Genomic DNA, 219,383 nt, shown 5'->3' with positions numbered 1-219,383 from the left:
CCTATGTCAGCGCCTTTGCCCATCTCGAGGCCTTTCGCGGCGATGCCTCGCTCGCCACGTGGCTGTCGCGTATCGTCATCAACGAAGCGCTCGGCCGCTTGCGCAAAAGGCGGCGAATGGTAGCGATGCCTGAAAACCCGCAAGCCGAAATCATCCGGTTTCCCCTCAACCCGAGCGACGATCCGGAGCGGACGATGGCGCAACGGCAGATTCTTGAGCTTGTCGAACGGGCAACCGATAGTCTTCCCGATGTCTACCGGATGGTGTTCGTGGCGAGCGTCATCGAGGGATTGAGCATCGAGGAGACCGCTGAACTACTTTGCGTCCGACCAGAAACCATCAAGACCCGGCTGCACCGCGCCCGTGCGCTGGTGCGCAAGGCGCTGGACGACCAAATCGGCCCGGTGCTGCTCGATGCCTTTCCGTTCGCGGGCCGGCGCTGCGAACGGCTGACCAATGCCGTGATGCAGCGGCTTGGTCTTTCCGGATAGGTCGCGCCGATTTTCGCGGGAACGTTTGCCGGCGACCTGCATCCAATGAGCGTCACTGAAAACGAAGCCCGATGCAGTTCCGCATCGGGGCGAAGGAGAGCATCATGTTTATTCGATCGACCGCGGCACTGGCCGCAGTTTTCCTGCTTAGCGCAGCGCCCTTGTCGCAAGCTGCCGACAAGCCGACCGATCCGCAGATCGCACATATCGCCTACACTGCGGGCGTGCTTGACGTCGAGGCGGCCAAGCAGGCGCTGAAGAAATCGAAAAACAAGGAGGTCGTGGATTTCGCCAAGGACATGGTGCGAGATCACGAGGCGGTCAACAAACAGGCTCTCGACCTGGTCAAGAAGCTCAAGGTCACGCCTGAGGACAATCCGACCAGCAAGGCGCTGACCAAGGCGGCGGCCGAGGAACGTGCCAAGCTTGCCAAGCTCAAGGGCGCGGCGTTCGACAAGGCCTATGTCGCCAGCGAAGTGGCTTACCACAAGCAGGTCAATGGCGCGCTCGAAACACTGCTGATTCCGTCGGCCAGCAATGCCGAGCTGAAGAGCCTACTGGAAACCGGCCTGAAAATATTCCAGGGCCACGAACAGCACGCCGAACACGTCGCCGGCATGCTGAAGTGAGGATAGGGCCAATGGTGTCGAGGCGGCATCTGTGGGTCGCGCTGGCGCTGACCATCGGCGCCGCGCCGGCCAAGGCCGAAACCATCGAGGTGACGATCGACAAGCTTGTGTTTTCACCGGCAAAGATCGAGGCGAAGGTCGGCGACACAATCAGGTGGGTGAACAAGGACGTGTTCGCCCACACGGCAACCGTCAACGGCGGCTGGGAAGTGATGATCCCGCCGAAGAACGCAGCAAGCCTGACGGTGAAGAAGGCTGAATCCGTCGATTATTTCTGCCGCTTCCATCCCAACATGAAAGGCCATCTCACGGTGACATCGCCCTGACTGGCTAATGCATGTCGCGCAAAAGTGTGCAGCGGTTTTGCGATAACGACATGCATAAACAAGAGCCTAAAGCGCGTCGCATGAGGCGGGTCGAATGCGACGCGCTTTTAGGCCGCCAGCCATGCCGTCCCTACAAGAAGCGTGACCAGCGTCAATGGCAGGCCGACCTTGAAGAAGGCGATGAAGCCCAGTGGTTTGCCGCAGACCCGCGCGTGCTCGGCAACGATCAGATTGGCGACCGAGCCGAGCAGCGTGAAATTGCCGGCCAGCGTCGAGCTCATGGCGACGACCAGCCAGGCCCGCTCGGGATCTTCCAGTCCGGGCACGAATGGCTTCAGCGCCAGCACGGCCGGAACGTTGCTCATGATGTTGGACAGCACTGCGGTGAAGCCGGACAGCCGCCAGACATCATTCAGCCCAAGGTCTTTTGCTGAAGCGACGATGTCGGGCGTAAGCAGCGTCTTCTCCGCCCCGGCGACGACGATGAAAAGCCCGGCGAACATGAACAGCAGCGGCCCATCGATCTCGCGATAGATGCGCTCAGGCTTGATGGCGCGGGTCAGCAACAGAATCGCGCCGCCAATCAGCGCCGCCTTGGCTACGGGAACGCCGGCAAAGAAGGCGACCGCCAAACCGATACAGACGACTACCGCCTTCAGCACCTGCCCCGGCAGCATGCGACCGCGATAGACTTCGGGGCTGAGCTCGGCCTTGCGCGAAAATTCGGCGCGGTAGACGATGCGGATGATGACGATGACGGCGACGAGGCCGAACGCCGCGACCGGCGCAAGCGCCGCCGAGAAGGCCGGATAGGAAATCCCCGACAGAGCGCCGATGACCATGTTCTGCGGATTGCCGGTGATGGTGGCGACACTGCCGCAATTGGATGCGGTCGCCGTGGCGATCAGGTAGGGAACCGGGTTGCGGTTGATGACGCGGGTGACATGGACGACGATCGGCGCCATGACCAGGCAGATGGCATCGTTGACGAGGAATGCCGACAGGACGCCGGTCAACAGCGTCACCATCACCAGCAGCATGAACGGCGCATGCGCATGCTCGATGGCGAACCCGCCGAGCGCGCGAAAGGCGCCGGACACTTTCAGGTGCGCCACGACGATCATCATGCCGAGCAGAAGCGTGATGGTGTCGAAGCTGATGGCGCGGTAGGCGTCTTCCATGTCGAGCGCGCCGATGGCGATCATCGCCGCACCGCCGAGCAGCGCGATGCCTGCCCGGTCGAGGCGCAGCCCGGGTATCCTGCCGACGGCGACGCCGGCATAGGTCAGGACCAGGATCAGCAATGCCGCCGCGCCGATCGCTGTCATATTTCGGAAATCCTGTTCGCGACTGGCGAGTGAACCTGTCCGGAATGGACGCTGAAATATTGGCGATCCCGACAGGATTCGAACCTGTGACCATCGGCTTAGAAGGCCGGTGCTCTATCCAGCTGAGCTACGGGACCGCTGGCCGACCGCATGACCGGCGGATTGTGCCGGCAGGGCCGGTATGGGATCAATGCGTCCAGGGCGTCCTGCGGTCATAGCGGAAATTCTCCGCATAGGAAATCTGGCGGCGCTTGATTTCCTTCGGCTCCTCGACGCGGAAAGCCAGCCCTTCCTTCTCGGCATAGGCGACCGCCTCTTCTCTTGTGTCGAAGGTCAGCCTGATCTGGCTTCGCATGTCGCCGGACGTGGTGTAGCCCATCAGCGGATCGATCTTCTTGCGCTGCTCAGGATCGAATTCCAGCACCCAATAGCCGGTCTTGGCCTTGCCGGACTGCATCGCGGTTTTGGCTGGGCTGAAAATGCGGGCTGACATGACCACCTCATTGCTTGTTGCAAGCACACGACCCCGAGACCAGATTACTGTTCTCTGGCCATGCACTAGCCCGTCATTACTGCGCAATGCCGCCGGCAGCAAGGCCGATGGCTTTTTACGCTTGCTTTGGCGGGCTGAAATCACTAGGCAACAGACCGTTCGGAGTGTAGCGCAGCCTGGTAGCGCATCTGGTTTGGGACCAGAGGGTCGGGAGTTCGAATCTCTCCACTCCGACCATTCATCAGGCGAATCTCGTCGGCTGCGCAAGCGGATCGCGCTCGAGTGTGTCTCCGTCGCCGGTCATGCTTAAGTGACGGACGGATAGCACGAGCCCGCGCTGCCCGTCCGACATGTAAGCCGTCAGCCCTGGATGAAGGCCAGCACATCCGGATTGATGATCTCCGGGTGGGTGGTGCACATGCCGTGCGGAAGGCCCTTGTAGACCTTGAGCGTGCCGTGCTTCACCAGCTTGGCCGCAAGCAGCGCGGAATCGGCGATCGGCACGATCTGGTCGTCGTCGCCGTGCATGATCAGGACGGGCACGTCGATCTTCTTGAGGTCATCGGTGAAGTCGGTCTCGGAAAAAGCCTTGATGCAGTCATAGTGGGCCTTGGCCCCACCCATCATGCCCTGGCGCCACCAATTGTCGACGGCGCCTTGCGAGACCTTGGCGCCGTCGCGGTTGAAGCCATAGAACGGGCCGGCCGGCACATCCCTGTAGAACTGGGCGCGGTTAGCGGCCAGAGCCGCGCGAAACCCGTCGAAGACTTCGATCGGCAAGCCGCCGGGGTTGCTGTCGGTCTTGACCATGATCGGCGGCACGGCGCCGATCAGCACCGCCTTGGCAACACGGCCTCCGCCGCCATAAAGCGCGACGTAACGCGCCACCTCGCCGCCACCGGTCGAATGGCCGATGTGGATCGCATCCCTGAGATCGAGATGCGCGGCCAGCGCCGCGACGTCGGCGGCGTAGGTGTCCATCTCGTTGCCGGTCGCGGTCTGCGACGAGCGGCCGTGCCCGCGGCGGTCATGGGCGATGACGCGGTAGCCCTTTTCGAGGAAGAACAGCATCTGGTTGTCCCAGTCGTCTGAGCTCAGCGGCCAGCCGTGATGGAACACGATCGGCTGGCCCTTGCCCCAATCCTTGTAGAAAATCTCGGTGCCGTCATGGGTGGTGAATGTGCTCATCGTCCTACTCCTTGATGGAAAGTTGGGAGGTAACAGGGAAGCTTTTAGCCCCCTTCAGCTGGACAAATTATAACAGTGGGGTCAGGGTGAGCATTGGCAAAACGGACATTCAACGTGGCAAAACTGACAAATGACGGCTGCGCGTGATCTGGTCGAAATCGGCCTTGTCTTGTATCCCGGCGTGCAGGAAGCAGCCGTGCTCGGCCTGACCGATCTTTTCATGCTGGCAAACCGGCTGGCTGTCGAGCGGTCGCCGGAGGCGGCGAGGCTTCGCGTCAGCCATTGGCGGCTGCAGGAGAGCGCCGTCATCCGCGTTTTCGACAGCGAGCCCGGGGACAGCGGTCCAACTCGGGGCAATGGACCGGCCATGGTCATCCTGCCGCCGACCCTGCTGCAGCCGATCTCTCGCGAGGCGGCCGCGCCCTATGCCGGCTGGCTCAGGGACCGCCACACGGCAGGCGCGACGCTCGGTTCGGTCTGTGCCGGCGCCTTCGTGCTTGCCGAGACCGGCCTGTTGTCCGGTCGCGCGGCGACAACGCACTGGGCCTATCGCGACGCGCTGGCGCTACGCTTTCCAGACATCCTGCTCGACGCCGACAGGCTGGTCATCGACGATGGCGACATCATCACCGCGGGCGGCTACATGGCCTGGACCGACCTCGGCCTGAAGCTGGTGGACAGGGTGCTCGGGTCAGCCGTCATGATGGACACGGCGCGTTTCATGCTGGTCGACCCGCCGGGCCGCGAGCAACGTTTTTACAGCCCGTTTGCGCCGCGGCTGACCCATGACGACGAAGCGATCCTCAAGGTGCAGCATTGGCTTCAGGCGAACGGCGCGCGCGATGTGACGCTCGGCGCCATGGCCGAGCATGCCGGGCTGGAGGAGCGGACTTTCCTGCGGCGCTTCCGCAAGGCTACCGGCCTCAGGCCGACCGAATATTGTCAGCACCTGCGCGTCGGCAAGGCGCGCGAGATGCTGGAAACCACGATACTGTCGATCGACCAGATCGCCTGGGAGGTCGGCTATGACGATCCCGGCTCCTTCCGCAAAGTATTCGCCAGGATAACCGGGCTGGTGCCCGGCGATTATCGCAAGCGCTTTGGCGTGGAACGAGCCGCGATTGCCGGAAACGAAAGCTGAGGCCTAGCCGCCGCGCAATTGCGCTATCGATTCGATGCTGCCAAAGGCAAGCTCGCCGGGCGAGAACCCCAACCACCCATCTCCCGGCGAGCCTACTACCTGATTTGATACGCAATCAGGACCGGGATTAGCCGGCAAGCTCTTTACTGCAAGACAGATGCCAGCTTTTGTTCCCGAAATGGGACAGTGGCGGAACTGGAATCGTCAAATTTCGAACTCGCCCTGCCCTTCGTCCATGGCGCTGACGGTCTCGGCGGCGAGCGCCCGCGTGATCGGCGTCTTGCGCTCGAGCGCGGTGCGGTCGAGCCGTTCGACCACGCGCATGGCAGTGGCCAGCGAGCGCTCGATGCGGCGCACCAGATATTGCACGACATGCGGCTCGACCTCGACCTGGCGGTCGGCGAACAGCTTTGTGATGACGCCGGCCAGCAGAAGATCGTCGGGTTCGTGGATCTCGACGGTCGCCGCCGCCTTGAGCCGCGACGCCAGGTCGGGCAGCCCGACGCCCCAGGCGGACGGGAAGCGCCGCGCCGTCAACAGCAAGCTCGAGCCGGCGCCGCGCACCGCGTTGATCAGGTGGAAGAGGCCGTGCTCGTCGACCGGGCCGGCATCGACGTCGTCGATCAGGGCCGGGCGCGCGCCGAGGTTTTCGATGCAGTCGCCGATGCGGCCCGCCTCCACTTTCACGGCTTCGGCGCGGGTCCGCCAGATCGAGGCCAGATGGGTTTTTCCCGAGCCGGCCGGCCCGGCCAGCACGACGACCGGCGAGGGCCAGTCCGGCCAGCGGTCGACAAGCGCCGCCGCCTGGCTGTTGGTGCTGGAGACGACGAGCTCGTCGCGCGAATAGCCGGTGCCGTGACCTAGATCGAGCGGCAATTGACGCGGCGGATCGATCTTGTCCGGCATCTGGCTCAACCGCGCGCGCCCCCACGGCGGCGCACCTGCAGCGGCGGCACCGGCTCGTCGGCATGGCCCTTGTAGAGCGGCGATTCGAGATAGCGCGCGATGGCGAAACGCACCAGAACGGCAACGGCGGCGGAAGCCGGCACGGCGATCAGCAGGCCGACGAAGCCGAACAGCGCGCCGAAGGCAAACAGCGCAAACATCAGCCATACCGGATGCAGGCCGACGCTTTTGCCGACCAGCCTGGGCTGCAGGATGTTGCCCTCGATGAACTGGCCGACGAAGAACACGCCGGCCACCGCCGCGACCATTGTCCAGTCCGGCCAGAACTGGACGAAGGCGACGCCGACGGCCAGTACCAGGCCGGTCAGCGAGCCGACATACGGGATGAACGAGATCAGCCCGGCGAACAGGCCGATGAGGATGCCGAAATTCAGTCCAGTCAGCGTCAGGCCGGTGGCATACATGGCGCCGAGCACCAGGCACAGCGTGCCCTGGCCGCGCACGAAGCCGGCGGTCGCCGTGTTGATGTCCCTGGCGATCGTCCTGACGGTCTTGACATAGTCGCGCGGCACCCAGCTGTCGACGATTGTCACCATGCGGTCCCAGTCGAGCAGCATGTAGAAGGCGACGACCGGCGTCACCACGAACAGGCTGATGACCGAGACCAGCGCCACGCCGGAGCTCCAGATCGAGGTGAAGACAGTGGTCAGGAGGCCGAAGCCGGAGGTCAGCAGCGAGTTCAAGCCTTCGCGCAGGCCGTTGGCGTCGACGCCAAATTTCTCTTCCAGCCATTTCGGGTCGAAGCTGGTGATCAGGCCTTGCAGCCGAGTCAGATAGTCCGGCAGCTTACTGGCGAAATCAGCCATCTGCGAGGCGAGCACCGGAACCAGGATGACGACGGCCAGCACCAGGACGACGATGAAGGCGATGAGGATGACCACCGTCGCCATCAGCCTGGACAGGCCGAGACGCTCCAGCCGGTCGGCGACGGGATCGAGGAAATAGGCGAGCACCATGCCAGCGACGAAGGGTAGAAGGATGCCGCTGAAGACATAGAGGAAGACGGCGAGGATGATGGCGCTGACCAGCCAGAAGCGGATCTGGCGGCGAAACGACGCCGATGCCGCAGCCTCCGCTGCCGCGGCTTCGGCCTCGGCGTCGATGGACCGTTCGTCAGGTGCCCGGTGGTCAGGTGCCCCGTGTTCAGGTGCCCCGTGTTCAGGTGCCGGGTGTGGAGCCTTCGCCATAGCCGCTCATATGCCTCAGCCAAGCCACGAGATAGGCCGCGGCCGAAGCCACGGTCAAGAGCCCGGACAGCAATATGAGGGCCGGCCTCAGCGGATCGAGACGGATGTCGAAGGCGAGTTCGCCCAACACCACTGCCGCCAGCACGATCTGGATCGCGGTGTTTGCCTTCGACACCAGGAGCGGCTTCATCTCGACCGGATGTGCCATTACGGTGGATAAAAGCACGGCGCAGACGATCAGTGCGTCGCGCGACACCATGGTAACGACCAGCCACAGCGGCAGTTCGCCGCTGAAGCCCAGGACCACGAAAACCGAGACCAGCAGCAGCTTGTCGGCCATCGGATCGAGATAGGCGCCGAGCCTGGAAAACTGATTGAAATGGCGGGCGATGAAGCCGTCGACCCCGTCGGAAATGCCGGCAATGAGGAAGCCGGCAAACGCCCAGTCCCAGCGTTCCTGCAGCATGGCCAGCACCACGGCCGGCACCAGCACGAAGCGCATGATCGTGATCATGTTGGGGATGGTCAAACGCATATCCGTCGCTCTTGTTTGTCGATACATGATGGAGATGGAGGGTTACGGCAAGTGAGAAGCGGCAAAAGTTGGGCCGTGCACGGGTTTGTCGAGAGCGCACTGGCAGCGAAGCTGTTTTGGAACAAGCGGCGCAGTGGCTGGACTCTTCGGCAACCATCAAGGCACCATGGCGCAACAAAGAGGGAGTGAAACGTTGTCTTTGGCCGTTGGCGAAGCGCGTAAGTATCTCGATACGTTCATGACGGGACATGGCTTTCGCCGCATCCGGAAAGGCGTCTTCGAAGTCGACCGGAGCGACGATATCAGCCTGATTCTCGAAGAGGCCTTTACTGCAAGCTATGGCGATGTTCATGTGAACATGCTCGTTTACCTGGACTTTCTTACCGTCAGGCCGTTGCTTGAAAGGCTGTACGGCAAAAAATGGATCTGGCCCGGACTGTCGCAGTTTCATCCTGAAACGATATTTAACAATGAGCTGAAAGCTTATGCTCGTTACTTCGAGCACCTTGACCAGACGAGCATAGATAGGTTGCTGGGGAAATATGTCGAGCTGGCGCGACGGATCAGGGCTCAGAACCCGGACCTCGCCAGTTACGTCGCCGGACATAGCGAGTTGCTCGACAAACCTTACGAATTCACACAGCCCTTCGCAGTTCGGATCCTCGCGCTGATTGCCTGCGAAATCGAACTTGGGCACTACGAGCGGGTGAAGCAGGCTGTGCACTGGATTCGAACGAACAATAGCGGAATAGCGCTGAACGGCTACGCCAAGGCACAACTCGACCGCGTCGACATGGTTCTGGCGGAACGAGAGGGGCGTCCGTAAAGGCGGCAGCTTGGGCGACTGTCCACTCTTTTGTCGAGCCAAGACCGTCTGATCCCGCCGTCATCCTTGCGAGGTGCGGCCGTTCATGCGAAGAGCCCGGGAAAGCAATAGCTTATTTTCCCCACTGCCGAACGACGATGGCGCAGAGAATCACAATCGCTTGGCGAGTCACGCTTTGCTATCTGGCCGGACTGACAGAAAGTCTGCTGGCTTTCGCATCTTTCGGAGCCCCGCACCGCAATATAGCGACGCAAGATCTTCTGTGGGCCTTCGCTCTTGAGCTGGCCATAGGCGTGGTCGTCTCTTGGCCCCTCTGGCTGACCGCCGCTGTCGTCGCGTTCGTTTTCTCAAGGTCAGTCGCGGCAAATCCAGGTCTGTGGACTGCCGCGGCGGCTTTGATCGCCGCCGGCTTCTCGTATGGGACCCTGCCCTTCGACGGTGAGATCAGGTCTCTTGCCACCGTCGGTGGCCTCGCCTCAATTCTGGCAGGGATTTCTTTTTACTGTTGGAGTATATCGCGCCCGGTTCCGCCGGTATCCAACTGAAAACACCATCATCGCGCGCTTGCCTTGCGGGGCAAAACCGTTCATGCGAAGAGCCCGCAAGCGAATGAAACCAGCGACAGGCAAGCGCAACAGATGAGCAGGCGCCGGAAATGAGCAAGCGCAAGAACGGGCTCACCTATGCCGAAGCGGGCGTCGACATCGATGCCGGCAATCTCATGGTCGAGAAGATCAAGCCGCTGGTGCGCGCCACCCGCCGGCCGGGCGCCGATGGCGAAATCGGCGGCTTCGGCGGCGTGTTCGATCTCAAGGCAGCCGGCTTTACCGATCCCGTGCTGGTCGCCGCCAATGACGGCGTCGGCACCAAGCTGAAGATCGCCATCGATGCCGGCAAGCACGACACGATCGGCATCGATCTCGTCGCCATGTGCGTCAACGACATCGTCGTACAAGGCGCCGAGCCGCTGTTCTTTCTCGACTATTTCGCCACCGGCAAGCTCGATCCCGACCAGGGTGCTTCGATCGTGGGCGGCATTGCCGCCGGCTGCCGGCAGGCCGGTTGCGCGCTGATCGGCGGCGAGACGGCGGAAATGCCGGGCATGTATCACGACAAGGACTACGACCTTGCCGGCTTTGCCGTCGGCGCCGCCGAACGCGGCCAGTTGCTGCCGACCGACGACATCGTCGAGGGCGATGTGCTGCTCGGCCTTGCCTCGTCGGGCCTGCATTCGAACGGCTTTTCGCTGGTCCGCCGCATCGTCGCGGTAAGCGGCCTTGGCTGGGGCGATCCGGCGCCGTTCAATGACGAGGCGACGCTGGCCGAGGCGCTGCTCGAGCCGACGCGCATCTACGTCAAGTCGATCCTCAAGGCGATCCGCAACACGCATGGCATCAAGGCGCTGGCCCATATCACCGGCGGCGGCTTTCCCGAAAACATCCCGCGCGTTCTGCCCAAGGATTTTTCGGCCGAGCTCGATCTCGGGGCCATCGAGGTGCCACCGGTGTTTTCGTGGCTGGCCAAGACCGGCGGCGTCGCGCCGGAAGAGATGATGCGCACCTTCAATTGCGGCATCGGCATGATCCTGGTCGTCGCCTCGGGCCAGGCGGCGCAGGTCGCTGCAGTTCTGCAGGAGGCCGGCGAGACGGTGACGCCGATCGGCCAGATCGTGCCGCGCCGCGATGCCGGCGTCATCTATCGGGGCTCGATCGGCCTATGACCAGAAAACGCACCGTAGTGCTTATTTCGGGGCGCGGCTCCAACATGACGGCGCTGATCGCGGCGGCGAGCAACCCGGCCTATCCGGCCGAGATCGTCGGCGTCATCTCCGACCGCGCCAATGCCGCCGGCCTCGGCATCGCCGCGGCGCGCGGCATCGCCACCAGGGTGATTTCGCGCTCCGACCACGCTAGCAAGGAAGCGCATGACGGGGCGATCGACGCGGCCGTTGTCTCTTTCGGCGCCGAAATCGTCGCGCTGGCCGGCTATATGCGCATCCTCGGTGCGCGTTTCGTCGAGAAATGGCAGGGCCGCATGGTCAATATCCACCCTGCCCTGCTGCCCGCCTTCAAGGGGCTGGATACGCACGCGCGAGCCATCCGCGCGGGCATGCGCATCCATGGCTGCACGGTGCATTTCGTCACGCTCGACATGGATGACGGGCCGATCATCGCCCAGGCCGCCGTGCCGGTAATGGTCGGCGACAATGAGGATACGCTGGCCGCGCGCGTGCTCAAGGCCGAGCACCAACTCTATCCGCTGGCGCTGGGCCTGGTCGCCGAAGGCAAGGCGCGGATGGAAGGCGGCCGCACGGTGTTTTCGCGCTTCGCCGACGATGCCGACAACGCCACGTCGGTGGTGATCGCGCCCGACCCACTGCGCGAAGAGACCGATCTCGAGCACCTGGCGCGGATAACGCCGTAAGGGTCCGTAGAAAAAGCCAATAAATCGTCGGGTCGGCAGAAATAGACCAATGGACGTTTTCGACAGCGCGATCCGGACAAAGCGTGATCTGGCCGGCGTCTTCGAGTACGATCAAGGGGACGATCCGAAAAGTGCCACGGCATATTTTTATCTCTGTCGGATCGAGGACGGGCGAGTAGGTCCCGTCGTCGGGGCAATTCACGTTCGATCGGGCGATTGGGCCATTACTGAAGCAGACATTTCGGTCAGATGGGATAAAGATGAACGGCGCGTAGGCCTGTTTATCTTTGGTGCGCTTTGGGCGAGTTTTGATACCGCCATGAGCACAAAACATGGCGGCGGATATGGGAAAGACTTTCAGCCGGACATCCCTTGGACTTGAATTGAATCCATGAAGCAACTGCTGCTCCTGCGTCACGCCAAGTCGAGTTGGGACGATCCCGATCTCATCGACTTCGACCGGCCGCTGTCCGGGCGCGGGCTGAAGGCAGCGCCGCTGGTCGGACGCGAACTGGCCCGGCGCGGCTGGCTGCCGGAGCTGGCACTGGTGTCGCCGGCGCTGCGCACCCGCGACACGTGGCGGCTGCTCTCGGCGGAATTGCCGGCGAAGGTGCAGGCCAAATTTGCCCAGGCGCTCTACGAGGCAGCAGCGGCGGACATCCTCGCCAAGGTGCGGCAAGTAAAGGCGGGGACCGGAACGCTGCTGGTGCTTGGCCACAATCCCGGGTTGGAGGAGTTCGCGCGCGGTCTTGCCGGGGCTGGATCAGATGAAGCGGCGCTGAAGAAACTGGCGGAAAAATTCCCGACCGCGGCCCTGGCTCGGTTCGACGTCGATGGCGATTGGGCCGGTCTCACCTTCGGCAGCGCCCGGCTGACGCACTGCATTTGGCCGAAGGATCTTCGCTAGGGATTGCCTGGCAGGCCGGAGGATCGCCGACCTTTCGGCCAACCCGGCTTCGCACAAACAAGAGCGGCGGGCCAGGCCCGCCGCTCTTTGTGCTCCGGGTTTGAAGGAACTAGCGGCCCCAGTTGCCCCGGCCAGATTGGGGCACTACGGGTTGATCCGTGCCGAACCGGGTGGTCGCCTCGGTGTCGACGGCGTTGTGCTCAGCCGTCAGCGGCTTGCGGATGGAACCAGTAAACCCGCTGTCGATAGTGCCGACAGGCGCGTTGCCAACAGCCGCGGCCGGCTGGTTGACGCCGTCCGAACCATAGTGATCGCTGCCGGCAAAGGCGTTGCCCGTGGCGATGAGGACGATGGTGGCGACGGTAAGAGCAATCTTGGTCATTTCAGGTACTCCAGTGTACTGGTCATTCGTGAGTTGTCGTTGCTTTCGACGCATTCGAGATGAGAGCGCTGCCCGCGCCGACGAATACGCATCGGCTTCTTCCGACGTGCATGTTGCTGGACGATTTCAGTAACCGAGATCATGGCTACAGATGAAACCTGCAAATTAAAGTATTCGATCGGCGCAGGATCTATCCGGCGCTCGTCCCGGCTGATACGCAAAAGCAAGAGTAGCGAGCCGAGCCCGCCGCTCTTGTGTTCCAGGGCTGTGATAATCAGCGGCCCCAGATGCCTTGGCCGGATTCAGGCGCCACCGACTCGGAAGTCGTCTTGACACCGGCATGCTCGGAAGTAACCGGCTTGCGGATCGAGCCGGTAAACGTGTTGTCGACGTTGGCAGCAGCAGCGGCCGGCTGGTTGACGTTGTCCGAGCCATAGTGGTCGCTGCCGGCAAAAGCAGTGCCGGTGGCAACAAGGATGGCGGCGGCGGTAAGAGCGATCTTGGTCATTTCAGGTACTCCGGTAGTTCTTTGTTCTGTCCGTCAAGTGGCGTGCCTTGGGAGCATTCGCGTCGCTCGGACCACCCCGAGGTGGGTTGGCAAGCCTGTCGTTTCCAATCACGAAAATTTTGTACGGGTGCGCCATATTGGCCGCTTGAAATTCGACATGCGGCTCCTTTCGCCACAATGCTCTTCTTTCTTTTCAATTGGTTATGCGGTCATTGGTGATTTGCGGCCCGAACATTCTGTGAGCCGGCGTTCACCCGTTTCTGTACGCTCTGTCAACAGAACCGAACCGTTCGGTTCGAGCTATTTTGCGTTTGGCTGGATCAGCGCTTCAGAGCCTCGATCGACATGCCTGCCGACGGATCAGTGCGCGCCATGAAAATCACGCCGCCAGCTCAGCGCCAGCGGCGTCATGCTTGGGCCGCGCGCTGGCCAGAAGCACGACGGGGCAGTTGCAGGCGGCTAAAACAGCGCCGGCGGTTTCGCCGAAGAACAGGTCCTCACCCGGACGTTGCGTGACGCCCATCACGACGATCGCCGCTCCTTTGGCCGCCTCCCGGGTGATGGCCTTGTCGGGTGTGACGCGGGTATGGAACGCTGTGTCGATATGCAGGCCGTAGCGGCCCGCCAGATCAGCGATGTCTTTCAGAACGGCCTCTTCGCGGCTATGCGACACCGATGTCGACCTGCGACCCTTGGCTGCCCTTTGCGAGACGTAGAGAACCTTGATCCGCGCCCGGTTTGGACGGGCCAAGGCCAGCGCCAAGTCGGCGGCGCGACGCGCCACCTGGGTACCGTTGACGGGGACAAGAATGCTGGTGCCGGCCTTCAGCGTAGGCATCTTTTCGGCAGCATTGCCGCCGTTCAGGACCAGGCAAAGCGGGCCGTCAAATCCCCCGGCAATGTCGTTGAGGGCCGGCGCGAAGGCGCCATTGGCGGTCAGCACATTGTCAAGGCCGACCAGCAACAGGCCGTATCCCTTGCGGGCCTCTTCGGCGATCGTCTCACCCGTGGCTTCCAATTCGGTGCGGGCCGTCAGGTGGACTTTGTCGACAAGCGTATCTTCGATCCGTTTCACCGCCTGGGCGCTTTTTTTTGCACCCTTCTTGATTTCCTGCAGGGCGCGCTCCTGTCCCTTGCTGTCGGTTGGCCTGTCAATTCGGCCGTCTTTCGGCTGAAGCAAGGTGGTGGGCAGGCGAAGCAAGGTGGTGGGCATGCCGCTGCCTCCGCCGACCAGTCCGGCGAGATAGGCAGTGAACTTCCCGATCCTGCTGTCATCGACCAGCACCAGCAGCCGCTCCAACCTGGAAATGAAGCCGTGTTCGTCCAACGCCTCGCGCTCGACACGCTGCTGCTCGTCATGCCCAACCGGCAGCCGGCCGAGCGCACAGCGCAGCATCGGCGGCATGGCCAGCGTGGTGATCACGGCCATGGTGACGATCATGGTGAAGAGATTGTGCGACAGGATGTTCATCGACAGGCCGATGCTGGCGACAATCACCTCGGTCGAGCCGCGCGCGTTCATTGCACTGCCGACGGCGATTGCTTCCTTGAACGACATGGCGGCGAGCTTGGCGCCGATGAACGCGCCGCCAAACTTGCCGATGCTGGCGATGACCAAGAGTGCGCCCGTCAGCATGGCAAGCGTCGGATCGGCGAGCACGGTGAGATCGGCGGAAAGCCCCGCCATGCCGAAGAAGATCGGCATGAGCAGCGCGGTGATGACGCCGCGCAGCTGGCCTTCGATATGGCTGGAGAGGATGGGTGATTCACCGACAAGGATGCCAGCGACGAACGCCCCCAGCACCGTATGGACGCCTATCATGTTGGTGATCAGCGCCATCACGCCCATGATGATGATGATCATGGTGATCACCGCAAACTCGCTGCGGAATTGATCGTTGGTCCAGCGGATCAGGGTGAAGACAAGACGGCGGCCAATGGTGAAGGAGAACACCATGAACAGTGCCACCGCGGCGATGGTGGTCACCAGCGGTGCGAACTGCAGCCTGCCGTTGGTGGCGATACCGAAGGTTACGGCGATGACCAGCCAGCCGATCGTGTCCTCGATGATCGCCGAGGAAATAATCACCTGTCCGAGGTTGCGGCGCATGAAGTTCATTTCGCGCACCACCATGGCGACGACCTTGACCGACGAGATCGACAGCGCGGTGCCCAGGAACAGCCCGGCGACGGTGCGTTGCGTGGGGTCAGCCAGCAATGCGTCCGGCAGGAACTGCGCCAGCGCGAAACCGCAGATGAAGGGCACCACGACGCCGGTCGCCGAAATGGAAAAACAGGCCGCGCCAACCCGGCGCACAAGCCGCAGGTCCGTCTCCATGCCGGTCAGCAAAAGCAGCATCAGGATGCCGAGCTGCGAGACCGCGTCGATCATGCCCCTTTGCGCGGGATCGCTGGGAAAGATCACGTGCTGGGCCGACGGCCACAGCCAGCCGAACAGCGAAGGACCAAGCAGGATGCCGCCGATCAGTTGGCCCATGATTGCTGGCTGGCCATAGCGCTGCAGCACTTCGCCCAGGCCGCGCCCGACAAGCAGCAGAAGCACGATCTCGGCGACGAAAGCGCCCTCGCCCGAACCGCCCATGCCGGAGGCCTTGGACCCGGCAACAAGCGTCTCCGCCGCCCAGGCCGCGCCTGCGGGGACGAACGCGCAAACCAGCAGCGCCAGGCTGGAACGTGTCGGAGCCTGCCAAGCCATGAAACCCCCATCGCCCAATGCACGTGTCCAACAACGCGCGACAGCGCGTTGCGTTGCCAGACAGGGCGTTGCTAGACGTGGACGTCACCGAAGGAGAGCTCGCCGTCGTCGCTCTCCGTCAGGAAGGCTGCCGCCAATAGGCCCGCATAGAGGACGGCGACCAGCACGACGATGGCGGCGCCCGGAATTGGACCCAGCGCAGCACTGGTGACGGCCTCACGCATCGACCCAACGAAACCGATGCGGACGCCTTCGTTTAAGAGGCTGGGGGTCGACAGTTTGAGGATCCAGGCCAGCAGCAGGATCAGCAGCATGTAGATGTAATTGCGACGCAGGCGGCGCGCCAAAGCCGCGCGTTGCGAAATCAGGAATTTTGGTGCGCGCAGGCTCTCGCCGACGATCAACAGCCAATCGGACGCGAAATCCGGCTGCGGCGAGAATACCTGCGCGAAATAGTGCCGTTCGAACTGGCGCACGCGAGCCCGATAGAAGTCGAAGAAGCGGTATCGCCGCGCCTCTATCCACAGCAGCAGCAGAACAAGCAGCATGGCAAACAGCAGCACGCCATGGTGAGCGCTGGCTGTCGAAAGCGAGACGGACAGCATCGCCGCGACAACCGTTATCGCCCAGTTGCTCGTCCGGTCCAGGCGGTCGCGCCACCCAGCCATGCGCGCAATCTCGGCGCGATGAAAGTGGGACATCGTGGTTACGAGTTCGCCGGACGAAAGCGTTCGCCCGATGGGGTCCGGCGCCGCCAACGCTTCTGCCATGACCATGCCTCCACCCGCCATGCGAAAACGGCCGGAGGAACATATCGTTCCGAACGCTTCAAGTTGCCGGGCGCAGCCAGACCTTGTTGTCGTGGAAGGCGGCGCCGCCATAGGGCGCCGGCGCATCGGCGCCGGTCAGCACGTTGATGCCCTCGCCGCGCTCATGGGCGCTGTTCGGCCAGATGCCTTCGGCGACGACCACGCCGCGCCTGATGCCGTCGAACAATCTTACGTGCAGCACCACCTCGCCACGCTGGTTGCCGACTTCGACACGGCCGCCGTCGGCGACGCCGAGTGCCGCCGCATCATCGGGATGCAAGAGCAGCTCCGGCCGGCGCTCTTTTGCCTGCGACACCGGCGTTTCGGCAAAGGTCGAATTGAGGAAATTGCGCGCCGGCGAGGTGGTCAGCCGGAACGGGTGCGCTTCGTCCGCCACCTCGATCAGGTCGACATGATCAGGGAATTCCGGCAGGCTCGCCACCGGCCCGAACAGGCCCATGCTTTTCGGTGGCCGATTGGGCGACGCCTGGCCCGTCCAGTCGGCGCGAAAATGGAATTTTTTGTCGGCATGGCCGAAGCCGTCCAGGAAATGCGCGGCCTCGAAATCCGGCTGCAAATCGACCCATTTTTGCTCTTTCAGGCTCGAAAAGCTGCCCAGCCCGCGCTTGCCCAGAATGATATCGATATGCTGCTGCTCGGTCATGCCGAAGCCCGGGCGATCGGCGACACCGAGCCTTTTGCCGAGCTCCTCGATGACGAAATGATTGGTGCGCGGGCCTTCCGGCGGATCAATCAGCTTCGGCCCGAGCGTGATGTGCTGGTTGCCGCCGCCCTTGTAGACGTCGTCATGCTCGAGAAACATCGTCGCCGGCAGCACCACATCGGCGAGCTTGGCGGTGTCGGTCATGAACTGCTCATGCACGCAGGAAAACAGATCGTCGCGCAGAAAACCTTGCTTCACCAGCCGCTGCTCCGGCGCGACATTCACCGGATTGGTGTTCTGGATCAGCAGCGCCGTCACCGGCGGCCCGCCATAGAGCGCATCCTCAGCCCCGGTCAGCACCGGGCCGATGCGCGAATGATCGAGATGACGGATCGCGGGGTCGCGCATCCGCGTGCCTTCGAGCAGTTCCTGGTTGAGTTTGAAGATGCCCGAATTGGTATGGAAGGCGCCGCCGCCCTCATACTGCCAGCAGCCGGTGACCGCCGCGATCGAGGCTGCGGCATGCATGTTGACCGAACCGTTGCGCTGCCGCGAAAAACCGTAGCCGAGGCGGAAGTAGGTCTTCTTCGTCGTGCCGACGAGCCGGGCGAAGGCCTCGATTTCGTCCACCGAAAGCCCGGTGATGTCAGCGGCCCATTGCGGCGTCCTCGTCTGAAGATGCGCTTCCAGACCGTGCGGATCGTCGGTGTGTTTTTCCAGATAGGCGCGGTCCGCCATGCCGTCACGAAACAGCACATGCATCACCGCGCAGGCCAGTGCGCCGTCGGTGCCGGGCCTCAGCACCAGGCCCAGATCGGCCTGCTTCATCGTCGCATTCTCGTAAACGTCGATGACGACGATCTTGGCCTCACGTTCCTTGCGCGCCTTGATGGCGTGGGTCATGACGTTGACCTGCGTGACCACGGCATTGGTGCCCCAGATCACCACGCAGTCGGACTTTGCCATCTCCCGCGGGTCCGGGCCGCGCAGCGCGCCGGCGCCCATCATCCAGCCGGTCCACGCTAGATTGGTGCAGATCGAACCGAAGAAGCCGGAGTATTTTTTGGCGTGCCTGAGCCGCTCGATGCCGTCGCGCTGCACCAGACCCATCGTGCCGGCATAGTAATAGGGCCAGACCGTCTCCGAGCCGTATTTCGCCTCCGCCGCGATGAATTTTTCGGCGACAAGGTCGAGTGCGGCCTCCCAGCTCGCTTCCTTCCATACGCCCTCGCCCTTGGCGCCGGCACGGACCAGCGGCTTCAGCAGGCGGTCGGGATGATGCATGCGATCGGCGTAACGGGCGACCTTGGCGCAGATGACGCCGGCCGTATAGCTGTTGGCCTTGGCGCCATGGACGCGGCCAATGCGCCTGGCGTCGAGCAACTCGACCTCGAGCGCGCAGGTTGACGGGCAATCATGCGGACAGGCCGAATGGCCGATTTTAAGCTTGGCGTGCTGATTCATGGGAGCAAACTAGCCGGTTGTGATTGCGGCGTGTAGGGCCAGTTACCCGCCATCAATGCGCTTGAGCAAGGCGTTGTAGGCGCCGCATTTCGGGCAATTTATGTGGCGCTCGACATGCGATGATCCGGCTCCGGCGTCGATGACCAGCAGATTGCCGTCTCGACACTCAGGGCATTTTACGACAGCTTCGGAATTGACGGCCAAAACCTTGGCAGCTTCGATCCAAAGTTTTGCCGACATCGTCCTACTCCGCCGTGCCTTCCTCGTACTCCGCCGACATCGACAGCCATTTTTCCTCGTGGCCGGCCAGCTGTTGCGCAAGTTGTGAGCGTTCCTTGGCCAGCCTTGTCGCGGTCGAGGGGTCCTTTTCGTAGACAGCCGGGTTGGCGAGTTCATCCTCGATCAGGTCGATGCGCTTGCGGAGGCGGTCCATCAGCGCTTCGGTGGCGCGGATTTCCTTGGCCAGTGGCTCGAAGGCGGCGCGGCGCGCGGCTGCATCGCGGCGGCGGTCGGCCTTCGACGCTTTGTCCGCCTCGCGCTTGCCGCGGCGGTCGCCGGAGACGCCGGTGACCAGCGTCTTGTAATCCTCGAGGTCGCCGTCATACGGATTGACCGCGCCGTCCTTGACCAGCCACAGCCGGTCGGCGGTCGCTTCGAGCAGATGGCGGTCGTGCGAGATCAGGATGACGGCGCCGGGAAAATCGTTCAGCGCATGGATCAGCGATTCACGGCTGTCGATGTCGAGATGGTTGGTCGGTTCATCGAGGATGAACAGGTTCGGACCCTCGAAGGCCGACAGGCCCATCAGCAGCCGCGCCTTCTCGCCGCCGGACAGGTCCTTGGCGGCGGTGTTCATCTTCTCGGTGGTCAGGCCGAACTGGGCGACGCGGCCGCGCACCTTTGATTCCGGCGCTTCCGGCATCAGCCGGCGGACATGCTCGTACGCGTTTTCATTTGGTCGGAGATCGTCGAGCTGGTGCTGGGCGAAGATTGCCATCTTAAGCCCGGGCGCCACGGTCATGCTGCCGGTCTCCTGCTTCAGGCGGCCGGCCAAAAGCTTGGCGAAGGTCGACTTGCCGTTGCCGTTGGCGCCGAGCAGCGCGATGCGATCGTCGGCATCGATGCGCAGCGTCATCTTTTTCAGGATCGGCTCGCCCTCGGTATAGCCGACATTGACGTTGTTCAGCGCAATGATCGGCGAGGCAACCGTCTTCACCGGCTCCGGAAAGGAGAACGGCCGAACCGTGTCGTTCACGATCGCGGCGATCGGCTTCATCTTCTCCAGCGCCTTGATGCGCGACTGCGCCTGCCTCGCCTTCGACGCCTTGGCGCGGAAGCGCTCGACGAAGGATTCCATGTGCTTGCGCGCGGCCTCCTGCTTGACGCGGCCCTTCTCCTGCAATTCGCGCTGCTCGGTATATTGGCGCTCGAACTGGTCGTAGCCGCCGCGCCAGAAGGTCAGCTTCTTCTGGTCGAGATGGACGATCGAGTTGACGGCGCGGTTGAGCAGGTCGCGATCGTGCGAAATCAAGAGCACGGTATGCGGGTATTTCGATACGTAGTTTTCCAGCCACAGCGTGCCTTCGAGGTCGAGATAATTGGTCGGCTCGTCGAGCAGCAGCAGGTCGGGCTCGGCAAACAACACGGCGGCCAGCGCGACGCGCATGCGCCAGCCGCCGGAGAAGGACGAGGCCGGGCGCCGCTGCGCGGCATCATCGAAGCCGAGGCCGGCGAGAATGGTGGCCGCGCGTGACTCGGCCGAGTGCGCATCGATATCGGCCAGCCGCATGTGGATGTCGGCGATGCGGTGCGGATCGGTCGCCGTCTTTTCCTCCTCGAGCAGTGCACTCCGCTCAAGATCGGCCTTGAGCACGATCTCGATCAGCGGCTCCTCGGTGCCCGGTGCTTCCTGCGCCACCTGGCCGATGCGCGTGTTCTTGGGCAGGCTGATAGAGCCGGTCTCGGAGGCGAGATCGCCGGTGATCGCCTTGAACATGGTCGTCTTGCCGGTGCCGTTGCGGCCGACAAGGCCAGCCTTGCTGCCGGCCGGCAAGGTCAGCGAGGCATGGTCGAGAAGCAGGCGTCCGGCCATGCGGAGCGAAAGGTCGTTGATGATCAGCATGGCCGCGCTTTTGCACGGGACAACCATGCTTCGCAAGGGCTGGAGCCCCGGTTCGCCGCATAAGGCGCGAAAACCGGCAAGCAGGTAAGTCGATCCGCCTGGCGGCGACTCCCGCAAGACGCAAAAAGAACCCGCTATCCTGAGGGGGGACAAGGAGAGCGGGTTCTTTCGTGAACGGCGGCCTTGGGAGCGTCCGATCGACACCCAAACACGCAGCAGCCGGGTTTGTTCCATGTGTTGATGAACAAACGCTGGCGTGGCCGGCAGGTTTGTCCACAGGGGCGTGTCGTCTGTACGCTATCGACCATGACGCCGCGGAAAGACTCGGCTATCCTTGGATGTGCGGCGGGCCTGATCTCCGCCTGGCCGGCGCCATCAGCTTCCTCCCAAGCGGCGCCGGCCACCTCTTTGACCAGTGCCGATGCTATTTCAGGTGGTCATTGTTTCGGCGGCGTGCCGGGCTGATCGCCGCCGGTCGTCGACTTCGGCACGGGATTCTTGTCGACCTGCGGGTTCTGCTCGACCGTGTCGCCAGGGGCCTTGGTCGGCTGGATGTTGTTGTCGCAACCCGCAACAGTCAGAGCTGCCACAAGTAGCAGGATTGAGCGCTTTTTCATCGCAGTCTCCTCTCGCCCGACAACGAGGCGTCGGCGATTTGGTTGCGCGGCCGGTGTCGTTCCCGCATTCGCCAAGGAGCCGGGGAACAAAATGCCGCGTCTCCGGTTGCTCCACAATCAATGGAGGAAGGCATGATCCGTCTGCTCATTGCCGGGGCAATCGTCTATGTCGCCTATCGCGTCGCCAAGAAAGTGATCGACGAGGTGCCCGACGATTTTGATCCGCTGCTGCTGCCGCCGCCACAGGACGATCGCGAGGCGCTGCGGCGGCAATCGGCAAGGATGGGCGTCGAGCCCGAGCGTTAGTCAACGGGCCTGCCCGCAAGGCTTCTTCGCTCACGAGCCCTATTCCGGCTCCGCAAACCGTTGCGAACAAAGCAGAAACGATGCTTGATGGGCGATGAACCTCGCCGCCCGTGATTCGTCCTTCCAGCCGGCCTATCTGGCGAAGCTCAATGCCGAGCAGCGGCTTGCCGTCGAACATGGCGACGGCAAGATCGCCGGACCGTTGCTGGTGATTGCCGGCGCCGGCTCCGGCAAGACCAACACACTGGCGCACCGGGTCGCGCATCTGATCGTCAGGGGTGCCGACCCGCGCCGCATCCTCTTGATGACGTTTTCGCGCCGTGCCGCAGCGGAAATGGCCAAGCGGGTCGAGCGCATCGCCGGCGAGGTGCTTGGGCGCGATGCTTCTGTCATCACCGATGCGCTGAGTTGGGCCGGCACATTCCACGGCATCGGCGCCAGGCTGCTGCGCGATTATGCGCTGGAGATCGGTCTCGATCCGGCCTTCACCATCCACGACCGCGAGGATTCCGCCGACCTGATGAATCTCGCCCGCCACGAGCTTGGGTTTTCGAAGACCGAAGCCCGCTTCCCGACCAAGGGCACCTGCCTTGCGATCTATTCGCGTGCCGTCAATGCACAGGCGCCGCTCGGCGAGGTGCTGGGTTCGGTGTTCCCGTGGTGCGCCGGCTGGGCCGAACAGCTGAAACAATTGTTCGCCAGATATGTCGAGGCCAAGCAGGCGCAGAACGTGCTCGATTACGATGATCTGCTGCTTTACTGGGCCCAGATGGCCGGCGAGCCGGAAATCGCCGCGCTTCTGGGTGCGCGTTTCGATCATGTGCTGGTCGATGAATATCAGGACACCAACCGGCTGCAGGCATCGATCCTGACGGCGCTGAAGCCCGACGGATCGGGGCTGACGGTGGTCGGCGACGACGCGCAGTCGATCTATTCGTTCCGCGCCGCGGAAGTGCGCAATATCCTGGATTTTCCCAAGCAGTTCGCGCAGCCGGCGGAGGTCGTCATGCTGGAGCGCAACTACCGCTCGACCGAGACGATCCTGGCGGCCGCCAATGCTGTGATCGGCGAAGCGTCGGAGCGTTTCACCAAAAATCTATGGACCGAGCGCAAATCGGCGGAAAAGCCGAAGCTGGTGAGCGTGCGCGACGAGACCGAGCAGGCGAGCTATGTCTGCCAGGCGATACTCACCGAACGCGAGGCCGGCACCGTTCTCAAAGCACAGGCCGTGCTGTTTCGCGCCTCGCACCATAGCGGCCCGCTGGAGATCGAGCTGACGCGCCGCAACATCCCCTTCGTCAAGTTCGGCGGGCTGAAATTCCTCGACGCCGCTCACGTCAAGGATGTGCTGGCCGTGCTGCGCTTTGCCGAAAACCCGCGCGACCGCGTCGCCGGCTTTCGCGTGCTGCAACTTCTGCCCGGCATCGGCCCTTCGGCCGCCAATGCAATCGTCGAGACCATGGCAAATTCGCTCGACGAGACGATGGGGCTTGCCCGCTACCGGCCGCCGCAGCGTGCCGCCGACGACTGGCCGGGCTTTGTCGCGCTCTATTGCGGCCTGCGCGCAGGTGCGCAAAAATGGCCGGCCGACATCGAGCAGGTCAGGCTCTGGTACGAGCCGCATCTGGAACGCATCCACGAGGATGCGACGACGCGCCGGGCCGATCTCCTGCAGCTCGAGCAGATCGCTTCCGGCTATGCGTCGCGCGAGCGCTTTCTCACCGAGCTGACGCTCGATCCGCCGGACGCCACCAGCGACGAGGCCTGCCCGCCGCACCGCGACGAGGATTATCTGATCCTGTCGACGATCCATTCGGCCAAGGGCCAGGAGTGGAAAAACGTCTTCGTGCTCAACACCGTCGACGGCTGCATCCCGATCGATCTCGGCGTCGGCAGCAAGGAGGACATCGACGAGGAACGGCGGCTGCTCTACGTGGCGATGACGCGGGCCAAGGACAGCCTGCACCTGGTCATGCCGCATCGCTTTTTCGTCCACGGCCAGGCGGCGCGCGGCGACCGCCATGTCTATGCCTCGCGCACGCGCTTCATTCCGCGCTCGATCCTAGGCGCCTTCGAGCAGGTGGCATGGGCAAGCGTCCAGGCCCCGGACGATCCGCGCCGCCAGCCGCAGGTGCGTGTCGACCTCGGCGCCCGCATGCGTGGCATGTGGAAATAGGCACCCGCCTCGCCGCTGGCACTGCTCGCCCGGCGACCGCTCCCAGACCCGGCGAAAAAACAATCCCGGCAACATGGAACCTCGCGCCGTGATCCGCGTTTCTGCCCGACCCCCAGACCGGAGAACGGCGTCCGCCGTGACCTCCGCCCATTCGAGAGGCCAGAATGCACGACAGGACGTTTTCCACCCCGGTCGCCCTAACCGTTGGCGCCGGCTACAAGCGTACGATCGCTTCGTTCTCCGAGATGCACGAATTCCTGACCGAGTTCCCGCCTTCGCGCCGGCGGCTGAGCTATGGCGCCGCGGTAAAGGCCTGCGAGGCGGCACGTGCCGGCGAGATCTCGGCCGAAGCGGCACGCGACGCCCTGATCACCTTCGCCGTGACGGCAGGCATCCTCTGGCCGGCCGCCCAGCCGGCAGTCTCGGTCAAGCCGGTCGCCCGGGGCCTCGGCGGCTACGCCGCCTGACAGAAACGACCGTCAATGGACCGTCATCGGGCCGCCGCCCGGCGGGTCGCCCGCTGCCGCGGTCTCGAAACTGACCTGATCGCGGCCGTTCGATTTGGCCTTGTAAAGGTGCTTGTCCGCCACCACGAACATCTCGGCGTAGGTGGTCGGCCCGCTGAAGGCGACGCCGCCGATGCTGACCGAGAGAGGACAGGGCCGGCCGCCAGGCGAGAACTCCGCCTCACGGACGCGTCGGCGAATTGTCTCCGCCACCAGCCAGGACTGCGAAGGATCTGCGCCGGGAAGGAAAACCGCAAATTCCTCGCCGCCGATCCGGCCGACGATATCGGCGCCGCGCAGCTGGCCCTGGATCGTCCTGGCGATCAGCTTGAGCGCCTGGTCTCCGCAGTCGTGGCCGAGGCGGTCGTTGACGGATTTGAAATGGTCGGCATCGACGATCAACAAGGCGCCGGCATTGACGACGGAATGGCTGCGGGCCTGTTCGAGATAGGCCTCGACGAGCATCGAAAACGCACCCCGGTTGAACACCGCCGTCAGGCTGTCGGTCGCCGCGACGATGGCCAGTGCCTTCTGCGCGATGGCCAGCTGGCGCATTTTCCACATCAGGAAAAAGAAGAACGAGCCGGCCAGCACAAGCGGCAGCAGCAGGTCGGTGAGCTGCGCCCGCCACAGCGCTTCCGGCGACAAATACGGGAAATTGAAGGAATCGACGAAGAACGCGGCTGCAATGCAGACCACGGTGCCAGCGACGGTAACCGCCACGACCCTGCCCCAGCTCGTCGGGGACAAATCGATCCGCATTTTTTTGCTCCTGCTTCAGTCGGCCACCTTGAAGCAACAGCGCAAACGAAGTCCTAAGACTTTGCTTTCAATTCGATCGCAGTCGAAGCGAACCGGCCGTCGAGATGGCGGCCAGATAAGCGGGTCGGTCCTAAATCAGCTGCCTTCTGACACTCATTCGGGTCACCGCAGTCACAAGAATGGCGCCGATCATGAAATAGATGGTCGCGACGATGTCGCCCTGGTGGAAATAATAACCGGAGTTGAGAAGCGCCAAGACCACGGCGAAGAACGCCACGAGGCGCAAGGGTTCATTGGGCATGCGTGCCAATTCTCGCTGTTGCTGCTGAATGCTGCTGAAGCGGCCGCCCTCACGACCGTGCGCTCCATAAAATGTTTTGGCGCGTTTTGCAATCTCGGCAGATCGTCCCCTATCCACCGTCCGCTTCCCCAACCGCCCCAGGTTCAGGCGAATGCTCTGCCCTCCTCGCTGCGCTGGAACATCGTCAGGTCCAGTCCGAGGCTTGGCTTGCCCAGAACGGTCAGGATCGCATGCGCCTGGCCGCGGTGGTGGGTCTGGTGGTTGAAGAAGTGATCGAGCGCCGGCGCCAGCCGCTGCGAGACGGTGCGCATATCCGAGACGGTCATGTAGGAGAAGCGGCCCGACAGCGCCTTGTCGCTCAGGCCGTCGACCCAGTCGATGATCCGTTTGTCCTCGGCCTCGCGCGCCAGCCGCAAGCCGGGCAAGGCGCGGTGCAGGATCGTATCGAGCCTTGCCGGCGCGTCGCCCTCGCCGGTGAAGCGTTTCATCCAGATACGGTCGGCTGCCAGGAGGTGGTTGAGCGTTCCCATCATCGAACCGAAGAAGACGCCGACATTGCGGTCGAACTCTTCCTCGTCGAGATCGGCGGCGGCATCGTAGATACGGCCGTTGGCCCATTGATTGTAGGCCGCAAACATCCTGAAATGCTGTTTCATTCTTCTCTCGACCTGCGAGACCCTGTTTCGCGCGGGTCTGTTTCGGGCATAGTTAGACTGCAAGGACGCTGCCGCCAATGACCATTCTGCTCTATGACCTTGTCGGACGCGACGCCGCCCGCCCATTCAGCCCACATTGCTGGAAGGCGGCGATGGCGCTGGCCCACAAAGGGCTCGACATCACCAGCGTGCCGACCCGTTTCCTCGAAGTGCCGAAGGTGGAAGGCGGCGTCTCGAAGCTCGTTCCGGTGATCCGCGACGGCGAGACGGTGGTCGCCGATTCCTTCGCCATCGCGCTCTATCTCGAGGAGGCCTATCCCGAGCGGCCGACATTGTTTTCCGGCGACGGCGGTAAGGCGATGGCGCGCTTCATCGAACGCTGGTCGCAGCTGACCATCCATCCCTACGTCACCACCGCTGCGATACTGGACCTACACGCCATGCAGGACGAGGCGAACGCCGCCTATTTCCGGCAGACCCGCGAGCAGCGCTTCGGCAATCGCCTGGAGGCGGTATACGCCACCCGCGACGCTGGGCTCGCCAGCTTCCGCGCCTCGCTGGAGCCGCTCCGCTCGATGCTTGGCTATCAGCCCTTCATCAGCGGCCAGTCGCCGCTATTTGCCGACTACATCGTTTTCGGCGCGCTGCAATGGGCGCGCATCGCCACGCCCTACCGGCTGCTCGACGACAGCGACGTCGTGGCGCAATGGTTCGAACGATGCCTCGATCTGCATGGCGGCGTCGGCCGCACGGTCGCGCCGGCAGCGATCGCCCCGCTTGAGGGGTGAAATCGGCAGTTTCATCGGGCAACGCCACATTTTGTTCTTGCTTTGTGCCGGCAGCTATGCTACTAATTTGGGTATGGTGCTGATTCGTACCGACGACCCGCCCGGCTTGCCGAGGCGGGTTTTGTTTGCCGATCGAGGTCCAACGGCGTAGATGGCGGCGACGTCGCCCGGCCTCGGCTAAAGCGCGTCGCGTTCGACTGGCCTCATGTGACGCGCTTTAGGTTCTTGATTTGATGCATGTCGTTACCGCAAAACCGCTGCACAATTTTGCATGCATTAGAATTCCCGCCCGGCGAAACGCGACAATGCGGGTAGCAGACGTGTCGCTCGAAGCGCCTCATCACTGCCCGGATCGAAGCAAACAAGACGAAAGTCCGGCGAACCGGACAATCACAACAAAGGCAGCGCGCCATGACCGCAAACCCAGAGTTCCCGGCCGACTTTCGCGCCGGGCTCGCCAATCTCTTCCTGTGGCGACGCGACGTCAGGCGGTTCAAGCCGACGCTGCTCCCCGAAGGGGCGCTGGAGCGGCTGCTCGAGCTTGCCAGCGCCGCGCCGTCCGTCGGGCTGAGCCAACCTTGGCGCTTCGTCGTCGTCGAGAGCGAAACATGCCGCGCCGCCGTCAGGGCTTGCTTCGAGCGCTGCAACGCGGAGGCACTCCAAACCTTTTGCGGCGAACGCGCCGCGCTTTATGCGCGCCTGAAGCTTGCCGGCCTGAATGAGGCACCCTGCCAGCTTGCGGTTTTCGCCGACCGTACAACCTCGCAAGGGCATGGGCTCGGCCGCCTGACCATGCCAGCCACCATAGACTATTCCGCTGTCATGGCGGTCCACACGATGTGGCTGGCGGCGCGCGCCGAAGGAATAGGCATGGGCTGGGTCTCGATCCTCGATCCGGCCGAGATGGCGACGATCCTGGACGTGCCGCCGGAGTGGACGCTGATCGGTTACTTCTGCATCGGCTACCCGAGCGAGAACCACAGCGTGCCGGAACTGGAACGGGAAGGCTGGGAAACCCGGCGGCCGTCTATCGTGACAAGGCGGTAGTGCAATGGCGGCGCTGCCATCCTCGTTGCAGGGAAAAATGGCTTTCCCCTGCAGAGCTGTGGATATCATGGATGGTTTCGCCGATCGTCAGCATTGCCAACAATACACCATGGCAAAGCCAGTCATGACGGGCTTGACCCGAGGAAGGGCATAGAATGTTCCGCTACGACATGCAGGCCGAGATCTGGGTCTATCCGGGTAAGGGCGGCTGGCATTTCGTGACGCTGCCGCCGGAGCTTGGGGCCCGGATCAAGACGGCGATGATGGGGATGGCAAGGCCTTGGGGCTCGCTTGGCGTGGAGGCCGTCATCGGCCAGACCAGATGGCGGACATCGCTGTTTCCCGACAAAAAATCCGGCAGCCTGCTCTTGCCGATCAAGACGGCGGTGCGGGTTCGCGAAGGCCTCGGGGCTGGCGACACGGCCAACCTGACGATCGAGATGCAGTTATGACGACGTTGGGTCAGGCTGACGACGACGCGCTATAGGGCGGCCAGTCGATCGGATCCAAAGTGGGTACCGGTTTTCGGAAAATCCGATGCTCAACAAAAAGATGAGCGGCGGCACGGTTTGACTTGAAAGTCCGCCGCTGCAGCGCAGAAATGCGCGCCACACCGGCCTCCCCTTGGCAAGCCGGCGGGCGGCTTGTATAGAGCCCGCCACCCTCAATTCCACTCTCCATCACAAGGACGATCCCATGGCGCTCGAACGCACCTTTTCCATGATCAAGCCGGACGCGACCCGCCGCAATCTCACCGGCGCCATTACCAAGATACTGGAAGATGCCGGCCTGCGCGTGGTCGCTTCGCGCCGGGTGTGGATGAGCCGCCGTGAGGCGGAAGGTTTTTATGCTGTCCACAAGGAGCGTCCGTTCTTCGGCGAGCTGGTCGAGTCCATGTCGTCGGGCCCGACGGTCGTGCAGGTACTGGAAGGCGAGAACGCCATCGCCAAGAACCGCGAAGTGATGGGCGCCACCAATCCGGCAAGCGCCGCCGAAGGCACCATCCGCAAGCTGCACGCGCTGTCGATCGGCGAGAATTCCGTGCATGGTTCCGATGCGCCGGAAACCGCCGCGCAGGAGATCAAATACTGGTTCTCGGACACCGAGATCGTCGGCTGAGCCCGCATCCCGAACCCCATCAAAGAGGCCGGCGCAACGCCGGCCTTTTTTGTTAGCGGACATTTTTTGCTTCAGGCTCCTCGACGGATCATGGGTGCGTTAAGCTCGAGGGCACCGATCAAACGCGGTCCCGACAATGGAGCCGACCAGGCCATGACCAGCACCATTCCCGGCTTCTTCCAGGGCACCGAGATGCCGACCGGCGGCTGGTGGGAAGCGCTGTGGCCCGAGCCTGCCAGCGTCGTGGCGGCAGTAGGCATGAAGCCCGGCACGGACGTGGTCGATCTTTGCTGCGGCGACGGCTGGTTCACGCTGCCAATCGCCAGGGTCGCCCGTCATGTAATTGCCATCGACATCGATGCCGATCTGCTCGAAGTCGCCAGGCGGCGGCTGGCCGAAGGCGGCGCGAGCAATTGCGAGTTTGTGGCGGGCGACGCCTATGAGCTTGCCAGGCTGGTGCCTCAAACCGTCGACTTCGTCTTTATGGCCAACGCTTTCCACGGCGTTCCGGATCGGCCGCGCCTTGCCCGCGCCGTGCGCGCAACGCTTGGCCCTGCTGGTCGTTTTGCCATCGTCAACTGGCACCAGAAGCAGCGCGAGCAGACCACGGTTCTCGGCGAGCCGCGCGGACCGAAGACCGAGCTGAGGCTGTCACCCGAACAGACCATCGAGGCCGTCGAGGCGGGCGGGTTCAAGCTAGCCGAACTGGTCGACGTACCACCCTATCACTACGGCGCGGTATTCAAACAAGCGACGAATTGAGAATATCGCGTGAGATGCGGCATCGTCGCCCGATTCATGTCGCCCGCCGCCCCCTAGCGGCGGGTTCTGCCAGTCTATTTCGCCTGGCGTTCCTTCACGTTCGCGTTGGCGTTCGCCGCTGGCGTGTCGGTGGACGGGGTCTTGGTCTCCTCACCTGCAAACGGGCTGCCCTGCCCCGGCGCGAGATCGCCGCTGTGGCCAGCCTTGTTCGTCTGGAAGGGTTGGCTGTCCGCTTTGAGACCGTGCTCAAGAGCGTTGACCAGATGGTCGTCCGCCTTGGCAAGACCAGTAAAGGCAAGGAGCGATGCACCGGTGGCGGCAAGGATAAGCGTGTGCGTTTTCATGTCTGGACTCCTTTGAGTTAAGGCCAGAACGAGCCGCAGCCATTCTGGCGGCTTCAACGAAGGGACAAACATCCCTTTTGCCTTACCCGCCATCGTATGAGGACGTAACGCGCGCGCTGCCCGGTTTATTCCGGCTGAAACACAACGTGATCGGCATGCGGCCGATCAGGCGACCGAATAGCCGCCGTCTGCGAGCAGGCCGTGGCCGGAGACAAACGAGGCGTCATCGGAAGCAAGGAAGGCCACGACCATCGCTATCTCTTCCGGCGAGCCGGCCCGGCCGGGAACGGTCGACGCCGCGAAGGCGTGCTTTGCCTCGGTGCTCGGCCAGATACGGTCCTGGAACGGGGTGTCTATGATGCCGGGGCAGATCGAGTTGACGCGCACCCCTTGCTTGAACAGCTCGATCGATGCGGTCTTGGTAAGGCCGAGCACCGCGTGCTTGCTGGCGACGTAGAGCCCGGCATTGCCAAAGCCGATGACGCCGCCCATCGAAGCATTGTTGATGATCGTGCCGCCGCCCTGAGCCAACATCGCCTTGGCCTCGTGCTTCATCGACCAAAAGACGCCGCGGACATTGGCATTGAAGATCGTGTCGTAGACCTCGTTCGACTAGTCGACGAAAGGGGTGAACCCGCCTTCGGTACCGGCATTGTTGAAGGCGATGTCGATCCGCCCGTAGGTCGAGATCGCTTTTGCCACGAGGTCGATCACGCTCTGCTCGACATTGACGTCGGCGACGACGGCTGTTGCCTCCAAGCCTGCTTCCCCGATTTCGGCGACCAGCGTGTCGATCTCGGACTGGCGGCGAGCACTGGCGATGACCTTCGCGCCGCGACGCGCGAGTTCGAAGGCTGTTGTGCGGCCGATACCCGAACTGGCGCCGGTCACCAGAGCGACCTTGCCGTCGAGCGTCTTCAGGATCTTTGTCATAAGGTTCTCCATCGGTTGAAATCTGCCCGGGCAGAGCGCCATTCGATGGAGCTGTTGTTCCGGTGGCGCTGTATCTAGAGGGCTCGGAAAGATATGATTAGACGCATAATTCTTCTCATTGTAGTGAATAGGTCATATGAATTGACCCCGGTATGCCAAATGCACGGAACCGAACTCGCCGAATTGTCGACCTTCCTCGCGGTCGCGCGTCACAGGAGCTTCAAGCTGGCCGCCGTCCAGCGCAGCGTCGCTGCCTCGGCAATCAGCCACGCAATCCGCAGCCTGGAGGCACGTGTCGGCGTGCGGCTGTTCCATCGCACGACCCGCAGCGTGTCGCTGACGGAGGCGGGCGAGCGGTTCCTGACGGAACTGCACCCTGCGTTCGACCAAATCGAAAAGGCGCTGGAGGGCCTCAACGCATTTCGCGGCACTCCGTTCGGAACGGTGCGCATCAATGTTCCCAGTTCCATCGCACCTTTTCTGCTGCACGACGTGATGGGACCATTGCTGAAACGGAATCCAGGACTTCGCCTCGATATCGTTGCCACCGACAGGCTGATCGATATCGTCGAGGAAGGCTTCGATGCCGGCGTCCGCTTCGGCGAACGCCTCACACAAGACATGATCGCGGTTCGCATCAAGCCACGGTTGCGTTTCGCCGTCGTGGGCTCACCCGAATATTTCAAGGAACGCAGAATCCCGCTGGTGCCGGGCGACCTGCGGGAGCACCTGTGCGTTCGCTACCGCTATCCGAGCGGCGCGATCTACAACTGGCAGTTCGAGCGCGGCGGTAAGGCAGTCGATGTCGAGGTCGATGGTCCGATTACGCTCGACAACCAGGAACTCATGGTCGAAGCTGCGCTGCAGGGATGCGGCCTTGCGTACGTCTGGGACAGTCGCGTTGCGGCGCATCTCGCCAGCGGCGCACTTGTCCGTTGCCTGGACGATTGGTGCGCCGATGATGACGGTCTGTTCCTCTATTATCCAAGCCGACGATACCTCTCGGCCGGACTTCGTGCGGTGATCGACATGCTCAAGGCTGGGAGCTAGTCTAGCTCGAGGCGTTGAAGCGCAGCGGCCGTCTCTGTCGGCGAAGACACGCTTGCCGGCGACGACGTGGTAGGACGCCGCCCTGCCAACGCCTCGAACAGCGCCTCTTCCTCGGCCACAACGTCCGGCGCACAAGCCTTGAAGATCGAGCCAATGTCGCTGATGAGCGGAGCGTCGAAGCTGCCGATCTCCTTCTCAGCGAATGAGCGGCGTGTCCCAGAGGTCGCCGAGCAGCATCTTCAGCTCATGAAAGCGTTTTGAGCCAAGTTCCTCAGCCCATTCCCGCTCGATATCCAGCAATATGTCGGCCATCTTCTGATAGGCGGCGCGCCCGCGGTCGGTGAAATTGACGATCGTCCCGCCGCTTTCGTCAGGTGCTGTGGAGCGCCTGATGTAGCCCATCGCTTCCAGCGTCTTCAGCAGCTGGTTCATGGCCTGTTTGCTCATGGCAGCGCGCTCGGCAAGCGCGCTTGGCCTCAGGCCGTCAGGGCCGGGATATTGGATCACGGCCATATGCGGCGGGCTAAGATCCTCGAAACCCGATGCCCTGAGTTCCCTGATCAGCTTGCGGTGGATGGCCATGGCAGGCACGCGCAGCAGCGCGCCGATCAGCGGCGGCTTCCTTGGCGGATCTTCGATGGGCGACGGCATTGACACCTTGGTAAATTGAGTTTACTCATCATCGGTAAATTCGATTTACCACATGGGAGGATGGAATGCTAGAAAAAGCCAGCCAGGTCCGCGTCAATCCTGCTGACGAGACGATCAGCCATGGCGGTCTTGCCGTGCGTTTCCTGCTCACCGGCGATCAATCGGCCGGCAGCATCGCGGCCTTCGAACTGACTGTCCCCGGCTCGCAGCACCTGCTCGCGCCGGCACACAGCCACGACCACTACGAAGAGACGATGTACGGGATCGATGGCGTGCTGACGCTGACCGTCGACGGACACCGGCACGATGTGGGGCCTGGACAGGCACTGTGCATTCCACGCGGAGCAATCCATCGCTTCGACAACAACGGCACAGAGACGGCCAAGGTACTCTGCATGGTGACGCCGGCGGCGATCGGGCCGGAATATTTCCGCGAGGCCTTCGCCATCTTCGGCGTCGGCGGCCCGCCCGACCGCGCCAGGTTCATGGCTTTGATGCGCCGCTTCGGCCTGACGCCTGCGCCGCCGCAGGTGTGATCGTTTCGGAACGGGCCAAGGTCTGTTGAGATTCAGGTCAGGCGAGCCGGAATCGAAGACGAGCGCGAAGCGATCAAATGGTGGATTCCGAGAACCGAAGCGGAGCGTGCTTAAGGTAGGTGAGCCCGTGCATGACCCCGAAATCGAGGTCGACTTCGGAAAGTATCATGCGCAAAATCAAAATGTTACAGCGTCCTTTGCGCGCCCATTAGGGCGTGCGGCGCTGTAGGGAAGCGCAGAGAGCCGCCATGTGCAGGCCGGCCTCACCTGAATATCGACAAGTCTCAGCTCGCAGCATTGAACCGCAGGATGACGCGATCATCCTTGTCGGCGATGATGAGCTTGCCGGCGTCGATATGGTACGACGCTGCCTCGGCCAGCGCCTCGAACAGCGCCTTTTCCTCGGCCATGGTCTCGGACGCGCAGGCCTTGAAGGTCGAACCGATGTCACTGATGGTAATCGTCGAACCATCGACTTTGGCGGTGGCGAAGTAGACGTTGCAAGGGCCGCTGCCGCCGGCCTTGCCGGCTTCGCTGATCCGGAACGTCGCCCGCGGCTCGGCAATCACGCCGATGCCGTCGATATATTCGATCAGCCAGCTTTGGCCGAACACGGAGGCTGCCGCCGGCTCGTCGCCCGGCGCCGCCATTTTCAGCATGATGGTCAGGGGTGCATCGCTCAGCGGGTCGACCTGATGACGCTCGTCGGAGATGAACAGCAGCCTGTCGTCGGCGGTGATGCGTGCCTGCAGCACGTAGGTCATGTTCGGCCTGATCGCCTGCGGATCGAAGCTGATCTCGAACTTGATCGGCACCTGGCCGGTGGGCACGATCTTGCGTTCGCCGATGATTGCGGCCGGCGCGTCGGCCAGCGATACGTCGGCAAGCTGCACGGAAAGCACGGCGTTGGGCGGCAGCGTGATGCGCTCGCGATACATCACCTCGCCCTTGAGGGTCTTTTCGGCGGCCACGGAGTGATCCGGAACGGCCAGTATGCCGACGGCCAGCGGCACCAGCCCGAAGATGAAGAACTCGGCGATCCTGTCCAGCATGATCCTGCTCCCCTTCCGGCCAAAGGTCTCGCAGGATTGCGGTCAATGAATGGCTGGCGGGGTATGGGATGGCTGTCGCAGGGATTTATTTGGCCGGCGGCTGCTTCCAGCGCCCCGCCGCCTTGTCGTCGGCCTCCTTGGCCGCTCCGCAAACTCTGTTCAGGCCACCCGCGGCCAAGCCTCAGGCGATCACGAATTCGTGTTCCAAACAGACGTAACACGGCGGGCGTCCGGACCGAACTGACCAATGCGCGCTGAGGAGAGTGCGCTTAAAACCCAACCGGAGGTGAAATCATGTCAACGAGATCAACCGTGAGCGCGGCCTTACTGGCCAGCGCCGTTGCCACGGCTCTTGCTTCTTTTGCGACGGCCGCGCCGCTGACCGAGGCACAGGTCAAGGCAGCGATGGACGCCGGCAAGGAGAAGTGCTTTGGCGTCGCCTTGAAGGGACAGAACGACTGCAAGGCAGGCCCGGGAACCACCTGCCAAGGTACCTCGACCGTCAACTACCAAGGCAACGCCTGGAAGTTCGTCGACGGCGGCACCTGCACGACGATGGACCTACCCGGCGGCCGCAAGGGCTCACCCACCGAGCTGACCCGGGACGTCCCATCGTAGGCGATGCACCCTGCCCGGAAAGTGGCGATGACAAAGAACGGACCGACCCGTCCAGCATCCCGCATGTCGAAGACCTCGCGCTTTCCGGCGCACCCGGTCGCCGGCCTTGCCGGCACCAGTTTCAAGCATGAGCATCTATCCGCAATCCTCGGCGACGGTCCCCAAAGCGGCTTCTTCGAGGTTCATGCGGAAAACTACATGGGCGCCGGCGGCCCGCCGCACGACGCGCTCGCCCGCATCCGCCGCAATTGTCCCGTCTCGCTGCATGGCGTCTGCATGTCGATCGGCGGCCCGCAGCCGCTCGACAAGGCGCATCTCGGTCGTTTCAAGGCGCTGGTCGATCGCTACGAGCCGGCGCTCGTTTCAGAGCACCTCGCCTGGTCGACCCACGACACCACCTATTACAACGACCTGCTTCCCCTGCCCTACACGCCGGCAACGGTTTCGCGCGTGGCGGATCACATCGACGAGGTGCAGGGCACGATCGGCCGCCCGATCCTGCTCGAGAATCCTTCGACCTATGTGCTTTTTCCGGAATCGACGATGAGCGAGACGGATTTCATCCGCGAGCTGGTTCGGCGTAGCGGCTGCGGCCTGCTGCTCGACGTCAACAACGTCTTCGTCTCGGCCACCAATCACGGCTATTCGGCACGTTCTTATCTCGCGGACTTCCCGCTCGAACATGTCGGCGAAATCCATCTGGCCGGGCACGCCGAGCAGGAGGACGACGAGGGCGACCTGCTGCTCATCGACAGCCATGACGGTCCGGTTGCAGACGCGGTCTGGAAGCTTTTCGATACCGTCATCGGCCGATGCGGGCCACTGCCGACGCTGATCGAATGGGACAGCGACATTCCCGAGTGGCCGGTGCTAAAGGCGGAGGCCGCCGCCGCGCAAGCCATCCTCGACCGTCATGCCGAGAGCTATTTCGGAAAAGCCCATGCCGCAGGATGAGCTCCAGTCGGGCGATTTCGGCCGCCGGTTTGACTATGCCGCGGCATTCACCGCCGGTTTGCTCGATCCTGACCGTGCCCCGCCTGACTCTGTCTCGGGGCCGAACGGGAAGGCTGCGGTCAAGCGATATGCCGTCTACCGCAACAACGTCACGGTCAGCCTGATCGATGCGCTGGCCGCCAGCTTTCCAGCGACGCTGCGCATCACCGGCCCGGATTTCTTTCGCGCGATGGCGCGCTTTCACATCCGCGAAACCCCACCCACCTCGCCGCTTCTATTCGAATATGGCCGCGACTTTCCCGATTTCATCGAGCGCTACGAATACGCGCAGTCGATGCCGTGGCTGGCCGACGTGGCGCGCATCGAGCGGGCCTGGCTCGACGCCTATCATGCCGCCGACGCGGAGGCGCTGTCGGCTGAGGCACTGGCGTCGATCCCTTCCGAGAGGCTTGCCGATACCGTGCTGCGGCCGCATCCGGCGACGCGGGTCGCGCGCTCCCGGTTCCCGGCAGTCACGGTCTTCGCGGCAAACCGGAACGACGCTCCTGTTGGGCCGATCCGGGCAACGGGCGCTGAAGATGCGCTGGTCACGCGGCCCGGCCTCGAGGTCTTCGTTCGCCACCTGCCGCCCGGCGGCGCAGTGTTTATCTCGCATCTGATCGCGGGCGAGGCGCTCGGCGCGGCGGCCGCGGCAGCATTTGCGGAGGGTGCTGAATTCGAGCTTTCCGCGAACATTGCCGGCGTGCTGCAAGCGGGAGCCTTCACGACGGCACATCAGAAAAGGTGAGCACGATGAGCGATGGGCAGAACGCGAGCACCGAACCGCGAAGGGTCGCCGCCCTCGTCGAAAGGCTGAATGCCGCCCTGCGTACGATCGCGACGCCATCGCTGACGCAGCTTGTCCTGCGCTGCGCCCTCGCCGTCCCGTTCTGGCGGTCCGGCGTCAACAAATGGGACGGTTTTCTAAAGTTGAACGATGTCGCCGTGCTGCTTTTCAGCTCGGAACTCAAATTGCATCTGCCGGGGGGCCCTTACGATTTTCCTGCACCTGGGCTGGTGGCGTTCGCCTCAGGGACAGCGGAGATCGTGTTGCCAGTTCTCCTTGTTTTCGGCCTGGTGACGCGACTGGCGGCATTCGGGCTGCTGCTGATGACGCTGGTCATCGAGCTCACCGTGCCGGACGGCTGGCCGCTGCACATTACCTGGGCGGCGATGGCGCTTGGCATCATGGCCTGGGGACCCGGCCGGATTTCGCTCGATCATTTGATCGGCACCGACAAAGGCTGAGGGCTCGCGGAAAGCCTGGTCAGTCTCGTTTCCAGCGGCTCGCCGCCTTGTCGTCGGCCTCCTTGGCATCGACCCAGCCGCCCTCGGAACCGTCGCTATGGTGTTCCTTTTTCCAGAACGGCGCCCGTGATTTCAAATAATCCATCAGGAAATTCGCGGCCTCGAACGCCGCCTGCCGGTGGGCGGAAGCGGCCACCACCAGCACGATGTTTTCGCCGGGCGCGATCTTGCCGTGGCGATGGATGACGGTGAGCCCCTGCAGCGGCCAGCGCTCGATTGCTTCCCCGGCGATGCGGGATATCTCGGCTTCCGCCATGCCGGGATAATGTTCGAGCTCGAGTGCGGAGAGCCTGCCTTGCTCGTCGCGGCAAAGGCCGGAGAAAGTCACCACAGCGCCGATGTCGTTGCGACCCCTGGTCAGCCTGGCGATCTCGGCGGCGACGTCGAAATCCTCCGCTTGGATGCGCACGACAGGCAGCACCGCCGACATGGTTCAGCCACCGGTCATCGGCGGGAACAGCGCTATCTCGCGCGCGCCGGCGATCTTCTCGCGGTGCTCGACATGTTCCTGGTTGATGGCGACGCGGATCACGTCAGGATATTGCAGCGCGTTCTCGTATTCCTCGCCGCGTGATTTCAGCCAGCGCAACAGGTCGGCGACCGTTTCGATGCCGGCCGGCAGTTCGACCTCTTCCTCCGGTCTGCCGATCCGCTCGCGCACCCAGGCGAAATAGATGAGCTTCGTCGACATTTTATTCATCCATGATGTGCTTGAGGCCGGCGCGGAAATAGTCGTAGCCGGTGTAGAGCGTGACCAGGGCGGCGATCCACAGCAGCACCAGCCCGGTCTGGGTGGTCAGCGGGAAGATCTTGTCGCCGGCAGGTCCCGCCAGCAGGAAAGCGATGGCGATCATCTGGATGGTGGTCTTCCATTTGGCGAGCTGCGTCACCGGCACCGAGACCTTCAGGGCCGCCAGATATTCGCGCAGGCCCGAAACCAGAATCTCGCGGCACAGGATGATGATCGCCGCCCATAGCGACCAGCCGGCGATGCCGGCATGGCGGTCGGTGTCGGCGGCAAGCAGCAGCAGGCAAGTGGCGACCAGCAGCTTGTCGGCGATCGGGTCGAGCATCTTGCCGATATTGGAGGTCTGCTGCCAGGCGCGCGCCAGATAGCCGTCGAAGTAATCGGTGATCGAGGCGAGCAGGAAAATGATGAGCGCCGACCAGCGAGCGAAGTCGCTCGATTTCAAATGCCCCTCCAGGAAAAAGCACAGCACGACCAGCGGCACCGCCAGGATGCGGGCGTAAGTGAGCATGTTGGGCAGGTTGAACGCGCGCTGGGACATGTTTTGGGAACTCTTTCTGCCTGCTTAGTCAAATCAGAAGCGAATGTGGGGGGTCAACAGGCCAGAATCGATTAGCCGGCCGAAATATCGGCAATAGGGGCTTAGCTCTCGTGAAAATGATTGTAGACCAATTTCGCCACCTGCTCGGAAATGCCGTCGACCTTGACCAGGTCCTCGACGGCGGCGCGGCTGACCGCCTTGGCCGTACCGAAATGCATCAGCAGCGCGCGCTTGCGGCCGGGGCCGATGCCGCTGATCTCGTCGAGCGGGCTCTTGACCATCTCTTTTTTTCGGCGGGCGCGGTGCGAACCAATGGCGAAGCGATGGACCTCGTCGCGCAGCCGCTGGACGAAATAGAGCACCGGATCGCGTACGGGCAGCGAGAATGAGTCCCTACCCTTGACGAAGAAGCGTTCGCGGCCGGCGTCACGGTCCTGACCCTTGGCGATGCCGATGGCCACGACGCGGTCCTCGATGCCGAGATCGGCGAGGATCTTGCGCACCGCCGTCATCTGCCCTTGGCCGCCGTCGATGAGGATGACGTCGGGCCAGGCCGGGAAGCCGCCGGCGTCCTCGATATCGTCGCCCGGTCCGGTAGGGCTCGCCTCGTCCGCGCCCTCAGTTTGCGGGGCATCGCCATGTTCCTTCAACAGCCGCGAAAAGCGCCTCTGCATCACCTCGCGCATCATGCCGAAATCGTCGCCCGGCGTGATCTCGGTCGAGCGGATGTTGAACTTTCGATACTGGTTCTTCACAAAACCTTCCGGCCCGGCGACGACCATGGCGCCTACGGCGTTGGTGCCCATGATGTGCGAGTTGTCATAGACCTCGACGCGCACCGGCGGCTTTTCCAGGCCGAAGGTCTCGGCAAAGCCATTGAGCAGCCGCGCCTGGGTCGAGGTCTCGGCGAGTCGCCGGCCGAGCGCTTCGCGCGCGTTCTGCAGCGCGTTGTCGGTCAGGTCCTTCTTCTCGCCGCGCTGCGGCACCGAGATCGACACCTTGCGGCCGGCGCGGGTGGAGAGGGCCTCCGCCAGCAATTCCTGGTCCTCGACGCCATACGACAACAGGATGGTGCGTGGCGTCGGCTTGTCGTCGTAGAACTGCGCCAGGAACGAACCCAGCACCTCGCCAGCTTCGAGCGCCGGATCGGCCTTTGGAAAATAGGCGCGGTTGCCCCAGTTCTGGCCGGTGCGGAAGAAGAACACCTGGATGCAGACCTGGCCGCCCTCCTGATGGATGGCGAAGACATCGGCCTCGTCGACGGTCTGCGGATTGATGCCTTGATGGCTCTGCACATGCGACAGCGCCGCCAGCCGGTCGCGATAGATGGCGGCCCGTTCGAAATCGAGGTTCTCCGAAGCCTGCTGCATGGCGGCGGAGATCTCCGTCTTCACCTTCTGGCTGCGGCCGGAGAGAAAATCCTTCGCCTCGGCGACGAGCCTTGCATAGTCGACATGCGAGATTTCGCCGGTGCACGGGCCGGCACAGCGCTTAATCTGGAACAGAAGGCAAGGCCGGGTGCGGTTCTCGTAGAAGGAGTTGGTGCAGCTCCTGAGCAGGAAGGCGCGCTGCAGCGAGTTGATGGTGCGGCCGACGGCGCCGGCTGAAGCAAAGGGGCCGAAATAGTCGCCCTTGCGCGAGCGCGCGCCGCGATGCTTGTAGATGCCGGGCGAGACATGGTCGCCGGTCAACAGGATATAGGGAAACGACTTGTCGTCGCGCATCAGCACGTTGAAGCGTGGCCGCAAGCGCTTGATGAGGTTGGCTTCAAGCAGCAGCGCTTCGATCTCGGTGCGGGTGACGACGAACTCCATCGTCGACGTCTCGCGCACCATGCGGCCGATGCGGCTGGTGTGGAACCGGCCTTGCGCGTAGTTGGTGACCCGCTTCTTCAGGCTGCGTGCCTTGCCGACATAGAGCACGTCGCCGGCGGCATTCATCATCCGGTAGACGCCGGGCGCATTGGGCAGCCGCTTGACCAGCGTCTGAATCACCTCGGCGCCGACCATGCCGTCGGCGTCGCCGGCATGCGGGGTCCAGTCGATGGCGGTGAAGGTGACGTCCGGACCGCTGGCTGCAGGCTCGACGACCTCCTCGGCCGCCTCGTCCTCGAGGTCGATTTCGGGCGGCAGGTCGTCGGCGCCACCGCGCGTTTTGTGTTTCTGGTCCATGGGGCTCATTCCGTCATGCCTGTCACATCGGGCGTCTGCCATGCAAGATGCTGGCCGCCGTCAAGCGCGATCATCTGGCCGGTAACCGAGCGTGCCGCCCAGAGATAGCGGATAGTGGCACCGAATTCCGGCAATTCCGGGCCGCGCTTCAGGATCAGGCCGGCAATCTGGGCATCGAAATCGCTGTCGTGCTGGCGCGTGTTCTTCAAGGTCGGGCCAGGACCAATGGCGTTGACGCGGATGCGGGGACCCAGCGCCTGCGCCATCATCTCGGTCGCTGCCCACAAGGTCGACTTCGACAGCGCATAGGAGAAATAACGTGGCGTCGGCCGCCAGACGCGCTGGTCGATCATGTTGACGATCAGCCCCTCGCTGTTCTGCGGCAAGGCCCGGGCGAAAGTCTGCGCCAACAGCGCCGGCGCCTTGACATGCACGGCGAAATGGCGATCCCAGGCCGGCCAGTCGAAATCCTCAACGCTGTCGTGCTCGAACAGCGAGGCGTTGTTGACCAGCAGCGACACCGGCCCGAGTGCCGCCGCCGCGCGGCCGACAAGGTTGCCGACGGCGTCCATGTCGGTCAGGTCGGCAGCAATCACAGCGGCCCGGCCATGTCGACCAAAATGACCACTGTTGATTTCGGCCGCCAGTGCCTCCGCCTCGGCCAGCGAGCGATTGCAGTGGATGGCGACGGCAAAACCGTGCGCGGCAAGGTCCTCGACGATCGCCCTGCCGATCCGCTTCGCCCCGCCCGTCACCAGTGCCGTCGCGGCGACCTTGCTCATCTGTCAATCCTCAATCCGATGCCGATTCATACCTGCCGGGATCGTGCCGGCGAAATATGGCCCGCCAAGCGTTAAATCCCATTTCCACCTGAGGCAGGATTGTGGCAAAGTGGCCGGTGGGCGTTCTGGCTCGACCGGAATTCGGGCCAGCCCGTCCGCAATATAGGGCGCTGGAGCCCTTACACCAAGCCGTGTGCAGTGCAGCACGGCGAACCTGCTGACATTCGCTGTTGCGAAGATGCAACGTCAAGGTTCTGCCTCATTCGTGCCAGGGAATGACCCAAGTTCAGGTTCGCTTCAGCCGTATTTCGACACGACATTTGGAACCGTTGAACGCCGGATCCGTTTCACCCCCCGGACGGGTTGAGGGCGCTCATGAAAAAACAAGCCTGTGTCCTGTGGCTTAAGGAGTAAAGAACAATGCAAGCCAATCTTAAATTTGCGCGACCGCTCGCGGTGGCGTTTGGGCTGTTCGCCCTCGGCGGAACTGCCTATGCCGCGGACGTGGTTCAGGAAGAGCCGCCGGCACCTGCCCCGATTGCAGAACTTCCGGTCGCATCCTGGGCCGGTCCCTATGCCGGTGTGAGCGTCGGCTACGGCTTCGCCGGCCATGCCAAAGCCAAAGACATTGGTGTCGACGTCGACACGAAGGGTTTTGTCGGCGGCGTCTTCGGCGGCTATAACTGGCAGCAGGAGAACTTCGTCTACGGTGCTGAAGCCGATATCGGCTACAACGGCGTCAAGGGCGACGATGCCGGCATTGAGGCCAAGGGTGGCTTCGAGGGCTCGCTGCGTGCCCGCCTCGGCTATGCCGTCACCCCGGATATCCTGCTCTACGGCACCGCCGGTGGCGCGCTGAAGAACCAGAAGATTGAAGCGGCCGGCGTCAGCGACACCAACACCCAGTTTGGCTGGACAGCCGGCGTGGGTACCGACATCAAGATCACCGACAATGTGTTCGGCCGTGTCGAGTATCGTTACACGGACTTCGGCAGGAAGGACTTCGACGGTATCGGCAAGGTCAAGTCGACCGACAATCGCGTCACTTTCGGCGTCGGTATGAAGTTCTAAGTCGTCCAAGCCACGACACGAAAAAGCCGGGCCTCGCGCCCGGCTTTTTTTGTGGGCACCGGCTGAGACCGCTTGCCCTCAAGCCGGGATGCCGGGCTTCAGCTCCGGGAATTTCTCGTCGAAGCGTGCCGCCCAGCGCGTCAGCCGGCCGCGGCCCTTTTCCCATTTTCCGGCGAAGCGCAGCGAGAGATAACCGAGGCAGGCGCGCAGCGCGATCTGGCCGACGGTGATTTTCTTCGGCAGCTTCGGCGGGTTGGCGTTGAGCAGATCGAGCGCGGCCGAAATCTTCGTCCACTGGCGCTCAAGCCAAGGCTGGTAGACCATCTCTTCCGGCCGCGTGCGCCGCTCATAGACCATCGACAGCGCGCAGTCGCAGATACCGTCGGCCAATGCCTCCAGCACCTCCGCCTCAAGGCGCTTTTCGGGATTGCGCGGAAACAATGCGTTCTTCGACATCCGGTTGAGATGCTGGGTGATGGCGCGGCTGTCGTGGACCGAGCGGCCGTCATCGAGCACCAGCACCGGGATCTTGCCGAGCGGATTGGCGCCGATCAGTTCGGCCGGCCTTTCCTCGGTCTTTATCGGCACGAGATCGACCGCAATGCCGGCATGAAGTGCTGCCATGCGCACCTTGGAACTGTAGGGAGAAGTAGACGCGTAGAGCAGTCTGGGCATTGTCGATTCCTGTTTGCCGGCTACAGCTCCATACGCCCTGTTGGACGCGCAAAGGACGCGGTAGCATTGTGACTTCGCGCATGACCCGCACCGAAAATCGATTCCGACAGGGGCTCGTGCGTTGGCACTGTTGAACGATCATGCAGGGTTCATCAACGGCCAGAGGCGGAAAACCGCGCCGCCAGCGTGCAACCATTGTCTCGACGTCAATCGCGATGCGATAAGCCGCAGTGCGGCGGCAGACGCGAGCAGGTCGGACAATCCAGATCCGAGCAACTACCAACTCGGCCTTGCACCGAAGGTTGGTCTTCGGCAGCCACGAAAATCCCACCGGACTTCGCCGCATGGCGAAGTCCTGGGAGCTGCGAAAAGACGTCTTCCTCCCGCCTCTTTCTCGTCCTGCCCGACTGTCAACCGGCAAGCGAGGCGCCTGTTAGGCATCCCACCTTGGCTGTCTTGAGTACTGTCCCCGGCGCTAGCAGGGCGGCGACTACTTCTTGGCCTTCGCCTTTGCGGGCGCTGCCTTTGGCTTGGCCGCGGGCGCTGCCTTCTTCACTGCTGCAGAAGATTTCGCAGCGGCGGCCTTTGCCGGTGCTGCCTTCTTCGCCGCGGCCTTTGCAGCCGGCTTCTTGGCCGGTGCCGCCTTCTTAGCCGGTGCAGCCTTGGCCGGTGCTGCTTTTGCCTTGGCAGGTGCTGCTTTCTTCACGGCCGGTTTTGCCGCGGCCTTGGCGACAGGCTTTTTGGGTGGCGCTGCTTTTGCCTTAGGCGCAGCGGCCTTCGCTTTGGCAGCGGGTGCTGCTTTCTTCACAGCAGTTGCGGTCTTTGCCGCGGCTGCTTTTGCTGGTGCTTTCTTTGCCGGTGACTTTGCCGGTGCCTTGGATGCCGGCGCTTTGGATGACTGCTTAGCCATATCATGCCCCTTCCGTTGTGCCGACGGCCGTTATTGACCCGGCGCGCATTGCATATCTGACTCGCGGCTTGCTAGCCAGCGAGGCATTAGAATGATTTTTGCAGCTTAAGTTTCCGTTACGGCGAGCGCGCGACCATTTTACCGGCGCAAAAATCGGCTGCGAATCTTTGTGTCCCGCAGCGAAGTTCTGCGACAGAAATTCTGGTCGCTCTATCTCGACCGGTCTTCTCGTCAAGCTCAGGACCTTTTCGACCAGCTTAGCGCTTCAACGTCCGACGCTCAGCGCGAACATTGTCAAGAGCGAAGGCGGTCGCCCGCCTCGTCTTGTCCCAAACGATAAACTACAGGTAAGTAGGAAGCAACGCGACGAGCACGCCGCTGCACTATCTTGCATGACGCGATGAAAGTAAGCAGATAGCTCGCATTTCTGAAAGACAGGATATCGCTCGATAGATCCGGTCGAGCCGACCTCGTGATCTAATGCGCTCGGCCGTTCAGGCGCCGAGCGGCTCGCGCTGCATCTGCAGCCGGCGCGAAGGCTCGGCCCTGTGGAGATGGACGGCGAAGGTATCCCATGGCGGCATGACGGAAATCTGCGCCAGGATGCGCCCCGCTTCACCGCGATGATAGCCGCCGTGCAGTACGACGTGGGTCAGCATTTCCTGTCGCGACATCAATGCCTTATCCCCGTCGGTGAACACGAATGCGACGGCTCGGACAGCTGCCGCGACGAAACGGTTTCGAGACAATCGAGATACCAGCGATCGGTCGCCGCGACCGCGGCGCGAAGTTCGTCGAACGCCGGCGTGTCCTCAGTGGTGTCGGCGGAGTAGCCATGGCTTGCACCAACCAAGTGCGCCGAGAATATCCGCGACACCACATGGCTGTGATCGACGAGCCGTATCACGGCCTGCCGTTCCTTGCCGTGAACATGCCGGTCGACACTCGCCAGCTTTTCCAGCAGTTCGTCATTGGCCCAGGCCTGATAGGCAAACAGGCTGCGAAGCAGGGCGAGCGCACTCATGGTCGGTGTCCTTTTCCGGAAATGCGAGTATGTTGTTTATATTTTCAGGAGAATGAGCGGGCGTGTCTACTCGCATTGCAAAACCGCATCCGCGCATGCGCAAGCAGCCGCGCCAGGCGCGTTCCAAGGCAACCGTCGAGGCGATCATCGAGGCGGCGGCTCATGTTCTGAGCGGGCTGGGCTGGGCCGGCTTCACCACCAACAAGGTGGCCGAGACGGCAGGTGTGAGCATCGGCACGCTCTACCAGTATTTTCCCGACAAGCTTTCCCTGCTCGCAGCCGTCCGGCGCCGTCACTTCGATCATGTGCTGTCGGTCATTCGCGATTCGGCGGAAGACCAAAAGCCGCTCAGGAAATTCGCGCAGGAGCTGGTGCGCGGCATGATCGCGGCGCACAGCATTCACCCGACACTACATCAGGTGCTGCTCGACGAGGCGCCGGGCGATCGCGGCTCCAGGGCCGCCCATGCTTCGTTCCAGGCACAATACCTCAATCACTATGCGACTGCTGTCGCCACTTATCGCAAGCCAAGGAAAGGCGCCGACACGGAGACCGTGGCGCGCGTGCTGTCGTCAGCGATCGAAGGTGTGATCCATAACGCGGCACGCCGGAACATGCTCGCCGCGCCGGAGCTGCAAAAGCAACTCGTCGAACTGATCTGCGCCTACCTATCGGGCGCCGGCCGCATCGGTCGATAGCGCCCTGCAGGCGCCGGCTATAGACGACACCAAGGGGACGGCGCGACTTTCCGTCGAAGTCGGGGATTTCTGTATGTCGGATTCAAAACCGGCTTATGAGGTGCGGCAAGGACGATGCCAACAATGCTGCACCTGATGCGGCCAAGAGTGTGAGGACGATCTTTCGAAAAGTTGCCTCGCTGATGCCGATGTAGAGTCTCGCGCCAAGGAGTGTCGGTATCAACATCGCCGGCGCGACGACGGCAAACATCGGCAGCATTTCGAGCTTGATCTTTCCGGCCGCAAGATAGGCGGCCATCGTCATGGAGAGGGTCACAAGGTTGAAATTCTGGATGACAATGCGCTGCCTGTCCTTTTCCCATTGACGCAGCACGCACCACAGCGTTGGAACCGGGCCGGTGAAGCCGCCAAGTCCACCCATGATTCCGCCGACCAGACCTATTGCACCGTCTGCAACAGGACCCCCGACCGCGATGGGAGGGAGGCGACGCGCAAAGAGCATCAAGGGACACCAAACGACCAGCAGCGCGCCGAAGACCAGCTTGAACAACTGCACATCCAGCAAGGGCAGGATGGCGACACCGACCGGAATCCCTATGGTCCCGCCGATCAGGAAGGGCAGCAGAAGCTTGAGGTCGAAACCCCGGCGGACGGTGACGGCAGCGATGATCTGACCGGTGAGCGCCCCAAAGACCGCCATGGCAGCAGCAAGCTGGGGCTCCACGGTCCAAACCCAAAACGACATGGCAACCAGGCTGAAAGCGAACCCGGACAGCCCCTGGACGAAGCCAGCAACGACCGCCCCGAGAGCAACAACGTAGACAAGCGAATCCATGTAGTGCTGCTTCCCTGCAAACTCGTGACAGCAGATCGCGCTTCCCGCGAATGCTGCGCCGCGTGGAAGCGGTGACGGTCGATCAGGTGACCGGTGCTAAAAAGTCGGAATCAGCGAGTGCGCGATCAGCGCAGGACGCGGCAGCGGCCGTTATAGACCATCCAGCGGTCGAAGCCCGAGACGCAGAATTCGACATTGTCCCCGATCGAGGCAAAGCCCTGGCCTTCTTCGATCAGGTACCAGATGGTGCGGGCGCCGCCGTCGGAGAGGCTGACGGTGGCGCCGCAATAACGGCGGCCGATCGGCCAGGTGTCATCGGCCGGCAGATAGCGATGCTGATGGATACGCTGGAAGTCGACGATCTGCACGTCGGGCAGATGCGGCACGTGATGCACCTGATAGGAGAAGCGGTCGGTGATCTTGTTCAGGACCCAGGCCTCGCCGCAGACGCCGCTATCCTCGTCGGTATAGATTGCAAGGTCGGCCGCCTGGACTGCCTGGGTGACGCCAAGAGGTGCGGCCAGCGGCGTGCAAAAGGCGAGCAGTGCGGCAAGGGCGGATTGGGCGAAGCGAGTCATGGCAGCCTCTCAAGGTCGACTGCGCGCACTGTGCGGATTCGCTGACGCGCGGTCAAGCGGTTGTAGTGACGATGGTTGTAGTGACGCGGTTGCGCTGACGGAACGGCAAGGACTGCATCTCAAACTACTCTCCCGCCAGCCAGTCCAGCGTCCAATGCGACGGCTGCTCGAGTGCAAGCAGCCGGTGCAGCGCCGGCAGCAGTGTCCGTAACTCGTCTTCCAGCGTGAAGGGCGGATTGACCACCACCATGCCGCTGCCGTCGAGGCTCGGCTCGACGGAGGCCGGTCTGATCTCAAAACCGATGTCGAGCAGCTTCGGAATGCCCGTCTGCTTCAGCGCCTTTCGAAAGGCGGCGACCACCTTGCGGTCCTTGAGCGGATACCAAAGCGCGTAAATCCCTCCTGGCCAGCGCCGATGGGCTCTTTGCAGCCCGTCGACCAAGCGACCGAACTCGCCCTCTTCCTCGAAAGGCGGATCGATGAGCACGAGGCCGCGCTTTTCCTTTGGCGGCAGATGCGCGCCGAGCGCCAGCCAGCCGTCGAGCTCGATCACCCGGGTCTGGAAGTCGCCGTCGAACAGCGCCTTCAGCCTGGCGGCATCCTTTGGGTGCAGTTCGACTGCCAACAGCCGGTCCTGCTTGCGCAGCAGGTGCCGGGCGATCAGTGGCGAACCCGGGTATTTTTTCACGCCGCCGTCCGGATTGAGCGAACGGACGGCTTCAAGATAGGGCGCCAGCAGTGCTGCCGCCGGGGCGTCGAGGGCGGCATCGACCAGCCGGCCGATGCCGCCTTGCCATTCGCCGGTCTTTTGCGCTTCGGTCGAGGACAGATCGTAGCGGCCGATCCCGGCATGGGTGTCGATGACGCGAAACGCCTTGTCCTTCTGCTTCAGATATTCGATCAGCCGGCTGAGCACGACATGCTTGACGACGTCGGCGAAGTTTCCGGCATGGTAGGCGTGGCGATAGTTCAATTGGAGCCCCTGCCCCAGCGAGGCGGTGGCGGCTGCGAGTTCGGATTTTGCGGCCTGCGGCCGCCGAAACGGAATGCCAGCACCAGCCCGGCCAGGCCAGCCGCCATCAGGGAAAAACCGACCGGCCGCGCCCGGCGGTCGATCTCGCCGGCACCCGAGCGCAGGACGAGGTCGACCGCCCGCATCGGAATGCCCTCGGCGTCGCCCGGACCAACGGTGAAAATGTAGGGGCCGGCGGTAACCGTCGGAATCAGGCCGGCCTCGTCGCGAAAGATCCTGTCCGGCAGCTGTGGACTGACCTGGCGCGGATTGTCAGAGTGGTTGAACTGCAGCGTCGAGGCGAGCACCGTCCTGCCGCCGGTGGCGGCAGTCAGGGTCAACACGGTGCGCTGTTGCGACACGATGCGCTCGGCTCTTGCCGTAAGGTCGACCAGCACGCGTAGCGGCCCGTCGCGTGCGCTCAGGGCTACCGCCACTGGCTTGAACCGGCCCTGGTCGTAAACCCTCCAGGTGCCGATCTCACGGCCGGAGAAATTGGTCATCGCCCAGGGATAGACGACGCCGATGCCAGTACCGATGAGCAGGATCAGGGCGAACAGAGAGCGCATGAGGTCAAGACCCGGTGTTCGGCGCGCTGGTGCCGTCGCGGGCGCGCTCCATTTCGTCCAGGAGCATGTCAAGGCCGAGATCAAACGTCCGGTCGAATTCGGCGGTGCCGAAATAACGCCCGGCCGCAGCTACTTTTGGAAAATCCTGCGCCAGTTGCTCATCGCTGACGGTGGTCACGGCCGAAGGCCCCTTCGCATAGCCGGCAGTCTCGTCGAGGATGGCACCCATCAGATAATAGCCGGTGGTGCGGAACAGCCGCGCACCAAGTTCCGGTCCGAAGCCGCCGGCCTCGAACAGGCCGAGGATGCCGTTCAGCCACGCAAGGCAGGTCGGCGAGTTCATCCGGTAGGTGACGAAGAAGCTGGCGAAAGCCGGGTGCTCACGCGCGACGCGGCGGAAATCCTGCACGGCGATGCGCAATCTTTGTCGCCAAGGTAGGTCCGCGTCGGGCATTTCGAGGGAGCCGATCAGCCGATCCACCAAGGCTGCGAAGAGATGCGCCGCCGAAGGAAAGTGGTGATAGATGCTCATCGCCTCACAGCCGAGTGCAGTCGCCAGCTTGCGCATCGAAAAACCGGCGAGGCCCTCGCTCTCGATCACCTTCAAAGCGGCATCCTCGATCATCTCGCGAGACAGCCGGCCGCGGGGTCGCTTCTTTTTGATCGATGTGTCCATGGTGCCGCTTAACAACTTACGCTGCAAGGTTCATTTTTAACATTAACTTACATCGTAAGGCTAACAAAAACCAGAGGAGAACATCATGTCTGTCTGTCGTACTCGTTCATCAAAGCATTCTTCCGTCCGCCGTGCCTGCCTGCTCGCCGCCGCCTGCGGGCTGACCCTGGCTGCAGCCCCTTCTTTATGCCGATGAGTATGACGCAACCGTCAAGGACATCCAGTCGACCATGGGCGGGGTGCCCGGTTTCGTAAAGCAGTTCCCGAAAGCCGGTCTGCCCGGTGCATGGGCCGAGGTCAAGGCCATCCAGCTCAGCGGCAAGACGGCGCTGCCGCCGAAGGTCAAGTCGCTGATCTCGCTGGCGGTGGCGGCGCAAATCCCGTGCAACTACTGTATCTGGTCGGACACGCAGGACGCCAAGCGCGCCGGCGCCACCGACGAGGAGATCCAGGAGGCGGTCGCCGTTTCAGCGCTGACCCGCCATTGAAGCACCATCTTCAACGGCATGCAGGTCGATTTCGATACGTTCAGGAGGGAGATGGGCGGGCAGTAATGCTTTCGTTATTATAGCGGGATGCGTTCAAACTGAATTAGCCATCCCGCTCTAACTGTTTGTGTGATCCGCCAGCACCTCATTGATAACCCGCCACGATTTTTCCGCCTCGCGCTGGTTGCCGTCATGTCCCGAAGCGACGATCAGCGCCTTCCACAACGCCCAGCCCCGTGCGCGCGCCCAGCTGTGCTCGTCAAGGGCAATGGCGTCGCGGAACGCCTGACGGCTCTCGCCGTAAAATTCCGTCCAAGCGATCACCAGGTCACAGGCAGGATCGCCGATAGCCGAACTGCCGAAATCGACGACCGCACAGAGCTTGCCATCTTCGACGAGCAGATTGCCCGAGGCGACGTCGCCATGGACCCAGACCGGCGGCCCTTGCCATCGCGAGGCAAGCGCAGTCGCCCACACCGCCTCGGCGGCGGCCTTGTCGATGCGGCCGCCGAGCGCCGAAAGCGCACCTCGGGTCTCGGCGTCGTAGACCGAAAGCCGGCCACCGCGGTGGAAATTATGCTGGCCTGCCGGTGGCCCACCGACGGCATCGATCCGGTAGAGCGCGACCAGAAAGCCGGCCAGCGAACGGGCGAACTCAGTGAGATCGGCAATCAGTTCACCAGCCGCCGGTCTGCCGCCAAGCCAGCGATAGACGGACCAAGGCCATGGATAGCCTTCCCCGGGCGCGCCTTTGGCCAGCGGCACGGGTATCGGCAGAGGCAGGTGAGGCGCCAAGCGGGGCAGCGAGCGATGCTCCTTCTCGACCTGAGCGACATAGGCGGCAGCGCTCGGCAGCCGCACCGACATGCGATCACCCAGCCGGAACGTGCGGTTGTCCCAGCCGCCAGGCTCGACCGGCTCTACCGGCAGGTCCGCCCATTCGGGGAACTGCGCGGCAATCAGCCGGCGAACAAGTGCGGCATCTATCGGCATGCCTGGTGTTCGTTCATTGGGCGGCATCGGGCTTGCTCCGGTCTTCTGGATAGCCGGCGGTCCATCTTTTTGTTTTTCGCATTCTTGCGGCGCCAGTGATTTCACTTGGCTGCAAATGCTCTAAGCTTTGCGTTCCCAGCGCCGGTCGGGCGTTTGCTGCCAGTAGGTCACGGTGTGGCCGGCCTCCTTCATTGTCTTCCAGTGCGTGCGTGCCGCCTCGACCTGAGCCGCATCGTGGCCGTCGAACAGGAACACGGCGCGCTGGTAGCCGCCAAGCTCCGGCGGCACCGCCCCATCGACCAGGAAGCGTATCTGCGCCTGGTTCGGATTGTCGGGGCCGACGGTGAGAAGCACCGGCTGCTCGGCGGGATGGGCTTCGCGGTCCGTTGCGTGGGCCAGGAACGAATCGTCCCGGAAAGTCCACAGATGCTGGTCCAGCGCGTCGCGCCGTTCCTCGGTGCCGGTCTGCACCACGGCGCGCCAGCCACGATCGATACTGCGCTCCAGGAGGCCGGGCAGCGCATCCTCCAGCGTCGATTCGGTCAGGTGATAAAACAGAATCTCGGCCATGCGTTCAGTCTACATTGTCGGAGTCCGCCCCAGCCGCTCATTGCTCGTAATGATCGCGCACCAGCCGGTCGAGCAGCCTGACGCCGAAGCCGGAAGCCCATGACTGGTTGATCTCGTTGGAGGGCGCGCCCATCGCGGTGCCGGCAATGTCGAGATGCGCCCAGGGCGTGTCCTTGACGAAGCGCTGCAGGAACTGCGCGGCGATGATGGCGCCGCCATGGCGGCCGCCGATGTTCTTCATGTCAGCATTTTTGGAATCGATCAGCTTGTCGTATTCGGCGCCAAGCGGCATGCGCCATACCCGCTCCTGCGTCGCCTGTCCGGCCGCCGTCAGCCGGTCCGCCAACTCGTCATTGTTGGAGAACAGGCCGGCATAATGCTGGCCGAGCGCGACCATGATGGCGCCGGTCAGCGTCGCCAGATTGATCATGAATTTCGGCTGGAAGCGGTCGTTGCAGTACCACAGCGCATCGGCCAGCACCAGGCGGCCCTCGGCGTCGGTATTGAGCACTTCGATGGTCTGGCCCGACATCGAGGTGACGATGTCGCCCGGTCGCTGAGCGTGGCCGTCGACGGCGTTTTCGACCAGCCCGACAATGCCGACGACACTGACCTTCGCCTTGCGCGCGGCCAGCGCGTGCATCAGCCCGGTGACGGCAGCAGCGCCGCCCATGTCGCCCTTCATGTCCTCCATGCCCGAGGCCGGCTTGATCGAATTGCCGCCGGTGTCGAAGGTGACGCCCTTGCCGACGAAGGCGACCGGGCTTTCCTTGGCCTTGCCGCCGTCCCACCGCATGACCGCGATGCGGGCGCCACGCGGCGAACCCTGCGCTACGCCCAGCAGCGAACCCATGCCGAGCTTCTTCATCTCCTTCTCGGCCAGGATCTCGACCGTGACGCCGAGCGCCTCCAGTTCGGCGATCCGGGCGGCGAATTCCACCGGTCCCAAAACATTGGCCGGTTCATTGACCAAATCGCGCGCCAGCAAGACGCCGTCGATCACCGCCGCTTCATCGGCGAAGGCCTTCTTTGCAACTGCCGGATCGGCGGTGTGAATAGTCACCTTGACCGGCTTTTTTGGCTCGCGCTTGTCGTCACCATTGTTCTTTTTGGTCTTGTACTTGTCGAAGGAATAGCTGCGCAGCAGGATGCCCGCTGCAAGCTGAACGGCTTGCCTGCCGCTGACGGCCGCACCGGGAAGATCGAGCACGACGGCCACTTCGGTTGCCTTGCGAAAAGACGCGGCAATCGTGCCGCCGAGCTTCAGCCAACCGTAATCATCGAGATTGGAGCCCTTGCCGGCACCGACCGCCACCAGCCGCTCCAGCGATGTCCCTTCCGGTGCCAGCACTTCGACCAGGCTAGCGAATTTGCCGGTGAAGTCGGCGACCGGAAAAGCCCGATCGAGGGTCTTTGCCGGATCGCAAGCCCTGGCGGCATCGCTGAGGCCGCCCTCGTCGGCCACCAGAACGAAAACGCTGCCCTTTTTGGGCGCGGCGAATTTGGCGAAGGCGATCGAGGGTCTCGAATTCATGATGTCCTGCTTTCGGGAAGTGCGTTGGATTATCGCGGGAGGCGTTCGATTGGGCAGATCGGACCGAAGGTGCCGTGTTGTTGCGTCAGTGACCGGCGGGTTGAAACAGCTCGATGACATTGCCCGATGGGTCTTCGAGCAGGGTCTGGGAACCGCCGACGCCCGTTATGATATCGTTGCGAAAGACAAGTCCAGCACTCTTGAGGTGCGCAACCTCTTCTTTCAGGTCCGGAACCACCAGCAGGATGCGGTTCCAGCCTCCCGGAACCGGCTGCCGTCCATCCGGCATCGCCCGTGCACCCGAACTGCCGGGTCCGCTTAGAAGGAGCCGTAAAGCGCCGCGTGTGACGGAAGCAAAAGCCGGTCGCGCGTCCTGTTCGACGGCGAAGCCAAAATGTCCACAGTAGAAGTCGATCGAGGCGGCGACATCATCGACCATGTAGCGAATGCTGACTGGCGTCATGATCATTGACCTTTCGGTTCGAGCACGTTTCAACAGGCGTGTCTATTGCGGGCGGAACAGTCGGCACAGTCCTGCTCATCATCGCTGCTTGACAATCCGCGCCGCTATCGCCCTGGCCTGAATGCGGGCATTGGCGAAACAACCGCGAATGCTCGGCCGCATGCCGGCAAACCACAGGCCGGGCAATTTCGGATCGGCATCGCCGCCGTTGAAAAGCGGAACGCCCTTGCCGTCGAGAACGCCGAGCTTGCCGACCATCTGCTCCAGACCGGTGCGATAGCCGGTCGCTGCAATGACGATGTCGGGCGTGATCAACCTGCCGTCATTCAGTATGATGCCGTCTTGGGTAAATTCCCGCAATGGTGGCACCACCACGATCGTGCCTGCCTTGATGGCGCGAACCGCGCCGTCATCGGCTGCGATCGCGGTGTAGTCGGCGCTCAGACGGCTCGCACCGCCTATGGGAGCCGGCGGAAGCCCAAATTTCGTCAGGTCGCCGAAAACCAGGCGCTGGGTTGTCGCCATCACCGCATCGGCAATCCGCATCGGCAAACGCGCCATGACAGGCGAAAGCCTGTGGACGGCGATCTTGCCGATGCGTTTCGGCAGCAGCGACGGGCCGTTGCGGGCCGACAGCCAGATGCTTTGGGCGTCTGCATTCGCAAGATGATTGAGTGCGTCGAACCCCGAATTGCCGGCACCGACCACCAGCACCTTTTTGCCGGCATAGTCCTTCGCCTTGCCAAAATCGGCCGAATGGATAATTCGGCCGGCAAAATCGTTCATGCCTTTCCACGCGGGAATAAACGGCTGCCGGTCGCGTCCGGTGGCGACGACGACATGGCGCGCCAGACGACGTCCGGTGTTCGTCCGCACGGTCCAGTGATCGCCATCGAACGTGATCTCTTCAACGGCAACGCCGAATGCGATCGGCAGACCATGCGCCTGGCTGAAATCGTTCAGATGGCGAATGACGGCCGATTTGTGCGGAAAGGCCGGGGTGCCTGCGGGATAGCCGACGCCGGGCAGCGTCGAGAGATCGCGATGTGTATTGAGGTGCAGCCGCTGGTGCCGCCGATGCCAGGGTTCGGCAAGCCGGCTCTCCTTTTCTAGGACGAGCGTCGGTACGCCGGCCTTCACCAAGGCGTGGGCGGCGGCAAGGCCGGCCGCGCCGGCGCCGACCACGATCGCGCCGTCAAAGACGGTTTCCCGACCGGTTTGACTGCACAATTTTTCCGCTTCCATGCTGGGGCTCAACAGATCCTGACCCGTCTTATCACGCCGCGGCGGTCGCGACCGGCGCGACATTTGGTCGTTTTGCCGCATTTGACAAGACTTTGGCCGAAATCGCTCCCATATGCGATATCGAACCATCTACGATTCGTCGCGGCACGGCCCCGCTTCCCGCCGCAACCTGTTGTTAACCAACAATGTTCGCCCTTTCTTATCCATTGCCGCCGACACTCCGGCCCAGCGGAATTTGCGATACGGGACAGAACCCAGATCGAACCGCCAAACTGAGCCAGTTGTGCAGCCGGCGCCGGACGACTACCTTGTTCCAAGGCATGATGCCGTTCGAAATCGCCGAGAAAAGCCTTCATGAAGGTCGTTGAACGTTACATCATGCGCCGTGCTTTCGCGGTATTCGCGCTGGCGCTCGTCTGGACGCTAGCGATCGTCTGGACGACTCAGGTGCTCGCCCGCATCGACCTCGTCACCGATAGCGGTCAGTCGGCCCTCACCTTCTTCGAAGTCGCAGCGCTGATCATCCCGACGATTGTTCCGATCGTCGTGCCGTTCGCCCTGGTGGTCGCGGTCGCTCAGATACTCAGTGTGATGAATTCGGATTCGGAGCTCGCCGTCATCAATGCCGCCGGCGCTTCACGCTGGACCATCGTCAGGCCGATCATGCTTCTGGCGCTCGCAGCCAGCGTTTTTTCGTTCGCCGTCGACAATGGCGTCGACCCTTACGCACGCCAGAAGAACCGCGAGTTGATTGCGTCGTCGCGTGCCGATCTGTTGTCGTTGATCATCCAGGAAGGCACCTTCCGCAAGATCGATGACGGCCTGTTCCTGCAGGTTGGTGAACGGCTTCCCGACAATCGCCTCGGCGGCATCTTCGTCGCCGATTCGCGCGAAGAAGGCGTCAATCTCGTCTATTACGCCAAGACCGGCAGCATCATCGAACGCGGCGACGAGAAGGTGCTGATGATGAATGACGGCGTCATCCATCGCAAAACCATGACCGGCGACCTCTCAGTGATCCGGTTCACCTCCTATGCCTTCGACCTGTCCGCTTTCATGTCGGCCTCATCTGACATCCTGCTTTTGCCGAAGGACCGGACGACCCAGTATCTGCTCAATCCCAGTCCGAACGACAAGCTGTACCAGCAAAAGCCGAACAGGTACCTGGCCGAGCTCAACCAGCGTTTTTCCGAGTGGTCCTATTCGCTCGTCTTCGCGCTGATCGCGCTTGCGGTCGCCGGAGATGCGCGCTCGCATCGCGAGGCGCGTGTGCACCCGCTGATCACGGCAATCGCGATCGCGCTGTTCGTGCGCTGGCTCGGGTTCTTTGCCGCTGGCAAGGCCGACAAGGTGCCGCAATATGCCTATATGGTCTACGGCGTCCCGATCGTGGCATCGGCGATCGCCATCTGGTTCATTGTTTCCAACCGGACCATGGAACTGCCGGTTGCCTGGGCCGATTGGATAACCAATCTTGCCGGCCGCTTCAGTGACGGCTGGAGCGCCATCAAGCTCCGTTTTGCCAGGCGTGGCGCATCCGGACAGGGGGCCGGCTGATGGGCTGGACTCTGGGTCGGTACTTCTTCTTTCGCTATGTGACGATCACCATCTGGTTCTTCATCGGCCTCTTGGCGCTGGTGTTCCTGATCGATTTCACCGAGCTTTCCGGCCGCACGACCGGCGTGCCGGGCTTCACCTACGCAACTGCGTTCGCCATTTCGGGACTCAGGATGCCGATGATCATGCTGCAGACGGTGCCGTTCGTCGGCCTGTTCTCGGCGATGGCGACGTTGGTGTCGCTCAACCGCAAATATGAATTGGTCATCGCCCGTTCCGCCGGCGTCTCCGCATGGCAATTCCTGCTGCCATGCTGCATCGGGGCGCTGCTGTTTGGAGCCTTGTCGGTCGGCGTCATCAATCCGATAGCCGCGCACGCCTATTCCTGGTCCGAGGAGATCGAGACCCAGCTCCGTTCGGGCAAGTCGAACAGCGTCTCGGCCGATGCCGCGCCCTGGATCAGGCAGAAAACCAACGCCGGCGACACCATCATCGGCGCGCGCGCCATTCTCAACCAAGGCCTGGAGATGGCCGACGCGGTCTTCTTCAGCTTCAGCCCGCAAGGCGACATCATCGAGCGCAAGGATGCGGCGCGCGCCTTTTTGCGGGACGGCTACTGGGAATTGCAGGACGTCAAGGTGTTCCGGGACGGCACCATCCAGTCGTTACCCAGCGATCGGCTGCCGACCAATCTCAAGCCGGAATTCGTGCAAGAGCGGTTGGCGCGCCCTGAGACCATTCCCTTCTACGATCTGCCCGGCAAGATCGAGGTGGCCCGCTCCTTCGGCCTCAAGGCAAATGCCTTCGCCATGCAATTCAATTCCCTGATTGCGCTGCCTTTCCTGCTTGTCGCGATGACGCTGATTGCGGCAACGGTATCAATGCGATTTGCGAGGATGGGGCCGTCGGCAACGATGATTCTGGGTGGCATCGCGGCCGGCTTTCTGCTTTATGTCGTTTCGGTGCTGGTCAAGGCATTCGGCGTAGCGGGATTCGTACCCACTGCCGTAGCGGCTTGGGTCCCGGTTGTCGTGGCTATGTTCTTCGGGGTGACATTCCTGCTATACAAGGAAGACGGCTAGTGAGGGAGGCGGTTTTGCGCAGCCATAGGCACGCCGGTTTGGCACGCCTCTCTGCGGCGAGCGCCTTGGCATGCCTGCTTGCCAGCGTCGCCCCGGTTGCTCCGGCTTTTGCCCAGGACGTCAGTGACCTAGCGACGAAGGTTCCGAGCGGCACGCAGATGCTGCTGGCAGCCGATACGCTGGTCTACGACAACGACAAGCAGACCGTGACGGCCGTCGGCGGCGTCCAGATCGACTATGGCGGCAACCGTCTCGTCGCCCAGCGGGTCGAATACAACCGCAATACCAAACGCCTCGTCGCCAGCGGCAATGTCGAGCTCGTCAATAGCGACGGCACCAAGATCTATTCGCAGCATGCTGACATCACCGACGATTTCGCGGACGGCTTCGTCAACGCGTTGCGTGTCGAGACCATAGACAAGGCGTATTTCGCCGCCGAAAGCGCGGAGCGCATGGGCGGCGTGCTGACGACGTTCCACAATGGCGTCTACACCGCCTGCGAGCCGTGCGAGGACAAGCCCGACAAAGCGCCGACCTGGCGTATCAAGGCCAGGAAGATCATCTGGAACGGCGAGAAGAAGACGGTTCGCTTCGAGAACTCGAATTTCGAGTTCTTCGGCTTTCCGCTGGCCTATCTGCCGGCTTTCGAGATCGCCGACCCAACGGTCAAGCGCAAGAGCGGCTTCCTGATCCCCGGCGTCGCCTACAAGAGCGATCTCGGCGTCGGTGTTAAAGTCCCTTATTATTTCGCGCTCTCGCCTACCTACGATCTCACTGTCACCGGCAGCGGCTATACCAAGCAAGGTTTCCTCGGTGAGGCCGAGTGGCGGCAGCGCTTCAACAACGGTCAGTACAGCCTGAAGATTGCGGGCATCCGGCAGGAGAACCCCGACGCCTTCATCGACGACAATGGCCACAACGTGAATTCGGGTACCGAAGGCGACCCGAACAGGTTCCGCGGCATGATGGGCACCCAGGGCCAGTTCGCCATCAACCCGCGCTGGGACTTCGGCTGGGACATCCTGCTGCAGAGCGACAAGAATTTCGCGCGCACTTACGACATCGATGGCTTCAACGATAGCGTGCACCGCTCCGAGGTGTACCTGACGGGGCTCAACGATCGCAATTACTTCGATGTGCGCGCCATGCACTTCGACGTTCAGGAAGACACGCTCGCCAGCGATCCGACCGCACGCGCCGCCAAGCAGCCCTGGGTGCTGCCCTCGCTCGACTACGCCTATATCCCCGACATGCCGGTGGCCGGCGGGCAGCTGTCGTTCGACGTCAACGCGCGGGTCATTGACCGCGACAGGCTCGATACGGCTCTTGCAAATTCGGGCATCCCTTCGTCGGTCAACAACGTCCGCGGCATCGACGGTCAATCCGGCCGCCTTACCGCGGAAGCCGAATGGAAGCGCACCTTCACCACCGATGGCGGGCTGCTGCTGACACCGCTCCTGGCGCTGCGCGGCGACGCGGGCTACGTCAACGCCTCCTCGGCCTCGCTCGACGCCATCAACCAGATGGCGACAAATCTGGGCGTCGAGGACGATATGCGTTCATCGCTTGCTCGCTACATGGCGACCGCCGGCCTTGAGATGCGCTGGCCGGTGCTGTTCTCGATGACCAGTTCCAGCCATGTCTTCGAACCGATGGCGCAAGTATTCATGCGTCCGAACGAGCAATATGTCGGCGGGCTGGCGGTTCCCAACGAGGACGCCCAGAGCTTCGTCTTCGACGCCACGACGCTGTTCGAGCGCGACAAATTCTCGGGCTATGACCGCATGGAAGGCGGCACACGGGCCAATGTCGGGCTGCGCTATTCCGGCGCATACGACAATGGCTGGGGCACCAATGCGGTGTTCGGCCAGTCCTACCAGCTCGGCGGCCAGAACTCGTTCGGCACGCCGGACCTGGTCAATGTCGGCGCCTATTCGGGCCTTGAAACTGCAACCTCCGACTATGTCGGCCTTGTCGGCTTCAACAGTCCCAGCGGGTTTTCCGGCTCGGTCAGTGGCCGTTTCGACGAGCAAAGCTTCGAGATCCGCCGCGCTGAGGTAAAGGCCGCCTTTTCAGGCCTGCCTATATCGCTGAGCGCCAAATACGCCTTCATCCAGGCGCAGCCGCTCTATGGCTTCTCGACCGATCGCCATGAGGTTACGCTCGGCGCCTCGACACATCTTGCTGAGAATTGGCGCGTCTTTGGCACCGGCACGTACGATCTCGAGCAGAGCGTTCTGGTCAAGGACGGGGTCGGCTTTGCCTATAGTGATTCGTGCTTTACCTATTTGATGACGTTTTCGGAAAGACGTGACCTGAACACCAAGGAAGTATCGCAGAACGTCGGCTTCAACCTGTCGTTCCGCACGCTCGGCGATTTCGGCTCGTCGCAACGCTCCATCGACACCATTCAATAACGGGCAGCGGTAGGCAAAGGGGCGGCTGGCGGACGACATTGTTTCGCCGCATAGAGCAGGCACGAATTTCGGCGGCCTGAACTGGGATAGGTTGGGCCGAATCGGGATGGAATTGGGATGCTTTCGATGAGGAAATACCTCTTTTCGGCAGGGTTCGCGCTGCTGGTGGCGTTCTCGATCACCGCAGTGACGCGGCCAGTTTTCGCCACCGAGATCAAATACGTCGTCAACAATATACCGATCACCACCGGCGACATCCAGCATCGGGCCGCTTTCCTGCGCCTGCAGCACAGAAAGGGCGATGCCGGCCAGGAAATGATCGACCAGACGCTGCGTCTGGCCGAAGCCCGGCGGCTCGGCATCCGCATCAGCGACGCGCAGGTCGATGCCGCTTATCAGCGTTTCGCCACCAGCAACAAGATGCCGCTCAAGCAGCTTGACGGCGCCATGGCGCAATCCGGCGTCACCAAGGAGCATTTCAAGGACTTTATCCGGGCGCAGATGGCCTGGAACCAGGCGCTGACCGCGCGTCACCGTTCTAGCGACGGCGGCGGCGCCATGAGCGAGCAGGACCTCGTCAAGCGCATGCTCGAAAAAGGCGGCAGCAAACCGAGCGCCACAGAGTACATGCTGCAGCAGGTCATCTTCGTGGTGCCGGCCGCCGAGCGAAGCGCGACGCTGGCCAAGCGCAAACGCGAAGCCGACGCCATGCGCGCCCGCTTCAACGGCTGCAACACCACACGCGAATTCGCCAAGGGCCTGATCGATGTCACCGTTCGCGATCTCGGCCGGGTGCTGGCACCGCAATTGCCGGCGGACTGGGCCGAGCAGATAAAGGCTACAAAGGTCGGCGGCGCCACCACGACGCGCGAAACCGACCGCGGTGTCGAATTCATCGGCATCTGCTCGTCGCGCGAAGTGTCAGACGACAAAGCCGCGCAGATGGTGTTCCAGAGTGAAGGTTCGAGCGACAAGAACGCCGACGAACTCTCGAAGAAATATGTCGAGGAGTTGCGGAAGAAAGCCCGCATCATCGAGCGCTGAAGTCGAAGCGCCGTGCCTGACGTAGAGCTTCCGCTGGCGTTGAGCGTCGGCGATCCGTCCGGCGTGGGGCCGGACATCGCCATCGCCGCTTGGCAGGCCCGCGATAGCGCTGGCGTTCCGTCTTTTTATCTCCTTGCCGATCCGGCACTGATTGCCGCGCGGGCGCACAGGCTCGGCACCAATATCGCGATTGCCGAGACGACGCCGGCGCTAGCGCCGGGGGTGTTCTCGCGCACGCTGCCGGTGGTGGCGCTTGCTGCCCGTTTCGTCGACAGTCCCGGCCGCCCGGATCCGGCCAACGCCGCCGGCATCATCGAGGCGATCGACCGCGCCGTTGCCGACTGCCTAGCTGGCCGCGCTGCCGCGGTTGTCACCTGCCCCATTGCCAAGAAGCCGCTCTACGATGCCGGCTTTCGCTTTCCCGGCCACACCGAATATCTGGCGCATCTGGCATCGCTTCACACCGGCACCGAAGTGACGCCGGTGATGCTGCTTGCCGGCCCGGACCTGCGCACCGTGCCGGTCACCATCCACATCGCACTGGCCGAGGTGCCGAAGGCGCTGACGACCGACCTCATCGTCGCCACCGGCCGCATCACCGCCGCCGACCTTGCAAACCGCTTCGGAATTGCCAAGCCGCGGCTCGCCATTGCCGGGCTCAACCCGCATGCCGGCGAAGGCGGCGCGATGGGCACCGAAGACGAGCGGATCGTACGCCCGGCGATCGACAGGCTGAGGCAGGAAGGGATCGACGCCTTCGGGCCATTGCCGGCCGACACGCTGTTTCATGCTCGCGCCCGCGCCGGCTACGACGTGGCGCTCTGCATGTATCACGACCAGGCGCTTATCCCGGCCAAGGCGCTGGCGTTTGACGAGGCGGTCAACGTCACGCTCGGCCTGCCCTTCGTCCGCACCTCGCCCGACCACGGCACCGCCTTCGACATCGCCGGCAAGGGCATCGCCCGTGCCGACAGCCTGATTGCGGCGCTGAAACTCGCTCGCCTGCTTGCCGATACCGGGAAAAGGCCGTAGGCCCCCTGGGCCAATGAGCCCAATTCGATGGCGTTAACCCGATGAGCCCAGCCCGATGAGCCCAGCCCGATGAGCATAGACGGCCTGCCGCCACTGCGCGAGGTGATCGAGCGCCACGGGCTGCAGGCGAAAAAGGCGCTCGGCCAGAATTTTCTGCTCGACCTTAACCTGACAAGCAAGATTGCGCGAACCGCCGGCGACCTGAGCGACGTTACGGTTATCGAGGTCGGTCCCGGCCCGGGCGGGCTGACCCGGGCCCTGCTCCTCAACGGCGCCCGGCGGGTCGTCGCGATCGAGCGCGACGAGCGCTGCCTGGCGGCCTTGGCCGAGATCGCGAACCACTATCCGGGTCGGCTCGAGATCGTGGCCGGCGATGCGCTGAAAACTGATTTTGCGGCGCTTGCCAAAGGAGTGCCGGGAAGCGGCGGGTTGGCGAAAATCGTCGCCAACCTGCCTTACAATATCGGCACCGAATTGCTGATCCGCTGGCTGACCGTCACCGAGTGGCCGCCTTTCTACACATCGATGACACTGATGTTCCAGCGCGAGGTTGCCGAACGCATTGCAGCCAGCCCCGGCAGCGAGGCCTATGGCCGGCTCGGCGTGCTGGCAGGCTGGCGGACGGAGGCGAGGATTGCCTTCGATGTGCCGCCGCAGGCGTTCACGCCGCCACCCAAGGTGACGTCCTCGGTGGTGCATCTGGTGCCGCGCACCAGCCCCTTGCCGGCAGAGGTGAAACGGCTCAGCCGCGTCACCGAAGCGGCGTTCGGCCAGCGCCGGAAAATGCTGCGGCAGAGCGTGAAAAGCCTCGGAGGCGAGGCACTGCTCACCCGCGCCGGCATCGATCCGACCAGGCGTGCGGAGACGCTCAGCGTCGAGGAATTCGTTCGCCTGACCAACGCGGTGTGATGCCGGGACGCTTCCGCGTGGAATTTCCGCTCTCTGGCATAGATAGCCGGACAAACCTGCCCGGAGACAAACAATGGCCGCCTATGTCATTTCCGACGTCACGATCCGCGACGCGGAGGCTATCGAAGCCTATCGCGCCCGCGCAGCTGCCTCCATCGCCCAGCATGGCGGGCGCTATCTGGTACGCGGCGGCGAGGTGGAAATGTTGGAAGGCGACTGGTCTCCCGGGCCGCTGATCATCGTCGAATTCCCCGACATGGACACGGCGCGGCGTTGGTACCGCTCCCCAGAATATGCCGCGGCGCTGGAACTGCGCGATGCCGCGCTCAGCCGCAATCTGATCCTGGTCGAGGGAACAGCGCCTTGATCACTCCGTCTTTTCGTCGAGCAGCCCCGAGACGAAATCGAACAGGCCCGGCCGGCGATCGCGTCTGAGCCGTTCGGCCGTGACGATGCCGCGCACCTCGGCGAAAGCGCGGTCGAGATCGTCGTTGACGATGACGAAATCATATTCCTTCCAGTGCTCGATCTCGTTGCGGGCGTTCTTGAGCCGCGTCTCGATCACCGCTTCCTGGTCCTCGGCGCGACGCTTGAGCCGCGCCTTCAATTCCTTCATCGATGGCGGCAGGATGAAGATCGAGACGATGTCGGCGCGCATCTTCTCCTTGAGCTGCTGAGCGCCTTGCCAGTCGATGTCGAAGAGCATGTCGCGGCCTTCGGCCAGCGCCTGTTCGGCCGGTTCGCGCGGCGTCGCGTAGCAATTGCCGTGCACCTCGGCCCATTCGAGCAGCGCATCGGAATCGCGCAGCCGCTCGAACTCGCGCATGGTGCGGAAGTGGTAATGGACGCCCTCGATCTCGCTGCCGCGGCGTGGCCGCGTGGTGACCGAGACGGACAATTCCAGGCTGGAATCGCTCTCCAGCAGGTTGCGGGCGATCGTCGACTTGCCGGCGCCTGACGGCGACGACAAGACCAGCATCAGCCCGCGGCGTCGAATGCGGGAACCCAAATCCCTAGCGGTCATGGGGCTTGGCAGTCATGTGGCTTGGCATCGGGATCATTCCAGATTCTGGACCTGTTCGCGAAACTGATCGACGACCGCCTTCAGCTCCAGCCCGATGGCGGTGACCGCGGCGGCATTCGACTTGGAACACAGCGTATTCGATTCGCGATTGAATTCCTGTGCCAGGAAATCGAGCTTGCGGCCGATGGCGCCACCGCCGGCGAGCAGCGCCCTCCCCGACACCACGTGCGTCTTCAGCCGGTCGATCTCCTCGCGTATGTCGGCCTTGGTGGCCAGGAACGCCGCTTCCATATGCAGCCGGCTGGCGTCCAGGTTGGCAGACGCGTCCATCAACAGCCGGATCTGCTCGGCGAGCCTTTCGCGGATCGTGGCCGGCTCGCGTGATGGATCGGCCTCGGCCCGCAGCGTCAGCGCCTCGATGGCATCGATATGGCCGGACAGCAGGGAACGAAGTGCGGCACCTTCGCCCTGGCGCGCCTGCTGCAGCCCGTTCAGTGCTGCTTCCAGCGCCGACAGTATCGCGGTATCGAGCGCACTGCGCGCCTCTTCGGTTTCGATGGTCTCGGGAATGTCGAGCACGCCGCGCAGCGCAAGCAGCCCGTCGGCCGCCGCAGGTGCTACTCCGAACTGCTCCTGCAGTCGCTTGGCCAAGCCGGCCAGATCCTTCAGGAAAGCCTCGTTGACCACGGGTTGCGCTTGCGCGCCGGCGGCGCGGCCAATGGTCAGCGTCATCTGGAAATTGCCGCGCGCAAAACGCTTTTGCACCGTCTGCCGGACGGCCGGCTCCAGCCGGTCGAAACCTTGCGGCAGCCGCAGCCTGACCTCGACGCTCTTGCCGTTGACGGACTTGGCTTCCCAGGCAATCGAAGTGCCGTCGTGTTCGGCGACACTGCGCGCAAAACCGGTCATGCTCTGCAAGTTCATGTAACCGTGCGTCCCTTTGCCGAATGCCCTCAAGCCGGAACGATTTCTCCGGACAGGATCATGTGAATTTCAATGCCATAGCAGCCCTTGCACATCCACCCGGACATGCACAGGGCCAACCTGATGGCGTCCGGCCCTACTGGGCGGCGGTGGCGCCCGCATCGTCAACGATGGCTCCCGCCGGCGTGTCGGCTCCGGTATTGGTTGCCCCGGCCTTGGCGGCGTCCTGCGCCTGCTTTTTCAGCAGTGCCCGGTAGCGAGCGACATTCTCATTATGCTCATCAAGCGTCGAGGCAAAGACGTGACCGCCGCTGCCGTCGGCAACGAAGTAAAGATCGCTGGTCTTCGACGGATTGGCGACTGCCTCCAGCGCCGCACGGCCGGGATTGGCGATCGGCGTCGGCGGCAAGCCGTTGATCAGATAGGTGTTGTAGGGCGTCGGCTTCTGGATGTCCGACTGATAGATCGGGCGGTCGATGGGTTTGCCCTTGCCGCCGAACAGGCCGTAGATGATGGTCGGGTCCGACTGCAGCCGCATACCTTTGGCCAGCCGGTTGAGGAAGACGGCGGCCACCCGCGAGCGTTCATCGCCCTTGCCGGTCTCCTTCTCGACGATCGAGGCCAGGGTGACAAAATCCTCAACATTGGCGATCGGCAGATCCGGCGCCCGGCGCTGCCAGACTTCGTCGACCAGCTTCTTCTGGTCGGCCAGAAGCTTGTCGACCATCTGCTGGCGTGTTGCGCCGCGGGTGAAGCGCAGCGTGTCGGTGGCGAGGCTGCCCTCAGGTGGAGTGGTCGACGGCATATCGCCGGTCAGCGCGTCCTGCTCGGCGATCCGCTGGAGCGCCTGCTCGACCGTCAGCCCCTCGGGGATAGTCAGCGAATACATCACCGACTTGCCGCTCTTCAGCAGTTCCATGATATCGTGCATCGAGGCCTGCGGCTTGATCTCGTATTCGCCGGCCTTCAGGGCGGAATCATTGCCAAAGGCGCGCACGCCAAGGCGGAAAATGCGGGCGTCGCTGATCAGCCCTCGCCGCTCAAGCTGGTCGGCGATCTCCTGGACGCCGCTATTCGGCTTGACCAGGAAAGTGTCGCCATTGGCCGACGGGCCGGGCTCGTTGAACTCCTGCTTGCCGAAATACAGCGCAACGCCTGCCGCCAGAACCATCAGCATCACCGAAGAGATGACGAAGTTCATGAACACGACGAACTGGCTGCGCGAGGCACGCGAGCGCTTCGGCGGCGGCGTGCCGGCCTCGGGCCGCAACGCCTCGCTGGCCGTCTTCGGCACGATCGGGCCGGGCGTTGCTGCCCGTTGCCCGAATTCCCCGTTATCGGCCGGATTTGTGTTCATAGCGCCCTACCATTTGATCTTGCGACGAATCCCCTCGGGCAGAGTAGGGGCGAATATGGCAAAATTGACGGCAGACGGAAACCGGCGGAGCGGTCAGCCATTGTAGCGCTGGAAGACGAGCGAGGCGTTGGTGCCACCGAAGCCGAAGGAGTTGGATAGCGCCACGTCGATCTGCCGGGCTCGCGGTTTGTGCGGCACAAGGTCAATCGCCGTTTCGCGCTCCGGATTGTCGAGATTGATGGTCGGCGGCGCGATGTTGTCGCGAATGGCGAGGATCGAAAAGATCGCCTCGGCAGCACCAGCCGCGCCCAGCAGGTGGCCGATCGACGATTTGGTCGACGACATCGATATCTTCGAGGCGGCGTTGCCGACCAGCCGCTCGACGGCGCCGAGTTCGATCGTATCGGCCATGGTCGAGGTGCCGTGCGCGTTGATGTAGTCGACATCGGCCGGCGTCAGCTTCGCCCGGTTCAGCGCCGCGGTCATGCAACGGAAAGCGCCGTCGCCGTCTTCGGCAGGCGCGGTGATGTGATAGGCGTCACCGGTCAGACCGTAGCCGGTGACCTCGGCATAGATCTTGGCGCCGCGGGCCTTGGCGTGTTCGAGCTCCTCGAGCACGACAACACCGGCGCCCTCGCCCATGACGAAGCCGTCGCGATCGCGATCGTAGGGGCGTGAGGCCGTTTGTGGCGCGTCGTTGCGCTCAGTGGAGAGCGCGCGGCAAGCGGCAAATCCGGCGATCGAAAGCCTCGTCACCGGCGCTTCGGCGCCGCCGGCGACCATAACGTCGGCATCGCCCCAGATGATCAGCCGGGCGGCATCGCCGATGGCGTGCGCACCGGTCGAGCAGGCGGTGACGACGGCATGGTTGGGCCCCTTCAGCCCATGCCGGATCGAGACCTGACCGGAGACGAGGTTGATGATCTGGCCGGGGATGAAGAACGGGCTGATGCGGCGCGGACCGCGCTCCTTGAGGATCATCGCATTCTCGGCGATGCCTTCGATGCCGCCGATGCCCGAACCGATCAGCACGCCGGTGGCGCACTGTTCCTCATGCGTCTTCGGCTGCCAGCCGGAATCCTTGAGTGCCTCGTCGGCGGCCGCGATCCCGTACAGGATGAAGTCGCCGATCTTGCGCAGTTCCTTCGGCTCGAGAACGGCTTCAGGATTGAAAGTGGCATTGGAGCCGTCACCGCGCGGAATGACGTGGGCGACCTTGCAGGCAAGGTCTTCCACCTCGAATTCGGTGATGCGCTTGGCTGCGCTGCGGCCGGTCAGAAGCTCCTTCCAGCTGTGCTCGAAGCCCATGCCGAACGGCGAAAGCAGCCCAAGGCCCGTGACGACGACACGCCTCATCGCAGGTCCTCCCCGGTGATGACTGCAAATAGCGTCAGGCGGAGGCCTTGTCGATGTATTTCACCGCATCGCCAACAGTCAGGATGGTCTCGGCCGCATCGTCCGGGATCTCGACACCGAATTCTTCTTCGAACGCCATGACAAGTTCGACCGTGTCGAGGCTGTCCGCGCCCAGATCATCGATGAAGCTCGCCTGCTCCGTCACCTTGTCGGCATCGACGCCAAGGTGCTCGATGACGATCTTCTTGACGCGCTCTGCGGTGTCACTCATTTGGGCATCCTCGTCTTTTGGTTGTCTGTCTTCGTTAGCGGGCAGAATGCCGCTAATCAAGCTGAAAGATGGTCCTGCCGGAAACGCAACGGAACAGGACCGGTTTTTGCCCGAACCGCCGGGTTGCGGGCGGCATTACACGAAAAATCCCGTGCATCCAAGACGGAATGAAGCGTTTTCCCAAGTGTTAGATCATTGCCATGCCGCCATTGACATGAATGGTCTGGCCGGTGACGTAGGCTGCCTCGTTGGAAGCTAGGTAAGCGACGGCAGAGGCGACTTCGGCGCCCGTGCCCATGCGCCGGGTCGGGATCGCCGCCATGATCGCCTCTTTCTGCTTGTCGTTGAGCTTGGCGGTCATCGCCGATTCGATGAAGCCCGGGGCGACGCAGTTGACGGTGATATTGCGGGTGGCGATCTCCTGCGCCAGCGATTTGGAAAAGCCGATCATACCGGCTTTGGAGGCGCAGTAATTGGTCTGGCCGGGATTGCCGGTGACGCCGACCACTGAAGTGATGTTGATGATGCGGCCATGCCGGCGCCGCATCATCGGATGGGTAAGCTCGCGGGTCAGCCGGAACACGGCGGTCAAGTTGACCTCGAGCACGCTATCCCAGTCGGCATCAGCCATGCGTACGAACAACCCGTCCTTGGTGATGCCGGCATTGTTGACCAGGATGTCGACGCCTTCGAGATCGGCCTCCGCCTTCTGGCCGAGCGCCTTGACGTCGTCGCGATTGGAAAGATTGGCCGGGAACAGCTTGACCCGGTCGCCCAGTTCGGCGGCCAGCGCCTCCAGTTTCTCGATACGTGTGCCGTGCAGGCCGACGATGGCGCCCTGGGCATGCAGCACGCGGGCAATCGCCTCGCCGATGCCCCCCGATGCGCCGGTGACGAGCGCCTTGCGGCCGGTCAATTCGAACATGTTTTATCCTCTTCCCAAATCGTACTGGCCAATCATAGGGGCTGGCGAGTTCGGCTATCTGTAAACGTCGCCGCGGTGGCCTATGGTTACCACCAGAATGACGAGCCGGTTATCCTGCACATCGCAAATGATGCGATAATCCCCGACGCGATATCTCCAAAAGGTTGCGAGCGGGCCCTTCAGCGGTTTGCCGAGTTCACGCGGGTTGTCGAGAACGGCAATGCGGTTTTCAATAAAATCACGGATACGGTGACGTGTCTGCGGATCCAGTTCTTCGACAAATTTTCGCGCCGAGCGGGCGTATTCAAGCGTCCAGGCCACGCCAGAAGTCCTCGGCTCTCATGACGTCTTCTTCACCACGCCTGATCCGCTCAACGACTTCGGCAGCCAAGTAGTAATCCTCCAAGTCCTCCAGACCACGTTCAATGAGCTCGCGCAGATAGTAGGCCTTGCTGCGACCAGTCTTGGCGGCGAGAAAATCCAGGCGCTGCTCGACTTCAGGAGAAAGGCGGATCGATGTGGGCATGCCGCGCCTTGTTGCGATACATGTATTCATGTAGCGGTAAGCACCGATGAATTCAAGCTACGTGGTCACCCCAAGGCGGCAAGTGCCGTCTCGACCTCCGCCGCCGATCCGATGCTGCTGGTGGCAATGTCGCGGTTGATGCGGCGAGCCAGTCCCGACAGCACCTTGCCGGCGCCCACTTCGTAGAGCGTCGCAACGCCATTCGCGCCGAACCACTCCACCGTTTCGCGCCAGCGCACGCGCCCGATCACCTGTTCGACGAGGCGGCGGGCGATCTCGTCGGGATCGCTCGTCGGGGTCACCGTAACATTGGAGACCAGCGGTACGACCGGCGCACTCTTCGTCACGGCGGCCAGCGCCTCCCGCATGATCTCGGCCGCCGGCTTCATCAGCGCCGAATGGAAGGGCGCCGAGACCTGCAGCATCAGCGCCCGCTTGGCGCCCTTCTCCGTGCATAGCTTCGCCGCCAGTTCGACCGCCGGCCTGGCGCCGGAGATCACCAGCTGGCCGCCGCCATTGTCATTGGCGATCTGGCAAACCAAGGCTTGTGCGGGATCTTTAGCCGCGCCTTGGGCGGCCTCTGCGCAAGCGGCCTCTACGTCGGCTTGTTCCAGCCCGATGATCGCCGCCATGGCGCCCTCGCCGGCCGGTACCGCCGCCTGCATGGCGTTGCCGCGGATGCGCAACAGCCGGGCGGCGTCGGCGACCGAAACGAAACCGGCGGCCGCAAGTGCCGAATATTCGCCGAGCGAGTGGCCGGCCACATTGGTGACCTTGCCTTTCAGGGAGAAGCCGCGCGCCTCCAGCGCCCGGATTGCGGCAAGCGACACCGCCATCAGTGCCGGCTGGGCATTGGCGGTCAGCGTCAGCATCTCTTCCGGGCCTTCCCAGATCAGCTTCGATAGATTTTCGCCGAGCGCGTCGTCGACTTCCTCGAAGATCCGCCGCGATTCCACAAAGGCGTCGGCGAGATCCTTGCCCATGCCGACAGCCTGGCTGCCCTGCCCCGGAAAGGTGAATGCGATGGCCATCGTCGGCTCCCAGCTACTGGTTCTCGTTGCCTGTGACGCAAGGCGTGCGGCCAAGTCAAGTCCAACCTTGACCTCGTAATGTCGGCCGAGTGCCTGTTTCGGCAGGCTTTTTGGCGATCACTCATGATGAAAACCGCTCACGATTTGTTTGCTGGCTCTTCTTATTTCCGCCGCAGGCGCTAGGCTTTGCGTGACAGTTCGATGACAATCGAGTGACGCTTTTGTTGCGGGCCGGGGAACTATTGAAGTGGCAAAGACCAAGCAGAGCGCAGCCGAGGCGGCGCCACAGTTTCTCGAAGGCGATCCGTCGACCGGCTATCTACCGGCGCGCAAATGGCCTGTCATCCGCTATGGCCTTATCAGCTTGCTGGCTGCGGCCATCCTGGTGTTTGCCATCGAACTGATCGTGCGCGGCAACTTTGCCGGCACCATTGATTTCTTTCTGCAGCCTTTCAAACCAGGCTGGACCACGATCATCATTTTTGCGCTGATCCTCATCGGCCTCGACGCCGTGCTCGGCCGCAGTCATCAGAGCCTGATGATCGTCGCGCCGCTGACATTGTCGCTGGCGTTCGTCGGCCACCAGAAGTCACTGTATCTCGGCGATCCGCTCTATCCGACCGATTTCCTCTATTCCCGGCAGATCGTGGCACTGATGCCGCTTCTGGTACGCGATCGCCCGGGAACCGCCATTGCCCTGGCGATCGGCATTGTCGGCGGGCTGTCGCTGCTCGTCTATGGCTGGCGGCTATGGCGCCGCCGCGTTCCGGCACTCAGCCACAAGGGCCGCCTTGCCCGGCTGACGCTGACGGTGCCGCTGATCGCCTTCTTCGTCTCCATCATGGACTATGCCACTTTCTCGTGGACGCGCGACCGGCTGCAGATTATCCCGATCATGTGGGACCAGAAGGAAAACTATGCCTCGAACGGTTTTGCGCTCGCCTTCGCGCTGAACGTTCCGATGGCCCATGTCTCGGCGCCGCCCGGCTATTCCGACAAGGCGATCGAAGCGATCGGCAAACCGCAGGTGACGGCCTCGGTACCCGCCGAGAAGCCCGACATCATCGTTGTCATGAGCGAATCCTTCTGGGATCCGACCAAGCTGCCCGGCGTCACCATCACACCCGACCCTATCCCCAATGTGCGGGCACTGCGCACGGGCTCCATGTTCTCGCCCGAATTCGGCGGCATGACGGCCAACATCGAGTTCGAGGCCCTGACCGGCTTTTCCAACGCCTTCCTGCCGGCGGGCAGCATTCCCTACCAGCAATATGTGCGGACACCGACCCCCTCGCTCGCGACCTTCCTGAAAAGTCAGGGCTACCGGGCGCGTGCCATCCATCCCGGAACCAACTGGTTCTGGAACCGGGGGGCCGTCTATGCCGATTTCGGCTTCAACGACTTCAAGTCCGAGGAGACGTTGCCGCCCATGCAAAAACGCGGACCGCTCGCGTCGGACGCAGCGATGACCGACGAGATCATCCACGAAGCCGATACCAGCGCCGAGCCGGTCTTCTTTTTTGCCGTCAGCCTGCAGAACCACGGACCGTATGAGCCGTATCGCTATAACAATCCGACCCACAAGGTGCAGGCGCCGATCAGCCAGTGGGCGCGTGAATCGCTGTTGAGCTACGCCGAAGGCTCTTCCGACGCGGACCGCGGCCTCGAGCGCCTGATCGAATGGGCGAAGAAACGCGAGCGGCCGACCGTCATCGCCTTCTTCGGCGACCATCTGCCGCCGCTTGGGCCGGTCTACGTCGAGACCGGCTTCCTGAAGGACAATGTTGCGCCGCGCAAGGAGGCGGCCGACCAGATGCTGCTGCACCACCAGACGCCGCTGATCGTCTGGTCGAACCGCAGCGGCCCGGCCGAGGATCTGGGCGCCGTCAGCCCGGCCTTCCTGCCCTACCATATCCTCAAGACGGCCGGCATCAGCCATCCCTATTACACCGGCTTCCTCGGCCAGTTGCGGGACCGTTATCGCGTCATCGACCGTAATTTGCTGCTGGCACCGGGAGGCGACGCCACCCCCAATTGGTCGCGTCAGAAAGAGATCGACCCGGCAATCCGCGACTTCCGTCTGCTGCAATACGACATGATGTTCGGCAAGCGTCATGCGGCGCCCGATTTCTTCCCCGAAACCACAGGCAAAGTGGCTGCGCATACGAGTTGAGCAGCGGCGGCGGGAGAGCGGCCTGTGGCCGGCGACATTGGTCTGGAAATAACGGACGAAGACGTCCTTGCGCGTAGCGTCGATGTCGCCGAGATGCGAAGATGCAAGCCACGCCCGCCGGCACGGGAACTTCGCATGGTGGTTAAGGCCCGGTTTCAGGAAATCCATAAAACCTTGCCATCGAGGCCCGTGGCGCTCTGGGACGGTGGGCACTAATCGAGCCGTTTGCTCTGTGGTTTGGCCTTGCTTTGCGGTCAAATTCCTGTATAGACGCCCGCAATCTGCCGGTCCTTGCTGGGGGCTGAACGGAGGGCCGGAGGTTTTTCAAAACCTTCGCGTGAAGCCAGAAGCGCTTCCGCCTCCCGTGTCTCCGCTCTCGACCGTCTCGTCATGCTCCTTTCTTCCCCGCCTTCGCAAGGATTGCGGGTCAGAGAAGTTGCAGAGGCTTTTGCCGCCGGGAACCGGGAGAGAAACGAAGAAAGGCACGAACACTATGGCTCTATACGAACATGTGTTTCTTGCCCGGCAGGACCTCTCGCAGCAGCAGGTCGATGCGCTTGTCGAACAGTACAAGGGCGTCATCACCGCGAATGGCGGGTCCGTCGGCCGGGTCGAGAACTGGGGACTGAAGTCCCTCACCTACCGGGTCAACAAGAACCGGAAGGCATATTATACACTCATGGACATCACCTGCCCGCCGGCCGCGCTCAATGAAATGGAGCGCCAGATGGGCCTGTCCGAGGACGTACTGCGTTTCCTGACCATCAAGGTCGATGCGCATGAGGAAGGTCCGTCGGCAATGATGCAGAAGCGCGAAGAGCGCTCGGAACGCGGCGGCTTCGGCGATCGCGACCGTGGCGATCGTGGCCCGCGCTCATTCGGCGACCGCGATCGCGGTGACCGTGGTGATCGTCCGCCGCGCAGCTTCGGCGATGGCGGTGCCGATCGTGGCCCGCGCCGTCCGCGCGAAGGCTTTGAAGGAGCCGCAGAATAATGGTCGACATCAATCAGATCCCAACCCGGCGCCCCTTCCATCGTCGCCGCAAGACCTGCCCGTTCTCCGGCGCCAACGCGCCGAAGATCGACTACAAGGACGTGCGGCTTCTGCAGCGCTACATTTCCGAGCGCGGCAAGATCGTGCCATCGCGCATCACCGCCGTCAGCCAGAAGAAGCAACGCGAACTCGCCAAGGCGATCAAGCGTGCCCGCTTCCTCGGCCTGCTGCCCTACGTGGTCCGCTAAAATCTACGCGGGCGGTTCGCCGCCCGCTTTTTTCACCGGCCACGACGGGCGTAGCCGGATCGAACACTAAATCCCGGGTTGGATTTCGACAAGAGATCCTAACTGCCGCGACAGGCAGGACAGCGACACAGGCGGCGACGCCCCAGCTTCCTGACCTGTTCCAGACAATTCGGCGCCGATCCTGAGGATAGCGCCCAAGCGAAGGAACAAAACCATGGAAGTCATTCTTCTCGAACGCGTTTCCCGCCTCGGTCAGATGGGCGACACCGTCAAGGTCAAGGACGGGTTTGCCCGCAATTTCCTGCTGCCGCAGGGCAAGGCGCTGCGCGCCAACGAAGCTAACAAGAAGAAGTTCGAGGGACAGCGGGCCCAGCTCGAAGCCCGCAACCTGGAGCGCAAGTCCGAGGCCGCGCAGATTGCAGAAAAGCTCGACGGCAAGAGCTTCATCGCCGTGCGCTCGGCCGGCGAAACCGGTCAGCTTTATGGTTCGGTCTCGACGCGCGACATCGCCGAGCTGGTGACGGCGGAAGGTTTTTCGGTCAACCGCAACCAGATCCTGCTCAACCAGCCGATCAAGACCATCGGCGTCACCAATGTGGCGATCGCGCTGCACCCGGAAGTCGAGGTTACCATCACGCTCAACATTGCCCGCACGGCCGACGAAGCCGAGCGCCAGGCCAAGGGCGAAACGCTGACCACCGCCGAAGCCATCTACGGCGAGGACATCAACGATAATGCGCGGCCGGAAAACTTCTTCGATCCGAATGCGGAGTTCGAGGGCGGCGAAGACAACGGCTGATCGTCATTCGTCGGCATTCGCCGGCTAATCGCTATTCTGGACCAATGCCCGGGCCTCGTACCCGGGCATTTTTATGCCAAATGGAACTTTTCGAACCCCTATATCTTGATGCAGAATAAGACAGCCTGTCTGACCGAGAGGGGACATTTGGTCATGAATATTCTGCTGAAACGCGTTCTCGACCGCCTGGTCCGCACAGGCAATCTCAAGGTGACAGGGCCGCAAGGCTCGATGGTGACTTTCGGTGACGGCAGCGGCGAGCCGGTGCACATGCACATCAAGACAAGGCATGCCGAGCGCGCCATCACTTTCGATCCGATGCTGGCACTGCCGGAAGCCTACATGGACGGTGAACTCGACATTCTTGAGGGCGGCGTGCTGGGGGTGATGCGCATTGCGTTCCAGAACATGGGCAGCGGCGGTATCGATGCCACCTGGTCGAAGGCGATCGAGGGTCTGCGCCACGCCTTCCGGCGCCTGCAGCAGATCAACACGGCGTCGCGGGCGCGCCGCAACGTGCAGCGCCATTACGATCTGTCGGGCGACCTGTACCGCCTCTTCCTCGATGAGGACATGCAGTATTCCTGCGCCTATTTCGAGCAGCCGGACATGACGCTCGACGAGGCACAGGCAGCCAAGAAGCGCCATATCGCCGCCAAGCTCAGGCTGAAAGCGGGCCAGACGGTACTCGACATCGGCTCCGGCTGGGGCGGGCTTGGGCTCTATCTAGCCAAGGCGTTCGACGTCGACGTGCAAGGCGTGACGCTGTCGACCGAGCAGCACGGCGTCGCCACCGACCGCGCCCATGCGCAAGGCCTGCAAAACCGGGTTCATTTCGACATCAAGGACTATCGCGAACTCAACGAACGTTTCGACCGCATCGTCTCGGTCGGCATGTTCGAGCATGTCGGCGTCAATCATTTCCGCACCTTCTTCGACAAGTCGGCGACGCTGCTGAAGCCGGACGGCGTCATGCTGCTGCATACGATTGGCCGCTCCGGCGTGCCGTGGGCGACCAGCGCCTTCATCCGCAAATACATCTTCCCGGGCGGTTACATCCCGTCGCTCTCCGAGGTGATGCCGGCCATCGAAAAATCGGGGCTCGTCGTCACCGACATCGAGGTTCTGCGGCTGCATTATGCCGAGACACTGAAGCATTGGGGTGAGCGCTTCGCCGCCAATCGCGACAAGGCCAAAGCGATTTATGACGAGCGCTTCTGCCGTATGTGGGAGTTCTATCTTGCCGCCTCGGAAGCTGCCTTCCGCTGGCAGGATCTGGTGATCTTCCAGATCCAGATTGCCAAGAAGAACGACACGCTGCCGATGACGCGCGACTACATGGTCAGTTGCGAGAAGGCGCTGGAGATGCGCGATCTTGGACGTCGCGAAAAGGCTCCGGCGGCCAAGCCCACTCGCCGCCGCAAGGTGGCGGATCCGGAGTAGACGGCCGGCGAGCGCGCTATTGCCGCTTGCCATTGCAGGCGGCACGCTGAAAAGGGTCCCGTCAACGCGGGACCTTTTTTCATGACCTACCTCCTCTACGTCGCCGCCGCACTTGCCGAGATCGCCGGCTGCTTTTCGTTCTGGGCGTGGTGGCGGCTGGACAAGTCGCCGCTGTGGTTGGCGCCCGGTCTCGTCTCGCTGGTGCTATTCGCGTGGCTGCTGGCGCTGGTCGACGCCAGCGCGGCGGGTCGGGCCTACGCCGCCTATGGCGGCATCTATATTGCCGCCTCGCTGGCCTGGCTGTGGCTGGCGGAAGGCGTGCACCCCGACCGCTGGGACCTTGCCGGTGCCGCGATCTGCATTGTTGGCGCCTCGGTCATTCTGCTCGCACCCCGGGCTGCGTGAGCGATGGAACTGCCCGTCCCGCTTAGACAAGGCGTCGACCGCCTTCTCGAACAGGTGCCGTTGCCGATGCTTAAGCAAGCGGCAAAGACGCTGTCGGACCGTTACCGCGCAGAGTTGCGCGACGGTCGCCTGCACATGGCCGAAGACATGGCGGTGAAGGCCTATCTGGCAACGCGGCTGCCGGCGACCTATGCTGCCGTCCGCGCCAGCCTCGATGCGGTGAGCGAGGCGCGGCCCGATTATGCTCCGAGAACCCTACTCGATGTCGGCGCCGGCCCTGGCACGGTGCTTTGGGCCACAATCAATCTCTGGCCGGATCTCGAACGGGCGGTGCTGCTCGAGGCCGGCGCCGCGGTGCGACGGGTCGGCGAAGCACTTGCCGCGGATGCGATCACGGCCAGGACCGCCTGGCGGACCGGCGACATCACCATCGACCTGGTCGATCTGGAGCCGGCCGAGCTGGTGACTTCAGCCTATGTGCTGGATGAGATCGCGCCGGCATCGCTGGCAAAACTCGTCGACCGGCTCTGGCAGCTGACCGCCGACACGCTGCTGGTCGTCGAGCCGGGCACGCCGGCCGGCTGGCAGCGCATCCTTGCCGTGCGGCGGCAGCTGATCGAGGCGGGGGCGCACGTGCTCGCGCCCTGTCCGCATGAGGCGCCCTGCCCACTTGTCGCTCCCGACTGGTGCCATTTCGCCCGCCGCGTCGCCCGCTCGCGCCTGCACCGTCTGGCCAAGGATGCCGAGGTGCCGTGGGAGGACGAGAAATTCATCTTTGTCGCGGCTTCCCGCCATCCGGCCGCTCCGCCCCGCGCGCGAGTGATCGCACCGCCGAAGTCGGGCTCCGGCAAGGTCTTGCTGAAGCTTTGCCAACAGGATGGGAGTGCTGCCGAGCGACTGTTCACCAAGCGCGACGGCGAGACGTTCAAGGCCGCGCGGCGACTGGACTGGGGTGACCCCTTGCCGGAATGATCGGCAGCTATTTTCCTGTTTTGTTCTCGCTCAAGAACGGCTAGGCTCGCCATCTTGATTCGAGTCAATCGAGATTCTTTCCACCGAAGTATCTTGGCTGTGAATCGCGGGCATCAAAGTTGGTTGGTTGGGGACTGATGCAGATAAGTCATCACCGACTTGTCTCGTTCTGATATCGAGAGACCGGGGATCAGGACCGGGGACATCATGGCAGAGGCAGCACGAAAATTCGGCGTGGCGGAAACACCGCTCTATCGCGAGGCGCCGAACAATATCGAGGCCGAGCAGGCGCTGCTCGGCGCCATACTGGTCAACAACGATGCCTTCTACCGCGTCTCCGACTTCCTGAAGCCCGGCCATTTCTACGAGCCGCTGCACAGGAAGATCTTCGAGGTCGCGGCCGAGCTCATCCGCATGGGCAAGATCGCGACGCCGATCACGCTGAAGACCTTCCTGCCGGCCGATGAGAAGGTCGGCGACATGACGGTGGCGCAATATGTCGTGCGGTTGGCGGTCGAGGCCGTCACGGTGGTCAACGCCGCCGACTATGGACGCGCCATCTACGATCTGGCCACGCGGCGCGCGCTGATCACCGTTGGCGAGGATATGGTCAACATCGCCTATGACGCGCCGGTCGACATGTCGCCCTCCGACCAAATCGAGGATGCCGAGCGGCGGCTGTTCGAGTTGGCCGAAACCGGCCGCTACGACGGCGGCTTCGAGAGCTTCACCGATGCCGTCAAGACCGCCGTCGACATGGCCAATGCGGCTTATATGCGCGACGGGCATTTGTCCGGCGTCGCCACCGGCTTGCGCGACCTCGACCGCCGCATGGGCGGCCTGCAGTCGTCCGACCTAATCATCATTGCCGGCCGCCCCGGCATGGGCAAGACGTCGCTCGCCACCAACATCGCCTTCAACATCGCCGAGGCGTATGTCCCGGCGCAGCAGGCCGACGGGTCGTTCAAAGCGGCCAATGGCGGCGTCGTCGGCTTCTTTTCGCTCGAAATGTCGTCCGAACAGCTGGCCACTCGCATCATCTCCGAACAGACCGAAATCCCGTCGTCGAAAATCCGCCGCGGCGAGATCAGCGAGATGGATTTCGAAAAGCTGGTCGCCTGCTCGCAGACCATGCAGAAAATCCCGCTGTTCATCGACCAGACCGGCGGCATTTCCATCGCTCAGCTGTCGGCCCGCGCACGCCGCCTGAAGCGCCAGCGCGGCCTCGACGTCATCGTCATCGACTATATCCAGCTGATGCAGGGATCGAGCGCGAAATCGTCACAAAACCGCGTCCAGGAAATCACCGAGATCACCACCGGCCTCAAGGCACTGGCCAAGGAGCTGGCGGTGCCGATCATCGCGCTGTCGCAGCTGTCGCGCCAGGTCGAAAGCCGCGACGACAAGCGCCCGCAGCTTTCGGATCTGCGCGAATCGGGCTCCATCGAGCAGGACGCCGACGTGGTGCTGTTCGTCTACCGCGAGGAATATTATCTGAAGAACCGCGAGCCGAAGCCGGGCACCGACGAATACATCAAGTGGGAACACGAGATGAACGAGATGCGCGGCAAGGCCGAAGTCATCGTCGCCAAGCAGCGCCATGGCCCAACGGGATCGGTCAGCCTCGCCTTCCAGGGCGAGTTCACCCGCTTCTCGGATCTCGCCGAGGAACATCATTTGCCGGATCGGTTCGAGTAGCTTTTTGACCAACCGTCGCGCTCCGTCACACCCCCCTCTGGCCTGCCGGCCATCTCCCCCGCAAGGGGGGAGATCGGCAGTTTTGCCGCCGGTTCTCCTCTTGCGGCATCGGCGATTGGCGAAAGCATCAATGACAGCCAATCTCCCCCCTTGCGGGGGAGATGTCCGGCAGGACAGAGGGGGGTGCGAAGGATCGCCAGCCCTCGACCATTTGCGAACGGCATCCGCCTGATGGCCAAATCCCGTATCCAGTTCATCTGCCAGAATTGCGGTTCGGTGCATCAGCGATGGGCCGGCAAATGCGATGCCTGCGGCGAGTGGAACACGCTGGTCGAGGAAGGCACGTCAGGCGGTATCGGCTCCGGCCCGGCCAATACGCGCAACGCCCGCAAGGGCCGCGCGGTGGTGCTGACCAGCCTCTCCGGCGACATCGAGGACGCGCCGCGCATCGTCTCCGGCATCGGCGAGCTCGACCGCGCCACCGGCGGCGGCTTCGTGCGCGGCTCGGCGCTGCTGGTCGGCGGCGATCCCGGCATCGGCAAGTCGACACTGCTCACCCAGGCCGCCGCGGCACTGGCAGCAAAGGGCCACCGCATCGTCTATGTCTCGGGTGAAGAAGCCGTCGCCCAGATCAGGCTGCGCGCCCAGCGGCTCGGCGTCGCCGGCACCCCGGTCGAGCTCGCCGCCGAGACCAATGTCGAGGACATCCTCGCCACCATTGCCGATGGCAAGCGGCCGGATCTGGTCATTCTCGATTCGATCCAGACGCTGTGGACCGACATGGCCGATTCGGCGCCCGGCACGGTGACCCAGGTGCGCGCCGCCGCACAAGCGATGATCCGCTACGCAAAATCCACAGGGGCGGCGATCGTTCTGGTCGGCCACGTCACCAAGGAGGGCCAGATCGCCGGACCACGGGTGGTCGAGCACATGGTCGACGCGGTGCTCTATTTCGAGGGCGAAGGCGGCCACCACTACCGCATCCTGCGCACGGTCAAGAATCGCTTCGGGCCAACCGATGAGATCGGCGTCTTCGAAATGTCGGACAAGGGCTTGCGGGAAGTCGCCAACCCGTCCGAGCTTTTCCTCGGTGAACGCCATGCGAAGTCGCCGGGTGCCGCGGTTTTCGCCGGCATGGAAGGCACACGGCCGGTGCTGGTCGAGATCCAGGCCCTGGTGGCGCCGTCGACGCTGGGCACACCGCGCCGCGCCGTCGTCGGCTGGGACGGTGCCCGGCTGTCGATGATCCTGGCGGTTCTGGAAGCCCATTGCGGCGTCCGCTTCGGCACGCACGACGTCTATCTCAACGTTGCTGGCGGCTACCGCATTTCGGAGCCGGCGGCCGACCTGGCGGTGGCGGCGGCACTGGTTTCCTCGCTCACCGGTCTTGCCCTTCCCGCCGATTGCGTCTATTTCGGCGAAATCAGCCTTTCGGGTGCAGTGAGGCCGGTTGCGCATGCGCAGCAGCGCCTCAAGGAAGCTGAAAAGCTGGGTTTCGGACGCGCGGTTCTGCCCTTGGGCAGCGAGGAACTTGTTGGTGGTAATGGGGTCGGGGGGATCGGAGCCGGCGCTTTCCAGCCCACCGAGCTTGCCGATCTCGTGGCGCGCATAGCCGGCTCTCGGCGCAGCCGCGCCGACGAGCAAGAGTGATGCGGCTCGTCGAGTCGTGAAAAAGAGATCGGAGTGGGGCGAAAAACATGCCGATTACGCTGCTTGACGGAATTCTCGTCGGCTTCACCCTGGTCTCGGCGATGCTCGCTATGGTTCGCGGCTTTTCGCGCGAGATCCTGTCGATCATCTCCTGGGCAGCTGCTGCTGCGGCGGCCTTCTTCTTCTACAAGCCGGTCCTGCCTTACATTCAGCCCTATGTCGACAACGAAAAGGCCGCCATGGCAGCGGCCGCCGGTATCGTCTTCATTGTCGCGCTAATCGTCGTTTCGGTCATCACCATGAAGCTCGCCGACTGGATCATCGATTCCAGGATCGGCGCGCTCGATCGCACACTTGGCTTTCTCTATGGCGCGGCGCGCGGCATCCTGGTCGTCGCTGTTGCGCTGCTTTTCTTCAATTGGCTGGCCGGCGCCAAAGCTCCAGGCTGGATTGCCAACGCCAAGTCAAAGCCGCTGCTCGAATCGATCGGCGCAAAGCTGGAAAGCCTGCTGCCCGAGGACCCGGAAAACGCCATCCTCAACAAACTCAATCCGAATCAGCCGGCCACCGAGACGCCTCTGGCCCCCGATGCGCCTGCAGCGGAAGCCCCTGCCGCCGGCGACGACGCCACCGCTCCGGCACCCGACGACAGCGATGCGCCGCCGGCCGACAATGCGCCCGCGACGCCGGCACCTGCAAACCCGGCGCCGGCAAACTGATTTCGGCAGACTTGCGAGGCTCAAAACTGTCGATTATGTGAACGCCGCACGACGTGCGTTGCTTTCGATGCGCTATGACCTTATATGGCGACTTTAGCGGAGCTTGAGCCCCAATGGCAGACGCAGACGACATGCTTTCCGCCGAAGCCGACGACCATTTCCATGACGAATGCGGCGTGTTCGGCATTTTCGGCCGGCAGGACGCCGCAGCCATCGTCACGCTCGGCCTGCATGCGTTGCAGCATCGCGGCCAAGAAGCGGCCGGCATCGTTTCCTACGACGGCACCCAGTTCCATGTCGAACGCCATGTCGGCCTGATCGGCGACACCTTCACCAAGCAGCGCGTCATCGACAGCCTGCAAGGCAACCGTGCCATCGGCCACACACGCTATGCCACCACCGGTGGCTCCGGCCTGCGCAACATCCAGCCTTTCTTCGCCGAACTTGCCGATGGCGGCTTCGCCGTCGCCCATAACGGCAATCTCACCAACGCCATGACCGTGCAGCGCGCACTGCAGAAGCAAGGCGCCATCTTCTCTTCCACCTCCGACACCGAGACGCTCCTGCACCTGGTCGCCACCAGCAAGGAGCGCGACCTGAATTCGCGCTTCATCGATGCGGTGCGTCAGGTCGAAGGCGCCTTCTCGCTGGTGGCAATGACGTCCAAGAAGATGATCGGCTGCCGCGACCCGCTCGGCATCCGCCCGCTGGTGCTCGGCGATCTCGACGGCGCCTGGATTCTCGCCTCCGAGACCTGCGCGCTCGATATTATCGGTGCGCGTTTCGTGCGCGACCTGAAGCCCGGCGAAATGGTCGTCGTGACGAGCAAGGGCATCGAAAGCCTGTTCCCGTTCGAGCCGCAGAAGACCCGCTTCTGCATTTTCGAATATGTCTATTTCGCGCGGCCGGATTCGTCGGTCGAAGGCCGCAACGTCTACGAAGTGCGCAAGCGCATCGGCGCCGAGCTGGCACTGGAAAGTCCGGTCGAGGCCGACATCGTCGTGCCGGTGCCGGATTCGGGCACGCCGGCGGCGATCGGCTTTTCGCAGGCCGCGGGCATTCCGTTCGAGCTCGGCATCATCCGCAATCACTATGTTGGCCGCACCTTCATCCAACCCGGCGATTCGATCCGCCACATGGGCGTCAAGCTCAAGCACAACGCCAATCGCCGCATGATCGAAGGCAAGCGCGTGGTGCTGGTCGACGATTCGATCGTGCGCGGCACCACCAGCCAGAAGATCGTGCAGATGGTGCGCGATGCCGGCGCCAGGGAAGTTCATATGCGCATCGCATCGCCGCCGACGCGCGCCTCCTGCTTTTACGGCGTCGACACACCGGAAAAGTCGAAGCTGCTGGCGTCGCGCATGTCGGTGGAGGAGATGGCCGAGTTCATCCGCGTCGATTCGCTCGGCTTCCTGTCGATCGACGGGCTCTACCGCGCCGTCGGCGAAGCCGGCCGCGACAACGAGCAGCCGCAATTCTGCGACGCCTGCTTCACCGGTCAGTATCCGACGCGGCTTGCCGATTTCGAAGGCTCCGACAATGTGCGCACACTGTCGCTCTTGGCGGCGGGCGGGTCGTAGGCCTTGCCGGACCGTTTGCCTGCCTCCCCTTAGCCCCTCAGGGCGGTTTCACCTTGCCTGTCGGAATCCATCGTATGAGCCTTGACCTCTCCGGCCGCGTTGCGGTCGTCACCGGTGCCTCGCGCGGCATCGGCTATTTCATCGCCAGGGAGCTTGCCGCGGCCGGTGCGCATGTGATTGCGGTTGCTCGCACCGTCGGCGGGTTGGAAGAACTCGACGACCAGATCAAGGCAGGTGGCGGACAGGCGACGCTGGTACCGCTCGATCTTGCCGACATGGCGGGGATCGACCGGCTGGGTGGCGCCATACACGAGCGCTGGGGCAAGCTCGATATACTGGTCGCAAACGCTGCGGTGCTCGGCGTGATTTCGCCGATCGGCCATGTCGAGGCCAAGACTTTCGAGAAGGTGATGACCATCAACGTCACCGCAACCTGGCGGCTGATCCGCTCGGTCGACCCGCTGCTCAGGCTTTCCGATGCCGGCCGCGCCATCGTGCTGTCCTCCAGCGCCGCCCATACGGCACGCGCCTTCTGGGCGCCCTATGCGGCGTCGAAAGCTGCGGTCGAGACCATGATGCGTTCCTGGGCACATGAAACCGAAAACCTGCCGCTCAGGGTCAACGCCGCCGATCCGGGGGCGACGCGCACCGCGATGCGGGCGCAGGCCGTACCCGGCGAGGATCCTGAAACGCTGCCGCACGCTTCAGAGATCGCCAAGCGTATCGTGCCGCTGGCCAGCCCTACACTCAAGGAGACGGGGCTGATCTTCCAAGCCAAGCACAACCGCTTTGTCGCCTACCGGCAGCCGGAGTAAGCGGCCTAACATCACGCGGCTGTGATGCCGAGGCTCAACGCCGCGCTTTGGCCCAGCTTTCGCCGCTGGGCCGGAGTTGCTAGGATCGTGCGACTCCCAAAACAAGCAGAGCGAGGAAATACTCATGGCGGCACCGAGCGTAGCGTTAGTCTGGTATCTGGTGATCGCCGGCCCGCAAGGCGGCATGGTCGTGCTGCCCAGCACATTCGACACCCGCGAACAGTGCGCCTTCGCCATAACCGAATACCAGAAGCAACCGACGCCGGCCGGCTGGTCGGTGCAGTGCGTGCCGAGCGCCTCGCCCTTCGCCGACGAGGGCGACGCCGAGGAGCCGTCGGCGCAGTAGGACAGCGTGATCTCCCCCCTTGAGGGGGAGATGCCAAGTTTTGGCAAAGAGGGCAGGCCAGAGGGGTCGCCACGCGTGGAGCGCCGGCCTCCATCTGCTGCAGCGGGCCGAGCCCGGTCGGACCAACCCCCTCTGCCCTGCCGGGCATCTCCCCCTCAAGGGGGAGATCAGCAGCCTCAGCGTCGTGCGCTTACCGTCAGCTCCGGCTTCTGGCTGATGGTCTGGAACACCACGCAGTAGCGCTCGGTCAGCTTGATCAGCGCATCGACGCGCTCCTGCGGCTCGTCCGTGTCGAGGCCGAATGTCAGCCGGATGGCACGGAAGCCAACCGGCGCATCCTTTGCCACGCCAAGCGTGCCGCGAAAGTCGAGATCGCCTTCGGCTTCCACCGTGGCGGCCCCAAGCTTGAATTCCAGCGCCGTCGCTACCGCCTTCAGCGTAACGCCGGCGCAAGCCACCAGCGCCTCCAGCAGCATGTCGCCGGAGCAGAGTTCGAGCCCGGTGCCGCCGGTCGCCGGATGCAGCCCGGCAATGGCGATCGCCCTGCCTGTCTCGACCTTGCAGGCGATCGATTGGTCGTCGATCGAGCCTTTGGCGCGGAGAGTAATCAGCGCGCGCGAGGCGTCGTCGCGATAGGCCTCCTTCAGCGGCGCCTGCATGGCCTTCAATGCGATCGCATCCATTTCGTCGTCTCCCATAATTGCCTGGCTTCGCTGCTTAACGGCTATGCCGCCTGCCCCAAACGCAAGTCCGCGCTGGCGTAGCGCTTAGCAGGGTTTCGCCCGTATAGCCTGACGATACGGGGAGCATCCAACGCCTTCCCACCGTCTCTCGCAACACATTCGTAAGGCCGCCGGACATATGGCCGATATCGCCATCGTGGAAACCGGCGAAAGGGTTCTTGCCGGAATCCTGTTCGCCGGGGCTGCCTACCTGCTGTTTTCGATGCAGGACGCCTCAAGCTGACACTATGGTGTCAGGACGGGGCAGCGTAGGCTGGTGAGATGACGGAATCGCTGGACATGCCAGGCACAGTGGAAAGCGCCCGCGAGCGTACCCTCGGCATCATCCTGGTCTCGGCATCGGCGGCCGTCTTCGGCCTCACCGGCGTGCTGACGAAATCGATCCATGCCGACCCGCTGACCATTACCTGCTGGCGCGGCTTTGTCGGCTCGATCCTGATCAGCCTCTATGTGCTATGGCGCCGCCAGCGCTCCGGCGGTCGCGACAGCTTGCGGCTCGGCTGGCGAGGCTGGCTGCTGGCGATCGAGGGCGCGCTCGCGAGCATCGCCTTCATCTCGGCGTTCAAGTTCACCTTTGTCGCCAATGTCGCGATCATCTATGCAACGGCCCCGTTCGTCACCGCGCTGCTGGCCCTCCTGTTGGTCCGCGAGCCGTTCCGGCTGCAGACGCTTGCCGCCGCTGCCGTGTCACTATGCGGGGTGGCGATCATGGTCTGGTCCGGCTTCGGCACCGGCCATCTGTTCGGCGACGGGTTGGCGCTGCTGATGACGATCGGCAGCGCGCTCTACATGATCATGGTGCGCGCCTTCCGCGACACGCCGGTGGTGTGGGCGGGTGCGGTGTCGGCATTCCTTCTGTTCGTGCTCGGCTGGTTCGTCGCCGATCCGCTGGCCGTCTCGGCCAGGGACGCTGTGTTTCTAGCCACCTTCGGCTCCTCGTTCGCGCTGGCTTCGATCCTGTGGACGGAGGGCACCCGGCTTATTCCGGCGGCCGAGTCCGGATTGCTGGGTTCAACTGAAGTGCCATTCGCGATCCTGTTTGCCTTCCTGTTCCTGGCGGAGATCCCGCCGGCAGCCAGCATGGTCGGCGGCGCCATCGTGCTTTGCGCGGTGTTCGCTCACGCCGGCCGCGACTGGCTGATGGCCAGGCAGCGCGCAGCGGATGCATGACCAATCCTCGCCGCGTCCGAGCGCGAGTTGGTGGTCCGATCACGAGGAATCCGTTCCTGAAAATAAATTTGAAAAGTCATGGAACCATCATAGGGCTCAGGCATTATGGCTGCGACGGGCCACCCCAAGTCCCCCCAAACCCCTCGGCCCGTCTTACTCAGAAGCCGACCGCAAGGTCGGCTTTTTCTTTGCTGGCTCAATTGGCCAAGGCCAGGTTGCCGCTGAACAACGCGGCCAGATCCTGCGCCGGCCGGTCGGCATCCTCACGCAAGCGGACGGCGAATTCGGCGACCGGTACCGGCGGCAGATCAAGATCGCGCGGCGCTTCGACGATGCCGAATTGAGCAAAGCGCGCCGTCCTCAACGTCAAGGCGATGCCGGCGTGCACCGCCGTGCGCAGGCCGGCAAGGCTGGCACTGCCGGCAGCAATGCGGTAGCGACGGCCGACAGCATCGAGTGCGCTGGTCGCCGCTTCGCGAAACCCGCAATGGGGATCGAGCAGCGCCAAGGGCAGTTCGTCGTGGCGGGTGGCCAGCCCGTTCTGTGAGCAAAGCCAGATCATTGGTTCCTTGAGCACACCGACTTCGTCCCGTGTCGGCACCTGCCGCATGGCAATGGCCAGATCAAGGGTGCCGGCCTGCAAAGCCTGCGCCAGTTCGGCGGAACGGCCGACGCGCAGTTCGATCCTGACGCGCGGATGGCTGACAGCAAAAGCCCTGAGAAGCTGCGGCAAGCCGCTGTCGGAAAAATCCTGCGTGGTGCCGATGGCGACGCGCCCGTCGGCGTGCGCGCCTTTGAGGGCCAGCCACGCCTCGCGGTGCGCGGCAAGGATGCGACGCGCGTGAACGATCAGATCCTCGCCTGCCGGCGTAAGGCCGCGCCCTCGCCCCTGCGGCACCAGCAGCGGTTCGCCGACAACATCCTCCAGCCGCTGCATCTGCGCGGTCACTGCGGACGGCGAGCGACCGACGATCGACGCGGCCCGCGCCAGGGAACCGCCATCGACGAAAGCGAGGAAAGTCTTGAGGAGGTCGGGATCGAACATCTGCATAATTCGATGCTATCAAAGTGTTTATCAAAAACAATTCGATTTTTTTGATCAAAGGACGATGACATGATTTTCTCGACGGCGAAGACACGCCGCTGAAACCGAGGAGAAGAAACATGCCGATCATCAATATCAGCGTTACCGGCAAGCCCGACGCCGCTTTGTCCGCCGCTATTGCCAAGGAAGTGACCGATCTGACGGCCACGCATCTGCGCAAGGACGCGACGATTACAGCTGTTGCCATTTCCTATCACGACCCCGAGCACTGGTTCGCCGGCGGCAAGTCGCTGGCCGAGCATGGCGCCAACACGGCTTGGCTCGACATCAAGGTTGTCGACGGCACCAACACCAAGCTCGAACTGGAGGCGTATCTGCAGGCAATTTTTGCCGCATTCTGCCGGCTGCTGGGCAAGGTGCATGAGGAAAGCTACGCCCTCGTGCATGAAGTGCCTGCGGCCGCCTATGGCTTTGGCGGCAAGACGCAGGAATTCCGCTTCATCAGCGGAAGGATGAAGGTGGCATAGTTGCGATTTGTGGAGAAGGCAGCCGAGCCCACTGGTAGCAGGAGAGAAGGAAAAATGAAGCCGCATTGACGTTGATCCAACTTCGGCTAGGTTCTCACCCGAAGCGGCCACTGAAGAGCCGCGACGTGAGATTGTTGGGAGATGCGGCGATGATCCTGACACTGGCGCTGCTTGCGGGTCTTGTCGCGGCCTGGCTGCTGATCGGCGTGGTGGAGAAGTTCCGCCTCGGCCTGCGCTTGAGCCAGGCGCTGCTCTACGTGCCGTTCAAGCTCGCCTACCGGATCAGCGACGAGCGCATCAAGATTGCCCGCAGGTCGGCGGCCCCCGTCATCTACGTCATTTGGCATCAGTCGCGCATCGAGCCGGCGCTGATGCTGTCGCTGCTGCCGGAGGACACGCTGCACATCCTCGACCAGGCTTCGGCCAGGTCGCCGTGGCTGGAGCCGTGGCGCGAGCTCGGCCGCACCATCGCCTTCAACGCCGAGCATGTCTTCGTCAGCCGCAGACTGGTGCGGGTGCTGAAAGGCAAGGGCCGGCTCGCCGTTTACCTGCCGGACGCGGTCGAGCCAGACGTCAAGTCATTTCGGTTGTTTCGTGCCATCACCCGTATCGCCATGCAGGCCGACGCCCGCATCGTGCCGATCTTCGTTGCCGGCGCACGCGGCCTGCCGGCTTCGCTGACGCCCGCGGACAAGGCGCCGCGCCATTGGTTTCCGCAGCTGTCGATCTGCGCGCTGGAGCCGATGACGGTCGCCGAGCTGGTGGCGCGGAACCCAGATCAGGCCTCCAACACCAATGCGCTGTTCGACCGCTTCGCCGAGGCCAGGCTTTTCGGCAGCGATCTCGATCGCGGCCTGTTTCTCGCCATGCGCGATGCCGCCGACCGTGTTGGCGCTTCGCACCCAATTATCGAGGACGTCATTGGCGGTGCGCTGAGGTACCGGAAAATGTTCATCGGCGCCAGGGTTTTGGGCCGACGGTTCGAGGCAATAACAGCGCCGGGCGAAGCGGTTGGGCTGCTCCTTCCCAACGCCAATGGCGTCGTGCTGTCGTTCGTCGGACTTTTGTCGGCTGCGCGGGTGGCAGCAATGATCAACTATACCGCCGGCCCGGCCAGCGTCACCGCCGCCGTCCGCACGGCGATGATCCGCACCGTGGTCTCCTCACGCGCCTTTGTCGAAAAGGCCAACCTCGCCGACATCGTCGAGGCGGTGGAAAAGGGCGGGGCGAAGCTGCTGTGGCTGGAGGATGTTCGCGCAAGCGTGACCGTGCTGGACAAGGCCGCAGCCGGCTTGCTGTGGCGCTGGCCGTTGCAGCGCCAGGATGCAGCCAAGCCGGCGGTGATCCTGTTCACCTCCGGCTCGGAAGGCACGCCCAAGGCCGTGGTGCTGTCGCACCGGAACCTTCTTGCCAATGCGATGCAGGCGGAAGCCCGCATCACTATCTCGCCGGTCGACATCCTGCTCAACGTGCTGCCGGTGTTCCACTCGTTCGGGTTGACCGGCGGCACCATCCTGCCGCTGGTCACCGGAGTAAAGCTGTTCCTCTACCCCTCACCGCTCCACTACAAACTTATTCCGGAGGTGGCGCGCAAGGTCCGGCCGACGGTGATGTTCGGCACCGACACGTTCCTCGCCAACTATGCCCGCACCGCCAAGGACGGCGACTTTTCCAGCCTGCGCTTCGTCGTGGCCGGTGCCGAGGCGGTGAAGCCGGAGACGCGCCGGGTTTACCGCGAGCGCTTCCAGGCCGAGATCATCGAAGGTTTTGGCTTGACCGAGGCCGCACCAGTGGTTGCCGTCAACACCGCCATCCACGGCCGCGACGGAACCGTCGGGCGGCTGCTGCCGGCCATGCGCATGAAACTCGAACCGGTCGAAGGCATCAGCGACGCCGGCCGGCTGTGGCTCGACGGGCCGAACCTGATGATGGGCTACATGACCGGCGACCGGCCTGGCGAGTTGCAGCCGCTCGAAGGCTGGCACGACACCGGCGATATCGTTTCGGTCGATCGCGAAGGCTTCATCACCATTCGCGGCCGCGCCAAGCGCTTCGCCAAGATAGCCGGCGAGATGGTATCGCTTGGTGCGGTCGAGATGCTGGTGCAGTCGCTGTGGCCGGAAGAGCATCACGCCGTGGTGGCAGTGCCGGACAAGCGGCGCGGCGAGCGCCTCGTTCTGGTCACCACCGCCGATAATGCCGATCCCGACGAATTGCGCCAATTCGGCAAAAAAGCCGGCGCGGCCGAACTGATGGTGCCGAACGACATCGTCAAGGTCGAGGAGATCCCGGTACTGGGCTCGGGCAAGACAGACTATGTCTCGACTAGAAAGCTGGCACTCGAGAGGCTGGGACTGAGCGCAGCCGCGTGAGGTTTGCTGTCGAAAACTCTAAAGCGCGTCGCGTTCGACCTGCCTTGTGCGACGCGCTTAAGATTCTTGCTTTTATGCATGCCGTTATCGCAAAACCGCTGCACACTTTTGCGCGACATGCATTAGAAGACCACCACCGACAACAGCAGAATGGCGCCGACGGCCATCATCAGCAGGCCCGGCCAGTTCTGCGACAGGCCGAGAAAACGGAGCCCGCGCCGCCGCGGCTCCAGGGTTGGACCTGGTGTTGCGAGATTGGGCGTCGGACTATCCACCGCGGTGGAGACAGCGGTCGGCTCACTAAGCCGCCCGCGCATGATGGCTGCAACCGCCATGTATACGAGGCCGGCGACAGTCAGCAACGCGCCGATGAGGATGACAGCCATTTCTCCTCGTTTCCGATGGTTCTGCGCCCGATCCGGCAGCTTGCGCGACGTAGACGACGTACCACGAGCAGCCGCTCAGACGGACCTACCGATACAAACGGTCAGGCGCCTAGCAAGTTCCGAAAACGCGGTGATGCCCTCCACAGCGCCGCGTCCTCGGTGAGCGGCTCCCTGATCTAAACTGGTGACCCTTTTCGTGCACTGCCAGGCGCAGGACGAATTGGCACCAAATCTGTCAGCCGATGTCCGAGGACGGCACCTTCTCGCCTTCGCGCTTGGCGCGTCTCGAATAGGCGCGCACGCTGAACGGCAAGAAGAGCAGATAGCCGGCAACCGAGGCCGTCAGCGTATACCAGGGATAGGTCATCAAAAGCAGGACGTAGAGGACGACTGCGAGGATGATCGGCAGCACCCTGTCGCCCGGTATCCTGACGCTCTTGCCGGAATAGACGGGCAGTCTGCTGACCAGCAGGAACGCCACCAATATTGTAAAGCCGGTGGCAATGAAGGCTGTCAGGCGGCTGGGTTCAAGGCCAAGCCTGAGGAAGAACAGATAGAGCGGCAGCATCACCAGCACCGCACCCGCCGGCGCCGGCACGCCAACGAAATATTCGGTCTGCCACTGCGGACGGTCGAGCTCTTCGTCGAGCACGTTGAAGCGGGCAAGCCTCATCCCACAGGCGATGGTGAACAGCAGGGCCGCGATCCAGCCCGGCGAACCTGCCCTGTCGAGCAGAAAGGCATAGAGCACCAGCGCCGGTGCCACGCCGAAATTGACGATATCGGCCAGCGAATCCATCTGGGCGCCGAATTTGGAAGTCGCCTTCAGCATTCGCGCCAGACGGCCGTCGATACCATCGAGGAAGGCGGCGAGCAGCACCATCACCACCGCTGGCTCGAAGCGGCCCTCAAAGCCGAAGCGAATACCGGACAGGCCGGCGCAAATGGCGAGCACAGTGACCAGGTTGGGCAGCACCATGCGCATCGGGATTTCGCGAATGCGCGGGCCACCGCCGCCATGCGCCTCGAATTTCTTGAACGGCGGCGCCACCGGTCAGGAGATCCGCACGAGCGGCGTTGCGGCAACGCCGCCGAATTCCGCCAGCACCGTCTCACCGCCGACCGCGGTCTGGCCGACGGCGACGCGCGGCGTCGCGGTCGAGGGCAGGAATACATCGACGCGCGAGCCAAAGCGGATCAGCCCGAAGCGCTCGCCGGTGCCAATGGCGCCGCCGGGCTCGGCCCAGCAGACGATGCGCCGCGCTACCAGGCCGGCGATCTGCACCGCGGCGACCGTTCCATTGGGGCTTTCGATGACCAGCCCGTTGCGCTCGTTCTCGGTGCTTGCCTTGTCGAGTTCGGCATTGAGGAATTTTCCTGGCCGATGCTCGATCCTGGAAATGCGGCCACGCACCGGGGAGCGGTTCACGTGGCAGGAAAAGACGTTCATGAACACCGAGATGCGGGTCATTTCACCACCACCTAGGCCGAGCTCGCGCGGCGGCACGGCCGGGCCGACCGCCGAGACGATGCCGTCGGCAGGGCTGACAACCAGCCGGTCGTCGATCGGCGTGACACGCTCGGGATCGCGGAAGAAATAGGCGCACCAGGCGGTCAGGATGAGACCGATCCAGAACAGGGTCGAGGAGAAATAGCCAAGAAAGAGCGTCGCCGCGCCGAACGCGGCGATAAAGGGATAACCCTCGCGATGGATCGGAACGAACGCATTCTTGATCGTGTCGACGAGGCTCATGGGATGAGGGCAACCTTGGTTCCAAGTCCGGCCTCAATAGCGGAAACACCCCGCGGTCGCAACGCGACAATGGGTGCGCTTGGAGGTGGCGGTCGTCGCCGTCTCAGAACGGCCAAGCGAAATCCACTCAGGCACCCGCTGCCGCCGCTTGCTCGAAATACTCCTCGAGTTCGCGCCGATCGGCCTCCGCCAAGCTCTCTTCGTGGCTGCCGCGTAGCACGCCGCCTTTCGGGGTCGACTGGAGGAGGAATACATGCTCGTCGGCCATAACCACCCAGTTCACAACCGCGCCGCCTTCCCTAGGCACGACCGAGTTCGCAGAGACGACAGCATCGGTCGGATCGAACCCGGCTCTGCGCAGCAAGAGGTCGACAGCGACCGGCGCATGATAGGCTGCGGCCAATTCGAGCACCATTTCTATTGCCTGCGCTTCAACACGGCCAAGTCTCTTGCCGACGCGCGGGGCGCCGGCAGCGAATGGATTCTCGCCCGGACGCGCGACAGACGGATCCTCCGGGGCGATATATTCATAGACGGCCGCATGCGCGGGCGTGGCGACGGCTAGACGCGGCTCCTTGGCATTGGTGCGCAGCTGAAAAGCCAACAGTTTTTCGCCCTCGACGTCCAGCACCCTTGCCATGCCGAGCGCCAGCTTGACCTCGGGCCTTGGCGCCTCGGCGCATGCAAGGCCGACGCCGACATCACGCCAGCCCGTCATTTGGTTGACCAGCTTGCCAACAGAACGATGGAGTAGCCTCGGCTCGCGCCGTGGATTGGTCACGGCCAGCTGATGGATGGCTTCTCCGTAGTCGGCATCCTCAACGATTGCGAGTTCAGGCCATGAGTTTATCCAGCGAGCCGATAGAGCGAGCATCGATGCGACCTGATCGGCTTGGTAGAATAGACGGTCGAGCGTACTGAGCTTATCGTCAGTACCTCCTTCGAAGCCTGTCTGTTCCTCAGTCTCCTCGGGGTGCTCCGCGACCCAGGCAGCCATTTGGTCCAAAGTCGCCAGTTGTCCGTGCGCGCCCATCTCAGCGAGGGCGGTGCGTGCGTCGGCAATGACGGTGTCGAGTTCTTCGCCAGAATTATAGATGAACTGGCTATGGCCGCCATTGTTGACCTCAGCCAAATAGTCATCGGCATGACAGGCCTGCATTGCCTTGGGGCTGATTTCGGTGGAACGGTAAAGGCCTTGCGAGACCATGGCTTCGACGAATTCTCTGACGGCTACAATGAGACCGAAAGGATTGTCGGCCGCGTCTTCCACGACTGAGCGCGGCACGATCACCGAAGATGATGGCTTGCCTGGGAATGACTGCTTGGACCGAGCCGGTGAAATGGTCGCTGATCGCTGAAATTTCTTCTTGGCCCAGCGGGAAAATCTTTCGAACACGCCAAACGCCCTTCCTGCTTGCCACAACAGGATTTCTGCGGGCCAACGTGATTCTTGCATTTGACTTTCCCGTCCGCAAGCACCGGCCGGTTATACTTCATTGAAGAAAGATGAGTGGAGGCGCACGGCGCATCGCGCGGTTCCGTGCGGCTACTCAGGTCAAATATAAACGACGCCGTCGCCATCCTCATTGTCGGAACGCAGCACTCTCGCCCGTCCTTGGCAAGACAGCGCCTCTCATCGGCCTTTCAGCCATGACGATTTGCGCAAACCCGGAGGTTCTCGGCCCATGCAGAAATCAGCAGCTAGGCAAGTGCAAGTGGTGATGAACGGCTTGGCCTTCGGCGAGTCGCCGCGCTGGCACGATGGCCGGCTGTGGTTCTGCAACTGGGGCACAGGCCAGATAATCGCCGTTGACGCTCTGGGCAACAGCGAGACCGTGCTCACCGTGCCGGCCACCCTGCCCTATTCCATTGACTGGCTTCCGGACGGGCGCCTGCTTGTCGTCTCCGGCCGCGAAGGGCTGGTCCTCAGGCAGGAGGCAGACGGGAGGCTGGTCACCCATGCCGATCTGAGACACCTGTCGAAGAGCCCGTGGAACGAGATCGTGGTCGATGGGCGCGGCAACATATACGTCAATGGCGGTGGGCCTGCTCCGGCTCCCGGCCAGCATTTCGGCCCCGGCACCATCGTGCAAGTTGCACCTGATGGCTCGGTTCAGCAGGTGGCTGAGAACCTCGCCTTCGCCAATGGCATGGCGGTGACGCCTGACAACAAGACGCTGATCGTTGCCGAGTCCCACGCCAACCGGCTGACCGCCTTCGACATCGCTGCCGATGGCCACCTTTCCAACCGCAGGATCTGGGCCAATCTCGGCAACGGTTTTCCCGACGGCATCTGCCTCGATGCCGAAGGTGCGGCGTGGTACGCCGATGTTCCGAACCGGCATTGCGTGCGGGTGCGCGAGGGCGGCGCGATGCTCGAAAGCGTCGATGTCGACCGCGGCTGCTTTGCCTGCATGCTCGGCGGCAGCGAGGGAAAAACGCTGTTCATCGTCGCCGCCGAATGGCGCGGCTTCGAACATATGATCAGCGATGCCCGTACCGGCCAGGTGCTCAGCATCGAGGCTACCGCGCCGGGCGCGGGCTGGCCGTAGAAGAGCTTACACCCCGGGAATCCGCTGATAGTTGGCGATATCTGCCTTGACGCCAAGTCGCGCAATGGTCTCCTGAGGATTGAAGCCGATGCGCTCATGCGCAGCCTTGATGATCGGCACGACCTTGTCGACAGCGGCCTGCCCTTCCCATTCGACAATGGTCACGAGGTTGAACTCGCCCGGCCCCGAGAATTGCTCAAGCAGGAAATCCTGGACGAACCCTTGCTGCTGGCGCAGCAATTCATGCGTCATCCGGACCTTGGCAAGAATCTCCTCGCGGGCGTTGGCCGGAACAACAAACTTGTCCACCCGGAATACGCTGCCGCCACTAACTGCCTGATTTATCTCACTCATATCGATTGTCTCCGTTTTGAACGACGCATCTTGCTGCGATCCAAAACGGTCTACGATCTCAACTTAAGTTGAGGTCAAGCACGAATTTTCAGCTCACCTCCGAGGTGCGGCGGCGGACGACGACGCCGAACTCGTCGCTTTCGCGGGCAATGCGCAGCCGCTCCTCGGCCTCGCTTGCCTCGCGCTGGCGGTCCCACATGGATGCATAAAGGCCGCGCTTGGCCATCAAGGCGGCATGGGTGCCGCGCTCGGCGATCTGGCCGTCCTGCAGGACGATGATCTCGTCGGCCGAAATCACTGTAGACAGCCGATGGGCGATGACGAGGGTGGTGCGGCCTTGGCTGACCAGGTCGAGTGCCGCCTGGATCTCCTGCTCGGTGTGGCTGTCCAGCGCCGAGGTCGCCTCGTCGAGCATCAGGATCGGCGGTGCCTTCAAGATGGTGCGGGCAATCGCCACCCGCTGCTTCTCGCCGCCGGACAGTTTCAACCCGCGCTCGCCGACCATTGAGCGATAGCCGTCGGGCAGCCGCTCGATGAACGGTCCGATCTGGGCCAGTTCTGCCGCCTTGCGCACATCCTCCTCGCTGGCGCCGATGCGGCCGTAGCGGATGTTGTAGGCGATGGTGTCGTTAAACAGCACCGTGTCCTGCGGCACCATGCCGATGGCGGCGCGCAAGCTCTCCTGCTTGACGTCGCGAATGTCCTGGCCGTCGATCAGAATCTTGCCGCGCTGAATGTCGTAGAAACGAAACAAAAGCCGCGAAATGGTCGACTTTCCGGCTCCGGAGGGGCCGACGATGGCCACCGTCTTGCCGGCCGCCACCTCGAAGCTGATGCCCTTCAGGATCTTGCGGTTGGGGTCGTAGGAAAAATGCACGTCACGGAACTCGACCTTGCCGGCTTCGACGACCAGTGGCTTGGCGCCCGGCCGATCGACGATCTCGCGCTTGACGTCGAGCAGATCGAACATGTTTTCGATGTCGGTCAGGCCCTGGCGAATTTCGCGGTAGATCATGCCGATGAAATTCAGCGGCACCGAAAGCTGCATGAGCATGGCGTTGACGAAGACGAAATCGCCGACGCTCTGTGTGCCTGCCTTCACCTCGAGCGCCGACAGCACCATGACGACGGCCATGCCGATGCCGAAGATGACGCCTTGGCCGAAGTTCAGCCAGCCAAGCGAGGTCCAGGTCCTGGTCGCCGCCACCTCATAGCGCGCCGTGGAACGGTCGAAGCGCTCGGCCTCCATGGCTTCATTGTTGAAATATTTGACTGTTTCGTAGTTGAGCAGCGAATCGATCGCCTTCGTGCTGGCTTCATTGTCGCTGTCGTTCATCTCGCGGCGGATCGAAATACGCCAATCGCTCGCCCTGACGGTGAACCAGACATAGAGCCAGACCGTGACCGCGATCACAAAGACGTATAGCCAGCCATAGGTGACGGCGAAGATGCCGGCGGTGAGCGCGAATTCGACGATCGTCGGCGCCGTCGCCAGCATGGTGAAGCGGACGATCGTCTCGATGCCCTTGGTGCCGCGCTCGATGACGCGCGACAGTCCGCCGGTGCGCCGTTCGAGGTGGAAGCGCAGCGACAGTTCGTGCATGTGCACGAAGGTGCGGAAGGCGAGCCGGCGCACCGCATGCTGGCCGACCCGTGCAAACAGGGCGTCGCGCAACTGGTTGAAGCCGAGCTGCACCAGCCGCACGGCATTGTAGGCGACGACCAGCATGACCGGCGCCAGCAGGAAGTCCGGCAGCGGCGGCGGCGATTTGCTATCGCCGGCCAGCGCGTCCGTCGCCCATTTGAAGAAATAGGGTCCGGCCACCAGGGTCAGCTTGGCGACAACCAGCAGTACGGTTGCCCACACCACGCGCGCCCTCAGATCGGCGCGGTCGGCCGGCCACATATACGGCCAGAGATTGCGCAATGTTCTGAAGGTCGAGCCGGAATCGGCGGAAACGGTTTTCTCGGCCATTCTTGTTTACCTTTTATATTTAGCGGCCGGAGCAGCAGGAATCGACCAGCGCGGCTAACGATGCGGAAACATCGGCGAGCGCGGCACGGTCGAGTTCATAGCGCGAGCGCTGGCGGTCAGGCTCGAAGCGGATCAGCCCGGCCTCGACCAGTATCTTCAAATGCTGGGAAACGGTGGACTGCGCCAGGTCGAGATGCTCGACGACCTCGCGGCAGCAGCAGGAACGGTTTGCGGAAAGGTGTTTGAGAATGTCGATCCGCGCTGGATGCGAAAGGGCCGCGAGCCGGACAGCGACGGCGCGGCTATCCGGCGTGCAGTTGGCCGGCGTGCAGTTGGCCGGCGCGTGTTCATCTGCCGCGCGGCGTCGGTCCGTTACGAGGGGGGATTCGGTCATCGTCCATCGGCGATAAACGATGACTGGCCCTGCCGCAAGCTATCCTGATGGGCAGAACGCTACTCGGCCTTGGCTGGCGCCGTCGTCATCTGGTCACCCATTGCCTTGAGATCGGCGGGCTCGCCTTCCTTCGATTTCTCCGGCACCTTGAACACCTGCCCCGGCCAGATGCGGTTCGGATTGCTGATCTGGTCCTGGTTGGCGAGATAGATGGTCGAGTAGCGCATGCCCTGGCCATATACCCGCCGCGAAATCCGCCACAGCGTGTCATGGCGGCGGATAATGACTGCGCCATCGGCATGTTCGAGCTTAGGGGACACGGTCTCAGGAGTTTCGCCCGAAGGCGTTGTGGCGGCCATTTCGGCCGGGGCCTCGGTGGCAGGAGTGGGCGCAGTTGCGGGCGTTTCGGCGGCTGTTGCCGGCGTAGCCGGCGCGGCTTTGGTCGCCGGAGCATTCGGCTCGGCTGGTTTTATCTCGGCAGGCTTTGGCTCGGCGGGCGCGACGGCGGCAACCGCCTCGCCCGGCTCGCGTTCGAACGGCACGGCGGCACGAGCCACCACCGTCACCCCGTCGGCGTCGAGCGCGTCGACATGAATGGTGTAGGTGCCGACCGGAATGTCGCGTGTCGCTTCGACCAGGAAGTGGCGGTCGGGCGAGGTCTTCGCGTCGCCGAGCAGGATATCGTTGGCATAGGCGCGCACCTTGCGGCCGGGATCAGCGACGCCGGCAACGAAAATCTTGTTGCCGTCGATTTCGACGGCTTCGACGACGATCTTGGGCTCCGCCGCGGGAGCAGCAGGCGCTGCCGGTGTGGCGGGCGCTGCCGGAACCGGTGCGGCTGCAATGGCGGCCGGGGCGGCTGGCGCCGGCCCGGCGGCGGCCGGCAGTTCGGTGCCGGTGGCAGGCGGCGAGGCATCAGATTTTGCCTGAGGGGCTGGAACAGTGAGCAGTTCGGACGGCTTGCCCGGCTCCTCGACCATTGCCAGAACTTGGCCGGTAGAATTCTGGGGGATCGAAACGACGGCGGTCTGCGCCGAGGCGATCACGACATTGCCAGCCGTCGAGCGCAGTGTGATCGTGTAGTCGCCGGGCTTCAGCGGATCGTCGAGAATAATGGCAAAGGCGCCGTCGGAACCGGCGACCGTCGAGCCGAGCACAGTCGAACCGTTGAGAATCTCGACCTTGGCGTTGGGCGCCGCATTGCCGGCGACGACGATCGAGCCGTTGCTTTCGACACGCACGATGTCGAAGGTCGGCACGATTGCACCTGCTGCGGCCGGGGCGGCGGGCGCTGCCGCATCGGTGGACGCGGCGGGCGCAGGCGGCAGCCGGCCCTCGGTCGCCGGAGCGGCCGGTTTCGAAGCCGGCGGCGTCAGCGCCGCGACCTCCGCAGGCGGGGCGGAATTGAGATACGGGTCGAGTGCGCCCGATACATAGGCGGTTCCCGCCGCGGCGACAGAGCCGCCAGCCGCGAACAAAAACGCCTTCAATGGATTAATTGCCATGTTTCCCTGCCCCTTAGCCACCTAATTTCGGTCTAGCCTGTTTTACCAAAGCCGACAAGAAAAAGCCCGCCCCAGGGCTTGACCATGCCAATAGTCCCTATCACCAATCATAACATGAACACGATTCGATCTGTCTGCGTCTATTGCGGCTCGTCCCCGGGCCGAGATGAGACCTATATCAAGGCCGGACACCTGCTTGGCCGCTCGATCGCCAAGTCCGGCCTGCGTCTGATTTATGGCGGCGGCACTAAAGGTATCATGGGTGCCGTCGCTGAAGGGGCATTAAAGGCCGGCGGCAAGGTAACCGGCATAATTCCACGTTTTCTGATCAACCGGGAGGCGACCGAAACCGCGCTCAACCGGCTCGACGAGCTCGTCATCACCGACAACATGCACGAGCGCAAACACAGGATGTTCGAGAAATCCGACGCCTTTGTGGCGTTGCCCGGCGGCATCGGCACCGTCGAGGAGATCGTCGAGATCATGACTTGGGCGCAGCTCGGCCATCACCGCAAGCCGATCGTCTTCGGCAACGTCGGAGGGTTCTGGGATCCGATGCTGGCGTTGCTCGACCACATGGCAACGGAGGGCTTCATCCACACGGCGCAACGGGTCAAGCCGCTGGTGGTCGAGGACCCGGAAGCAATCGTCGCCGCCATCATGGTGGCGGGATCCTCCGTCGACGCACCGACGGAGGGCGTGCAGTCGGTGATTGATAAGATGTAGAGTGAATGGTGAATGGTGAATGGTGAAGTACAAGACTTTCCGAACCGGCGCCTGTCTATCCCCTACTGACTATTCACTATTCACCATTCACTATTCACCCCCGCCCTACCGCCCTCCTTAAGTCCGCAATGACCGCACGCTTGTCCTGACGCCGCCAGGCGAGATGGATCGAGACCGTGCGTTCGAACCACGGCAGATCGCGAAATACGATCTGAGGCGGCGCGGCACTCCGCAGGCTGGCCTGCACCGTCGCCAGCCCAAGTCCGGCGCTGACCAATCCCAATGACGTCAACGGATCGGTCGTCTCATAGGCAATCTCGGGCAGGAAGCCGGCCTTCGCGCAAGCGGCGAGAAATTGGCTGCGGTTGGTGTCGTCAGGCTGGCGCACCACCGTGATCCACGTACGTCCGTCCAGTTGCTGCGGCAGTATCTCCGCGATATCGGCCAATGGATCGCCTTCCGGCATCGCCAGAACCAGCGCCTCGCGCATGATGAGCATGGCGGCGATGTCGGGATCGTCGGCAGAAGGAGGCGTGTAGACGAGGCCCAGATCGAGCGATCGTTCGCGCAGCGCTTCGATCTGCGCGGCGGAACGCTCGCCCTTCAGTTGAAGATGAAATTCGGGCCGGTCGCGGCGAAACTGGCGCAGCATCCGAGCGACAAGCCCGGCATGGACCGCGCCTTCGACATAGCCGACAGCGAGACGGCCGACCGTACCGCTGGCGAGATTGCGGCCGAGCTCCTCCAGCCGTCTTGCATGGGCCAGCAGCGCACGCGCCTCGGTAAGAAAGGCGCGGCCTTCGGGATTGAGATGAACACGCTGCCTCGCCCTCTCGAACAATACCACGCCCAGTTGCTCCTCCAGCTGCATGATCTGACGGCTGAGCGGCGACTGCGAGATGTGCAGCAATTCGGCGGCACGGCCGACGTTGCCGGTTTCGGCCACCGTGATGAAATAGCGGAGCTGGCGCAGGTCGAACATTGTTGCTCCGATGCTAAAGTCCCACAAGGTCTCAACTTTAGCCTAATCAGTCTTGGACTGTCTGGCCAGCCGAAGCGAATATTTTCGCCATTCCAACGGCCAACATCAGGAGATTCCGATGCAGTTCTTTGCCCTTCTTGCGCGCAACACCGAAAAGTTCACCGACGCCGATTTCGCGCCGCTGCTGCCTGGCGAGGCCGAGCAGCGCCGCACGCTCTATGCCGAAGGCGCCGCGCGTCAGGTGTGGAATCGAGGCGACATTCCCGGCAGCGGCATGATGTTCGAGGCCGACAGCGATGCCGACGTGCGCAGCCATCTCGCAACCTTGCCGCTGGTCAAGGCCGGCATGATGGACATTGCCGCCGTCGTGCCGCTGCAGCCCTATCCCGGCTTCGGGCCGAAGCACTGAGCGATCGTTAAAGAGGCGGCTGCCGGCATTAGGCCCGCCAGCCGCCTTTCTTCGTTACGCGGCTCGAGCGGATGCGGCAACGATCTTGCGCGCCGAAGAAAACATCGACCAGGAGTACATCGCCAGGGCCGCCCAGATCAGTCCGAAGGCTATGGCCTGAACGGTGCCGAAGGGTTCGCCGAAAATCAGCACCGCGATCAAAAAGACGATCGTCGGCGCGATATATTGCATGATGCCGATGGTGGAGAGGCGCAGCAGCCGGGCGCCGAACGCAAACAACAGCAGCGGCACGGCGGTGACCGGACCGCAGCCAATCAGCAAGGCGGTGTCGTTCAGCGAGCTGGAGACGAAATGATCCTGTCCTGTGGCGATCAGGAAGGTGATGTAGCCGAGTGCCGGCACCGACAGCAGCAGCACTTCAAGCAGGAAGCCCTGGCTCGGGCCGATTGGCAGCGTCTTGCGGAAGAAGCCATAGGCGGCAAAGGAAAAGGCCAGCACCAGCGATACCCAGGGCAGCTTGCCGGCGTCGATGGTCAGCACCGCGACCGCGATTGCCGCCAGCACCACCGCCGCGATTTGCAGGCGGTCGAGCCGCTCGCCGAGCAGCAGCGCGCCGACAACGACGCTGACCAGCGGGTTGATGTAGTAGCCGAGCGCCGTCTCGATGGTGCGGTCGACGGCGATCGCCCAGACATAGATGCCCCAGTTGACCGAGATCAGCGCCGCCGTCAGCACCGCCATCGAAATGATGCGCGGCGAGCGAACTGCCGCTTTGAAATCGGCAGTGCGGCCGGCCCAGACCAGGACAGCGGCCGCGATCGGCACCGACCAGACGACGCGGTGGGCGATGACTTCGGCCAGAGGCAGATGAGCGACAGCCTTCATATAGAAGGGCAGCAGCCCCCAAAGCAGGTAGGCGCCGAGCGCCAGCAGGAAGCCGCGACGAGCTTTGGTGTCGGCCTCGATTTGAAGTGCTTGGGTAGTCATGGCCCAAGGCTATGCGCCAGCGGCTTGCCCAAAACCATCGCAAACTGCTGATGGATCAATGGAGTCTCGCTGATGGTTCAACGCTACTCCGCCGCCGCCAATCCCGCCATGTCGCGGTTCTTCATCAGCTTGTAGACGATCGAATCCATCAGCGCCTGGAACGAAGCATCGATGATGTTTTCGGAGACGCCGACCGTCCACCAGCGCGCGCCGGTGCCGTCATGCGATTCGATCAGCACGCGGGTGATCGCCTCGGTGCCGCCATTGAGGATACGCACCTTGAAGTCGGCCAGCTCGAGATCGGCGATCTCGCTCTGGAATTTGCCGAGATCCTTGCGCAGCGCAATGTCGAGCGCGTTGACCGGGCCGTGGCCTTCGGCGACCGACATCTTCTCCTCGCCCTCGACCAGCACTTTCACAATCGCCTCCGAGACCGTCTTCAGCTGGCCGTTGGCGTCGAAGCGGCGCTCGACCATGCAGCGGAACGAGGTGACGCGGAAGAATTCCGGCAGGCCGTGCAGCATCTTGCGCGCCAGAAGCTCGAAGCTGGCGTCGGCGCCTTCGTAGGCGTAGCCCTCCGCCTCACGTTCCTTGACCACAGCGATCAGCGCGTCGAGGCGATGGTCATCCCGGGGTATGTCGATGCCGCGCCGTTTCAGCTCGGCGAGGAAATTGGCCTTGCCGCCTTGGTCAGAAACCATGACACGGCGGCGGTTGCCGACCGTCTCTGGGGGCACATGCTCGTAGGTCGCCGGCTCCTTGGCCAGCGCCGAGGCATGGATGCCGGCCTTGGTGGCGAAAGCGGAGGCGCCGACATAGGGAGCCTGCGCTTCCGGGGCGCGGTTCAGCAACTCGTCGAAGGCGCGGGACAGGCGCGATATACCGGTCAACGCCTCTGCCGAAATGCCTGTAGCAAAGCGGCGGGAAAAGGCCGGCTTCAACGCCAATGTCGGCACGATCGAGATCAGGTTGGCGTTGCCGCAGCGCTCGCCGATGCCGTTCAGCGTGCCCTGGATCTGGCGCACGCCGGCCTCGACGGCGGCAAGCGAATTTGCCACCGCCTGACCGGTGTCGTCATGGGCGTGGATGCCGAGATGGTCGCCCGGTATGCCGGCCGCGATCACCTTTTCGACGATGGCGCGCACCTCGGAGGGCTGCGTGCCGCCATTGGTGTCGCACAGCACCACCCAGCGCGCGCCGGCTTCATAAGCCGTCCTGGCGCAGGCCAGCGCATAATCGGGGTTGGCCTTGAAGCCGTCAAAGAAATGCTCGCAGTCGACAATTGCCTCCTTGCCGGCCGTGAGCGCCGCCTCGACCGAGGCCTTGATCGCCTCGAGGTTCTCCTCATTGGTGCAGCCGAGAGCGACGCGGACATGGTAGTCCCAACTCTTGGCGACGAAGCAGATGGCATCCGACTTCGACTGGACCAGCGTGGCAAGGCCGGGATCGTTCGAGATCGACACTCCTGGCCGTTTGGTCATGCCAAAGGCAACGAACTTGGCATCCGCCGTGCGACGCTCGGCAAAGAAGGCGGTGTCGGTTGGATTGGCGCCGGGGTAGCCGCCCTCGACGTAGTCGATGCCGAACTCGTCGAGCAGCTTGGCGATGGCGATCTTGTCCTCGACGGAGAAGTCGATACCCGGCGTCTGCTGACCATCGCGCAGCGTAGTGTCGAACAGATAAAGGCGCTCGCGAGCCATGGTCATTTCCCGGCAAACATGTCCGTTGCGCGGATCAGCCTGTCGAGGATGCCCGGCTCCGAATAGGCGTGGCCGGCGCCTTCGATCAGATGGAAATCCGCTTTCGGCCACGCCTTGTGCAGCGCCCAGGCGTAGCGCGCCGGGCACGGCATGTCGTAGCGGCCGTGAACAATGGTACCCGGGATATCCTTAAGCTTCCATGCATCGCGCAGCAGCTGTCCCTCTTCCAGCCAGCCGGCATGGACGAAATAGTGGTTCTCGATGCGGGCGAAAGCCAGGGCATAATAATCCTGGCCGAAGGGATCGCTGGTTTCCGGTTCCGGCAGCAAAGTGATCGTCTCGCCCTCCCATAGGCTCCAGGCGCGAGCGGCCTCGACCTGCGCCACAGGATCGCTGCCGACCAGCCGTTTGCGATAGGCGGCCATCATGTCGCCACGCTCAGCCTCCGGGATCGGCGCCAGAAACCGCTCCCACTTGTCGGGGAACATCTCTGACACACCGAACTGGTAGTACCATTCGAGTTCGGCGCGAGTCAGCGTGTAGATGCCGCGCACGACCAGTTCGCTGGCCCGCTCGGGGTGTTTCTCGGCATAGGCCAGCGCCAGCGTCGAACCCCACGAGCCGCCGAACACCAGCCATTTGTCGAAGCCGCACATTTTTCGCAGGCGCTCGATGTCGGCGACCAGGTGCCAGGTGGTGTTGGCTTCAAGCGAGGCATTGGGCGTCGATTTTCCGCAGCCGCGCTGGTCGAACAGGATGACATCGTACAGCTTCGGATCGAACAGCCGCCGGTGCTTTGGCGAAATGGTGCCGCCCGGCCCGCCATGCAGGAACACAGCCGGCTTGGCACCGCGGGTGCCTGAGCGCTCCCAATAGACCTGATGGCCATCGCCAACGTCGAGCATGCCGGACTCGAAAGCCTCGATCTCGGCATAGAGGGTACGGAATTCGCTGCTCATAATTTCAGGCCCTGCTGCGGCCAGTTGGCCGTCTCGTGATCGGGATGCTGGAAGGAGATGATGGATTCCTGTCGCGCGTAGAAATCCGGGTCGTCATGGATCCGCGCGTCGAAGATCGTCTCGACCCAGGGCAGCCTGGCGGCGTAGTTGACCTGGATCTGCGGCGCCAGATCGGAACGGTCGTCGAAGGCGCCGATTGCGATCTCCAGCGCGCCGGGCTGGCGGTAGGTCAGCGGTGTGCCGCAGCGGGCGCAGAAGCCGCGATCGATGTTGACCGACGACTGAAAGTAACTCGGCTCCTCGCGCAGCCATTCGACGCCGTCGCTCGGCACCGTCACCAGCGCGCCGAAAAACGAGCCGAACTGTTTCTGGCACATGCGGCAATGGCAGATCGAGGGGCGGCCGAGCGCGCCGTGGATGCGGAAGCGCACGGCGCCGCACTGGCAGCCGCCGGTACGAACGGTTTCGGTCATGATTTTTCCTCCGGCGGCCATTGTTCGGTGTCGTGGTCGGGATGCTGGTAGGAGACGAGATCGGCGAGATAGGAGGCCGACGAGACGTCGGCCATCGTTTCCTCACCGGGCAATTCGTGGACGTGATCCACGTAGGGGAGCTTGGCTTCGACACCCCATTGGATGGTCGGGGCGATCTCCTCGGGCTGGTCGAATGTGGCGATGGCGAGCGCCACGCCGTCGGGCGCTTCGAAGGTCAGCGGCGTGCCGCATTCGGCGCAGAAACCGCGCAACGCCGCATTGGACGAGCGGAAGCGTTTGGGCTCGCCGCGCGTCCAATCGAGCCTTGCGCCGCGCACCGAGACCAGCGGCAGGTAGAAATTGCCGCTCGCCTTCTGGCACATGCGGCAATGGCAGACGGAAGCATCGCCGAGCGCGCCTTCGACGCGGAAGCGCACCGCGCCGCACTGGCAGCCGCCTGAATACACCGGTTTGTTGTCGAGGCTCATCGCGCATTACTCCGGAGCATGGCAGACCGCCTCGATATTGTTGCCGTCCGGATCGAAGACGAAGGCAGCGTAATAGTTGGGGTGGTAGTGCGGTCGCAGGCCCGGCCCGCCATTGTCCTTGCCGCCGGCGGCGATCGCAGCGGCGTGAAAGGCATCGACCTCGGCGCGGCTGCGCGCGGTGAAAGCGACATGCTGATGATCCTTCGGCTTGTCCTTGCCGGCGTGCAGCCAAAACACCGGCCGGTCGCGGCCGTAGCCGCCGACCTTGGCGCCGCCGGTATATTCCTGCGGCACCATGTAGAGCAGCGAGGCGCCGAGCGGCGCCATCGCCCTGTCGTAAAAAGCCTTCGACGCGTCGAAATCTGAAACGGTGATGCCGAGATGATCGATCATGGAACTGCCTCCCTTCCAGGTTCGTCGGCCGGCATTTCGGCACGGGCCAGACCGGCCTCGATCACGATGTGCTGGCAGACATTGTCGATATTGCGGATGACGTCGTCGTTCCAGAAACGCAGGATGGTCCAGCCTAACGCCTCAAGCCTAGCTGTTCTCGCGGCGTCGGATGCCGAAGCTTCGGCCCGAGCGTGCTGAGAACCATCCAACTCGACGATCAGCTTTTTCGCCGGGCAGGCGAAATCGACGATGTAGCCGGCGATGGGCATCTGCCGCCTGAAAGCTAGTCCCATCAGCCTGTGCGCTCTTATCTCGTTCCAAAGCTTCAGCTCGGCGTCGGTCATGGTTCTGCGCATCTTGCGCGCATTGCTGCGGCTGTTGGAGGGTACTGGGAAATGCGTCATCGCGGTTCGCCCCCCTCTGTCCTACCGGACATCTCCCCCTCAAGGGGGGAGATCGGCAGCCTCACCGGAGGCGCCCAATCATCAACGCAGGCGATTGGCGAAAGCCGAAGTGACGTCCAATCTCCCCCCTTGAGGGGGAGATGCCCGGCAGGGCAGAGGGGGGTGCTTGGCGCCACCCTCACCGCTTCACCTCCCAAGTGGTAATGCGTTCGCCAGTGACGGGATCCTTGCCGTCCTTCAATTGGATGCCTTGCGCCAAAAGCTCGTCGCGGATGCGGTCGGCTTCGGCCCAGTTCTTGGCGGCGATCAGGGTGAGACGGGCCTCAATAGCCTCAACAATGGCCTGTTCGGTAACTTTAGCTTCCGCAAAATCGAACCCAAGAAACAACAGCGCTGCCTTCAATTCAGCAGCGGCATTCAACTTAAATTCGACGTCAATTGGATCGCCGTCAATTTCAGCGAAGGGAGTTTCCGAACTCTCTAACCCCAGACCCTTGCTAGCATCGGATGCGAGCTCCGCGAGCACATAAAAAGCATGTGGTGTCGAAAGGTCATCCGAAAGTGCCCTCACAAAATTATGTGGAAGGTTCATTTCATAACGCGCTTCATCCGCCGCCCGCTTCCATTTACGCAGCGTATTCTCCGCCTCTTCCAGCTTGCGCACGGAAAAGTCGATCGGCTCGCGATAGTGCGTCATCAGCATCGCCAGCCTGAGCACCTCGCCCGGCCATTTGCGGCCGCCAAAGGTCTCCGTCTCCAGCAATTCGGTGATCGAATAGAAATTGCCCAGGCTCTTGGACATCTTCTGACCTTCGACCTGCAGGAAACCGTTGTGCATCCACACCTTGGCCATCGTTTCGGTGCCGTGGGCGCAACGCGACTGCGCGATCTCGTTCTCGTGGTGCGGAAAGATCAGGTCGAGACCACCGCCATGGATGTCGAACACCTCGCCGAGATAGGCGGCCGACATCGCCGAGCACTCGATGTGCCAGCCCGGCCGACCCCTGCCCCACGGGCTGTCCCAGCCCGGCTCCTCGGGCGAAGACAATTTCCAGAGCACGAAATCCTGGGGGTTTTTCTTGTGTGCATCGACGGCGACGCGGGCGCCTGCCTGCTGCTCGTCGAGATTGCGCTTCGACAACTGCCCGTAGTCCGGCATGGAAGCGGTGTCGAACAGGACTTCTCCAGCCGCGACATAGGCATGGCCGCGTTCGATCAAGCGTTGAATCAAGAAGATCATGTCGACCTTGCCGTCGGGCCTGGGCTCGACGAACTCCGTGGCGCGCGGCTCGACCGTCGGCTCCAGGCAACCGAGCGCCGCGACGTCCTTGTGGAACTGACCGGCGGTCTTTTCGGTGACCCGCCTGATCGCTTCGTTCAGCGACAGCTTGCCAGAGGCAATCTCGCCGCCGAAATCGCGCAGGGCGCGGGCGTTGATCTTGTCGTCGACGTCCGTAATGTTGCGGACGTAAGTGACGTGCGCTTGCCCGTAGAGATGGCGCAGCAAACGGAACAGCACGTCGAAGACGATCACCGGCCGCGCATTGCCGATATGGGCGAAGTCATAGACCGTCGGGCCGCAGACATACATGCGCACGTTGCGCGGATCGATCGGGAAGAAATCCTCCTTGCTCCGCGTTAGCGTATTGTAGAGGCGCAGGCTCTTCGATGCGTCAGACATACGTGCGTTCCCGGTGCGTTACTTTGGTTGAGCATGATCTTTTGGGATCGTGCTCTGGATGGAGTCGGTTACGCCGAGGCGCAAATCGGGCTCCAGCCTGCTGGCCGGGGCGTTTGTCCAATCTGGGAGGAGATGAGGCGAAAACGTCCAGGACCAGCGCGAGGCTAGCCGATAATGCAAATGCCACAAATGGCGAAAGACGTTCTCATGGCCGGCTTTATCGCCTTGCCCGGTGTTGCCGTCAAGTCGCTACCTTCGCCAAAAATATCGTTGGCTCACAGGAATTGAGCCATTGAAACATTTTATTAAACAGGTCGGCACTGTCATGAAACATTCGCCGGCTAGATCAGCAAGCGTCACGATTTGGTCGGATTCGGCCAGCAAACGCAGACACGAAGACGTTACCAGGGAAGAGAGCAATGCCTAAGCAAGAATCCAACCGCGCCAAGCAACCGGCGCTCGCCAGCCACTACCGGGCGATCGGCCCGGCAGCAATCGTCGCAGCTCTTCTGCACACCGCGAAGAAGAAAAAGCCGGCGCAGAAGATCGTTTCGCCGCGCGCTGCCTGAGAATGCCGTCGGGAAAAGATTGCGAACCAGCAATAGTAGCTTTTGCTAAAATAAACTCATCTGATTGTCGTTCGCGCTGGACTTCTGGCGCTTGACCTTCTCGGGCTCAGGCTTGACGACGCCCTTCTCCTGAATCTCCGGCCCGGTATTGGCGACCTTGTTGACGAGGTCGGAAACCGGGATCGCTTCGAAGAAATCGGGCTGGGCGGGTCTCAGTAGATCGGCCACATCGCGCGGCTCGAGCGTACGGCAATCCAGCCAGCGCGCGAAATCGTCGGGGTGGATCACTACCGGCATGCGGTCGTAGATATGGGCAGTATCGGCATTGGCGTGGGCGGTCAGAATGGCGCCGGTGTCCATTTCCGAGCCGCCCGGCTCGGCATAGGTCTCAATGAGCCCGGCGAAGGCGACAAGCCCGCCATGCCTTGGCTGCACCCAATAGGGCTGCCCTCTTCTGCCACCGGTTTGGTGCCATTCGTAGAATCCCGAAGCCGGTACCAGGGCGCGGCGATGGCGCATGGCAGCGCGAAACGACGCCTTTTCCGAAGCCCCCTCGGAACGCGCGTTGAACAGCAGCGGGAAGTTACGCGTATCCCTGACCCAGGCCGGAATCAGGCCCCAGCGCACCAGCATCGAGCGGCGGTCGGGCAGGTTCGAGCCCGGCGCCTGCGGCAATCCGGCGAGCGCCATCAGCACCGGCTGCGTCGGCGCGATGTTGTAGCGGGCCGGAAACTCCTCAAGTTCCGCTAGGCCGAGAAAGGCGGCGGTCTGGTCCGGAGTGGCTGTCAAAGCAAAGCGTCCGCACATGAATTCAGCTCTCGAATTGGTGGCATGTGAAAGTGGCCATGGAACCCGCCTTTCGCAACCGCTAAAGCTGTTCGCCGACGGCCGGTCCACAACGGGCTATGCCAATCGAGCGATCCGGAGCCCATGGAAGCACGCAAGATCATTCCGGCAGTCTCGGTCTGCGTCGTGCGCGAGAACACGGTGCTACTGGTCAAGCGGGCCAGGCCGCCCTCGCAAGGCCTCTATGCCTTTCCCGGCGGCAAGGTCGAAGCCGGCGAGACGCTGGCACAGGCAGCACGGCGCGAATTGCTGGAAGAGACCGGATTGCAGGCGCGCAGCTACCGGCCGCTGCGGGAAATCCACATCGACGGCAGCGGCGACGGGCATCCGGTCGACTATTGGCTGACGGTGTTTGGGGCCAATTATGCCGGCGGCGAGGCGGTGGCCAGCGACGACGCCGAAACCGCGGCTTTCTATACGCTGGCCGAAATGACGGCGATGCCGCTCGCCGATGCAGTGTTTGAAATTGCCGACGATCTACTCGGCCCCAACAAGGACGGCGAGACCTGAGCCAGAGAATCGCCTTGCAGGCGACAAATTGTTTCAGCACAAAGCCTCATGAGCCGCACGTCCTCGTTTCTCGCCGCCTGCCTCGCCGTCAGTGTGAGTTTCGGCGTGCGTCCGGCAATCGCCGCCGAAGCGCCATTCGAGCCTGGGCTGATGCGGCTGGCGGAAGTGCTCGGTTCTCTGCATTTCCTGCGTAATCTGTGTGGCGAGAAAGGCGACCGGTGGCGAGCCGAGGTGGAAAAACTGATCGCATCGGAAAATCCGAACCCGGAGCGGCGCGCCCGCTTCATCGCCAGCTTCAACCGCGGCTACCGGTCCTTCGGCGGCACTTATACCCAATGCACCGCCTCGGCGACGGAAGCCATCAGCCGCTACATGAAGGAAGGCGAGACACTATCTCGCGACATAGCCTCTCGCTACGGAAACTGACGGCGGCAGCTGCCGTTCCGGCAAACCGGCATCAAGCGCCGGCGCTGTAGGTGGCGGACGCGTTCGACACTTCTCCGCTTGCCTCGAGTGAGGCCTTGGTGCAAACCTGATGTTGCACTTTTGCAACTATGTTAACGAAACGTTAGCGCGCGAATGTGAAATTAACTCAAACTGAAGGTTTCCGTCCCCTTGGCCGGCCTAATCGGCTAAGTTTGAAACGGATCGGACGCAGGTTTGCTGGACGCGACGGAATTTGTAGAAAACGACCAAAAAAATGTCGCATTTACAAATACTTACTGCGCCTGCGTGTAAAAGGGACAACTCAAGCTTGATCCCTGTCCAACGGATCACCGCTTGAAAGGGTGGACATCGCAATGGAACATGGCGTCAACGACATCGACGCGCTGGTCAGGGAAGAAAAGCGCCTGACCGCCGTGGAAAGCCACAGCGAAGCCTGGGCGGAAGGATTGTCGGCCGGGATCGAGCCGGAAATCATCGCCGAGGCAGCCCTCGAAACGGCATTCGGCGAAATGCTGCGCACCAATGGCGAGACCTCGGCGCTTGCCCTGCTCGATCGCATGCGTGAAAAGGTGATTGCCGGGGCCTTCGAGCCCGAAAGGCTGCGGCACTGACCCCGGTTCTTTGACGACGGCGCGCCGCCGGACATCATGTCCGGGCACATGGATGGGCTGGAACCAGGGAGTAGCAGGCGGTGAATTTTTCGATATCAGGCAAGCCGCGCGGCCTGGTCCTCAGCATTTGGCTTACTGCTTCCTGCGCCACGATTCCCCTTGCACTGTTTCTTGCGAGCAGTCCCGCTCACGCCCTCAGCGAGATCAAGCGCGAAGACCTGCCTTCGCCGGTCACACCGCCGCCGGACGGCGAAATGTCGCCGCCTGGAAGTACCGTGCCGATGCCCGGCCCGCTCGGCACGACACCACCTGCAGCCAGCCAGCCGACTCCGTCCGACGAGCCAGAGCAAACCGAACCGAAAGGGCCAGCGGACGATGGCGGGATGGCCAATCCGCATGTCGATCCGGACGCGCCTGTGCCCGAAGTCGTCTACGACCTTGCCAAGTTGCCGGAACCGGTCAGGCGCATGCACGATCTGATCGTCGAGGCCTGCAAGAGCGGCGACATCGAAAGACTGCGGCCGCTGATCGGTGCGGGCGACATGATGACCCAATTGTCGCTGGGCGACATGGAGGGCGACCCGATCGCCTTCCTGAAAGGGCTTTCGGGCGACACGGAAGGCCAGGAAATCCTCGCCATCCTGGAAGAGGTGCTCAATGCCGGCTATGTCCACGTCGATGCAGGCACTCCGCAGGATCTCTACGTCTGGCCGTATTTTTTCGCCCTGCCGCTGGACAAGCTCGATGCCAGGCAGCGGGTCGAGTTGTTCAAGATCGTCACCGCAAGCGACTATGACAACATGAAGCAGTTCGGTGCCTACATCTTCTACCGAGTCGGCATCACGCCGACCGGGCAATGGACGTTCTTCGTCGCCGGGGATTGAGTGGTCTAGCCTGGCCCTTATCGAGGCAGGGAGCCTAGCGCGCGAGCGCCTCGGAAAACTCCACCGCCCTACCCTGGCCCGGCGCGACGATCTCGCCTTCCCACATCACGCGCCGGCCCCGAACGATAGTGCCGACCGGCCAGCCGGTCACCTGCCTGCCGTCATAAGGCGTCCAGCCGGCCTTGGAACCTTGCTGGGCGTTGGCGATGGTCTCGCGGCGCTTCAGATCGACAATGGTGAAATCGGCATCGTAGCCGGCGGCAATACGGCCTTTCCTGGCGATGCCGAAGATGCGTTGCGGACCATGGCTGGTCAGGTCGACAAAGCGCTGCAAGGTGAGCCGGCCGGCGTTGACATGGTCCAGCATAATCGGCACCAGGGTCTGCACGCCGGTCATGCCGGACGGCGACGCCGGATAAGGTTTTGCCTTCTCGGCCAGCGTGTGCGGCGCATGGTCGGAGCCGAGCACGTCGACAACGCCCTGCGCAATGCCCTGCCAAACCCCGTCGCGATGGCGCGTGGCGCGCACCGGCGGGTTCATCTGGATCAACGTACCGAGCTGCGCATAATCATCGGCGCTCAGCGTCAAATGATGCGGCGTCGCCTCGCAGGTCGCGACATCCTTGTGCTGTTCGAGGAAGCCTATCTCCTCGGCGGTCGAGATGTGCAGCACATGGATCCGGGCGCGGACCTGGCGCGCGATGCGCACCAGGCGCTCTGTGCAGCGCAATGCTGCGATCTCGTCGCGCCACACCGGATGTGAGGACGGATCGCCCGCGATGCGCTCGCCAAGCCGCTCGCGCAGCCGGAACTCGTCCTCGGAGTGAAAGGCGGCGCGGCGGCGTGTGTTCCTCAGGATCGAGGCAACGCCTTCATCGTCCTCGACGAGCAGGTCGCCGGTGGACGAGCCCATGAACACTTTAATGCCGGCCGCACCCGGCAGCCGCTCGAGATCGCCGGCGTCGTTCGCATTGTCGCGGGTGCCGCCGACCCAGAAGGCAAAGTCGCAATGCATGCGGCCGGTGGCACGCCGCACCTTGTCGGCAAGGGTTGCCTCGCTGGTGGTCAGCGGATTGGTGTTCGGCATCTCGAAGACGGCGGTGACGCCGCCGAGCACCGCTGCCCGCGAGCCCGTCTCCAGATCTTCCTTGTGCTCCAGGCCCGGCTCACGGAAATGCACCTGGCTGTCGACGATGCCCGGCAGGATGTGCAGCCCGCGGCAGTCGATCGTCTCGCCCGCCGACGCCTGGCGAAGGTCGCCGATGGCAGCGATGCGCCCACCATTGATGCCAACGTCGCGAAAACCCTCGCCGTCATGGTTGACCACGATGCCGCCTGTCAGGATGAGATCGTAGATGGGGGCCATGCGGATCCGGTCTCTTGCGGGGGAAGTGCCAGCGGCTTACGTAATGGCCGATAGTTTTGCAAGCTCAGGCTCGTTTTCCCACCATGCCCTTTGCCTCGCTCAGAGATCGCGCACTCGTTTCCGTGTCCGGGCCGGATGCCGAGCACTTTTTGCAGAACATCCTGACCACCGACCTCGACGCGCTCGGTAGCAGCGAAGCAAAGCCCGGCGCGCTGCTGACGCCGCAAGGCAAGATCCTTTTTGACTTCCTGATCTCGCGCGCCGGCGAAAATGCTTTCCGCCTTGAGTGCCGTGCCGAGACCGCTGACGATTTCATGCGCCGGCTGACGCTCTACAAGTTGCGCGCCAAAGTCCAAATTGCCAAGCTGGATCAGCTGGTTGTGACCGTTCTATGGGAAAGCGATTCAACCGCCTCGCAATTTGAAGCAGCACCGTTTGCGGATGCGCGGTTCGTCGATGCTATCGTCAAGCGCTTCTATGATGGCACCGCAGAAGGAGGCGACCTTGCCGCATGGCAAGCCGTTCGCATTGCCCATGGCATTGCCGAAAGCGGCGCGGACTACCAGCTCGGCGATGCGTTTCCGCATGACGTGCTGCTCGACGAGATCGGCGGCGTCGGCTTCAAGAAGGGCTGCTATGTCGGCCAGGAGGTCGTCTCGCGTATGCAGCATCGCGGCACTGCCAGGCGCCGGGTGTTGATCGTCTCGGCTGAACGCTCCCTGCCCGCCTCGGGCGCAGAGTTGACGGTGGAGGGGCGACCGGTCGGCACGCTTGGCTCGACCGCCGGCACGACAGGCCTTGCCATTACCCGCATCGACCGGGTCAAGGCAGCGCTCGACGCCGGCCTGCCGATCCTGGCTGACGACGTCGCCGTGTCGCTCGCCATCCCGTCCTGGGCGAAATTCAGCTTTCCGCAGGAAGCCGTCGGCGCGGAGGACGCCTGATGGCGGCCGATCGCGCGGGGGCGCCGCCGCGCGCCTGGCAGCGCATGCTGTCCGGGCGACGGCTCGATCTGCTCGACCCCTCGCCGCTCGACATCGAGATCTCCGATATTGCCCATGGCCTTGCCCGCGTCGCACGCTGGAACGGCCAGACCAGAGGCGACCACGCCTTTTCGGTCGCCCAGCATTCACTGCTGGTCGAAACGCTTGTCGGTGAGCTGATGCCGGATGCCGACGCCGATATGCGGTTGGCGGCGCTGCTGCACGACGCGCCGGAATATGTCATCGGCGACATGATCTCGCCGTTCAAATCCGTGATGGGCGGCAGCTACAGGGATTGCGAGATCAGGCTGCAGCGCGCCATCCATCTGCGCTTTTCACTGCCGGCCGAACTCGACGCGGGACTGCGCAAGGAGATCAAGCGAGCGGATCAGATCGCCGCTTATTTCGAAGCAACGCTGCTTGCGGGTTTTTCGACGGCAGAGGCGACGGAGTTCTTCGGCAGGCCGCGCGGCTTCAATGCCGAGCGCTTCGACGTCACGCCGCGCTCGGTGACTTGGGCGCAGAATTCCTTTCTCAAACGCTTTGCGGCGATCGAAAAGTCGCGACGCCAGACTGCCGTTCCAGCCGGCTGAAAACGGTAAATTAACCGGCAGGGACAACAGTGCCATGGTTAACCATGGTCCATAGGCTTGCCTCATGCCCGTTGCCGGTATCAAGGCTGGTTCGTTCGTCCGCCGACGGAGGGCCAAAGGCGTTGGTCAGCCGCAACCTATTGAAGACGAGCTGCGCGAACAGAACGAGCGTTTTTCGGCAGCGGTCGAGAACATGTCGCATGGCCTGTGCATGTTCGATGCCGATGAACGGATGATCATCTGCAACAGGAACTACATCAGCATCTTTCGCCTCGACGCCGAAGTGGTGCGGCCCGGCATCCGGTTTTTCGACATCCTCCAGCACAGCGTGGATATCGGCATCGCCTCGCAAAGCGCTGAGCAACTCTATGCCATCCGCAAGCCCTATATCGACCAGGCAAAACCTTCCACCTATGAGGAAACGCTTGCAGACGGGCGTATCGTCAACATTTCGCACCGGCCGCTGGCGTCAGGCGGTTGGGTATCGATCTACGAGGACATCACCGAGCAACGGCGCGCCGAGCAGGAGTTGAAGGAGCAGCACCGCCGTTTCGACGCGGCTCTTGCCAACATGTCGCAAGGCCTTTTGATGTACGATGCGGACGGCAAGCTGATCGTGCGCAACGAACGTTTCCTGGAACTTTATCATGTCAGGCCGGCCGACTTCCCGCTTGGCATGAGTCACCATGATGCGTTCAAGCGGCTGCTGGAACTCGGCATTTATACAAAACTCGACCCCGACAGCGAAATCTCGCAAATCGAAGCCTGCCTGCGGGCGGGCAAAACACACGTAACGCATCGCCATCTCGCTGACGGCAGAACGCTGCTGGTTGCGCGCCGGCCGATGAGCGGCGGCGGCTGGGTCGCGACGTTCGACGACGTCACCGAGCGCAGGCGTGTGGAAGAGCGCATGACCCATCTTGCGCACCACGACACACTGACCAACCTGCCCAATCGCTCGATGCTTCGCGAACGGCTGGACCAAGCCCTCAGTGAGACGACAGACGGATCGCTGGCGATATTCTCGCTCGACCTCGATCACTTCAAGGCAGTCAATGATAGCTGGGGTCACCCCGCTGGCGACTGGCTGCTGAAATGCGTGGCCGAACGGCTGCAACGGTGCCTGCGCAACGAAACGGACGTTGTCTCCCGCTTCGGCGGCGACGAATTCGTCATCATCCAGTTCAATCTCAAAAGCCCGGGCGATGCGGAAAAGCTGGCCAAACGCATCGTCGAGATCATCGGAAAGCCGTTTCGCGACAAGAGACACGACATGCGCGTCGGCATCAGTGTTGGCATCGCGCTGTTTCCGAATGACGGCAAGGACGCCGACACTTTGCTGAAAAACGCCGATATGGCGCTCTATCGGGCAAAGAGCGAAGGGCGCAACCTGTACCGCTTCTTCGAACCAGCCATGGATGCGATGGTGCGCGCGCGCCGGGCACTCGAAATCGATCTCAGGGCGGCGCTGTCGCGCCGGGAATTCGAGCTGGATTTCCAGCCGATCATGAACATCGCCTCCGGCGAAATCGTCGGTGCCGAAGCCTTGATGCGCTGGCGTTCGCCAGTGCGCGGCCTCGTGCGGCCGGACGACTTCATTCCGGCCGCCGAGGAGACCGGGCTGATCGTGCCGCTTGGAGAATGGGCGCTGCGAAAAGCCTGCACGACCGCGGCAGGATGGGCGCCTTTGCGCATTGCAGTCAATGTCTCGGCCGTGCAAATCAAAAGCGGCACCTTTGCCCGCAGCGTCATCTCGGCACTGGCGTTCTCGGGCGTGCCGGCCAACCGGCTTGAACTGGAAATCACCGAAACGGTGCTGATGGACGAGAGCGATCTGGTGCTCAAGACACTCAGGCAGCTACGCGATCTGGGCGTCCGCATCGCGCTGGACGATTTCGGCACCGGCTATTCCTCGCTCGGCTACCTCAGGCGCTTTCCCGTCGACAAGATCAAGATCGATCGTTCCTTCATCAGCGATATCGACAGCCGCGATACCGCGGCAATCGTGCGCACCATCATCGGGCTTGGCGCACAGCTGGGCATCACCGTCACCGCCGAGGGTGTCGAGACCGAAGCGCAGCTTGAATTCCTGCAAAAAGAGGGTTGCGTCGAGGCTCAGGGCTATTTGATCGGGGTACCGTCAAAAGCGTCGGACATTAATCAGCTGCTGAAGTCGAGCGCGACGATCAGGCAGTCTGGCTAAGTGCGACAGCCGGGCGAGCCAGTCATCGGCTCAGCCTGGAGATCTGCTATCAATACAATGTCTGGATATATCTCGTCGAAGCGCGCGGGTCAGAGGTGTCCGCTCAATGCCTCCACCATATCCTTGTTCGTCGCCACGGGAACGATCTCGAATTCGACCAGATCCGCCCATTCGATGACCCACCGCTGCAGGAGCGTGACGTCATCGGCCTCCACCAGCAGGAAGCAGCGGCTCATGTCCGCTGCGATCCAGCTGTAGTGCACGAGGAGCGCGTCCGGCTTCAGGCGGCCCTGGTCGCGGAAACGGCGGTAGATCTCCTTACGGTCGCAGCCGCGAAAATCCTCGGTTACGAAGAACAGCATCTTTTTCCCCTCAATTCGGATGTCATCGGCCCGGCCGGTCCAGCCGCTCCAGGAACCACTGCGTCAGCCGCACCCAGACCTCGTCTTTCTCGCCGGAGTCTTCCCAGCCGTGGTCGAGGTTGGGGTTGTCGTTGACCTCGATGACGAAGACGCCGTCCCTGGTTTCCTTGAGGTCGACGCCGTAGAGGCCGTCGCCGATGCAGCGCGCCGCGCTCACCGCCGTCTCGACGACATGGGCCGGCGCTTCCTTCAGGGTGAAGGTCTTGATGCCGCCCTGGTCGGGCTTGCCGTTGGCCTTATGATTGACGATCTGCCAATGTTTCTTGGCCATCAGATAATGGACGGCAAACAAGGGTTGGCCGCCGAGGACGCCGACGCGCCAGTCATATTCCGTCGGAATGAATTTTTGCGCGATCAGGAGGTCGGAATCCTCCAGCCATTCGGTTGCGAGCGTCTTCAACTCTTCGAAAGTGCCGCATTTCTTGACGCCGCGCGAAAACGAGGAGTCCGGGATTTTCAGCACCAGCGGGAAACCCAGCGTCTGCGCCGCAAGTTCCAGGTCCGAGGTACCGGCTATCATCACCGTCGGCGGCACCGGTACCTTGTTGTAGGTCATCAGTTCGTTGAGATAGACCTTGTTGGTGCAGCGGATCATCGACAGCGGATCGTCGATGACCGGCATGCCTTCCTGCTGGGCGCGGCGGGCAAAGCGGTAGGTGTGGTTGGAGATCGAAGTGGTCTCGCGGATGAACAGCGCGTCGTAATTGGCGAGCTTGGCCAGATCCCGCTTGGTGATCGGCTCGATTTCGACGCCCATCTTTTCAGCGATCTTGGCCCAGTGGCGCAGCGACGAAATCTCCGACGGTGGCAGTTCCTCATGCGGATCGACCAGCGTGGCGAAAGTGTAGCGCGCCGGCGTGCGGCCCTTGGTGTCGCGCCACTCGCGGTTGGTGTAGGTCTCCAGGCACTGGAGAAAGTGCGTTTCCTCGTCCTCGGTCATCCTGGCCAGGGGATGGAAGCCGATCTTGCGGATCGAGGCCCATTCGGTGCTGTCCCTGATGTGGACCTCGAGCGCCGGGGCACGAAACCAGTCGAACAGAAGTTTTGCGAAGCGGTCCCAGATCCTGGACGGTCCGATGCCGAAGAAGATGCAGACCTTCTGCGGGAAAGCGCCGCCCAGGTCCTTGCGGCACTTGTTGAGTGCGAGTTCGAGTTCCGGCAACGCGTGCTCATAGAGTTTGCGCTCCGACAGATCGATCATCGTTTCGACAGTCGGGATGACCTTGTGGCCACGCGAACCTGCGAGCAGCGAGGCATAATAGCCGCGGCTCTGGTAGCCGTAATTGTTCGACAGGTTGATGACCTTCGGCCGCTGACCGCGAAACAGTGCCGGATGGGCAAGGTAGTCGCGATTGGTGATGATCTTGTGCGGCGTCGCCACTTGGTCGAGATCGTTCTGCCGGCCGGTAAGGATGACCCAGGTCATTGGCTATCGCGCTTTCCGAGAGTGATGGCGGCGCGCAATCCGTCGCGGCCGAATTGCGCCATGTTCATGAAGATGCCGTAAGGCACGGGAATGTTGGCAGCATCGAGGATCGTCTCCTGCCGCTCGTCCTCGACCCAAGGGTCGTGGATCAGGATATGATCGCCGTCGTCACCGATGGCCAATACCCAGTGCGGAACCTTCTTGCCGAACATCAGGAAGCCGCTGATCAGGACCAGCACCAGTTTTCCCTCTGCGATCGCGGTGCGAATGTCGTCAAGCCCGAATGAACGGTAATTCACCGGGATGCGGTAAAGTTCCGCGCGGCGGCGAAAGTCGACCTGCGCCAGCTCCATGACCCGGCGCTTGTCCTCGCTGCGCACCGACTGCAGGAACAGCGCGCCGTAGAAGGAGACATAGATCTCAGCAGCAAGCCCGCTCTCATGGCCGGCGACGGCCAGCCCGAACGGCTCGCAGCCGCCGGGGCCGGACATCATGAAAACGGTCGTCGCCTCACGCCACAGCCGGATTTCCATCACCGGGTCCGGCACGAAGCCAGGGCCGAAGTAAGCCATCGCCATCATCAGGCAGCATGGTCCGCAGGTGAACTCGCAAGTCTGCTGATAAAACGGCACTTCGGTGGCCACCGGAATGTCGCCGCGCAAGGTCTTTTCATAGCGTAGCGCCGTGGCGCCATCCTCGTAATAGTCCAGCTCGCGGCCGATCTTGCGGTAGCCGCTCTGCTCGTAGATCTGGATCGCGCGCGGGTTGTCCTCGCGGACTTCCAAACGAAGCATCATGCGGCCGTGCTCGAAAGCCGCGGCCTCGGCCTCTTCCAGCAGCAGGCGGCCAACGCCACGGCCGCCGAAAAATGGACCGACGGCGATCGAATAAAGCCGCGCGACGCCGCTGCCCTTGCGAAACAGCACGACCGCATAGCCGGCGACGCGGCCATCGCTTTCGCCAACCAGCAGTTCGGCGGTGTCGCGTTCGATCAGTTGACGAAAGGAGCGGCGAGAAATGCGATCGCTCGAGAAAACGGCTTTTTCGATGGCGGCGAGGTCATCGACGTCGGACGCGCGGGCCTTGCGAATCTCGGCAGGCATGCGGGCTCAGAAAACCTCGATTGGGTTGTGGAAACGGCCCTAGTCTAAACATCGGTCACACCAGCCGAAGTGCCAGCATTCAGCAAGCGCTATCGCACCTCGATTAGGGCCGAATTGTGACAGTTTTGACGGCAGGCAGGTCGCGCAAAGGCTTTGAACGACCTCCGTGTTTAGGCATCGGCGCGGCTCCGGAAAAACGAGAGCCTGCTCAGCTTTGCAAGCCCGCCAAAAGCTGGCCATAGGCGCTCTTGGCCACCGCGGCCAGCCGCTCGCGCGGCAGCGAGCCGACGACGGCGCAGCCATAACCCTTGTCCAGCCAATAGACGGCCTCAGGACCATCTTCCTCCCCATAAGTGCCCTTGGCCTTGGCTGCCGATTCGGCGGTGACGAAGAGCGATATGCGCTCGCCCTTGACGTCCTCGTAAAGCAGCATCGCGGCCTTGCCCTGGCCGGCAGGCAGCAGCCGGCCACCGACCAGTTGGAATCCCTGCGCCGCCAGATCCGGCGCGACGAGCTTCAAACCCACCTGGTTCGACAACCAGCTCTGCAAATGATCCTTGTCGCTTGCCGGCACTTCCACCGCATGCCGCTTTTCGGCGGCATAGATGACATGGGCGGCGATCGCCTCTTCGGCAAGCTGGTCTTCGGCCGTGTTTTCCAGGCCGAGGCGGCCGATGCCGGCAAGGTAGCCGCCAGTGCCGCCAATCACCAGGATGGCGGCAGCGGCGGCCGCAAGCCACCAACGCGAGCGCGACGGCGCCGCTCTCACCACCGGCGCCTCGCCTTGCACCACCTTGCTCAGCCGCACCGGGACGGGTTCGTCCAGCACGCCGTTAAAGGCTGCGCGCAACGCTGCCCGGTCGGCGGCGTAGCGTGCGCTCTTGGCCTTCATCTCGGCATTGGCCTCGAGCCATGCCTCATAGGCCGTCCGCTCGTCGCCCGGCAACTCGCCATCGAGAGCCATGTGGATGTCGCGTTCGGAGAAATCGCGCCGGCTCATTTCTAGACGATCCTTATCGAGCGGCGGCGCGCGGTATCATCCAGCAGCGCGCGCAGTTCCTCACGCCCGCGCGCGATGCGCGACATTAAGGTGCCGGCGGGAACTCCAAGGATGTTGGCGGCTTCGGCATAGGAAAACCCTTCGATGGCGACCATCACAAGTGCCGCGCGCCGGTCCGGGCTGATCGCCTGCAGCGCGTCGACGATCTCGCGTGAGGCGATGCTCTCGACCTGCTCGGCGGGTGCTGCCTGCGCCTCGCTTGCCTCGAGCGGCAGCATCGCCGCCTCGCCGCGCCGGTTCACCTTGCGCATCTGGTCGATAAACAAATGGTGCATGATCGTAAACAGCCACCTCCTGGGGCTTTCTCCTGTCTGCCAATTGTCGAGCCGCACAAGTGCCCGCTCGAGACAATCCTGGACGAGATCGTCGGCTGAATCGCGGTCGCGCAACAGCGAGCGTGCATAGCGGCGCAGACGCGGTATTTCACCAAGGATTGCTGCCTTCTTTTCGTCCATGACCGCTGGTTCTGAGGCCCCTGTCCGTGGTGATTGAACGCGCCTTTGCAGCGCGGCGCAAGCGGCCAGCGCGAAGCGGTCCGCCGCCCCGGTCACCCAAGCAACTGAATAACGCTGCCAGTGGGAGGTTTATTCCCGGCTTGCATCCGATTGTCAAAACGCCGGTTACGCCAGATCCGTCTGAAGAAAATCGTCGCCCTTGTAGAGCAACGGAAGATCTAGGGCCTTTGCGCAGGCGTAGGCGAAGCAATCGCCAAAATTGAGATCGGCCGGATGACCGACCGCCTTACCGTAGCGGATGCTCGCGTCGATAGCGCGCGCGCCGATGTCCTCGTCGATAGGTACATTGCGGGCACTGATTTCGACAATGAACGAATCGACTAGATCGCGCGCCACGGCCAGCAATTCGGGCGTCGGCTTTTTGGAAAAGGCGTTTATGCGTCCAAGGGCAAGTGTCGCCTCGAGCCGAACAAGCGCGGAAATATGCAGCGGACTGCCGGCACCAGAGATTCGCTTGAGCAATTCCGCCCAACCCGGTTCCTTGGCGAGAATGGCGACGATGACCGACGCATCGACGAACATCAGTCTTCCCACATCTCGTCGGTGAACGCCTTCATGTCGAAGTTGGGATCGGACGGCCCCAACGCAGCATACCTGGCCTGTAGCGCCGCAATTCTGTCGCGCAGAGGCTTGCGGGCGCGGTTGCGCTCGAGCTCGTGCAAAAGCGCGGTCCGCACTGCTTCCGTCTTGCTCGGGGCGTTGGTCTCACGCTGCAGTTTTGCGGCCAGCGCATCCACCTCGTCGTCGCGAATATAGAGAGGCAACTGAATATCTCCTTTGGAATATTCATATATTCCATCTTGAATATTCATGCAACTTGACCCTTACGTCCCTTTCGCCGCTCTTGTCAGCAGACGCTGATAGAACAAGCCGATGCCGATGAGCACCGCGCCGAGGCCGATGAAGGACAGCGCCCGCAACACACCTTCCAGTTCCGACATGTCGAAGATGAAGACTTTGAGCACGGCGATCGAGATCAGCGCCGCCGATGCTATGCGCAGCACCTGGGATTTCAGCCAGACACCGGCGGTGAGCAGCACCACGCCGATGACCAGCCACAGTGCCGAATAAGTATAGGTCTCGAGCTGGCCGAGACCGCTCCACAGCCCGATGAACTCGCCCTTGAACAGGCGCCTGACCGACAGCGTGGCATAGGCAAAAGCGAGCACCGCCGCCACCACCGCCAGCATCGCCGCATACCATTGCGGCCGCTTGTCACGGGCATACAGTGCCAATGCGCCTGCCGCAACCGCCGGCAAGAGGTAGGCGAGGAACAGAAGGTTGAACACCGGGATGCTGCCGGTCGATTCATCCGTCAGCAGCGGGTTCAGCGCCAGAAAATGCTGGAGGACGATGAGGGCGACTGAGACCACGCCCGCTGCAATCGAGCCGTAGCGCAGCACCGAACTTGGCGAGCGCATGTCGATGGCGACCAGGATGGCACCGGCACCGATGGCGATCAGCGTGTAGATCGCCTGTTCGGCAAGCGTCGCAGCAGCCGTATCGATGACGCCGCCATGCATGACATGGCGCACCAGCATGGCGACGGTGAGCAGGCAAAACAGCGCGGCGCCGGCCTCCATGGCGAGGCGCGGCCGGCCATTGGTGGTGCGGGCGAGTTGCCAGGCGGCAAAGCCGAAGGCGAGCGCCGGCACGCCATATCCAAGCAGCAGCCAGTTGAACACCGGCGTCTTCGACAGGAACTCGGCACCGACGATGGTCGGGTCGAAGGCGACGCGGCCGAGCACTGCAATCACCGCACCAACGGAAATCCAGCCAAGCACCGGATAGCTTCGCCAGCGCGTTGCCAGCGCCGGCACGACGGCGGCTGCCCCGAGCAGGATGGTTGTCCAGCCCGAACCGAAGGCCATGTGCAGCATCAGCAGGCCGGCAATCGCCGCCCCGCCGAGCGCGAAGGAGACGGCAGCGCCGCCGGTTAGCGGCGGCGCTTCGCCGCGCGCTATCCACTCGCCGCCGGCGACGAAGACTCCGACCAAAACGGCTGCGACCGCCGCATAAGCAACGTCACGGTCGAGATTGCCGAAGGTAGACCAGAGCGCCAGCAGGATGACCAGTGGCGCGACAGCGCTCCAGGCCGCCCATGCGGCGGCGCGCAGCCAGCCAGGGGCCGCAAAACGGCGCGCCGCCCAAAAGCCGGCGCCGATGAAGACCAAGCCCAGCGCGATGCCGATCCTGAGCATCAAGGCATCGGACGCCACAACCGGCACGCCATCGACACCGAGAGCGCCGCCCGAAAAATCGACAGCGACCGTGGTCGGCGGAATGATGCCGAGATAGGCCAGCACCGTCGCCAGCCCGGCGGCGTGCAGCAGTGCCAGCGCCCGCGGCCGATAGAGCGCCACCGCCACCAGGGCTGCGACAAGGGCTGCGCCCTGCAAGGCATCGCCGGCGGCGGCAAAGACCGGATCGACGAACAGGGCCAGCGCCGAGAGGCCGACGAAGAAGCCCGGCGCGATCGACGGCCAATCGAAGCCGCTGCCGGCGACCGCTTCGCCGCGACGGCCAAGCCAAACGAAGGCGAGCACGGCCAGAGTCACCACGTCGATAAAAAGGATGACCGAAAGGTTCGTCCCCGGCGCGTCGGTCATATAGAGGATCGTCCAGATGCCGCTAGCGACGAAAGCCGCCGCCATCAAAAGCCTCCAGTCGCGGATGCGGGCGATGACGCCGGTGGCGGCGAGCACGATCGCCAGATAGCCGAACAGCGCCCACGGATTGGGCGCCTGCGAGGCGACCAGTAGCGGCGTCACCATGGCGCCGAGCAGGCCGACGCCGGCCAGCGCCTGACCGTGGACCAGGCTAGCCGCGATCGTCGCCACGCCGATGGCGCCGAGCAGCGTGAAAGCGAGCGTCGGGCCGATGAAGCCATAAATGCTGTACGCGGCGTAGACGGTACCGAACAGGATGAAGGCGCCGGCCGCCGTCAGGATCGCCGGGATATAGGCACCGGCGGCACCTTGCACCGGCACCCTGAAGCCGGTGCGCCGGATGAACTCGCCGCCGGCGACCAGCACCAGCCCGAGTGCCGCCGCCATGGCAAGCCGCACGCGTGGCCCGAAAATGCCGGCCTCGATGGTGTAGCGGATCAGGAACAGGCCGCCCAGCGCCAGCGCGATGCCGCCGACCCAGACCGCCCAGCGGGTACCGAGAGCCGTTTCGACGTCGGACTGGCGGGCGGCCTTCGCCGCTGCCGCCGGTTGCGCCGGCTCCGGTGCGGACGGCAGTGTTGTATCGGCATCGGCCTCTGTGGCTGATGCTACCGCTGCGGTCCCTGGCGATGCGGCCATGTCGGCTGCGGCCGCAAGCGGGATTGCGGCATCCGTCGGTTTGCTGTCGTTTGCAGCCGGTTCCTTGGCTTGCGGCGGCAGCACAGGCGCGCCTGAAAGCACAAGGCTGCGCAAGGCGCCAAGCTCGCGCTCGATCAGGCCGATGCGGCTCTGCTGGCGTGAAATGATGACGAACAGCGCGATGATGGCGATGAGGCCAATCAGGCTTTCGAACATGGCGGTTCCCCCAAACCAGGCCAGTTGTCACTGACATTCAATGTTCAGTGACATTCAAATGCGGCGGCCAAACGGCCGGTCCATTCAACGTGCCGCCAGATTGGCCGCCGGAAAGATCGAGCATGTTTCGGTGCCGAAAGCCAGCAGCTTGCCGTTGGCATCCTTCAGCGCCGCTTCCGAAACCGCCAGCGTGCGGCCCTTGTGCACCACTTTGCCCTCGCACACCACCTCGCCCGTCCTTGGCGTGATCGGCCGCGTCAAATTTTCACTTTGAACTCGGCCGTCGCATAGGCCTCGCCCACCTGCGGAATGGTGCCAAGGTCGAGCGGCGAAACGTTGCTCATCTGGTGGTTTCCCCGGCGCTTGCCTTGCCGGATTCATGGCCGGGTGAATGATGCCTGCGCAAGGCGGCGAGAAACCCCGCGCGGGCGCCGGGAGGCTCGATGCCGCGCGGCTCGTAGACATGGCGGGTCAAAAAGAAGCCGGTCAGCCGGAAGGCGTCCTCGATCGCCGCCGGATCGGCGCGCAGCCCGGAGCCGCGCTGTAGGAAGGCAGGCAGCGCCAGCATCTTGTCGCGCCACGGCGCGCCCGCCGCCCGCGACACGGCGCGGCCGGATTTCGGCGAGACATAGGCAAGGTCCTGCCTGGTGCCGGTCGCCGCACACTGGCTGAGATCGAGGCCGAAACCGAGTTCGTCGAGGACCAGCAGTTCGAAGCGGGCCACCAGCTCGCCGGCAGCATCGGCATCGTCGAGATGGGCGATCATCACCGCAAGCGTCTCATAGAGACCGCCATGGGCGTCGCGCTCAGGCAGAAGACGCAAATGCGCGGCCATCGTCTGCAGGCCATAGACGGCAACGGCGCTGTCCATCAGCCGGGCGGCGTTCATCTCGATGGCCTCGACCTGGAAGGTGCCGAGATGCTCGTCGAGCCGCGCCCGCCACAATAGGTCGACGCGATTGCCGGGCTGCAAGACAGGCTGCTGTTTGCGCGAACGGCCGCCGCGCACGAGACCGAGATGGCGGCCATGCGCACGTGTCATCACCTCGAGAATGGCGCTGGTTTCGCCATGCTTGCGGGTGCCGAGAATGATTCCCTCGTCGCGCCATTCCATGACGAGAGCTTGTCACCGGTTGGATGGCGAAATCAAGATGAGCGACGTATCCACCGCCAAACCAAAACGGCCCGTAGCGTATCGCTACGGGCCGTTTTTTGCGAAATCGTCGTTTGATCAGAACGAGCGCTGGAAGCGGAAGATGCCGCCGATTGCGTCGGCATCGTCGGCATCGAAATTGTCGTAATAATCGACTTCGGCGGTGATCGTGTAACCAGGAACGATGGTGTAGGCGACGTTGGCCGCAACGGCGAAGTCTTGGTCGTCGGTATAGGAGACCTGGGCGTTCAAAGAGGCCTTCTTGTTGACGGCATAGCTGCCGCCGCCCCAGACGGCAAAGTTGCCAGTCCACGGCTTGTAGAAGTTCTTTGCGACGTTGTCATCGCTGCCGTAGCCCGCCATCACGAACAGGGTCAGGTCAGTAATCGGCTTGACGTCGAGGCGAGCTTTGCCGGCCCATTCTTCCGACGTGCTGTTATAGGCGCCGACCGCGGTGATCGCACCCCAGTCACCCTTGTATTTCACGCCGCCGACGACAAACGGAACGTAGCTGTCGATCGACTGGTCAGCGCCGGAGCCCGTTTCGACCGAGGCGACTGCCGTAAAGCCATTACCGCCGTCGAAATAGTAACTGATCAGGTTGGTGTCCTTGGTACCGTAAGGAATGATAGTGTCCTGGACCACGCTGCCGGCGTAGCCGATGAACGAATCATAGACAGTTTCATCCTTACCGACGCGGAAACCTCCAAGCTGGATCCAGGCGAAGTTCAGGGTAACCGCCTTGTTGTCCTGCACGCTGAAATCAACACCGCTCACGGTGCGTTTGGTATTGCCGAAGTTGAAACGGGTCTCGGTATAGGTCTTCAACGTGCCAAGCTCCGTCTCCTGGCCGGTCCACGTCTTCAAATTGAAGCGGGCATTCTTGTTCCAGGTCTGCTGCTCGTCACCGTCCATAAGGTCGTGTGTCGTCGCGCCGTCGAAAACGCGACCACCGTCGCCGAAGCTGGCGTCATAGCGGACATAGCCGCCGATGCGCAGGCAGGTCTCGGTGCCGGGGATGTAGAAATAGCCGGCGCCGTAGACGTCGCAAATCTTGACGTATTCAGCGGGTTCCGGCTCGGCGACGACGACGGCGTCGGCGGCGCGCGCACCGGAGACCGCGACGAATGCCGCGGCTGAGCCGAGAAGAAGGCTCTTGATATTCATTTTCTGACCTCTCCAGTCAAAGTTAAAAATGGCTTTGGATTCATGGGTTGAACGGCTGAACGCCTCACCCACGTCGAAAAAGGCGCGCACCGCGCCCCCTCTTCAGGCGGCGAACATACTCATCCGCATTCCAGTCTCAATGACGATTCCAAAAATAATCAATGTTTGAACAACAGAAGAAATCCATGTTGCACAAATATCACTTCATATTTTCTTCACATTTTCTCCTGGCACAAACGAGACATTTGTCACAATTGTACGAAAATATACTTCATCCCATTAGCCGGCAAACCGGTCAGAGTCGATTGACATTCCTTTTACGTGTTTTTTTTTGGAATATACTTCTAACGTTGGCAGCGAGATCAAGCCAACTTCGCCATCGCTGCGTTCTGTGCGGCAAGAACGACTTCCGCCACCAGATCCTGTTTGAGCATTTCAATGGGAATACGTCCGGCAAGGCCGGGCGCGGGGCCGATCAGCCACGACCAGGCACGCCGCGGATCGGGCATCGCGGACGACACCTCCTTGATACCCGGCGCCGGCCTGCCGTCGATGAACTGGGCCAGGGGAAATACATGCTTGCGGCCACCGGTGCGCAACGCAACGACCGTACCGCTCCGCTGCCAGCGATGCAGGGTCGAGCGCGATATGCCGAGATTTTCCTGCAGGAATGTCGACCCGGCAACCCGACCGGCCCAGTCCTCGACCCGCATCGCATCGCGATCGCCCGTTCCGGCCAGGGGTCGGATGTCTGCCCCTCGGCCTCCGTGCGCCGTCGCCAGAGGCGTCCGGGCACTGCGTTCCGTCGCTTCGGCCGCCAATATCCGCACGAAACGCGACGCCATGCCGGGTAATCTTTCCTGCATGGTATCGATCGCGCTGATGTCGGTCGGCGCAAGCAAAGCGACGGCGGCGGCAACGGCCCCGGCGACCCTGCCCGCTGCAACGACCGCATCGCTGTTCGTCACCTTGCCTTGCCGCGCCAGCACGCGCTCGATCTCAACAGCGACGGCGTTTGCAAACTCGGTCTGACGGATGGGGTCGATGCGATTCCAAGTCCCTGTCATGTCCGAAATCTGGCTGCTTGCCCGCCTGTTCCGGTTTGCTCGGAAGCGGGTCTTTCGCACAGCCTATAGGCAGGGTGTGTGACGGAGAGACGACGAACGGGAACCATGCACGATCGCAGTGTCGGCAGGTGCTCCAGCCGGTCTAACTGGCCGGTTCTGCATGAAATATCGGAAATTTCTCAGAACCCGCTCAGGATTTCGGGTCGCGCCGGTGCCAATACGGAACGGGTCGACCGCCGTGGTCGGCGCATGGCCTCCCGGATTGATTCGGCCGGCTGTTCAAGATGCAAGTCGACCGATTGGGCAGCCCGGCGACCTCTCATTGTCATCTGCCCGTGAGAGGCCCGACATGACTTCTTTCCTGCTCCTGGTGCGGCAGCATCAGTTGGCTGCCTTCTTTTCGTTGGCGCTTGCCCTGACCTGATTTGCCTTCATCCCGTTCTACTTGTCGAATGGCGATAGCATTCCCTGGTTTACCTTCGGCCCGATGCTATCCGGATTCGTCGTCGCAGCCCTCTCCGGAGGCTGGACTTCCGTCAAGGCCATTCTCGCTTCCATTGTGAAGTGGCGGGTATCTCCGTTGTGGTATCTGGTGGCATTCGGCCTGCCATTCGGCACGCAGCTTGCCTCGATCCTGGTCAATCCGCTGTTCGGCTCGGCGACGCCGGCCTGGGGCAATATTCCAGCTGTCATTGAGAGTACTCCCGATCATCGCGCTGTACGCGGTCTTCAGCGGCCCGCTTGGCGAAGAGCCGGGATGGCGCGGCTTTGCGACACCGCGCCTGCTGGCCAAGCATCCGGCGCTGGCCGGAAGCCTGATCCTCGGCGCGATCTGGGCGATCTGGCATCTTCCGCTCGGCCTAATCGGCGACCTCAGCGTCTACGGCACAGTCAACGTCCTGCTGGCGGCAGTGGTATTTACCTGGCTCTATCAGAACACCGGCAGTGTGCTTCTCGCCATTCTGATGCATATCACCCATCAGAACAGCGTACGCTTCCTCGGCAAGGTGTTCATCGACGCCGACCATGTGCAGCAGCAATGGATCGGTGTTGCGATCTGGGCGGTGGCTGCGGTCGCCATCGTTGCCGTCTACGGCACCGAGAGCTTCGTACGCAGGTCGGCAACGCAGCCCGCCCTCGCTGGCGCCGTTTAGTCGCCGCTTTTCGGCGGCGGCAGACCTTGACCCAGCCCTCCAGCCGTAGGCCAATACAGGCAAGGCTTCAGGGAGCGGGCCGTTTCGATGGCGGTTTCGGCCACTGACCAGGTTTTTCAGTTTGGCGGTTTCACGCTCGATCTGGGCAAAGGTACGCTCAGACGGGCCGAACAGCCGGCCTTCCTGCGGCCGAAGGCCTACGCATTGCTGACGCATCTCGCCCGCCACATCGGCCGTGTGGTGCCGAAGTCGGAATTGATGGATGCGGTCTGGCCGGGTGTTTTCGTCACCGAGGATTCGCTGACGCAGTCGATTCGCGACATCCGCAAGGTGCTCGGCGAGGAAACGATACGGACCGCATCGAAGCGCGGCTACATGCTGATCCCTGAAATCGAACCGGTGTCCGAAGCCGGCGCACAGCCGATCGTGGCGGTGCTCAGGTTCCGCAATGACGGCGCCGATCCGGCCGACGAAGCGATCGTCGACGGTATTGCCGAAGACATTATCAACGGCCTCGCCCGCTTCGGCACGCTGACAGTGCTGGCGCGCAATTCGAGCTTCTCGTTTGCCTCATATTCGCCTGGTGAATGGCCTGTCGTGCGTTCGCGCATCGGCGCCGATCATCTCGTCGAGGGTTCGGTGCGGCGCCAGGCAGACAGCATCGTCTGTGCGGTCAATCTCGTTGACGCAGCCAGCGCTTCCCAGCTCTGGGGGGATCGCTACCAGGCCGATTACGCCGGGCTGTCCGCCATCCAGCAGGAAATCATCGAGAAGATCGTCGGCCGGCTGGTCGTTCGGGTGAACAATGCCGGCCTGCAGCGTGCCTCGCGGCAGCCGGTAGCCAGCCTCGCCGCACATGAACTGGTGCTGCGCGGCGTCGCCTTGCTGCGCGATCCAGCGCAAAGGGAACTGAAAGAAGCGGCGGCGTTTTTCGAGGCGGCGATCGTCAGGGACCCGGCCTTTGGCCTCGCCTACACCTATCTGGCGCTGTCGCATGTGCTTAACAGCGAATTCGGACCCATCAGCGACGCCGTTCTGACGAAGGCCCGCGACCTGGCCGAGCGGGGCATCGCATTGTCGCCGGACCAGGCAACGGCACACCGCATCCAGTCGCTGGTGCGGCTCAATATGCGCGACCACGAGGCGGCCGAGCATCATTTACGCATCGCGCTCGAGCTCAATCCGGGCGACGCAGACTGTATCGAGCAAATGGGGCATCTGTTGACGATGCGCGGCCGGCCGCTCGACGCGCTCGCCTGGCTGGCGCGCGCCATCCGCATCAACCCGCTGCACCCTCATTGGTATCAGTACGATCGCGCGCTCGCGCTATACATGCTGGGCGAATACCGCGCGGCTGCCGAGGCGCTGGAGCTGGCGACGCGACCGACGCCGTGGATCCGCACCCGGCTTGCCGCCTGTTACGCTCAGTTCGGCGACATGCAGGCGGCAAGGCGCCAGGCTGCGCTGATCAACGCCGACGGCTCCGATTTCTCGCCGCTCGACTATGCAAGAACGGGCATCCCGTTCGAAAACGCGTCTGACGCAGAACATCTTGCCGACGGCGTGTCGCTGGCACTTGGGTAATCCTGAGGCGGCCGACAGGCCGCTCGGCGGATCGCCCAAACAGGCTCAGTGCGGAAATTCGAGCCCCATTTCACGGTAGCGCTCGGGATCGTCGCCCCAGTTCTCGCGCACCTTGACGAACAGGAAGAGGTGCACCTTCTGCTCGAGGATGCCTGCAATTTCCATGCGCGCCGCCTGGCCGATGGCGCGGATCGTCTCGCCCTTATGGCCGAGCACGATCTTCTTCTGGCTGTCGCGCTCGACATAGATGGTCTGGTCGATGCGCACCGAGCCGTCCTTCTTCTCTTCCCATTTCTCGGTCTCGATGTGGGAGGAATAAGGCAGTTCTTGATGCAGCCTGAGATAGAGCTTTTCGCGGGTGATCTCGGCCGCGAGCTGGCGCATCGGCAGGTCGGAGATCTGGTCTTCCGGGTAGTACCAGGGTCCGGCCGGCAAGGTCTCGGCGAGATAGTCGAGCAGGTCCTTGCAGCCGGACCCGGTCAGCGCCGAAACCATGAAGGTGCGCTTGAACGGCACCCTTTCGTTGGCTGCCGCCGACAATGCCAGCAACGTCTCGTGCTTGACCCGATCGACCTTGTTGAGGATCAACACCATAGGCTGCCGGACATCCTTCAGCCGCTCGAGGATGGCGTCGGCATCGCCCCGGATGCCGCGCTCGGCATCGATCAAGAGCAGCACGATATCGGCGTCCTTGGCACCGCCCCAGGCTGTGGTCACCATCGCGGTGTCCAGCCGGCGCTTCGGCTTGAATATGCCCGGCGTGTCGACGAAGACGATCTGCGTGATGTTGTGGATGGCAATGCCGCGCACGATCGCGCGGGTGGTCTGCACCTTGTGCGTCACAATCGACACCTTGGCGCCGACCAGCTGGTTGACCAGCGTCGATTTCCCCGCATTGGGCGCCCCGATCAGCGCGACGAAGCCGGAGCGGGTAGCGGGAGCTTCTGTTGCCGGAGCTTCGGTGGCGGTCATGCGGCACTCCCTTGATTGAGCCAGACGCCTTCCCGCTGCAGAAGTGCCGCGGCTGCAGCCTGCTCCGCCTCGCGCTTGGAGCGCCCGCTGCCGGTCGCTGGCGGATAGGCGCCGACCTTGACGCTGACGGTGAACAGCGGATCGTGGTCCGGTCCCTCGCGGCTGTCGATTATGTAAACCGGCACTGCGCCCGCCGCCTGATGCGCCCATTCCTGAAGTTCGGTCTTCGCATCGCGGCGGGCGGCGTCGATGGCTTGCGAGCGCGGCTGCCAGTATCTGTGGATGAAGGCGCGGGCCGCTTCCAACCCGCCGTCGAGATAGAGCACGGCGATCAACGATTCCAATGCATCGGCGCGCAGATTGACGCGCTTGCGCCCATCGAGGCCGCGTACGTCCGAACCGGCGCGAATAAGTTCCGGCAGGCCGATCTCCTCGGCGATCTCCGCCAGGGCCTCGGCGTTGACCAGCGCGTTCAATCTCAGCGATAGCTCACCCTCGGCGGCGTCGGGAAATGCCGCCAGCAGCATATCGGCAACGACAAGGCCGAGAACGCGGTCGCCCAGGAATTCGAAACGTTCGTAGTCGATGCCGGCGTGACTGCCGCGAGCGCTGGCATGGGTCAGCGCCCGCTGCAGGCGCTGGTGGTCGCCAAAACTGTGGCCGGTGCGCTCCTTGAGCGCCTCGGCGAGCGCATCGGCGGTCAGCCGTTTCGTCGCCGCCATGGTCCTAATTGACGAAATGGAACAGGCGCGAGGCGCGCATCTGCGACGGCCATTTCCAGATTTCGAGCGGGCTGGCGCTGCCGGCGATCGAGAAGAAGATGAGGTTGGCGCGGCCGACCAAGTTCTCCTCCGGCACGAAGCCGACCGTGAAGCGGCTGTCCGACGAGTTGTCGCGATTGTCGCCCATCATGAAATAGTGACCGGGCGGCACCTTGAACTCTTTGGTATTGTCGCCGATCGAGGCCTGCGTCAGGTCAAGCGTGTCGTAGGTGACGCCGTTCGGCAGCGTCTCGCGATAGACATCGACCGGCCCGTTCTCCTCGGTGACGTCGCGGTTGTCGATCTGCCCGACCTTGACGCGCGGCACGCTCACGTCGTTGATGAAGAGCTGGCCATCCTTGACCTGGATCTTGTCGCCCGGCAGGCCGACGACGCGCTTGATATAATCGACGGAAGGATCCGGCGGAAACTTGAACACCACCACGTCGCCGCGCTTCGGCTCTGAGCCCCAGATGCGGCCCGAAAAGATGTTCGGCCCGAACGGCAGTGAATAGCGGGAGAAGCCGTAGGACCACTTGGTGACGAAGAGATAGTCGCCTTCGAGCAAAGTCGGCCGCATCGACCCGGACGGGATCGAGAACGGCTGGAACAGGAGCGTGCGGATGACCAGCGCAAGCAGCAGGGCCTGGACGATGACGCTGACGGTTTCGCCAAGTCCGCCGGATTTCTTCTGGGTTTTTTCAGCCACGCTCATGTCGTCCTCGATTGTGCGTTGGATGGTATAGAGTCTCGGCGCGCGCTGGGCAACGTCATGCCGGTGGTCAGATGCAATCAATGTGGCGCTTCTTCGACCGGCAACGCTTCAATGATCACAAAGGCTTGAGCGAGCGGAAAATCATCGGTGATGGTGAGGTGGATCACCGCGCGGTGCCCTTCAGGCAGGATTTCGTCCAGCCGCGCTGCCGCCCCGTTGGTCAGCGCCATGGCCGGCTTGCCGCTGGCCAGGTTGACGACCCCCATGTCGCGCCAGAACACACCCTGCGCCATACCGGTGCCCAATGCCTTGGCGCAGGCTTCCTTGGCGGCGAAACGCTTGGCGTAGGAGGCCGCACGCGCCGCCCGGTTTTCGGAGCGCGCCTGTTCGATCTCGGTGTAGATGCGTTGGATGAAGCGCTGGCCATGACGTTCCAGCGACTTCTCGATGCGTCTGATATCGATGAGGTCGCTGCCGATACCGATAATCATTCGGCAGGAACTTCCGGCCCGGTTTTTCCAGCCTTTGCGGCTCTTTCGGCCAGCCGCTTGCGGCGCTGCTCGTGGAAAGTGACCATGCCCCAGCGGGTGATGCCGTAAAACAGCAGGCCAAAAACCAGGCCGAGCGGTATCGCGCCGATTGTCATCGGCTTCAGCACCGGTCCCCACAACTGCGCAAAGGAAAGATTATGCAGCATGTCGCCAAGATGGGCAGGCGGGCCATGCGCCGGCAGGTGTTCATGCAGGATCAGCTTGCCGACCTCCCAGGAGGCGGCCCATAGCAGCGGAAAGGTCAGGGGGTTGCCGAACACCGTGCCAAGTGCTGCCGCGACCAGATTGCCGGCGATCAGCCAGCACAGGATGGCGGCAATGATGAAGTGGAAGCCAAGCGGGAAAAACGACGCGAATACGCCCGCCGCAACACCGGCGGCCACAGCGTGCGGCGTGGCCCTAAGCCGCAGGATGCGCTTGGAGAAATACCGGAGCGAGCGCGAGAACGAGCGGCGCGGCCACAAATAAGTACGCACCCGCTCGAAAAAACCATCAGGCTTGCGCCGTCGAAAAAGCACTCTGTTCCTGTTCCTAGTTCCATTAATGACTTCGCGCCGGCTTTTCCCAGCCGGGGCGCGACAGCCTATGCTGCGCTCTGCGGTCGCCGAAAAGCAACTACGACTTTGATATAGCGATGCGCTGGCCGAAGAACAACGAGGCCGAGGGCATCCGCTCGGTGGCCGGTCGCGCCAGCCCTGGGTGTCGCCGTTCTGAACAGGGTATGATCGCGGCGAATTTAAGGAGCGCCGCTTAGGATCGATATTCGCTGACCTCGACGAGGTTGCCATCCGGGTCACGGAAATAGACCGACATCATCGCGCCACGAGCGCCGACACGCTCGACCGGGCCGACCTCTATCACCACGCCATTGGCGGCGAGGCTGGCACATATCTCGGCGAGCGGCCGGGCGGCAATCAAGCAGAAATCTCCGGAGCCCGGCGTCGGCGCCTTGGCCTTCGGCTCGAAGGTACGCCCGACCTGATGCACATTGATCTTTTGCGTTCCAAACAGCAGCGCCGTTGGTCGGTCCGGCTCGTCGAGGCGCTCGAAGCCAAGCACGCGCTGATAGAAGGCGCAGGTATCGTCCACCGAACGAACTGTCAGCACGAAATGATCGATGCCGGCAATCACGGCAGCGCCTCTTGACTTGTTTTTATGCATGTCGTTGTCCCAAAACCGCCGCACACTTTTGGGCGACATGCATTAGATGTTGCGGCTGCCGGGCTTGATCGCCGGTATGGCGGCGAGCTCGGGCGGCAGCCTGTCGGCCGGATAGGCCGGAACTTCATATTCCGCAAGCGCGATCAGCGGCACGCCGACATCGGTCTTGCCGGCCGAGCGGTCGATGATGCACGCGGCGGCTGCGACTTCGGCGCCAAGGCCGCGCAGGCAGTCGATGGTCTCGCGGATCGACAGACCAGTGGTGACGATGTCCTCGACAATGACAACGCGCGATCCCTTGGCGATCTCGAAACGACGCAGCCTGAATTCGCCCCCTTCCCGCTCGACCCAGATCGCCGGCACACCAAGATGCCGCGAGGTCTCATAGGCCGGGATCAGCCCGCCGATCGCGGGGCCGACGACGTAGTCGATCCTGCCGGGCACGCCAGCGCGGATCTTTTCGGCCAGCGCCTTGCACAAGCGCTCGGTCTTGTCGGCATGCATGAAAACGCGCGCCTTCTGCAGGAAGACCGGGCTGCGCAGGCCGGACGTCAGGATGAAATGCCCTTCGAGAACGGCGCCGGCCTCGCGGAAAATGCCCAGCACTTCATCGGTGTTCATTGTTCGCTCCATGCCCATGGTGAATGATGAATGATGAATGGTGAATGGTGAATGGTAGTGAGAGCACCCTCTTTCACTATTCACTATTCACTATTCACCCATTCACGCGCCGCGCATCGCTGACGCTCGAATTGTCCTTTAGCTGCGACAGCAGCCGGTTCAAGTGCTTCAGGTCCCACACTTCGAGATCGATCAGCATTTCGGTGAAATCGGGCGCGGTGCGCACCATTGACAGAGTATGAATGTTGGCATCGTTGGATGCGACGACCTGCGCAATGTCGGCCAGCGAACCCGGTGCGTTGATGGCGGTGACCGAGACGCGCGCCGGGAATCGCTCCTTGGTGCGCTCGTCAATATCCCAGCGTACGTCGATCCAGCGCTCGGGCTGGTCGTCAAAGGCCTGCAGCGCCGGCGACTGGATCGGATAGATGGTGATACCGGTTCCGGGCTGCACAATGCCGACGATGCGGTCGCCAGGCACTGCCCCCTCCGGTGCGAAGCGCACCGGCAGATCGCCGCGCACACCGCGGATCGGCACCGCGTCGTCGCGCGGCTGGTTCTTGTCCTTGCGCGCGGCGCGGCCCGGAATCTGGAACAGCATGCCGGCGGCGTTGCGGATCTTCGACCAACCCTCCTCGCGCTGCTTGGGCGCGACCAGCGTGACGCGCTCGTCCTTGTAGTCGGGAAATACCGCCTTCATGACATCGGTGGAGGCAAGTTCGCCACGGCCGACCGAGGCCAGCACATCCTCGATATCCTTGCGCGCCAGCCGGTGCAGCACCGGCTTCAGGTTTTCCTTGGTAAAGGTCTTGCCGGACCGTTCGAAGGCGCGCTCTAGAATTCGGATACCGAGACCCGAATATTGCTTGCGGATAGCGTTCTTGGTGGCGCGGCGGATGGCCGAGCGCGCCTTGCCGGTAACGACCACCGATTCCCACGCCGCCGGCGGCACCTGCGCCTTCGAGCGGATGATCTCGACCTCGTCGCCGTTCTTCAGCTCCGTCATCAGCGGCATGATGCGGCCATTGACCTTGGCGCCGACGCAAGTGTCGCCGACATCGGTGTGGACGGCATAGGCAAAGTCGATCGGCGTGGCGCCGCGCGGCAGCGCGATCAGCATGCCCTTCGGCGTAAAGCAGAATACCTGGTCCTGGAACAGCTCCAGCTTGGTGTTTTCGAGGAAGTCCTCGGGATTGTCGCCTTCGGCAAGCTGCTCGATGGTCCGCCGCAGCCACGCATAGGCATTGGTTTCCTTCGAGATCGCATGGGCGGCACCATTCATCTTGCCGCCGGTATCCTTATAGATCGAATGAGCGGCGACGCCGTATTCGGCGATCTTGTTCATCTGGTAGGTGCGGATCTGCAATTCGACGCGCTGGCGCGATGGGCCGACGATGGTGGTGTGGATCGAGCGGTAGTCGTTCTGCTTCGGCGTCGAGATGTAGTCCTTGAAGCGGCCGGGCACCATCGACCAGGTGGTGTGGATGGCGCCGAGCGCGCGGTAACAGTCCTCGACCGTCTCGACAACGACGCGGAAGCCGAAAATGTCGGACAGCTGCTCGAACGACAGCGCCTTGGCTTCCATCTTGCGGAATACCGACCACGGCTTCTTCTGCCGGCTTTTGACCTCGGCCTTGATCGAATATTTGTCGAACAGCGTGGACAGCGCCTTCTCGATCTCGGACAGCACGCCCTTGTTGCGCTCGAAGATTTCGGCGAGCCGTGCGGTGACGGCGCGATAGGCTTCGGGATTGATGAAGCGGAAGGCGATCTCCTCCAGCTCCTCGCGCATGCCTTGCATGCCCATGCGGCCGGCCAGCGGCGCGTAGATGTCCATCGTCTCTTCGGCAATGCGCAGGCGCTTGGCTTCCGGCACATGGTCGAGGGTGCGCATATTGTGCAGGCGGTCGGCGAGCTTGACCAGAAGCACGCGCACGTCTTCCGAGATCGCGAGCAACAGCTTGCGCAGGTTCTCCGCCTGCTCGGCCTTCTTGGAGACGAGATCGAGCTTCTTCAGCTTGGTCAGGCCTTCGACCAGCTTGCCCATTTCGGGGCCGAACAATTCGTCGATCTCGGCTCTGGTCGCCGTGGTGTCCTCGATCGTGTCGTGCAGCAGCGCAACGGCGATCGTCGCCTCGTCCATGTGCATTTCGGTGAGGATGGCGGCGACTTCGAGCGGATGCGAAAAATAGGGGTCGCCGGAGGCGCGTTTCTGGTGGCCATGCTTCTGCATGGCGTAGACATAGGCCTTGTTGAGCAGCGCCTCGTTGACGTCAGGCTTGTAGCGCTGGACGCGCTCGACAAGCTCATACTGACGCATCATGGGCGGGATCTCGCATGCTGAAATAAATCATGCGCCGCACTGGCGTACGGCGCATGTCATAGATAGCCACGAAACTGCCGACGCGAAAGTGTCGGCAGTTATTGCTAAGATCAATAATCGTCGCTTTTTTCTGGCGGTACCAGACCTTCGATGCCGGCCAACAGGTCTTCTTCGGTCATGCGATCGAAGGTGACGTTGTCCTCGGCGTCGTCGGCATCGGTGGCCGCAACGGCACTGCCGGTCTGGTCGGCAATCGCCTCGCCGTCGGCTTCCGGCTCGTCGACCTCGACATGCTTCTGCAGCGAATGGATGAGATCTTCCTTGAGGTCGTCCGGCGACAGCGTCTCGTCGGCGATTTCGCGGAGCGCAACGACCGGATTCTTGTCGTTGTCGCGCGGTACGGTGATCTGCGCGCCCTGGCTGATTTGACGGGCGCGGTGGCCGGCCAGGAGCACCAGCTCGAAGCGGTTGTCGACCTTGTCGATGCAATCTTCAACGGTTACGCGGGCCATGAGTTGCCCCTTTCATGCCTGGATTTGATGGAAAACAGGCGCGGTCCATAACCCGAACGCCGCCAAAATACAAGCTTTTATGGCGGTGCCCAGCTCTGACGCGGGCCGCCTGCGACGACGCAGCGCCGATCACAATTGCTTGCGGTGCCGCATGGTGCCTTGGATTGCCGTAAAACTGGCGTTATCTCGAACGATGAAGGCCAACAGGTCTATTATCAGACCGGCCGATAGTCGCCACGCATTTAGACGACCGCTTATTTCGAAAAAGGACATTTTTCCATGTTCGATCCTCGTGAAAAAATCGCTCTCTTTATCGACGGCGCAAATCTCTACGCCACCTCGCGCGCGCTGGGCTTTGACATCGACTACCGCAAACTTTTGTCGAGCTTCCAGAAACGCGGCTATCTGCTGCGCGCCTATTACTACACCGCGCTGGTCGAGGATCAGGAATACTCCTCGATACGGCCGCTGATCGACTGGCTCGATTATAACGGCTTCAAGGTGGTGACCAAGCCGGCCAAGGAATTCACCGACTCGACCGGCCGGCGCAAGATCAAGGGCAATATGGATATCGAGCTGACCGTCGATGCGCTGGAGCTTGCCGACGTCGTCGACCATTATGTCATCTTCTCAGGCGACGGCGATTTCCGTACGCTGGTCGAGGCGCTGCAGCGGCGCGGGCGCAAGGTGTCGATCGTCTCGACCATGGCTTCGCAGCCGCCGATGATCTCCGACGATCTGCGCCGCCAGGCCGACCATTTCATCGACTTGATGACGCTCAAGAATGAAGTCGGCCGCGATCCGTCGGAGCGGCCGGTACGCCGGCCCGAGCCGGCCGAAGTCGACGAGGAAGACTATTGACGGTCGTTGCCTTGACCGCGCCCCTGGTCGTCTCGCCCGAACCCGATCGCGACTGCCCGCTCTGCCCACGGCTGCACGACTTCATCGCCGAGTGGCGGCGGCGCGAGCCGTCCTGGTTCAACGCGCCGGTGCCGACTTATTTGCCGCCGGAAGGCGAGGATGCGGTGCGCTTGCTGATCGTCGGGCTGGCGCCTGGCCTGCGCGGGGCGAACCGGACCGGGCGCCCCTTCACCGGCGATTTTGCCGGCGACCTGCTCTACAACACGCTGATCGCGCACGGCTTTGCGCGCGGCGAATTCAAAGCGCGACCAGATGACGGGCTGGAGCTTGTCGGTACGGCGATTACCAATGCGGTGCGCTGCGTGCCGCCGGAGAACAAGCCGGTTGGCGCCGAGATAGCGACCTGCCGGACGTTCCTGGTGCCGACGATCGCGCGATTTCCAAACCTGCGCGCTGTGCTGGCGCTGGGCTCGATCGCGCACCAGTCGACCGTGCGGGCGCTCGGCCAACGCGTCGCCGCCTATCCGTTCCGGCATGGTGGGCAGCAACAGGCCAATGGTATCACGCTGTTTTCCAGCTATCATTGCTCGCGCTACAACACCAATACCGGCGTGCTGACGGAAGCGATGTTCGTTAATATCTTCAGTCAGATAGAAGCTTTTCTGAAGACATAGAGTCGGACGAGGCGCGCCGGCGCACAAGCCCCTAGATTCGGGCAATCGCGAACAACCAGGCCAGGAGATCCAGCAACCACAGAAACAGTGCGAGCTGCAGCGCGACGCGCAGGCGTTGGATGATCCGCCAATTGCTGGCCATGTCGGATTTGATGCGCAGCGCAAGTGCTCGGTGCATCCCGTCCATGGTTGCGGGAGGGTGCTGATCGACGAAGTCCTGGATCAGCGTCCCTGGATCGAAACGGAACGTATAGTTATAATACGGCCACACCATAATCGCGACCAGCAGCCCGATAAGAAAAAGCAATGTCAGCGCCAGCCAGTCCCAAGGCCCCACGCCATCCAGGAGCGCCCTGCCTCCAAGGAGAGAACTCGCGAACGCGGTCGCGAAGATCAGATTGCCGGCGCGCGTATTGAGACTTTCAACCACGCCCTGCTGATGTTGGAGGCCACGCACCGCCTCCGCATAGACAAATGCCAGGCGGGGATCGCCGCCGTCCGTTGCAGCAGGCGGGACATTGCTCTCTTTCGCTGATGAAGGGCGCTCCGGCATCAAATGTCCTTAGCACGGCCCCGCCTGCGATATGAATAGCCACGTTTGCGAAGGCTTCGTCGTTCCGTCTTTCGCGCCACTGAGGGTGCTCTCGTTGGACAGGAATAGCGTCAATCCGACGACATCTCTTCAGGCGCTGCGGCAAACAATGCGGCCAGCGTCGCCGGGCCGCCTTGGAGAACATTCAGGTCGACGTCGCCGCTGATGCCGTCGACGCGGCCCCGGTTGTGGTACTGCCAGTAGATCCAGTCGTCATGGCCCGGCCGCAGCGCCAGCGAACGCAGCCAGCGCGGCCGGCCGGCTAGCTGCCCGGCATAGGCTTGCGCCGCCTCGTCGGTCACATAAAGGATCGCCGTCTTGCCGAACGCCGCCTCGACCGGGCCGAGGAAGGCGGAGAGTTCGGCGCTCAGCTGTTCGGGGGTTGGCCGCTGCGGGCAATTGCCGCCGAACTCGATGTCTACCACCGGCGGCAGCAAAGGCTGATCGTGCGGCACCACCGAGATGAAGTTGCGTGCCTGATCCGCACCCGGCCTGCAGAAGGTGAAGAAATGATAGGCACCGACGGCAAGGCCGGCAGCGCGGGCCGCGCGCAAATTGGCGGCGAAGGCATCGTCGACATGGTCGCCGCCCTCCGTCGCCTTGATCACGGCGAAAGCGACATCGTCGGCGGCAACACGCCGCCAGTCGATCTGCCGCTGATGATGGGAAACATCGATGCCCCTGACCGGATATTTGCCGCGGTCCGGAGAAAACGTCTGGAAGTAGGTATAGCCGCCGGCCAGGACGAGGCCCGCCAGGAGCAGACCGGCCGCGCCCCACAAGACGATCCGGTTTTTCAACAGAGACCTATCGCTATTGGTCCGCCCTGCCCGCCGCTATGGCTCCGGACGTTCGCCGCTCGAAAAGCCAAATCATTGGCTTTTCGTCCGCTTCGCGGACTGCTCCTCACCCTCGCTCCTTCAGCAGCCGGCCCTTCTCGCGCGACCAGTCGCGCTGCTTTTCGGTCTCGCGCTTGTCGTGCAGCTTCTTGCCGCGGCCAACGGCGAGCAGCAGCTTGGCACGACCCTGGTCGTTGAAGTAGATCTTCAGCGGCACCAGCGTCATGCCTTCGCGGTCGACGCTTTGCGCCAGCTTGGCCATCTCGCGCTTGTTGAGCAGCAGTTTGCGGCGGCGGCGTGGCTCGTGGTTGAAGCGGTTGGCCTGCAGGTATTCCGGCAAATAGGAGTTGATCAGCCAGATCTCGCCGCCCTCGACCGAGGCGTAGCTGTCCTGGATGTTGGCCTGGCCCTGGCGCAGCGATTTCACTTCGGTGCCGGTCAGCACCAGGCCGGCCTCGATCGTGTCGAGCACCTCATAGGAAAACCGCGCCTTGCGGTTTTCCGCAACGGTCTTGTTGTTGGGATCGGCTTTTCTGACTTGATTCATGATGCGGAGAGGTGGCGCCTCATCCCTAGTTTATCAAGCCGGCGTGCTTCATCGCCGCGTCGATCTTCTCGGCGGTCGACGGCTCGACCGTCATCAGCGGCGAGCGCAGCACATTCTCGACCTTACCCAGTTTCGACAGCGCATATTTCGCGCCGGAAACGCCGGGCTCCATGAAAATCGCCTTGTGCAGCGGCAACAGACGGTCCTGCAGGTCGAGCGCCTTGGCGCTGTCACCGGAAAGCGTTGCCTCCTGGAATTCAGCGCAAAGCCTGGGCGCGACATTTGCCGTCACCGAAATACAGCCGACGCCGCCATGCGCGTTGAAGCCCAGCGCCGAGGCGTCTTCGCCGGAGAGCTGGATGAAATCCTTGCCGCAGGTGGCGCGCTGCTCCGAAACCCGCTCGACCTTGCCCGTGGCATCCTTGACGCCGACGATGTTCTTGAAGTCGTGCACCAATTGCCCCATCGTCTCCGGGCTCATGTCGATCACCGAGCGCGGCGGAATGTTGTAGATGATGATCGGCAGGCTGGTCGCCTTGGCGACGGCGGCGAAATGCGCATAGAGGCCGCGCTGCGTCGGCTTGTTGTAATAGGGCGTGACGACAAGGGCCGCGTCGGCGCCCGCCTTCTCGGCATACTGGACCAGGCCGACCGCCTCTTCGGTGTTGTTGGAGCCGGCGCCGGCGACGACCGGAACCCGGCCCTTGGCGACCTCGATGCAGACCTTGACGACCTGGCGGTGCTCGTCATGCGACAGCGTCGGCGACTCGCCGGTGGTGCCGACCGGGACCACGCCCGTCGTGCCTTCGGCGATCTGCCAGGCGATAAACGCGCGAAAGGCTTTCTCGTCGAAACGGCCGCTCTTTTCGAACGGTGTAACGAGCGCGGTCAGCGAGCCTCTCAGCATGTCGTCCAACTCCTTGGGACTAGCGCATGACCCCGAAAATCGCAGTCGATTTTCGGAAAGGATCATGCGCCAAATTTAAATTGCTACAGCGTCCTTTGCGCGTCCTGAGAAGACGCGCGGCGCTGTAGGTGTTTGTCGTGCGCGCCTTCTAGCCGAAAGCGAAGCGGCGCACCATAGTCTCGACATTGTTGCGCGGCAAGCATTGCGCCGGCAATTGCAATTCGAACGACCTCGACAAGGTTTTCTTTACGGGCCCTTCATCACAGACGAATAGGCTTCAGTTCATCTGTGTCTGTTGTAGCGTCGAAGAACGGGGATGATCAAATCCATGCCGACCAGGCGGCCTCATCTCTTTGCGCTTCTCGGCGCGATCGTTGTGCTGATTCCCGGCGCCGCGATCGGCAGCAGCGTCGATGTGCAGGTCACGTCGGCGATTCCGATGACCGAGCCGCAGAACGATGCGCTGCAGCAGTCGCCGTCCGCCAGCGTCGCGGCGCTGAAGAGCGGTCTCGATGCGCTGGCGGCAAGCGACATTCAGCGCGCGCGCCAGGTGCGCGAGGCGCTGCCGGCCAAGTCGCTCGACCGGCACATCCTTGCCTGGGCGATTGCGCTCTATGGCGGCGACCAGGTGCCGAGCGGCGACATCGCCGACGCCGCGAAGATGCTGCCGAACTGGCCGGGCACGATCGCCTTGCGCAAGAACAGCGAACGCGCGCTCTACCGCGAGAACCCCGCGCCACAGGTGGTGGTGCGGGCGTTCGATGGCAGCCAGCCGCTGACCTTCGAGGGCGTGGTGATCCTAGCCCGCTCCTATGTAGCGCAGGGCGATACCAAGGCGGCGCGCTCGGTGCTGTCGCCATTCTGGCGCACCGAAAAGCTCGAAGCCAGGGACGAGGCGGCGGTCATCCGCGAGTTCGGCGCGCTGATCCCGGCCGCCGACCATCGCTTCCGCATGGAGCGCATGTTTTATGCCGACCGGGTCGCTTCGGCGCTGCGCGTCGCCGGGATCGCTGGCGCCCAGCAATTGGCCGATGCCTGGGCGGCAGTCACCAAAGGCGACAAGAACGCGGCCAAGCTGCTGAAGGCGGTGCCGGCAGCGCAGCGGGCGGCGGGCTATCTCTTTGCCGAAGCCGAATATCTGCGCAAGCAACAGAAATTTTCCGACGCGGCCGCGCTGGTGCTGAAGGCGCCGGGCGATCGCGACGCGCTGGTCGATCCGGATGCCTGGTGGGTCGAACGCCGGGTGCTGTCGCGCGAGCTGGTCGACCAGGGCGACATGAAGACCGCCTACAGAATAGTCGCCGCGCATGCCGCCGAAAGTGCCGCCAATGCTGCCGAGGCGGAATTCCATGCAGGCTGGTACGCGCTGCGCGGCCTCAACGACCCGAGCACCGCCGCCAAGCATTTTGCGCGAATCGCGGAGCTCGCCCAAGGACCGATGTCGCTGTCGCGCGCCTATTATTGGCTCGGCCGCGCCGCCGAACTCGGCGGCCCCGGCAATGCCAAGGATTATTTCAGCCGTGCCGCCAGCTACGGCACGACCTTTTACGGCCAGCTTGCCGGCGAGCGTGTCGGCCGGCAGACCCTCAACATCGTCTACCCCCAACCAAGTGCCGCCGATCGCCAGAGTTTTGCCACCCGCGAGGCGGTCAGCGCCATCAAGCGGCTGCAGCAGGCCGGCTATGACCGCTATGCCGAGACACTCTACCGCGACCTCGCCGGGCAGCTGAACAACCCCGGCGAACTGGCGCTGCTTGCGGCGCTGGCGGAAAGACAGGGCAACCATTTCATGGCGCTGAAGGTCGGCAAGATCGCCGGCGCCCGCGGCATCGATGTCGGCGCGCTGTCGCATCCGCTCGGCGTCATTCCCGACACCGCCAACATTTCCGGTTCGGGCAAGGCGCTAGCCTATGCGATTGCTCGCCAGGAAAGCGAGTTCAACATCGGCGCCGTCTCCAGCGCCGGCGCGCGCGGACTGCTGCAGCTGATGCCAGGCACCGCCAAGCAATTGGCGAAGAAGGCCGGCATGACGTTTTCTCAAGCCCGGCTGACCACCGATGCCGGCTACAATGCAACTCTGGGCGCCGCCTTTCTCGGCGAGCAGCTCGGCCGTTTCGACGGCTCCTACGTGCTGACCTTCGCCGGCTACAATGCCGGCCCCGCCCGCGCTGCCCAGTGGGTCGCGAAATACGGCGACCCGCGCGGCAAGGACGTCGACGCCGTTGTCGACTGGATCGAGCGGATTCCCTATACGGAAACAAGAAGTTACGTTCAGCGCGTGATGGAGAATTACGAGGTCTACAAGATGCGTATCTCCGGCAAGTACGATATCGTCGGGGATCTGGTGAACGGCCGGGGGTGACGACCGGGCTTCAAGCCAAGTCAGGCTGCGATCCTTCGCGCCGCCCTCTGTCCTGCCGATGTCTCGAAGATTCTCAGCGTCGACGCTTCGATTTGACCGTCTCTGCCATCGCCTGTAGCAGTCGGGAACGATCCGGCGAGTGCGAGGAAGCGGTCCACATGCCAACCGAGCAGGGTTTTTCCGATTTCTTCTACGCCGCGCCGGACGGGCTGTGCCTGCACGCCCGCATCTACGGCGAAGCGAATTCCGGCCGCTGGCCAGTCGTTTGCCTTCCCGGCCTGACCCGCAATTGCCGTGATTTTCACGATTTGGCGCTTTATCTGTCGACGCAGGCCAGGCGTAAGGTTGTTGCTTTCGACTATCGCGGGCGTGGGCAATCCGCCTACGATGCCGATATCGGCCATTACAATATCGGCATCGAAGCGGGCGATATTCTCGCCGGGCTGGCAGCACTTGGCATCGAGCAGGCTGGCTTCATCGGCACCTCGCGCGGTGGACTGATCATCCATGTGCTCGGGGCGATGCGGCCGGCCGTGCTGAAGGCCATCGTCCTCAACGACATCGGCCCGGTGATCGAGGCGCAAGGTCTCGCCCATATCCGCTCCTATGTCGACCTCGCGCCAAGGCCGAAGACGTACGCGGAGGTGGTCCGCGACTTGCGCAGCACCCATGGCGCGGATTTTTCGGCGCTGACCGATGCGGATTGGGAGCGGATGGCGTCAGCCCTTTACCGCAAGACCGAGGAAGGGTTGTTGCCCGATTTCGATTCGAGATTGGTCGACACGCTGGCCGGCCTGGACCTCTCCTCGCCGCTGCCCGACCTGTGGCCGCAGTTCGACGCGCTGGCGGCGATCCCGTTGCTCGTCATACGCGGCGCCAACTCGAAGCTGCTGTCCGCCGAAACGCTCGAGCAGATGCGGACGCGCCATACCGATATCGAGACGATCACCGCCGACGACCAGGGGCATGCACCGTTTCTCGAAACCGGCGGCCTGCCGGGCAAGGTCGCTGGCTTTTTCGATCGGGCGGAGCGACGGGGTGGCGGGAAGTAAAGCTCGACCGAGTGAAGTAATTCACGCGCAGGGTTTGCGTCGATCAAAGCATTCCGACGGCCGTTGACAGTTCCGTTGGAATTAGCGGTGAAATAATTTTATCGATGTTGGCGCTGCCCCTCATCCGCCTGCCGGCACCTTTTCCCCGTATGGCGACGGGGAGAAGGGGCTAGCCGGAACGCTGGCGACTAGCGAAATCTTTCGCGAGGGTACCTTTCTCCCCGTCACTATACGGGGAGAAATGCCCGGCAGGGCAATGAGCGGCAGCGCTAACCTGAAGCAACTGCCCTGAAACCCAATGCCAGATCCACCCAAACCGTCAGGATTTGGCGCTTCTCTTCGCGGGCTTTGGGGCCTTGCTTGCGGCCGGCTCGCTTTTTGGTTGCCGCCTTGGCGGAGGTGGAGAAGACAAAGCGCTTGCCCCGCCGCTGTCCGCGCCACTGCACCGCGGCGTCTCCAGCACGGTGACGCAGCCGTCGAGGTCGTTGGTGGCCAGATGGGCGTAACGCATGGTCATCGACAGCGTCTGATGGCCGAGCCACATCTGCACGCGCCTGATGTCGATACCGCCCTGGACAAGACGCGAGGCACAAGTATGGCGCAATATGTGCGGCACGACCTGATCGTCGGCGCCAAGCCCGACTTCGGCCTTGGCATCGTTCCAGATAGCGCGAAACTGCGCCTGGCTGAGCTTGGTGAACGGGCCTTTGGGCCGGCGGCCCTCGGTGGCCGGCAGCTTGATCACTTCTTTTACCCGCTCGGTCATCGGGATGGTGCGGCTGCGGCCGGATTTGGTGATCCAGAAACTGACGCGGTGCTCCTGGATATCGTTCCAGATCAAGCCCAGCGCTTCGCCGAGACGGCAGCCGGTGTCGACGAGAAAGACGGAAAGCCGATAAGCGTCCTCGCTGCGGCTTTTGATGGCGGCGAACAGCCGGGCCTCCTCGTCTCTTTCGAGGAAACGAATCCGTCCCGCCCGCTCCTTCTGGCGGCGGAACTCGGGCAGGCTGTGGATATCCCCCATCTTATGAGCCTTGCGCAGCAGTTTGCTGAGGGCAGCCATCTTCCGGTTGATGGTTGCGTTGCTGTTGCCGCGCTGGCGCAAGGTGCCGATAAGGTTGTCGAGGGTGCTTTGGTCAAAGGCGCTGAAACGCTCCCCAAGGAGGATCTCGTCTATTTCGCCGATGAAGGAGCTGACATTGTATTTATGCCGCCCATCATCCCAAAGTATGTCCCGGTATACTGAAAACAGTTCTCCGATCCTGTGCGACTTTACTTCTCGTATCTTGTTATAACTGTATTTTATCTTTGCAGTTTGAGAAGAAAACATCGAAAAATGATCAGAGGTTCCTCCCTCTTGAATCGCATCATTCGTCATTATTCGCCACACCCCCGAGTGGATAGGCCTAGACCTACCTGCTTGGCGGTGCCCTTTCAAGAGTTTTAAGCGTTGCGGCCGATTTCATCCACCAGTTGGCGGATCCCAACGACATCGTTCCACAACCCTGTTCAGCTACCGAACCCCCTTTCCTTCTGTTTGCCTACCAGTCGCGAAAACAAAAACAGCCCGGACGTTTAAGCGCCCGGGCTGGATTTCACTTGCTTTAAGTCCAGCCCTTAGAACGAGCGCTGGAAGCGGAGGATACCGCCAACGGCGTTTTTCTTGTCGCCCGGGATGCCGGTCCAGTTGTATTCATAGCCGGGCAGCGAGTCGCTATCGATGTGATGGCTGTTATGAGCCCAGTCCACTTCGGCCGTGATCACCAGGCCGGGAACGATTTCGTATTTGATATTGGCCGCGACGCCAGCTTCCTTGGCTTCGTCATACGACGCCTGGAGGTTGAACGTGGTCTTCTCGTTGATGGTGTAGGCACCACCACCCCAGACTGCCCAGTTACCGCCCCACTGCTTGTAGTAGTTGCGCGGGAGGTTGTCGTCAGAGCCGTAGCCGGCCATCAAGAACAGCGACAGGTTCTGCATCGGCGTCACGTCGAGGCGAACCTTGCCGGCCCATTCTTCGAGGCTGCTGTCATAGGCGACAACACCGCTGATGGATCCCCAGCCCTGCGTGTACTTCACGCCGCCAACTACATACGGAACATAGCTGTCGATCGAGTCGTGACCGAGATTGAGGGCGCCGCCGTCAACGACAAAGCCTTCACCGGTTTCCAACGAAGCCACCGCCGAGAAGCCGTTGCCGGCATCGAAGTAGTACTGGACGACATTGGTGTCGAAGCCGCCGTAGGGAACGATCGTATCCTGGATGACGTCGCCGGCGTAGCCAGTGAACGTATTGAAGGCCGTTTCGTCCTTACCGACGCGCAAACCACCGAGCTGGATCCAGGCGAAGTTCAGCGAAACGCCTCTGCTGCCAAAGTTGGAAAAGAGGGTGTCGTCATAGTGACCCGTTCCCCAGTTGAAGCGGGTCTCGGTGTAGGTCTTCAAGGTGCCCATCTCGGTTTCCTGGCCGGTGTAGGTCCTCAGCGTGAAGCGAGCCTGTTTGTAGTAGCCGTCGTTGACGTTGTCTTCGCCATCGAGGGCATCCGACAGGTCCTGGTACCTGGCGCCGTCGAACGAGCCAGCCTGGCCGGCGGAGATGTCATAACGGACGTAGCCGCCGATGCGCAGGCAGATTTCGGTGCCGGGGATGTAGAAGTAGCCAGCGCCGTAGACGTCGCAGATCTTGACGTATTCAGCGGGTTCCGGCTCGGCGACGACGACGGCGTCGGCGGCGCGCGCACCGGAAACTGCGACCAGTGCCGCAGCGGAGCCGAGAAGAAGGCTCTTGATGTTCATTTTCTGACCTCCAGTCAGAATCGAACCAAAGTGCGGAATTGGCGCCGTGTGTTTCGGTAGTAAGTATCTGGGATTGCGTCGTTATTTCGGAAAATCGTTGATTTTTGTGAGATCACGTGAACAGCCGCAGACGTTCACCAGAGGCGTTTGCTGGCAAACGCATGCCCGGAACCGGATTTGAGATAACGCTCGAATGAAGTCGCCTTGGCTTGGTTCGAGAAGGCGATACAGGTCACGACCCGCCACGGCAGGAATTTGGACGTATGGCTGGATTTTCCGGCGTTGTGCTCGGCGACCCGTCGCTTCAGGTCCGAGGTCACACCGATATAGCGTTCGCCTTCCGCGCTCTTGCTTTCCAGCAGGTACACATACCACACGAACCGGCCTCCCTCGCCAAGGCATCGGAGTACATCCTCCTTTGCAAGGAAGGATATGCCAACCTGATTTTGCAACCGTTCCAAGAGGTTGCAGTCCTCCTTCGCCACGGCTTCGGAGGGCATCCCGCTTCGCGCGGAGAGGGTTTCGCTGGACTTGTCCTGCGAAGCGCGCAGCGCGAAGCAGGATGGCCTGCCACCCGAAGCCCGCAGGGCGAAGGGTGGCGGAGAGGATGGGATTCGAACCCACGAGAAGCTTTTGACCTCTACTCCCTTAGCAGGGGAGCGCCTTCGACCACTCGGCCACCTCTCCGTTGCGCCGGTGGATAAAGAAAAGCGCCGGCACAATCAACAAGCTGGCGCTATTATCCTTGAAAAATCGACCCTTCGCCAAAGCGCCGCCCAGCGATGTGGCGATTCTGCGGCAATTCCCTGGTTCGCGACTCGGGCCATGGTCACATTTCGGGCCGACCATCGCCGGAATCCGCCGTTTGCAACGGCTTGCGAAGGGGTGTTGGTTAACAGGAGCTTTCGGAGTGAGGCCAAATCGTGTCATTTGTGCAACAACGCCGGGGTATAGCGCCAACACAAACCTTTTGCCGGTACGATCGTGGTTGAACGCCGCCGTGTCATGGGTAATGTCGGGTTTGAAGGAGCGGCGCGGTGCGCATCTTTTTCGGTAGTGGGGATGGGGCAGGGAACGCTGTCCTTCAGCAAAGAATACCCAGACCCGTTTTTTAACTTTTGACTGGAGGTCAGAAAATGAACATCAAGAGCCTTCTTCTCGGCTCCGCTGCGGCACTGATCGCAGTTTCCGGTGCGCGCGCCGCCGACGCCGTCGTCGTCGCCGAGCCGGAACCCGCTGAATACGTCAAGATTTGCGACGTCTACGGCGCTGGCTACTTCTACATCCCCGGCACCGAAACCTGCCTGCGCATCGGCGGCTACGTCCGCTATGACATCGGCATCGGTGACGTCGGCTCATTCGACGGTGCAAAGACCACCGATCAGCAGGACGGCGACTCGCAGGATACCTACTACAAGCACGCCCGCTTCACGCTGAAGACCTGGACCGGCCAGGAAACCGAGCTCGGCACCTTGAAGACCTACACCGAGACCCGCTTCAACTGGGGTAACCACAACGATTACCTTGATGACAACTTCAATGGCGGTACGAGCGTTTCGCTGAACTTTGCCTGGGTCCAGCTTGGTGGTCTCCGCGTCGGTAAGGACGAATCGGCCTTCGATACCTTCATCGGCTACGCCGGCAACGTCATCCAGGATACGCTGGTCCCCTACGGCGGCTTCGACACCAACGTCGTCCAGTATTACTTCGATGCCGGAAACGGCTTCTCGGCCGTGGCTTCGTTGGAAACCGGTTCGGGCAGTGCCGCTGCGGATCCTGGCATTTTCCAAGACAGCAACAGCGGCAATGATTCCATCGACAGCTATGTCCCGTATGTCGTCGGCGGTATCAAATACACGCAGGGCTGGGGCTCGATCACCGGTGTCGCCGCCTATGACAGCACCTGGGAAGAGTGGGCCGGCAAGGTTCGCGTCGACGTTACGCCGATACAGAACCTGACACTGTTCCTCATGGCCGGTTACGGTTCGGACGACAACATCGACCGCAACTTCTACAAGCAGTGGGGCGGCAACTGGGCAGTCTGGGGTGGTGGCACCTACACCATCAACGAGAAGACCTCGTTCAACCTCCAGGCGTCGGTTGACGACGACAAGAACTACGGCGTCGCCGCGAACGTCGCCTACGATATCGTTCCCGGCTTCACGATCACCGCCGAAGTCGATTGGGCCCACGACGGTCAGTTTGATAAAGCCTACGATCGCAACTGGACCAATGCCGACGACAAGGACAGCATCGGCGGCATGCTCCGCTTCCAGCGCTCATTCTGACAATCCGAGCCTGACTGAAATCCAAACCCGGCGGGCAACCGCCGGGTTTTTGCATCGGGGAACGCAGCTATCAACTCTCGATGCAAAAATGCGGCTGCGGCCAAGACCGATCGCAGGGCTGGGCGATTGCGATGCTCGCTGTGCCCGCTTGTTCAGACGTGCAAGAAATAAAAACGTTGTTCCGATCTGAAGGGCTGGCCTACAGGGTCGACGGATCTCGGCAGCAAGTCACGGTCAGCCTCGGCCTGTCGAACGCAACCCACTTCTTCAAAGTTCGGCCAAATCGCCCAAGGCGTCAATCAGCGGCTGGATTGTGCTCTCATATTTTTTCCAGCGCTTGACGGATGAGCTATAGATCGGCTGCCGCACCTGCCAGCGACTGAGCGTGTTGACCGAACCGCCCTTGTCGAAAAAGCGCAGGCAGGCATCGTCCCAGGGCAATCCAAGATGATCGATGAGACGGCGGGATTGAGCCTCCTGATCCGCAACCAGCGTTTCGTAGCGGCTTTCGAAGATACGTCCGGGAAAGATCTTGTCCCAATGCCGCATCAGGCGATCATATTCCCGGTAATACAGTCCGAGAGTCTCAAGGTCGGCGTTGTAGCCATGCTCCTTGTTGAACCTCAAGACGAAGCACGAGACGCAATTGTCAATGGCATCGCGGCGGCAATGAATGATGCGCGCGTTGGGAAAGAGAATTCCGATCAAGCCGACAACCTCGAAATTATGAGGCATCTTGTCGACGATGCGGAGCGCGCCTGGCGCGTGTTGACGCAGATAGGACAGATATTCCTCGGCCAGCGCCCTCGACTGATCCCGCGTCATCGACATGATCGAACTGCGCAAGGCCTCATCCGGCTGCGTTCTGAAACCCATCAAGCCCGCCATTCGACGCAGCTTCGTGAGTTCCCCGGCGCCATGGACATCCGGATGGCTCGCGCAGATCTGCTCCGTCAGCGTCGTCCCCGACCTGGGCATGCCCAGCACAAACACAGGCACTTCGGACGGACTGCCGTGGCCAGCCTTGGCTTCCAACAGTGACGGGCTGAATATCTCGATCATGGAATCGATTCTGCGGCGGAATGACTCCAGATCGAAAGCATCGCCAGCGGCCTTTTTTGCCTTCTGGAAGTGATCCATCGCCTCATCATAGCGCTCGAGATCGTTCAGCACTTTGCCAGCGGCATGATGGAGTTGAGATGCAACATCCGGGTTGAGCTTGGGATTGGAGAGTTCACGCAGGATAGAACCGAGTTCCTCAGGCTTTCCGGTGAACTTGCGCGTGTTGACCAGGCTGTCGTAGGCCGCACCAAGATCGACGCGACGTTCTATTGCCTGATCGAGATAGGCTCTGGCTTCGTCCATGCGGCCGAGGCTGGTGAGCGCACCAGCCAGACCAATCCGGACCATGGGATGGTCGCCATTGATCTTTAGCGCCTTCTCGTAAAGGGGCAAAGCCATCTCGGCCTTGTCGAAGTTGACGTAGGCACGCGCCAGTCCGCAAAGCGCTTCCACCAGATCGGGCTTCAATTCGCAGGCGCGCTGCAAGTGCCTGATCGCAAGCAAGCTGTCGCCAAGCTTCAGACCGGCCTCTCCCAGGCTAAGGTGGAAATATGGATTTTGAGGCGTCTGGCTTACTGCCCGCGCAAAATATTTGAGAGCCAACTCATCGTCGACTCCGAGCCCCAACGTGCCGAGGATGTAGAGCGAAAGCGGGTGGTTGGGCGTGCGGGCGAGAACGCGATGGCATAATTCCTCCGCCTCCGGGAGCCGCTTGGCTTGCTGAAGTTCGAGCGCCTGTCGCAGCAGCATGTCGTCAGCTTGCGCGCGCGAGGGCGATTTCACTTTCGACGGCTGCACTTTCGGCGCCGAACGGGACTTTATGTGTTTGGACCAAGCGGGCGGCAGTCGGTTGCTCATCATGTCTCGCTAGCAAAATGGTCCGGGAGAATCCAGCCTGACCGTTGCCGCCGGCCGTGGAACTTAGGCACCGGCGAGATCGCCGAGCGATTGGATCAGCGGCTGGATTGCGCTCTCATAGTTTTTCCAGAGCTTGACAGATGAACTGTAGATCGGCTGCCGGACTTGCCAGCGACTGGCCGTGTTGACCGATCCCTCCTTGTCGAAGAAGCGCAGGCAGGCATCGTCCCAGGGCAATCCAAGATAATCGATCAGACGGCGCGATTGTGCCTCCTGATCCGCAACCAGGGTCTCGTAGCGACTTTCGAAGATGCGTCCTGGAAAAACCTTGTCCCAATGTCGCATCAGGCGATCGTATTCACGGTAGTACAGCCCGAGCGTCTGCAGGTCGGCGATGTAGCTGTGTCCCTTGGAGAAATTCTGGAAAAAGCACGAGAGGCAATTGTCGATTGCGTCGCGGCGGCAGTGAATAATCCGCGCGTTGGGAAAGAGAAGGCCTATTAGACCGATCAGTTCGAAATTCTGGGGCATTTTGTCGACGACGCGAAGTGCGGTCGGCGCACGCTCACGAAGGTATGACAGGTGCTCCTCGGCCAACCCTTTGGACACGTCAGGGGTGATCGGCACGATCAATTGGCCCAAGGCTCGTGACGGAACCTTCGTGAGGCCGATAGCATTTGCGGCTCGCCTTAGCTTTTTAAGTTCTCCTGCGCCGTGAACATCCGGGTGGCTCGCGCAAATCTGCTCGGTCAGGGTGGTCCCCGACCGGGGCATTCCCAGTACAAACACGGGCACTTCCGATGGGCTTCCATGACCCGCCTTGGCAGCCACCATGTCCGGGTTGAAGAGCTCGATCGTAGAGTCGACCCAGCGGCGATAGGCTTTCAGATCAAACTTATAGCCTGCGGCCTGCTTGCCTTTCTTGAAATGATCTATCGCGTCTTCGTAGCGCCCAAGGTCGTTCAGCACCTTGCCGGCTGCGTGATGAAGTCTCATCGCACTTTCGGGGTCAAGTTTTGGGTAGCTCAGTTCGCGCAGGATGGACTTAAGTTCGGCCGGCTCTTCGGTGAATTTGCGCGTATGCACAAGCTCGTCATAGGCAGCGGGCATGGCGATGCGACGTTCGATCGCTTCTTTCAGATAGACTTCGGCTTCGTCCACGCGACCGAGACCGGTGAGTGCGCTGGCCAGTCCTGTCCGAACGCGAGGATGATCGCGGTTGATCTTGAGCGCTTTCTCGTAAACCGGCACAGCCATGTCAGCCTTGTCGAATTCCACGTAAGCGCGTCCCAATGCGCAAAGCGCTTCCAGCAAATCGGGCTTCAACTTCAAAGCTTGCTGAATATGCCTGATTGCGGGCGAATATTCGCTGACTTTTAGATAAACTTCACCCAGACTAAGGTGATAAAAGGGGTTTTGAGGCTCCTCGCCGACGGCGCGGGCCAAATATCGCAGGGCCATTTCATCGTCGAGCCCGATGAATAGCGTGCCCATGATATACAAAGCCAAGGGATGGTTGGGCGTGCGCTCCAGCACGCGACGGCACAGTTCCTCAGCCTCGGCCAACCGCTTGGCCTGCTGCAAGCCATACGCCTGTTTCAGCAGCGCATCGTCGGCCTGCACGCGCGTCAATGGTTTCGCCTTCGGCGGTTGCACGTTCGGCGCCGAACGGGATCTTATGTGCTTGGACCAGGCGGGCGGCAGTCGGTTGCTCATCATGTCTCGCTAGCAAAATGATCCGGTAGAATCCAGCCTGACCATTGCCGCTGGCCATGGAACTTGCGCAGGCCAAGCCAGCAGGCTAGCAAGAAGGCCCCTTTTCGAACGAGCCTTTGCCATGCGCCCTCCCCTTACGCCGCTCGTCGATGCGCTTCCCTCTACAGTGCCGTTTGTCGGCCCGGAGGCGCAGGAGCGCGACCGCGGCCGCGCCTTTCGCGCCCGCATCGGCGCCAATGAGAGCAGCTTTGGCCCTTCGCCGCGCGTCGTTGCCCGCATGGCCGAGATTGCCGGCGACATGTGGATGTATTGCGACCCCGACAATCACGATTTGAAGGTAGCCGTAGCCCGGCATCTCGGCGTCGGCGCCGAAAATGTTGTCATCGGCGAAGGCATAGACGGGCTGCTCAGCCTGGTTGCGCGCATGTATGTGGCGCCCGGCGACGCGGTGGTGACCTCGCGCGGCGCCTATCCGACCTTCAACTTTCATGTTGCCGGCGTCGGCGGCCGGCTGGTCGCGGTGCCCTACGAGAACGACCGGGAAAACCTCGACGGCCTGCTGGGGGCAGTGGCCAGCGAAAAGGCGCCACTGGTCTACCTGTCCAATCCGGACAATCCGATGGGCAGCTGGTGGGAAGCCGCCGAGATCAGCCGCTTCATCGAAGCCTTGCCGGAGACCACAATGCTGGTGCTCGACGAGGCCTATGGCGAATTGGGGCCAGCCTCAGCGCTGCCGCCGATCGATGTGGCGCGGCCGAACGTCATCCGCATGCGCACCTTCTCCAAGGCCTATGGGCTGGCCGGCATACGCTGCGGCTATGCGGTGGCCGAGGCCCAGGTGATTAGGGACTTCGAGAAGATCCGCAACCACTATGGCGTCAGCCGCATGGCGCAGATCGCCGGCGTCGAGGCGCTTGCCGATCAGGCCTGGCTGGAAAGCGTGGTGGCGCGGGTCGCCGCCGGCCGCCGGCGTATCGCCGCAATAGTCGAAGCGAACGGGCTGAAGCCGCTGGCTTCGGCGACCAATTTCGTCACCATCGACTGCGGCCGCGACGGCGCTTTCGCACTAAAAGTGCTGCAGGCGCTGTTGTCACGCGACGTGTTCATCCGCAAGCCGATGGTGCCGGTGCTCGACCGCTGCATCCGGGTCAGCGTCGGCCTCGACCACGAGCTCGACATCTTTGCCGAGGAACTGCCTGGCGCACTGGCAGCAGCGCGGGGGAACTGAACAGCGCAACGCCGGGACCCCAGTGCTGCCCGCTATTTCTCCCCGAGCAGGCGCATGACGCGCTTCAAGGCGTCCGATAATTCGGCAGCCGCTTCATCGGCGAGCCCGCCCGTCAGCCGCGCGAGGTCGCGATCCGCCGCAACCTGAAGCCTGGCGAGCTCCCCACTTCCGCGAGCGGTCAGCGACAGGATGCGTCTGCGCCGATCGGCTGGGTCAGTGCGCATCTCGGTCAGGCCAGCGGCGGCGAACCTCCTCAGGACGCGTACGACATACGCCGGATCGAGCCGGAGCTCGGCAGCGATTTCGGAGGCTGCCGGTCCGAGATCGAGGTGGAATGCCCGCGCAAGAAACCCTGCCTCACCGCCGCTATTGGCGGCAGCATGGGATCGGCGGCCCAATTCGAACAGCAGCCGCGCCTCGCCTAGCGTATAGGCGCTGTGCGTCAAGGTCTGGTCGAGCAGACCGATCAGCCGCGTGTAAAAGCGATTGAAGCCGCGGATCTCCGCGACAAGGGCATTCCGATCGGCCGGCATGTCGACCTCCTTCGGGCTGATCGCTCCGTAAGGACCATGATCGCCTATTATTTGACTTAGTCAATCATTCGATGGAGACGCCGCCCATCTCGCACGTGAGGCTGGCGGATCGCGATCGGCAGAGAGACCTTCGATGCACGCGGCGCGGTTGAATTTGCAAGACGCTGCGCCAGACTCGACTCAGAGGATGGAGACCGCGATGACCGATCGGACGGTGCAGGTACGCATATACGGCAAGGTGCAAGGCGTCAGCTACCGGGTCTGGGCGCGGCGCGAGGCGTCGGCCCTTGGTCTTGTCGGGTGGGTGCGCAACGAAGTTGACGGCTCGGTGACAGCCTTGATTGCAGGGACGGGTGCGGCGGTCTCGACAATGATCGAACGTCTTTGGCAAGGGCCGCCAGGGGCAGCGGTTTCGAAAGTCGACGTCGAGGAGATCGAGGCACGCGACATTTCCGCGGGTTTCAGGATTGTTGCCTAGCAAGGCATGATCCTGCTCATTCGCTTCCATCGCACAAAATCTCCAGGGTGCAGATAGAGCAAACCTGAAGCCATTGCCCTGCCCGGACATAGCTCGGTCCTTGAATTAATTGAACGTTTGTTTTATTGTCGCGAAAAGGCGGCTTGTCATGGCGCGTACGACCGGTTCCGACGGAGAGAAGACCGAAGCTGCGGTCCGCGAGGCGGCGGTCAGCCTGATTGCGCGTCTCGGCTACGAGGCGATGTCGATGCGCCAGCTGGCGGCCGAGGTTGGCGTCCAGGCAGCGGCGCTTTACCGCTATTTCCCGACCAAGCAGGACCTCCTGTTCACGCTGATGCGCGAGCATATGGAAGGCTTGATCGAGACGTGGCGCGCAACAAGCCCTGTCGGCGCCGATCCGGCAGCGCGGCTCGCCGCCTATGTCGAAAACCACATCGCCTTCCACGTCGAACGCCGCCATTCCACCCATGTCTCGAACATGGAGCTGCGCAGCCTGTCGCACGAAAAACTAACGCAGATCCTGCGCATGCGCGCGGCCTACGAGAAGGAGCTGCGCGCTATCCTGCGCGACGGCGTCGAAGCGGGCTTGTTCAGTATCGAAGACACGGGGCTCACCGCCATGGCGTTGATCCAGATGATGACCGGCGTCATCGTCTGGTTCCGGCCGGGCGAACGGCTGTCGATCGCCGAAGTCACCGCTACATATCTAGCAATGACATTGCGCCTTGTTGGAGCAAAGAACGATGGCGCGTCAACGAGCTACGACGCCGCGCGTCTATTCGGGCGCGCAAAGGACGTTCTAGCAACTTGATTTCGCGCACGATCCCGATTTTCGGGATCGTGCGCCGGGAGGAACGGCATGTACACGCATACGCTCAACTTCGGGCTTGACGAAGACATCGAGGCACTGCGCGACCTGGTGCGGCGCTTTGCCCAGGAAAAGATCGCACCGATCGCCGCCGAAATCGACCGCTCGAACGAATTCCCGGCACATCTGTGGGCGGAGCTCGGCGGGCTTGGCCTGCTCGGCATCACCGCCGATCCCGATTTCGGTGGCAGCGGCATGGGCTACCTCGCCCATGTTGTCGCGATGGAGGAGATTTCGCGCGTCTCCGCCTCGGTCGGCCTCTCCTACGGTGCCCATTCCAACCTCTGCGTCAACCAGATCAACCGCTGGGCAACGCAGGCGCAGAAGGAAAAATATCTGCCTTCGCTCTGCAGCGGCGAAAAGGTCGGCGCACTGGCGATGTCGGAATCGGGTGCCGGCTCCGATGTGGTGTCGCTTCGCCTGCGCGCCGAAAAACGCAACGATCGCTATGTACTCAACGGCACCAAAATGTGGATCACCAACGGGCCGGATGCCGAGACGCTGGTCGTCTACGCCAAGACCGATCCGGAACTCAATTCGCGCGGCATTACCGCTTTCATCGTCGAAAAGGCCTTTGCCGGTTTTTCCGTGGCGCAAAAGCTCGACAAGCTCGGCATGCGCGGCTCGAACACCGGCGAGCTGGTGTTCGAGAATGTCGAAGTGCCGTTCGACAACGTGCTGCACGAGGAAGGGCGCGGCGTCGAGGTGCTGATGTCGGGCCTCGACTACGAACGCGCCGTGCTGGCCGGCGGCCCGATCGGGCTGATGGCGGCGTGCCTCGACGTGGCGATACCTTACGTGCATGAACGCAAGCAGTTCGGCCAGCCGATCGGCGAATTCCAGTTGGTGCAAGGCAAGCTCGCCGACATGTATGCGACGATGAACGCGGCGCGTGCTTACGTCTATGCCGTAGCCGCCGCCTGCGATCGCGGTGAGACGGCCCGCAAGGATGCTGCCGGCTGTATTCTCTTCGCCGCCGAAAAGGCGACGCTGATGGCGCTCGACGCCATCCAGCTTTTGGGTGGCAACGGCTACATCAACGACTACCCGACCGGCCGGCTGCTGCGCGACGCCAAGCTCTACGAGATCGGCGCCGGCACCAGCGAAATCCGTCGCTGGCTGATCGGGCGGGAAATCATGGCGGAGAGCGCCTGATGGCATCTTTTTAAGATTTTGCCAGAAGCCGCAAGATGTGGCATACCTCGGAATATGTGCCACAATACAGGCGAGACGGACCATGGCGGGCAAAACGGGAAAGTCCGGACTTGAAGAAGACCCGCAAGCACAGTTCGATGCCGGCGCTCGCCAACCACGGCTTCGGGTTCCGGCGAAACGCGAGCGTGTCAAGCTTGGCGAGGGCGGGCGCTTCGTCATCCCTGCCGCGATGCGCGAGGAGATGGGCGTGAAGCCTGGCGAGGACATGATCCTTCATGTCGAAAGCGGCGAGCTGCGGGTAAGATCGTGGCTGCAGAATCTGCGACGGGTCCAGGCCGAATTGTCAGCGCTGAAACAGCCCGGTGAAAGCGTGGTCGACGAATTTTTGAAGGAGCGGCGGGAAGAGCAGCGTCGAAGCGACAAGCGTCTCGACCGGCTTCACGCCGAAGGGACAACGGGAAAGCGGGCGAAATGAAGCCCTACGTCATGGACAGCTCGGCGGCGCTCGCAATCCTGCTCAACGAGCAAGGCACCGACAATGCTTTGGGGTTCGCGCCGGACGCACAATGCAGTTCAATCAATGCGGCCGAAATCATCGCCAAGCTGATCGACAAGGGACGCAGCATGGAACAGGCCGCGGACGACCTCGCCAGTCTCGGCATGCCGATCGCCGTTTTCGACGACGCGATGGGCATCGCGGCCGGGCAGCTTCGCCAATTGACGCGGCATCGCGGCTTGTCGCTGGGCGATCGGGCCTGCCTCGCACTGGCAATTCGCGAGAACGCTATTGCCGTCACCGCCGATCGCGATTGGGGCGACCTCGATGTCGGCTGCAAAATCGAGCTGATCCGGTAGCGCCATGGCCCCCCTCACCTCGCAGATCTCGCCCGCCTCCGATATCTTCCGCGCCAATGCCGAGCGCATGCGGGCGCTGGTCGCCGACATCGCTGAAAAAGCCGCCGCCATCGAGCGCGGTGGCTCGGAAGAGGCGCGTGAGCGGCACGTCTCTCGCGGCAAGCTCCTGCCGCGGCAACGCCTCGCGCAATTGCTCGATACGGGCTCGCCGCTCCTCGAAATTGGCCAGTTCGCCGCTTGGTCGATGTATGGCGAGGACATCCCTTCCGCCGGCCTCATCGCCGGCATCGGCCGGGTCGAAGGCACCGAAGTGATGGTCGTCGTCAACGACGCCACGGTGAAGGGCGGCACCTATTATCCGCTGACCGTGAAGAAGCATCTGCGTGCACAGGAGATCGCGCTACAGAACAATCTGCCTTGCGTCTATCTGGTCGACAGCGGCGGCGCCAATCTGCCCAACCAGGACGAGGTGTTTCCCGACCGCGATCATTTCGGCCGCATCTTCTACAACCAGGCCAACATGTCGGCCGCCGGCATTCCGCAGATCGCCTGCGTCATGGGTTCGTGCACGGCCGGCGGCGCCTATGTGCCTGCGATGTCGGACGAGACAATCATGGTGCGCAACCAGGCAACCATCTTTCTCGGCGGGCCGCCGCTGGTGAAGGCGGCCACCGGCGAGGACGTCACCGCCGAGGACCTCGGTGGCGCCGACGTGCACACAAGGCTTTCCGGCGTTGCCGACCACTATGCGCTCGACGACGAGCATGCGCTGGCCATATGCCGGCGGATCGTCAAAAACCTGAATCGGAACAAAATTGTAAGCCTGGCCCTGAAGAAATCGATTCCGCCGCTTCACGATCCACATGAACTCTACGGCATCGTACCGACGGATCTGCGCCAGCCTTACGACGTGCGCGAGGTGATCGCCCGAATCGTCGACGGCTCCGAGTTCGATGAGTTCAAGCAGAATTACGGCACCACGCTGGTCACCGGTTTCGCCCACCTCAGCGGCATGCCGGTCGGCATCGTCGCCAACAATGGCGTGCTGTTTTCGGAAAGCGCGCTGAAGGGCGCGCACTTCATCGAACTGTGCTGCCAGCGCAGGGTGCCGCTGATTTTCCTACAGAACATCACCGGTTTCATGGTCGGGCGAAAATACGAGGCCGGCGGCATCGCCAAGGACGGCGCCAAGCTGGTGATGGCGGTCGCCACCGCCAAGGTGCCGAAAGTAACGATGATCATCGGCGGCTCGTTCGGCGCCGGCAATTACGGCATGTGCGGACGCGCCTATTCACCACGCTTCCTGTGGATGTGGCCGAATGCCCGCATTTCGGTGATGGGCGGCGAGCAGGCGGCAACGGTGCTGGCCGTCGTCAAGCGCGAAGGCATCGAGCGCAAGGGCGGCGAATGGAGCGCCGAGGAGGAAGCGAAATTCAAGAAGCCAATCCTGATGAAGTACGAGCACGAAGGCCACCCGCTCTATTCGTCGGCAAGGCTCTGGGACGACGGCATCATCGACCCGGCCAAGACCCGCGAGGTGCTGGCGCTCAGCCTTTCGGCCGCGCTCAACGCCGAGATCGAGGAGACACGCTTCGGCGTGTTCAGGATGTGAGATGAGCGAAACCGGCCCGAGGATTCGCATTCAAACCGGCGACATAACGAAGCTGGCGGTCGATGCCATCGTCAACGCCGCCAACACCTCGCTTCTCGGCGGCGGTGGCGTGGACGGCGCCATTCACCGCGCGGCCGGCCCCGAGCTTCTGGCCGAATGCCGGATGCTGAATGGCTGCAAGGTCGGAGACGCAAAAATCACCAAGGGCTACAAGCTGCCCGCGCGCTACATCATCCATACGGTCGGGCCGGTCTGGCAAGGCGGCAGCAAAGGAGAAGCCGAACTGCTCGCCTCCTGCTATCGCCGGTCGCTCGAAATCGCCGCCGCAAAGGACTGCCGGACGGTGGCGTTTCCAGCGATCTCGACCGGCGTCTACCGCTATCCAAAGGACCAGGCGACGCAAATTGCCGTCGGTACCGTGAGTGCCTTCATCGGCCAGAACGTCGTTCCGGAAGCCGTCATTTTCTGCTGCTTCGACGAGCCGACGGCCGAACTGTATCAGTGGGTCGTTGCCGCACTCGGCAGGGTGTGATCCTGCGCAGGCGACCACCACATCTCCCGACTATTTTTTGCTTCTTGATCTGGCCAGACGAAAGAATCACGGCTATTGATCATCGCAAATACCAATGGGGATTGGGCGAAGATGAGGCGGCGGGTTTTTCAGAGAACAACTGTGCATATACTTGCGGGGTTGCTTATATTAGCGACGCCTGGCGTCGGTGCAGCGGAGTCGTTGGCGGGAAGCAAGGGCGAGACCCGTTTCTATCCCTATTTGCCGCAGAACCCGAAGGATGAATGTACCAGGGCCTACAAGGCCTATGTAGCGGCCGGCGGCCATTCAGCCTATGCAACCACTCCGTATTCCCGGGTGCGTTCGCTGTACATCATCTGCGGCTCGCGCTTGAATGCACCGTCACAGCAAGCTGCCGAAGAGTTGGCGTTGAAATCCTGTCAGGCCACCCGCAACAGTTACAGGGTTACAACAGGTGGGGGCTGCGAAATCGCCGCCTCTAAATAAGCGAATATCTACAGTGTTGGGGTTTTTCAAATGGGTTGGGCAATGAAATCTTTATCCATCAGGCGAACAGCCATATCGGTACTTGCACTGCTCGTGGCCTCTGGACCGAATGTTGGCGCCGCCGAATCGCTGGCGGGAAGCAAGGGCGACAGCCGTTTTCCGGTCTATTTTGCACCGGGTACAATCGGAGGCTGCGGCAAAAATTACAAGGACTACGTGGCGGCTGGCGGTCACTCGGCCTATGCGATGACGCCATTCAACTGGGCAACCGAATTCACTATTTGCGGTGCTTATCTGAATGCACCATCCCAGAAGGCTGCTGAAGCACTGGCGTTGAAGTCCTGCCAGTCCGCGCGCAGCAAGTACAAGGTCACGACTGCAGGGGCATGCGCCATAGCTGCCTCCAAATAGGCCGACACTCGGCGGCCTTCGACGTTTCCAATGGATGGGAAAAAATGAAGTCTATCAGCGTCAAACAAGCAGTCCTCTCGCTAATAGCTGGGTTGCTTCTAATCTCGAGCCCCAGTGTCGGCGCTGCGGAATCGCTGGCTGGAAGCAAGGGCGACGTCCGCTTCTACCCGTATTTTCCGGCAACCGCGGATCGGCCATGCACCAAGGCATATAAGGCCTATGTGGCGGCCAGCGGCCATTCAGCTTATGCGACCACTCCGTATTCCCGGGTGCGTTCGTTGTACATCCTGTGCGGCTCACGCTTGAATGCGCCGTCGCAAAAGGCTGCCGAGGATATGGCGATGAAATCCTGCCAGGCCACCCGCAACCGTTACAAGGTCACAACCGGGGGAGCTTGCGAAATCGCGGCCTCAAAGTAGGCAGGCCTCGCTTGCCTACCCTTTGACCGCCAGACTACAAAGCAGGACATCGCCGCAGCTCGCGTAGAGAGAATTCGCGCCGTTAGCGGCAAGCTCTGCCTGTGGAGGCCCGATGTTCGCCAAGATCCTGATCGCCAACCGTGGCGAGATCGCCTGCCGGGTGATCCGCACGGCACGCAGCATGGGTGTGCGCAGCGTCGCCGTCTATTCCGACGCCGATGCTCACGCCTTGCATGTCGAAATGGCCGACGAAGCGATGCATATCGGCGCCTCTCCCGCCAACGAAAGCTATCTGCGCGGCGACAAGATCATCGCGGCGGCCTTGGCCGCAGGTGCCGAGGCCATCCATCCGGGCTACGGCTTTCTTTCGGAAAACCCCGAATTCGTCGACCAGGTCGCGGCGGCTGGGCTGATCTTCATTGGGCCGTCGGCGGCCTCGATCCGTGCCATGGGACTGAAGGACGCGGCCAAGCGGCTGATGGAAAAGGCCGGCGTGCCTGTCGTTCCGGGCTACCATGGCGAAGCGCAGGAGATCGTGTTGCTCGCCTCCAAGGCGCGCGAGATCGGCTACCCCGTACTGATCAAGGCGCGCGCCGGCGGCGGCGGCAAGGGCATGCGGCGTGTCGAGCATCCCGATGATTTTTCTGAAGCACTGTCGGGCGCGCGGCGCGAGGCGAAAGCCGCGTTCGGTGATGACCGCGTCTTGGTGGAAAAATATGTCGACAAGCCGCGCCACATCGAAGTGCAGGTGTTTGGTGACAATTTCGGCAACGCCGTACATCTTCACGAACGTGACTGCTCGGCGCAGCGCCGCCACCAGAAGGTGATCGAGGAGGCGCCTGCCCCGGGCATGACGCCGGCACTGCGCAAGGCGATGACCGAGGCGGCGGTGAAAGCCGCCAAGGCAATCCACTATTCGGGCGCCGGTACCATCGAGTTCATCGTCGATGCCTCGCAAGGTCTGAAGGCCGACCGTTTCTGGTTCATGGAAATGAACACCCGCCTGCAGGTCGAGCACCCCGTCACCGAAATGGTCACCGGCATCGACCTGGTCGAGTGGCAGTTGCGGGTAGCCTCCGGCGAAAAACTGCCGAAGATGCAGAGCGAGATCGCGCTGTCCGGCCACGCCTTCGAGGCGCGCATCTATGCCGAGGACGCGGCAAGAGGGTTTTTGCCGGCGACCGGCACCTTGCACCATTTGAAATTTCCGCAGCCGGCACCGGAGGGTGCGACCATGCGCATCGAAACCGGTGTGCGCGCCGGCGATGCGATTTCGCCGTTTTACGACCCGATGATCGCCAAGCTGATCGTCCATGGCAAGGACAGACGGGCGGCGCTCACGGCACTTGGCGCGGCGCTGTCGCAGACCGAAATCGCCGGCTCGACGGTCAACACTGGCTTTCTTGCCGCGCTAGCCGCTGATGCGGATTTTGCGGCGGGCGATGTCGATACCGGCCTGATCGCCAGGCATCAGCAGGCGTTGACGGCGGTTCCGCCGCCGAGCGGTGAGACAATTGCCGCCGCGGCACTTGCCGCGTCCGGTGCGAGCGACTTGCCGTCCTCGGACGATCCCTGGTCGTCGCTGGCAGGCTATGCGCATTTCCATGCTGTAGCGCGGCGCACGCTGCTGAAATTTGGCGAGCAGGAGATCGTCGCGCGCGTGTCGGTGCGGCCGGACGGACGGTTCGAGGTGGTGCTGGATGCGCCCTATGAGAGTGTCAATTCGCATGATCTTCGCGCGGCGCCTCGCCTCGCCCGCTGGCCGGGCCACGTCACGGTCTTCGATGGCGCAATCGGCTACGGTTTTGCCGTGCCGGATCCGCTGGCGCGAGCCGACGAAGCCGCCGCCGCTTCCGGCAGCCTGCGCGCACCAATGCCCGGCCTGGTCAAATTGGTGCGTGCAGCCAAAGGCGAGTCCGTGATCAAGGGCCAGCCGCTGCTGATCCTGGAGGCGATGAAGATGGAGCACACCATTGCCGCGCCCCATGACGGGGTTATCGCCGAGATCGCTGCCGAAGGCGCGCAGGTCACCGACGGGACCGTGCTGGTTCGCTTTGCCGAGGAATCTCAGCTGGCTGCTGTTTCCCTATCCACGAAGTGACCTCGAACGCGTCACAAAGGCGTCGCCAAAAACACCATGGCCGGGTTGACCCCGGCCATGTTCGATTACAGCAGCGCGTCTTGCGGCGCCGCGGCCATCACGGCTGGATCGGCGCGTATTTGCCGTCGTGCCACTGGTTGATGTCGTAGCTGACGTTCTTGAGGTCGCCCTTCTCGTCGAAGGTGACGGAGCCGACAACCGTGCTGATCGGCTGGCCGTTCTTTAACGCTTCGGCGACTTTTGCCGGATCGTCGCTGCCGGCGCGTTTGATGCCTTCGGCGAAGGCCTGGATCACCGCATAGGAAAACAGCGTGAAGCCCTCCGGCACGAAGCCGCCGGCCTTGATTTTGGCGATGGCTTCCTTGGCTTCGGGCTTCGCCTGCGGATCGGACGGGAAGACGAACATGGTGCCTTCGCCGGCCGGACCGGCAACCTGCCAGAATTCCGGCGAAGCGATCGAGTCCGGCATGATCAACTGGAACTTGAGGTTCTGCTCCGCCGACTGGCGCAGGATCAGGCCGGCTTCGGGGTGATAGCCGCCGAAATAGACGACGTCGGCTTTCAGCTCCTTGAGCTTGGTAACAAGCGCGGAATAGTCCTTCTCGCCAGCGTTGATGCCCTCGTAGAGGACTTCATTGAGACCGTTCTGGTTCATCGTTGCCTTCACGGCATCGGCCACGCCCTGCCCATAGGCGCTCTTGTCGTGCAGGATGATGACGTTCTTGCCTGCATATTTCTTGGCGATCCAGGGACCGATGAAAGCGCCCTGCGCATCGTCGCGCGTATAGAGGCGCATGATCGTCGGCCAGCCGGCTTTCGCCGCTGCGTCGGTCAGCACCGGGTTCGAGGAAGCTGGACTCATCATCAGCGCACCGGCTTCGGCGTAGACAGCGGAGGCCGGGATGCTGGAGCCCGAGCAGGCGTGGCCATCGATGAACTTGACACCATTGGCGATGATGCGGTTGGCGACCGAAACCGCCTGCTTCGGATCGCACTGGTCATCCTCGATGTCGAGCTTGATCTGGCGGCCGTCAACGCCGCCCGCCGCATTGATCGCGTCGGCGGCGGCTTGCGCGCCTTGCTTAAACTGATCGCCGATGGTGGCAAGCTGACCGGTCATCGGTCCGACCACTGAAAAGGCGATGTCATCGGCGAAGGCGACCGGCGCGGTCATCATCAAGCCAAATATGGCTGCGCTCAAAATACTGAATTTCTTCATGGTGACATAACTCCTCCACTCTCGCGCGACCATCCCGGCCGCGCCTCTTCCAGAGTGGCGGGAGAATTTCATCCTTCACCGGAGCTGTCTAGACGCATCGTCGGCGCTCGATTGGGCCTGCAACACGCTGTCCCAAAGACAAAGCCGCGCCAGCCTTGTTCCGGCCGGTCGCAGCTTTTCTCATCGAACTTCCCGAGGTATCAGCACCGGGATCCGCTCGCCTTCCCTGTTTTGTAGGGTTTATTGCACGGCTCGTCCGCCTGCCGTGTTCTTGTTGGCCCAGCCGTCTTGCGCGGCCTTGATTTTCGGGTCCAGCCGTCTGCGCGGCTTTGATCCGAAGCGTCCCTGTCGTGAGGTCAGTACCCCTGTGAAGTCGATGCCGGCGAATTCAGTGCATCGTCATCCATTCGCGGGCTTCGCGCAGCGCCTTGGCGATCTCCCCCTTCGACATGGCGGCCGACAATTCAGAGCGCAGTTCCGCGGCGCGGGCCGAACCCTTGATCGCGGCGATGTTGAACCATTTGTGGGCGGCGACGACATCGGTCTCGCAATCGCGGCCGGTCGCATACATCATGCCCAACTCGAAAAGAATATCGGCCTGGGCAGTTGCCCCCATGGCGCCGAAGCCTGCTTCAAGCATTTCAAAACGTGCCATTTCAAATCCCCTGTTCTGGCTCCCGAGAGCTGTCTCCGTCTGTCCCTCGGTGTCCTTGATTACCTTCGGGGGCGGCCGCTCTTTCGATGCTTTCGAGAATGCCGCGGAGGCTTGAATCCGTCGTTAAATGGCGTGCTTAATTTGAGGAAAACAAAGCTAAAACAAGAGGTAAACGCGAAAATTCGTTAAGGATACAAAGCCAGCAATCGCGCCGGTTTGCACAAAATTTGAAGAAAACTTGCGAGGCGCGGATCAAGACTCCGCTAACCACAGAAGACAAAGACGTGTGCGGCCCGTTTCATTTTTCGCCAGCGCGGCCGTTCGGGAGCGGGCAAAAACCCGCAACCCTTCCGTCGCGGCACCGCTTTTGTTTTTCCGGAAGCTGGACTAGCTTACGTTGCGTAAGGGGCAGACAGCCGGGACGGAGCCCGATTGGACTTGCCTGAGGGAGGAGAGACATGTTTCGACAAGTGAGCCTGGCCCTCGCGGCCGCAATAATGATGACCGGCGCGGCATTGGCCGATCCGATCGAAGGCAATTGGAAAACGCAAGCCGGATCGACTGCCGCCATTTCGGGTGGCGGCGGGGCATTTTCGATTACGCTCAAATCCGGCAAATTTGCCGGCAAGAACATCGGTTCACTGAAGGTGGCCGGCGCCAACAAATATGCCGGCACCATAACCGACCCGGAAACCGACAAGACCTATTCGGGCAAGGCTTCCCTTTCCGGCAGTTCACTCAAGATGAGCGGCTGCGTTTTCGGCGGGCTGATCTGCAAAAGCCAGACCTGGCACAAGCTCTGATCGTGCCCTTCCTGCCGTGGTGAGCGGGGCCAGTCGGCCCCGTTTTCATGTTGTCGCCTGGCAGCCACGGCGTCGCCATAGGTCGCTGCTTTCAAGGCGGCCCGCCCAGAGATCATCAACCATTTTGAACCCCAGATGAACGGCGGCATCAGAGCCGGTTCAGCCTGGGCAAGGCATTGTCATGCGTGTTGAAGGAGACACCGCGCAATGCTTGCCCGCCGCTTCACCATCGTCTGCCTGCTGATGAGCCTGTTCGGCATGTTGTTCGCCGTCCTTGTCGCCGAAGCCGGCCGGCCGGCCCGCGCCTGGGACGTCGCCATTTCCTGCCGGCTCGGTTGCCCGAACCAGCTTCGCCACTGAACCCGACAGCGAGATATTGAAACCCACGCCATGACCCGCCCACCGCCAACATCGTCAAGACCCTTCGGCTTCTGCCGCGGACGGCGCTCATCCTGATGCTCCTGGCGGCCCCGGTCCTGGCCGTGCCGACGATGCGCGCCGATGCTGGTTCGACCATCGAGGCGCCTGCGCCGAGGAAGTCCGGCATCGGCTTTGTGCTGCTGGTAAGCTTGCGGCGCGGCTAATGCATGTCGCGCAAAAGTGTGCAGCGGTTTTGCGACAACGGCATGCATAAAAGCAAGAACCTAAAGCGTGTCGCATGAGGCCGGACGAACGCGACGCGCTTAAGGCCGCTGGAAAGAAAACGCCAACAGGCGTTCTGAGATCACCTTACCCCCTCCCAACTGCGCGCCCAACTCTCTATATTGGGTCATGGAAAAGCGAATCTATCCCCAAGCCATTGAATCGGTCGTCACGCCGGAGCCGTTTGGCCGAAAGAGCTTCGACGACGCCAAGAAGGCGGTTGCAGCCCTCCAGGTGCTTTACGATCGCAATACCAAGTTCCTGCGCGATTCATTTACCGCGCTCGCCGCGGGCGGTGACAACAACAAACGCTACCGGGCCTTCTATCCGGAGATCGGCGTCACCACGAGTTCATTCACCCAGATCGACTCGCGGCAGGCCTATGGCCACATGCCGACGCCGGGGCATTTCTCGACCACCGTCACCCAGCCTGCTCTTTTCGAAAGCTATCTCACCGAACAGCTTCGCCTGATCATGCGCAACCACGGCGTTCCGGTCACGGTCTCGGAATCGACCACTCCCATCCCGCTGCATTTCGCCTTTCTCGAGGGCACTCATGTCGACGGCACTGCCGCGGAACGCATCAAACGGCCGATCCGTGACCTGTTCGACGTGCCGGATCTCGACGGCACGGACGACCAGATCGCCAACGGCACGTTCGAAGTGGCATTGGGCGAGGCACGGCCGCTGGCACCGTTCACCGCGCAACGGATCGACTATTCGCTGCACCGGATGTCGCATTATACGGCGACCAGTCCCCAGCATTTCCAGAACTTCGTGCTGTTCACCAACTACCAGTTCTACATCGACGAATTCGTTGCCCGTGCACGCGATTTGATGGCCAATGGGGGTGACGGATACGTCGAGTTCGTCGAGCCGGGCAATATCGTGACCAAAGTCGGGGACAGCGCGCCCGGTGAGGGTGCCGCGCCGCCTCGCCTGCCGCAGATGCCGGCCTATCATCTGAAGAAGCCGAACCATGGCGGCATCACCATGGTCAATATTGGCGTTGGCCCTTCCAACGCCAAGACGATCACCGACCACATCGCGGTGCTCCGGCCGCATGCCTGGGTGATGCTCGGCCATTGCGCCGGCCTGCGCAACACGCAGGCGCTGGGGGATTATGTGCTGGCGCATGCTTATGTGCGGGAAGACCATGTCCTCGACGACGATCTTCCGGTCTGGGTGCCGATCCCGCCGCTGGCCGAAATCCAGGTGGCGCTGCAGGAAGCGGTCGCCGAGGTCACCGGGCTTTCCGGCTACGACCTCAAGCGCATCATGCGTACCGGCACCGTCGCCACTATCGACAACCGCAATTGGGAGCTGCGCGACCAGCGCGGGCCGGTGCAGCGGCTGTCGCAGTCGCGGGCGATCGCGCTCGATATGGAATCGGCGACGATCGCCGCCAATGGCTTCCGCTTCCGGGTGCCCTATGGCACGCTGCTTTGCGTATCCGACAAGCCGCTGCATGGCGAATTGAAGTTGCCGGGCATGGCGACCGAGTTCTACAAGCGGCAAGTAGCGCAGCACCTGACCATCGGCATCAGGGCGATGGAGAAGCTGGCTGGAATGCCGATGGAGCGACTGCATTCGCGCAAGCTCAGGAGCTTTTCGGAAACTGCCTTCCAGTAAATGCCGAATCGCATGTGTCGGTCCAGGTCAGGACATTTCGTCATCTTGATTGAGCCGCATTTCTGCCGATAGACAAAGCGATGGCACGTGTTCAGGACATGACGGTTGCGCTGGCATTCGTCGCAATGCTTGCACTCTCGGCCGCGCTGGTGGCCGGGTTCTTCGGATCGCTGCATCCGGCCCTCGATTCCTTTGCTCATTTCCGCGTCCATTTTTCCGTGCTGATGGCGCTTTGCGCGCTGCCGCTGCTCGCCACCTCGTTTCGCCTGCAGGCGGCGGCCGCATTGCTGTTTGCGGTAGCCTCCTTTGCCACCACGTCGAATGCCTTGCCGCTTTCGCGGCTATGGCAGGTGCAGGCGGCCTACGAAGCCAAACCCGGTGACGAGCCAGTCTACCGCCTGCTGCAGATGAACCTCAGGTTCAACAATCCAACGCCTGAGAAGGTGCTGTCGCTGATCGGCCGGACCCAGCCTGATGTGATCACCCTCGACGAGGTGTCCGAGATGTGGAAGGCAAAGCTTGGACTGCTGTCCGGCGCCTATCCCCACCGGATCCTCTGCCCATATCCCAATGGCGTGTTCGGCGTTGCGCTGCTGTCCAGACGACCGTTTGCCATAGGCACGGAGCCGCACTGCGACAGCCGCGGCGCGATGGCGATCGCCACGGTCGATTTCGGCGGAACCGACGTCGATGTCGCCGCCATCCACCTCACTTGGCCATGGCCGCACAACCAATCACGGCAGATTGGAGGGTTGTCTGACGAAATCGCCTCGCTTGGCGAGACGTCGATCCTGGCGGGCGACTGCAACGCAGCACCATGGAGCGCCGCCGTCCGGCGCGTCGCATCGCTTGGCAAGCTGACTGTAATGCCGTCGGTCGGGCCGACCTGGCTCTACAGAAGGCTGCCGGATTTCCTGCGCTTCGCCGGACTGCCGATCGACCAGGTTTTCAGCAAGGGCGCTATCATCATCCGTTCGGCGTCGAAGCTGGAAGACACCGGCTCAGACCATCTGCCGGTGCTGGTGGAGTTTTCGCTACGGTCGGATGAACAAAAGCCGCTCGACGAGCACCAGACGGCGACCGCGCTTGCGGCGCTGCCTGGCGGGACGCGAAGCTGAAAATCCGCAGTCCTATCTCGACCTGGCTTATTACTGGCCCACGAAAGCGCGGATGAGGTGCTCGACAGGGCCGCCGTCGCGATGCTCGTGCGCATCGAAGGCGATCTGCTTTGCCTCGTATTCGGCATAGATGGCATTGATCCGGCGCTTCGCCTCGCGACGTGCCTCGAAACAGTGCGGGTCATCACCGACTGTCAGCCCCCGAACCGACTTTTCGGTGGCCCGCATCATCTGTCTGGCGATGCGGCCATGGGTCTCTTCATGGGCGCGGACGCCAGCGAAGAACCGCTTCCAGCGCTTCTGCAGCGCAGGCGACGTGGCTGAGACTAGTCGGGGATAGGTATAGAAGAGATTGAGCGTCCCGTTGGCCCGGCGCAGGCGGCAGACGCCGTTTTCCCGATGGGCGTCGAAGGTCCAATCATCGACGCTGTAGCCGGTCTGCGCGATGGCGTGGGTCATGAAGCCGTGCTTCGGCCCCCGGCGATCCATGGCCTCGATCAGTGCCGCGCCGGTGGTTCCGGCAATGTTGTAAGTTCGTGTCTTGACCAATACTTTAGTGTCGGCCAAGGCTGAAGGGGTGCACAACGCCCCGATCGCCACAACGCTCGTCAGAACTGCCAGACGCATTTTCCTTCCTCCCTGTCGTCACAGAAAGGAAACACAGGCAGGCGGTCTATTCAACAATCCTACGGTTGCGCTGCTCCTCATCTTGTTTGGTCCGGAGCAAACCTTGTGACTTACATGTTCTGGTAGACCGGGCCCTCGCCGCCCTGTGGCGGCACCCAATTTATGTTCTGGTTCGGGTCCTTGATATCGCAAGTCTTGCAGTGCACGCAGTTCTGCGCGTTGATGACGAAGCGCACATCCTTGGCGGCAGGATCGGCGGCGGCATTGCCGTCCTTGTCGACCCATTCGTAGACGCTGGCCGGGCAGTAACGCGTCGAAGGCCCGGCATAGACGTCATGCTCGGAGCGCTTCTGCAGGTCCATGTCGGCGACGAGCAGATGCACCGGTTCGTTTTCCTCGTGGTTGGTGTTGGACAGGAACACCGACGACAGCCGGTCGAAGGTCAGCACCCCGTCCGGCTTCGGGTAGGCGATCTTCTGGTGCGCGGCGGCCGGTTCCAGCGTGGCGTAGTCGGCCCTGCCGTGCTTCATCGTGCCGAAGGGCGAGAAGCCGAACAGCGTGTTCAGCCACATGTCGAGGCCGCCAAGGCCGACGCCGACAATGGTCCCGAAGCGCGACCATAGCGGCTTGACGTTGCGCACTTTCTTCAGGTCCTTGCCGATATCGGTGGCGCGCCAGGCGGCCTCGTAGGAGGCCAGCTCGTCATTGGCGCGGCCGGCGGCTATCGCATCACAGACATGCTCGGCCGCCAGCATTCCGGAGAGCACGGCATTGTGCGAGCCCTTGATGCGCGGCACATTGACGAAGCCGGCCGCGCAGCCGATCAGCGCACCGCCGGGGAAGGACAGTTTCGGCACCGACTGCCAGCCGCCTTCGGTGATGGCGCGGGCACCATAGCCCAGCCGCTTGGCACCCTCGAAGGTGCCGCGGATCGCCGGGTGGGTCTTGAAGCGCTGGAACTCGTCGAAGGGCGACAGATAGGGGTTCTTGTAGTTCAGGTGAACGACGAAGCCGACTGCCACCTGGTTGTCCTCGAGATGGTAGAGGAAGGAGCCGCCGCCGGTCTTCATATCGAGCGGCCAGCCAAAGGAATGCTGGACAAGGCCCGGCCGGTGGTTTTCCGGTTTGACCTGCCAGAGTTCCTTGAGGCCGATGCCGTATTTTCCGGGCTCGCGGCCGTCGGAAAGGCGGTATTTGGCGATCAGCTGTTTGGCGAGCGAGCCACGCGCGCCCTCACCGATCAAGACATATTTGCCCATCAGCGCCATGCCCGGCGCAAAGCCCGGACCGTGCGTGCCGTCCTTCTCGACGCCCATGTCGCCGGTAACGACGCCGGTGACCGCACCGGCCTCGTTGTAGAGCAGGCCGACCGCGGCGAAGCCCGGATAGATCTCGACGCCCAGCGCTTCGGCCTTTGTCGCCAGCCAGCGGCAGACATTGCCGAGCGAGACGACATAGTTGCCGTGATTGTTCATCAGCGGCGGCATCAGGATATTGGGCAGACGGAACGAACCGGCGGGGCCGAGAACCAGGAAATGGTCGTCGGTGACCGGTGTCCTGAAGGGATGACCCTCCTCTTCGCGCCAGCCGGGCAGCAGCCGGTCGATGCCGATCGGATCGACGACGGCGCCGGACAGGATGTGCGCGCCGACTTCGCCGCCCTTTTCCAGCACGACGACGGAAAGCTCGGGATTGACCTGCTTGAGACGGATCGCGGCGGCAAGGCCGGCCGGGCCGGCGCCGACGATGACCACGTCGAATTCCATGCTTTCGCGTTCGATATCGCTCATCGACTCCTCACTGGCTCGCTAGTCCCGGCATCTTGCTGGCTCACGCGCTGCATAGCGCATCAAATAGCGACGGGAAACCGGCGCGGACGTGACAATACCGATTTCGTCAAAAAGTCACGTCCTGCCGCACAGATTCGCCTTGGCGAGCATCAATCTTCAATCCTATTCCGTTTGCAGAGATATGTCGCACCGATGTTTTTAATTGTTCGACGGCTTGCTTATCGGCCATACTTCCCGCCATGCGCATATTCGGGCCGGCTGGCTTTTCATCGACGCGCTTTTTTTTCACGCCCGGCCGGATTTGCCGTGCGGCGCTCTTGGCGCTTCTGCCGCTGCCGGCCCTCGATGCGCGTGCCGAGCAGCAACTGGTCTGGGCGACCGGCGCCTATTCCTTTTCCGACGAGCGGGGCGGCTTCCGCATCACCGGGGCTTCCGGCATCGGCACGAAGGAGGATCCGCTGGTCATCACCGAAGAGCTGAATTCAGCGACCCCGGTAACGCTGGCCATTCGCACGACCAAGCCGATCCAGCCGTTCGGCAAGGCGGGAGACTTCGCCAACGGTCTGATGTATATGCGCATCGACGTGCTCAACAATAGCGGCCAGGCCTGGGTCGAGTTCCAGTTCGAACTCCAGGAGATCCTCGACCAGCCGAGCGTGTTCGGCGACGGGCTGTCGTTCGACCAGCGCAACAAAACCCCCGAAAATATCTGGTCGAGCAGCTACGCCGATTTCGACCGCAATTTCGAACCCTATGACCGCCTGCTGTTCAAGAACGGCAAGATCGACCCGCTGAAGACCGCCAGCTTCTATTTCCTGATTACCGACTACACGCCGCGCTGGACGTTCTATCTGGTGCAGGATCCGCGCATACCGTCGAGCTGAACTTGCAAATTCAAGCTCCGCGGCCGAATGTGAAACCATGACTGCCGCCCCCCACAATAGCCGAGCCGATCTCGCCGAGTTGCTGGCCTTCTACGCCAGCGCCGGCGTCGACGAGGCACTTGAAGAACAGCCGGTAAACAGGTTTGCAGAAGCCAGGCCACCGGAGCGGGTGCCTGCGGCGGCCGCTATGCCGGCCGGTGAAAATGCGGCGCCACAACGCTCGACGAGCGTGTCGCGCGCCGAGATGGGCGAGAGACCCAATACGGCACCGGCAGTGCGAACGTCCCCGGTCATGTCAACGGTGCCCGACGAGGCGCAAGCGGCATTGGCGCGGCAACTGGCGAGATCGGCGGCAAGCCTCGACGAGCTTCGCCAGCACATGGCGGCATTCGACGGCTGCAATCTCAAACTCACCGCCAAGAACCTGGTGTTCGCCGACGGCAATCCGACTGCCGCGGTGATGCTGGTTGGCGAAGCGCCGGGGCGCGACGAGGACATAGAGGGCCTGCCCTTCGTCGGCCGTTCCGGCCGGCTGCTCGACCGCATGCTGGCCGCGATCGGTCTTGATCGGACATCTGTCTATATCGCCAATGTCATTCCCTGGCGGCCGCCGGGCAACCGCACGCCGACGCCGCACGAGACCGAGATCTGCCGGCCGTTCATCGAGCGGCAGATCGAACTGGTCAATCCGAAGGTGCTGGTCAATCTCGGCGGCCCGTCGGCAAAGACCCTGCTCAACACCTCCGAAGGCATATTGCGGCTGCGCGGCAACTGGCGCGTCCACACGACCCCGTCCGGCGTCGCCATTCCCGCCATGCCGACCCTGCATCCGGCCTATTTGTTGAGAACGCCGGCGCACAAGAAGCTGGCATGGCGGGATTTCCTCGAAGTGAGGGCGAAGTTGCGGGCGCTTGGGTAAGATTGCCGAGCGCGTCTTCCGTTCTCCCCTTGCGAGGAAGGAAGGGCGGCATCATGACCTCGCAGGTAATTGAAATGCGCCCACTGCCGGCCTAGTCATCTCGTCATGACAGCAGCCCAGATTTCCGCCGGCAGTCTCATTCGAGAATGGCGTACACGCCGGCGCATGAGCCAGCTCGACCTTGCTATGGAGGCCGAGATCTCGCAGCGGCATTTGAGTTTCGTGGAAAGCGGCCGCGCCGCACCCTCGCGTGATATGGTGCTGCATCTGGCGGAGCAGCTTTCGGTCCCGCTCAGGCAGCGCAACCAGCTGCTGCTGGCCGCCGGCTTTGCCCCGAGCTTCAGCGAACGACCACTTGACGATGCCTCGATGGCACCGGCGATGGCGGCGGTCGAGACCGTGCTCAAGGCGCACGAGCCTTCCCGGCGCTTGCCGTGGACCGGCATTGGAACCTGGTGTCGGCGAACGCCGCCATCGGCCCGTTCCTCGCCAATGTCGCCGATGCCTCCCTGCTGAAGCCGCCGGTCAACGTGTTGCGGCTCAGCCTGCATCCCGGCGGCATCGCACCGCGCATCGTCAACCTTGCGGAATGGCGGACGCATCTTCTGGAGCGGCTGAAGCGGCAGAACGACGCTACCGCCGATCCGGTTCTGGTCGAGCTCGAGCGCGAGCTTCGGGCCTGTCCGTCCGGCCTTAAAGGCAGCCGGCCGGCGCCGGTCGAACCGAACGCGATTGTCCATCCGCTCCAGCTTGCCCATGGCGACGCGGTGCTGTCGTTCATCAGCACCATCACCGTGTTCGGCACGCCGCTCGACGTGACGCTGTCGGAGCTGGCGATCGAATCTTTTTTCCCCGCCGACGAGCAGACGCGGTCGGTGCTGATGCGGCTGGCGAAAGAGCGGACCGACGCAGCGAAGGGCTGATCACCCTTCCGGCGCGACGGCCTTGCGGGTGCGGGTGCGTTCGAGACCCAGCTGGCGCTCGCGCCAGATGATGAAAATCCCCGCCGCAACCACGATCATGCCGCCGACCAGCATGTTGATCGTGGCGACGTCGCCAAAGACCAGATAGCCGACGACGACGCCGAGGATCATCGAAGTGTATTCGAAAGGTGCCACGACGGAAGCCTCGGCATGGCGATAGGCCGAGGTCATCAGGATCTGGCCAAGCCCGCCGCAAAAACCCGCGGCAATCAGAAGCCCCGCCTGTGCTGGCGTCAGCGCCTGCCAGCCAAACGGCAGCGAAAGCAGCGCCATGACGCTCGCAGTTACCGAAAACCACAGCACGATGGTCGCCGTCCGCTCGCTCTGGACGAGGTTGCGAACCAGGAGCATAGCGATGGCCGAGATCGCCGCGGCTATGAGGGCGGCGATGACGCCGAGCACCTCCTGATCGCCAAGGGCAGCGCCCGAACTGAGCAGCGTCAGTTCCGGCCACGAGATGATCAGCACCCCGACCAGGCCGACGGCAACCGCACTCCAGCGATAGATGCGGATGGCTTCGCCGAGGAAGATCGAACTGAACACCACGACCAGCAGCGGCTGCGCGTAGTTCAGCGTGATCGCCTCCGGCAGCGGCAGCCGCGTCAGCGCGAAGAAGCCGAGCCCCATGGCACAGACACCGACGACGCCGCGCGCAATGTGGTTGAGCGGGCGCTTCGTCGAAAAGGCCGTTCCGAGTTTTCCCTGGAAGGCGAGGAAGGCGATGATCGGAAAGATGGCAAAGAAGGAGCGGAAGAAGACGATCTGGCCCGCCGGCACGATGCCTGCCGCCTTGATGCAGGACGACATGCCGACGAAGACCGCCACCGATACGATCTTGAGCACGATCCCGGTCAGCGTGCTGTGTTCGCCGGCGTGGTCGCCGGCAGCAAGCACTGGCAAGTCCGGTTCGGCTGTCACGCCCCTTTTGCTTCCTCGATCGCCGCCCAGATGCGCGCCGGCGTTGCCGGCATGTCGATATGCCTGATGCCGTAGGCGCGGTAGAGCGCGTCGGTCACCGCATTGAACGCGGCATGCGTCGACCCGATCGTACCCGCCTTCCCGGCGCCTTTGAGGAAGGCCTGATCCTCCCGACGCAACACAGAGGCGCTCATCCCGAATTTCGGCGTGACGACGGTCATGGAAGCCTCGCGATGATGCTTGGGAAATGATCGCCTGAAATAGACGTCGCTGCAGTTTTGTCGAGGGAGCGTTTCGTGTAAAGAGCGCAGACTTCAAATTATTTGGACCAGCGGACCCGCCCGCCGCTCCCGGATCGACAGGAAAAATCAAGGAATGCGCACAGATACCGGCCAGGTCTTCAAGCTCGAAGACTACCGCCCCAGTGATTATCTCATTCCGGAAACCAGCCTGACTTTCCGCCTTTCGCCTGAAGCAGCACATGTCACCGCCGTGCTGACGGTCGAACGTCGCGACAGGATTGCGGCGTTGGTGCCACTGGTGCTGGATGGCGACGGGCTGACGCTCCGCAGCATCGCCATCGACGGCCACGAACCGAGCCCTGCGGATTTTCTCGCCACGCCCGATCAACTGACAATCATCAGCCCCCCTGCGGCAAGGCGCTTCCAGCTGAGAATTGAAACCGTGTTGGCGCCGGCGCAGAACGAAGCGCTGATGGGCCTCTATCGCTCCAGCGACGTCTATTGCACGCAGTGCGAGGCCGAAGGCTTTCGCCGCATCACTTATTTCCTCGACCGTCCCGACATCCTGTCGGTTTATACGGTGCGCATTGAAGCTCAGCGCCGTGAGGCGCCGCTGCTTTTGTCCAACGGCAACCCGGTCGACGGCGGCGAGCTTGCCGCCGGCTGGCACTATGCGGTCTGGCATGACCCGTTCCCCAAGCCGTCCTATTTGTTTGCGCTGGTGGCGGGCGACCTCGGCAAGATCTCGGACAGTTTCGTTACCCTGTCTGGTCGCAAGGTCGAGCTCGGAATCTATGTCGAACCGGGCAAAGAGAGGCTCGCCGGCTACGCCATGGACGCTTTGAAACGGTCGATGAAATGGGACGAGGAGGCGTTCGGCCGCGAATACGACCTCGACGTCTTCAACATCGTCGCCGTGTCCGACTTCAATATGGGCGCGATGGAGAACAAGGGTCTTAACATCTTCAACGACAAGTATGTGCTGGCCGACCAGGAAACTGCGACCGACGCCGATTTCGCCAATATCGAAGCCATCATTGCCCATGAGTATTTCCACAATTGGACAGGCAACAGAATCACTTGCCGCGACTGGTTCCAGCTTTGCCTGAAGGAAGGGCTGACGGTTTTTCGCGACCACGAATTCTCGGCCGATCAGCGCTCGCGCGCCGTCAAGCGCATCGCCGAGGTGCGTACGCTGCGCGCCCATCAGTTTCCCGAGGACCAGGGGCCGCTTGCGCATCCGGTCCGGCCTCGCCGCTACCGCGAGATCAACAATTTCTATACGGCGACGGTCTACGAAAAGGGCTCGGAAGTCGTGCGCATGATCCATACCATCCTCGGCGCCGAGACGTTCCGCGCCGGCATGAACCTCTATTTCGAGCGTCACGACGGCCAGGCGGCGACGATCGAAGACTTCATCAAAGTGTTCGAAGACGTCTCAGGTCGCGAGCTGTCGCAGTTTTCGCTGTGGTATCATCAGGCCGGTACGCCGAACCTGACCGTCAGTTCGGCGTATAATCCGGCAGCGCGCGAATTCACGCTCGAAATCGAGCAGTCAGTGCCGCCAACGCCGTCGGAAAGCCGCAAGCGGCTGATGCACATCCCGCTTGCCTTCGGCCTGGTTGGCGCCGCCGGAGAGGCGATAGCCCATAGCGGCGTCGAAGGGGCGAACGTCGAGGATGGTGTCATCCATATCCGCAAACGCCGCCATGTCGTCAGGTTTTCCGGGATTGCCGAGCGTCCGGCCATGTCGCTCAACCGTGGCTTTTCGGCGCCGGTGACGCTTTCGGTCGAGCAGCGGCCCGACGACCAGTTTTTTCTGGCTGGCCACGACAGCGACGCCTTCTCGCGCTGGCAGGCGTTCAACACGCTTTTGACCGATGCGCTGATTGCAGCCTTCCGTCAGGTCCTGGACCGCAGGCGACCCGAGTTCAGCGCCCGGCTGACCGAGCTTGCCGGCAAGATAGCCGGCGACGAAGCGCTGGAACCGGCCTATCGGGCACTGGCGCTGGCGCTGCCCGGCGAGGCCGATATCGCCCGCGACATCGGCAAGAACATCGACCCCGACGCCATATTCACGGCGCGCGAGGCGCTGGCGGTTGCGATCGCTGAGGCCAACAGCGAGATATTCTCCAAACTTTACGATCGGCTCACCGACAATGGTCCGTTCAGCCCGGATGCTGCCAGTGCCGGGCGGCGGGCGCTGCGCAATGTCCTGCTGGATTATCTCTCCTTGTTGCCGGGCGGTGCGGAACTCGCTGCCCGGCACTTCCAATCGGCGACCAACATGACGGATCGGGCCGCGGCATTGACCGTGCTTGCGCACCGTCACCACGGCTCACCTGAGGCGACCAAGGCGCTGGCCGATTTCGAGGCGAAATATGCAACCGATCCGCTGGTCATGGACAAATGGTTCCAGATCCAGGCCAGCGTGCCCGGCCCGCAAACCGTCGACGCGGTGCGCGCCTTGACCAGCCATCCGGCGTTCTCGATGGCCAACCCGAACCGGGTACGCGCGCTCATCGGCACGTTCTGCAGTGCCAACCAGACCGGCTTCCATAGCGCCGACGGCGAGGGCTACCGGCTTTTCGTCGAAACGGTGCTGCAGGTCGAAAAACGCAACCCGCAGGTGGCCGCCAGGCTGGCGACGGCGCTCAGGTCGTGGCGCTCGCTCGAACCGGTGCGGCAGGCCAAGGCAAGGGAGGCGTTGCTTTCGATCGCCAATACCGAGAAGCTGTCGGCCGATTTGCGAGACATCGTCGAGCGCACCCTGGCGTAAGCGACCTCCCCTTCTCCCCTTGTCGTGGGAGAAGGGAAGACCATCCTCCCCTTGTCGTGGGAGAAGGGAAGACCATCCGAAAACCCATTATTTTAGTCGATTTTTAATCTTTTTTCGCCGCGCCTCTGGACAAGGCGAATCACCTTTGATTCTTTAGTGACGATTCGGAAGTGCGGCGTTGCCGGATCGTCAAGCGGGACAGAAAATCGGGGAGTGCCATTTATGGCGAAGGCGGACGCGTGGGGCGCGCCCGGTGGGACGGCGTTTGAGCGTCGCGAGGCGCGAAGCGACGGTCTCGCAGGCAATACGCGGCTCATCGCCGAACCTGCCTACCGACGGCTGCTGGCAGCCGAGCCGCTGTTGCGGCGATCGATACCGGCCCTCATCATCATCTTTCTGTTGATCATCGCCGTGCTGCGCTTTCTGTCGCTGATGAACGAGCGCGACGAGATCGAGCGCGACGCCAAGGCGATCCTTGCGCTGGCCGCCGGCCAACTGGCCAGTTCGATCGCTGCCGACGCGACGGTGGTTTCCGCGCCCGGCGCAATCCAGGACCTGTTGGAGAGCACCGGTCGTCAGGGCGCGATGGGGCGAAGCCACGTACTGGCGATCACCGACAGCGCTTTCAAGATTATTGCCGTATCGCCGCAGTCGATGCGCTGGGAGGGGCGATCGCTCGATGGAGTCGTCCAGGGCGGGCAGCCGCTGTTCATGTTCGGCAACCGCGCCGGGGTGATGGAGGTCAGCATCAGCGGACAGGACTGGTACGCGGCAGTGAGCCTGGCGAATGGCCGAAGGGGTGCCGCGGCAGCGTTTGTGCCGCAGGAGGCAGTCTTTGACGCCTGGCGCAAGACGGTCTCGCTCAACGTCACGCTGTTCGTGCTGACGGCCGGCGTGCTGATCATCATCCTCTACGCCTATTTCGGCCAGGCGGCGCGCGCCCAGACCGCCGACCGCATCTATCTCGAAGCCCACCAGCGCATCGACATGGCGCTGGTACGCGGCCGCTGCGGTCTGTGGGATTGGGACATGGTGCGCGGCAAGATGTACTGGTCGCGCTCGATGTACGACATGCTGGGCTACGAGCCTTGCGACACGATGCTGTCGTTCGGCGAAGTCGACGAAATCATTCATCCCGAGGACGGCGATTTGTTCGAACTCGCCAGCAGGATCGTCGCACGCGAGATCGACCATATCGACCAGGTGTTCCGGATGCGCCATGCCGACGGGCAATGGGTTTGGATGCGCGCAAGAGCACAGGTTATCGATCCGGAAGCACCGGAGATCCAGCTGATCGGCATCGCCGTCGACGTCACCGAGCAGCGGCACCTGGCGCTGCGCTCCGAAGCGGCGGACCTGCGCCTGAGGACGGCCATCGAAAACATCAACGAATCCTTCGTCTTGTGGGATTCGTCCGAGCGTCTGATCATGTGCAATTCCAAATACCAGCAGGACAACGGCCTGTCGGATCGCGACGTGATGCCGGGCGCCCCACGCGCCGTGCTGGAAGAACGCATGCTGGCCTTCGCCTCGGAGCGGCGGCTTGCCAATACCAATGGACCGCAGGGGGGCGTGACCTTCGAGCGCCAGCTTGCCGATGGCCGTTGGCTGCAGGTGAACGAGTTAAGGACAAGGGACGGCGGCATCGTCTCGGTCGGCTCCGACATCACCCAGATCAAGCTGCACCAGGAGAAGCTGGTCGACAGCGAGCGCCGGCTGATGGCGACAATCCACGACCTCAGCCTTGCCCGCCGCGCGGAAGAGGAACGGGCTCGTGAGCTCGTCGAGCTCAATCGCAAATACATGAAGGAAACCGAGCGGGCCGAAGCGGCAAACCGGGCCAAATCCGAATTCCTGGCGAACATGTCGCACGAGTTGCGCACCCCGCTCAACGCGATCATCGGCTTCTCGGAACTGATGGAACGGCGACTGTTCGGGCCGCTGGGTTCGCCGCGTTACGAAGAGTATGCCACCGACATCAACGGCAGCGGCAAATATCTTCTCGGCGTCATCAACGACATCCTCGACATGTCGAAGATCGAGGCCGGCCAGTTCGCGCTGGATCAGGAAGAAATCGATCTCTGCCCGCTTATCAGGGAGACGGTTCGCGTCGTTTCTCTGCAGGCGGCGGAAAAGTCGATCACCGTCGAAACCCGCATCGCCGATTCGCTGACGCTGTTCGCCGACCGCAGGGCGATCAAGCAGATCCTCATCAACCTTCTATCCAATGCGGTGAAGTTCACCGGGCAAGGCGGCCACATCTCGGTCAGAGCCCGCAGCATTTCCAGCGCGCTGATCCTGACGATCGAGGACAATGGCTGCGGCATCCCGAAGGCGGCGCTGAGCAAGCTCGGGCGGCCATTCGAACAGGTGCAAAACCAGTTCTCCAAGAGCCATGCCGGCTCCGGCCTCGGACTCGCCATCTCGCGCTCGCTGGCCGAGCTTCAGGGTGGCGCGTTGAAGATCCGCTCGACCGAAAGCGTCGGCACGATCGTCTCGGCACGCATCCCGATCAAGAAAGCCGCGCAGGCGGTCAGGGCGGCTGCCTGAACGACAAAATAAGTCTCCGGCGGCTCGCGCCGCCGGAGCGGTTATCAATTCTCACTGCATGCCGTCAGCGCCATCATTGCCCTCGCCGTCCCATTGGCTGTGACGGCCGGGACCCTTCGGCAGTTCGTTCTTCTCGATCTTACCGTCATTGTCACGGTCGAGCATGGCGAAGACCTTCTTCTGACGGCTGGCGATGTCGTCGGCGGTCAGCGTGCCGTCGCCCTTGGTGTCGTAACGGGCGATGATGCGCCTGGCCATCTGCTCGAAGCGCGCCTTCTCCAGTGCGTCGGCGAGCTGTGCCACGGTCAGCTTGCCGCCATTGTCGGCGACCATCTTCTTCAGCTGCGCGTTCATGGCGTCGGAGAACTGGTCGAAGGTGATAGTGCCGTCATTGTCCTTCATGACCTTGCCGAGTCGCATCATCATGCCGTCGCGCGGCGCGGCGCCGGAGTGCTCGTCTGCATAGGCTGCGGTGCCGACGGCGCCGGCCAGGGCTGCGAAAACGAGTGCAAGTCTGGTTGTCTTTCTCATGGTCTTCTCCTGTTGCATCGTCACCCCCGATGCTAGAGCGGCGGACCTTCAATCCCCCGCTCTATCTCTTTGATTGAACATCGGAACCTCCCAAAAACAGGTCGCAATGTTGGGTCCGATGCTCTCGCCCGTACGGCTGGTTGCCGTCACGGTTGTTTCGCACGAAGCAGAAGGTCGAAATCCTTTCTGACCTTCTGCGACGTCTCCTTGAGATGCGCTTCAAGCACCCCGAAATCCGGCAGGTCGGTGACCGCCAGAAGCAGATCCGAAAGCCCTGGCGGAACGTCGTCGCGTTCGAACGCGCCGGTGAGGCAAAGCCGTATCATCTGGGTCAGCGCCAGATAGAGCGAATAGGCATCCACCAGTTCCTGCCTGACCTGGGCGCTGGCGAAATCCGGCGCCAGGCGCGACAGGACCTCAGCCGTGCCGGTGGCCCTGCGGCCTGCCTCGATCTTTCCCGTGATCAGAGCAACCTGGGCAATGAATTCGAGATCGATGAGGCCGCCCGGGATCAGCTTGATGTCCCAGGGATCGCGCGGCGGCTTCTCCTTGTCGACCATGGCGCGCATCTCGGATGCCTCGGCCATCACCTTGGCTGGATCGCGCGGCAGAGCGAGCACTGCGGCAACCTCTCCCTCGACCTCGCGGCAGAGCTCGGCATCGCCGCCGATCGTGCGGGCGCGCGCCAGCGCCATGTGCTCCCATGTCCAGGCGTCCTGGCGCTGATACTTCTTGAAGGCGTCGACATGCGTGGCCACCGGCCCCTTGTTGCCGGACGGCCGCAGGCGAAGGTCGAGCTCGTAGAGCACGCCCTCGGCGGTCGGCGCGGAAACGGCGGCGATCAGCCGCTGCGTCAGCCGGCTGTAGTAATGCGACGGGGCAAGCGGCTTGTCGCCGTCGGACTCCTCCGCATCGGCGTCGTGATCGTAGAGCAGGATGAGGTCGACGTCGGAGCCCGCCGTCAGTTCGCGGCTGCCGAGCTTGCCCATGCCGAGCAGCGCGACCCGGCCGCCGGCAATATAGCCATGACGCAAAGCGAATTCCGCCATCACCGCCTGCAATGCCGCCTCGATGGTCAGATCGGCGAGATCGGAAAAAGCGCGGCCGGCGCGCGGCGGGTCGATCGACCCGGCAAGCAGCCTGACGCCGATCAGGAATTTTTGCTCCGAAGCAAAGATGCGCAGCCGGTCGAGCACGTCTTCATAGGCTCTGTCGCCTTCGAGGAAGGCGGCAAGGCGCGCCGACAGATAGGCGCGGTTTGGCAGTTCGCTCAGCAGCGCCGGATCGAGCAGCCCATCGAAGACATGCGGCCGGCGCGTGATGATGGCGGCCAGCCGCGGTGCCGCGCCCATGATAGTCGCCATCAGCTTCAGCAAAGCCGGATTCGACTGCAGCAGCGAAAACAGCTGGATGCCGGCAGGCAGGCCGGCAAGGAATTCGTCGAAGCGGATCACTGCCTCGTCCGCCCGCCGCGTCTGGCCGAAGGCTTGCAGCAGCGCCGGCGTCAGTTCGGTCAGCCGCTCGCGCGCCTCCGCCGACCGGGTGACGCGGTAACGGCCGAAGTGCCAGCCGCGGATAACCCGGCAGATGTCGCTCGGCCGCTGGAAGCCGAGCCGCTGCAAGGTCTGCAGGGTATCGGGATCGTCGACGTCGCCGGTAAAGACCAGATTGCCGATGCCGGCCGAAAGCTCCGGCGCGGTTTCGAACAGCGCCGCGTAGTGGCGCTCGACCTGGTGCAGCGCCGCGCGGAACGTTTCGGCAAAGCCTGCCGCATCGGCAAAGCCCAGCATGCGGGCGACGCGCTCCAGCCCCTCTTCGTCCTCCGGCAGGATGTGCGTCTGCTGGTCAGCAACCATCTGGATGGCGTGTTCGACGCGGCGCAGGAACCAGTATTGCCTGGTGAGCGTATCGCGCGCGTCGGCGGTGATCCAGCCGCGCGCGGAGAGTTCGCCGAGCATCAGCACGGTCTCGCGGCCGCGCAGTTCGGGAAAGCGGCCGCCGGCGATGAGCTGCTGGGTCTGGACGAAGAACTCGATCTCGCGGATGCCGCCGCGGCCGAGCTTGACGTTATGGCCCTTAACCGCGACCTCGCCATGGCCCTTGTGGGCGTGGATCTGGCGCTTGATCGAATGGACGTCAGCAATCGCCGCATAGTCCATGTATTTGCGCCAGATATAGGGCTGCAGCTCCTTTAGGAACACGGCGCCGGCGGCAACATCGCCGGCCACCGGGCGCGCCTTGATCATGGCGGCGCGCTCCCAGTTCTGGCCGCGCGCCTCATAGTAGCGCAGCGCCGCCTCGACCGGGATCGCAAGCGGCGTCGAGCCGGGGTCGGGACGAAGTCTGAGATCGGTGCGGAAGACGTAACCGTGCTCGGTGCGGTCCTGGAGAATGCGGACCAGCCGGCGGGTCAGGCGCGAAAACAGCTCTGTGGCGTCGAGCGAATCAACGACGGCTGGCGCATCGGGGTCGAAGAAGACGACGAGGTCGATGTCGGAGGAAAAGTTCAACTCATGCGCGCCGAGCTTGCCCATGCCGAGCAGGATCCAGCCCGAGCGTCGCGCCGGATTTTTGGCATCCGGCAATCGGAGCTTGCCTTGCTCATGCGCGTCGCGGAGCAGGAAATCGACGGCCGCACGCGCGCAGGCGTCGGCAAGGTCGCTCAGTCGCCTCACCGTCAACGAGGTCTCGGCCTCGCCGGCGAGATCGGCCAAGGCGATAAGGAAATGCGCCTCCGCCTTGCATTGGCGCAGCTCCATCATCAGGCTGCTTTCGGAGACGGCCTCAGCGCGAGCTGCCTTGTCGACCGCGGCGCCGATCGATGACAGCCGCGCCTCGGCCGTCCCGTCGAAAAGCGCATCGAGTATCCGCGGCCGGCGGCGCGCGGTATCGCGCAGGAACGGCGATAGGTCGAACACGGCGGCGAGGAAATCCTGGACGACCCCCTTGCCGGCCAGAAATTTCGCCAGTCGCGGCAGTTCTTTTTGCCGCGCGGCGTCGGCGATCTCCGACAATTCCTGCCTGGCGCGGCTTGCATCCAGCGGAACGAGCTTTACCGCCGGCTTCAACAGCCAGTCCGTTTCGAGGCGTCGCACTGCCATCCTCGCCACCATCAGCGATCCTCCCGCCCGGGAAAACTCATGACGACCGACAATCCGGGATTGCCGGGCAGAAGCTCAAGCCGTCCATTGTGGAACGTCATGATCGCCTTGGCGAGGCTCAAGCCAAGGCCGGAACCCGGCTGCGAGCGGCTCTTTTCCAGCCGCACGAAACGCTCGGTCACCCTGGCGCGGTCGACATCGTCGGGAATACCCTGGCCGTTGTCGGAAACGGCGAGCCTGATCTCGCCACCGACACGCTCCAGCGTCACGCGAACCGAAGGCCTGGACGTCGAGTCGGTCGAATATTTGATCGCGTTGTCGACGATGTTGGACAGCGCCTGGCCGATCAGCTCGCGATTGCCGTTGACCGCGAAGGCACCTTGCACCGAGGTTTCGAGCGTCACGCCCGCCTCCTCCGCTACCGGCTCGTAGAGTTCGACGACGTCGTGCACGGCAGCGGCCAGGTCGACCCTGGTGGTGCTTTCGGAGGAATAGCCGGCCTCCAGCCGCGAGATCATCAGGATGGCGTTGAAGGTCTTTATCAGCTGATCGGATTCGGCGATCGTTCCTTCCAGCGCCTGCCGGTAGTCGCTGGTATTGTGCTTGCCGGAAAGCGTCGCCTCGGCGCGATTGCGCAGCCTGGTCAGCGGCGTCTTCAGGTCGTGGGCGATGTTGTCGGAGACCTGCTTCAGGCCCTCGTTGAGCCTGGCGATCCGGGCCAGCATGGAATTGAGGTTTTCCGATAGCCGGTCGAACTCGTCGCCGGCGCCGGTGACCGGCAGCCGGCCGGAAAGATCGCCACCCATGATGCGGCGGCTCGCCTCCGACACGCTGTCGATGCGCTTCAGCGCCGCGCGCCCGACGAAGAACCAGATCAGCAGCCCGCCGACGCCCATCATGCCGAGCGCCAGCATCAAGGCGCGGCGAATGACGGCGCGGAAGCGCTCCGGCTCGCCGAGGTCGCGGCCGACCAGCATGATCATCTGGTTGGGCAGGCGCAGCACCAGGGCAATGGCGTTATGGCCCTTCTCGCCTTCGGCCTGTACTTCGCTCTGGGCGGGCTCGTTCGGGTCGGAGACCGGGTTGCGCTGCCGCTCGAGCTCGCCCTCGCCGAAGCGGCGGTAGGAGAACGGTTCGGTGGTCCAGCCCTCGGCCTCGATCACGCCCGGCTCCAGGCTCTGCACGTTGCCGGTCAGGATCTGGCCGTTGGCATCGGCGATCAGATAGAGATTGGCGCCGGGCTGGCGGGAGCGCTGCTCGACGACGCGGACCAGCACCGGCAGGCCGCCGCGCTGATAGGCGCGAGCAAGTCCGAGCACCTCGTCGTTGATCGTCTCCTGCGTCTGGGCGGTCAGCATGCGCGCCGACAGCGAGGTCATGTACAAGACCAGCAACACCGCGCACAGCGCAAAAAGCAGAAGATAAAGCGCCGAAAGCCGCGCTGCCGTCGTCTTCATGATGGCCGGCACGGAAAGAGCCATGGGGTTCTAGCCGCTTTTCAGCATATAGCCGGCGCCGCGAACTGTGTGCAGGATCGACTTGTCGAAGCCCTTCTCGATCTTGCCCCGCAGCCGCGAGATATGAACGTCGATGACGTTGGTCTGCGGATCGAAATGGTAGTCCCAGACATTCTCGAGCAGCATGGTGCGCGTCACCACCTGGCCGGCATGGCGCATCAAATATTCGAGCAGGCGGAACTCGCGCGGCTGCAGTGTTATCTCGCGCCCGGCGCGCCGCACCGAATGCGACAGCCGGTCGAGTTCGAGATCACCGACGCGGTAGACAGTTTCGGCCTCTCTGGCGCTGGCGCGGCGGTTCAGCACCTCGACGCGGGCGAGCAGTTCGGAAAAGGCGTAGGGTTTGGTCAGATAGTCGTCGCCGCCGGCGCGCAGACCGGTGACCCGGTCGTCGACTTCGCCCAGCGCCGACAGGATCAGCACGGGCGTCGTATTGCCTCTGGACCTGAGCCCGGCAATGACGGACAGGCCGTCGCGGCGCGGCATCATGCGGTCGACGACCATGACGTCATAGTCGCCGGAATCGGCGAGCGCGAAGCCGGTTTCGCCGTCGCCGGCGACATGGGCGGTATGGCCGGCCTCGGCGAACGCTTTCTGCAGGTAGTCGGCCGCCTCGCGATCGTCTTCTATGACGAGAATCTTCATAGAACCGTTATACGCGATTTCGCTGGAAGATTGAGCGGCCGGCATATGCATCGTGGCCTTCTCCATGGCGTATCGCGAACAAAGTGATTCAGGGATACGCGGTAAGTCTTTGTTTTAGCATGTCGTCGCCTAAAACCGCTTCACGCTTTGAGCGGCATGTTCGAGCGGCAGCGGGCGATGGGAAGCCCGCTGCCGCTGGGGCGGAACACGATGACTGACTAACGTATTCAGGCCCCGTGCTTTCCCGTGCGGCGGCTCGGGGGTGTTGAAAACCGCCGCACCGGAAAAGTCGAACCGGTCGTCAGCCCTTGGCGACAGGCAGCGCGACGAAGCGGTTGCTGTCGTCGCGGGTGATCTGCATCAGCACCGCCTTGCGGCCGGACTTCACCGCGTCGGCCATCGCCTTGTCGACGTCGCCGGTGCCGGTCACTTCCGTCGAATTGACGGAGGTGATGACGTCACCGGGCTGGATGCCGCGATCGGCGGCATCGCTGTCGGGGTCGACGTCGGTCACCACAAGGCCCTTGCCATTGTCGGACTTGGTGACGGTCAGGCCGAGATCGGCAAGCGTGTCGGTCTTCGGCGCGGGGGCAGGCTGCTGGTCGGCCGAGGCCTGCTTGTCGCTTGACGGCAACTTGCCGAGATCGACCTTGACCGCCTCGCTCTTGCCGTTGCGCCACACCGTGACATCGACCGATTTGCCGGGCGGGTATGCGCCGATCAGACGGGCGAGTTCCTTCGGCGAAGCAACGTCCTTGCCGTCCACCTGGGTGATCACGTCACCGGCGGTGATGCCGGCCTTTTTGCCGGGACCGTTGTCCTGCGCGCTGGCAACGAGCGCGCCCTTGCCGGACGCAAGGCCAAGCGACTCGGCGATTTCGGGCGTGACCGGCTGGATTTCGACGCCGAGCCAGCCGCGCTGGACTGTACCGTTCTTCATCAGATCCTGCACGACCTGCTTGGCGGTCGAAGCGGGAATGTCGAAGGCAATGCCGACGCTGCCGCCCGACGGCGAGAAGATCGCGGTGTTGATGCCGACGACCTGGCCGTTGAGGTTGAAGGTCGGGCCGCCCGAATTGCCGCGGTTCACCGAGGCATCGATCTGGATGAAGTCGTCATAGGGGCCGGCGCCGATATCGCGGCCGCGGGCCGAAACGATGCCTGCGGTAACCGTGCCGCCGAGGCCGAACGGATTGCCGACAGCCACCACCCAGTCGCCGACGCGAACCTTGGAATCATCGGCGAAGTCGACATAGGTGAACTTGTTGCCGTCATCGACCTTGAGCACGGCAAGATCGGTGCGCGGATCGGTGCCGATCAGCTTGGCGTCGAGTTCCTTGCCGTCATTGGTCACCACGGTGAAGGCGGTGCCTTCCTCGACGACATGGTTGTTGGTGACGAGATAGCCGTCATCGGAGATGAAGAAGCCGGACCCTTGCGCCACCGGCCGCGGCTGGTCGTTGTTGCGGTCACGATGTCCAAAACGGCGCATTCCGTTCGGGCCCTGATCGCCGCCTTGATCGCCAAAGCCGCGGAATTCGCGGAAGAAACGTTTCAGCTGCGGGTTGTCGGGAAGATTGCCTAAGCCGTCCTCGTCGTCCATCTGGCCGGAACCGTCATCGGCCGTCGACTGGATCTTGGCCTTGACGCGCACGCTGACGACCGCCGGCGAAACGCGCTCGACCACATCGGCGAAGCTCGGGACCTGCGGTGCCTCGACACGCACGGCGTCGGCCAGAACCGGGGCTGTCCCGGTTGCAACAGCGCCAAAGCCGATCGCGCCGGCAATGGCCAGGGATGCGGCTGCGGCCATCAGGCGTTTACGGGTGCGAAGATATGAATTGGGGGCAACATTCATGGTTCTTGTATCCTCTTTTCAAGGGACGCCCCTTGATTGGCATCCTCGACAAAGGAAATAGAGAGCCGCACATTACCGCGCCATTTCCGGTACATGAAACTTTCGTAATGTATCGATCAATCGCGGCGGAGTATCGCGTCCAGCGCCGCCTTCTCGTCCGCGGTCAGGGCATTGGTTGCCGTCGAGCGGCGCGAGCGGGCGGCCAGCAGGATGAATGTCCCGCCAACGAGCAGCAGAAGGACTGGCGTTCCCCAGAGCAAGACATTGCGCAGATTGAAGCGTGGCTTCAGCAGCACAAATTCGCCGTAGCGTGAAACGACATAGTCCATCACCTGCCGGTCGGTGTCGCCGGCGACGAGGCGCTGGCGCACAAGGAGGCGCAGGTCACGGGCAAGATCGGCATCGGACTCGTCGATCGACTGGTTCTGGCAGACCATGCAGCGCAGGCCTTCCGACAAAGCACGCGCCCGCGCCTCGAGTGCCGGGTCGGCCAGCACCTCGTCGGGCTTGACCGCCTGCGCGGCGCCGGCGAACAACAGCGCCAGCAGCAGGACCAGTGAGGCCAGTGTGACCCTTCTCATGGCGGGCTCGCCGATGGCACGGCGGCCGCAGCCTTGCGGCGCGACGGCGCGCCGACGCGCAGGCGGCGGTCGAGCAGCGACATCGCCGCACCCGCCATCATCACCAGTCCGCCGCCCCAGATCAGCGTCACCAGCGGCTTCCACCACAGACGAACGACGACGGAGCCATCGCTGCCCTCGTCGCCAAGCGAGAGATAGAGCTGGCTGAAGCCGATCGTCCTGATGCCGGATTCGGTCGTGGTCATCTGGCGCACCGGATATGAGCGCTTGGCCGAGGTGATCTCGCCGGTGACGCTGCCGTCGGCGCCAAGCAGTGCGAAGCGGCCGCGATCCTCACTGTAGTTAGGCCCCTGGGCCGGGTACAGCCCCTCGAAGCGCAGCTTGTGGCCGGACAGTTCGACGGTCTCGCCGGCATGCATCGACAGGATTTTTTCGGTGCCGAAGCAAAGCGTGCCGACAATGCCGAGCGTCGTCAGGCCGAGACCGAGATGCGCAAGTGCTGTGCCGAAGACCGAGCGCGGCAGGCCGGCGAAGCGCCTGAGCATGGTGGCGGGCGCGACGGTCCCGAAGCCGGATTTGACGGCGAGATCGGTGAGAGCGCCGCAGATCAGCCAGAAGGCAAGGCCGACACCGAGTGCCGCCAACACCGAAGTGCCATCGATGAACAGGGCCGTCACCAGCACGGCGAGCAGCGCCGCCGCGAAAGCCGCCATCAGGCGCTGGGCGACCGCGAAAATGTCGCCGCGCTTCCAGGCGAGCAGCGGCCCGAACGGCACGACGACCAGCAGCGGCACCATCAGCGGGCCGAATGTCAGGTTGAAGAACGGCGAGCCGACCGAGATCTTGTCGGCAGACAGGGCTTCAACGACGAGCGGGTAGAGCGTGCCGACCAGCACGGTGGCAGTGGCGGTGGTCAGGAACAGATTGTTCAGGACCAGCGCGCCTTCGCGCGAGATCGGGTGAAACAGGCCGCCGGCCGTCAGCCGGGAGGCCCGCAAGGCAAACAGCGCCAGCGAGCCGCCGATGAACAGCGTCAGGATACAGAGGATGAAAACGCCACGCGTCGGATCGGTGGCGAATGCGTGCACCGAGGTCAGCACGCCGGAACGCACCAGGAAGGTGCCGAGCAGCGACAGCGAGAAGGTCAGGATCGCCAGAAGCAGCGTCCAGATCTTCAGCGCCGAGCGCTTTTCCATGACGATCGCCGAATGCAGCAGCGCCGTGCCCGCCAGCCACGGCATGAAGGATGCGTTCTCGACGGGATCCCAGAACCAGAAGCCGCCCCAGCCGAGCTCGTAGTAGGCCCAGTAGGAGCCCATGGCGATGCCGCCGGTGAGGAACATCCAGGCGACCAATGTCCACGGCCTTACCCAGCGCGCCCACGATGCGTCGATGCGGCCCTCGATGAGGGCAGCGACCGAGAAGGAAAAGCAGATCGAGAAACCGACATAGCCGAGATAGAGCAGCGGCGGATGGATGGCGAGGCCGAGGTCCTGCAGGATCGGGTTGAGATCGCGGCCCTCGATAGGCGCCGGATTGAGCCTGACGAACGGGTTCGACGTCGTCAGGATGAACAGGAAGAAAGTGGCGCCGATCGCTCCCTGCACGGCAAGCACATTGGCCCGGAGCGTCGCCGGAAGATTGCCGCCGAAGACGGCGACGAGCGCGCCGAAGAAGGTCAGGATCAGCACCCAGAGCAGCATCGAACCTTCGTGATTGCCCCAGGTTCCGGTGATCTTGTAGATCAGCGGCTGCAGCGAATGCGAGTTCTCCCAGACACTCTCAACCGAAAAATCGGAGCCTGCATAGGCGGTTGCCAGCGCCACGAAAGACAGCGCCGTCAAGGCAAAGCCAGTCAGCGCGGCGGGTGCGCCGACGGCCATCATCTTGTGGTTGCCGGTGCGCGCACCAAACAGCGGCACCATCGTCTGCACCAGGGCCAGCGCAAACGCCAGGACCAGGGCGAAATGTCCGGTTTCAACCATTGTCGCCACGCTCGCTAGTCACTCTTGCTCTCCTGCCATACGCCCTTGGCCTTGAGGCCGTCGGCCACTTCCTTGGGCATATAGGTCTCGTCATGCTTGGCCAGCACGCTGTCGGCGACAAAGACCCCGTCAGGGCCGAACGAGCCTTCGGTGATCACGCCCTGCCCTTCCCGGAAAAGGTCGGGAAGAATGCCGGTATAGGTAACCTTGACGTCCTTCTGGTTGTCGGTCACCGAAAAGGCGACGGTGGCGCCTTGGCTACGCTCTACTGTACCTTTTTCGACGAGTCCGCCGAGCCTGATGCGCTGGCCCGGCTGAAGGCTGGCGGCGGCCAGATCGGCCGGCATGTAGAAATAGGAGGCCTTCTGGCCAAGCGCATAGAAGGTCAGCCCGGTTGCAACACCGAGAAACGCCAGTCCTGCTACGATCACCGACAGTCGTTTCTGCTTGCGCGTCATCGTCTACTCCGTCGCCGTCACGCCGAGCGAGGCAGCAAAGGCGGTGAATTTCCTGGCCTGGTCGCTGTCCGCGCCAAAGACGGCGATACCGCGATTGAGCGCGTCACGCGCCTGATCTGTCTTGCCCAGCACGGCATAGGAACGAACGAGCTGCATCCACCCTTCCTCGTCGCGCGGATTTTGCCGAAGCTTTTCGTCGAGGCCGGCAACCATGGTGCTGATCATGGCTTGCCGGTCCTGCGGCGACATCGAGGAAGCAGCATCGATATCCTCGGCGCTCGGCCCTTTCGCAGGCGTTTCCGAAGCAACGCTGCGGGCGGCGGATTCGGCCAGCGCCTGCTCGACGGCACCGCGCCACGGCGAGCCCTGCGGCAAGGCGGCCAGCATCTTTTGCCAGGCCGCCGTGGCTTCAGCTAAGCGGCCCTCCTGTGCCATGCCCATGGCGAGATAGAACGAGGCCTTCGGGTTGGCCGGATCGAGCTTCAACGCCGCCTCGAACGCCGCCTGCGCATCGGCCGAAACGATGCCGCCGGCCGCATTGGCGATCGCCTCGCCAAGACCGGCCTGGCGGGCGGCGCTGTCGCCGTCGAGGCGGATGGCGTTGCGATAGGCGGTCACCGCATCGGCGTATCGCTGCATGCGCAGATAGACCGGCGCCAGCACGTCCCAGCCACGGCCATCGGATGGGTTGGCCGCCAGGTGCGCTTCGGCGCGGGCTATCAGCTCGTCGACCGAGCTGTCGGCGGGGTTCTTGGCCAGACGTTCGCTGAGCGGCTGCGACGGCAGGTCGGGTGAGCCGAGCTGGCCATAGAGGCCCCAGCTGACCAGCGGAACAACCAGCACGGCAGCCGTCGCCACCAGTCTTGTCGACCGCGACGGCTGCGTCGCCGTGTCGTCGGCCTGGCCGGCATCGCTCAGGCGAAGGATGCGGCGGGCGATTTCGGCGCGGGCCTCTTCGGCCTCCATTGGCTGGATCAGGCCACGCGCCATATCGCGGTCAAGCTCGGCCAGCTGGTCGCGATAGACTTCAAGGTCGTGATCACTAGCAGCGGACGCGTTCTTCGAGCCGCCGGTCAACGGCAGCAGCACCGCCAGGCTTGCGCCCAGCGTCAGGATTGCGGCTATGACCCAGAACAGCATGGCTCTTCCAATAGAACGAGACCCTTGCCCTGCCAACACAAGCGTGCTGCGACGCTTTGGCGGGACCGCTCCGATCGATAATGCATGTCGCGCAAAAGTGTGCAGCGGTTTTGCGATAGCGACCATGCATCAAAACAAGAATCTAAAGCGCGTCGCATGAGGCCGAGTCGAACGCGACGCGCTTTAGTGCCGGACCGGAATCGGCGGATCGACGGCCGGGCCAGCTACGTCAGCGGCGTCCAGCTGCCGTCGGCATTGCGGCAGGCGGTTCCGCGCGCGGTGGCGCCGGCGGTGCCGGTAAACACCGTATGGGTGTATTGCCGGCAGTCCTGCGAGCCGACGCGATAGGGCTGGGCGGCGACCACTTCGCCGCGATGGGCCGAACTGTCGCTCTTCCAAGCCACTTTCTGGCCGCTCGCCGTGTATTCAAGCGCCTTGTATTCCGCCTCGAGCGCGCTGCGCTTCTCGGTCTCGCTCAGGCCGGCGCCGATCGAGCCGCCGACGAGGCCGCCGCCCATGGCGGAAATGATCGTCGTCGCCACCTTGGCGCCGCTGGGAGGCGTGGCGGCCGGCGTCACCGTAACGGCCGGGCCCTTGCTGAGCGTCGTGCAACCGGAGACGGCGAGCAGGGCGGAAACGAGCGCGACGCGAATCTTCATGCCAATACCGGCTTTCTTGAGCTGGACCGCCGCGCTGTCAGCAGGCTGACGCGGCCATAATGTCGATGTTTGTCGGAAATTTGGCCGCGGCCGGCCACCTGGAAAAGCAATCTGGAAAAGCATTACTGAAGGCTCCGCAACCGAACCATCGCCTTCAATCCACCCATGACGGATCGTTCCAGCGCCAGAACGCCTCCATACTCGTTGACAAGGTCGGCGACAATGGCAAGTCCGAGCCCGCTGCCCGGTTTTGTCTCGTCGAGACGCCGTCCGCGCTGCAACACCTCGCGCGCCTTGTCGTCGGGAATGCCGCGGCCGTCATCCTCGATGCTAATCTCGAACAGACTGGCCGCACCTCCCTCGCCAGCAACGGGCTTGACGGAAACGGCGACCGCGCTCCTTGCCCATTTCATCGCATTGTCGAGCAGATTGCCGAGCAGCTCCTCCAAGTCCTCGCGTTCGCCGGCAAAGACGATGTCGGTGGCCGGCAGCGAGAGCGACAGCGCCGTCTGCGGGTTGAGCTTCTGCAGCACCCGCACCATGCGCTGGACCAGCGGCGCCACCGGCGTCCGGTAGACGACGCTGTCCCGCTGCGCGGCGACGCGGGCACGTTGCAGATAGTGATCCACCTGCTTTTGCATGGAAGCGGCCTGCTCGGCGATCAGCTGGCCTTTGGCGCCACCCAGCGCCCGCCCCTCGTTGAGCAGCACGGCAAGCGGCGTCTTCAGCGAGTGCGCCAGGTTGCCGACCTGCGTGCGCGACCGCTCGACGATACGCCTGTTGTTCTCGATCAGCGCATTGGTCTCGTTGGCGAGCGGCTCGATCTCGGCCGGGAAACGGCCGTCTAGGCGCTGCGCGGTTCCTTCGCGCACCATGGCAAGCGCATTCCTGACCCGGCGCAATGGCTGCAGGCCGAGCAGGATGGCAATCGCATTGATGGCGATCATGCCGACGCCGAACAGCGACAGATAGGTCAAAAGGCGCCGCTGGAAGGTGGCGATTTCCTGCTCGAGCTCGGTCTGGTTGCCCATGACGCGGAAGCGCGCGGCGCGGTTTTTCGCATCGAGGACGAACTCGCTCTCGAACACCTCCAGTTGTTCGCCTTCGATGCCGTCCGCTGAATAGCTGCGCTGGAAGCTGGCATTGAAGGGCACCTCGGCAACGCTTGGCGACGGGATCGCCTTGGTCATCGACGACGAATGGAGATCGCCGTGCACGCCTTCCGAGGCAGGCTCGACCGACCAGTACCAGCCGGAATTCGGCTCCGAGAACCTCAAATCGCCAAGGTCGGGGGCGCCGGTCAACTGGCCGCTTTCGGAAACGCCGACCGAGCCGATCAGGTTGAACAGATGCGCCGAAAGCAGGCTGTCGAAACCGCGCTCGCTGGCCTGGCGATAGAGCGTGGTGATCAAGGTGAAGATGACGACCAGAGTGAGGATCGCCCAGACCGTGGAAAAGGCGATGACGCGAAACGCCAGCGAACGCGGCCATGACCGCAGCGACGGCGTGTTCGAGACGGCGGGTTTTGTAGGCAGCGGTTCCGCGTTACGCCTCCGGCTTACGCATGCGGTAGCCCATGCCGCGAACGGTTTCGATCATGTCGATGCCCATCTTCTTGCGAAGCCGTCCGACAAAGACCTCGATCGTGTTGGAATCGCGGTCGAAATCCTGGTCGTAGAGATGCTCGACCAGCTCGGTCCGGGACACCACCTCGCCCATATGATGCATGAGGTAGGCAAGCAAGCGGAATTCGTGCGAGGTCAGCTTCAGCGGCACGCCCTCGACGTCGGCCTTGGAGGCCTTGGTGTCGAGGCGCAGCGGCCCGCAGGTCAGCTCGGACGAAGCGTGCCCGGCAGCGCGCCGGATCAGGGCGCGCACCCTGGCCAGGATTTCCTCGATGTGGAAGGGTTTGGTGACGTAGTCGTCGGCGCCGGCGTCGATGCCGGCAACCTTGTCGCTCCAGCGGTCGCGTGCCGTCAGGATCAGCACCGGCATCTTGCGGCCGCCGCGCCGCCAGCGCTCGACCACGCTGATGCCGTCCATCTGGGGCAGGCCGATGTCGAGCACCACGGCATCGTAGGGCTCGGTGTCGCCGAGAAAGTGCCCTTCCTCGCCGTCGAAAGCGCGGTCGACGACGTAGCCGGCATCGACCAGCGCGTCGCCGATCTGCCGGTTGAGATCCTTGTCATCTTCGACGACGAGTACGCGCATGCGGAAGGCCTGTTGAAGCTGTTCAGATATAGGCCGATTCCGGCAGACTGGGAAACGGCACGGTTCAGTTCAGCGGAACGACGATCTCCGAGCGACGGGGACGCTGCCCGTCCTTGCCCGGAACGAGCACGACGATGACGCAGACCGGCTGGCCGCCGCGTGTCGACTGCGAGGCCTTGGCCAAGGTGCCGCCATTCTGCTCCGCCACCTGCTGGCCGATCGCGTAGCAGTCGGACGCGGCGAGGACGACCGGCTGGGGCTGCTCGGGCGCGACAGCGGGGATCGCCATCGCTTGCGACGCAAGCAGACCGGCGGCTGAGAGGGCCAGTGCCGCGGTCCGGAAGTGGGAGCGAAGGGTTTTCATGGCCAGCGTTCTAACGCGCCGGTGCTGAACGTGATATGAACGGTGAACGCTCGAATGCATGCCCGCCACACCCCTGAAGCGCGAGATTACCGGATTGCCATTTCGCCACCCGGCCCGCGAAATCGCCAATGTTTAACCTAGCCCTCCAATCCTTCGCCGACAACCGGCATCATCTGGCGGGCAGGACCATTTGGGAGGACGAAGCATCCGGCCCAAGGCAACCGATGGCAGTTCAGGCGAACCGAACCTGAAAACAAAAAACCCGCCTCGGGCGGGTCGCTGGGGCCAATCAGCACCATATCCAAATTAGTAGCATAGCTGCCGGCACAAAGCAAGAACAAAATTGTCCGATTTTGCGAAAAGTGCCCGGCGGTCAGCCCTCGTCCTTGATCTCGGCGCGGAAGCGCAGCAGCCCGTGATGGGCCGAAAGGTCCTCGTCGTAGCGGGCTTCGGCGAATTCGAGCTTGAGATGGACGCGGCGATGCTCGCCAAGCGAGAGCGCCGCATCTCGTAGGCGGGTGCTGATCAGGTCCATGATGTCGTTGGTTTCCTTGCTGGCCTCGGATTTCGACCAGACATGCAACGTCAGCAACTGTTCGGCGTCGTTCTCCATCCCCGTTGCCCAGTCGTAGACGCTGGTGCGACCGAAGGTCATGTGGGGGAACGCAACATTTTCCGGCGCATGGTCGAACAATCTTGCATCGCCCAGTGCCGCCGACAGGTCGGGATCGCCGTTCACTGCCTCGAATATGGCCCTCTGCAATTCGACGGCCGGCGCGGTCATCGTCTTTCCCCTCGCCCGTCGCGTCGACCTCCCGGCTGCGTAGCTGCGTTGCATGACGGCATCCCGGCAAAGCGCGAATCAGCGCGTCTCATGCGGATTATGAACCTTCATGATCTCGGGAATAAGCCCTGCTCCTGCAACCCGCGACGTTTCGCGTCACGAACGCCCTTGAGGGCAATGCCAACTGGCGAATTCATTTGGCATGCATGGAGTTTGAAAAAACGGTGCTATGAAGATCCCCGGTTTCCAAACATTCGAGGTCGTTTTCGTGCGCGAGCCATCGCTGCTGCCTGTTTTCGGAAAGCTTGGAGTCAGGGCGCGGACGGTCGCGATTGCGGCGCCGACCATGTCGATGACCATCAAGAATTTGGTCAACCGCACGCGGGAGGTGCTCTCGGCGCACGGTAGCCTGGCCCTGAAGCTGTCCGTCGTTTTGTGGACGGTGCTTGTCCTGGCGGCAGTATTCTTCGTCGCCCAAGCCTGACCGAGCGACATTCATCGATCGGGCGGAAACGAAAGGACGCCAAGATGGCAAACCGCTACGCGCTGCGTATGGAACGTCCTCACAGCTGGACCGTCTTCGACGTCTTCACCGGCCAGCGGGTCGAGCTCAAGCAGCAATCCATGATCGGCATGAGCACGCGCGATGCGGACGCGATGGTCGATCGGCTGAACAGTCGTGACATCGCGGCGGGCGAAGGCGGACCGGAAGCCCCGAGAAAGCGTCTTGTGGACGGATCGCGACGGATCTAGCGAAAATCGGCCGCAGTCAGCACATATATGCTCCTGCGGGTGCGGGCATAGGCATTCCTGGCGACATCGTGGATCGAGCTGGAAGCCGTGTCGAAGGCCGCCAGATAGGTAGCTTCCGAGGCCGCCGTTCCCGGCTGCACTTTGGAGATGGCATCGGTTGCGACAGAGAAGGAAATCTGGAACATGCCGTCATGGCCGACGAAGCGGATGCGTTTGCTTGCCTCGTCGTAGCTACGGCTGGGATTGGGAAATGTCAGGCTCATGATTTGGCCTCCGTCGATGCGGATACGGCATGCTTGACTGTCCGCGCCGCCCGCTTCTTCTTTGGGGCGACCGGATTCAGAGCTGCCGCCGCGCGATCCGCCTCTTCCTTGGCCAGTCGCAATTCCCTCAGCTTCGCCGTCTTGATCATCCTGGCCTTCGCCTCCGAGAGATATTCGGCAGTTGCTTTGTTCCGCTCCGCTGTTTTCTTTTGATTTTCCATGAAGCGAGCCTGAGCTTTTTCCATGATGTTCTGATTGCCTTCGGCCATCGGTAAAATCTCCCTTGCAGCGAAAGTCGTGAATGTGAGCTTCACCGTAAAATAGGTGTTCAAGGACAGAAATTCAATTTCATTAATATTCGGCAAGGCCCCGAACACCGGGGGATGGCCTAGCAAAATAATACATTCAATATTTGACATGCCCTATGAATATTTTTTGGCACTCCTATCAATCGAGTGCCAGAGCGCCTATAGAGAGGGGCGGCCGCCTAAGCCGGCCCCAGAAAGAGTCCCCATGAAATTCCGGCCACTCCACGATCGCGTCGTCATTCGGCGCGCCGAAAGCGACACCAAATCCAAGGGCGGCATCATCATCCCCGACAATGCCAAGGAAAAACCGCAGGAAGGCGAAGTGATCGCCGTCGGGCCGGGCGCGCGGGACGAAAGCGGCGTGCTGATGGCGCTCGACGTCAAGGCCGGCGACCTCATCCTGTTCGGCAAATGGTCCGGCACCGAGGTCAAGATAGACGGCGAGGACCTTCTGATCATGAAGGAGGCCGACATCATGGGCATCATCGACAAGAGCGAGATGGGCATCATCGACAAGACCGTGGCTGCCAAGAAGGCCGCCTGATTGGAATGCCGCGCGCCCTGCCGGGCGCGCAAAGGATGCTCCAAGCTTTGATTCAGGCGCGCTGCAAGCGTCTTGCCACGACCAACCGAACTGGAAAAAATCATGTCTGCCAAGGAAATCAAATTCTCCACCGACGCGCGTGACCGCATGCTGCGCGGTGTCGAAATCCTCAACAACGCCGTCAAGGTGACACTCGGCCCTAAGGGCCGCAACGTCATCATCGACAAGGCCTATGGCGCGCCGCGCATCACCAAGGACGGGGTGACGGTGGCCAAGGAAATCGAACTTTCCGACAAGTTCGAGAACATGGGCGCCCAGATGGTGCGCGAAGTGGCCTCGAAGACCAACGACCTCGCCGGCGACGGCACCACCACCGCCACAGTTCTTGCCGCTTCCATCCTGCGCGAGGGCGCCAAATTCGTTGCCGCCGGCATGAACCCGATGGACCTCAAGCGCGGCATCGACCTTGCCGTCAGCGCCGTCGTCAAGGAAATCCAGGCCCGCGCCAAGAAGGTCAAGTCCTCAGGCGAGATCGCGCAGGTCGGCACCATTGCCGCCAATGGCGACACCAGCGTCGGTGCCATGATCGCCAAGGCGATGGACAAGGTCGGCAATGACGGCGTCATCACCGTTGAGGAGGCCAAGACCGCCGAAACCGAACTCGACGTCGTCGAAGGCATGCAGTTCGATCGCGGCTATCTCTCGCCCTATTTCGTCACCAATGCCGAAAAAATGCGCGCCGAGCTGGAAGACCCCTACGTGCTCATCCACGAAAAGAAGCTCGGCAATCTGCAGGCGCTGCTGCCCATCCTCGAAGCCGTGGTGCAAAGCGGCAGGCCGCTGTTGATCATCTCCGAGGACGTCGAGGGCGAAGCGCTGGCGACGCTGGTCGTCAACAAGCTGCGCGGCGGCCTCAAGGTCGCGGCCGTCAAGGCGCCTGGCTTCGGTGACCGCCGCAAGGCGATGCTGGAAGACATCGCCGTGCTCACCGCCGGACAGATGATTTCCGAGGATCTCGGCATCAAGCTGGAGAACATCACCATAGACATGCTCGGCCGCGCCAAGCGCGTGCTGATCGAGAAGGACACCACCACGATCATCGACGGCGCCGGCGAGAAGACCACCATCCATGCGCGCGTCCAGCAGATCAAGGGGCAGATCGAGGAAACCACTTCCGACTATGACAAGGAGAAGCTGCAGGAACGTCTCGCCAAGCTGGCGGGCGGCGTTGCCGTCATCCGCGTCGGCGGCGCCACCGAATCCGAGGTCAAGGAAAAGAAGGACCGCATCGACGATGCACTGAACGCCACTCGTGCAGCCGTGGAAGAAGGCATCGTTCCCGGCGGCGGCGTCGCGTTGCTGCGCGCCAAGGCTGTGCTGAACGGGCTGACCGGAGCCAATGCCGATGTGACGGCGGGCATTTCGATCGTGTCGAGGGCGCTCGAAGCGCCGATCCGGCAGATTGCCGAGAATTCCGGCGTCGAAGGTTCGATCGTCGTCGGCAAGCTCGCCGGCGGCAAGGACCACAATCAGGGCTTCGATGCCCAGAACGAGGTCTATGTCGACATGATCAAGGCCGGCATCGTCGACCCCGCGAAGGTGGTGCGGACGGCGCTGCAGGACGCGGGCTCCATTGCCGCGCTCCTGATCACTGCTGAAGCCATGATCACCGACGTTTCAGCCAAGGAAGCCGCTGCTTCGACCGGCGGCATGGGCTATTGACCATCCGCTGCCGCAAACCGGCCTGAAAGAACAGCCGCCGGGGTATCTTCCCCGGCGTGCTCCTCGGCAAGGAGATCGATCCATGATCGCATTCGTCCCGAAGCCAAATGCAGCCACGAAGACCAAAGTGGCCGAGGAAAGCCGCTTCGATCGCATTCGCAGGCTTGCCGACAAGCACAGGAAAGCCGACACCGGCACGACAGGCCGCGACCCGAAAAAGATCGCGGACAAGCGTCCCATGTGATCCGCGAGATCAGCGTCAGATCATGAGACCGGCGGCTAAAAGTCTACAAGCATCCGTTTCCAGCGCCGACGGTTGTCAAGTCAACGGCTTGTTACCTCGGCATCCCGCAAACTCGACCTGACGCTGCGGACGAGGACGAGCATGGTTTCCACCGCCTCTTCGTCAGAGAGGCCCTGGTTCTCGACAAGCGACAGCCAGGTTGTGAAGTCCAGCGCATGTCCTATCGCGGCAACGAGCAACCTTGCAGTTCCGCCATCCGGGTCGAGGTAGCCTTGTGAAAGGATCGCGACGCCTTTTGCGAGAACCTCTCGCCGGCGGGCCAGTGCGGCAGCGACAACCGGCATTTCGGCATCGCGATACAAATTGGCTAGGAGCTGCCGCTTGCGCCTGTAGTAGCTGTACAGTTGGAAAAGCGCCGTCCGGAGCCGGACTTCCGGTTCGACGATCGATCGCCAGGCTTCAGGGTTGGGGGGCGGGTCCTGGCCGAACGAATATGCCGAGCAAGCATTGAAGACCGCTTCCTCGTCGGGAAAATGACGGTAGACGGTTAGCCGTTGCACCCCCGCTTTCTCAGCGATGGCGCTCACCGTCGTTCGCGATGGACCCACCGAACAGTGCAGATCGAATGCTGCGCGGGCGAGCGCAAGATGGGTCTCGGCCTGCTTGATCGCGCGTCGCTGCAACCGGTATGAGCGCCGCTGGCCTTCTTTCAGTGAACTCATATGATCACCGATATTGACTTGGGTTCGAATGGCGCGTAGAAATGGGTGATCGGCAGCGTACACCCATTTTCGGGAGGATGATATGGAACGCGCAGTGCCTGATCCAAACCTCCAACGTGCGACGGCTTACTCGCCTCACAGCCACTCATCTGATCCCATCACAATTCTGCCTGGAGCCGGCGATCGCTTTGACCTGGGCGGTTTCGGCATCCACTGGAAGATAGACGGATTCCACACCGGGGAGCGCTTCTCCATCGTGCACCATCCGCTCGCCCCTCGTGCGCTGGCCGCGCCCTTGCACCGGCATCACCGTGAAGACGAATATTCATATGTGCTGAGCGGCAGTTTGGGCGCGTTGCTAGGAGAGAACGTTGTTACCGCCGGGCCGGGCACATGGCTGTTCAAGCCGCGAGGCGAATGGCATACGTTCTGGAACGCGGGCGACACGCAGTGCGAAATCATCGAGGTGATTTCGCCCGCTGGCTTCGAGAACTATTTCCGCGAACTGGCCGTCATCTGGCCAGACAGAACAAAGTCCGGCGAACTTTTGCGGAAGTACGAACTGGATATGGACTTCGATAGTGTTCCAGGCCTCTGCACCCGATTTGGACTGACATCCGCACGCACCGCCGCTGCAACGGCCGCACGGCAGAAATAGATACACGCCTGATCGCCTTGCGAGTGCATGCCGTTCGCGACAGCAGGCCATTGCAGGAGACCCGCGAAGGTTTGACTGATTCCGGTGAAAATCACTGGGTGTGCGGGCGGCCGCACCAGGCCCTTATCGCGTCTCTCCGCTGATCAGCACGGCATGGTCCTTGATGACCGTAGCAACGAAGCGGATGACGGCGCGCACCGGCGCCTCCGCCACGATTTCGCGGCGATAGACGAGCCACACCGGATGGTTGCCGAGAATGTCGGGGGCAAGGCGCACCATCCGTGGCTCGGCTTCGGCCAACATGCAGGGCATTGCTGCCAGACCGGCGCCGCTCAGCGCCGCTGCCAGCATTTCGGTCATTTCGGCGACACGAAAGACTATTGTCGCGCCGGCGCCGTGCGCCTCATCCACTTGGCGCCGGGTACCCCGGCAAGGCTTGCGTGAAATCCAATGATCTCGTGTCCGGCCAGATTGCGAGGATCGATGGGCATTGGATGGCGATCGAGGTAGCGCTGGGACGCATAAATTGACCGGCCCGCAACGGCAACGGGTGAATTCCGCCATGGCAATGGCATCCGGGCGGCGTCGCTGCTGCCGACACTGGCGCGGGCCGACGTAGCGGCCTTCATGCTCGCCCAGATCAACGACACCACCTACTCGCGCAGGGCGGTCAGCATCCTGCGCTGACGCCTCGCGGGAGCCGTCTTCCCCTCGACGAACCGCCGGCTATATCTTCATCGCCCTTATCTTCATCGCCCTTGTAGGCAGCGCCAAAATGGACGAATAGTCATAGCGGCGCGCCGCCGTGAAATTGCCGGCATGCGGTTTCTCAGTTGGCGGCATCGCCGCAGCCGGATCCTGAATGGCCAGTCCTTTGGAACCACGCAAGAGAAGAGGTCCGATCGCCGCAAGGCTGCTGGCGGTGGATGCGTGGATTGATACCTCGGTCTACGAAATCGGCTTCAGGGCGCGCCAGTTCTGGGAGGCGGCGACCATCTTCTCGCGGCGTTTCCGCGTCGGCGGCTGGCGCCGCGGACTGATCGAACTGGTGAGTGAGGGATTTACGCTCGGTGCCGGCGGCATCGTCGTGCTTTTGGCGCTGGCCTTGCCGGCCTTCCAGATAACCGCCGGCGACTGGCGCACGCAAGGCGACTTCGCCGTCACCTTCCTCGACCGCTACGGCAACGAGATCGGCCAGCGCGGCATCATCCAGCGCGATTCGGTTCCGGTCGACGAAATGCCCGACCATGTCATCAAGGCGGTGCTGGCCACCGAGGACCGGCGCTTCTTCGACCATTACGGCATCGATGTGCTCGGCCTGTCGCGCGCCATATTCGAGAATGTGCGGGCAAATTCCGTCGTCCAGGGTGGCTCGAGCATCACCCAGCAGCTGGCCAAGAACCTGTTCCTGACCAATGAACGGACGTTCGAGCGCAAGATCAAGGAAGCCTTCCTGTCGCTGTGGCTCGAAGCCAATCTGTCGAAGAAGGAAATCCTGCAGCTTTATCTCGACCGCGCCTATATGGGCGGCGGCACCTTCGGCATCGAGGCGGCAGCCGATTTCTATTTCGGCAAGAGCGTCAAGGACCTGAACCTCGCCGAGGCGGCGATGCTGGCCGGCCTGTTCAAGGCGCCGACCAAATATGCGCCGCACATAAACCTGCCCGCCGCCCGGGCGCGGGCCAATGTGGTGCTGTCCAACCTGGTCGATTCCGGCTTCATGACCGAAGGCCAGGTGCTGCAGGCAAGATTGCACCCGGCCGAAATCGTCGACCGCGGCGAGCAGAAGAGCCCCGACTATTACCTCGACTGGGCCTTCGACGAGGTCAAGAAGATCGCCGCCAAAGGCGGCCCGCACTCGCTTGTCGCCCACACCACCTTCGATGCCAACATCCAGAAGGCGGCCGAAGAATCGATGGAGTTCCACCTCCGCCAGTTCGGCAAGGAATACAACGTCACTGAGGGCGCCATCGTCGTCATCGAGACCAATGGCGCGGTCAGGGCGATCGTCGGCGGCCGCGACTACGGCGCCAGCCAGTTCAACCGCGCCACCAAAGCGCTTCGCCAGACCGGCTCCTCGTTCAAGCCCTATGTCTATGCGACGGCGATGGAGCATGGCTTCACGCCGGATTCGGTGGTTTCCGGCGGACCGATCTCGTGGGGCAGCTGGTCGCCCCACAATTACAATGGCGGGTCGGCCGGCAACGTCACGCTGATCACGGCGATGGCCAAATCGATCAACACGGTGCCGGTGCGGCTGGCCAAGGATTATCTCGGCATCAAGCCGATCAAGGCGATGGCCGAGGCGATGGGCGTCGAGTCGCCGCTGGAATCGCACAAGACCATGGTGCTCGGCACGTCGGGCATGACCGTGATGGACCAGGCGACGGGCTACAGCGTGTTCGCCCAGAACGGCTTTGCCGGAACCCGGCACGGCGTCAACCAACTCTTCACCCGCACCGGCGAGGTGGTCTACGACTTCGCCAAGGACGCGCCGCCGCCGCACCGGGTGCTGTCGGAGCAGGCGCTCAAATACATGAACACCATGCTGGCGGCGGTGCCGGTGATCGGCACTGCCCGGCGCGCAGCCCTTCCAAACATCGTCGTCGCCGGCAAGACCGGCACGACCCAGTCCTACCGAGATGCCTGGTTTGTCGGCTTTACCGGCAACTACACAGCCGCGGTCTGGCTCGGTAATGACGACTTCACCGCGACCAACAAGATGACCGGCGGCACGCTGCCGGCTATGGTGTGGCAGCGGCTGATGCTCTATGCGCACCAGCAGATCGATCTCAAGCCGATCCCCGGCCTCGATCACCCCTTCGTTGATGCCGAAATTGCCGCCAAGGCCGAGGAAGCGGAAAAGAAGAACGCCGAACAGGCAGCAGCCGAGGCCGCCGCCGAGCGTCCGCCGGTGCTGTCCAGCCGGACCACCCAGACGCTGAAGGAACTGACCAGGCTGTTCCAGGCGGCACCCGTGCTCGACGCGCCCGCTGCACCGGAGACCCTCTCGGCGCTGTGACTGGCCAATTCCGCGGGGCCGCTTGCCACAGGGCCCTGCGCCGCGATATCCCCGGGCGGCAATCTTTCTGTCCCCGGCCTTCGGTTCCCTGCCTCCTCATGCTCAAGAACGCCTTCCTGACACTGCTTTCGCTTGCCATCGCCGTCGTCGGCGGTGGCGGCAGCGTCTGGTATGCACTGAAGCTGCAGGACGGCGTCGGCGCCATCAGGATCGGCCAATGGACCGCCTTCCCGGATATCGGCACGCCGACGGCAGATCCCTATTCGAAGGCCCGCGTGGCTCGCGAAGGCGTGCTGGCGCTCGGTCAGGCGGAAGGACTGTCCTTCATAGCCGAGCGCGATTCCGGCGGCGAACAGCTCAAGCGGCAATGTGCCTACAAGATTGCGGGCGGCTTTCCCACCGCCCGGTTCTGGACGCTTTATGCCGCCGACCAGTCGCTTGGCGTGGTCGAGACCGGCAAGCCGAGGCCGGCTGCGCTGCAGTCCTATCAAGTGCTGCGCCAGGCCGACAATTCGGTGGTCATTTCCGTCGGCAGCCGCCCTGCGCCCGGCAACTGGCTGCTGACCAGCGGCGCCGGCAAGATGTACTTGGTGCTTACGTTCTACGACACGCCGATCGCCAGCAGCACCGGTCTCTCGGACGTCACGCTGCCGCAGATCCAGAAGGTCGGCTGCAATGCGTAGCCTGCTGCATGCCGTGCTGCTCGGCCTGCTCGGCGCCGGCATCGTGCACATCATCGTGCTGCTGCTTGTCCCCGAGTTCTCCGAACGCGACGCCTGGTCGCGATTGGCCATGGCTTCGGATCTCTACAAGATGACCAGGCTCGACGCGGAAGCCGGCGGCGCGCCGGTGGTGAAATCGGTCGATCCGCTATTTTATGCGGCGGCATGCCGCTTCGACCTTGCGGAGGGGATGGTGCGGGTCAAGGCGCCGGGAAAGGTCCCGTTCTGGTCGATATCGGTCTATGACCGCGGCGGCCACAACATCTACTCGTTCAACGACCACAGCGCGACCGCAGGCGTGCTCGACACCGTTGTGCTGACGCCGGCCCAGATGATCGAGGTCCGCAAGGATCTTCCCGAGGAATTGCAAGGGGCCATCTTCGTCGAGGCGCCGATAGAGGAAGGCGTGTTCGTCATCCGTTCGTTCGTGCCCGACGACAGCTGGAAGCCGATCGTCTCGCGGTTTCTCGAACAGAGTTCCTGCGAACTGCAGGATTTTTAAGCCGGTTCCGATGCTCAGTGATGCGGTACCGGCAATGTCCCCGAAGGTCCCGGCTTGTCGGGGCCGGCCGGCCGCGTGTCGCCCGTCAGCGGCCGCTGCTCGTAGCGCACCCCGGGAAAGATGATCACTGCCGCCGGCGCGGTTTGTTGTGCTCGATTGGTTGCCGCCGTTCGCGGCACGAAAGACAGTACCATGCCCATGGTTCGCGTATTCCTCTCGGTTGCCCCGGAGCACAACGCAACGCCTCCACAGTCGATTAAGAAGGCAGTAGGTTAACGGAGCGCTAACGGATCGCCGCTAAATTGATCTTTGTTCTTGGGAAACGCGAAACCGGTACAGCCCGGCAGAGCGCTGTCCAGATCGTGTCGAGTGTCGGGCGTATCCTTCGTGTCAGCTTCGGATTTCAGGCAAATCGCAGCAGGAGCTGAATCGGGAAAGGCCGAAAGGCTGTTTCGCGCCGCCGTATCGGCGTTCTGTTCGCTCACCCGCCCTTCGCGTCGGGAAATCGCGCAACTCGAAGACCTGACGCTGCCGCTTTTCGACAATGTCTCGGTCGAATCGCGCCGCTACGTCGCGGCAGCCCTTTCCGAATGCGAATATGCACCCGCCGCGCTGGTGCGGCGGCTTTGCCAGGAGCGGGTCGACATCGCCGCTCCGCTGCTCATCCGCTCGCGTGCCCTCAGCGACGTCGACCTCATCGCGCTGATCGGGCGTCACGGCCTGCCGCATGCCCGTGCTATTGCCCGCCGCAAGGATCTCAATCAAACGATCGCGGATCTCATCAAAGTGCTCGAAAGGCCGACGCTGGTGCGGTCGCAGCAGCCCGAGGCGACTGCCAACGCCGCGTCCGAAAACGCCGAAGTGGTTGCGGGCGATGCCAGTAGGCAGGAGGCTTCCGATGCCGCCGCCGAAGCTGTACGCCGCCGGCTGCGATCCATGATGCGCGCCGAGAGCGGCACCGCCATCGCTCCGTTCGTCGAGCCGCAAACCTACGTCAAGCTGCGCGAGACCGCGCTGACCGGCAATGCGGCATTCTTCCAAACAGCGCTCGCGGATGCGCTCGAAGTCGATTTTTCAACAGCGCGGACGCTTACCGTGAGCCACAACTACACGCCGCTGCTGGCCGCCCTGCGCGCGCTCGACCTCAGCGAAGACAAGGCGTTCCTGATCACGGCCGCAATCTATCCGACCGAGTTTCCGCACCCGCAAGCGATCCGCATCTTCCTCGACCGCTACCGCCTGCTGCACCGCGACGCGGCATTGGATAGGCTCCGAGGCTGGAAGGCCGACACCGTGTCGAAAATCGTTCGCAAGCCCGGGCGCGTCGCCGCAAATGCCGACCTGCGCAAGCCGAACAACGCCGATATAACCGCCGCCCCAAAGGCGCGTCGCGTCTGAAGGCTTGCCGTTACGACGCCTTGACCGAGATAAGCTCCTCGACGGGAATGGCGCCCGCCTCGATTTCGACCACCCAGATATCCGGATCGAATTTCTTCTCGCGCTCCAGCCGCGCGTCAAAGATGGTGGCATCGTCACCTTCGCCAAGCAGGCTGAAAAAACGGTCGTCCGGCCTGGCTGAATCGTAACTCGTCTGCGGCGCCGGCCCGAACAGCGCCATCTCCCCCAGCCTGCCACGCGCCAGCACGAAAACCGCGCCGGCTTCCGTCGCGCCGCGCTTGACCACGGCGGCAAAGCCGCCGGCACTGAAAACCCGGCGCAACAGCGCCGACACCCACAGATCGGTGGTTACGCGCATAAAAAATTCCTGGACATGCGGCGGTCCTTACAGCATCGGCCGGAAGACCGTAAACGGTCTTTGCCGAGCCGACCGCCAAGCGGCCGTCACGACCCTCAGTTGGTCAGGCCGATCTCGCGCATCTTGACGTAGACGATCTCGTCGGGCTCGCCGGTCTCGGGCAGGCCGAACAGCGCCTGGAATTCCTTGATCGCGGCCTTGGTGCGCGCGCCTACGACGCCATCCAATTGCATGTCGTCATTGCCGAACGCTTTCAGTCCGGCCTGGATCTTGACGATGCGGGGATCAGGCGTTTGCGCTGCCGCATTTGCCGGTGCGGATACCGGAATGGCGGCCGGAGCAGCGGCCGTTTCGACCGGCCGCGGCACCGGACGCGGAACCACGGCCGCGGTCTTTGGCGTGGCGCCCAGTTGATCCAGCAGGACGCCGTCGATCTCGCCGGAGGCATTCAATCCGACCTTCTGCTGATAGGCCTGGATGGCCTTGCGCGTATTCGGTCCGGGGATACCGTCGACGGTGCCGGAATAGAAATCGAGATCCTTCAATATGCCCTGGACCTGCTCGACGACCGGGTCGCTCTTGATCGGCGCAGCGGCCGGACGCACGATATTGATGGTGGTTTCGGGCTCGTCGCTCTCCGCCCGGGGAAAGCGCTCGATGCTCCTGGTGACGAAAAACGCGCCGGCATGGGGAAAGGGCTGGTACCAAAGAGCGTTCGCCGAGACGTAGAACAGCGTCACCAGGAATGCGGTGGAGCCGCCGACCACAACAGGATTGCGCGAGATCAGGCTGCCCAGAGCCATCGCTCCGTGCTCGAAGGCATTGCCGCGGCGTTTGACCGCCTTAGGCTGTTTTGCGGAGCGACCCATTACTCTCCCCTTTGCCACCGTCCGCTCTGGCTTTGGCCGCGGACATCGGCACCACGCCGGTCTTCTCCGTCGAGCGGCCCGTCGGGCCGCTCACGGGAAGGCTGATCGTCACCGTGGTGCCCTCGCCCGGCATGCTTTCGATCGACATTGTGCCCTCGTGCAGCGCCACCAGCCCCTTCACCAGCGAAAGCCCGAGCCCGGTGCCTTCGAAACGGCGGGTATAGTCGTTCTGGATCTGCATGAACGGCTTGCCAAGATTGGCGAAATCTTCCTCGGCGATGCCGATGCCGGTGTCCCGGACCCAGAAATGCAGCCGCGAGCCGATCCGCTTGGCACCGATGACGACATTGCCGCCTTCGGGCGTGAACTTGATCGCGTTGGAGACGAGATTGATCAGGATCTGCTGCACGGCGCGACGGTCGGCATTTATTTCGCCTGCGTCCGGCGCGATCTGGGCCCGCAGATCGATGGCCTTTGCCTCGGCTTGCAGGCACATCATCGACTGGCACATCTCGACCGCTTCGCGGAAGCGGAACGGTTCCGGTTCGGTCGCGTAGGCGCCCGATTCGATCCGCGATACGTCGAGTATCGAGGTGACGACGGCAAGCAGGTGCTGGCCCGAATCCCTAACCAAGCCGACATATTCCTTCTGGCGAGGATCCTTGAAGGTGCCGAACATCTCGTGCAGCAGCATGTCGGAAAAGCCGATGATGGCATTGAGCGGGGTGCGCAGCTCGTGGCTGACGACGGCAAGGAAGCGTCCTTTCGCCACCTCGGCGGAGGCAGCCGCCTCATTGGCTGCGGCAAGCTCCTGGCGCAGTCCGGCCACTTCATCGTTTTCGCGCAGAACGAGCGTGAAGACAGTCTCCTGCCCCGGCGCGCGCATCATCTCGAGCGAGAACGGCCGGTAATTGTCGGCCGTCACGCCGCTGTTCTGCGGCAGCCGGACGCGAAGGTCGAGCCGGCGCGACAGGGCGCCATCGCGCATATCGGCCAGCGCACTGAGGTACGGGACGCGATCAGACAGATGGATGCGATCGAAAAGTCCGGTGCCGAAAAGCAGCTCCGGCGGCAGCCTCAGCATCGTGCGCGCCTTTGCCGAGGCGTCCAGAACCTCACCATGCGCAGCGATTCTCAGCACGACGGCGTCGATCAGGTCTTCGAGCCGGTCGCTGCCGGCCGGATCGAGCTGTGCGTTGGCAGCGCCACGAAGTGGAGAGACACGCGGAATAAGCGTGAGCGCCCAGGCCAGTGGTACCGGCCAGTGCCATGCGGCGATTTCGGTCTGGCCGAGCGGCAAGACGGAATCGGCGAAAGGCTGCAGCAAGACTGCGACAAGGGCCGATATGGCGCCCCAGATCACGGCACGGCGCGACTGGCCGATCCACCAGGCTTCAAACGTCAGCGCTACCGCAAGCACGGCAACCGGCGATGCCAGACCGCCGGCAGCAGCGATAAGGGCACCGAGCGCAACGCTGCCGACGACCAGGGCGAGTTGGCCGGCCAGGGTCATCTTGCCCGATGCTGCCACCAGCAGGGCGGCGAACCAGCAAAGGCCGAACGCCGCAAAAATCGCAGCCACAGTGACGGCCGCACCCATGCCCGACGTGACCAGCGTCACCGCTGCACCCGCGCTGAAGAAAGGAGCCGCCAGCATCACGCCAATGAACCGGCTGTGGCGGCGACGATCGCTCTGACCGAGGACGGACGGATGAACCATCCGTTCGCAACCGGCGGCTATCGCGCCCGGCAACTCGCGGTATCTGGCCTTGATCGCACTCAACTCAACGCACCCGGTCGTGAACGGCCCTGCTTTGCAGGCGGCTTTTGTCGATCCGAAACTCGCATCCAGCGTTTAAGGAATGGATAAGGCTGGGCCGATCGTCTCCGGGCAGGCTGCAAATATCCGGATACCGGCGGGGAAAAACCGGGGCAATTGCCGCCATAGTAAACGGAGCGTTATCCGGACCGCCCGCGGCTGCACCTGCGGCCGATGGCATCAAACTGTCGCCGGTTAAGAAAATGACCAGGAAAAACAACAGGTTGGATGGCTATCAATTGCTGAATAAAATCTGAGCCTTTCGAGGCAAATGAACTTCAAAACGCTTCATTTCGATTCTGCCTAAAATTTGAGGAAAACTGTTGCTTTCGAGACAAGCCGTCCTTTGCGCGTTTGTGCCAATATCGCGGTACACGGGTCGTCCGGTTCGAATGCATGACCCTCATAAAGGACAGACAGATGGGCTTTCTGATAAGAGCTGCTTTCTGGTTTTCGCTGGTTCTTCTGGCGCTGCCGCTGGGTGTCGGCGCCGATGATGCGGGCCGCGAAAGCGTCGGGCCGCTCCAGGCGCTGTTTGCGGCGCGCGAAGCCGTCGGCGACATCGCCGGCATCTGCGAGCGCAAGCCGGACGTTTGCGAGACCGGCAAATCGGCAATGCACACCATCACCGCCCGGGCAAAGGAGACCGCCAAGATCGCGGCCGCCATGCTGGACGACAAGGCCGCTGAACCCGATACGGTGACGACCACCGGCAGCGTGCCCGAGGAAATCGTCTTGCCTGCGAAAGTCGATTTGCCGGTGAAAGTGCACTTGCCGGCAAAGAACTGAGACTGTTTCGGCCGAATTCATCGCCAGACCGCAAGGCTTCCCGCGCCCGGCACCTGCGGCGTTTCTCCTCTTTTTCCGTGACGTGGCAGCGCCGGATGACTATATCCGGGGAATGACGACGACGATCCAGACCATCCGCGACGACTTTTCCCTGCTCGACGAGTGGGAAGACCGCTATCGCTATGTGATTGAACTGGGTGAAGCGCTGCCGCCGTTTCCCGACGAGCAACGCATACCGGCCAACAAGGTGCCCGGCTGCGTCAGCCAGGTCTGGTTGACCACCGAACAGGGCGAAGGCGGCGATCCCGTTATCACCTTCAAGGGGGATTCCGACGCCCATATCGTGCGCGGCCTGGTCGCCATCATGCTGGCGCTGTTTTCGAGACGGCCGGCCAGCGAAATCCAGAGGACTGACGCAGAGGCAACGCTAAAGGCGCTCGGACTTGACGAGCACCTGTCGCCGCAGCGCGCCAATGGTCTTCGCTCTATGGTCAAGCGCATCAAGCGTGACGCCGAAGCAGCGTTGAAGCAGACCGCCTGACCGGACGGCAGTTGCCGGCAGCATGGCGGGTTCGACCTTGACCCCATAATACAAAACGGCGCCCGCAGGCGCCGTTTGAGTGTCAAACCGGAAGAGCCGCTTGTCAGCGTCCCTTGCGCTTGCGGCCGAGACCCATCTTCTTGGCGAGCTGCGAACGGGCGGCCGCATAATTGGGCGCAACCATCGGATAGCTCGGGTCCAGGTTCCACTTTTCGCGATACTGGTCCGGCGTCAGATCATAGTGGGTCATCAAGTGACGCTTGAGCGACTTGAACTTCTTGCCGTCTTCGAGACAGATGATGTAGTCGTCATGCACCGAACGCTTCGGATTTACCGCCGGCTTCTGCTTGTCGGCAGGCGGCTGCTCGGCGGCCCCGCCGACGCGCCCGAGAGCGGCGTGGACATCGGCGATGAGGTTCGGCAATTCGCCGACCGGCACGGGATTATTGCTGACATAGGCGGCCACCACGTCGGCGGTGAGCTCGATCAGCGCGTCACTGTTTCTGGAAGGTGTTTCGGTAATATCCATGGCGTTCAGGCCCCAACGAGAATTGTTTCTGTTTGCGCCCGTTCTGATAGGCTGGGCATCGCGCGAACTTATGCAGGAAAAAGCCTCCGCGATTCGCGTCGCGGTATCTTAATGGGCCTGGGCGCCAAGTAAGTCAATTCGCTTCTTGCGGTCTATTCAGCGATGCAAGTCAAATCTTTCATATTCAGCTTCACTCTTTCGTGCAGAGTGTAACTTTGCCGTTTTTTCTGGTCAGACCAGCATCGACTGACGCCGCGGCAAGCAGCCATTACACAGACGGCAGCAGGTAAATAGAGCTCAATGCTTGATCCTGCCGGCAGCATTACAGCCTGGCCGATCGGCGGATTCAGTAAAATCATAGGTTGCGAAGCGTTACTGTTGCTCGTGAGCCTTCGGCCGGAGCGGCGTGCTGCGTCACTGAAACGGGGTGATGTATTTTCCGTAGACCCAGCCGGTGACGAACTGGCCGTTCTGTGCCGGATCGTGCCAGACTTGGCACCAGTGATGGCGGATCTTCTGTTTCTGTTGCCAGTACGAATGGTGGGCGAGATCGAGCAGGTTTGTCCCACCGGTGCATTTGCCGGTCATCTGCAGAACCGTCCCGTTGGGATAGGCGGCCTGCTTCTGCGAAGTTCCTGAAGGATATTTGCGCACGTTGAGCGTGTCGCCGAACGGCACATTGGCCACTTGCCAAGCCGCAAAGGCAGTTGCATGAGATTGACCGGCATTGGCCAGGGTCATCGCAGCGACGGCGAGGGCCGCGGCAGTCCGAGAAAAAATATTCATTGTCCTCTCCTCCGCCCATCTTCTGAAGGCACCACGACAATAGATCGTAGCTCTTGAACCCGCGCTGATCGGCGTGTTCATTCGCCATTCAAGTAACTTCCATAGCGAGACGTAATGACCAAAACCCCAGTGTTTCCGACCGCCACCCCACCGCAGCCGGAGAAGCGGCCGATCTTCGACACGCATCACGGCATGACGCGGACGGACGATTATGCCTGGCTGAGGGCCACCAATTGGCAAGAGATGTTCAGGGATCCGCCCCTGCTCGACGGCCAAATCCGCGCCCACCTCGAAGCCGAGAATGCTTACCAGGCGGCGCTGATGGCCGATACGGTCCAACTGCAGAAGCAGCTTTTCGCGGAAATGAAGGGACGCATCAAGGAAGACGATTCTTCCGTGCCGATGACGGACGGGCCCTACGCCTACGGCTCCTCCTTCAAGCTTGGCGGCCAGCAGCCGCGTTATTTCCGCACGGCGCGCGACGGCGGCGACAAGCAGATCTTGCTCGACGGCGATGCCGAGGCCGAGGGCAAGCCCTATTTCCGCCTGGGCGGCGTCGATCATTCGGACGACCACAGCAAGCTGCTCTGGGCCTTCGACGACAAGGGTTCCGAATTCTACACGCTGCGCGTCCGCGATCTCGCCGGCGGCAACGATCTGGCGGACAGGGTCCCGGACACCGGCGGCGGCGGTGTGTGGGATGCCGGCAATGACGGCTTTTTCTACACCCGCCTCGACCCCAACCACCGTCCTTCCAAAGTGCTGTTCCATGCGCTTGGCGACAGTCCTGAAAACGACCGGCTGATCTACGAGGAAACCGATCCGGGCTTCTTCATGGATGTCGGCGGCACACGCTCCAACGAGTGGATCATGATCGGCATCAACGACCATGAGACGTCGGAATACCGCATCATGAACGCCAACGACCCGTTCGCAGAGCCGAAGCTGGTTGCGGCGCGCCAGACCGGCCTGCAGTACGAGCTCGAGGAAGGCGGCGACATCTTCTTCATCCTCACCAATGCCGACGGCGCCAAGGACTTCAAGATCATGACGGCGCCGGCCCATGATCCGGTGCGCGCCAACTGGCAGGAACTGGTGCCGCACGAAGCGGGCCGGCTGATCCTTTCGGTGATCGGCTTCAAGGACCACATGGTCCGGCTCGAGCGCAAGGAAGGCCTGCCACGCATCGTCGTACGCGACCGCAAGAGCGGCGAGGAGCACCTGATCTCCTTCGACGAAGAAGCCTTCTCGCTCGGCCTGTCCGGCTCCTACGAATACGACACCGAGATCATGCGCTTTTCCTATTCGTCGATGACGACCCCGGCGCAGGTCTTCGATTACAACATGCGCACCCGCGAGCGGGTGCTGCTCAAGACCCAGGAAGTGCCGTCCGGCCACGACCCCGAGCACTATGTCACGCGCCGGCTGATGGCGCCTGCCGCCGACGGCGAACTGGTGCCGATCTCGCTCCTCCACCACCGCGACACACCGCTCGACGGGTCGGCACCTTGCCTGCTTTACGGCTACGGCTCGTATGGCATCACCGTGCCGGCCGCGTTCAACACCAATCTGTTTTCGCTGGTCGACCGCGGCTTTGTCTACGCGATAGCCCATGTTCGCGGCGGCAAGGACAAGGGCTATGGCTGGTACGACGACGGCAAGCGGGCGAACAAGATGAACACGTTCACCGATTTCATCGCGGTCGCCCAGCACCTCGTCGTTGAACGCTACACCGCGCATGATCGCATCGTCGCGCAAGGCGGTTCGGCCGGCGGCATGCTGATGGGCGCGGTCGCCAACATGGCGCCGCAATGCTTCGGCGGCATCGTCGCCGAGGTTCCCTTCGTCGACGTGCTCACCACCATGCTCGACGCCAGCCTGCCGCTGACGCCGCCGGAATGGCCGGAATGGGGCAATCCGATCGCCTCGGCGGAGGATTACCGGACCATCGCCGCCTATTCGCCCTACGACAATGTCGCCGCACTCGACTATCCGCCGATCCTGGCGCTGGCTGGCCTGACCGACCCGCGCGTCACCTACTGGGAGCCGGCCAAATGGGTGGCACGGTTGCGCGACCGCAAGACAGGTGAGAATCCGGTGCTGTTCAAGATCAACATGGATTCGGGCCATGCCGGCGCCTCCGGCCGGTTTTCCAGGCTGGAGGAAATCGCCTTCACCTACGCCTTCGCGCTCAAGGTGACAGGCAAGGCCGAGCTTGCCGCTGCAGCCCCGCCCGACGCCTGATTTTCCGCTCGCAATTGCAAAAGCCGCGCGCTACCCAGTGCGCGGCCTGTTCACAGCCGCCGCCAACACTCAATCAACCAGGGATCTGCTATGTTGCTCGTCGATGTCTATCTCGACAAATCGCCCATCCAGGGCATCGGCGTCTTTGCCAAGAACCACATTCCCCGCGGCACGCTGGTCTGGAAGCTCGACCCGAAATACGACCGCCGCATCGAGGTGGCGGCCTACGAACGGGAAACCGGGCCGGTGAAAACCTATCTCGACCGCTACGCCTACCCGGACCGGCGCGACCCGAACTACATCGTCTTCGAGGCCGACGATGCGCGCTACATGAACCATGCCGACGACCCGAATTGCGACGTCTCGCAGCCGGAGGAGACCTATGCCTTGCGCGACATTGCGCCCGGCGAGGAAATGACCTGCGACTACAATCACTTCTTCGAAACCGGCTTCGACTTCCTCGGCGAC

The 219,383-nt window shown here is 62.8% G+C and carries 235 protein-coding genes, 3 tRNA genes and 2 pseudogenes (1 of these 240 running past the window's edge); 105 read left to right on the top strand and 135 right to left on the bottom strand.

The window, feature by feature from the left end:
• The 3 genes from NKI95_RS15075 to NKI95_RS15065 all read left to right on the top strand — a co-directional run.
• Positions 1-491, top strand: the 3' portion of a protein-coding gene (locus NKI95_RS15075) for an RNA polymerase sigma factor (RefSeq protein WP_352717625.1). 181 nt of this gene lie to the left of the window's left edge; only the last 491 of its 672 coding nucleotides appear in the window; its start codon lies off the left edge, out of view; its stop codon occupies positions 489-491.
• Between the two features lie 104 nt (positions 492-595).
• Positions 596-1,120 (top strand): DUF4142 domain-containing protein, encoded by a 525-nt coding sequence (locus tag NKI95_RS15070; RefSeq protein ID WP_352717624.1) that lies wholly within the window; start codon positions 596-598, stop codon positions 1,118-1,120.
• An 11-nt stretch (positions 1,121-1,131) separates the two neighbouring features.
• The gene (locus NKI95_RS15065; protein ID WP_352717622.1) at positions 1,132-1,446 is read left to right on the top strand and encodes a cupredoxin domain-containing protein; all 315 of its coding nucleotides are present in this window, start codon (positions 1,132-1,134) and stop codon (positions 1,444-1,446) included.
• A gap of 107 nt (positions 1,447-1,553) precedes the next feature.
• Here the strand turns inward: NKI95_RS15065 and NKI95_RS15060 are convergent, their stop codons facing one another.
• The 3 genes from NKI95_RS15060 to NKI95_RS15050 form a co-directional block, all read right to left on the bottom strand.
• Positions 1,554-2,774 carry an anion transporter gene (locus tag NKI95_RS15060; RefSeq protein ID WP_352717621.1) on the bottom strand — a complete coding sequence of 407 codons (1,221 nt, stop codon included), beginning with the start codon at positions 2,772-2,774 and terminating at the stop codon, positions 1,554-1,556.
• A 60-nt stretch (positions 2,775-2,834) separates the two neighbouring features.
• A tRNA-Arg gene (locus NKI95_RS15055) sits at positions 2,835-2,911 on the bottom strand.
• Positions 2,912-2,961: 50 nt separating this feature from the next.
• Positions 2,962-3,267 carry an ETC complex I subunit gene (locus tag NKI95_RS15050; RefSeq protein WP_023677641.1) on the bottom strand — a complete coding sequence of 102 codons (306 nt, stop codon included), beginning with the start codon at positions 3,265-3,267 and terminating at the stop codon, positions 2,962-2,964.
• 160 nt (positions 3,268-3,427) lie between these two features.
• Between NKI95_RS15050 and NKI95_RS15045 the strand changes: the two genes are divergently transcribed.
• Positions 3,428-3,504: transfer RNA gene (locus tag NKI95_RS15045), tRNA-Pro, on the top strand.
• Positions 3,505-3,627: 123 nt separating this feature from the next.
• Here NKI95_RS15045 and NKI95_RS15040 read toward each other — a convergent pair.
• Positions 3,628-4,455 (bottom strand): alpha/beta fold hydrolase, encoded by an 828-nt coding sequence (locus tag NKI95_RS15040; RefSeq protein ID WP_352717620.1) that lies wholly within the window; start codon positions 4,453-4,455, stop codon positions 3,628-3,630.
• Positions 4,456-4,585: 130 nt separating this feature from the next.
• Between NKI95_RS15040 and NKI95_RS15035 the strand changes: the two genes are divergently transcribed.
• On the top strand, positions 4,586-5,596 hold the full coding sequence (locus NKI95_RS15035; protein ID WP_352717619.1) for a GlxA family transcriptional regulator: 1,011 nt from the start codon (positions 4,586-4,588) through the stop codon (positions 5,594-5,596).
• Between the two features lie 204 nt (positions 5,597-5,800).
• Here the strand turns inward: NKI95_RS15035 and hdaA are convergent, their stop codons facing one another.
• Genes hdaA through NKI95_RS15020 form a run of 3 tightly spaced genes read right to left on the bottom strand, consistent with a single transcriptional unit; the run spans position 5,801 to position 8,278 of the window.
• Entirely contained in the window at positions 5,801-6,502 is a 702-nt protein-coding gene (hdaA, locus tag NKI95_RS15030) for a DnaA regulatory inactivator HdaA (RefSeq protein ID WP_352717680.1), read from the bottom strand.
• A gap of 5 nt (positions 6,503-6,507) precedes the next feature.
• Positions 6,508-7,749, bottom strand: coding sequence for an AI-2E family transporter (locus NKI95_RS15025; protein ID WP_352717618.1), 1,242 nt, complete (start codon positions 7,747-7,749; stop codon positions 6,508-6,510).
• Positions 7,721-8,278 carry a CDP-alcohol phosphatidyltransferase family protein gene (locus tag NKI95_RS15020; protein ID WP_352717678.1) on the bottom strand — a complete coding sequence of 186 codons (558 nt, stop codon included), beginning with the start codon at positions 8,276-8,278 and terminating at the stop codon, positions 7,721-7,723. Before NKI95_RS15020 ends, NKI95_RS15025 begins: the two co-directional genes overlap by 29 nt.
• Before the next feature lie 139 nt (positions 8,279-8,417).
• On the opposite strand from NKI95_RS15020, the gene NKI95_RS15015 reads away from it, so the two are divergent.
• The 5 genes from NKI95_RS15015 (at position 8,418) to NKI95_RS14995 (ending at position 12,441) form a co-directional block, all read left to right on the top strand.
• Positions 8,418-9,110, top strand: coding sequence for a hypothetical protein (locus tag NKI95_RS15015; RefSeq protein ID WP_352717617.1), 693 nt, complete (start codon positions 8,418-8,420; stop codon positions 9,108-9,110).
• A 655-nt stretch (positions 9,111-9,765) separates the two neighbouring features.
• A complete protein-coding gene (gene purM, locus NKI95_RS15010; RefSeq protein ID WP_352717616.1) occupies positions 9,766-10,830 on the top strand; it encodes a phosphoribosylformylglycinamidine cyclo-ligase in 1,065 nt (354 codons plus the stop codon).
• A complete protein-coding gene (purN, locus tag NKI95_RS15005) occupies positions 10,827-11,534 on the top strand; it encodes a phosphoribosylglycinamide formyltransferase (protein WP_352717614.1) in 708 nt (235 codons plus the stop codon). Before purM ends, purN begins: the two co-directional genes overlap by 4 nt.
• 49 nt (positions 11,535-11,583) lie before the next feature.
• Positions 11,584-11,916 carry a hypothetical protein gene (locus NKI95_RS15000; protein ID WP_352717613.1) on the top strand — a complete coding sequence of 111 codons (333 nt, stop codon included), beginning with the start codon at positions 11,584-11,586 and terminating at the stop codon, positions 11,914-11,916.
• Between the two features lie 9 nt (positions 11,917-11,925).
• Positions 11,926-12,441, top strand: a complete 516-nt coding sequence (locus NKI95_RS14995) for a SixA phosphatase family protein (RefSeq protein ID WP_352717611.1) — start codon at positions 11,926-11,928, stop codon at positions 12,439-12,441.
• A 109-nt stretch (positions 12,442-12,550) separates the two neighbouring features.
• Here the strand turns inward: NKI95_RS14995 and NKI95_RS14990 are convergent, their stop codons facing one another.
• The 9 genes from NKI95_RS14990 to NKI95_RS14950 all read right to left on the bottom strand — a co-directional run bounded on the left by NKI95_RS14990 (position 12,551) and on the right by NKI95_RS14950 (position 21,723).
• Positions 12,551-12,823, bottom strand: coding sequence for a DUF680 domain-containing protein (locus NKI95_RS14990; RefSeq protein ID WP_352717609.1), 273 nt, complete (start codon positions 12,821-12,823; stop codon positions 12,551-12,553).
• Positions 12,820-13,050, bottom strand: coding sequence for a hypothetical protein (locus NKI95_RS14985; RefSeq protein WP_352717608.1), 231 nt, complete (start codon positions 13,048-13,050; stop codon positions 12,820-12,822). Before NKI95_RS14985 ends, NKI95_RS14990 begins: the two co-directional genes overlap by 4 nt.
• Positions 13,051-13,097: 47 nt before the next feature.
• The gene (locus tag NKI95_RS14980; protein WP_352717607.1) at positions 13,098-13,331 is read right to left on the bottom strand and encodes a DUF680 domain-containing protein; all 234 of its coding nucleotides are present in this window, start codon (positions 13,329-13,331) and stop codon (positions 13,098-13,100) included.
• Positions 13,332-13,710: 379 nt separating this feature from the next.
• Entirely contained in the window at positions 13,711-15,933 is a 2,223-nt protein-coding gene (locus tag NKI95_RS14975; RefSeq protein WP_502909164.1) for a cation:proton antiporter domain-containing protein, read from the bottom strand.
• Positions 15,934-16,118: 185 nt separating this feature from the next.
• Positions 16,119-16,817: a DUF2270 domain-containing protein gene (locus NKI95_RS14970; protein WP_502909163.1), complete on the bottom strand. Its 699-nt coding sequence runs from the start codon at positions 16,815-16,817 to the stop codon at positions 16,119-16,121.
• A gap of 58 nt (positions 16,818-16,875) precedes the next feature.
• Positions 16,876-18,984: a molybdopterin-containing oxidoreductase family protein gene (locus NKI95_RS14965; RefSeq protein ID WP_352717602.1), complete on the bottom strand. Its 2,109-nt coding sequence runs from the start codon at positions 18,982-18,984 to the stop codon at positions 16,876-16,878.
• A 42-nt stretch (positions 18,985-19,026) separates the two neighbouring features.
• On the bottom strand, positions 19,027-19,224 hold the full coding sequence (locus NKI95_RS14960; protein WP_352717601.1) for a hypothetical protein: 198 nt from the start codon (positions 19,222-19,224) through the stop codon (positions 19,027-19,029).
• A 4-nt stretch (positions 19,225-19,228) separates the two neighbouring features.
• Positions 19,229-21,106 (bottom strand): ABC-F family ATP-binding cassette domain-containing protein, encoded by a 1,878-nt coding sequence (locus NKI95_RS14955; RefSeq protein ID WP_352717599.1) that lies wholly within the window; start codon positions 21,104-21,106, stop codon positions 19,229-19,231.
• A 437-nt stretch (positions 21,107-21,543) separates the two neighbouring features.
• A complete protein-coding gene (locus tag NKI95_RS14950; RefSeq protein ID WP_023719775.1) occupies positions 21,544-21,723 on the bottom strand; it encodes a membrane lipoprotein lipid attachment site-containing protein in 180 nt (59 codons plus the stop codon).
• Positions 21,724-21,855: 132 nt separating this feature from the next.
• On the opposite strand from NKI95_RS14950, the gene NKI95_RS14945 reads away from it, so the two are divergent.
• The 3 genes from NKI95_RS14945 to NKI95_RS14935 all read left to right on the top strand — a co-directional run bounded on the left by NKI95_RS14945 (position 21,856) and on the right by NKI95_RS14935 (position 24,672).
• Positions 21,856-22,029 carry a hypothetical protein gene (locus NKI95_RS14945; protein WP_023677660.1) on the top strand — a complete coding sequence of 58 codons (174 nt, stop codon included), beginning with the start codon at positions 21,856-21,858 and terminating at the stop codon, positions 22,027-22,029.
• Between the two features lie 94 nt (positions 22,030-22,123).
• Positions 22,124-24,205, top strand: coding sequence for an ATP-dependent helicase (locus NKI95_RS14940; RefSeq protein ID WP_352717598.1), 2,082 nt, complete (start codon positions 22,124-22,126; stop codon positions 24,203-24,205).
• 164 nt (positions 24,206-24,369) lie between these two features.
• Positions 24,370-24,672, top strand: coding sequence for a DUF982 domain-containing protein (locus tag NKI95_RS14935; protein WP_352452964.1), 303 nt, complete (start codon positions 24,370-24,372; stop codon positions 24,670-24,672).
• A 12-nt stretch (positions 24,673-24,684) separates the two neighbouring features.
• Here the strand turns inward: NKI95_RS14935 and NKI95_RS14930 are convergent, their stop codons facing one another.
• The 3 genes from NKI95_RS14930 to NKI95_RS14920 all read right to left on the bottom strand — a co-directional run bounded on the left by NKI95_RS14930 (position 24,685) and on the right by NKI95_RS14920 (position 26,430).
• Positions 24,685-25,473, bottom strand: a complete 789-nt coding sequence (locus NKI95_RS14930) for a GGDEF domain-containing protein (RefSeq protein ID WP_352717597.1) — start codon at positions 25,471-25,473, stop codon at positions 24,685-24,687.
• A gap of 130 nt (positions 25,474-25,603) precedes the next feature.
• Positions 25,604-25,891 (bottom strand): hypothetical protein, encoded by a 288-nt coding sequence (locus NKI95_RS14925; protein WP_352717595.1) that lies wholly within the window; start codon positions 25,889-25,891, stop codon positions 25,604-25,606.
• A 26-nt stretch (positions 25,892-25,917) separates the two neighbouring features.
• Entirely contained in the window at positions 25,918-26,430 is a 513-nt protein-coding gene (locus NKI95_RS14920; protein ID WP_352717594.1) for a DinB family protein, read from the bottom strand.
• 77 nt (positions 26,431-26,507) lie between these two features.
• On the opposite strand from NKI95_RS14920, the gene NKI95_RS14915 reads away from it, so the two are divergent.
• From NKI95_RS14915 to NKI95_RS14895, 5 genes are all read left to right on the top strand, one after another.
• Positions 26,508-27,218: a glutathione S-transferase family protein gene (locus NKI95_RS14915; RefSeq protein ID WP_352717592.1), complete on the top strand. Its 711-nt coding sequence runs from the start codon at positions 26,508-26,510 to the stop codon at positions 27,216-27,218.
• Positions 27,219-27,629: 411 nt separating this feature from the next.
• The gene (bluB, locus tag NKI95_RS14910; RefSeq protein ID WP_352717591.1) at positions 27,630-28,265 is read left to right on the top strand and encodes a 5,6-dimethylbenzimidazole synthase; all 636 of its coding nucleotides are present in this window, start codon (positions 27,630-27,632) and stop codon (positions 28,263-28,265) included.
• 155 nt (positions 28,266-28,420) lie between these two features.
• Positions 28,421-28,717, top strand: a complete 297-nt coding sequence (locus NKI95_RS14905) for a DUF1905 domain-containing protein (RefSeq protein ID WP_352717590.1) — start codon at positions 28,421-28,423, stop codon at positions 28,715-28,717.
• Positions 28,718-28,961: 244 nt separating this feature from the next.
• A complete protein-coding gene (gene ndk, locus NKI95_RS14900; RefSeq protein ID WP_023677669.1) occupies positions 28,962-29,384 on the top strand; it encodes a nucleoside-diphosphate kinase in 423 nt (140 codons plus the stop codon).
• A 153-nt stretch (positions 29,385-29,537) separates the two neighbouring features.
• A complete protein-coding gene (locus NKI95_RS14895; protein ID WP_352717589.1) occupies positions 29,538-30,146 on the top strand; it encodes a class I SAM-dependent methyltransferase in 609 nt (202 codons plus the stop codon).
• A 74-nt stretch (positions 30,147-30,220) separates the two neighbouring features.
• Here the strand turns inward: NKI95_RS14895 and NKI95_RS14890 are convergent, their stop codons facing one another.
• Both NKI95_RS14890 and NKI95_RS14885 read right to left on the bottom strand, forming a co-directional pair.
• On the bottom strand, positions 30,221-30,490 hold the full coding sequence (locus NKI95_RS14890) for a hypothetical protein (RefSeq protein ID WP_352717588.1): 270 nt from the start codon (positions 30,488-30,490) through the stop codon (positions 30,221-30,223).
• 165 nt (positions 30,491-30,655) lie between these two features.
• Positions 30,656-31,423, bottom strand: a pseudogene (locus NKI95_RS14885) (SDR family NAD(P)-dependent oxidoreductase).
• 159 nt (positions 31,424-31,582) lie between these two features.
• Between NKI95_RS14885 and NKI95_RS14880 the strand changes: the two are divergent.
• Positions 31,583-32,473, top strand: a complete 891-nt coding sequence (locus tag NKI95_RS14880) for a LysR family transcriptional regulator (RefSeq protein ID WP_352717587.1) — start codon at positions 31,583-31,585, stop codon at positions 32,471-32,473.
• Between the two features lie 195 nt (positions 32,474-32,668).
• Here NKI95_RS14880 and NKI95_RS14875 read toward each other — a convergent pair whose 3' ends face one another.
• On the bottom strand, positions 32,669-33,124 hold the full coding sequence (locus tag NKI95_RS14875) for a MarR family winged helix-turn-helix transcriptional regulator (protein ID WP_352717585.1): 456 nt from the start codon (positions 33,122-33,124) through the stop codon (positions 32,669-32,671).
• Positions 33,125-33,189: 65 nt separating this feature from the next.
• On the opposite strand from NKI95_RS14875, the gene NKI95_RS14870 reads away from it, so the two are divergent.
• A complete protein-coding gene (locus NKI95_RS14870; protein ID WP_352717584.1) occupies positions 33,190-33,660 on the top strand; it encodes a cupin domain-containing protein in 471 nt (156 codons plus the stop codon).
• 284 nt (positions 33,661-33,944) lie between these two features.
• Here the strand turns inward: NKI95_RS14870 and NKI95_RS14865 are convergent, their stop codons facing one another.
• Positions 33,945-34,712: a YbaY family lipoprotein gene (locus tag NKI95_RS14865; protein WP_352717582.1), complete on the bottom strand. Its 768-nt coding sequence runs from the start codon at positions 34,710-34,712 to the stop codon at positions 33,945-33,947.
• Positions 34,713-35,006: 294 nt separating this feature from the next.
• Between NKI95_RS14865 and NKI95_RS14860 the strand changes: the two genes are divergently transcribed.
• The 4 genes from NKI95_RS14860 to NKI95_RS14845 are packed head-to-tail and all read left to right on the top strand — an operon-like array spanning position 35,007 to position 37,571.
• Positions 35,007-35,330, top strand: coding sequence for a BufA1 family periplasmic bufferin-type metallophore (locus NKI95_RS14860; RefSeq protein WP_352717581.1), 324 nt, complete (start codon positions 35,007-35,009; stop codon positions 35,328-35,330).
• A 27-nt stretch (positions 35,331-35,357) separates the two neighbouring features.
• Positions 35,358-36,284, top strand: coding sequence for an MNIO family bufferin maturase (gene bufB / locus NKI95_RS14855; protein ID WP_352717580.1), 927 nt, complete (start codon positions 35,358-35,360; stop codon positions 36,282-36,284).
• Positions 36,271-37,071, top strand: coding sequence for an HvfC/BufC N-terminal domain-containing protein (locus NKI95_RS14850; protein ID WP_352717579.1), 801 nt, complete (start codon positions 36,271-36,273; stop codon positions 37,069-37,071). The genes bufB and NKI95_RS14850 overlap by 14 nt, the downstream gene beginning before the upstream one ends.
• 5 nt (positions 37,072-37,076) lie before the next feature.
• Positions 37,077-37,571, top strand: coding sequence for a DoxX family protein (locus NKI95_RS14845; RefSeq protein ID WP_352717577.1), 495 nt, complete (start codon positions 37,077-37,079; stop codon positions 37,569-37,571).
• Between the two features lie 19 nt (positions 37,572-37,590).
• On the opposite strand, the gene NKI95_RS14840 is transcribed toward NKI95_RS14845, so the two are convergent.
• From NKI95_RS14840 to NKI95_RS14820, 5 genes are all read right to left on the bottom strand, one after another.
• Entirely contained in the window at positions 37,591-38,061 is a 471-nt protein-coding gene (locus tag NKI95_RS14840; protein WP_352717576.1) for a molybdenum cofactor biosynthesis protein MoaE, read from the bottom strand.
• Between the two features lie 3 nt (positions 38,062-38,064).
• Positions 38,065-38,322: a molybdopterin converting factor subunit 1 gene (moaD, locus tag NKI95_RS14835; protein ID WP_023677674.1), complete on the bottom strand. Its 258-nt coding sequence runs from the start codon at positions 38,320-38,322 to the stop codon at positions 38,065-38,067.
• Position 38,323: 1 nt separating this feature from the next.
• Positions 38,324-38,920 carry a CDP-diacylglycerol--glycerol-3-phosphate 3-phosphatidyltransferase gene (pgsA, locus tag NKI95_RS14830; RefSeq protein WP_023719790.1) on the bottom strand — a complete coding sequence of 199 codons (597 nt, stop codon included), beginning with the start codon at positions 38,918-38,920 and terminating at the stop codon, positions 38,324-38,326.
• A 101-nt stretch (positions 38,921-39,021) separates the two neighbouring features.
• On the bottom strand, positions 39,022-41,100 hold the full coding sequence (uvrC, locus tag NKI95_RS14825) for an excinuclease ABC subunit UvrC (RefSeq protein WP_352717575.1): 2,079 nt from the start codon (positions 41,098-41,100) through the stop codon (positions 39,022-39,024).
• Positions 41,097-41,873: an SDR family oxidoreductase gene (locus tag NKI95_RS14820; protein ID WP_352717574.1), complete on the bottom strand. Its 777-nt coding sequence runs from the start codon at positions 41,871-41,873 to the stop codon at positions 41,097-41,099. The genes uvrC and NKI95_RS14820 overlap by 4 nt, the downstream gene beginning before the upstream one ends.
• 420 nt (positions 41,874-42,293) lie before the next feature.
• On the opposite strand from NKI95_RS14820, the gene NKI95_RS14815 reads away from it, so the two are divergent.
• Positions 42,294-42,944, top strand: a complete 651-nt coding sequence (locus NKI95_RS14815) for an outer membrane protein (protein ID WP_292662341.1) — start codon at positions 42,294-42,296, stop codon at positions 42,942-42,944.
• A 78-nt stretch (positions 42,945-43,022) separates the two neighbouring features.
• Here NKI95_RS14815 and NKI95_RS14810 read toward each other — a convergent pair whose 3' ends face one another.
• Positions 43,023-43,619 (bottom strand): glutathione S-transferase family protein, encoded by a 597-nt coding sequence (locus NKI95_RS14810; protein ID WP_352717572.1) that lies wholly within the window; start codon positions 43,617-43,619, stop codon positions 43,023-43,025.
• Positions 43,620-44,116: 497 nt separating this feature from the next.
• On the opposite strand from NKI95_RS14810, the gene NKI95_RS14805 reads away from it, so the two are divergent.
• Positions 44,117-44,566: a hypothetical protein gene (locus tag NKI95_RS14805; protein ID WP_352717571.1), complete on the top strand. Its 450-nt coding sequence runs from the start codon at positions 44,117-44,119 to the stop codon at positions 44,564-44,566.
• A 457-nt stretch (positions 44,567-45,023) separates the two neighbouring features.
• Here NKI95_RS14805 and NKI95_RS14800 read toward each other — a convergent pair whose 3' ends face one another.
• Together NKI95_RS14800 and NKI95_RS14795 are read right to left on the bottom strand one after the other, a co-directional pair.
• The gene (locus tag NKI95_RS14800; RefSeq protein WP_352717570.1) at positions 45,024-45,203 is read right to left on the bottom strand and encodes a DinB family protein; all 180 of its coding nucleotides are present in this window, start codon (positions 45,201-45,203) and stop codon (positions 45,024-45,026) included.
• On the bottom strand, positions 45,203-45,553 hold the full coding sequence (locus NKI95_RS14795; protein WP_352717569.1) for a hypothetical protein: 351 nt from the start codon (positions 45,551-45,553) through the stop codon (positions 45,203-45,205). The genes NKI95_RS14800 and NKI95_RS14795 overlap by 1 nt, the downstream gene beginning before the upstream one ends.
• Positions 45,554-45,615: 62 nt before the next feature.
• Here NKI95_RS14795 and NKI95_RS14790 point away from each other — a divergent pair, with 62 nt between their 5' ends.
• Complete coding sequence (locus tag NKI95_RS14790; RefSeq protein ID WP_352717568.1) at positions 45,616-46,251, top strand: TetR/AcrR family transcriptional regulator; 636 nt, start codon at positions 45,616-45,618, stop codon at positions 46,249-46,251.
• Positions 46,252-46,333: 82 nt separating this feature from the next.
• Here NKI95_RS14790 and NKI95_RS14785 read toward each other — a convergent pair whose 3' ends face one another.
• From NKI95_RS14785 to NKI95_RS14765, 5 genes are all read right to left on the bottom strand, one after another.
• Complete coding sequence (locus NKI95_RS14785; protein ID WP_352717567.1) at positions 46,334-47,086, bottom strand: sulfite exporter TauE/SafE family protein; 753 nt, start codon at positions 47,084-47,086, stop codon at positions 46,334-46,336.
• A 125-nt stretch (positions 47,087-47,211) separates the two neighbouring features.
• The gene (locus NKI95_RS14780; protein ID WP_023677684.1) at positions 47,212-47,664 is read right to left on the bottom strand and encodes a hypothetical protein; all 453 of its coding nucleotides are present in this window, start codon (positions 47,662-47,664) and stop codon (positions 47,212-47,214) included.
• Positions 47,665-47,788: 124 nt separating this feature from the next.
• Positions 47,789-48,637, bottom strand: a complete 849-nt coding sequence (locus tag NKI95_RS14775) for a 23S rRNA (adenine(2030)-N(6))-methyltransferase RlmJ (protein ID WP_352717565.1) — start codon at positions 48,635-48,637, stop codon at positions 47,789-47,791.
• A complete protein-coding gene (locus NKI95_RS14770; protein WP_352717564.1) occupies positions 48,634-49,245 on the bottom strand; it encodes a hypothetical protein in 612 nt (203 codons plus the stop codon). Before NKI95_RS14770 ends, NKI95_RS14775 begins: the two co-directional genes overlap by 4 nt.
• 4 nt (positions 49,246-49,249) lie before the next feature.
• Entirely contained in the window at positions 49,250-49,921 is a 672-nt protein-coding gene (locus tag NKI95_RS14765; RefSeq protein WP_352717562.1) for a TetR/AcrR family transcriptional regulator, read from the bottom strand.
• 230 nt (positions 49,922-50,151) lie between these two features.
• Here NKI95_RS14765 and NKI95_RS14760 point away from each other — a divergent pair, with 230 nt between their 5' ends.
• Positions 50,152-50,409 carry a carboxymuconolactone decarboxylase family protein gene (locus tag NKI95_RS14760; protein WP_352717561.1) on the top strand — a complete coding sequence of 86 codons (258 nt, stop codon included), beginning with the start codon at positions 50,152-50,154 and terminating at the stop codon, positions 50,407-50,409.
• 117 nt (positions 50,410-50,526) lie between these two features.
• Here the strand turns inward: NKI95_RS14760 and NKI95_RS14755 are convergent, their stop codons facing one another.
• The 5 genes from NKI95_RS14755 to NKI95_RS14735 form a co-directional block, all read right to left on the bottom strand.
• Positions 50,527-51,429 (bottom strand): aminoglycoside phosphotransferase family protein, encoded by a 903-nt coding sequence (locus tag NKI95_RS14755; RefSeq protein WP_352717560.1) that lies wholly within the window; start codon positions 51,427-51,429, stop codon positions 50,527-50,529.
• Between the two features lie 93 nt (positions 51,430-51,522).
• Positions 51,523-51,972 carry a DNA polymerase III subunit chi gene (locus NKI95_RS14750; protein ID WP_352467151.1) on the bottom strand — a complete coding sequence of 150 codons (450 nt, stop codon included), beginning with the start codon at positions 51,970-51,972 and terminating at the stop codon, positions 51,523-51,525.
• 37 nt (positions 51,973-52,009) lie between these two features.
• Positions 52,010-53,506: a leucyl aminopeptidase gene (locus NKI95_RS14745; protein WP_352717558.1), complete on the bottom strand. Its 1,497-nt coding sequence runs from the start codon at positions 53,504-53,506 to the stop codon at positions 52,010-52,012.
• 85 nt (positions 53,507-53,591) lie between these two features.
• On the bottom strand, positions 53,592-53,975 hold the full coding sequence (locus NKI95_RS14740; protein ID WP_352717556.1) for a VOC family protein: 384 nt from the start codon (positions 53,973-53,975) through the stop codon (positions 53,592-53,594).
• A gap of 72 nt (positions 53,976-54,047) precedes the next feature.
• Positions 54,048-55,214, bottom strand: coding sequence for a flavin-containing monooxygenase (locus tag NKI95_RS14735; protein ID WP_352717554.1), 1,167 nt, complete (start codon positions 55,212-55,214; stop codon positions 54,048-54,050).
• Between the two features lie 354 nt (positions 55,215-55,568).
• Here NKI95_RS14735 and lptF point away from each other — a divergent pair, with 354 nt between their 5' ends.
• The 7 genes from lptF to NKI95_RS14700 all read left to right on the top strand — a co-directional run bounded on the left by lptF (position 55,569) and on the right by NKI95_RS14700 (position 63,622).
• Positions 55,569-56,771: an LPS export ABC transporter permease LptF gene (lptF, locus tag NKI95_RS14730; protein WP_292664502.1), complete on the top strand. Its 1,203-nt coding sequence runs from the start codon at positions 55,569-55,571 to the stop codon at positions 56,769-56,771.
• Positions 56,768-57,853: an LPS export ABC transporter permease LptG gene (gene lptG, locus NKI95_RS14725; RefSeq protein WP_352717676.1), complete on the top strand. Its 1,086-nt coding sequence runs from the start codon at positions 56,768-56,770 to the stop codon at positions 57,851-57,853. The genes lptF and lptG overlap by 4 nt, the downstream gene beginning before the upstream one ends.
• Positions 57,853-60,270: an LPS-assembly protein LptD gene (locus tag NKI95_RS14720; RefSeq protein WP_352717553.1), complete on the top strand. Its 2,418-nt coding sequence runs from the start codon at positions 57,853-57,855 to the stop codon at positions 60,268-60,270. Before lptG ends, NKI95_RS14720 begins: the two co-directional genes overlap by 1 nt.
• A 117-nt stretch (positions 60,271-60,387) precedes the next feature.
• Positions 60,388-61,314 carry a peptidylprolyl isomerase gene (locus NKI95_RS14715; RefSeq protein WP_352717551.1) on the top strand — a complete coding sequence of 309 codons (927 nt, stop codon included), beginning with the start codon at positions 60,388-60,390 and terminating at the stop codon, positions 61,312-61,314.
• A 12-nt stretch (positions 61,315-61,326) separates the two neighbouring features.
• Entirely contained in the window at positions 61,327-62,346 is a 1,020-nt protein-coding gene (gene pdxA, locus NKI95_RS14710) for a 4-hydroxythreonine-4-phosphate dehydrogenase PdxA (protein ID WP_352717549.1), read from the top strand.
• Between the two features lie 69 nt (positions 62,347-62,415).
• The gene (gene rsmA / locus NKI95_RS14705; protein ID WP_352717547.1) at positions 62,416-63,255 is read left to right on the top strand and encodes a 16S rRNA (adenine(1518)-N(6)/adenine(1519)-N(6))-dimethyltransferase RsmA; all 840 of its coding nucleotides are present in this window, start codon (positions 62,416-62,418) and stop codon (positions 63,253-63,255) included.
• 73 nt (positions 63,256-63,328) lie between these two features.
• Complete coding sequence (locus NKI95_RS14700) at positions 63,329-63,622, top strand: DUF1330 domain-containing protein (protein WP_352717546.1); 294 nt, start codon at positions 63,329-63,331, stop codon at positions 63,620-63,622.
• Here the strand turns inward: NKI95_RS14700 and gmk are convergent, their stop codons facing one another.
• From gmk to fabD, 9 genes are all read right to left on the bottom strand, one after another.
• Positions 63,623-64,279: a guanylate kinase gene (gene gmk, locus NKI95_RS14695; RefSeq protein WP_352717545.1), complete on the bottom strand. Its 657-nt coding sequence runs from the start codon at positions 64,277-64,279 to the stop codon at positions 63,623-63,625. It lies immediately after the preceding gene.
• Positions 64,280-64,312: 33 nt separating this feature from the next.
• Entirely contained in the window at positions 64,313-65,203 is an 891-nt protein-coding gene (locus NKI95_RS14690) for a YicC/YloC family endoribonuclease (protein WP_352579240.1), read from the bottom strand.
• Positions 65,204-65,339: 136 nt separating this feature from the next.
• A complete protein-coding gene (gene mltG / locus NKI95_RS14685) occupies positions 65,340-66,560 on the bottom strand; it encodes an endolytic transglycosylase MltG (RefSeq protein ID WP_352567438.1) in 1,221 nt (406 codons plus the stop codon).
• Positions 66,561-66,653: 93 nt separating this feature from the next.
• On the bottom strand, positions 66,654-67,916 hold the full coding sequence (gene fabF / locus NKI95_RS14680) for a beta-ketoacyl-ACP synthase II (protein ID WP_352467164.1): 1,263 nt from the start codon (positions 67,914-67,916) through the stop codon (positions 66,654-66,656).
• A gap of 34 nt (positions 67,917-67,950) precedes the next feature.
• Positions 67,951-68,187 carry an acyl carrier protein gene (locus NKI95_RS14675; RefSeq protein WP_006203723.1) on the bottom strand — a complete coding sequence of 79 codons (237 nt, stop codon included), beginning with the start codon at positions 68,185-68,187 and terminating at the stop codon, positions 67,951-67,953.
• Positions 68,188-68,374: 187 nt separating this feature from the next.
• Complete coding sequence (gene fabG, locus NKI95_RS14670) at positions 68,375-69,112, bottom strand: 3-oxoacyl-[acyl-carrier-protein] reductase (protein WP_292663869.1); 738 nt, start codon at positions 69,110-69,112, stop codon at positions 68,375-68,377.
• Positions 69,113-69,166: 54 nt separating this feature from the next.
• Complete coding sequence (locus tag NKI95_RS14665) at positions 69,167-69,433, bottom strand: type II toxin-antitoxin system RelE family toxin (RefSeq protein ID WP_352717543.1); 267 nt, start codon at positions 69,431-69,433, stop codon at positions 69,167-69,169.
• Positions 69,417-69,638: a type II toxin-antitoxin system RelB family antitoxin gene (gene relB, locus NKI95_RS14660; RefSeq protein ID WP_352467166.1), complete on the bottom strand. Its 222-nt coding sequence runs from the start codon at positions 69,636-69,638 to the stop codon at positions 69,417-69,419. Before relB ends, NKI95_RS14665 begins: the two co-directional genes overlap by 17 nt.
• A gap of 65 nt (positions 69,639-69,703) precedes the next feature.
• A complete protein-coding gene (fabD, locus tag NKI95_RS14655) occupies positions 69,704-70,669 on the bottom strand; it encodes an ACP S-malonyltransferase (RefSeq protein ID WP_352717542.1) in 966 nt (321 codons plus the stop codon).
• Positions 70,670-70,916: 247 nt separating this feature from the next.
• Between fabD and NKI95_RS14650 the strand changes: the two genes are divergently transcribed.
• The 13 genes from NKI95_RS14650 to NKI95_RS14590 all read left to right on the top strand — a co-directional run bounded on the left by NKI95_RS14650 (position 70,917) and on the right by NKI95_RS14590 (position 84,514).
• On the top strand, positions 70,917-72,842 hold the full coding sequence (locus tag NKI95_RS14650; RefSeq protein ID WP_352717541.1) for an LTA synthase family protein: 1,926 nt from the start codon (positions 70,917-70,919) through the stop codon (positions 72,840-72,842).
• A 493-nt stretch (positions 72,843-73,335) separates the two neighbouring features.
• Complete coding sequence (gene rpsF, locus NKI95_RS14645; RefSeq protein ID WP_292663863.1) at positions 73,336-73,836, top strand: 30S ribosomal protein S6; 501 nt, start codon at positions 73,336-73,338, stop codon at positions 73,834-73,836.
• A complete protein-coding gene (gene rpsR / locus NKI95_RS14640; RefSeq protein ID WP_006203718.1) occupies positions 73,836-74,084 on the top strand; it encodes a 30S ribosomal protein S18 in 249 nt (82 codons plus the stop codon). Before rpsF ends, rpsR begins: the two co-directional genes overlap by 1 nt.
• A gap of 214 nt (positions 74,085-74,298) precedes the next feature.
• A complete protein-coding gene (gene rplI, locus NKI95_RS14635; RefSeq protein WP_254820243.1) occupies positions 74,299-74,883 on the top strand; it encodes a 50S ribosomal protein L9 in 585 nt (194 codons plus the stop codon).
• Positions 74,884-75,036: 153 nt separating this feature from the next.
• On the top strand, positions 75,037-76,326 hold the full coding sequence (locus NKI95_RS14630; RefSeq protein WP_352717540.1) for a cyclopropane fatty acid synthase: 1,290 nt from the start codon (positions 75,037-75,039) through the stop codon (positions 76,324-76,326).
• Between the two features lie 81 nt (positions 76,327-76,407).
• On the top strand, positions 76,408-76,731 hold the full coding sequence (locus tag NKI95_RS14625; RefSeq protein WP_352717538.1) for a YnfA family protein: 324 nt from the start codon (positions 76,408-76,410) through the stop codon (positions 76,729-76,731).
• A 3-nt stretch (positions 76,732-76,734) separates the two neighbouring features.
• Positions 76,735-77,703, top strand: a complete 969-nt coding sequence (locus tag NKI95_RS14620) for a small ribosomal subunit Rsm22 family protein (protein WP_352717536.1) — start codon at positions 76,735-76,737, stop codon at positions 77,701-77,703.
• A gap of 207 nt (positions 77,704-77,910) precedes the next feature.
• A complete protein-coding gene (locus NKI95_RS14615; protein WP_352717535.1) occupies positions 77,911-79,401 on the top strand; it encodes a replicative DNA helicase in 1,491 nt (496 codons plus the stop codon).
• Positions 79,402-79,632: 231 nt separating this feature from the next.
• On the top strand, positions 79,633-81,051 hold the full coding sequence (gene radA / locus NKI95_RS14610) for a DNA repair protein RadA (protein ID WP_292662222.1): 1,419 nt from the start codon (positions 79,633-79,635) through the stop codon (positions 81,049-81,051).
• Positions 81,052-81,098: 47 nt separating this feature from the next.
• Positions 81,099-81,770 (top strand): CvpA family protein, encoded by a 672-nt coding sequence (locus NKI95_RS14605; protein ID WP_023677716.1) that lies wholly within the window; start codon positions 81,099-81,101, stop codon positions 81,768-81,770.
• A gap of 113 nt (positions 81,771-81,883) precedes the next feature.
• Positions 81,884-83,353 carry an amidophosphoribosyltransferase gene (gene purF / locus NKI95_RS14600; protein WP_352717533.1) on the top strand — a complete coding sequence of 490 codons (1,470 nt, stop codon included), beginning with the start codon at positions 81,884-81,886 and terminating at the stop codon, positions 83,351-83,353.
• 74 nt (positions 83,354-83,427) lie between these two features.
• Positions 83,428-84,168, top strand: coding sequence for an SDR family NAD(P)-dependent oxidoreductase (locus NKI95_RS14595; RefSeq protein WP_352717532.1), 741 nt, complete (start codon positions 83,428-83,430; stop codon positions 84,166-84,168).
• Positions 84,169-84,292: 124 nt separating this feature from the next.
• Positions 84,293-84,514 carry a hypothetical protein gene (locus tag NKI95_RS14590; RefSeq protein ID WP_254820234.1) on the top strand — a complete coding sequence of 74 codons (222 nt, stop codon included), beginning with the start codon at positions 84,293-84,295 and terminating at the stop codon, positions 84,512-84,514.
• Between the two features lie 176 nt (positions 84,515-84,690).
• Here NKI95_RS14590 and NKI95_RS14585 read toward each other — a convergent pair whose 3' ends face one another.
• A complete protein-coding gene (locus NKI95_RS14585; RefSeq protein WP_352717530.1) occupies positions 84,691-85,197 on the bottom strand; it encodes an OsmC family protein in 507 nt (168 codons plus the stop codon).
• Positions 85,198-85,518: 321 nt separating this feature from the next.
• Here NKI95_RS14585 and NKI95_RS14580 point away from each other — a divergent pair, with 321 nt between their 5' ends.
• Positions 85,519-86,427, top strand: coding sequence for a DMT family transporter (locus tag NKI95_RS14580; RefSeq protein ID WP_502909159.1), 909 nt, complete (start codon positions 85,519-85,521; stop codon positions 86,425-86,427).
• A 196-nt stretch (positions 86,428-86,623) separates the two neighbouring features.
• Here the strand turns inward: NKI95_RS14580 and NKI95_RS14575 are convergent, their stop codons facing one another.
• Positions 86,624-87,478, bottom strand: a complete 855-nt coding sequence (locus tag NKI95_RS14575) for a LysR substrate-binding domain-containing protein (protein ID WP_352717529.1) — start codon at positions 87,476-87,478, stop codon at positions 86,624-86,626.
• Positions 87,479-87,591: 113 nt separating this feature from the next.
• Here NKI95_RS14575 and NKI95_RS14570 point away from each other — a divergent pair, with 113 nt between their 5' ends.
• Both NKI95_RS14570 and NKI95_RS14565 read left to right on the top strand, forming a co-directional pair.
• Positions 87,592-87,999, top strand: a complete 408-nt coding sequence (locus tag NKI95_RS14570) for a tautomerase family protein (protein ID WP_352717527.1) — start codon at positions 87,592-87,594, stop codon at positions 87,997-87,999.
• Between the two features lie 149 nt (positions 88,000-88,148).
• Positions 88,149-90,371 carry an AMP-binding protein gene (locus NKI95_RS14565; RefSeq protein WP_352717525.1) on the top strand — a complete coding sequence of 741 codons (2,223 nt, stop codon included), beginning with the start codon at positions 88,149-88,151 and terminating at the stop codon, positions 90,369-90,371.
• Positions 90,372-90,493: 122 nt separating this feature from the next.
• Here the strand turns inward: NKI95_RS14565 and NKI95_RS14560 are convergent, their stop codons facing one another.
• The 4 genes from NKI95_RS14560 to NKI95_RS14545 all read right to left on the bottom strand — a co-directional run bounded on the left by NKI95_RS14560 (position 90,494) and on the right by NKI95_RS14545 (position 93,795).
• Positions 90,494-90,757 (bottom strand): hypothetical protein, encoded by a 264-nt coding sequence (locus NKI95_RS14560; protein ID WP_352717524.1) that lies wholly within the window; start codon positions 90,755-90,757, stop codon positions 90,494-90,496.
• Between the two features lie 235 nt (positions 90,758-90,992).
• Positions 90,993-91,808 carry a CDP-alcohol phosphatidyltransferase family protein gene (locus NKI95_RS14555; RefSeq protein ID WP_352717522.1) on the bottom strand — a complete coding sequence of 272 codons (816 nt, stop codon included), beginning with the start codon at positions 91,806-91,808 and terminating at the stop codon, positions 90,993-90,995.
• A 3-nt stretch (positions 91,809-91,811) separates the two neighbouring features.
• On the bottom strand, positions 91,812-92,510 hold the full coding sequence (locus NKI95_RS14550; protein ID WP_023677729.1) for a phosphatidylserine decarboxylase: 699 nt from the start codon (positions 92,508-92,510) through the stop codon (positions 91,812-91,814).
• Positions 92,511-92,637: 127 nt separating this feature from the next.
• The gene (locus NKI95_RS14545) at positions 92,638-93,795 is read right to left on the bottom strand and encodes a DMP19 family protein (protein ID WP_352717521.1); all 1,158 of its coding nucleotides are present in this window, start codon (positions 93,793-93,795) and stop codon (positions 92,638-92,640) included.
• A gap of 400 nt (positions 93,796-94,195) precedes the next feature.
• Here NKI95_RS14545 and NKI95_RS14540 point away from each other — a divergent pair, with 400 nt between their 5' ends.
• Entirely contained in the window at positions 94,196-95,062 is an 867-nt protein-coding gene (locus NKI95_RS14540; protein WP_352717519.1) for an SMP-30/gluconolactonase/LRE family protein, read from the top strand.
• A 6-nt stretch (positions 95,063-95,068) separates the two neighbouring features.
• Here NKI95_RS14540 and NKI95_RS14535 read toward each other — a convergent pair whose 3' ends face one another.
• From NKI95_RS14535 to NKI95_RS14520, 4 genes are all read right to left on the bottom strand, one after another.
• Positions 95,069-95,416, bottom strand: a complete 348-nt coding sequence (locus NKI95_RS14535) for an antibiotic biosynthesis monooxygenase (protein WP_352717518.1) — start codon at positions 95,414-95,416, stop codon at positions 95,069-95,071.
• Positions 95,417-95,504: 88 nt separating this feature from the next.
• A complete protein-coding gene (locus NKI95_RS14530; RefSeq protein WP_352717517.1) occupies positions 95,505-97,391 on the bottom strand; it encodes an ABCB family ABC transporter ATP-binding protein/permease in 1,887 nt (628 codons plus the stop codon).
• A 19-nt stretch (positions 97,392-97,410) separates the two neighbouring features.
• On the bottom strand, positions 97,411-97,785 hold the full coding sequence (locus NKI95_RS14525) for an ArsR/SmtB family transcription factor (protein WP_292662186.1): 375 nt from the start codon (positions 97,783-97,785) through the stop codon (positions 97,411-97,413).
• A 59-nt stretch (positions 97,786-97,844) separates the two neighbouring features.
• The gene (locus NKI95_RS14520) at positions 97,845-99,290 is read right to left on the bottom strand and encodes a LysM peptidoglycan-binding domain-containing protein (protein ID WP_352717515.1); all 1,446 of its coding nucleotides are present in this window, start codon (positions 99,288-99,290) and stop codon (positions 97,845-97,847) included.
• Between the two features lie 114 nt (positions 99,291-99,404).
• Between NKI95_RS14520 and NKI95_RS14515 the strand changes: the two genes are divergently transcribed.
• Positions 99,405-100,016 (top strand): LOG family protein, encoded by a 612-nt coding sequence (locus tag NKI95_RS14515; RefSeq protein ID WP_254820219.1) that lies wholly within the window; start codon positions 99,405-99,407, stop codon positions 100,014-100,016.
• Positions 100,017-100,110: 94 nt separating this feature from the next.
• On the opposite strand, the gene NKI95_RS14510 is transcribed toward NKI95_RS14515, so the two are convergent.
• On the bottom strand, positions 100,111-100,998 hold the full coding sequence (locus tag NKI95_RS14510) for a LysR family transcriptional regulator (RefSeq protein ID WP_352717513.1): 888 nt from the start codon (positions 100,996-100,998) through the stop codon (positions 100,111-100,113).
• Positions 100,999-101,116: 118 nt separating this feature from the next.
• Between NKI95_RS14510 and NKI95_RS14505 the strand changes: the two genes are divergently transcribed.
• Complete coding sequence (locus NKI95_RS14505) at positions 101,117-101,407, top strand: muconolactone Delta-isomerase family protein (RefSeq protein ID WP_352717512.1); 291 nt, start codon at positions 101,117-101,119, stop codon at positions 101,405-101,407.
• Between the two features lie 54 nt (positions 101,408-101,461).
• On the opposite strand, the gene rarD is transcribed toward NKI95_RS14505, so the two are convergent.
• The 8 genes from rarD to cysS all read right to left on the bottom strand — a co-directional run bounded on the left by rarD (position 101,462) and on the right by cysS (position 108,492).
• On the bottom strand, positions 101,462-102,394 hold the full coding sequence (gene rarD, locus NKI95_RS14500) for an EamA family transporter RarD (protein ID WP_352717510.1): 933 nt from the start codon (positions 102,392-102,394) through the stop codon (positions 101,462-101,464).
• Between the two features lie 83 nt (positions 102,395-102,477).
• The gene (cimA, locus tag NKI95_RS14495; protein WP_352717509.1) at positions 102,478-104,100 is read right to left on the bottom strand and encodes a citramalate synthase; all 1,623 of its coding nucleotides are present in this window, start codon (positions 104,098-104,100) and stop codon (positions 102,478-102,480) included.
• Entirely contained in the window at positions 104,097-105,053 is a 957-nt protein-coding gene (pip, locus tag NKI95_RS14490) for a prolyl aminopeptidase (RefSeq protein ID WP_352717507.1), read from the bottom strand. Before pip ends, cimA begins: the two co-directional genes overlap by 4 nt.
• Entirely contained in the window at positions 105,050-105,526 is a 477-nt protein-coding gene (locus NKI95_RS14485) for a GFA family protein (RefSeq protein WP_352717506.1), read from the bottom strand. The genes pip and NKI95_RS14485 overlap by 4 nt, the downstream gene beginning before the upstream one ends.
• Positions 105,523-106,014, bottom strand: coding sequence for a GFA family protein (locus NKI95_RS14480; protein ID WP_352717504.1), 492 nt, complete (start codon positions 106,012-106,014; stop codon positions 105,523-105,525). Before NKI95_RS14480 ends, NKI95_RS14485 begins: the two co-directional genes overlap by 4 nt.
• A 6-nt stretch (positions 106,015-106,020) precedes the next feature.
• Positions 106,021-106,407 (bottom strand): VOC family protein, encoded by a 387-nt coding sequence (locus tag NKI95_RS14475; protein ID WP_352717503.1) that lies wholly within the window; start codon positions 106,405-106,407, stop codon positions 106,021-106,023.
• Positions 106,404-106,811 (bottom strand): endonuclease domain-containing protein, encoded by a 408-nt coding sequence (locus tag NKI95_RS14470; protein ID WP_352717502.1) that lies wholly within the window; start codon positions 106,809-106,811, stop codon positions 106,404-106,406. Before NKI95_RS14470 ends, NKI95_RS14475 begins: the two co-directional genes overlap by 4 nt.
• A 178-nt stretch (positions 106,812-106,989) precedes the next feature.
• The gene (gene cysS, locus NKI95_RS14465) at positions 106,990-108,492 is read right to left on the bottom strand and encodes a cysteine--tRNA ligase (RefSeq protein ID WP_352717500.1); all 1,503 of its coding nucleotides are present in this window, start codon (positions 108,490-108,492) and stop codon (positions 106,990-106,992) included.
• A gap of 419 nt (positions 108,493-108,911) precedes the next feature.
• Here cysS and NKI95_RS14460 point away from each other — a divergent pair, with 419 nt between their 5' ends.
• Positions 108,912-109,061 carry a hypothetical protein gene (locus NKI95_RS14460; RefSeq protein ID WP_023677745.1) on the top strand — a complete coding sequence of 50 codons (150 nt, stop codon included), beginning with the start codon at positions 108,912-108,914 and terminating at the stop codon, positions 109,059-109,061.
• A 45-nt stretch (positions 109,062-109,106) separates the two neighbouring features.
• On the opposite strand, the gene NKI95_RS14455 is transcribed toward NKI95_RS14460, so the two are convergent.
• Complete coding sequence (locus NKI95_RS14455; protein ID WP_352717498.1) at positions 109,107-109,868, bottom strand: SOS response-associated peptidase; 762 nt, start codon at positions 109,866-109,868, stop codon at positions 109,107-109,109.
• Positions 109,869-109,991: 123 nt separating this feature from the next.
• Here NKI95_RS14455 and NKI95_RS14450 point away from each other — a divergent pair, with 123 nt between their 5' ends.
• The 4 genes from NKI95_RS14450 to NKI95_RS14435 all read left to right on the top strand — a co-directional run bounded on the left by NKI95_RS14450 (position 109,992) and on the right by NKI95_RS14435 (position 112,359).
• The gene (locus NKI95_RS14450) at positions 109,992-110,417 is read left to right on the top strand and encodes an NUDIX hydrolase (protein ID WP_352717497.1); all 426 of its coding nucleotides are present in this window, start codon (positions 109,992-109,994) and stop codon (positions 110,415-110,417) included.
• A gap of 48 nt (positions 110,418-110,465) precedes the next feature.
• Positions 110,466-110,843, top strand: coding sequence for a TIGR02301 family protein (locus NKI95_RS14445; protein ID WP_352717496.1), 378 nt, complete (start codon positions 110,466-110,468; stop codon positions 110,841-110,843).
• 374 nt (positions 110,844-111,217) lie between these two features.
• Positions 111,218-111,475, top strand: coding sequence for a hypothetical protein (locus tag NKI95_RS14440; protein WP_023677749.1), 258 nt, complete (start codon positions 111,218-111,220; stop codon positions 111,473-111,475).
• An 80-nt stretch (positions 111,476-111,555) separates the two neighbouring features.
• Positions 111,556-112,359 carry a hypothetical protein gene (locus NKI95_RS14435; RefSeq protein WP_352717494.1) on the top strand — a complete coding sequence of 268 codons (804 nt, stop codon included), beginning with the start codon at positions 111,556-111,558 and terminating at the stop codon, positions 112,357-112,359.
• A 34-nt stretch (positions 112,360-112,393) separates the two neighbouring features.
• On the opposite strand, the gene NKI95_RS14430 is transcribed toward NKI95_RS14435, so the two are convergent.
• Positions 112,394-113,725 carry a dihydroorotase gene (locus NKI95_RS14430; RefSeq protein WP_352717493.1) on the bottom strand — a complete coding sequence of 444 codons (1,332 nt, stop codon included), beginning with the start codon at positions 113,723-113,725 and terminating at the stop codon, positions 112,394-112,396.
• Between the two features lie 83 nt (positions 113,726-113,808).
• On the opposite strand from NKI95_RS14430, the gene ygfZ reads away from it, so the two are divergent.
• The 3 genes from ygfZ to NKI95_RS14415 all read left to right on the top strand — a co-directional run bounded on the left by ygfZ (position 113,809) and on the right by NKI95_RS14415 (position 117,504).
• On the top strand, positions 113,809-114,669 hold the full coding sequence (gene ygfZ / locus NKI95_RS14425; RefSeq protein ID WP_352717492.1) for a CAF17-like 4Fe-4S cluster assembly/insertion protein YgfZ: 861 nt from the start codon (positions 113,809-113,811) through the stop codon (positions 114,667-114,669).
• On the top strand, positions 114,669-115,301 hold the full coding sequence (locus NKI95_RS14420; RefSeq protein ID WP_352717491.1) for an HD domain-containing protein: 633 nt from the start codon (positions 114,669-114,671) through the stop codon (positions 115,299-115,301). The genes ygfZ and NKI95_RS14420 overlap by 1 nt, the downstream gene beginning before the upstream one ends.
• A gap of 64 nt (positions 115,302-115,365) precedes the next feature.
• Entirely contained in the window at positions 115,366-117,504 is a 2,139-nt protein-coding gene (locus tag NKI95_RS14415; RefSeq protein ID WP_352717489.1) for a putative bifunctional diguanylate cyclase/phosphodiesterase, read from the top strand.
• An 89-nt stretch (positions 117,505-117,593) separates the two neighbouring features.
• On the opposite strand, the gene NKI95_RS14410 is transcribed toward NKI95_RS14415, so the two are convergent.
• From NKI95_RS14410 to NKI95_RS14355, 12 genes are all read right to left on the bottom strand, one after another.
• Positions 117,594-117,866 (bottom strand): DUF3303 domain-containing protein, encoded by a 273-nt coding sequence (locus tag NKI95_RS14410; protein ID WP_352717487.1) that lies wholly within the window; start codon positions 117,864-117,866, stop codon positions 117,594-117,596.
• Between the two features lie 22 nt (positions 117,867-117,888).
• Positions 117,889-119,352: a RimK family ATP-grasp domain-containing protein gene (locus NKI95_RS14405; protein ID WP_352717486.1), complete on the bottom strand. Its 1,464-nt coding sequence runs from the start codon at positions 119,350-119,352 to the stop codon at positions 117,889-117,891.
• Entirely contained in the window at positions 119,349-120,455 is a 1,107-nt protein-coding gene (locus NKI95_RS14400; protein ID WP_352717484.1) for a peptidase C39 family protein, read from the bottom strand. Before NKI95_RS14400 ends, NKI95_RS14405 begins: the two co-directional genes overlap by 4 nt.
• A gap of 208 nt (positions 120,456-120,663) precedes the next feature.
• Positions 120,664-121,455 carry an anti-sigma factor family protein gene (locus tag NKI95_RS14395; protein WP_352717482.1) on the bottom strand — a complete coding sequence of 264 codons (792 nt, stop codon included), beginning with the start codon at positions 121,453-121,455 and terminating at the stop codon, positions 120,664-120,666.
• A 2-nt stretch (positions 121,456-121,457) separates the two neighbouring features.
• Positions 121,458-121,970, bottom strand: a complete 513-nt coding sequence (locus NKI95_RS14390; protein ID WP_292657948.1) for a sigma-70 family RNA polymerase sigma factor — start codon at positions 121,968-121,970, stop codon at positions 121,458-121,460.
• 165 nt (positions 121,971-122,135) lie between these two features.
• The gene (locus NKI95_RS14385) at positions 122,136-122,555 is read right to left on the bottom strand and encodes a type II toxin-antitoxin system VapC family toxin (protein WP_352717672.1); all 420 of its coding nucleotides are present in this window, start codon (positions 122,553-122,555) and stop codon (positions 122,136-122,138) included.
• On the bottom strand, positions 122,552-122,794 hold the full coding sequence (locus NKI95_RS14380) for a type II toxin-antitoxin system VapB family antitoxin (RefSeq protein WP_352467245.1): 243 nt from the start codon (positions 122,792-122,794) through the stop codon (positions 122,552-122,554). Before NKI95_RS14380 ends, NKI95_RS14385 begins: the two co-directional genes overlap by 4 nt.
• A 60-nt stretch (positions 122,795-122,854) precedes the next feature.
• A complete protein-coding gene (locus NKI95_RS14375; protein WP_352717480.1) occupies positions 122,855-125,554 on the bottom strand; it encodes a DUF2339 domain-containing protein in 2,700 nt (899 codons plus the stop codon).
• 84 nt (positions 125,555-125,638) lie between these two features.
• A complete protein-coding gene (locus NKI95_RS14370; protein ID WP_352717478.1) occupies positions 125,639-125,815 on the bottom strand; it encodes a PaaI family thioesterase in 177 nt (58 codons plus the stop codon).
• Between the two features lie 79 nt (positions 125,816-125,894).
• A complete protein-coding gene (gene recO / locus NKI95_RS14365) occupies positions 125,895-126,668 on the bottom strand; it encodes a DNA repair protein RecO (RefSeq protein WP_352717477.1) in 774 nt (257 codons plus the stop codon).
• A 117-nt stretch (positions 126,669-126,785) separates the two neighbouring features.
• The gene (locus NKI95_RS14360; protein ID WP_352717475.1) at positions 126,786-127,874 is read right to left on the bottom strand and encodes a porin; all 1,089 of its coding nucleotides are present in this window, start codon (positions 127,872-127,874) and stop codon (positions 126,786-126,788) included.
• A 362-nt stretch (positions 127,875-128,236) separates the two neighbouring features.
• Entirely contained in the window at positions 128,237-128,941 is a 705-nt protein-coding gene (locus tag NKI95_RS14355) for an antitoxin Xre/MbcA/ParS-like domain-containing protein (RefSeq protein ID WP_352717473.1), read from the bottom strand.
• A 692-nt stretch (positions 128,942-129,633) separates the two neighbouring features.
• Here NKI95_RS14355 and NKI95_RS14350 point away from each other — a divergent pair.
• Together NKI95_RS14350 and NKI95_RS14345 are read left to right on the top strand one after the other, a co-directional pair.
• Positions 129,634-130,095, top strand: a complete 462-nt coding sequence (locus NKI95_RS14350) for a CPBP family intramembrane glutamic endopeptidase (RefSeq protein WP_352717471.1) — start codon at positions 129,634-129,636, stop codon at positions 130,093-130,095.
• Positions 130,096-130,182: 87 nt separating this feature from the next.
• Positions 130,183-131,679, top strand: a complete 1,497-nt coding sequence (locus tag NKI95_RS14345; RefSeq protein ID WP_352717470.1) for a winged helix-turn-helix domain-containing tetratricopeptide repeat protein — start codon at positions 130,183-130,185, stop codon at positions 131,677-131,679.
• 45 nt (positions 131,680-131,724) lie between these two features.
• Here NKI95_RS14345 and era read toward each other — a convergent pair whose 3' ends face one another.
• The 9 genes from era to rpoZ all read right to left on the bottom strand — a co-directional run bounded on the left by era (position 131,725) and on the right by rpoZ (position 139,295).
• Positions 131,725-132,651 (bottom strand): GTPase Era, encoded by a 927-nt coding sequence (gene era / locus NKI95_RS14340; protein WP_352717468.1) that lies wholly within the window; start codon positions 132,649-132,651, stop codon positions 131,725-131,727.
• The gene (gene rnc / locus NKI95_RS14335; RefSeq protein WP_031194250.1) at positions 132,648-133,373 is read right to left on the bottom strand and encodes a ribonuclease III; all 726 of its coding nucleotides are present in this window, start codon (positions 133,371-133,373) and stop codon (positions 132,648-132,650) included. Before rnc ends, era begins: the two co-directional genes overlap by 4 nt.
• 4 nt (positions 133,374-133,377) lie before the next feature.
• Entirely contained in the window at positions 133,378-134,127 is a 750-nt protein-coding gene (lepB, locus tag NKI95_RS14330) for a signal peptidase I (RefSeq protein WP_352717467.1), read from the bottom strand.
• A 77-nt stretch (positions 134,128-134,204) separates the two neighbouring features.
• Complete coding sequence (acpS, locus tag NKI95_RS14325; protein ID WP_292657921.1) at positions 134,205-134,618, bottom strand: holo-ACP synthase; 414 nt, start codon at positions 134,616-134,618, stop codon at positions 134,205-134,207.
• Positions 134,615-135,196, bottom strand: coding sequence for a DUF2062 domain-containing protein (locus NKI95_RS14320; protein WP_023677769.1), 582 nt, complete (start codon positions 135,194-135,196; stop codon positions 134,615-134,617). Before NKI95_RS14320 ends, acpS begins: the two co-directional genes overlap by 4 nt.
• A 232-nt stretch (positions 135,197-135,428) precedes the next feature.
• Positions 135,429-135,839: a VOC family protein gene (locus NKI95_RS14315; protein ID WP_352717466.1), complete on the bottom strand. Its 411-nt coding sequence runs from the start codon at positions 135,837-135,839 to the stop codon at positions 135,429-135,431.
• A 42-nt stretch (positions 135,840-135,881) separates the two neighbouring features.
• Positions 135,882-136,460, bottom strand: coding sequence for an orotate phosphoribosyltransferase (gene pyrE, locus NKI95_RS14310; protein ID WP_352717464.1), 579 nt, complete (start codon positions 136,458-136,460; stop codon positions 135,882-135,884).
• Between the two features lie 94 nt (positions 136,461-136,554).
• A complete protein-coding gene (locus NKI95_RS14305) occupies positions 136,555-138,783 on the bottom strand; it encodes a RelA/SpoT family protein (RefSeq protein ID WP_023719889.1) in 2,229 nt (742 codons plus the stop codon).
• 110 nt (positions 138,784-138,893) lie between these two features.
• The gene (rpoZ, locus tag NKI95_RS14300) at positions 138,894-139,295 is read right to left on the bottom strand and encodes a DNA-directed RNA polymerase subunit omega (RefSeq protein ID WP_023719890.1); all 402 of its coding nucleotides are present in this window, start codon (positions 139,293-139,295) and stop codon (positions 138,894-138,896) included.
• Between the two features lie 279 nt (positions 139,296-139,574).
• Between rpoZ and NKI95_RS14295 the strand changes: the two genes are divergently transcribed.
• Positions 139,575-140,156, top strand: a complete 582-nt coding sequence (locus NKI95_RS14295; RefSeq protein WP_292657898.1) for a LabA-like NYN domain-containing protein — start codon at positions 139,575-139,577, stop codon at positions 140,154-140,156.
• A complete protein-coding gene (locus NKI95_RS14290) occupies positions 140,153-140,830 on the top strand; it encodes a uracil-DNA glycosylase (RefSeq protein WP_352717462.1) in 678 nt (225 codons plus the stop codon). Before NKI95_RS14295 ends, NKI95_RS14290 begins: the two co-directional genes overlap by 4 nt.
• A 31-nt stretch (positions 140,831-140,861) precedes the next feature.
• Here NKI95_RS14290 and NKI95_RS14285 read toward each other — a convergent pair whose 3' ends face one another.
• The 4 genes from NKI95_RS14285 to dapA form a co-directional block, all read right to left on the bottom strand.
• A complete protein-coding gene (locus NKI95_RS14285) occupies positions 140,862-141,383 on the bottom strand; it encodes a hypothetical protein (protein ID WP_352717460.1) in 522 nt (173 codons plus the stop codon).
• 110 nt (positions 141,384-141,493) lie between these two features.
• Positions 141,494-142,222, bottom strand: a complete 729-nt coding sequence (locus NKI95_RS14280; RefSeq protein WP_352717458.1) for a GH25 family lysozyme — start codon at positions 142,220-142,222, stop codon at positions 141,494-141,496.
• Positions 142,223-142,328: 106 nt separating this feature from the next.
• Entirely contained in the window at positions 142,329-142,808 is a 480-nt protein-coding gene (gene smpB / locus NKI95_RS14275) for an SsrA-binding protein SmpB (protein ID WP_023768487.1), read from the bottom strand.
• A 25-nt stretch (positions 142,809-142,833) separates the two neighbouring features.
• Positions 142,834-143,715, bottom strand: a complete 882-nt coding sequence (gene dapA, locus NKI95_RS14270; RefSeq protein WP_352717457.1) for a 4-hydroxy-tetrahydrodipicolinate synthase — start codon at positions 143,713-143,715, stop codon at positions 142,834-142,836.
• Positions 143,716-144,043: 328 nt separating this feature from the next.
• On the opposite strand from dapA, the gene NKI95_RS14265 reads away from it, so the two are divergent.
• Together NKI95_RS14265 and NKI95_RS14260 are read left to right on the top strand one after the other, a co-directional pair.
• Positions 144,044-146,077 (top strand): lytic transglycosylase domain-containing protein, encoded by a 2,034-nt coding sequence (locus NKI95_RS14265; RefSeq protein WP_352717670.1) that lies wholly within the window; start codon positions 144,044-144,046, stop codon positions 146,075-146,077.
• 158 nt (positions 146,078-146,235) lie between these two features.
• Positions 146,236-147,129 carry an alpha/beta fold hydrolase gene (locus tag NKI95_RS14260; RefSeq protein WP_352717456.1) on the top strand — a complete coding sequence of 298 codons (894 nt, stop codon included), beginning with the start codon at positions 146,236-146,238 and terminating at the stop codon, positions 147,127-147,129.
• Positions 147,130-147,448: 319 nt separating this feature from the next.
• On the opposite strand, the gene NKI95_RS14255 is transcribed toward NKI95_RS14260, so the two are convergent.
• The 4 genes from NKI95_RS14255 to NKI95_RS14240 all read right to left on the bottom strand — a co-directional run bounded on the left by NKI95_RS14255 (position 147,449) and on the right by NKI95_RS14240 (position 150,612).
• On the bottom strand, positions 147,449-148,507 hold the full coding sequence (locus tag NKI95_RS14255; protein ID WP_502908357.1) for a tyrosine-type recombinase/integrase: 1,059 nt from the start codon (positions 148,505-148,507) through the stop codon (positions 147,449-147,451).
• Positions 148,508-148,746: 239 nt separating this feature from the next.
• Positions 148,747-149,925, bottom strand: a complete 1,179-nt coding sequence (locus NKI95_RS14250) for a porin (protein ID WP_352717455.1) — start codon at positions 149,923-149,925, stop codon at positions 148,747-148,749.
• 134 nt (positions 149,926-150,059) lie between these two features.
• Complete coding sequence (locus NKI95_RS14245; protein ID WP_352717666.1) at positions 150,060-150,302, bottom strand: GIY-YIG nuclease family protein; 243 nt, start codon at positions 150,300-150,302, stop codon at positions 150,060-150,062.
• Between the two features lie 219 nt (positions 150,303-150,521).
• Positions 150,522-150,612: transfer RNA gene (locus NKI95_RS14240), tRNA-Ser, on the bottom strand.
• Positions 150,613-151,061: 449 nt separating this feature from the next.
• Between NKI95_RS14240 and NKI95_RS14235 the strand changes: the two genes are divergently transcribed.
• A complete protein-coding gene (locus NKI95_RS14235; protein WP_292660091.1) occupies positions 151,062-152,213 on the top strand; it encodes a porin in 1,152 nt (383 codons plus the stop codon).
• Between the two features lie 267 nt (positions 152,214-152,480).
• On the opposite strand, the gene NKI95_RS14230 is transcribed toward NKI95_RS14235, so the two are convergent.
• A complete protein-coding gene (locus NKI95_RS14230) occupies positions 152,481-154,133 on the bottom strand; it encodes a tetratricopeptide repeat-containing sulfotransferase family protein (protein ID WP_352717454.1) in 1,653 nt (550 codons plus the stop codon).
• Positions 154,134-154,196: 63 nt separating this feature from the next.
• Positions 154,197-155,849: a tetratricopeptide repeat-containing sulfotransferase family protein gene (locus NKI95_RS14225; protein ID WP_352717453.1), complete on the bottom strand. Its 1,653-nt coding sequence runs from the start codon at positions 155,847-155,849 to the stop codon at positions 154,197-154,199.
• A gap of 121 nt (positions 155,850-155,970) precedes the next feature.
• On the opposite strand from NKI95_RS14225, the gene NKI95_RS14220 reads away from it, so the two are divergent.
• Positions 155,971-157,077: a pyridoxal phosphate-dependent aminotransferase gene (locus tag NKI95_RS14220; RefSeq protein ID WP_352717452.1), complete on the top strand. Its 1,107-nt coding sequence runs from the start codon at positions 155,971-155,973 to the stop codon at positions 157,075-157,077.
• A gap of 32 nt (positions 157,078-157,109) precedes the next feature.
• On the opposite strand, the gene NKI95_RS14215 is transcribed toward NKI95_RS14220, so the two are convergent.
• A complete protein-coding gene (locus tag NKI95_RS14215; RefSeq protein WP_352717450.1) occupies positions 157,110-157,610 on the bottom strand; it encodes a MarR family winged helix-turn-helix transcriptional regulator in 501 nt (166 codons plus the stop codon).
• Between the two features lie 199 nt (positions 157,611-157,809).
• On the opposite strand from NKI95_RS14215, the gene NKI95_RS14210 reads away from it, so the two are divergent.
• The 11 genes from NKI95_RS14210 (at position 157,810) to NKI95_RS14160 (ending at position 166,527) form a co-directional block, all read left to right on the top strand.
• Positions 157,810-158,088, top strand: coding sequence for an acylphosphatase (locus NKI95_RS14210; RefSeq protein WP_352717449.1), 279 nt, complete (start codon positions 157,810-157,812; stop codon positions 158,086-158,088).
• A gap of 148 nt (positions 158,089-158,236) precedes the next feature.
• Positions 158,237-158,899 (top strand): TetR/AcrR family transcriptional regulator, encoded by a 663-nt coding sequence (locus NKI95_RS14205; protein ID WP_352717448.1) that lies wholly within the window; start codon positions 158,237-158,239, stop codon positions 158,897-158,899.
• Positions 158,900-158,947: 48 nt separating this feature from the next.
• Complete coding sequence (locus NKI95_RS14200; RefSeq protein ID WP_352717446.1) at positions 158,948-160,111, top strand: isovaleryl-CoA dehydrogenase; 1,164 nt, start codon at positions 158,948-158,950, stop codon at positions 160,109-160,111.
• A gap of 82 nt (positions 160,112-160,193) precedes the next feature.
• Positions 160,194-160,586, top strand: a complete 393-nt coding sequence (locus tag NKI95_RS14195; protein WP_352717445.1) for an AbrB/MazE/SpoVT family DNA-binding domain-containing protein — start codon at positions 160,194-160,196, stop codon at positions 160,584-160,586.
• Positions 160,583-160,966: a type II toxin-antitoxin system VapC family toxin gene (locus NKI95_RS14190; RefSeq protein WP_352665924.1), complete on the top strand. Its 384-nt coding sequence runs from the start codon at positions 160,583-160,585 to the stop codon at positions 160,964-160,966. Before NKI95_RS14195 ends, NKI95_RS14190 begins: the two co-directional genes overlap by 4 nt.
• A gap of 4 nt (positions 160,967-160,970) precedes the next feature.
• A complete protein-coding gene (locus tag NKI95_RS14185) occupies positions 160,971-162,578 on the top strand; it encodes a carboxyl transferase domain-containing protein (RefSeq protein ID WP_352717443.1) in 1,608 nt (535 codons plus the stop codon).
• A 1-nt stretch (position 162,579) separates the two neighbouring features.
• Positions 162,580-163,110, top strand: coding sequence for an O-acetyl-ADP-ribose deacetylase (locus NKI95_RS14180; RefSeq protein WP_352717441.1), 531 nt, complete (start codon positions 162,580-162,582; stop codon positions 163,108-163,110).
• Positions 163,111-163,311: 201 nt separating this feature from the next.
• A complete protein-coding gene (locus NKI95_RS14175; protein ID WP_352717440.1) occupies positions 163,312-163,596 on the top strand; it encodes a hypothetical protein in 285 nt (94 codons plus the stop codon).
• Between the two features lie 42 nt (positions 163,597-163,638).
• Positions 163,639-164,007, top strand: coding sequence for a hypothetical protein (locus NKI95_RS14170; protein ID WP_352717439.1), 369 nt, complete (start codon positions 163,639-163,641; stop codon positions 164,005-164,007).
• Positions 164,008-164,051: 44 nt separating this feature from the next.
• Positions 164,052-164,426 carry a hypothetical protein gene (locus NKI95_RS14165; RefSeq protein ID WP_352717438.1) on the top strand — a complete coding sequence of 125 codons (375 nt, stop codon included), beginning with the start codon at positions 164,052-164,054 and terminating at the stop codon, positions 164,424-164,426.
• Positions 164,427-164,538: 112 nt separating this feature from the next.
• Entirely contained in the window at positions 164,539-166,527 is a 1,989-nt protein-coding gene (locus NKI95_RS14160) for an acetyl/propionyl/methylcrotonyl-CoA carboxylase subunit alpha (protein ID WP_352717436.1), read from the top strand.
• Positions 166,528-166,624: 97 nt separating this feature from the next.
• Here the strand turns inward: NKI95_RS14160 and NKI95_RS14155 are convergent, their stop codons facing one another.
• Together NKI95_RS14155 and NKI95_RS14150 are read right to left on the bottom strand one after the other, a co-directional pair.
• Positions 166,625-167,746: an ABC transporter substrate-binding protein gene (locus NKI95_RS14155; RefSeq protein ID WP_352717435.1), complete on the bottom strand. Its 1,122-nt coding sequence runs from the start codon at positions 167,744-167,746 to the stop codon at positions 166,625-166,627.
• Between the two features lie 388 nt (positions 167,747-168,134).
• Positions 168,135-168,401 (bottom strand): SEL1-like repeat protein, encoded by a 267-nt coding sequence (locus tag NKI95_RS14150; protein ID WP_352490873.1) that lies wholly within the window; start codon positions 168,399-168,401, stop codon positions 168,135-168,137.
• 458 nt (positions 168,402-168,859) lie between these two features.
• On the opposite strand from NKI95_RS14150, the gene NKI95_RS14145 reads away from it, so the two are divergent.
• The 5 genes from NKI95_RS14145 (at position 168,860) to NKI95_RS14125 (ending at position 172,596) form a co-directional block, all read left to right on the top strand.
• Positions 168,860-169,204, top strand: a complete 345-nt coding sequence (locus NKI95_RS14145; RefSeq protein WP_352717433.1) for a DUF2147 domain-containing protein — start codon at positions 168,860-168,862, stop codon at positions 169,202-169,204.
• Between the two features lie 207 nt (positions 169,205-169,411).
• Positions 169,412-169,564: a hypothetical protein gene (locus tag NKI95_RS14140; RefSeq protein ID WP_023718367.1), complete on the top strand. Its 153-nt coding sequence runs from the start codon at positions 169,412-169,414 to the stop codon at positions 169,562-169,564.
• 95 nt (positions 169,565-169,659) lie between these two features.
• Positions 169,660-169,788: a hypothetical protein gene (locus NKI95_RS14135; RefSeq protein WP_352717432.1), complete on the top strand. Its 129-nt coding sequence runs from the start codon at positions 169,660-169,662 to the stop codon at positions 169,786-169,788.
• A 187-nt stretch (positions 169,789-169,975) separates the two neighbouring features.
• Complete coding sequence (locus NKI95_RS14130) at positions 169,976-171,478, top strand: AMP nucleosidase (RefSeq protein ID WP_352717431.1); 1,503 nt, start codon at positions 169,976-169,978, stop codon at positions 171,476-171,478.
• An 80-nt stretch (positions 171,479-171,558) separates the two neighbouring features.
• A complete protein-coding gene (locus NKI95_RS14125; protein ID WP_352717430.1) occupies positions 171,559-172,596 on the top strand; it encodes an endonuclease/exonuclease/phosphatase family protein in 1,038 nt (345 codons plus the stop codon).
• 30 nt (positions 172,597-172,626) lie between these two features.
• Here NKI95_RS14125 and NKI95_RS14120 read toward each other — a convergent pair whose 3' ends face one another.
• The 3 genes from NKI95_RS14120 to NKI95_RS14110 form a co-directional block, all read right to left on the bottom strand.
• A complete protein-coding gene (locus tag NKI95_RS14120) occupies positions 172,627-173,223 on the bottom strand; it encodes a DUF922 domain-containing protein (protein WP_352717428.1) in 597 nt (198 codons plus the stop codon).
• A 110-nt stretch (positions 173,224-173,333) separates the two neighbouring features.
• Positions 173,334-175,013: an electron transfer flavoprotein-ubiquinone oxidoreductase gene (locus NKI95_RS14115; protein WP_352717426.1), complete on the bottom strand. Its 1,680-nt coding sequence runs from the start codon at positions 175,011-175,013 to the stop codon at positions 173,334-173,336.
• A 106-nt stretch (positions 175,014-175,119) separates the two neighbouring features.
• Entirely contained in the window at positions 175,120-175,302 is a 183-nt protein-coding gene (locus NKI95_RS14110; RefSeq protein WP_352469009.1) for a hypothetical protein, read from the bottom strand.
• Between NKI95_RS14110 and NKI95_RS14105 the strand changes: the two genes are divergently transcribed.
• From NKI95_RS14105 to NKI95_RS14095, 3 genes and pseudogenes are all read left to right on the top strand, one after another.
• The gene (locus tag NKI95_RS14105) at positions 175,253-175,897 is read left to right on the top strand and encodes a hypothetical protein (protein WP_352468994.1); all 645 of its coding nucleotides are present in this window, start codon (positions 175,253-175,255) and stop codon (positions 175,895-175,897) included. The two genes, NKI95_RS14110 and NKI95_RS14105, sit on opposite strands and share 50 nt — an antisense overlap.
• A 37-nt stretch (positions 175,898-175,934) precedes the next feature.
• Positions 175,935-176,816 (top strand): uracil-DNA glycosylase, encoded by an 882-nt coding sequence (locus tag NKI95_RS14100; RefSeq protein ID WP_352717425.1) that lies wholly within the window; start codon positions 175,935-175,937, stop codon positions 176,814-176,816.
• A gap of 105 nt (positions 176,817-176,921) precedes the next feature.
• Positions 176,922-177,739, top strand: a pseudogene (locus NKI95_RS14095) (helix-turn-helix domain-containing protein).
• Here NKI95_RS14095 and NKI95_RS14090 read toward each other — a convergent pair.
• Both NKI95_RS14090 and NKI95_RS14085 read right to left on the bottom strand, forming a co-directional pair.
• Positions 177,740-178,717 carry a DMT family transporter gene (locus NKI95_RS14090; protein WP_502909157.1) on the bottom strand — a complete coding sequence of 326 codons (978 nt, stop codon included), beginning with the start codon at positions 178,715-178,717 and terminating at the stop codon, positions 177,740-177,742.
• Positions 178,714-178,938, bottom strand: coding sequence for a hypothetical protein (locus NKI95_RS14085; protein WP_352717683.1), 225 nt, complete (start codon positions 178,936-178,938; stop codon positions 178,714-178,716). Before NKI95_RS14085 ends, NKI95_RS14090 begins: the two co-directional genes overlap by 4 nt.
• 154 nt (positions 178,939-179,092) lie before the next feature.
• Here NKI95_RS14085 and pepN point away from each other — a divergent pair, with 154 nt between their 5' ends.
• Both pepN and NKI95_RS14075 read left to right on the top strand, forming a co-directional pair.
• The gene (gene pepN, locus NKI95_RS14080; protein ID WP_352717423.1) at positions 179,093-181,738 is read left to right on the top strand and encodes an aminopeptidase N; all 2,646 of its coding nucleotides are present in this window, start codon (positions 179,093-179,095) and stop codon (positions 181,736-181,738) included.
• A 222-nt stretch (positions 181,739-181,960) separates the two neighbouring features.
• On the top strand, positions 181,961-184,288 hold the full coding sequence (locus NKI95_RS14075; protein WP_352717421.1) for a PAS domain-containing sensor histidine kinase: 2,328 nt from the start codon (positions 181,961-181,963) through the stop codon (positions 184,286-184,288).
• Positions 184,289-184,339: 51 nt separating this feature from the next.
• Here NKI95_RS14075 and NKI95_RS14070 read toward each other — a convergent pair whose 3' ends face one another.
• The 14 genes from NKI95_RS14070 to NKI95_RS14005 form a co-directional block, all read right to left on the bottom strand.
• A complete protein-coding gene (locus NKI95_RS14070) occupies positions 184,340-184,819 on the bottom strand; it encodes an EF-hand domain-containing protein (protein ID WP_352717419.1) in 480 nt (159 codons plus the stop codon).
• A 146-nt stretch (positions 184,820-184,965) separates the two neighbouring features.
• The gene (locus NKI95_RS14065) at positions 184,966-187,932 is read right to left on the bottom strand and encodes a bifunctional [glutamine synthetase] adenylyltransferase/[glutamine synthetase]-adenylyl-L-tyrosine phosphorylase (protein ID WP_352717417.1); all 2,967 of its coding nucleotides are present in this window, start codon (positions 187,930-187,932) and stop codon (positions 184,966-184,968) included.
• A complete protein-coding gene (locus NKI95_RS14060) occupies positions 187,932-189,401 on the bottom strand; it encodes a sensor histidine kinase (protein WP_352717415.1) in 1,470 nt (489 codons plus the stop codon). The genes NKI95_RS14065 and NKI95_RS14060 overlap by 1 nt, the downstream gene beginning before the upstream one ends.
• A gap of 6 nt (positions 189,402-189,407) precedes the next feature.
• Positions 189,408-190,082, bottom strand: coding sequence for a response regulator transcription factor (locus tag NKI95_RS14055; protein ID WP_352717662.1), 675 nt, complete (start codon positions 190,080-190,082; stop codon positions 189,408-189,410).
• Between the two features lie 301 nt (positions 190,083-190,383).
• Positions 190,384-191,940: a Do family serine endopeptidase gene (locus NKI95_RS14050; protein WP_352717413.1), complete on the bottom strand. Its 1,557-nt coding sequence runs from the start codon at positions 191,938-191,940 to the stop codon at positions 190,384-190,386.
• A gap of 116 nt (positions 191,941-192,056) precedes the next feature.
• A complete protein-coding gene (locus tag NKI95_RS14045) occupies positions 192,057-192,521 on the bottom strand; it encodes a cytochrome c-type biogenesis protein (RefSeq protein WP_352717411.1) in 465 nt (154 codons plus the stop codon).
• A complete protein-coding gene (locus NKI95_RS14040) occupies positions 192,518-194,506 on the bottom strand; it encodes a heme lyase CcmF/NrfE family subunit (RefSeq protein ID WP_352717409.1) in 1,989 nt (662 codons plus the stop codon). The genes NKI95_RS14045 and NKI95_RS14040 overlap by 4 nt, the downstream gene beginning before the upstream one ends.
• Before the next feature lie 14 nt (positions 194,507-194,520).
• On the bottom strand, positions 194,521-194,964 hold the full coding sequence (gene ccmE / locus NKI95_RS14035; protein ID WP_352717407.1) for a cytochrome c maturation protein CcmE: 444 nt from the start codon (positions 194,962-194,964) through the stop codon (positions 194,521-194,523).
• Between the two features lie 3 nt (positions 194,965-194,967).
• Positions 194,968-196,104 carry a c-type cytochrome biogenesis protein CcmI gene (gene ccmI / locus NKI95_RS14030; protein WP_352717406.1) on the bottom strand — a complete coding sequence of 379 codons (1,137 nt, stop codon included), beginning with the start codon at positions 196,102-196,104 and terminating at the stop codon, positions 194,968-194,970.
• A gap of 224 nt (positions 196,105-196,328) precedes the next feature.
• Positions 196,329-196,763, bottom strand: coding sequence for an RT0821/Lpp0805 family surface protein (locus NKI95_RS14025; RefSeq protein WP_352690020.1), 435 nt, complete (start codon positions 196,761-196,763; stop codon positions 196,329-196,331).
• 122 nt (positions 196,764-196,885) lie between these two features.
• Positions 196,886-198,298, bottom strand: coding sequence for an ATP-binding protein (locus NKI95_RS14020; protein ID WP_352717660.1), 1,413 nt, complete (start codon positions 198,296-198,298; stop codon positions 196,886-196,888).
• 10 nt (positions 198,299-198,308) lie between these two features.
• Positions 198,309-198,974, bottom strand: a complete 666-nt coding sequence (locus tag NKI95_RS14015) for a response regulator transcription factor (protein ID WP_352717404.1) — start codon at positions 198,972-198,974, stop codon at positions 198,309-198,311.
• Positions 198,975-199,038: 64 nt separating this feature from the next.
• Positions 199,039-199,338: a hypothetical protein gene (locus tag NKI95_RS14010; protein WP_352468910.1), complete on the bottom strand. Its 300-nt coding sequence runs from the start codon at positions 199,336-199,338 to the stop codon at positions 199,039-199,041.
• A 373-nt stretch (positions 199,339-199,711) separates the two neighbouring features.
• A complete protein-coding gene (locus NKI95_RS14005; protein ID WP_352717403.1) occupies positions 199,712-200,122 on the bottom strand; it encodes a DUF3168 domain-containing protein in 411 nt (136 codons plus the stop codon).
• 229 nt (positions 200,123-200,351) lie between these two features.
• On the opposite strand from NKI95_RS14005, the gene NKI95_RS14000 reads away from it, so the two are divergent.
• Both NKI95_RS14000 and NKI95_RS13995 read left to right on the top strand, forming a co-directional pair.
• Entirely contained in the window at positions 200,352-200,606 is a 255-nt protein-coding gene (locus NKI95_RS14000) for a hypothetical protein (RefSeq protein WP_352468912.1), read from the top strand.
• Between the two features lie 44 nt (positions 200,607-200,650).
• Positions 200,651-200,875: a hypothetical protein gene (locus tag NKI95_RS13995; RefSeq protein ID WP_352717401.1), complete on the top strand. Its 225-nt coding sequence runs from the start codon at positions 200,651-200,653 to the stop codon at positions 200,873-200,875.
• Here the strand turns inward: NKI95_RS13995 and NKI95_RS13990 are convergent.
• Both NKI95_RS13990 and NKI95_RS13985 read right to left on the bottom strand, forming a co-directional pair.
• Complete coding sequence (locus NKI95_RS13990) at positions 200,872-201,138, bottom strand: DUF1488 family protein (protein WP_023718394.1); 267 nt, start codon at positions 201,136-201,138, stop codon at positions 200,872-200,874. The genes NKI95_RS13995 and NKI95_RS13990 overlap by 4 nt on opposite strands.
• Positions 201,135-201,407, bottom strand: a complete 273-nt coding sequence (locus tag NKI95_RS13985) for a hypothetical protein (protein WP_292658482.1) — start codon at positions 201,405-201,407, stop codon at positions 201,135-201,137. The genes NKI95_RS13990 and NKI95_RS13985 overlap by 4 nt, the downstream gene beginning before the upstream one ends.
• Positions 201,408-201,651: 244 nt before the next feature.
• Here NKI95_RS13985 and NKI95_RS13980 point away from each other — a divergent pair, with 244 nt between their 5' ends.
• The 3 genes from NKI95_RS13980 to NKI95_RS13970 all read left to right on the top strand — a co-directional run bounded on the left by NKI95_RS13980 (position 201,652) and on the right by NKI95_RS13970 (position 203,956).
• Positions 201,652-201,990: a co-chaperone GroES gene (locus tag NKI95_RS13980; RefSeq protein ID WP_352717400.1), complete on the top strand. Its 339-nt coding sequence runs from the start codon at positions 201,652-201,654 to the stop codon at positions 201,988-201,990.
• 102 nt (positions 201,991-202,092) lie between these two features.
• Positions 202,093-203,712 (top strand): chaperonin GroEL, encoded by a 1,620-nt coding sequence (gene groL, locus NKI95_RS13975; protein ID WP_352717398.1) that lies wholly within the window; start codon positions 202,093-202,095, stop codon positions 203,710-203,712.
• 82 nt (positions 203,713-203,794) lie between these two features.
• Complete coding sequence (locus NKI95_RS13970; protein ID WP_352717396.1) at positions 203,795-203,956, top strand: hypothetical protein; 162 nt, start codon at positions 203,795-203,797, stop codon at positions 203,954-203,956.
• 80 nt (positions 203,957-204,036) lie between these two features.
• Here NKI95_RS13970 and NKI95_RS13965 read toward each other — a convergent pair whose 3' ends face one another.
• On the bottom strand, positions 204,037-204,741 hold the full coding sequence (locus NKI95_RS13965) for a TetR/AcrR family transcriptional regulator (RefSeq protein WP_352717395.1): 705 nt from the start codon (positions 204,739-204,741) through the stop codon (positions 204,037-204,039).
• 19 nt (positions 204,742-204,760) lie between these two features.
• Here NKI95_RS13965 and NKI95_RS13960 point away from each other — a divergent pair, with 19 nt between their 5' ends.
• On the top strand, positions 204,761-205,336 hold the full coding sequence (locus tag NKI95_RS13960) for a cupin domain-containing protein (RefSeq protein WP_352717394.1): 576 nt from the start codon (positions 204,761-204,763) through the stop codon (positions 205,334-205,336).
• 123 nt (positions 205,337-205,459) lie between these two features.
• Here the strand turns inward: NKI95_RS13960 and NKI95_RS13955 are convergent, their stop codons facing one another.
• A complete protein-coding gene (locus NKI95_RS13955) occupies positions 205,460-205,900 on the bottom strand; it encodes a LysR substrate-binding domain-containing protein (RefSeq protein ID WP_352717392.1) in 441 nt (146 codons plus the stop codon).
• A 162-nt stretch (positions 205,901-206,062) separates the two neighbouring features.
• Positions 206,063-206,224: a hypothetical protein gene (locus NKI95_RS13950; RefSeq protein WP_352717682.1), complete on the bottom strand. Its 162-nt coding sequence runs from the start codon at positions 206,222-206,224 to the stop codon at positions 206,063-206,065.
• On the opposite strand from NKI95_RS13950, the gene NKI95_RS13945 reads away from it, so the two are divergent.
• From NKI95_RS13945 to NKI95_RS13935, 3 genes are all read left to right on the top strand, one after another.
• The gene (locus tag NKI95_RS13945; RefSeq protein ID WP_352717390.1) at positions 206,199-208,358 is read left to right on the top strand and encodes a transglycosylase domain-containing protein; all 2,160 of its coding nucleotides are present in this window, start codon (positions 206,199-206,201) and stop codon (positions 208,356-208,358) included. The two genes, NKI95_RS13950 and NKI95_RS13945, sit on opposite strands and share 26 nt — an antisense overlap.
• 98 nt (positions 208,359-208,456) lie before the next feature.
• Positions 208,457-209,041 (top strand): DUF1214 domain-containing protein, encoded by a 585-nt coding sequence (locus tag NKI95_RS13940; RefSeq protein ID WP_352449049.1) that lies wholly within the window; start codon positions 208,457-208,459, stop codon positions 209,039-209,041.
• Complete coding sequence (locus tag NKI95_RS13935; RefSeq protein WP_292658433.1) at positions 209,034-209,582, top strand: DUF1254 domain-containing protein; 549 nt, start codon at positions 209,034-209,036, stop codon at positions 209,580-209,582. The genes NKI95_RS13940 and NKI95_RS13935 overlap by 8 nt, the downstream gene beginning before the upstream one ends.
• Positions 209,583-209,596: 14 nt before the next feature.
• On the opposite strand, the gene NKI95_RS13930 is transcribed toward NKI95_RS13935, so the two are convergent.
• Positions 209,597-209,782, bottom strand: a complete 186-nt coding sequence (locus tag NKI95_RS13930; protein ID WP_352665884.1) for a hypothetical protein — start codon at positions 209,780-209,782, stop codon at positions 209,597-209,599.
• 187 nt (positions 209,783-209,969) lie between these two features.
• Here NKI95_RS13930 and NKI95_RS13925 point away from each other — a divergent pair, with 187 nt between their 5' ends.
• Positions 209,970-210,980: a DUF2336 domain-containing protein gene (locus NKI95_RS13925; RefSeq protein WP_352717389.1), complete on the top strand. Its 1,011-nt coding sequence runs from the start codon at positions 209,970-209,972 to the stop codon at positions 210,978-210,980.
• A gap of 10 nt (positions 210,981-210,990) precedes the next feature.
• On the opposite strand, the gene NKI95_RS13920 is transcribed toward NKI95_RS13925, so the two are convergent.
• The 3 genes from NKI95_RS13920 to NKI95_RS13910 all read right to left on the bottom strand — a co-directional run bounded on the left by NKI95_RS13920 (position 210,991) and on the right by NKI95_RS13910 (position 213,927).
• A complete protein-coding gene (locus NKI95_RS13920; protein ID WP_352717388.1) occupies positions 210,991-211,338 on the bottom strand; it encodes a DUF1491 family protein in 348 nt (115 codons plus the stop codon).
• Between the two features lie 95 nt (positions 211,339-211,433).
• Positions 211,434-212,207: a peptidoglycan-binding domain-containing protein gene (locus NKI95_RS13915; RefSeq protein WP_352717386.1), complete on the bottom strand. Its 774-nt coding sequence runs from the start codon at positions 212,205-212,207 to the stop codon at positions 211,434-211,436.
• Positions 212,182-213,927: an ATP-binding protein gene (locus NKI95_RS13910; protein WP_352717658.1), complete on the bottom strand. Its 1,746-nt coding sequence runs from the start codon at positions 213,925-213,927 to the stop codon at positions 212,182-212,184. The genes NKI95_RS13915 and NKI95_RS13910 overlap by 26 nt, the downstream gene beginning before the upstream one ends.
• A gap of 519 nt (positions 213,928-214,446) precedes the next feature.
• On the opposite strand from NKI95_RS13910, the gene NKI95_RS13905 reads away from it, so the two are divergent.
• Positions 214,447-214,815: a DUF5330 domain-containing protein gene (locus NKI95_RS13905; protein ID WP_352717384.1), complete on the top strand. Its 369-nt coding sequence runs from the start codon at positions 214,447-214,449 to the stop codon at positions 214,813-214,815.
• Between the two features lie 112 nt (positions 214,816-214,927).
• The gene (locus tag NKI95_RS13900; protein WP_352468926.1) at positions 214,928-215,356 is read left to right on the top strand and encodes a SufE family protein; all 429 of its coding nucleotides are present in this window, start codon (positions 214,928-214,930) and stop codon (positions 215,354-215,356) included.
• Positions 215,357-215,459: 103 nt separating this feature from the next.
• Here the strand turns inward: NKI95_RS13900 and NKI95_RS13895 are convergent, their stop codons facing one another.
• On the bottom strand, positions 215,460-215,885 hold the full coding sequence (locus NKI95_RS13895) for a Ros/MucR family transcriptional regulator (protein WP_023677844.1): 426 nt from the start codon (positions 215,883-215,885) through the stop codon (positions 215,460-215,462).
• A gap of 414 nt (positions 215,886-216,299) precedes the next feature.
• The gene (locus tag NKI95_RS13890; protein ID WP_352717657.1) at positions 216,300-216,671 is read right to left on the bottom strand and encodes an SH3 domain-containing protein; all 372 of its coding nucleotides are present in this window, start codon (positions 216,669-216,671) and stop codon (positions 216,300-216,302) included.
• A 114-nt stretch (positions 216,672-216,785) separates the two neighbouring features.
• On the opposite strand from NKI95_RS13890, the gene NKI95_RS13885 reads away from it, so the two are divergent.
• On the top strand, positions 216,786-218,915 hold the full coding sequence (locus tag NKI95_RS13885) for a S9 family peptidase (protein WP_352717383.1): 2,130 nt from the start codon (positions 216,786-216,788) through the stop codon (positions 218,913-218,915).
• A 90-nt stretch (positions 218,916-219,005) separates the two neighbouring features.
• The coding region (locus NKI95_RS13880) for an SET domain-containing protein (protein ID WP_352717381.1) at positions 219,006-219,383 on the top strand (378 nt) is incomplete at its 3' end.

It is taken from the genome of Mesorhizobium sp. M0306, assembly GCF_040321655.1.
Classification (GTDB): Bacteria; Pseudomonadota; Alphaproteobacteria; order Rhizobiales; family Rhizobiaceae; genus Mesorhizobium.
This window is presented reverse-complemented; position numbering and strand designations above follow the sequence as displayed.

Excerpts from the sequence above, each read along its gene's own strand:
- NKI95_RS14905 (WP_352717590.1), top strand. The coding sequence starts at position 28,421 with ATGTTCCGCTACGACATGCAGGCCGAGATCTGGGTCTATCCGGGTAAG.
- NKI95_RS14675 (WP_006203723.1), bottom strand. The coding sequence starts at position 68,187 with ATGAGTGACACCGCAGAGCGCGTCAAGAAGATCGTCATCGAGCACCTT.
- NKI95_RS14920 (WP_352717594.1), bottom strand. The coding sequence starts at position 26,430 with ATGAAACAGCATTTCAGGATGTTTGCGGCCTACAATCAATGGGCCAAC.
- NKI95_RS14395 (WP_352717482.1), bottom strand. The coding sequence starts at position 121,455 with ATGAGCCGGCGCGATTTCTCCGAACGCGACATCCACATGGCTCTCGAT.
- NKI95_RS14250 (WP_352717455.1), bottom strand. The coding sequence starts at position 149,925 with ATGAACATCAAGAGCCTTCTTCTCGGCTCCGCTGCGGCACTGGTCGCA.
- NKI95_RS13940 (WP_352449049.1), top strand. The coding sequence starts at position 208,457 with ATGCTCAAGAACGCCTTCCTGACACTGCTTTCGCTTGCCATCGCCGTC.
- ccmI (WP_352717406.1), bottom strand. The coding sequence starts at position 196,104 with ATGCTGTTCTGGGTCATAGCCGCAATCCTGACGCTGGGCGCAAGCCTG.
- NKI95_RS13945 (WP_352717390.1), top strand. The coding sequence starts at position 206,199 with ATGGCCAGTCCTTTGGAACCACGCAAGAGAAGAGGTCCGATCGCCGCA.
- NKI95_RS14785 (WP_352717567.1), bottom strand. The coding sequence starts at position 47,086 with ATGGATTCGCTTGTCTACGTTGTTGCTCTCGGGGCGGTCGTTGCTGGC.
- relB (WP_352467166.1), bottom strand. The coding sequence starts at position 69,638 with ATGCCCACATCGATCCGCCTTTCTCCTGAAGTCGAGCAGCGCCTGGAT.
- NKI95_RS14760 (WP_352717561.1), top strand. The coding sequence starts at position 50,152 with ATGGGCGGGGTGCCCGGTTTCGTAAAGCAGTTCCCGAAAGCCGGTCTG.
- NKI95_RS14255 (WP_502908357.1), bottom strand. The coding sequence starts at position 148,507 with ATGACGAATGATGCGATTCAAGAGGGAGGAACCTCTGATCATTTTTCG.
- rsmA (WP_352717547.1), top strand. The coding sequence starts at position 62,416 with ATGAGCATAGACGGCCTGCCGCCACTGCGCGAGGTGATCGAGCGCCAC.
- NKI95_RS15065 (WP_352717622.1), top strand. The coding sequence starts at position 1,132 with ATGGTGTCGAGGCGGCATCTGTGGGTCGCGCTGGCGCTGACCATCGGC.
- mltG (WP_352567438.1), bottom strand. The coding sequence starts at position 66,560 with ATGAACACAAATCCGGCCGATAACGGGGAATTCGGGCAACGGGCAGCA.
- NKI95_RS14450 (WP_352717497.1), top strand. The coding sequence starts at position 109,992 with ATGGAAGCACGCAAGATCATTCCGGCAGTCTCGGTCTGCGTCGTGCGC.
- NKI95_RS14990 (WP_352717609.1), bottom strand. The coding sequence starts at position 12,823 with ATGACCAAGATTGCTCTTACCGTCGCCACCATCGTCCTCATCGCCACG.
- NKI95_RS14455 (WP_352717498.1), bottom strand. The coding sequence starts at position 109,868 with ATGTGCGGACGCTTTGCTTTGACAGCCACTCCGGACCAGACCGCCGCC.
- NKI95_RS14400 (WP_352717484.1), bottom strand. The coding sequence starts at position 120,455 with ATGCCTGCCGAGATTCGCAAGGCCCGCGCGTCCGACGTCGATGACCTC.
- NKI95_RS14615 (WP_352717535.1), top strand. The coding sequence starts at position 77,911 with ATGGCAGAGGCAGCACGAAAATTCGGCGTGGCGGAAACACCGCTCTAT.
- NKI95_RS14085 (WP_352717683.1), bottom strand. The coding sequence starts at position 178,938 with ATGACCGTCGTCACGCCGAAATTCGGGATGAGCGCCTCTGTGTTGCGT.
- NKI95_RS14525 (WP_292662186.1), bottom strand. The coding sequence starts at position 97,785 with ATGACCGAATCCCCCCTCGTAACGGACCGACGCCGCGCGGCAGATGAA.
- NKI95_RS13990 (WP_023718394.1), bottom strand. The coding sequence starts at position 201,138 with ATGAGCCTGACATTTCCCAATCCCAGCCGTAGCTACGACGAGGCAAGC.
- NKI95_RS14375 (WP_352717480.1), bottom strand. The coding sequence starts at position 125,554 with ATGTTCGAAAGCCTGATTGGCCTCATCGCCATCATCGCGCTGTTCGTC.
- NKI95_RS13910 (WP_352717658.1), bottom strand. The coding sequence starts at position 213,927 with ATGGTTCATCCGTCCGTCCTCGGTCAGAGCGATCGTCGCCGCCACAGC.
- NKI95_RS14515 (WP_254820219.1), top strand. The coding sequence starts at position 99,405 with ATGAACACGATTCGATCTGTCTGCGTCTATTGCGGCTCGTCCCCGGGC.
- smpB (WP_023768487.1), bottom strand. The coding sequence starts at position 142,808 with ATGAATCAAGTCAGAAAAGCCGATCCCAACAACAAGACCGTTGCGGAA.
- NKI95_RS14150 (WP_352490873.1), bottom strand. The coding sequence starts at position 168,401 with ATGGCACGTTTTGAAATGCTTGAAGCAGGCTTCGGCGCCATGGGGGCA.
- NKI95_RS14405 (WP_352717486.1), bottom strand. The coding sequence starts at position 119,352 with ATGACCTGGGTCATCCTTACCGGCCGGCAGAACGATCTCGACCAAGTG.
- fabG (WP_292663869.1), bottom strand. The coding sequence starts at position 69,112 with ATGTTCGAATTGACCGGCCGCAAGGCGCTCGTCACCGGCGCATCGGGG.
- NKI95_RS14930 (WP_352717597.1), bottom strand. The coding sequence starts at position 25,473 with ATGCGGATCGATTTGTCCCCGACGAGCTGGGGCAGGGTCGTGGCGGTT.
- purF (WP_352717533.1), top strand. The coding sequence starts at position 81,884 with ATGGCAGACGCAGACGACATGCTTTCCGCCGAAGCCGACGACCATTTC.
- NKI95_RS14205 (WP_352717448.1), top strand. The coding sequence starts at position 158,237 with ATGGCGCGTACGACCGGTTCCGACGGAGAGAAGACCGAAGCTGCGGTC.
- NKI95_RS14865 (WP_352717582.1), bottom strand. The coding sequence starts at position 34,712 with ATGCTGGACAGGATCGCCGAGTTCTTCATCTTCGGGCTGGTGCCGCTG.
- NKI95_RS14690 (WP_352579240.1), bottom strand. The coding sequence starts at position 65,203 with ATGAACTTGCAGAGCATGACCGGTTTTGCGCGCAGTGTCGCCGAACAC.
- recO (WP_352717477.1), bottom strand. The coding sequence starts at position 126,668 with ATGGAATGGCGCGACGAGGGAATCATTCTCGGCACCCGCAAGCATGGC.
- NKI95_RS14000 (WP_352468912.1), top strand. The coding sequence starts at position 200,352 with ATGAAGATCCCCGGTTTCCAAACATTCGAGGTCGTTTTCGTGCGCGAG.
- NKI95_RS14860 (WP_352717581.1), top strand. The coding sequence starts at position 35,007 with ATGTCAACGAGATCAACCGTGAGCGCGGCCTTACTGGCCAGCGCCGTT.
- NKI95_RS14060 (WP_352717415.1), bottom strand. The coding sequence starts at position 189,401 with ATGGCTCTTTCCGTGCCGGCCATCATGAAGACGACGGCAGCGCGGCTT.
- NKI95_RS14410 (WP_352717487.1), bottom strand. The coding sequence starts at position 117,866 with ATGCTGTTCTTCGTAACCGAGGATTTTCGCGGCTGCGACCGTAAGGAG.
- NKI95_RS14960 (WP_352717601.1), bottom strand. The coding sequence starts at position 19,224 with ATGTCGGCAAAACTTTGGATCGAAGCTGCCAAGGTTTTGGCCGTCAAT.
- NKI95_RS14305 (WP_023719889.1), bottom strand. The coding sequence starts at position 138,783 with ATGATGCGTCAGTATGAGCTTGTCGAGCGCGTCCAGCGCTACAAGCCT.
- rplI (WP_254820243.1), top strand. The coding sequence starts at position 74,299 with ATGGAAGTCATTCTTCTCGAACGCGTTTCCCGCCTCGGTCAGATGGGC.
- NKI95_RS14880 (WP_352717587.1), top strand. The coding sequence starts at position 31,583 with ATGCACGGAACCGAACTCGCCGAATTGTCGACCTTCCTCGCGGTCGCG.
- NKI95_RS14735 (WP_352717554.1), bottom strand. The coding sequence starts at position 55,214 with ATGGAAGCGGAAAAATTGTGCAGTCAAACCGGTCGGGAAACCGTCTTT.
- NKI95_RS14590 (WP_254820234.1), top strand. The coding sequence starts at position 84,293 with ATGGCGGCACCGAGCGTAGCGTTAGTCTGGTATCTGGTGATCGCCGGC.
- NKI95_RS14935 (WP_352452964.1), top strand. The coding sequence starts at position 24,370 with ATGCACGACAGGACGTTTTCCACCCCGGTCGCCCTAACCGTTGGCGCC.
- NKI95_RS14560 (WP_352717524.1), bottom strand. The coding sequence starts at position 90,757 with ATGGCTGTCATCCTCATCGGCGCGTTGCTGACTGTCGCCGGCCTCGTA.
- NKI95_RS13915 (WP_352717386.1), bottom strand. The coding sequence starts at position 212,207 with ATGGGTCGCTCCGCAAAACAGCCTAAGGCGGTCAAACGCCGCGGCAAT.
- NKI95_RS14765 (WP_352717562.1), bottom strand. The coding sequence starts at position 49,921 with ATGGACACATCGATCAAAAAGAAGCGACCCCGCGGCCGGCTGTCTCGC.
- NKI95_RS14945 (WP_023677660.1), top strand. The coding sequence starts at position 21,856 with ATGATCCGTCTGCTCATTGCCGGGGCAATCGTCTATGTCGCCTATCGC.
- NKI95_RS14795 (WP_352717569.1), bottom strand. The coding sequence starts at position 45,553 with ATGAGTGCGCTCGCCCTGCTTCGCAGCCTGTTTGCCTATCAGGCCTGG.
- cimA (WP_352717509.1), bottom strand. The coding sequence starts at position 104,100 with ATGACCATGGCTCGCGAGCGCCTTTATCTGTTCGACACTACGCTGCGC.
- NKI95_RS14230 (WP_352717454.1), bottom strand. The coding sequence starts at position 154,133 with ATGAGCAACCGACTGCCGCCCGCTTGGTCCAAACACATAAAGTCCCGT.
- NKI95_RS14430 (WP_352717493.1), bottom strand. The coding sequence starts at position 113,725 with ATGGCCCCCATCTACGATCTCATCCTGACAGGCGGCATCGTGGTCAAC.
- NKI95_RS14025 (WP_352690020.1), bottom strand. The coding sequence starts at position 196,763 with ATGAAGATTCGCGTCGCGCTCGTTTCCGCCCTGCTCGCCGTCTCCGGT.
- NKI95_RS13935 (WP_292658433.1), top strand. The coding sequence starts at position 209,034 with ATGCGTAGCCTGCTGCATGCCGTGCTGCTCGGCCTGCTCGGCGCCGGC.
- NKI95_RS14975 (WP_502909164.1), bottom strand. The coding sequence starts at position 15,933 with ATGGGCGGTTCGGGCGAGGGCGCTTTCGTCGCCGAGATCGTGCTTCTG.
- NKI95_RS14235 (WP_292660091.1), top strand. The coding sequence starts at position 151,062 with ATGAACATCAAGAGCCTTCTTCTCGGCTCCGCTGCGGCACTGATCGCA.
- acpS (WP_292657921.1), bottom strand. The coding sequence starts at position 134,618 with ATGATTATCGGTATCGGCAGCGACCTCATCGATATCAGACGCATCGAG.
- NKI95_RS14015 (WP_352717404.1), bottom strand. The coding sequence starts at position 198,974 with ATGCGCGTACTCGTCGTCGAAGATGACAAGGATCTCAACCGGCAGATC.
- NKI95_RS14970 (WP_502909163.1), bottom strand. The coding sequence starts at position 16,817 with ATGGCAGAAGCGTTGGCGGCGCCGGACCCCATCGGGCGAACGCTTTCG.
- NKI95_RS14285 (WP_352717460.1), bottom strand. The coding sequence starts at position 141,383 with ATGCCGGAGCGCCCTTCATCAGCGAAAGAGAGCAATGTCCCGCCTGCT.
- NKI95_RS14070 (WP_352717419.1), bottom strand. The coding sequence starts at position 184,819 with ATGAGAAAGACAACCAGACTTGCACTCGTTTTCGCAGCCCTGGCCGGC.
- NKI95_RS13985 (WP_292658482.1), bottom strand. The coding sequence starts at position 201,407 with ATGGCCGAAGGCAATCAGAACATCATGGAAAAAGCTCAGGCTCGCTTC.
- NKI95_RS14485 (WP_352717506.1), bottom strand. The coding sequence starts at position 105,526 with ATGACCGAAACCGTTCGTACCGGCGGCTGCCAGTGCGGCGCCGTGCGC.
- NKI95_RS15040 (WP_352717620.1), bottom strand. The coding sequence starts at position 4,455 with ATGAGCACATTCACCACCCATGACGGCACCGAGATTTTCTACAAGGAT.
- NKI95_RS14445 (WP_352717496.1), top strand. The coding sequence starts at position 110,466 with ATGAGCCGCACGTCCTCGTTTCTCGCCGCCTGCCTCGCCGTCAGTGTG.
- NKI95_RS14700 (WP_352717546.1), top strand. The coding sequence starts at position 63,329 with ATGGCCGCCTATGTCATTTCCGACGTCACGATCCGCGACGCGGAGGCT.
- pip (WP_352717507.1), bottom strand. The coding sequence starts at position 105,053 with ATGAGCAGCGAATTCCGTACCCTCTATGCCGAGATCGAGGCTTTCGAG.
- NKI95_RS14225 (WP_352717453.1), bottom strand. The coding sequence starts at position 155,849 with ATGAGCAACCGACTGCCGCCCGCCTGGTCCAAGCACATAAGATCCCGT.
- NKI95_RS14995 (WP_352717611.1), top strand. The coding sequence starts at position 11,926 with ATGAAGCAACTGCTGCTCCTGCGTCACGCCAAGTCGAGTTGGGACGAT.
- NKI95_RS14315 (WP_352717466.1), bottom strand. The coding sequence starts at position 135,839 with ATGCATAAAAACAAGTCAAGAGGCGCTGCCGTGATTGCCGGCATCGAT.
- NKI95_RS14890 (WP_352717588.1), bottom strand. The coding sequence starts at position 30,490 with ATGAAAACGCACACGCTTATCCTTGCCGCCACCGGTGCATCGCTCCTT.
- NKI95_RS14075 (WP_352717421.1), top strand. The coding sequence starts at position 181,961 with ATGGCGAAGGCGGACGCGTGGGGCGCGCCCGGTGGGACGGCGTTTGAG.
- purN (WP_352717614.1), top strand. The coding sequence starts at position 10,827 with ATGACCAGAAAACGCACCGTAGTGCTTATTTCGGGGCGCGGCTCCAAC.
- NKI95_RS14740 (WP_352717556.1), bottom strand. The coding sequence starts at position 53,975 with ATGATCATGACGCCAGTCAGCATTCGCTACATGGTCGATGATGTCGCC.
- NKI95_RS14050 (WP_352717413.1), bottom strand. The coding sequence starts at position 191,940 with ATGAATGTTGCCCCCAATTCATATCTTCGCACCCGTAAACGCCTGATG.
- fabD (WP_352717542.1), bottom strand. The coding sequence starts at position 70,669 with ATGGCCATCGCATTCACCTTTCCGGGGCAGGGCAGCCAGGCTGTCGGC.
- NKI95_RS14840 (WP_352717576.1), bottom strand. The coding sequence starts at position 38,061 with ATGTCGGCGGTGCTGCCTGTCGTGCGCATCCAAGCGGAGGATTTCGAC.
- NKI95_RS14190 (WP_352665924.1), top strand. The coding sequence starts at position 160,583 with ATGAAGCCCTACGTCATGGACAGCTCGGCGGCGCTCGCAATCCTGCTC.
- NKI95_RS14820 (WP_352717574.1), bottom strand. The coding sequence starts at position 41,873 with ATGAGCAAGGTCGCCGCGACGGCACTGGTGACGGGCGGGGCGAAGCGG.
- radA (WP_292662222.1), top strand. The coding sequence starts at position 79,633 with ATGGCCAAATCCCGTATCCAGTTCATCTGCCAGAATTGCGGTTCGGTG.
- NKI95_RS14950 (WP_023719775.1), bottom strand. The coding sequence starts at position 21,723 with ATGAAAAAGCGCTCAATCCTGCTACTTGTGGCAGCTCTGACTGTTGCG.
- rpsF (WP_292663863.1), top strand. The coding sequence starts at position 73,336 with ATGGCTCTATACGAACATGTGTTTCTTGCCCGGCAGGACCTCTCGCAG.
- NKI95_RS14595 (WP_352717532.1), top strand. The coding sequence starts at position 83,428 with ATGAGCCTTGACCTCTCCGGCCGCGTTGCGGTCGTCACCGGTGCCTCG.
- NKI95_RS14055 (WP_352717662.1), bottom strand. The coding sequence starts at position 190,082 with ATGAAGATTCTCGTCATAGAAGACGATCGCGAGGCGGCCGACTACCTG.
- NKI95_RS14125 (WP_352717430.1), top strand. The coding sequence starts at position 171,559 with ATGGCACGTGTTCAGGACATGACGGTTGCGCTGGCATTCGTCGCAATG.
- NKI95_RS14965 (WP_352717602.1), bottom strand. The coding sequence starts at position 18,984 with ATGAATCAGCACGCCAAGCTTAAAATCGGCCATTCGGCCTGTCCGCAT.
- NKI95_RS14100 (WP_352717425.1), top strand. The coding sequence starts at position 175,935 with ATGACTGCCGCCCCCCACAATAGCCGAGCCGATCTCGCCGAGTTGCTG.
- NKI95_RS13960 (WP_352717394.1), top strand. The coding sequence starts at position 204,761 with ATGGAACGCGCAGTGCCTGATCCAAACCTCCAACGTGCGACGGCTTAC.
- NKI95_RS14530 (WP_352717517.1), bottom strand. The coding sequence starts at position 97,391 with ATGGCCGAGAAAACCGTTTCCGCCGATTCCGGCTCGACCTTCAGAACA.
- lepB (WP_352717467.1), bottom strand. The coding sequence starts at position 134,127 with ATGAGCGTGGCTGAAAAAACCCAGAAGAAATCCGGCGGACTTGGCGAA.
- NKI95_RS14065 (WP_352717417.1), bottom strand. The coding sequence starts at position 187,932 with ATGGTGGCGAGGATGGCAGTGCGACGCCTCGAAACGGACTGGCTGTTG.
- era (WP_352717468.1), bottom strand. The coding sequence starts at position 132,651 with ATGACCGCCACCGAAGCTCCGGCAACAGAAGCTCCCGCTACCCGCTCC.
- NKI95_RS14780 (WP_023677684.1), bottom strand. The coding sequence starts at position 47,664 with ATGACTCGCTTCGCCCAATCCGCCCTTGCCGCACTGCTCGCCTTTTGC.
- purM (WP_352717616.1), top strand. The coding sequence starts at position 9,766 with ATGAGCAAGCGCAAGAACGGGCTCACCTATGCCGAAGCGGGCGTCGAC.
- NKI95_RS14605 (WP_023677716.1), top strand. The coding sequence starts at position 81,099 with ATGCCGATTACGCTGCTTGACGGAATTCTCGTCGGCTTCACCCTGGTC.
- NKI95_RS14510 (WP_352717513.1), bottom strand. The coding sequence starts at position 100,998 with ATGTTCGACCTGCGCCAGCTCCGCTATTTCATCACGGTGGCCGAAACC.
- NKI95_RS14770 (WP_352717564.1), bottom strand. The coding sequence starts at position 49,245 with ATGCGCTCTCTGTTCGCCCTGATCCTGCTCATCGGTACTGGCATCGGC.
- gmk (WP_352717545.1), bottom strand. The coding sequence starts at position 64,279 with ATGACCGCTAGGGATTTGGGTTCCCGCATTCGACGCCGCGGGCTGATG.
- NKI95_RS14145 (WP_352717433.1), top strand. The coding sequence starts at position 168,860 with ATGTTTCGACAAGTGAGCCTGGCCCTCGCGGCCGCAATAATGATGACC.
- NKI95_RS14800 (WP_352717570.1), bottom strand. The coding sequence starts at position 45,203 with ATGTCGCGACAGGAAATGCTGACCCACGTCGTACTGCACGGCGGCTAT.
- fabF (WP_352467164.1), bottom strand. The coding sequence starts at position 67,916 with ATGAGGCGTGTCGTCGTCACGGGCCTTGGGCTGCTTTCGCCGTTCGGC.
- NKI95_RS14045 (WP_352717411.1), bottom strand. The coding sequence starts at position 192,521 with ATGAGAAGGGTCACACTGGCCTCACTGGTCCTGCTGCTGGCGCTGTTG.
- NKI95_RS14565 (WP_352717525.1), top strand. The coding sequence starts at position 88,149 with ATGATCCTGACACTGGCGCTGCTTGCGGGTCTTGTCGCGGCCTGGCTG.
- pgsA (WP_023719790.1), bottom strand. The coding sequence starts at position 38,920 with ATGTCCCAGCGCGCGTTCAACCTGCCCAACATGCTCACTTACGCCCGC.
- NKI95_RS14390 (WP_292657948.1), bottom strand. The coding sequence starts at position 121,970 with ATGGACGAAAAGAAGGCAGCAATCCTTGGTGAAATACCGCGTCTGCGC.
- NKI95_RS14630 (WP_352717540.1), top strand. The coding sequence starts at position 75,037 with ATGAATATTCTGCTGAAACGCGTTCTCGACCGCCTGGTCCGCACAGGC.
- NKI95_RS14260 (WP_352717456.1), top strand. The coding sequence starts at position 146,236 with ATGCCAACCGAGCAGGGTTTTTCCGATTTCTTCTACGCCGCGCCGGAC.
- NKI95_RS13995 (WP_352717401.1), top strand. The coding sequence starts at position 200,651 with ATGGCAAACCGCTACGCGCTGCGTATGGAACGTCCTCACAGCTGGACC.
- NKI95_RS14040 (WP_352717409.1), bottom strand. The coding sequence starts at position 194,506 with ATGGTTGAAACCGGACATTTCGCCCTGGTCCTGGCGTTTGCGCTGGCC.
- ygfZ (WP_352717492.1), top strand. The coding sequence starts at position 113,809 with ATGCCCTTTGCCTCGCTCAGAGATCGCGCACTCGTTTCCGTGTCCGGG.
- NKI95_RS14550 (WP_023677729.1), bottom strand. The coding sequence starts at position 92,510 with ATGAGCCTCGTCGACACGATCAAGAATGCGTTCGTTCCGATCCATCGC.
- pepN (WP_352717423.1), top strand. The coding sequence starts at position 179,093 with ATGCGCACAGATACCGGCCAGGTCTTCAAGCTCGAAGACTACCGCCCC.
- NKI95_RS14440 (WP_023677749.1), top strand. The coding sequence starts at position 111,218 with ATGGAACATGGCGTCAACGACATCGACGCGCTGGTCAGGGAAGAAAAG.
- NKI95_RS13885 (WP_352717383.1), top strand. The coding sequence starts at position 216,786 with ATGACCAAAACCCCAGTGTTTCCGACCGCCACCCCACCGCAGCCGGAG.
- NKI95_RS14540 (WP_352717519.1), top strand. The coding sequence starts at position 94,196 with ATGCAGAAATCAGCAGCTAGGCAAGTGCAAGTGGTGATGAACGGCTTG.
- NKI95_RS14815 (WP_292662341.1), top strand. The coding sequence starts at position 42,294 with ATGCAAGCCAATCTTAAATTTGCGCGACCGCTCGCGGTGGCGTTTGGG.
- NKI95_RS14005 (WP_352717403.1), bottom strand. The coding sequence starts at position 200,122 with ATGACCGCGCCGGCCGTCGAATTGCAGAGGGCCATATTCGAGGCAGTG.
- bufB (WP_352717580.1), top strand. The coding sequence starts at position 35,358 with ATGACAAAGAACGGACCGACCCGTCCAGCATCCCGCATGTCGAAGACC.
- NKI95_RS14870 (WP_352717584.1), top strand. The coding sequence starts at position 33,190 with ATGCTAGAAAAAGCCAGCCAGGTCCGCGTCAATCCTGCTGACGAGACG.
- NKI95_RS14140 (WP_023718367.1), top strand. The coding sequence starts at position 169,412 with ATGCTTGCCCGCCGCTTCACCATCGTCTGCCTGCTGATGAGCCTGTTC.
- NKI95_RS14475 (WP_352717503.1), bottom strand. The coding sequence starts at position 106,407 with ATGATCGATCATCTCGGCATCACCGTTTCAGATTTCGACGCGTCGAAG.
- NKI95_RS14130 (WP_352717431.1), top strand. The coding sequence starts at position 169,976 with ATGGAAAAGCGAATCTATCCCCAAGCCATTGAATCGGTCGTCACGCCG.
- pyrE (WP_352717464.1), bottom strand. The coding sequence starts at position 136,460 with ATGAACACCGATGAAGTGCTGGGCATTTTCCGCGAGGCCGGCGCCGTT.
- groL (WP_352717398.1), top strand. The coding sequence starts at position 202,093 with ATGTCTGCCAAGGAAATCAAATTCTCCACCGACGCGCGTGACCGCATG.
- NKI95_RS13980 (WP_352717400.1), top strand. The coding sequence starts at position 201,652 with ATGAAATTCCGGCCACTCCACGATCGCGTCGTCATTCGGCGCGCCGAA.
- NKI95_RS14755 (WP_352717560.1), bottom strand. The coding sequence starts at position 51,429 with ATGCCGCCCAATGAACGAACACCAGGCATGCCGATAGATGCCGCACTT.
- NKI95_RS14535 (WP_352717518.1), bottom strand. The coding sequence starts at position 95,416 with ATGAGTGAGATAAATCAGGCAGTTAGTGGCGGCAGCGTATTCCGGGTG.
- NKI95_RS14185 (WP_352717443.1), top strand. The coding sequence starts at position 160,971 with ATGGCCCCCCTCACCTCGCAGATCTCGCCCGCCTCCGATATCTTCCGC.
- moaD (WP_023677674.1), bottom strand. The coding sequence starts at position 38,322 with ATGTCGACGAAGCTCATCTATTTCGCCTGGGTGCGCGAGCGGATCGGC.
- NKI95_RS14575 (WP_352717529.1), bottom strand. The coding sequence starts at position 87,478 with ATGCAGATGTTCGATCCCGACCTCCTCAAGACTTTCCTCGCTTTCGTC.
- NKI95_RS14620 (WP_352717536.1), top strand. The coding sequence starts at position 76,735 with ATGGAACTGCCCGTCCCGCTTAGACAAGGCGTCGACCGCCTTCTCGAA.
- NKI95_RS14195 (WP_352717445.1), top strand. The coding sequence starts at position 160,194 with ATGGCGGGCAAAACGGGAAAGTCCGGACTTGAAGAAGACCCGCAAGCA.
- NKI95_RS14415 (WP_352717489.1), top strand. The coding sequence starts at position 115,366 with ATGCCCGTTGCCGGTATCAAGGCTGGTTCGTTCGTCCGCCGACGGAGG.
- NKI95_RS14570 (WP_352717527.1), top strand. The coding sequence starts at position 87,592 with ATGCCGATCATCAATATCAGCGTTACCGGCAAGCCCGACGCCGCTTTG.
- NKI95_RS14625 (WP_352717538.1), top strand. The coding sequence starts at position 76,408 with ATGACCTACCTCCTCTACGTCGCCGCCGCACTTGCCGAGATCGCCGGC.
- NKI95_RS14160 (WP_352717436.1), top strand. The coding sequence starts at position 164,539 with ATGTTCGCCAAGATCCTGATCGCCAACCGTGGCGAGATCGCCTGCCGG.
- NKI95_RS13920 (WP_352717388.1), bottom strand. The coding sequence starts at position 211,338 with ATGCGCGTAACCACCGATCTGTGGGTGTCGGCGCTGTTGCGCCGGGTT.
- dapA (WP_352717457.1), bottom strand. The coding sequence starts at position 143,715 with ATGCTGAGAGGCTCGCTGACCGCGCTCGTTACACCGTTCGAAAAGAGC.
- NKI95_RS14585 (WP_352717530.1), bottom strand. The coding sequence starts at position 85,197 with ATGGATGCGATCGCATTGAAGGCCATGCAGGCGCCGCTGAAGGAGGCC.
- NKI95_RS14115 (WP_352717426.1), bottom strand. The coding sequence starts at position 175,013 with ATGAGCGATATCGAACGCGAAAGCATGGAATTCGACGTGGTCATCGTC.
- NKI95_RS14480 (WP_352717504.1), bottom strand. The coding sequence starts at position 106,014 with ATGAGCCTCGACAACAAACCGGTGTATTCAGGCGGCTGCCAGTGCGGC.
- NKI95_RS14580 (WP_502909159.1), top strand. The coding sequence starts at position 85,519 with ATGACGGAATCGCTGGACATGCCAGGCACAGTGGAAAGCGCCCGCGAG.
- NKI95_RS15025 (WP_352717618.1), bottom strand. The coding sequence starts at position 7,749 with ATGGCGAAGGCTCCACACCCGGCACCTGAACACGGGGCACCTGAACAC.
- bluB (WP_352717591.1), top strand. The coding sequence starts at position 27,630 with ATGACCGCAAACCCAGAGTTCCCGGCCGACTTTCGCGCCGGGCTCGCC.
- rpsR (WP_006203718.1), top strand. The coding sequence starts at position 73,836 with ATGGTCGACATCAATCAGATCCCAACCCGGCGCCCCTTCCATCGTCGC.
- NKI95_RS14505 (WP_352717512.1), top strand. The coding sequence starts at position 101,117 with ATGCAGTTCTTTGCCCTTCTTGCGCGCAACACCGAAAAGTTCACCGAC.
- NKI95_RS14850 (WP_352717579.1), top strand. The coding sequence starts at position 36,271 with ATGCCGCAGGATGAGCTCCAGTCGGGCGATTTCGGCCGCCGGTTTGAC.
- NKI95_RS14915 (WP_352717592.1), top strand. The coding sequence starts at position 26,508 with ATGACCATTCTGCTCTATGACCTTGTCGGACGCGACGCCGCCCGCCCA.
- NKI95_RS13905 (WP_352717384.1), top strand. The coding sequence starts at position 214,447 with ATGGGCTTTCTGATAAGAGCTGCTTTCTGGTTTTCGCTGGTTCTTCTG.
- NKI95_RS13895 (WP_023677844.1), bottom strand. The coding sequence starts at position 215,885 with ATGGATATTACCGAAACACCTTCCAGAAACAGTGACGCGCTGATCGAG.
- NKI95_RS14210 (WP_352717449.1), top strand. The coding sequence starts at position 157,810 with ATGACCGATCGGACGGTGCAGGTACGCATATACGGCAAGGTGCAAGGC.
- NKI95_RS14220 (WP_352717452.1), top strand. The coding sequence starts at position 155,971 with ATGCGCCCTCCCCTTACGCCGCTCGTCGATGCGCTTCCCTCTACAGTG.
- rnc (WP_031194250.1), bottom strand. The coding sequence starts at position 133,373 with ATGGCGGCGACGAAACGGCTGACCGCCGATGCGCTCGCCGAGGCGCTC.
- NKI95_RS14170 (WP_352717439.1), top strand. The coding sequence starts at position 163,639 with ATGAAATCTTTATCCATCAGGCGAACAGCCATATCGGTACTTGCACTG.
- NKI95_RS14875 (WP_352717585.1), bottom strand. The coding sequence starts at position 33,124 with ATGCCGTCGCCCATCGAAGATCCGCCAAGGAAGCCGCCGCTGATCGGC.
- NKI95_RS13930 (WP_352665884.1), bottom strand. The coding sequence starts at position 209,782 with ATGGGCATGGTACTGTCTTTCGTGCCGCGAACGGCGGCAACCAATCGA.
- NKI95_RS14980 (WP_352717607.1), bottom strand. The coding sequence starts at position 13,331 with ATGACCAAGATCGCTCTTACCGCCGCCGCCATCCTTGTTGCCACCGGC.
- NKI95_RS15070 (WP_352717624.1), top strand. The coding sequence starts at position 596 with ATGTTTATTCGATCGACCGCGGCACTGGCCGCAGTTTTCCTGCTTAGC.
- NKI95_RS14105 (WP_352468994.1), top strand. The coding sequence starts at position 175,253 with ATGCGCATATTCGGGCCGGCTGGCTTTTCATCGACGCGCTTTTTTTTC.
- NKI95_RS14715 (WP_352717551.1), top strand. The coding sequence starts at position 60,388 with ATGCTTTCGATGAGGAAATACCTCTTTTCGGCAGGGTTCGCGCTGCTG.
- NKI95_RS15050 (WP_023677641.1), bottom strand. The coding sequence starts at position 3,267 with ATGTCAGCCCGCATTTTCAGCCCAGCCAAAACCGCGATGCAGTCCGGC.
- NKI95_RS13890 (WP_352717657.1), bottom strand. The coding sequence starts at position 216,671 with ATGAATATTTTTTCTCGGACTGCCGCGGCCCTCGCCGTCGCTGCGATG.
- NKI95_RS14355 (WP_352717473.1), bottom strand. The coding sequence starts at position 128,941 with ATGACAGGGACTTGGAATCGCATCGACCCCATCCGTCAGACCGAGTTT.
- NKI95_RS14895 (WP_352717589.1), top strand. The coding sequence starts at position 29,538 with ATGACCAGCACCATTCCCGGCTTCTTCCAGGGCACCGAGATGCCGACC.
- NKI95_RS14460 (WP_023677745.1), top strand. The coding sequence starts at position 108,912 with ATGCCTAAGCAAGAATCCAACCGCGCCAAGCAACCGGCGCTCGCCAGC.
- NKI95_RS14200 (WP_352717446.1), top strand. The coding sequence starts at position 158,948 with ATGTACACGCATACGCTCAACTTCGGGCTTGACGAAGACATCGAGGCA.
- ndk (WP_023677669.1), top strand. The coding sequence starts at position 28,962 with ATGGCGCTCGAACGCACCTTTTCCATGATCAAGCCGGACGCGACCCGC.
- NKI95_RS14845 (WP_352717577.1), top strand. The coding sequence starts at position 37,077 with ATGAGCGATGGGCAGAACGCGAGCACCGAACCGCGAAGGGTCGCCGCC.
- NKI95_RS14155 (WP_352717435.1), bottom strand. The coding sequence starts at position 167,746 with ATGAAGAAATTCAGTATTTTGAGCGCAGCCATATTTGGCTTGATGATG.
- NKI95_RS14180 (WP_352717441.1), top strand. The coding sequence starts at position 162,580 with ATGAGCGAAACCGGCCCGAGGATTCGCATTCAAACCGGCGACATAACG.
- NKI95_RS15035 (WP_352717619.1), top strand. The coding sequence starts at position 4,586 with ATGACGGCTGCGCGTGATCTGGTCGAAATCGGCCTTGTCTTGTATCCC.
- lptF (WP_292664502.1), top strand. The coding sequence starts at position 55,569 with ATGAAGGTCGTTGAACGTTACATCATGCGCCGTGCTTTCGCGGTATTC.
- NKI95_RS14295 (WP_292657898.1), top strand. The coding sequence starts at position 139,575 with ATGTTCGATCCTCGTGAAAAAATCGCTCTCTTTATCGACGGCGCAAAT.
- ccmE (WP_352717407.1), bottom strand. The coding sequence starts at position 194,964 with ATGACGCGCAAGCAGAAACGACTGTCGGTGATCGTAGCAGGACTGGCG.
- NKI95_RS14010 (WP_352468910.1), bottom strand. The coding sequence starts at position 199,338 with ATGAAAACCCTTCGCTCCCACTTCCGGACCGCGGCACTGGCCCTCTCA.
- NKI95_RS14265 (WP_352717670.1), top strand. The coding sequence starts at position 144,044 with ATGCCGACCAGGCGGCCTCATCTCTTTGCGCTTCTCGGCGCGATCGTT.
- NKI95_RS13955 (WP_352717392.1), bottom strand. The coding sequence starts at position 205,900 with ATGGCGGAATTCACCCGTTGCCGTTGCGGGCCGGTCAATTTATGCGTC.
- NKI95_RS14420 (WP_352717491.1), top strand. The coding sequence starts at position 114,669 with ATGGCGGCCGATCGCGCGGGGGCGCCGCCGCGCGCCTGGCAGCGCATG.
- NKI95_RS14215 (WP_352717450.1), bottom strand. The coding sequence starts at position 157,610 with ATGCCGGCCGATCGGAATGCCCTTGTCGCGGAGATCCGCGGCTTCAAT.
- NKI95_RS14520 (WP_352717515.1), bottom strand. The coding sequence starts at position 99,290 with ATGGCAATTAATCCATTGAAGGCGTTTTTGTTCGCGGCTGGCGGCTCT.
- uvrC (WP_352717575.1), bottom strand. The coding sequence starts at position 41,100 with ATGAGCCCCATGGACCAGAAACACAAAACGCGCGGTGGCGCCGACGAC.
- NKI95_RS14810 (WP_352717572.1), bottom strand. The coding sequence starts at position 43,619 with ATGCCCAGACTGCTCTACGCGTCTACTTCTCCCTACAGTTCCAAGGTG.
- NKI95_RS14360 (WP_352717475.1), bottom strand. The coding sequence starts at position 127,874 with ATGAATATCAAGAGCCTTCTTCTCGGCTCAGCCGCGGCATTCGTCGCG.
- NKI95_RS14750 (WP_352467151.1), bottom strand. The coding sequence starts at position 51,972 with ATGGCCGAGATTCTGTTTTATCACCTGACCGAATCGACGCTGGAGGAT.
- NKI95_RS14940 (WP_352717598.1), top strand. The coding sequence starts at position 22,124 with ATGAACCTCGCCGCCCGTGATTCGTCCTTCCAGCCGGCCTATCTGGCG.
- NKI95_RS14135 (WP_352717432.1), top strand. The coding sequence starts at position 169,660 with ATGCTCCTGGCGGCCCCGGTCCTGGCCGTGCCGACGATGCGCGCCGAT.
- NKI95_RS13900 (WP_352468926.1), top strand. The coding sequence starts at position 214,928 with ATGACGACGACGATCCAGACCATCCGCGACGACTTTTCCCTGCTCGAC.
- rarD (WP_352717510.1), bottom strand. The coding sequence starts at position 102,394 with ATGACTACCCAAGCACTTCAAATCGAGGCCGACACCAAAGCTCGTCGC.
- NKI95_RS14470 (WP_352717502.1), bottom strand. The coding sequence starts at position 106,811 with ATGACGCATTTCCCAGTACCCTCCAACAGCCGCAGCAATGCGCGCAAG.
- NKI95_RS14345 (WP_352717470.1), top strand. The coding sequence starts at position 130,183 with ATGGCGGTTTCGGCCACTGACCAGGTTTTTCAGTTTGGCGGTTTCACG.
- NKI95_RS14955 (WP_352717599.1), bottom strand. The coding sequence starts at position 21,106 with ATGCTGATCATCAACGACCTTTCGCTCCGCATGGCCGGACGCCTGCTT.
- NKI95_RS14120 (WP_352717428.1), bottom strand. The coding sequence starts at position 173,223 with ATGCGTCTGGCAGTTCTGACGAGCGTTGTGGCGATCGGGGCGTTGTGC.
- cysS (WP_352717500.1), bottom strand. The coding sequence starts at position 108,492 with ATGTCTGACGCATCGAAGAGCCTGCGCCTCTACAATACGCTAACGCGG.
- rpoZ (WP_023719890.1), bottom strand. The coding sequence starts at position 139,295 with ATGGCCCGCGTAACCGTTGAAGATTGCATCGACAAGGTCGACAACCGC.
- NKI95_RS14745 (WP_352717558.1), bottom strand. The coding sequence starts at position 53,506 with ATGAATTCGAGACCCTCGATCGCCTTCGCCAAATTCGCCGCGCCCAAA.
- NKI95_RS15000 (WP_352717613.1), top strand. The coding sequence starts at position 11,584 with ATGGACGTTTTCGACAGCGCGATCCGGACAAAGCGTGATCTGGCCGGC.
- NKI95_RS13970 (WP_352717396.1), top strand. The coding sequence starts at position 203,795 with ATGATCGCATTCGTCCCGAAGCCAAATGCAGCCACGAAGACCAAAGTG.
- hdaA (WP_352717680.1), bottom strand. The coding sequence starts at position 6,502 with ATGCCGGACAAGATCGATCCGCCGCGTCAATTGCCGCTCGATCTAGGT.
- NKI95_RS14165 (WP_352717438.1), top strand. The coding sequence starts at position 164,052 with ATGAAGTCTATCAGCGTCAAACAAGCAGTCCTCTCGCTAATAGCTGGG.
- NKI95_RS15060 (WP_352717621.1), bottom strand. The coding sequence starts at position 2,774 with ATGACAGCGATCGGCGCGGCGGCATTGCTGATCCTGGTCCTGACCTAT.